The organism is Streptomyces sp. JNUCC 64 (assembly GCF_054484115.1).
Genome location: NZ_CM137015.1, coordinates 2,476,182 through 2,706,867, shown reverse-complemented (window position 1 = coordinate 2,706,867; position 230,686 = coordinate 2,476,182). Strand labels below are relative to the sequence as shown.

The 230,686-nt window shown below is 73.5% G+C and carries 188 protein-coding genes, 2 tRNA genes, 5 pseudogenes and 1 riboswitch (2 of these 196 only partly in view); of the genes and pseudogenes, 123 read left to right on the top strand and 72 right to left on the bottom strand.

Translation table 11 applies throughout. The features are described 5' to 3' along the window. The 3 genes from xseA to ACVWNX_RS10795 all read right to left on the bottom strand — a co-directional run. A protein-coding gene (gene xseA / locus ACVWNX_RS10805) for an exodeoxyribonuclease VII large subunit (protein ID WP_454413687.1) crosses the window boundary here: on the bottom strand, positions 1-612 show its 5' portion. Its footprint begins 621 nt before the window's first position; 612 of the gene's 1,233 nt are visible here — the first part of the coding sequence; the start codon lies at positions 610-612; its stop codon lies beyond the left edge, outside the window. 108 nt (positions 613-720) lie between these two features. Continuing rightward, on the bottom strand, positions 721-1,296 hold the full coding sequence (locus ACVWNX_RS10800; protein ID WP_454413686.1) for an SMI1/KNR4 family protein: 576 nt from the start codon (positions 1,294-1,296) through the stop codon (positions 721-723). After that, a complete protein-coding gene (locus ACVWNX_RS10795; RefSeq protein WP_454413685.1) occupies positions 1,293-2,762 on the bottom strand; it encodes an APC family permease in 1,470 nt (489 codons plus the stop codon). The genes ACVWNX_RS10800 and ACVWNX_RS10795 overlap by 4 nt, the downstream gene beginning before the upstream one ends. Positions 2,763-2,916: 154 nt before the next feature. Here ACVWNX_RS10795 and ACVWNX_RS10790 point away from each other — a divergent pair, with 154 nt between their 5' ends. The 4 genes and pseudogenes from ACVWNX_RS10790 (at position 2,917) to ychF (ending at position 7,479) form a co-directional block, all read left to right on the top strand. Continuing rightward, positions 2,917-3,933 carry a 4-hydroxy-3-methylbut-2-enyl diphosphate reductase gene (locus ACVWNX_RS10790; protein WP_454413684.1) on the top strand — a complete coding sequence of 339 codons (1,017 nt, stop codon included), beginning with the start codon at positions 2,917-2,919 and terminating at the stop codon, positions 3,931-3,933. A 96-nt stretch (positions 3,934-4,029) separates the two neighbouring features. Continuing rightward, positions 4,030-4,770, top strand: a pseudogene (gene ppgK, locus ACVWNX_RS10785) (polyphosphate--glucose phosphotransferase); the annotation flags it as partial. A 666-nt stretch (positions 4,771-5,436) separates the two neighbouring features. Continuing rightward, complete coding sequence (locus tag ACVWNX_RS10780; RefSeq protein WP_454413683.1) at positions 5,437-6,258, top strand: DUF6542 domain-containing protein; 822 nt, start codon at positions 5,437-5,439, stop codon at positions 6,256-6,258. A 132-nt stretch (positions 6,259-6,390) separates the two neighbouring features. After that, on the top strand, positions 6,391-7,479 hold the full coding sequence (gene ychF, locus ACVWNX_RS10775) for a redox-regulated ATPase YchF (RefSeq protein ID WP_454413682.1): 1,089 nt from the start codon (positions 6,391-6,393) through the stop codon (positions 7,477-7,479). 135 nt (positions 7,480-7,614) lie between these two features. Here ychF and ACVWNX_RS10770 read toward each other — a convergent pair whose 3' ends face one another. Next, the gene (locus ACVWNX_RS10770; RefSeq protein WP_454413681.1) at positions 7,615-7,878 is read right to left on the bottom strand and encodes a type II toxin-antitoxin system RelE family toxin; all 264 of its coding nucleotides are present in this window, start codon (positions 7,876-7,878) and stop codon (positions 7,615-7,617) included. Then, positions 7,871-8,140: a type II toxin-antitoxin system Phd/YefM family antitoxin gene (locus ACVWNX_RS10765; protein WP_454413680.1), complete on the bottom strand. Its 270-nt coding sequence runs from the start codon at positions 8,138-8,140 to the stop codon at positions 7,871-7,873. The genes ACVWNX_RS10770 and ACVWNX_RS10765 overlap by 8 nt, the downstream gene beginning before the upstream one ends. A gap of 438 nt (positions 8,141-8,578) precedes the next feature. Here ACVWNX_RS10765 and ACVWNX_RS10760 point away from each other — a divergent pair, with 438 nt between their 5' ends. From ACVWNX_RS10760 to ACVWNX_RS10745, 4 genes are all read left to right on the top strand, one after another. Continuing rightward, positions 8,579-9,127, top strand: coding sequence for an ArsR family transcriptional regulator (locus ACVWNX_RS10760; protein ID WP_454413679.1), 549 nt, complete (start codon positions 8,579-8,581; stop codon positions 9,125-9,127). After that, complete coding sequence (locus ACVWNX_RS10755) at positions 9,124-9,591, top strand: hypothetical protein (protein WP_454413678.1); 468 nt, start codon at positions 9,124-9,126, stop codon at positions 9,589-9,591. Before ACVWNX_RS10760 ends, ACVWNX_RS10755 begins: the two co-directional genes overlap by 4 nt. Before the next feature lie 214 nt (positions 9,592-9,805). Beyond that, positions 9,806-11,077 (top strand): penicillin-binding transpeptidase domain-containing protein, encoded by a 1,272-nt coding sequence (locus tag ACVWNX_RS10750; RefSeq protein ID WP_454413677.1) that lies wholly within the window; start codon positions 9,806-9,808, stop codon positions 11,075-11,077. A 78-nt stretch (positions 11,078-11,155) separates the two neighbouring features. Continuing rightward, a complete protein-coding gene (locus ACVWNX_RS10745; RefSeq protein WP_454413676.1) occupies positions 11,156-11,551 on the top strand; it encodes a VOC family protein in 396 nt (131 codons plus the stop codon). A gap of 197 nt (positions 11,552-11,748) precedes the next feature. Here the strand turns inward: ACVWNX_RS10745 and ACVWNX_RS10740 are convergent, their stop codons facing one another. Further along, positions 11,749-12,069, bottom strand: a complete 321-nt coding sequence (locus tag ACVWNX_RS10740) for a DUF4326 domain-containing protein (protein ID WP_454413675.1) — start codon at positions 12,067-12,069, stop codon at positions 11,749-11,751. 534 nt (positions 12,070-12,603) lie between these two features. Between ACVWNX_RS10740 and ACVWNX_RS10735 the strand changes: the two genes are divergently transcribed. From ACVWNX_RS10735 to ACVWNX_RS10705, 7 genes are all read left to right on the top strand, one after another. Next, positions 12,604-14,205, top strand: coding sequence for a S8 family peptidase (locus ACVWNX_RS10735; protein ID WP_454413674.1), 1,602 nt, complete (start codon positions 12,604-12,606; stop codon positions 14,203-14,205). 521 nt (positions 14,206-14,726) lie between these two features. Continuing rightward, positions 14,727-16,127, top strand: a complete 1,401-nt coding sequence (locus ACVWNX_RS10730; RefSeq protein ID WP_454413673.1) for a DUF4190 domain-containing protein — start codon at positions 14,727-14,729, stop codon at positions 16,125-16,127. 285 nt (positions 16,128-16,412) lie between these two features. Continuing rightward, positions 16,413-17,165: a GntR family transcriptional regulator gene (locus tag ACVWNX_RS10725; RefSeq protein ID WP_454413672.1), complete on the top strand. Its 753-nt coding sequence runs from the start codon at positions 16,413-16,415 to the stop codon at positions 17,163-17,165. Between the two features lie 517 nt (positions 17,166-17,682). Beyond that, positions 17,683-17,862 (top strand): SPOR domain-containing protein, encoded by a 180-nt coding sequence (locus ACVWNX_RS10720; RefSeq protein ID WP_454413671.1) that lies wholly within the window; start codon positions 17,683-17,685, stop codon positions 17,860-17,862. 56 nt (positions 17,863-17,918) lie between these two features. After that, on the top strand, positions 17,919-18,311 hold the full coding sequence (locus ACVWNX_RS10715; protein WP_454413670.1) for a (deoxy)nucleoside triphosphate pyrophosphohydrolase: 393 nt from the start codon (positions 17,919-17,921) through the stop codon (positions 18,309-18,311). Positions 18,312-18,770: 459 nt separating this feature from the next. Continuing rightward, positions 18,771-19,226 carry an ATP-binding protein gene (locus tag ACVWNX_RS10710; protein ID WP_454414711.1) on the top strand — a complete coding sequence of 152 codons (456 nt, stop codon included), beginning with the start codon at positions 18,771-18,773 and terminating at the stop codon, positions 19,224-19,226. Between the two features lie 162 nt (positions 19,227-19,388). Beyond that, the gene (locus tag ACVWNX_RS10705; RefSeq protein WP_454413669.1) at positions 19,389-22,247 is read left to right on the top strand and encodes a SpoIIE family protein phosphatase; all 2,859 of its coding nucleotides are present in this window, start codon (positions 19,389-19,391) and stop codon (positions 22,245-22,247) included. 148 nt (positions 22,248-22,395) lie between these two features. Here the strand turns inward: ACVWNX_RS10705 and ACVWNX_RS10700 are convergent, their stop codons facing one another. The 7 genes from ACVWNX_RS10700 to ACVWNX_RS10670 form a co-directional block, all read right to left on the bottom strand. Then, complete coding sequence (locus tag ACVWNX_RS10700) at positions 22,396-23,637, bottom strand: FAD-dependent oxidoreductase (RefSeq protein ID WP_454413668.1); 1,242 nt, start codon at positions 23,635-23,637, stop codon at positions 22,396-22,398. Between the two features lie 110 nt (positions 23,638-23,747). After that, complete coding sequence (locus ACVWNX_RS10695; protein WP_454413667.1) at positions 23,748-24,464, bottom strand: PspA/IM30 family protein; 717 nt, start codon at positions 24,462-24,464, stop codon at positions 23,748-23,750. A gap of 157 nt (positions 24,465-24,621) precedes the next feature. Next, on the bottom strand, positions 24,622-26,691 hold the full coding sequence (locus ACVWNX_RS10690; protein ID WP_454414710.1) for a TPM domain-containing protein: 2,070 nt from the start codon (positions 26,689-26,691) through the stop codon (positions 24,622-24,624). A gap of 516 nt (positions 26,692-27,207) precedes the next feature. Next, positions 27,208-27,993, bottom strand: a complete 786-nt coding sequence (locus ACVWNX_RS10685) for a succinate dehydrogenase/fumarate reductase iron-sulfur subunit (RefSeq protein WP_454413665.1) — start codon at positions 27,991-27,993, stop codon at positions 27,208-27,210. Beyond that, positions 27,990-30,038 (bottom strand): fumarate reductase/succinate dehydrogenase flavoprotein subunit, encoded by a 2,049-nt coding sequence (locus tag ACVWNX_RS10680; protein WP_454413664.1) that lies wholly within the window; start codon positions 30,036-30,038, stop codon positions 27,990-27,992. Before ACVWNX_RS10680 ends, ACVWNX_RS10685 begins: the two co-directional genes overlap by 4 nt. Further along, positions 30,038-30,859, bottom strand: a complete 822-nt coding sequence (locus tag ACVWNX_RS10675; RefSeq protein ID WP_454413663.1) for a hypothetical protein — start codon at positions 30,857-30,859, stop codon at positions 30,038-30,040. Before ACVWNX_RS10675 ends, ACVWNX_RS10680 begins: the two co-directional genes overlap by 1 nt. A 60-nt stretch (positions 30,860-30,919) precedes the next feature. Then, positions 30,920-31,276 (bottom strand): hypothetical protein, encoded by a 357-nt coding sequence (locus ACVWNX_RS10670; RefSeq protein ID WP_454414709.1) that lies wholly within the window; start codon positions 31,274-31,276, stop codon positions 30,920-30,922. A gap of 909 nt (positions 31,277-32,185) precedes the next feature. On the opposite strand from ACVWNX_RS10670, the gene ACVWNX_RS10665 reads away from it, so the two are divergent. From ACVWNX_RS10665 to ACVWNX_RS10600, 14 genes are all read left to right on the top strand, one after another. Beyond that, positions 32,186-34,681: an ABC transporter family substrate-binding protein gene (locus ACVWNX_RS10665; protein ID WP_454413662.1), complete on the top strand. Its 2,496-nt coding sequence runs from the start codon at positions 32,186-32,188 to the stop codon at positions 34,679-34,681. A 382-nt stretch (positions 34,682-35,063) separates the two neighbouring features. Next, positions 35,064-36,962 carry a translational GTPase TypA gene (gene typA / locus ACVWNX_RS10660; RefSeq protein WP_454413661.1) on the top strand — a complete coding sequence of 633 codons (1,899 nt, stop codon included), beginning with the start codon at positions 35,064-35,066 and terminating at the stop codon, positions 36,960-36,962. A gap of 818 nt (positions 36,963-37,780) precedes the next feature. Continuing rightward, the gene (locus ACVWNX_RS10655) at positions 37,781-39,418 is read left to right on the top strand and encodes a peptide ABC transporter substrate-binding protein (RefSeq protein WP_454413660.1); all 1,638 of its coding nucleotides are present in this window, start codon (positions 37,781-37,783) and stop codon (positions 39,416-39,418) included. A 154-nt stretch (positions 39,419-39,572) separates the two neighbouring features. After that, positions 39,573-40,505, top strand: coding sequence for an ABC transporter permease (locus ACVWNX_RS10650; protein WP_454413659.1), 933 nt, complete (start codon positions 39,573-39,575; stop codon positions 40,503-40,505). Further along, positions 40,498-41,442 (top strand): ABC transporter permease, encoded by a 945-nt coding sequence (locus ACVWNX_RS10645; protein WP_454413658.1) that lies wholly within the window; start codon positions 40,498-40,500, stop codon positions 41,440-41,442. The genes ACVWNX_RS10650 and ACVWNX_RS10645 overlap by 8 nt, the downstream gene beginning before the upstream one ends. 11 nt (positions 41,443-41,453) lie before the next feature. After that, complete coding sequence (locus ACVWNX_RS10640; protein WP_454413657.1) at positions 41,454-42,509, top strand: ABC transporter ATP-binding protein; 1,056 nt, start codon at positions 41,454-41,456, stop codon at positions 42,507-42,509. After that, positions 42,502-43,659, top strand: a complete 1,158-nt coding sequence (locus ACVWNX_RS10635; RefSeq protein ID WP_454413656.1) for an ABC transporter ATP-binding protein — start codon at positions 42,502-42,504, stop codon at positions 43,657-43,659. The genes ACVWNX_RS10640 and ACVWNX_RS10635 overlap by 8 nt, the downstream gene beginning before the upstream one ends. A 224-nt stretch (positions 43,660-43,883) precedes the next feature. Next, positions 43,884-44,420 (top strand): SigE family RNA polymerase sigma factor, encoded by a 537-nt coding sequence (locus tag ACVWNX_RS10630; RefSeq protein WP_454413655.1) that lies wholly within the window; start codon positions 43,884-43,886, stop codon positions 44,418-44,420. Further along, positions 44,417-45,067: a hypothetical protein gene (locus ACVWNX_RS10625; protein ID WP_454413654.1), complete on the top strand. Its 651-nt coding sequence runs from the start codon at positions 44,417-44,419 to the stop codon at positions 45,065-45,067. Before ACVWNX_RS10630 ends, ACVWNX_RS10625 begins: the two co-directional genes overlap by 4 nt. Before the next feature lie 190 nt (positions 45,068-45,257). Next, positions 45,258-46,898 (top strand): peptide ABC transporter substrate-binding protein, encoded by a 1,641-nt coding sequence (locus tag ACVWNX_RS10620; RefSeq protein ID WP_454413653.1) that lies wholly within the window; start codon positions 45,258-45,260, stop codon positions 46,896-46,898. A gap of 45 nt (positions 46,899-46,943) precedes the next feature. Next, complete coding sequence (locus ACVWNX_RS10615; RefSeq protein WP_454413652.1) at positions 46,944-47,867, top strand: ABC transporter permease; 924 nt, start codon at positions 46,944-46,946, stop codon at positions 47,865-47,867. Continuing rightward, positions 47,860-48,840, top strand: coding sequence for an ABC transporter permease (locus tag ACVWNX_RS10610; RefSeq protein ID WP_454413651.1), 981 nt, complete (start codon positions 47,860-47,862; stop codon positions 48,838-48,840). Before ACVWNX_RS10615 ends, ACVWNX_RS10610 begins: the two co-directional genes overlap by 8 nt. A gap of 10 nt (positions 48,841-48,850) precedes the next feature. Beyond that, positions 48,851-49,825: an ABC transporter ATP-binding protein gene (locus ACVWNX_RS10605; RefSeq protein WP_454413650.1), complete on the top strand. Its 975-nt coding sequence runs from the start codon at positions 48,851-48,853 to the stop codon at positions 49,823-49,825. Then, the gene (locus ACVWNX_RS10600; RefSeq protein ID WP_454413649.1) at positions 49,818-51,176 is read left to right on the top strand and encodes an ABC transporter ATP-binding protein; all 1,359 of its coding nucleotides are present in this window, start codon (positions 49,818-49,820) and stop codon (positions 51,174-51,176) included. Before ACVWNX_RS10605 ends, ACVWNX_RS10600 begins: the two co-directional genes overlap by 8 nt. A gap of 140 nt (positions 51,177-51,316) precedes the next feature. On the opposite strand, the gene ACVWNX_RS10595 is transcribed toward ACVWNX_RS10600, so the two are convergent. After that, the gene (locus ACVWNX_RS10595; RefSeq protein ID WP_454413648.1) at positions 51,317-53,605 is read right to left on the bottom strand and encodes a S9 family peptidase; all 2,289 of its coding nucleotides are present in this window, start codon (positions 53,603-53,605) and stop codon (positions 51,317-51,319) included. Positions 53,606-53,764: 159 nt separating this feature from the next. Between ACVWNX_RS10595 and ACVWNX_RS10590 the strand changes: the two genes are divergently transcribed. The 4 genes from ACVWNX_RS10590 (at position 53,765) to ACVWNX_RS10575 (ending at position 57,704) form a co-directional block, all read left to right on the top strand. Further along, positions 53,765-53,959, top strand: a complete 195-nt coding sequence (locus ACVWNX_RS10590) for a hypothetical protein (RefSeq protein WP_454413647.1) — start codon at positions 53,765-53,767, stop codon at positions 53,957-53,959. 233 nt (positions 53,960-54,192) lie between these two features. Further along, the gene (mshB, locus tag ACVWNX_RS10585) at positions 54,193-55,188 is read left to right on the top strand and encodes an N-acetyl-1-D-myo-inositol-2-amino-2-deoxy-alpha-D-glucopyranoside deacetylase (RefSeq protein ID WP_454413646.1); all 996 of its coding nucleotides are present in this window, start codon (positions 54,193-54,195) and stop codon (positions 55,186-55,188) included. After that, positions 55,185-55,634: a DUF6113 family protein gene (locus tag ACVWNX_RS10580; RefSeq protein ID WP_454413645.1), complete on the top strand. Its 450-nt coding sequence runs from the start codon at positions 55,185-55,187 to the stop codon at positions 55,632-55,634. Before mshB ends, ACVWNX_RS10580 begins: the two co-directional genes overlap by 4 nt. Positions 55,635-55,814: 180 nt before the next feature. Then, positions 55,815-57,704, top strand: a complete 1,890-nt coding sequence (locus ACVWNX_RS10575) for a peptidoglycan binding domain-containing protein (RefSeq protein WP_454413644.1) — start codon at positions 55,815-55,817, stop codon at positions 57,702-57,704. A 206-nt stretch (positions 57,705-57,910) separates the two neighbouring features. Here ACVWNX_RS10575 and ACVWNX_RS10570 read toward each other — a convergent pair whose 3' ends face one another. Both ACVWNX_RS10570 and ACVWNX_RS10565 read right to left on the bottom strand, forming a co-directional pair. Then, on the bottom strand, positions 57,911-58,744 hold the full coding sequence (locus tag ACVWNX_RS10570; RefSeq protein ID WP_454413643.1) for a transglutaminase-like domain-containing protein: 834 nt from the start codon (positions 58,742-58,744) through the stop codon (positions 57,911-57,913). Between the two features lie 12 nt (positions 58,745-58,756). After that, complete coding sequence (locus tag ACVWNX_RS10565) at positions 58,757-59,767, bottom strand: GNAT family N-acetyltransferase (protein WP_454414708.1); 1,011 nt, start codon at positions 59,765-59,767, stop codon at positions 58,757-58,759. 142 nt (positions 59,768-59,909) lie between these two features. Here ACVWNX_RS10565 and fdxA point away from each other — a divergent pair, with 142 nt between their 5' ends. After that, complete coding sequence (gene fdxA / locus ACVWNX_RS10560) at positions 59,910-60,230, top strand: ferredoxin (protein ID WP_351240873.1); 321 nt, start codon at positions 59,910-59,912, stop codon at positions 60,228-60,230. A 154-nt stretch (positions 60,231-60,384) separates the two neighbouring features. Then, positions 60,385-61,488 carry a succinyldiaminopimelate transaminase gene (dapC, locus tag ACVWNX_RS10555; RefSeq protein ID WP_454413642.1) on the top strand — a complete coding sequence of 368 codons (1,104 nt, stop codon included), beginning with the start codon at positions 60,385-60,387 and terminating at the stop codon, positions 61,486-61,488. Positions 61,489-61,645: 157 nt separating this feature from the next. Here dapC and ACVWNX_RS10550 read toward each other — a convergent pair whose 3' ends face one another. Further along, positions 61,646-62,044 carry an ATP-binding protein gene (locus ACVWNX_RS10550; protein ID WP_454413641.1) on the bottom strand — a complete coding sequence of 133 codons (399 nt, stop codon included), beginning with the start codon at positions 62,042-62,044 and terminating at the stop codon, positions 61,646-61,648. A 304-nt stretch (positions 62,045-62,348) separates the two neighbouring features. Next, complete coding sequence (locus tag ACVWNX_RS10545) at positions 62,349-63,323, bottom strand: heavy metal transporter (protein WP_454413640.1); 975 nt, start codon at positions 63,321-63,323, stop codon at positions 62,349-62,351. A 115-nt stretch (positions 63,324-63,438) separates the two neighbouring features. Between ACVWNX_RS10545 and dapE the strand changes: the two genes are divergently transcribed. Both dapE and ACVWNX_RS10535 read left to right on the top strand, forming a co-directional pair. After that, a complete protein-coding gene (dapE, locus tag ACVWNX_RS10540) occupies positions 63,439-64,521 on the top strand; it encodes a succinyl-diaminopimelate desuccinylase (protein WP_454414707.1) in 1,083 nt (360 codons plus the stop codon). 108 nt (positions 64,522-64,629) lie between these two features. Next, positions 64,630-65,379 (top strand): LOG family protein, encoded by a 750-nt coding sequence (locus tag ACVWNX_RS10535; RefSeq protein WP_454413639.1) that lies wholly within the window; start codon positions 64,630-64,632, stop codon positions 65,377-65,379. Positions 65,380-65,664: 285 nt separating this feature from the next. On the opposite strand, the gene folP is transcribed toward ACVWNX_RS10535, so the two are convergent. Further along, positions 65,665-66,525 carry a dihydropteroate synthase gene (folP, locus tag ACVWNX_RS10530; RefSeq protein WP_454413638.1) on the bottom strand — a complete coding sequence of 287 codons (861 nt, stop codon included), beginning with the start codon at positions 66,523-66,525 and terminating at the stop codon, positions 65,665-65,667. A 173-nt stretch (positions 66,526-66,698) separates the two neighbouring features. Between folP and ACVWNX_RS10525 the strand changes: the two genes are divergently transcribed. Together ACVWNX_RS10525 and ACVWNX_RS10520 are read left to right on the top strand one after the other, a co-directional pair. Continuing rightward, the gene (locus ACVWNX_RS10525) at positions 66,699-67,145 is read left to right on the top strand and encodes a DivIVA domain-containing protein (RefSeq protein ID WP_454414706.1); all 447 of its coding nucleotides are present in this window, start codon (positions 66,699-66,701) and stop codon (positions 67,143-67,145) included. Further along, positions 67,142-67,759 carry a DNA-3-methyladenine glycosylase I gene (locus ACVWNX_RS10520; protein WP_454413637.1) on the top strand — a complete coding sequence of 206 codons (618 nt, stop codon included), beginning with the start codon at positions 67,142-67,144 and terminating at the stop codon, positions 67,757-67,759. Before ACVWNX_RS10525 ends, ACVWNX_RS10520 begins: the two co-directional genes overlap by 4 nt. A 76-nt stretch (positions 67,760-67,835) precedes the next feature. Here ACVWNX_RS10520 and chcB read toward each other — a convergent pair whose 3' ends face one another. Then, complete coding sequence (chcB, locus tag ACVWNX_RS10515; protein WP_454413636.1) at positions 67,836-68,645, bottom strand: 2-cyclohexenylcarbonyl CoA isomerase; 810 nt, start codon at positions 68,643-68,645, stop codon at positions 67,836-67,838. Between the two features lie 356 nt (positions 68,646-69,001). Between chcB and ACVWNX_RS10510 the strand changes: the two genes are divergently transcribed. Next, positions 69,002-69,169: a DUF3117 domain-containing protein gene (locus ACVWNX_RS10510; RefSeq protein ID WP_069086806.1), complete on the top strand. Its 168-nt coding sequence runs from the start codon at positions 69,002-69,004 to the stop codon at positions 69,167-69,169. 322 nt (positions 69,170-69,491) lie between these two features. On the opposite strand, the gene ACVWNX_RS10505 is transcribed toward ACVWNX_RS10510, so the two are convergent. Next, positions 69,492-70,148: an O-methyltransferase gene (locus ACVWNX_RS10505; RefSeq protein ID WP_454414705.1), complete on the bottom strand. Its 657-nt coding sequence runs from the start codon at positions 70,146-70,148 to the stop codon at positions 69,492-69,494. Positions 70,149-70,354: 206 nt separating this feature from the next. Here ACVWNX_RS10505 and sigE point away from each other — a divergent pair, with 206 nt between their 5' ends. The 5 genes from sigE to ACVWNX_RS10480 all read left to right on the top strand — a co-directional run bounded on the left by sigE (position 70,355) and on the right by ACVWNX_RS10480 (position 76,636). After that, a complete protein-coding gene (gene sigE / locus ACVWNX_RS10500; protein ID WP_454413635.1) occupies positions 70,355-71,122 on the top strand; it encodes an RNA polymerase sigma factor SigE in 768 nt (255 codons plus the stop codon). Then, positions 71,119-72,108 (top strand): anti-sigma factor family protein, encoded by a 990-nt coding sequence (locus ACVWNX_RS10495; protein WP_454413634.1) that lies wholly within the window; start codon positions 71,119-71,121, stop codon positions 72,106-72,108. Before sigE ends, ACVWNX_RS10495 begins: the two co-directional genes overlap by 4 nt. 998 nt (positions 72,109-73,106) lie before the next feature. Then, positions 73,107-74,714 (top strand): S1C family serine protease, encoded by a 1,608-nt coding sequence (locus ACVWNX_RS10490; RefSeq protein ID WP_454413633.1) that lies wholly within the window; start codon positions 73,107-73,109, stop codon positions 74,712-74,714. 139 nt (positions 74,715-74,853) lie between these two features. Continuing rightward, positions 74,854-75,324, top strand: a complete 471-nt coding sequence (locus ACVWNX_RS10485; RefSeq protein WP_454413632.1) for a sec-independent translocase — start codon at positions 74,854-74,856, stop codon at positions 75,322-75,324. A gap of 646 nt (positions 75,325-75,970) precedes the next feature. Next, positions 75,971-76,636, top strand: a complete 666-nt coding sequence (locus tag ACVWNX_RS10480; RefSeq protein ID WP_454413631.1) for a hypothetical protein — start codon at positions 75,971-75,973, stop codon at positions 76,634-76,636. Positions 76,637-76,787: 151 nt separating this feature from the next. Here the strand turns inward: ACVWNX_RS10480 and ACVWNX_RS10475 are convergent, their stop codons facing one another. The 3 genes from ACVWNX_RS10475 to ACVWNX_RS10465 form a co-directional block, all read right to left on the bottom strand. Beyond that, positions 76,788-77,921 carry an Mrp/NBP35 family ATP-binding protein gene (locus ACVWNX_RS10475; protein ID WP_454413630.1) on the bottom strand — a complete coding sequence of 378 codons (1,134 nt, stop codon included), beginning with the start codon at positions 77,919-77,921 and terminating at the stop codon, positions 76,788-76,790. A gap of 114 nt (positions 77,922-78,035) precedes the next feature. Then, positions 78,036-78,587: a DUF1003 domain-containing protein gene (locus tag ACVWNX_RS10470; protein WP_454413629.1), complete on the bottom strand. Its 552-nt coding sequence runs from the start codon at positions 78,585-78,587 to the stop codon at positions 78,036-78,038. Next, positions 78,577-79,893: a magnesium transporter MgtE N-terminal domain-containing protein gene (locus tag ACVWNX_RS10465; RefSeq protein ID WP_454413628.1), complete on the bottom strand. Its 1,317-nt coding sequence runs from the start codon at positions 79,891-79,893 to the stop codon at positions 78,577-78,579. Before ACVWNX_RS10465 ends, ACVWNX_RS10470 begins: the two co-directional genes overlap by 11 nt. A gap of 234 nt (positions 79,894-80,127) precedes the next feature. On the opposite strand from ACVWNX_RS10465, the gene ACVWNX_RS10460 reads away from it, so the two are divergent. Further along, the gene (locus ACVWNX_RS10460; RefSeq protein ID WP_454413627.1) at positions 80,128-80,892 is read left to right on the top strand and encodes a hypothetical protein; all 765 of its coding nucleotides are present in this window, start codon (positions 80,128-80,130) and stop codon (positions 80,890-80,892) included. A gap of 205 nt (positions 80,893-81,097) precedes the next feature. Here the strand turns inward: ACVWNX_RS10460 and ACVWNX_RS10455 are convergent, their stop codons facing one another. Next, the gene (locus ACVWNX_RS10455) at positions 81,098-81,613 is read right to left on the bottom strand and encodes a hypothetical protein (RefSeq protein ID WP_454413626.1); all 516 of its coding nucleotides are present in this window, start codon (positions 81,611-81,613) and stop codon (positions 81,098-81,100) included. A gap of 82 nt (positions 81,614-81,695) precedes the next feature. Then, positions 81,696-82,805 (bottom strand): magnesium and cobalt transport protein CorA, encoded by a 1,110-nt coding sequence (locus tag ACVWNX_RS10450; RefSeq protein ID WP_454413625.1) that lies wholly within the window; start codon positions 82,803-82,805, stop codon positions 81,696-81,698. A gap of 753 nt (positions 82,806-83,558) precedes the next feature. Between ACVWNX_RS10450 and ACVWNX_RS10445 the strand changes: the two genes are divergently transcribed. The 4 genes from ACVWNX_RS10445 to ACVWNX_RS10430 all read left to right on the top strand — a co-directional run bounded on the left by ACVWNX_RS10445 (position 83,559) and on the right by ACVWNX_RS10430 (position 87,018). Continuing rightward, a complete protein-coding gene (locus tag ACVWNX_RS10445) occupies positions 83,559-84,179 on the top strand; it encodes a suppressor of fused domain protein (protein ID WP_454413624.1) in 621 nt (206 codons plus the stop codon). A 134-nt stretch (positions 84,180-84,313) separates the two neighbouring features. Next, on the top strand, positions 84,314-84,955 hold the full coding sequence (locus ACVWNX_RS10440) for a DUF6758 family protein (RefSeq protein WP_454413623.1): 642 nt from the start codon (positions 84,314-84,316) through the stop codon (positions 84,953-84,955). Positions 84,956-85,228: 273 nt separating this feature from the next. Then, positions 85,229-86,122 carry a PHP domain-containing protein gene (locus ACVWNX_RS10435; protein ID WP_454413622.1) on the top strand — a complete coding sequence of 298 codons (894 nt, stop codon included), beginning with the start codon at positions 85,229-85,231 and terminating at the stop codon, positions 86,120-86,122. A 290-nt stretch (positions 86,123-86,412) separates the two neighbouring features. After that, the gene (locus ACVWNX_RS10430; protein WP_454413621.1) at positions 86,413-87,018 is read left to right on the top strand and encodes a MarC family protein; all 606 of its coding nucleotides are present in this window, start codon (positions 86,413-86,415) and stop codon (positions 87,016-87,018) included. Positions 87,019-87,161: 143 nt separating this feature from the next. On the opposite strand, the gene ACVWNX_RS10425 is transcribed toward ACVWNX_RS10430, so the two are convergent. Further along, entirely contained in the window at positions 87,162-87,314 is a 153-nt protein-coding gene (locus ACVWNX_RS10425) for a hypothetical protein (RefSeq protein WP_454413620.1), read from the bottom strand. 288 nt (positions 87,315-87,602) lie between these two features. Between ACVWNX_RS10425 and ACVWNX_RS10420 the strand changes: the two genes are divergently transcribed. After that, the gene (locus ACVWNX_RS10420) at positions 87,603-88,616 is read left to right on the top strand and encodes an NYN domain-containing protein (RefSeq protein WP_454413619.1); all 1,014 of its coding nucleotides are present in this window, start codon (positions 87,603-87,605) and stop codon (positions 88,614-88,616) included. A gap of 58 nt (positions 88,617-88,674) precedes the next feature. Here ACVWNX_RS10420 and ACVWNX_RS10415 read toward each other — a convergent pair whose 3' ends face one another. Beyond that, complete coding sequence (locus ACVWNX_RS10415) at positions 88,675-89,595, bottom strand: alpha/beta fold hydrolase (RefSeq protein ID WP_454413618.1); 921 nt, start codon at positions 89,593-89,595, stop codon at positions 88,675-88,677. 658 nt (positions 89,596-90,253) lie between these two features. Continuing rightward, a complete protein-coding gene (locus ACVWNX_RS10410) occupies positions 90,254-92,353 on the bottom strand; it encodes a DEAD/DEAH box helicase (RefSeq protein WP_454413617.1) in 2,100 nt (699 codons plus the stop codon). A 594-nt stretch (positions 92,354-92,947) separates the two neighbouring features. Here ACVWNX_RS10410 and ACVWNX_RS10405 point away from each other — a divergent pair. Next, entirely contained in the window at positions 92,948-93,685 is a 738-nt protein-coding gene (locus ACVWNX_RS10405) for a ferritin-like fold-containing protein (protein ID WP_454413616.1), read from the top strand. 256 nt (positions 93,686-93,941) lie between these two features. Here the strand turns inward: ACVWNX_RS10405 and ACVWNX_RS10400 are convergent, their stop codons facing one another. The 4 genes from ACVWNX_RS10400 to ACVWNX_RS10385 all read right to left on the bottom strand — a co-directional run bounded on the left by ACVWNX_RS10400 (position 93,942) and on the right by ACVWNX_RS10385 (position 96,077). Then, the gene (locus ACVWNX_RS10400) at positions 93,942-94,208 is read right to left on the bottom strand and encodes a hypothetical protein (protein ID WP_454413615.1); all 267 of its coding nucleotides are present in this window, start codon (positions 94,206-94,208) and stop codon (positions 93,942-93,944) included. A 334-nt stretch (positions 94,209-94,542) separates the two neighbouring features. Beyond that, positions 94,543-94,770, bottom strand: coding sequence for a DUF3107 domain-containing protein (locus tag ACVWNX_RS10395; RefSeq protein WP_454413614.1), 228 nt, complete (start codon positions 94,768-94,770; stop codon positions 94,543-94,545). A 212-nt stretch (positions 94,771-94,982) separates the two neighbouring features. Beyond that, a complete protein-coding gene (locus ACVWNX_RS10390; RefSeq protein ID WP_454413613.1) occupies positions 94,983-95,627 on the bottom strand; it encodes a TetR/AcrR family transcriptional regulator in 645 nt (214 codons plus the stop codon). A gap of 204 nt (positions 95,628-95,831) precedes the next feature. Next, positions 95,832-96,077: a hypothetical protein gene (locus ACVWNX_RS10385; protein WP_454413612.1), complete on the bottom strand. Its 246-nt coding sequence runs from the start codon at positions 96,075-96,077 to the stop codon at positions 95,832-95,834. Positions 96,078-96,285: 208 nt separating this feature from the next. On the opposite strand from ACVWNX_RS10385, the gene ACVWNX_RS10380 reads away from it, so the two are divergent. The 7 genes from ACVWNX_RS10380 (at position 96,286) to moeZ (ending at position 106,236) form a co-directional block, all read left to right on the top strand. Then, entirely contained in the window at positions 96,286-97,338 is a 1,053-nt protein-coding gene (locus ACVWNX_RS10380; RefSeq protein WP_454413611.1) for an alpha/beta fold hydrolase, read from the top strand. Between the two features lie 476 nt (positions 97,339-97,814). After that, positions 97,815-99,320, top strand: a complete 1,506-nt coding sequence (locus tag ACVWNX_RS10375) for a DUF3152 domain-containing protein (protein ID WP_454413610.1) — start codon at positions 97,815-97,817, stop codon at positions 99,318-99,320. Positions 99,321-99,704: 384 nt separating this feature from the next. Continuing rightward, entirely contained in the window at positions 99,705-101,771 is a 2,067-nt protein-coding gene (locus ACVWNX_RS10370) for a glycosyltransferase (RefSeq protein ID WP_454413609.1), read from the top strand. Beyond that, positions 101,768-103,075 carry a hypothetical protein gene (locus tag ACVWNX_RS10365; protein ID WP_454413608.1) on the top strand — a complete coding sequence of 436 codons (1,308 nt, stop codon included), beginning with the start codon at positions 101,768-101,770 and terminating at the stop codon, positions 103,073-103,075. The genes ACVWNX_RS10370 and ACVWNX_RS10365 overlap by 4 nt, the downstream gene beginning before the upstream one ends. Before the next feature lie 202 nt (positions 103,076-103,277). Beyond that, a complete protein-coding gene (locus ACVWNX_RS10360; RefSeq protein ID WP_454413607.1) occupies positions 103,278-104,237 on the top strand; it encodes an NAD-dependent epimerase/dehydratase family protein in 960 nt (319 codons plus the stop codon). Next, positions 104,225-104,995: a spherulation-specific family 4 protein gene (locus tag ACVWNX_RS10355; protein ID WP_454413606.1), complete on the top strand. Its 771-nt coding sequence runs from the start codon at positions 104,225-104,227 to the stop codon at positions 104,993-104,995. The genes ACVWNX_RS10360 and ACVWNX_RS10355 overlap by 13 nt, the downstream gene beginning before the upstream one ends. 62 nt (positions 104,996-105,057) lie before the next feature. Further along, complete coding sequence (gene moeZ / locus ACVWNX_RS10350; RefSeq protein WP_454413605.1) at positions 105,058-106,236, top strand: adenylyltransferase/sulfurtransferase MoeZ; 1,179 nt, start codon at positions 105,058-105,060, stop codon at positions 106,234-106,236. Between the two features lie 173 nt (positions 106,237-106,409). Here the strand turns inward: moeZ and ACVWNX_RS10345 are convergent, their stop codons facing one another. The 3 genes from ACVWNX_RS10345 to ACVWNX_RS10335 all read right to left on the bottom strand — a co-directional run bounded on the left by ACVWNX_RS10345 (position 106,410) and on the right by ACVWNX_RS10335 (position 112,578). Beyond that, positions 106,410-107,963 carry an alpha/beta hydrolase gene (locus ACVWNX_RS10345; RefSeq protein ID WP_454413604.1) on the bottom strand — a complete coding sequence of 518 codons (1,554 nt, stop codon included), beginning with the start codon at positions 107,961-107,963 and terminating at the stop codon, positions 106,410-106,412. A gap of 184 nt (positions 107,964-108,147) precedes the next feature. Beyond that, on the bottom strand, positions 108,148-109,692 hold the full coding sequence (locus tag ACVWNX_RS10340; protein ID WP_454413603.1) for an alpha/beta hydrolase: 1,545 nt from the start codon (positions 109,690-109,692) through the stop codon (positions 108,148-108,150). 252 nt (positions 109,693-109,944) lie between these two features. Next, the gene (locus ACVWNX_RS10335; protein ID WP_454414704.1) at positions 109,945-112,578 is read right to left on the bottom strand and encodes a lysylphosphatidylglycerol synthase transmembrane domain-containing protein; all 2,634 of its coding nucleotides are present in this window, start codon (positions 112,576-112,578) and stop codon (positions 109,945-109,947) included. A gap of 590 nt (positions 112,579-113,168) precedes the next feature. Here ACVWNX_RS10335 and ACVWNX_RS10330 point away from each other — a divergent pair. From ACVWNX_RS10330 to nudC, 5 genes are all read left to right on the top strand, one after another. Next, on the top strand, positions 113,169-113,681 hold the full coding sequence (locus ACVWNX_RS10330) for an MGMT family protein (RefSeq protein WP_454413602.1): 513 nt from the start codon (positions 113,169-113,171) through the stop codon (positions 113,679-113,681). Then, on the top strand, positions 113,678-117,160 hold the full coding sequence (locus tag ACVWNX_RS10325; RefSeq protein ID WP_454413601.1) for an ATP-dependent helicase: 3,483 nt from the start codon (positions 113,678-113,680) through the stop codon (positions 117,158-117,160). Before ACVWNX_RS10330 ends, ACVWNX_RS10325 begins: the two co-directional genes overlap by 4 nt. 286 nt (positions 117,161-117,446) lie before the next feature. Then, positions 117,447-121,238: a UvrD-helicase domain-containing protein gene (locus ACVWNX_RS10320; RefSeq protein WP_454413600.1), complete on the top strand. Its 3,792-nt coding sequence runs from the start codon at positions 117,447-117,449 to the stop codon at positions 121,236-121,238. Between the two features lie 10 nt (positions 121,239-121,248). Beyond that, a complete protein-coding gene (locus tag ACVWNX_RS10315) occupies positions 121,249-122,661 on the top strand; it encodes a dipeptidase (RefSeq protein WP_454413599.1) in 1,413 nt (470 codons plus the stop codon). Between the two features lie 99 nt (positions 122,662-122,760). Then, the gene (nudC, locus tag ACVWNX_RS10310; protein ID WP_454413598.1) at positions 122,761-123,720 is read left to right on the top strand and encodes an NAD(+) diphosphatase; all 960 of its coding nucleotides are present in this window, start codon (positions 122,761-122,763) and stop codon (positions 123,718-123,720) included. A 225-nt stretch (positions 123,721-123,945) separates the two neighbouring features. On the opposite strand, the gene ACVWNX_RS10305 is transcribed toward nudC, so the two are convergent. Continuing rightward, complete coding sequence (locus tag ACVWNX_RS10305; RefSeq protein ID WP_454413597.1) at positions 123,946-124,203, bottom strand: glutaredoxin family protein; 258 nt, start codon at positions 124,201-124,203, stop codon at positions 123,946-123,948. Positions 124,204-124,652: 449 nt separating this feature from the next. On the opposite strand from ACVWNX_RS10305, the gene ACVWNX_RS10300 reads away from it, so the two are divergent. The 5 genes from ACVWNX_RS10300 (at position 124,653) to ACVWNX_RS10280 (ending at position 129,019) form a co-directional block, all read left to right on the top strand. Beyond that, positions 124,653-126,887 carry an ATP-dependent DNA helicase UvrD2 gene (locus ACVWNX_RS10300; RefSeq protein ID WP_454413596.1) on the top strand — a complete coding sequence of 745 codons (2,235 nt, stop codon included), beginning with the start codon at positions 124,653-124,655 and terminating at the stop codon, positions 126,885-126,887. A 172-nt stretch (positions 126,888-127,059) separates the two neighbouring features. Continuing rightward, entirely contained in the window at positions 127,060-127,398 is a 339-nt protein-coding gene (locus tag ACVWNX_RS10295) for a hypothetical protein (RefSeq protein WP_454413595.1), read from the top strand. 195 nt (positions 127,399-127,593) lie between these two features. Beyond that, positions 127,594-127,962 carry a WhiB family transcriptional regulator gene (locus tag ACVWNX_RS10290; protein ID WP_454413594.1) on the top strand — a complete coding sequence of 123 codons (369 nt, stop codon included), beginning with the start codon at positions 127,594-127,596 and terminating at the stop codon, positions 127,960-127,962. Continuing rightward, the gene (locus ACVWNX_RS10285; protein ID WP_454413593.1) at positions 127,959-128,273 is read left to right on the top strand and encodes a hypothetical protein; all 315 of its coding nucleotides are present in this window, start codon (positions 127,959-127,961) and stop codon (positions 128,271-128,273) included. The genes ACVWNX_RS10290 and ACVWNX_RS10285 overlap by 4 nt, the downstream gene beginning before the upstream one ends. A gap of 548 nt (positions 128,274-128,821) precedes the next feature. Next, positions 128,822-129,019 carry a hypothetical protein gene (locus ACVWNX_RS10280; RefSeq protein WP_454414703.1) on the top strand — a complete coding sequence of 66 codons (198 nt, stop codon included), beginning with the start codon at positions 128,822-128,824 and terminating at the stop codon, positions 129,017-129,019. 121 nt (positions 129,020-129,140) lie between these two features. Here ACVWNX_RS10280 and ACVWNX_RS10275 read toward each other — a convergent pair whose 3' ends face one another. Together ACVWNX_RS10275 and ACVWNX_RS10270 are read right to left on the bottom strand one after the other, a co-directional pair. Then, entirely contained in the window at positions 129,141-130,514 is a 1,374-nt protein-coding gene (locus ACVWNX_RS10275; RefSeq protein WP_454413592.1) for an ABC1 kinase family protein, read from the bottom strand. Between the two features lie 40 nt (positions 130,515-130,554). Further along, positions 130,555-131,880, bottom strand: a complete 1,326-nt coding sequence (locus ACVWNX_RS10270; protein WP_454413591.1) for a TOMM precursor leader peptide-binding protein — start codon at positions 131,878-131,880, stop codon at positions 130,555-130,557. 530 nt (positions 131,881-132,410) lie between these two features. Between ACVWNX_RS10270 and ACVWNX_RS10265 the strand changes: the two genes are divergently transcribed. The 9 genes from ACVWNX_RS10265 to ACVWNX_RS10225 all read left to right on the top strand — a co-directional run bounded on the left by ACVWNX_RS10265 (position 132,411) and on the right by ACVWNX_RS10225 (position 143,703). Further along, on the top strand, positions 132,411-133,013 hold the full coding sequence (locus tag ACVWNX_RS10265) for a M48 metallopeptidase family protein (RefSeq protein WP_454413590.1): 603 nt from the start codon (positions 132,411-132,413) through the stop codon (positions 133,011-133,013). Positions 133,014-133,278: 265 nt separating this feature from the next. Beyond that, positions 133,279-135,099 (top strand): TerD family protein, encoded by a 1,821-nt coding sequence (locus ACVWNX_RS10260; RefSeq protein ID WP_454413589.1) that lies wholly within the window; start codon positions 133,279-133,281, stop codon positions 135,097-135,099. 146 nt (positions 135,100-135,245) lie between these two features. Continuing rightward, a complete protein-coding gene (locus tag ACVWNX_RS10255) occupies positions 135,246-135,878 on the top strand; it encodes an AIM24 family protein (RefSeq protein WP_454414702.1) in 633 nt (210 codons plus the stop codon). Between the two features lie 16 nt (positions 135,879-135,894). Then, on the top strand, positions 135,895-136,653 hold the full coding sequence (locus tag ACVWNX_RS10250; RefSeq protein WP_454413588.1) for an AIM24 family protein: 759 nt from the start codon (positions 135,895-135,897) through the stop codon (positions 136,651-136,653). 557 nt (positions 136,654-137,210) lie between these two features. Next, the gene (locus tag ACVWNX_RS10245; RefSeq protein ID WP_454414701.1) at positions 137,211-138,347 is read left to right on the top strand and encodes a lipid II:glycine glycyltransferase FemX; all 1,137 of its coding nucleotides are present in this window, start codon (positions 137,211-137,213) and stop codon (positions 138,345-138,347) included. A gap of 230 nt (positions 138,348-138,577) precedes the next feature. Further along, entirely contained in the window at positions 138,578-140,446 is a 1,869-nt protein-coding gene (murJ, locus tag ACVWNX_RS10240; protein ID WP_454413587.1) for a murein biosynthesis integral membrane protein MurJ, read from the top strand. Between the two features lie 7 nt (positions 140,447-140,453). Beyond that, positions 140,454-141,137: a response regulator gene (locus ACVWNX_RS10235; protein ID WP_454413586.1), complete on the top strand. Its 684-nt coding sequence runs from the start codon at positions 140,454-140,456 to the stop codon at positions 141,135-141,137. Positions 141,138-141,445: 308 nt separating this feature from the next. After that, on the top strand, positions 141,446-142,978 hold the full coding sequence (locus tag ACVWNX_RS10230) for an ATP-binding protein (RefSeq protein WP_454414700.1): 1,533 nt from the start codon (positions 141,446-141,448) through the stop codon (positions 142,976-142,978). Continuing rightward, positions 142,975-143,703 (top strand): hypothetical protein, encoded by a 729-nt coding sequence (locus ACVWNX_RS10225; protein ID WP_454413585.1) that lies wholly within the window; start codon positions 142,975-142,977, stop codon positions 143,701-143,703. Before ACVWNX_RS10230 ends, ACVWNX_RS10225 begins: the two co-directional genes overlap by 4 nt. A 157-nt stretch (positions 143,704-143,860) precedes the next feature. Here ACVWNX_RS10225 and ACVWNX_RS10220 read toward each other — a convergent pair whose 3' ends face one another. Continuing rightward, entirely contained in the window at positions 143,861-144,376 is a 516-nt protein-coding gene (locus tag ACVWNX_RS10220) for an NUDIX hydrolase (protein WP_454413584.1), read from the bottom strand. Next, entirely contained in the window at positions 144,373-145,881 is a 1,509-nt protein-coding gene (locus ACVWNX_RS10215; protein ID WP_454413583.1) for a zinc-dependent metalloprotease, read from the bottom strand. The genes ACVWNX_RS10220 and ACVWNX_RS10215 overlap by 4 nt, the downstream gene beginning before the upstream one ends. A 188-nt stretch (positions 145,882-146,069) precedes the next feature. Between ACVWNX_RS10215 and ACVWNX_RS10210 the strand changes: the two genes are divergently transcribed. The 4 genes from ACVWNX_RS10210 (at position 146,070) to ACVWNX_RS10195 (ending at position 149,856) form a co-directional block, all read left to right on the top strand. Next, positions 146,070-147,182, top strand: coding sequence for an SDR family oxidoreductase (locus tag ACVWNX_RS10210; RefSeq protein WP_454413582.1), 1,113 nt, complete (start codon positions 146,070-146,072; stop codon positions 147,180-147,182). A 589-nt stretch (positions 147,183-147,771) separates the two neighbouring features. Continuing rightward, complete coding sequence (locus ACVWNX_RS10205; protein ID WP_454413581.1) at positions 147,772-148,233, top strand: molybdenum cofactor biosynthesis protein MoaE; 462 nt, start codon at positions 147,772-147,774, stop codon at positions 148,231-148,233. 234 nt (positions 148,234-148,467) lie between these two features. Beyond that, positions 148,468-148,641 carry a hypothetical protein gene (locus ACVWNX_RS10200; protein WP_454413580.1) on the top strand — a complete coding sequence of 58 codons (174 nt, stop codon included), beginning with the start codon at positions 148,468-148,470 and terminating at the stop codon, positions 148,639-148,641. Positions 148,642-148,764: 123 nt separating this feature from the next. Continuing rightward, the gene (locus ACVWNX_RS10195) at positions 148,765-149,856 is read left to right on the top strand and encodes a YlbL family protein (RefSeq protein WP_454413579.1); all 1,092 of its coding nucleotides are present in this window, start codon (positions 148,765-148,767) and stop codon (positions 149,854-149,856) included. Between the two features lie 200 nt (positions 149,857-150,056). On the opposite strand, the gene ACVWNX_RS10190 is transcribed toward ACVWNX_RS10195, so the two are convergent. Next, the gene (locus ACVWNX_RS10190; RefSeq protein WP_454413578.1) at positions 150,057-150,626 is read right to left on the bottom strand and encodes a PPA1309 family protein; all 570 of its coding nucleotides are present in this window, start codon (positions 150,624-150,626) and stop codon (positions 150,057-150,059) included. A gap of 139 nt (positions 150,627-150,765) precedes the next feature. Between ACVWNX_RS10190 and ACVWNX_RS10185 the strand changes: the two genes are divergently transcribed. The 5 genes from ACVWNX_RS10185 to ACVWNX_RS10165 all read left to right on the top strand — a co-directional run bounded on the left by ACVWNX_RS10185 (position 150,766) and on the right by ACVWNX_RS10165 (position 157,212). Then, a complete protein-coding gene (locus ACVWNX_RS10185; RefSeq protein ID WP_454414698.1) occupies positions 150,766-153,780 on the top strand; it encodes a UPF0182 family membrane protein in 3,015 nt (1,004 codons plus the stop codon). Positions 153,781-153,936: 156 nt separating this feature from the next. Beyond that, a tRNA-Met gene (locus ACVWNX_RS10180) sits at positions 153,937-154,010 on the top strand. Positions 154,011-154,234: 224 nt separating this feature from the next. Beyond that, positions 154,235-156,031, top strand: coding sequence for a tetratricopeptide repeat protein (locus ACVWNX_RS10175; RefSeq protein WP_454413577.1), 1,797 nt, complete (start codon positions 154,235-154,237; stop codon positions 156,029-156,031). Positions 156,032-156,302: 271 nt separating this feature from the next. Then, positions 156,303-157,088 (top strand): SAM-dependent methyltransferase, encoded by a 786-nt coding sequence (locus ACVWNX_RS10170; protein WP_454413576.1) that lies wholly within the window; start codon positions 156,303-156,305, stop codon positions 157,086-157,088. Between the two features lie 50 nt (positions 157,089-157,138). Then, a tRNA-Met gene (locus tag ACVWNX_RS10165) sits at positions 157,139-157,212 on the top strand. Positions 157,213-157,369: 157 nt separating this feature from the next. On the opposite strand, the gene ACVWNX_RS10160 is transcribed toward ACVWNX_RS10165, so the two are convergent. Continuing rightward, positions 157,370-157,786, bottom strand: coding sequence for a Fur family transcriptional regulator (locus ACVWNX_RS10160; RefSeq protein ID WP_454413575.1), 417 nt, complete (start codon positions 157,784-157,786; stop codon positions 157,370-157,372). 73 nt (positions 157,787-157,859) lie between these two features. On the opposite strand from ACVWNX_RS10160, the gene ACVWNX_RS10155 reads away from it, so the two are divergent. Then, positions 157,860-159,386 carry a catalase gene (locus tag ACVWNX_RS10155; protein WP_454413574.1) on the top strand — a complete coding sequence of 509 codons (1,527 nt, stop codon included), beginning with the start codon at positions 157,860-157,862 and terminating at the stop codon, positions 159,384-159,386. Between the two features lie 104 nt (positions 159,387-159,490). Here ACVWNX_RS10155 and ACVWNX_RS10150 read toward each other — a convergent pair whose 3' ends face one another. Together ACVWNX_RS10150 and hisN are read right to left on the bottom strand one after the other, a co-directional pair. Beyond that, positions 159,491-159,892: a CBS domain-containing protein gene (locus tag ACVWNX_RS10150; RefSeq protein WP_454413573.1), complete on the bottom strand. Its 402-nt coding sequence runs from the start codon at positions 159,890-159,892 to the stop codon at positions 159,491-159,493. A gap of 249 nt (positions 159,893-160,141) precedes the next feature. Next, entirely contained in the window at positions 160,142-160,939 is a 798-nt protein-coding gene (hisN, locus tag ACVWNX_RS10145) for a histidinol-phosphatase (RefSeq protein ID WP_454413572.1), read from the bottom strand. A gap of 290 nt (positions 160,940-161,229) precedes the next feature. Here hisN and ACVWNX_RS10140 point away from each other — a divergent pair. Next, a pseudogene (locus ACVWNX_RS10140) lies at positions 161,230-161,598 on the top strand (TetR/AcrR family transcriptional regulator); the annotation flags it as partial. Positions 161,599-162,059: 461 nt separating this feature from the next. On the opposite strand, the gene ACVWNX_RS10135 reads toward ACVWNX_RS10140, so the two are convergent. From ACVWNX_RS10135 to ACVWNX_RS10120, 4 genes are all read right to left on the bottom strand, one after another. Further along, positions 162,060-162,383: a DMT family transporter gene (locus ACVWNX_RS10135; RefSeq protein WP_454413571.1), complete on the bottom strand. Its 324-nt coding sequence runs from the start codon at positions 162,381-162,383 to the stop codon at positions 162,060-162,062. A 157-nt stretch (positions 162,384-162,540) separates the two neighbouring features. Beyond that, positions 162,541-163,551, bottom strand: a complete 1,011-nt coding sequence (gene rsgA / locus ACVWNX_RS10130) for a ribosome small subunit-dependent GTPase A (protein WP_454413570.1) — start codon at positions 163,549-163,551, stop codon at positions 162,541-162,543. A 14-nt stretch (positions 163,552-163,565) separates the two neighbouring features. Next, positions 163,566-164,891: a 3-phosphoshikimate 1-carboxyvinyltransferase gene (gene aroA / locus ACVWNX_RS10125; RefSeq protein WP_454413569.1), complete on the bottom strand. Its 1,326-nt coding sequence runs from the start codon at positions 164,889-164,891 to the stop codon at positions 163,566-163,568. 188 nt (positions 164,892-165,079) lie between these two features. Continuing rightward, positions 165,080-165,895, bottom strand: a complete 816-nt coding sequence (locus tag ACVWNX_RS10120; RefSeq protein ID WP_454413568.1) for an SOS response-associated peptidase — start codon at positions 165,893-165,895, stop codon at positions 165,080-165,082. Between the two features lie 49 nt (positions 165,896-165,944). On the opposite strand from ACVWNX_RS10120, the gene ACVWNX_RS10115 reads away from it, so the two are divergent. From ACVWNX_RS10115 to ACVWNX_RS10070, 10 genes are all read left to right on the top strand, one after another. After that, the gene (locus ACVWNX_RS10115; protein WP_454413567.1) at positions 165,945-166,667 is read left to right on the top strand and encodes a M50 family metallopeptidase; all 723 of its coding nucleotides are present in this window, start codon (positions 165,945-165,947) and stop codon (positions 166,665-166,667) included. 133 nt (positions 166,668-166,800) lie between these two features. Further along, complete coding sequence (locus tag ACVWNX_RS10110; RefSeq protein WP_454413566.1) at positions 166,801-167,535, top strand: alpha/beta hydrolase family protein; 735 nt, start codon at positions 166,801-166,803, stop codon at positions 167,533-167,535. Between the two features lie 668 nt (positions 167,536-168,203). Continuing rightward, positions 168,204-168,878 (top strand): RNA polymerase sigma factor SigR, encoded by a 675-nt coding sequence (gene sigR / locus ACVWNX_RS10105; RefSeq protein WP_454414697.1) that lies wholly within the window; start codon positions 168,204-168,206, stop codon positions 168,876-168,878. Further along, a complete protein-coding gene (gene rsrA / locus ACVWNX_RS10100; RefSeq protein ID WP_454413565.1) occupies positions 168,875-169,207 on the top strand; it encodes a mycothiol system anti-sigma-R factor in 333 nt (110 codons plus the stop codon). The genes sigR and rsrA overlap by 4 nt, the downstream gene beginning before the upstream one ends. Positions 169,208-169,858: 651 nt before the next feature. Next, positions 169,859-171,232: an HD-GYP domain-containing protein gene (locus ACVWNX_RS10095; protein WP_454413564.1), complete on the top strand. Its 1,374-nt coding sequence runs from the start codon at positions 169,859-169,861 to the stop codon at positions 171,230-171,232. Beyond that, positions 171,229-172,578, top strand: a complete 1,350-nt coding sequence (locus ACVWNX_RS10090) for an HD-GYP domain-containing protein (protein WP_454413563.1) — start codon at positions 171,229-171,231, stop codon at positions 172,576-172,578. Before ACVWNX_RS10095 ends, ACVWNX_RS10090 begins: the two co-directional genes overlap by 4 nt. Before the next feature lie 216 nt (positions 172,579-172,794). Continuing rightward, positions 172,795-173,787: a tetratricopeptide repeat protein gene (locus tag ACVWNX_RS10085; protein WP_454413562.1), complete on the top strand. Its 993-nt coding sequence runs from the start codon at positions 172,795-172,797 to the stop codon at positions 173,785-173,787. Positions 173,788-174,044: 257 nt separating this feature from the next. Continuing rightward, a complete protein-coding gene (gene def / locus ACVWNX_RS10080) occupies positions 174,045-174,695 on the top strand; it encodes a peptide deformylase (RefSeq protein WP_454413561.1) in 651 nt (216 codons plus the stop codon). Positions 174,696-175,139: 444 nt separating this feature from the next. Then, positions 175,140-176,234, top strand: a complete 1,095-nt coding sequence (cyc1, locus tag ACVWNX_RS10075; RefSeq protein WP_454413560.1) for an epi-isozizaene synthase — start codon at positions 175,140-175,142, stop codon at positions 176,232-176,234. Beyond that, a complete protein-coding gene (locus tag ACVWNX_RS10070) occupies positions 176,231-177,610 on the top strand; it encodes a bifunctional albaflavenone monooxygenase/terpene synthase (RefSeq protein ID WP_454413559.1) in 1,380 nt (459 codons plus the stop codon). The genes cyc1 and ACVWNX_RS10070 overlap by 4 nt, the downstream gene beginning before the upstream one ends. A gap of 51 nt (positions 177,611-177,661) precedes the next feature. On the opposite strand, the pseudogene ACVWNX_RS10065 reads toward ACVWNX_RS10070, so the two are convergent. Next, positions 177,662-178,078: pseudogene (locus ACVWNX_RS10065) on the bottom strand (helix-turn-helix domain-containing protein); the annotation flags it as partial. Next, entirely contained in the window at positions 178,079-178,507 is a 429-nt protein-coding gene (gene tnpA, locus ACVWNX_RS10060) for an IS200/IS605 family transposase (protein WP_454413558.1), read from the bottom strand. 51 nt (positions 178,508-178,558) lie between these two features. On the opposite strand from tnpA, the gene ACVWNX_RS10055 reads away from it, so the two are divergent. After that, positions 178,559-179,773: an RNA-guided endonuclease InsQ/TnpB family protein gene (locus ACVWNX_RS10055; protein ID WP_454413557.1), complete on the top strand. Its 1,215-nt coding sequence runs from the start codon at positions 178,559-178,561 to the stop codon at positions 179,771-179,773. A 33-nt stretch (positions 179,774-179,806) separates the two neighbouring features. Here ACVWNX_RS10055 and ACVWNX_RS10050 read toward each other — a convergent pair. Next, a pseudogene (locus tag ACVWNX_RS10050) lies at positions 179,807-180,469 on the bottom strand (DJ-1/PfpI family protein); the annotation flags it as partial. A gap of 92 nt (positions 180,470-180,561) precedes the next feature. On the opposite strand from ACVWNX_RS10050, the gene ACVWNX_RS10045 reads away from it, so the two are divergent. Beyond that, complete coding sequence (locus ACVWNX_RS10045; protein ID WP_454413556.1) at positions 180,562-180,759, top strand: hypothetical protein; 198 nt, start codon at positions 180,562-180,564, stop codon at positions 180,757-180,759. Between the two features lie 14 nt (positions 180,760-180,773). Here the strand turns inward: ACVWNX_RS10045 and ACVWNX_RS10040 are convergent, their stop codons facing one another. The 3 genes from ACVWNX_RS10040 to ACVWNX_RS10030 all read right to left on the bottom strand — a co-directional run bounded on the left by ACVWNX_RS10040 (position 180,774) and on the right by ACVWNX_RS10030 (position 185,946). Continuing rightward, positions 180,774-181,823, bottom strand: a complete 1,050-nt coding sequence (locus tag ACVWNX_RS10040) for a ribonucleotide-diphosphate reductase subunit beta (protein WP_454413554.1) — start codon at positions 181,821-181,823, stop codon at positions 180,774-180,776. Next, a complete protein-coding gene (locus ACVWNX_RS10035; protein ID WP_454413553.1) occupies positions 181,814-184,243 on the bottom strand; it encodes a ribonucleoside-diphosphate reductase subunit alpha in 2,430 nt (809 codons plus the stop codon). The genes ACVWNX_RS10040 and ACVWNX_RS10035 overlap by 10 nt, the downstream gene beginning before the upstream one ends. A gap of 157 nt (positions 184,244-184,400) precedes the next feature. After that, positions 184,401-184,478: riboswitch (cobalamin riboswitch) on the bottom strand. Positions 184,479-185,169: 691 nt separating this feature from the next. Beyond that, positions 185,170-185,946: a GntR family transcriptional regulator gene (locus ACVWNX_RS10030; protein WP_454413552.1), complete on the bottom strand. Its 777-nt coding sequence runs from the start codon at positions 185,944-185,946 to the stop codon at positions 185,170-185,172. 284 nt (positions 185,947-186,230) lie between these two features. On the opposite strand from ACVWNX_RS10030, the gene ACVWNX_RS10025 reads away from it, so the two are divergent. The 4 genes from ACVWNX_RS10025 to ACVWNX_RS10010 all read left to right on the top strand — a co-directional run bounded on the left by ACVWNX_RS10025 (position 186,231) and on the right by ACVWNX_RS10010 (position 191,006). Then, positions 186,231-187,511 (top strand): extracellular solute-binding protein, encoded by a 1,281-nt coding sequence (locus ACVWNX_RS10025; RefSeq protein WP_454413551.1) that lies wholly within the window; start codon positions 186,231-186,233, stop codon positions 187,509-187,511. 163 nt (positions 187,512-187,674) lie between these two features. Further along, positions 187,675-188,691, top strand: a complete 1,017-nt coding sequence (locus ACVWNX_RS10020; RefSeq protein ID WP_454413550.1) for a carbohydrate ABC transporter permease — start codon at positions 187,675-187,677, stop codon at positions 188,689-188,691. Beyond that, complete coding sequence (locus ACVWNX_RS10015; protein ID WP_454413549.1) at positions 188,688-189,518, top strand: carbohydrate ABC transporter permease; 831 nt, start codon at positions 188,688-188,690, stop codon at positions 189,516-189,518. Before ACVWNX_RS10020 ends, ACVWNX_RS10015 begins: the two co-directional genes overlap by 4 nt. A 6-nt stretch (positions 189,519-189,524) precedes the next feature. Continuing rightward, on the top strand, positions 189,525-191,006 hold the full coding sequence (locus ACVWNX_RS10010; protein ID WP_454413548.1) for a glycoside hydrolase family 3 protein: 1,482 nt from the start codon (positions 189,525-189,527) through the stop codon (positions 191,004-191,006). 140 nt (positions 191,007-191,146) lie between these two features. Here ACVWNX_RS10010 and nagB read toward each other — a convergent pair whose 3' ends face one another. Next, entirely contained in the window at positions 191,147-191,932 is a 786-nt protein-coding gene (gene nagB / locus ACVWNX_RS10005) for a glucosamine-6-phosphate deaminase (protein WP_454414696.1), read from the bottom strand. A gap of 516 nt (positions 191,933-192,448) precedes the next feature. Between nagB and ACVWNX_RS10000 the strand changes: the two genes are divergently transcribed. The 4 genes from ACVWNX_RS10000 (at position 192,449) to ACVWNX_RS09985 (ending at position 198,926) form a co-directional block, all read left to right on the top strand. After that, positions 192,449-193,522, top strand: a complete 1,074-nt coding sequence (locus tag ACVWNX_RS10000) for an SIS domain-containing protein (RefSeq protein WP_454413547.1) — start codon at positions 192,449-192,451, stop codon at positions 193,520-193,522. 286 nt (positions 193,523-193,808) lie between these two features. Then, on the top strand, positions 193,809-194,576 hold the full coding sequence (locus ACVWNX_RS09995; RefSeq protein WP_454413546.1) for a sulfite exporter TauE/SafE family protein: 768 nt from the start codon (positions 193,809-193,811) through the stop codon (positions 194,574-194,576). Between the two features lie 439 nt (positions 194,577-195,015). Further along, positions 195,016-196,491, top strand: a complete 1,476-nt coding sequence (locus ACVWNX_RS09990; protein ID WP_454413545.1) for a sensor histidine kinase — start codon at positions 195,016-195,018, stop codon at positions 196,489-196,491. A gap of 215 nt (positions 196,492-196,706) precedes the next feature. Beyond that, positions 196,707-198,926, top strand: coding sequence for an NADP-dependent isocitrate dehydrogenase (locus ACVWNX_RS09985; RefSeq protein WP_454413544.1), 2,220 nt, complete (start codon positions 196,707-196,709; stop codon positions 198,924-198,926). A gap of 370 nt (positions 198,927-199,296) precedes the next feature. Here ACVWNX_RS09985 and ACVWNX_RS09980 read toward each other — a convergent pair whose 3' ends face one another. After that, the gene (locus ACVWNX_RS09980; RefSeq protein ID WP_016639615.1) at positions 199,297-199,554 is read right to left on the bottom strand and encodes a WhiB family transcriptional regulator; all 258 of its coding nucleotides are present in this window, start codon (positions 199,552-199,554) and stop codon (positions 199,297-199,299) included. A 318-nt stretch (positions 199,555-199,872) separates the two neighbouring features. After that, the gene (locus ACVWNX_RS09975; protein WP_454413543.1) at positions 199,873-200,847 is read right to left on the bottom strand and encodes a diacylglycerol/lipid kinase family protein; all 975 of its coding nucleotides are present in this window, start codon (positions 200,845-200,847) and stop codon (positions 199,873-199,875) included. Between the two features lie 101 nt (positions 200,848-200,948). Here ACVWNX_RS09975 and ACVWNX_RS09970 point away from each other — a divergent pair, with 101 nt between their 5' ends. Next, positions 200,949-201,395 carry a hypothetical protein gene (locus ACVWNX_RS09970; RefSeq protein WP_454413542.1) on the top strand — a complete coding sequence of 149 codons (447 nt, stop codon included), beginning with the start codon at positions 200,949-200,951 and terminating at the stop codon, positions 201,393-201,395. A 513-nt stretch (positions 201,396-201,908) separates the two neighbouring features. Here the strand turns inward: ACVWNX_RS09970 and ACVWNX_RS09965 are convergent. From ACVWNX_RS09965 to ACVWNX_RS09955, 3 genes are all read right to left on the bottom strand, one after another. Next, positions 201,909-203,033, bottom strand: coding sequence for an RNA polymerase sigma factor SigF (locus ACVWNX_RS09965; protein ID WP_454413541.1), 1,125 nt, complete (start codon positions 203,031-203,033; stop codon positions 201,909-201,911). Then, positions 203,030-203,443 (bottom strand): ATP-binding protein, encoded by a 414-nt coding sequence (locus ACVWNX_RS09960; RefSeq protein WP_161694748.1) that lies wholly within the window; start codon positions 203,441-203,443, stop codon positions 203,030-203,032. The genes ACVWNX_RS09965 and ACVWNX_RS09960 overlap by 4 nt, the downstream gene beginning before the upstream one ends. 352 nt (positions 203,444-203,795) lie before the next feature. Beyond that, positions 203,796-204,056, bottom strand: coding sequence for a UBP-type zinc finger domain-containing protein (locus ACVWNX_RS09955; RefSeq protein WP_454413540.1), 261 nt, complete (start codon positions 204,054-204,056; stop codon positions 203,796-203,798). 373 nt (positions 204,057-204,429) lie between these two features. On the opposite strand from ACVWNX_RS09955, the gene ACVWNX_RS09950 reads away from it, so the two are divergent. Next, a complete protein-coding gene (locus tag ACVWNX_RS09950) occupies positions 204,430-206,031 on the top strand; it encodes a Na+/H+ antiporter (protein ID WP_454413539.1) in 1,602 nt (533 codons plus the stop codon). 100 nt (positions 206,032-206,131) lie between these two features. On the opposite strand, the gene ACVWNX_RS09945 is transcribed toward ACVWNX_RS09950, so the two are convergent. Then, positions 206,132-207,097 (bottom strand): 1-aminocyclopropane-1-carboxylate deaminase/D-cysteine desulfhydrase, encoded by a 966-nt coding sequence (locus tag ACVWNX_RS09945; protein ID WP_454413538.1) that lies wholly within the window; start codon positions 207,095-207,097, stop codon positions 206,132-206,134. A 348-nt stretch (positions 207,098-207,445) separates the two neighbouring features. Then, a complete protein-coding gene (locus ACVWNX_RS09940; protein ID WP_454413537.1) occupies positions 207,446-207,679 on the bottom strand; it encodes a hypothetical protein in 234 nt (77 codons plus the stop codon). A gap of 344 nt (positions 207,680-208,023) precedes the next feature. On the opposite strand from ACVWNX_RS09940, the gene ACVWNX_RS09935 reads away from it, so the two are divergent. From ACVWNX_RS09935 to ACVWNX_RS09925, 3 genes are all read left to right on the top strand, one after another. Beyond that, entirely contained in the window at positions 208,024-209,424 is a 1,401-nt protein-coding gene (locus ACVWNX_RS09935; protein ID WP_454413536.1) for a family 2B encapsulin nanocompartment shell protein, read from the top strand. Beyond that, on the top strand, positions 209,421-210,569 hold the full coding sequence (locus tag ACVWNX_RS09930) for a family 2 encapsulin nanocompartment cargo protein polyprenyl transferase (RefSeq protein WP_454413535.1): 1,149 nt from the start codon (positions 209,421-209,423) through the stop codon (positions 210,567-210,569). Before ACVWNX_RS09935 ends, ACVWNX_RS09930 begins: the two co-directional genes overlap by 4 nt. A gap of 311 nt (positions 210,570-210,880) precedes the next feature. After that, positions 210,881-211,477: a GNAT family N-acetyltransferase gene (locus ACVWNX_RS09925; RefSeq protein WP_454413534.1), complete on the top strand. Its 597-nt coding sequence runs from the start codon at positions 210,881-210,883 to the stop codon at positions 211,475-211,477. An 86-nt stretch (positions 211,478-211,563) separates the two neighbouring features. Here ACVWNX_RS09925 and sodN read toward each other — a convergent pair whose 3' ends face one another. Continuing rightward, positions 211,564-211,959 carry a superoxide dismutase, Ni gene (gene sodN / locus ACVWNX_RS09920; RefSeq protein ID WP_454413533.1) on the bottom strand — a complete coding sequence of 132 codons (396 nt, stop codon included), beginning with the start codon at positions 211,957-211,959 and terminating at the stop codon, positions 211,564-211,566. A gap of 175 nt (positions 211,960-212,134) precedes the next feature. Between sodN and sodX the strand changes: the two are divergent. Continuing rightward, positions 212,135-212,596: pseudogene (gene sodX, locus ACVWNX_RS09915) on the top strand (nickel-type superoxide dismutase maturation protease); the annotation flags it as partial. Here the strand turns inward: sodX and ACVWNX_RS09910 are convergent. Beyond that, entirely contained in the window at positions 212,506-213,129 is a 624-nt protein-coding gene (locus ACVWNX_RS09910) for a CGNR zinc finger domain-containing protein (RefSeq protein WP_454413532.1), read from the bottom strand. The pseudogene sodX and the gene ACVWNX_RS09910 sit on opposite strands and share 91 nt — an antisense overlap. A 128-nt stretch (positions 213,130-213,257) precedes the next feature. Between ACVWNX_RS09910 and ACVWNX_RS09905 the strand changes: the two genes are divergently transcribed. Beyond that, positions 213,258-214,019, top strand: coding sequence for a class I SAM-dependent methyltransferase (locus tag ACVWNX_RS09905; protein ID WP_454413531.1), 762 nt, complete (start codon positions 213,258-213,260; stop codon positions 214,017-214,019). Positions 214,020-214,521: 502 nt separating this feature from the next. Here the strand turns inward: ACVWNX_RS09905 and ACVWNX_RS09900 are convergent. Genes ACVWNX_RS09900 through ACVWNX_RS09890 form a run of 3 tightly spaced genes read right to left on the bottom strand, consistent with a single transcriptional unit; the run spans position 214,522 to position 217,243 of the window. Then, positions 214,522-215,283 carry an amino acid ABC transporter ATP-binding protein gene (locus ACVWNX_RS09900; RefSeq protein WP_454413530.1) on the bottom strand — a complete coding sequence of 254 codons (762 nt, stop codon included), beginning with the start codon at positions 215,281-215,283 and terminating at the stop codon, positions 214,522-214,524. Then, positions 215,280-216,221: an amino acid ABC transporter permease gene (locus ACVWNX_RS09895; RefSeq protein WP_454413529.1), complete on the bottom strand. Its 942-nt coding sequence runs from the start codon at positions 216,219-216,221 to the stop codon at positions 215,280-215,282. The genes ACVWNX_RS09900 and ACVWNX_RS09895 overlap by 4 nt, the downstream gene beginning before the upstream one ends. Before the next feature lie 44 nt (positions 216,222-216,265). After that, the gene (locus ACVWNX_RS09890; RefSeq protein ID WP_454413528.1) at positions 216,266-217,243 is read right to left on the bottom strand and encodes an ABC transporter substrate-binding protein; all 978 of its coding nucleotides are present in this window, start codon (positions 217,241-217,243) and stop codon (positions 216,266-216,268) included. Between the two features lie 575 nt (positions 217,244-217,818). On the opposite strand from ACVWNX_RS09890, the gene ACVWNX_RS09885 reads away from it, so the two are divergent. The 6 genes from ACVWNX_RS09885 to ACVWNX_RS09860 all read left to right on the top strand — a co-directional run bounded on the left by ACVWNX_RS09885 (position 217,819) and on the right by ACVWNX_RS09860 (position 223,446). Further along, positions 217,819-219,084, top strand: coding sequence for an NAD(P)-dependent malic enzyme (locus tag ACVWNX_RS09885; protein WP_454413527.1), 1,266 nt, complete (start codon positions 217,819-217,821; stop codon positions 219,082-219,084). 264 nt (positions 219,085-219,348) lie between these two features. Further along, positions 219,349-220,311 (top strand): zinc-binding dehydrogenase, encoded by a 963-nt coding sequence (locus tag ACVWNX_RS09880; RefSeq protein ID WP_454413526.1) that lies wholly within the window; start codon positions 219,349-219,351, stop codon positions 220,309-220,311. 242 nt (positions 220,312-220,553) lie between these two features. Next, positions 220,554-221,342, top strand: a complete 789-nt coding sequence (locus tag ACVWNX_RS09875; RefSeq protein WP_454413525.1) for an RNA polymerase sigma factor — start codon at positions 220,554-220,556, stop codon at positions 221,340-221,342. Continuing rightward, positions 221,339-222,505, top strand: coding sequence for a CU044_5270 family protein (locus ACVWNX_RS09870; protein ID WP_454413524.1), 1,167 nt, complete (start codon positions 221,339-221,341; stop codon positions 222,503-222,505). Before ACVWNX_RS09875 ends, ACVWNX_RS09870 begins: the two co-directional genes overlap by 4 nt. A gap of 126 nt (positions 222,506-222,631) precedes the next feature. After that, a complete protein-coding gene (locus ACVWNX_RS09865; protein WP_454413523.1) occupies positions 222,632-222,841 on the top strand; it encodes a helix-turn-helix domain-containing protein in 210 nt (69 codons plus the stop codon). Next, positions 222,841-223,446 (top strand): Clp protease N-terminal domain-containing protein, encoded by a 606-nt coding sequence (locus tag ACVWNX_RS09860; RefSeq protein ID WP_454413522.1) that lies wholly within the window; start codon positions 222,841-222,843, stop codon positions 223,444-223,446. The genes ACVWNX_RS09865 and ACVWNX_RS09860 overlap by 1 nt, the downstream gene beginning before the upstream one ends. 237 nt (positions 223,447-223,683) lie before the next feature. Here ACVWNX_RS09860 and ACVWNX_RS09855 read toward each other — a convergent pair whose 3' ends face one another. Then, positions 223,684-224,850: a PadR family transcriptional regulator gene (locus ACVWNX_RS09855; protein ID WP_454413521.1), complete on the bottom strand. Its 1,167-nt coding sequence runs from the start codon at positions 224,848-224,850 to the stop codon at positions 223,684-223,686. Between the two features lies 1 nt (position 224,851). Beyond that, positions 224,852-225,736 carry a DUF4097 family beta strand repeat-containing protein gene (locus tag ACVWNX_RS09850; protein ID WP_454413520.1) on the bottom strand — a complete coding sequence of 295 codons (885 nt, stop codon included), beginning with the start codon at positions 225,734-225,736 and terminating at the stop codon, positions 224,852-224,854. A 237-nt stretch (positions 225,737-225,973) separates the two neighbouring features. On the opposite strand from ACVWNX_RS09850, the gene ACVWNX_RS09845 reads away from it, so the two are divergent. Further along, positions 225,974-226,702, top strand: coding sequence for a hypothetical protein (locus ACVWNX_RS09845; protein ID WP_454413518.1), 729 nt, complete (start codon positions 225,974-225,976; stop codon positions 226,700-226,702). 757 nt (positions 226,703-227,459) lie between these two features. On the opposite strand, the gene ACVWNX_RS09840 is transcribed toward ACVWNX_RS09845, so the two are convergent. Beyond that, positions 227,460-227,639, bottom strand: coding sequence for a DUF6104 family protein (locus ACVWNX_RS09840; protein ID WP_128557595.1), 180 nt, complete (start codon positions 227,637-227,639; stop codon positions 227,460-227,462). A 115-nt stretch (positions 227,640-227,754) separates the two neighbouring features. Beyond that, a protein-coding gene (locus tag ACVWNX_RS09835) for a multifunctional oxoglutarate decarboxylase/oxoglutarate dehydrogenase thiamine pyrophosphate-binding subunit/dihydrolipoyllysine-residue succinyltransferase subunit (protein ID WP_454413517.1) crosses the window boundary here: on the bottom strand, positions 227,755-230,686 show its 3' portion. Its footprint extends 875 nt past the window's final position; 2,932 of the gene's 3,807 nt are visible here — the last part of the coding sequence; its start codon lies off the right edge, out of view; its stop codon occupies positions 227,755-227,757.

The window sequence follows — 230,686 nt, the reverse complement described above, 5'->3', positions numbered from 1 at the left end:
GATCACGTCCACCTCGTCCAGCGCGTCCAGCTCCCGGACCGCCTCCACCACGCGCGGCACCGCGTGCACGCCCTGCACCGGGACGTTGCGCACCTCGAAGCGGACGGCGGGCCAGCGGTGCCGGGCGTTCTCCAGCACGTCCCGCTCGGCGGCCGAGGCCCGTCCGCAGACCAGCCCGATCAGCCGGGGGAGGAACGGCAGCGGCCGTTTGCGGTCGGCGGCGAACAGGCCCTCCGCCGTCAGGGACTTGCGCAGCCGCTCCAACCGCACCAGCAGCTCGCCCATCCCCACCGGCCGGATGTCCGTCGCCCGCAGCGAGAGCTGTCCGCGCGGCGCGTACCACTCCGGCTTGGCGAGCAGCACGACCCGCGCGCCCTCCGAGACGACGTCCGCGACCGCGTCGAAGACCTGACGGAAGCAGGTGACGCCCACGGACACGTCCCGTGACGGGTCCCGCAGGGTCAGGAACACCACCCCGGCACCCGGACGGCGCGAGATCTGGGTGATCTGCCCCTCGACCCAGACGGCGCCCAACCGGTCGATCCAGCCCCCGATCAGACGCGACACATCCCCGACGGGCAGCGGGTTCTCCGCGGACGTGGTGACAGCCATGCGCCGAGCGTAACGGCAGCCACCGACAACGGGGCGGGCGTCCGGACGGGGCCCAGTGCCGGCGGAACGTCCGGACGGCTCAGTACCGGCGGAACGTCCGGACGGGGCTCAGTACCGGCAGAGCGCGAGGAAGTCGTCCGCGAAGGCCGGGAACTCCGCCCTGGCCGCCGCGGTCACCTCCCGGGCGGGGCGCGGTCCGGAGCCGGGGTCCGCGTACCGTCCGGCGAGCCGGGCCAGGCCCGGGCGCGGGCGCCCGCCGTGGTCCTCGTAGGCGAGGACCTCCAGCGGGCCGGAGCCGTCGGCCAGCAGCCACAGGAAGTCCGACAGGTTCCGCGCGACCACCCCGCACGCGCCCTCGGAGTCCACGAACACCACCGGCTGGCCGGTCAGCGGCGCACCGGGGCGCGCCAGCCACAGCGCGGCCTGTCCACCGCCGCCGTCCTGCGCGAAGACCCGGTACGCCCCGCCGTCCAGCTCGTGGTTCCCGGTCCACTCGCGGAGCCAGTCGGTGGTCCCGTCGGCGGACCAGAACGCCTCGTAGGGCTCGAAGTCGACGGGCGCGCCGTCGTCCCCGTCTCCGCCCTCGTCTCCGTCGCCGTCGAGGTGGTGTCCAAAGGGCCAGGTCCGGGCCAGTTCGGCCAGGGCGGGCGGAAGGAGGCGGTCGTCACCGTCGCGGTCGGTCATCCGCGCAGGGTAGCGGCCGCCGTCCCGGCCTCCCCGCCCGGTCGCCGTCCCCGCTGGACCAGCAGCACCACCAGCCCCACCGCCAGCCACGCGGCGCCCACCACCTGGGCGGTCACCGACGCCTCGACGATCACCGCGACCGTCACCGCCGCGCCAAGCCCCGGCAGCAGCAGATGTCGCCACCACACCACCGGCCCGCCCCGCCGCCGGACCACGAACCAGCCGACCACGCTCGCGTGCAGCAGGGTGAACGCGGTCAGCGCGCCCACGTCCACCACCGACACCAGATGGTCCAGGCCGTCCGCCCGCCGGGCCGCCCACACCGCCGCGACCAGGGTGATCACCGCGGCCACCAGCAGCGCGACCCGGGGCGTGCCGTCCCCGGTGCGGGCCAGCGCGCGCGGCAGCCGCCGGTCGCGGGCCATCGCGAAGAGCAGCCGCCCGGCCGCGGCCTGCCCCGCCAGCGCCGCGAACGCCGCCCCGATCGCCTTGCTCGCCGCCACCAGGTCGTGCAGCCAGGTCCCCACCGACGCGTCCACCGCGTCGTAGAACGCGGCGCCCTGCCGGGCGGGCTCCGCCGCCAGCCGCGCCGACGACACCGGCTGGAGCAGCGCCGCCAGATACGTCTGCGCCACGAACAGCGCGCCCGCGAGCACCAGACACACCAGCACCGCCCGCGCCACCTTCGCCGAACCCCCGGTGACCTCCTCCGCGAACGAGGCGATGGCGTCGAACCCCAGGTACGACAGCACCGCCACCGACACCGCGCCCAGCACCGCGGAGAACGCGAACCCGGTGTCCCCCGTGAACGGCGACCACAGGTCCCGCCGCGCCCCGTCCTGGACCAGCACCACCAGCGCCGCCGCCACGAACGCCAGCAGCACCACGATCTCCATGGCCAGCACCACGAACCCCACCCGGGCGGCGGCCCGGACGCCCCACAGGTTCAGCAGCGTGGTCACCACCACGGCGAGCGCCGTCCACACCCACTGCGACACCCCGGGGACCAGCGCGTGCATCGCGATGCCGGAGAACAGGTACGCCACCGCCGGGATCAGCAGGTAGTCGAGCATCGCCATCCACCCGGCCACGAACCCGGGGGCCTCGCCGAGGCCCGCCCGCGCGTAGGCGAACACCGAGCCCGCCCGGGGCACCACCCGCACCATCTGCGCGTAGCTGTACGCCGTGAACCCCATCGCGACGGTGGCCACCACGTAGACCAGCGCGACCGCCCCGTGCGAGGTGGCGTCCAGCGCCCCGAAGACGCCGACCGGGGCCATCGGGGCGATGAACAGCAGGCCGTACACCACCAGGTCGCGGAAGCCGAGGGTGCGGCGCAGCCCCCCGGCCCCCTCGCCGTCGGGCGGCCGGATCCCGGTGCCGTCTGCGCCGTCTGCGCCGTCGGGGAGTCCGGTGCCGGCGTGACCTTCCGGGCCGGGGGCGTCCGCCGGGTCGTTCGCGGTCATGCGCTGCCTCCAGGGAATGCCGCCGGGGACTGCCCGTCGTCCGGAACGGGTCGGCGCGTGCCCGGGTGCCGGAGCCCCGCGCGCGGGGCTCGTGCTCCGGCGCGTCCAGTCTCCCCGAACCGGCGATCAACGACCTGTCGGACAGGGCCTTACGATGGTCCGTATGACCGCTTCGCCAGCCCGCCGCGTCCTGCTCGCCGCCCCCCGTGGATACTGCGCCGGAGTGGACCGGGCCGTGATCGCCGTCGAGAAGGCCCTGGAGCAGTACGGGGCCCCGATCTACGTGCGGCACGAGATCGTCCACAACAAGTACGTCGTGCAGACCCTGGAGCGGAAGGGCGCCATCTTCGTCGAACGGACGGAAGAGGTCCCCCCCGGGGCGATCGTGATGTTCTCGGCGCACGGCGTGGCCCCCGTGGTCCACGAGGAGGCCGCCCGGGGCAGGCTCGCGACCATCGACGCCACCTGCCCCCTGGTGACCAAGGTCCACAAGGAGGCCGTCCGGTTCGCCAACGAGGACTACGACATCCTCCTCATCGGGCACGAGGGCCACGAGGAGGTCATCGGCACCTCCGGCGAGGCCCCCGACCACATCACCCTGGTCGACGGCCCCGAGGACGTCGCCAAGGTCGAGGTCCGCGACCCGTCCCGGGTGGTCTGGCTCTCCCAGACCACGCTGTCGGTGGACGAGACGATGGAGACCGTCGACGCCCTGAAGGAGAAGTTCCCGCAGCTCATCTCGCCGCCGAGCGACGACATCTGCTACGCCACGCAGAACCGTCAGATCGCGGTCAAGCAGATGGGCGCCGAGTCGGACCTCGTCATCGTCGTCGGCTCCCGCAACTCCTCCAACTCCAAGCGGCTCGTCGAGGTGGCCCTCCAGGCGGGCGCCCGCGCCTCCTACCTGGTCGACTTCGCCAGCGAGATCGAGGAGTCCTGGCTGGAGGGCGTGACCACGGTCGGTCTGACCTCCGGGGCCTCGGTGCCCGAGGTACTGGTCGAAGAGGTCCTGGAGTGGCTCTCCGTCCGTGGCTACGCGGACGTGGAACTGGTCAAGACGGCCGACGAGTCCATCACCTTCTCGCTGCCCAAGGAGCTCCGTCGCGATCTGCGCGCGGAGGCCGCCGCCCTGGTCGCGGAGCGGCTGGACGCCCAGCGCCCCACGGTCTGACCGGACCCGCGTCACCGGTCCACTGGCCGGAAACCTTCACACCACGAGTCGCCGTTCGGGGAGTGGCCCCGGGCGGCGGGCCGTAACGTAGGCGTCATGGAGATCTTCGGTGTGGACATCGGCGGCTCGGGCATCAAGGGCGCGCCCGTGGACCTCGTCCGTGGCGACCTCGCGACCGAGCGGCACAAGGTCCTGACCCCCCAGCCCGCCACCCCCGACGCGGTGGCCGACGGGGTGCGCGAGGTGGTCGGGCAGTTCGGCTGGCGGGGCCCGGTCGGCATCACGTACCCCGGGGTCGTCGCCGACGGGGCCACGGTCCGCACCGCGGCCAACGTCGACAAGAAGTGGATCGGCGTCGACGCGCGCACCCTGCTCTCCGAGCGGCTCGGCGGCCTCCCGGTCACCGTGGTGAACGACGCGGACGCCGCCGGAGTGGCCGAGATGCGCTTCGGCGCGGGCCGCGACCGTCTCGGCACGGTCATCCTGCTGACCTTCGGCACCGGCATCGGCAGCGCCCTGTTCCGGGACGGGCTCCTCGTCCCCAACTCGGAGCTGGGCCATCTGGAGCTGCGCGGCCACGAGGCCGAGAAGGACGCCTCCACCAAGGCCAAGGAGGACCACGACCTCAGCTGGGAGCACTGGGCCCGCCGGGTCCAGCGCTACCTCAAGCACGTGGAGAAGCTGTTCTCGCCGGACCTGTTCATCATCGGCGGCGGGGTGAGCCGCAAGGCCCACAAGTTCCTGCCGCTGATCGAGGAGGTCCGCGCCGAGATCGTCCCGGCCCGGCTGGAGAACAACGCGGGGATCGTGGGCGCGGCGATGTGGGCCGCCGAGGCGGAGGACGGCGCGGTGCCCGGGACGGGGCCGGACCCCTCCCGGGCTGCGGGCTCCACGACGGGCCCGGCGGCGACCGGGACACGGTCCGGGACGGACTCCGGGGCCGCCCCCGGAACCGGCCCGGCGGCGTCCGCGAACGGGCGCGTGGACCCGGCGGGCGCCCCGGTGCGCGCCGGAGGCCCGGTGAACACCGGCTCCTGAGCCGTCCGGGGCCGGCGGTGGCGCACGGCAGCCGCCCCCCCCGGTCGGCGGTGGCGCACGGCCGCCGCCCCCCCCGGCCCGGCGGCGGTGCACGGTCGTGGTCCCTCCAGCTCGGCGGTGGCGCACGGCCGCCGCCCCCGGTTCGGGACGGCAGCCGTCCCGGCCCGGCGGCGAGGTCGACGGGCCTGGACGACGAGGTATTCCAGCGGGCCGGGAGACGCGCTCCGCCGAGCACGGGAGGGAAGCGTCCTGAGGGCGCGGGAAGCGTCCTCAGGGGCGCGAGGGGAAGGCGTTCCGAGCGCGCGGGAGCGAACGACTGGAAGCCCCCGCCCCCTCACCACCACCCCCCTTCATCGCCCCCTCACCCCCACCACCCGCCGTCCCCACCTCGAACACAGCCTCAAGGTCGGTCAAAGCGCGTGTCCCGCTGGCCTTTCAGCACATAACCCGACCTAAGTTGGACCAGTGGAACAACCCAGGACGCGCCCCCCGCAGAACCGCACGCGCCGCCCCGCGCCGCTACCGCCGCAGGCGGGTCCGCGCGGGCGCGGCTCGGCGGAGCGCGGCCGGGACGCCGCCGGGCCCGCGCGCCGCCCCGGACGCCCGCCGTCCCCCCTGGTCCGCAGGCTCCGCGCACTGCCCAACCCCCGGCTCACCGGACTGGGCGGCGGGCTGTTCTGCCTCGGGACGATGGCCCTGCTGGGCGGAGCGACCCAGTTCCTGTTCGACGGCTCCCTGACGGTGTACGGGGTGCTGTTCCTGCTGGTCGGAGCGCTCACGGCGATGTGGGTGCGACGCGCCGACCTGATCACCGCACCGGTCTGCGCCCCGATCGCCTTCACCGCCGGGGCCGTCCCGCTCGCCGACGGCACCGGGTTCGGGGCCCGGGCGATGGGCGTCTTCACCGTCCTCGCGCTGCACGCGGACTGGCTGTACGGGGGGACCCTCGTCGCGGCGCTGGTGGTGGCCGTCCGCAAGGTCCGGCTGATGGCCCGCAGGGCGGCGGCCGTCCGCGCCCGCCGCGCCGCCGCCCCGGCCCGAGGACCCCGCCCCGGGCGCCCGTCCCGGCGCCCCGCCCCGGCCGCGACACCCCCCAGGGCCAGGCGCTCCCCGGGGCCCGCCGCCCCCCAGCCGGACCCCGCCCGCCCCGACGGCCCCGCCCGGCCCGCCCGCCCCGGCCCCGGTGCCCGGCCCGGTCCGTCCGGTGCCCGACCCCACCCGTCCACCGCCGGGCCCGGCCCGTCCGCCGCCGGACGGGCGCCCGGGCCCCGGCGGCGTACGGTCTGAGCCGCCGCCCGGTGTCACCCGGGGGCGGCGACGGCACCCCGTAGACTGTGGGATCGGCCCGCGCACCGGGACCCCGCCGGGGACCGGGAGACCAGGCCCTCCACCCACGCCTCTCGTACGGGAAGTCGCAACGTGTCGCTCACGATCGGAATCGTCGGTCTGCCCAATGTCGGCAAGTCGACCCTGTTCAACGCCCTGACCAAGAACGACGTGCTGGCGGCCAACTACCCGTTCGCCACGATCGAGCCCAACGTCGGTGTGGTCGGCGTCCCCGATCCCCGGCTCGGCAAGCTGGCGGAGGTCTTCTCCTCGCAGCGCCAGCTCCCCGCGACCGTCGACTTCGTGGACATCGCGGGCATCGTCCGGGGCGCCAGCGAGGGCGAGGGCCTCGGCAACAAGTTCCTGGCGAACATCCGCGAGTCCGACGCGATCTGCCAGGTCATCCGGGCGTTCAAGGACGAGAACGTGGTCCACGTGGACGGCAAGGTCTCGCCCAAGGACGACATCGAGACGATCAACACCGAACTGATCCTGGCCGACCTCCAGACCATCGAGAAGGTCCTGCCCCGGCTCCAGAAGGAGTCGCGGATCAAGAAGGACATCCAGCCGAAGGTCAAGGCCGTCGAGGCCGCGAAGGAGATCCTGGAGGCGGGCCAGACCCTGTTCGCGGCGGGCATCCGCCAGGGCACCGAGTCGGCCGAGCCGCTGCACGACCTCCACCTGCTCACCACCAAGCCGTTCCTCTACGTCTTCAACGTGGACGAGGACGAGCTGACGGACGAGACCTTCAAGGACGAGCAGCGCGCTCTGGTGGCCCCCGCCGAGGCGATCTTCCTCAACGCCAAGCTGGAGGCGGACCTCGCCGAGCTGGACGACGAGGAGGCCATCGAGCTGCTCCAGTCGGTCGGCCAGGAGGAGCCCGGTCTGGCCACCCTCGCCCGGGTCGGCTTCGACACCCTCGGCCTCCAGACCTATCTGACGGCGGGCCCGAAGGAGGCGCGCGCCTGGACCATCAAGAAGGGCGCGACGGCCCCCGAGGCGGCCGGGGTCATCCACACGGACTTCCAGAAGGGTTTCATCAAGGCCGAGGTCATCTCCTTCGAGGACCTGGTCGAGACCGGCTCGGTCGCCGAGGCCCGCGCCAAGGGCAAGGCCCGCATGGAGGGCAAGGAGTACGTGATGCAGGACGGGGACGTGGTGGAGTTCCGCTTCAACGTGTAGTGGGCGACATACCGCCACGTCGCTGATCTGGAAAAACATGCAGGTCGAAAGGGGTCGGGCTCAGTCGAGCCCGACCCCTTTCGTCGTCACCGTGCTGGATGGGTGCTGGATATTCTGACGTGCGGTCAGAGGCGATCAGGTGTCGTAAATGGTGGATCGGTGTCCCACGTGAACGACCCAGACCACCAGTTCCCCGTTGTCGATCGTGTAGACGACGCGGTAGTCGCCGACGCGCAGTCGGCGGCGGTCCGGCTGGGACACGAGTGCGGTGGTGTTGAAGCCGAGAGGATCGCTTTCCAACTCGGTCAGCTTGGCCAGGATGCGCAGCGCCATGTCATGGGGGATCTTACGAAGCTCGGCCTGCGCCTCGGGGCGGAAGACGGTTCGGTACTCACTCACCGCGCGCCAGCGTCTCCCTCATGATGTCCTCGATCGGGATGCCGGGTGCGGAGTTGGCCATGCGCTCGTCGATGATCCGATTGATCTCGCGCTCTTCCCACTTCTGGTACTTGCGCAGTACCTCGATGGAGACGACGGCGGCGACTTCCTTGCCGCGGCGCGTGATGACCGTGGGTACGTCGTCACGGTCCGCACGCTCCACGACCTCCGCCAAATGCGCGCGCACGTCGCGGATGGACTCTATGGGCAGCGGTTGCGTCATGCGCTCAAGCGTACCGAGTGTGCCATGTGTACACAACGGGTGGGGGAATGGCGGGTGGCATCCTTCGTTTCAGCTCCCCGTGCTGGATGTGCTGGGTGAACTCGCACAGTGCTGGATCGGGGCTGGATATAGACGCCGAAACCAATGTTTCCGCAGGTCGCAGCCCTGTGCTACACGCTCCGTTTCGATGTGTAATCGTCTCGCTACTGCATGTTGGATAGTTCGTCAAGCGCGCAGGTAGGAAGGGGTTGGGCTCTGGCGAGTCCGACCCCTTCTGTGTTCCCGCGCTGACTTGGTGCTGACCTGGGGCGTCTCGTGGTAAGCGCCGATGAGCGTTTCAGTGAGAGAGGTGGCGCAGATTGTTACTTTCATTGGGCGCTTGATATCCTGCGTCTAGTGAAAGTATCGCCAAGTCTGCTCCCCATCCTCCGGTCTCGCATGCAGGGCGAGCTCCTCGCGCTGGTGCTCCTGCACCCGGACCGCGAGTACAGCATCACTGAGCTCGCAGCCGAGGTCGGCGTGACGCCCACTGCTGTCCTGCGGGAGGTCGACCGGTTGGCCGGCGGTGGCATCCTGGCCGATCGGCGAGTGGGGCGCAGCCGACTCGTCAAGGCCCGCACGGATACTCCGCTGTACCGTCCGCTGAGCGAGCTCATGGCCGTCTCCTTCGGCCCCGTGCCCGTGCTCACCGACGCGCTCGCCGGACTCGCAGGTGTGGAGCGCGCCTATATCTATGGCTCGTGGGCCGCTCGGTACAACGGTGAGCCGGGGCTGCCACCTGCCGATGTGGATGTCCTCGTCGTGGGTTCCCCTGATGCCGACGCGCTCTTCGACCTGGCCGAGGAGGCTTCGCGGCGCTTGCGTCGCGAGGTCAACGTTCATCGGGTCTCCGTCGAGGCGTGGGATGCCCGTACCGACGATCCGTTCCTCACCAGCGTTCGCGAACGTCCTCTGGTACAGCTGAATCCTGACTTGGAGGCGCGATGACGCGCTGGAATCAGGGGCGGTCGACGGTTGACGCGCTCATCGACGGTGGCGGACTTGAACGGGTCCCCGCTTCTCAGGAGGCAGCTGAAGCGGAACTGGTCCGGGCGCGTACCCATGTCGGCTCCGCGCGGCAGTTGGCGGCCACAGACCCGGAGGGCGCGTACACGCTGGCCTACGACGCCGCGCGCAGAGCGCTGGCCGCGGTATTGCAGAACCAGGGACTGCGTGCGACCAGTCGTGGCGGCCATACCGTCATCTACGAGGCCGTGCGGGCGCAGCTCGACCCACCGCTCGGTTCCCTGCTGCGTCCCTTCAACCGCATGCGAGCCCGGCGAAACGAGGTCGAGTACCGGTCATCGGAGGCCCCGGTCGTGACACCGGAGGAGGTCACGGCTGACTTGGCGAAGGTGGAGGCGCTCATCGAGCTCGCAGAGAAGGCGATCCCGAACATGCCGCGCTACTGAAGCCCTGATCGCGTGAGAGGACCCATTTCACGCGGGCTGGGTGGGTGCGCTCGTAGTCGGCCTCAAGGGTTGCCATCGCTCATGGTGCTGATCCTGCCGCTGGTCGTAAGCCTGGGGTGTGAACGGCTGTTCTGAGGTCCGGTGGGTCCGCGGGAACCGTGAGTGCCCGTAGGTGGAGGGCAGGTCGAACGTGCGTGCTCCCTAAGATGGCCGGATGCCTCTTCCGTCGCGTCGTTCCACCGCCGTACTGACCGCGCTGGTCGCCCTGTTCGCCGTTGGGGCCACGGGGTGTTCCGCCGAGGAGGAGCGTCCCCGGGAACGGGAACGGGAACGGGCGGACGGTGGGCTCGGGGACATCCTGGTGGACGGGCGGGCCGTGACCGGTTCGAAGCCGTCCGGGTTCGCGAAGCTGCCGTTCCGGCGGACGTACACGGACGGTGAGTTGTACGCCTCCGTGACCGGGTACCGGTCGCTCGCCTTCGGGGCCGCCGGGCTGGAAGGCGCCCTCCGGAAACGGATCGACGCGGGGAAGGACGTGGCGACGACCGTCCAACCCGCCGCGCAGCGCGCCGCCTTCGCCGGGTTGAAGGGGCTGCGCGGGGCCGCGGTGGCCCTCGACGCCGAGACGGGGGACATCGTGGCGCTGGTCAACGCGCCATCTTTCGACCCCGGTTCCTTCGCCGGAAACAGCTCCGCCGAACGGCGGGTGCGGGAGCGGCTGCACGACGACCCCGACAACCCCGTGCTCAACCGGGCCCTGCGGATGACGGCGCGGCCGGGTGCCGCCGCTCAGGTGATCGTCGCCGCCGCCGCGTTGGAGGAAGGGCTGCTCCCCTCGGTGGACGCCCCCGTCCGGGGCCCGGCCGTGTACACCGCCCCGGGCGGTGCGGACCGGTTCACGGGGGACCGGGCGCGATGTGCCGACACCACGCTGAGGGCCGCCCTGCGGCACGCGTGCGCCAATGTCTTCGCCCGGCTCGCGACCGATCTGGGCGCCGGGACGCTGGCCTCGACGGCGCAGGCGTTCGGATTCGGTGAGGAACGGTTGTACACCCCGGTCGCGGTGGCCACGAGCACCTGGCCGGACCGGGCCGCCGGGGCCGAGGGGGCCGCCCTCGCCGCCAACGGGCTCGGTGACGTCGAGGTCAGTCCCCTGCACCTGGCGCGGGTGACGGCCGTGCTCGCGGGGGGCGGGAAGCTCGTCCGGCCCCGGCTGGTCGCCGACCCCGACAAGTCCCCGGACGCGCGGCGGGCCGTCTCCCGGCGCACCGCCGAGCAGTTGCGGTCCGTGCTGGGGGACGGGGCCACGGCCCGGGTCTCCGACGCCTCCGACGACTGGTCCCTGGACTCCGCCAACTGGGCCCTGACGCTGGCCGACACCCCGTCCGGCCGCCGGGTCGCCGTCGCCGTCCTCCTCGACGACCCCGCCGACCGCACCGTACGGGCCCGGGAAATCGCTGGACGGATCGCCGGGGCCACCGACTAGGATCCGTGGCGGCATCGCGTGTCGGTCACCGGCTGGGTGAGGCATGGAGGTGCGGGGACGTGCCCTTGGAGGCATTCCTTGTCAGTACAGCTCGATCACACGATCGTCCACGCCCGGGACAACCGGGAGTCCGCCGAGTTCCTCACCGGACTGCTCGGCCTGGAGATCACCACCGAGTGGGGGCCGTTCATCGCGGTCTCCCTCGACAGCGGCGTCACCCTGGACTTCGCCACCGTCCCGGCGGAGGACATCACACCGCAGCACTACGCCTTCCTCGTCTCCGACGAGGTGTTCGACGCCGCCTACGCGCGGATCACGGCCGACGGAATCGAGCACTACGCCGACCCGAGGAAGCAGCGGCCGGGCGTCATCAACCACAACGACGGTGGCCGGGGCGTGTACTTCATCGATCCGGCGGGTCATTACATGGAGCTGATCACCGTGCCTTACGGGGGCTGGCCGACGGCCGACTGAGCGGCTTCGCGCCACCGTCCCTCCGCACGTCCATGTCCACACCCTTCGCCGGGGCCGCGACCCGAGCCGGTCGCGGCCCCGGCCGTTTCCGGCCGCCCTCGGGGCCGTCCGTCCGGGGCCGCACGGCGCCTCAGGTCCTCGGTCCCCGGTCCTCGCGGGTGGTTCCGTGCCGGTCCGGGGTCGGTGACCGTTTCCGGTCAGTCGCCCGGGGCGCCCGCGTCCGCCAGTTCCGCGACGACCTGGGCGTGACAGGGCAGCGGGACGCACCAGCAGCCCAGCCGGTGGCCGCGCAGCTCCGGCAGGAGGGCCAGCAGGTCGGGGCGGGAGAGCAGATGCGCGCGGTACCGGTCGAGGACCTCCTCGCGGGTGCCGTCCCGGCCCGGGTGGTAGGGGCTGGCCAGCGGGGAGGCGGCCAGGTGCCAGCCGCCGCGGTGCATGGCCCGGCCGACGTAGACCACGTCGTCGTACGCGGGGTCGTCGCGGTGGCCCTTCAGGTTCACGACCGTGGTGCGCGTCATGCCCCCATCGTGCCGTCCGGGCCGGTCCGCCGCCCGTTCACCGGTCGGTGTCGGCCCGTGTTCCGGAGCGGAGCCGCCGTGCGGCCGTCGTCGGCGCCATGCCCCGGCTCCGTTCGTGTCCCCGGCTTCGTGCGGGCCCCCATGCCCGGGCCCCACACCCGGACCCGGGCCCCGCGTCGGACCGTCGGTTTCCGGAAGCGGGGGCGGGACGGTCCGGGGCCGAGCGGGGCGTCACGGCTGTGAGGGGCGGTGCGGGAGGGGTCCCAAGGGGTTGAGGAGGTGCCCTGACGGACTGTCATGTCGGGTGCGTGGCCTCAGTGTTACAAGCGCGCACAGCCCTTGTGGAATTCCTCCGGGGCGTTGAATCATTCCTCGGGCGGCGGTTGACATGACCCTGTCGAACCGGTCCTGCTCCCCCCCGGACGGTCCGTCGCCCCGTTCCCCGCCCCGCGCGGGAGACGGCGCACCACCCCGCGGTACCGCAACGACGCTCCACCCCCCACCAGCGCTCCATCGATGAGGAGGAACCCTCGGATGGCACTGCACAACGATGCCGGGCCCCGCACCACGAACCCCGTGCGGCGCAGAGTGCTCGGCAGCCTGGGGACCGCCGTGGCGGCGGCCCTCGCGCTCGGCGCCGTCACCGCGCTCCCGGCCACGGCGGCCCCCGAGCCCAAGGAGGCCCGCATCCTCAACGCCGGGGCTCCGGGCACCATCGACAACAGCTACATCGTCACCCTGCGTCCCAGCGAGGCCCGGGCCGGTTCGGCGGCCGGCAAGGCGCTCGCACGGGAGTACGGGGCGAAGATCCAGCGCACGTACACCAAGGCCCTCAACGGCTACGCGGTCACCCTCTCCGAGGCGCAGGCGGAGAAGTTCGCCGCCGATCCGGCCGTGGCCAGCGTCGCGCAGAACCGGACCTTCACCACCAACGCCACCCAGGTCAACCCGCCCTCGTGGGGCCTGGACCGGATCGACCAGCGGAACCTGCCGCTGGACGGCCGGTACACCTACCCGGACGCGGCCGGGGAGGGCGTCACCGTCTACGTGGTCGACACCGGCGTCCGGGTCTCGCACGGCGACTTCGGCGGACGGGCCTCCGACGGCTACGACGCGATCGACAACGACTACGTGGCCCAGGACGGCCACGGCCACGGCACCCATGTCGCCGGTACCGTCGCGGGCACCGCCCACGGCGTCGCCAAGAAGGCGAAGGTCGTCGGCGTCCGGGTGCTCAACAACTCCGGCTCCGGCACCACCGCGCAGGTCGTCGCGGGCATCGACTGGGTCGCCCGCAACGCCGTCAAGCCCGCGGTCGCCAACCTGAGCCTCGGCGGAGGCCCGGACCCGACCCTGGACGCGGCCGTCCGCAACGCCATCGCCTCCGGCGTCACCTTCGCGGTGGCGGCCGGCAATTCCAACGTGGACGCCTCGAACCAGTCCCCGGCGCGGGTGAGCGAGGCCATCACGGTCGGCTCCACCACCAACACCGACGCCCGTTCGTCCTTCTCCAACTACGGGTCCCTGGTCGACCTCTTCGCCCCGGGCAGCTCCATCACCTCGACCTGGAACACCAACGACACGGCCACCAACACCATCTCGGGCACCTCGATGGCCAGCCCGCACGTGGCCGGTGCCGCGGCGCTCTACCTCCAGGCCAACCCGACGGCGACGCCCGCGCAGGTCTCCGCCGCGCTGGTCGCCTCCGCCACCACCGGAGTGGTCGGCAACCCGGGCACCGGTTCGCCCAACCGGCTCCTGAACGTGGGCGGCGGCACCACCAACCCGCCCGGCCCGCGGTTCGAGAACACCGCCGACTTCGCGATCAACGACCACGCCACGGTCGAGTCGCCGGTCACCGTCAGCGGCGTCCCCGGCAACGCGCCCTCCGCACTGGCCGTGCCGGTCACCATCCAGCACACCTACGTCGGTGACCTCCAGATCCAGCTGATCGCCCCCGACGGCACCGCCTACACCCTGAAGGCGTTCAACGAGGGCGGCTCCAGCGACAACATCAACGCCACCTACACGGTGAACGCCTCCTCGGAGACCGCCAACGGCACCTGGAAGCTCCGGGTGACCGACAACGCGTCCGCCGACGTGGGCAAGATCGACGCCTGGGCCCTCCAGTTCTGACGGTTCCGACGGTTCCGACAGGTCTGACGGTTATCGCAGGCCGGACAGTCCTGGTGAGTCCGACGGTTCTGATCCGACAGGTCTGACGGTCCCGGCCGGGGCCGTGGGTCCGGCGCCACCCGCCACCCCCACGGCCCCCTCCGGAACCCGGTCGCCCCCGCCCCCGGCGCCACCCCGCCGACCGGAGGCCGGCCCGCCGGACCCGCACCAGCCGCGTCCCCGTGACCGGGCCCCCGGGCCGTCACGGGGACGCGGCGCGTGGTCGTCGTCGTTCCCGGGAACTCCGTCAGGGCGTCCGCCCGGGTACCCGGTTCGGAATCCGTTGCGAGGCGATCGACCCGGGGCACCCGCCCGGGGCGCCCCGTCCCGGTAGGCGAGGGATCGGCCGGATCTTCCGGATAAGGGCGGTTGGCGAGGGTCCGGCCGTCCGGGTGTCAGCGCCGCCGCATACGATGCGTGGGCCATCCACCGCGGTACCGCCGAGTGACCGCCGCCCCCGCCCGAGCCCAGGAGCACCACCCGTGTCGATACCCCCGCCGCCCGGTCCGGGCAGTCCGCAGCAGCCCTGGGAGCGGCCCGGCGGGCAGGACGACGACCCGTGGGCGCCCCCGTCCGACGACGGCGCCCACGACGGTCGGCGGGGTCAGTCCGGGCCGGGCGGCGGATACGGCCCCCACGGCCAGCCGCCCGGGGCCTACGGTCCCGGCGGGGCGTACGGGGCCACCGGCCCGTTTGGTCCGCACGGGCCGCAGGACCCCCCGGGCCCCTACGGACCCTGGGGCGGAGGGTACGGCGGGCCGCCCGTACCGCCGCCCGTGAACGGCTTCGCCATCGCCGCGCTCGTCCTCGGCATCCTCTGCTTCGTCCCGCTGCTCGGCGCCGTCTTCGGGGTCCTCGCGCTCTTCCGGATCCGCCGCACCGGGGAACGCGGCAAGGCCATGGCGGTCTGGGGGATCGCGCTGTCCTGCCTCGGCGTCGTCCTGTACGGCCTGGCCCTGATCGGGGGCGGGTGGGGCGAGTTCACCAAGGGCTTCAAGGAGGCGGCGGAGGAAGCGGCCCGTCCCACGTTCTCGGTGAGCAAGGGCGAGTGCTTCACCACCCCGTCCGGGGGGATCGACGGAATCACCTACGACGTCGACGAGGTGCCGTGCGGCGACCCGCACGACGGCGAGGCGTTCGGGACGTACCGGGTGGCCGGTGGCGCGGGGGCGGCGTTCCCCGGCGACCAGAAGCTGTGGGACCAGGCGGACGACCGGTGCCAGGTGCTCGGCTCCGCCTACGCGATGGACTCCTGGACCCTGCCGGACGACGTCGACCTCTACTACTTCACCCCCACCCGGGAGAGCTGGAAGCTCGGCGACCGCGAGGTCAGCTGCGTGTTCGGCCACACCGACGGCGAGACCCGGCTGACCGGCTCGCTCCGGAACGACGCCGCCATGCGGGACGCCGACCAGCTGGCGTACCTGCGGGCCGATCACCATCTGCTCAAGGGGCTGAACGCCGCCCCGGACGCGACCTACGTGGAGGACGACCTGCCGGGCCACAAGAAGTGGGCCGTCGCCATGTCCCGCGAACTGCGCGCCCAGCGGGACGCGCTGCGCGCCCACGACTGGAAGGCCGGGAGCGCGCCCGCCGTCAACGCCCTGATCAAGGATCTGGACGAGGCCCGCAAGGCGTGGGACCGCGCCGCCCGGGCGCGGGACGCCGACGCCTACTACCTCCACTACGACCGGGGCATGAACCTGGTGGACCCCTCGCGCGCGGTGCCCGCCCGCAAGGCGCTCGACCTCGGCGTCCGGCCGCCCCGGGAGCTGACCGGCGCGCTGGGCCTCGACGACGCCCCCGGGAAGCCGGAGAAGCCCGGGAAGTCGGAAGAGTCCGGGAAGGCGACGGGCTCGGGCGGCAGCGGCGCGGCCGTCTGAGGGCTCCGGGGCCCTGGGGCCTCCGGGCCTCCAGGGCCTGCGGACCCTCCGGTCCGGCTCCCGTCCGGCTTTCCGCCCGGCCCGTCGGCGCTCCCCGCCCGGGCCGGGGTGGCCGGGGCCCGGGCCGCCCCGCGCTCCCTCACTCCCCTCCCGATGCTGCTATACCTGGGTAAAACCCCTGGGTAAAGCCATGTCATCACTTCGAGTGATTCTCTGGCCTTTGCTTGCACGGCCGTACCGAACGTTGCGAACCTGTCGCCGTGCGTCAACCCGGCGGGAGGGTCAGTGACATTCGGTGATCGGCCGGCGTATCTGCGGGTCGCGGGGGAACTGCGCAAGAAGATCATCGACGGTTCGCTGCCGCCCCATACGCGGCTTCCGTCCCAGGCCCGCATCCGCGAGGAGTACGGGGTCTCCGACACCGTCGCGCTGGAAGCCCGCAAGGTGCTGATGGCGGAGGGGCTGGTGGAGGGCCGGTCCGGCTCCGGCACCTATGTGCGGGAGCGGCCCGAGCCCCGCCGGATCGCCCGCTCCGGCTACCGCCCCTCCGGCGGCCCCACCCCCTTCCGCCAGGAGCAGGCGGACGACTCCCCGTACGGGGCGTGGGAGTCCCGCAGCGAGCAGACCGGGGCGGAACCCGGCGTCGCGCTGCGGCTGGGCGTCCCCGAGGGCGACCGGGTGATGCGGACGCGGTACGTCTACCGGGACGGGTGCGAGGTCATGATGCTCTCCACCTCCTGGGAACCGCTCGCCGTCACCGGCCGCACGCCGGTGATGCTCCCCGAGGAGGGCCCCCTGAAGGGGAAGGGGGTGGTGGCGCGGATGGCCGCGATCGACGTCGTCGTGGACAACGTGACGGAGGAGGTCGGCGCCCGCCCCGGGCAGGCCGACGAACTGCTGTCGCTGGGCGGGGCGCCCGGACACGTGGTGATGGAGATCCGGCGCACGTTCTACGCCTCCGGGCTGGCCGTGGAGACGGCGGACCTGATCGTGCCCGCCGACCGGTACCGGGTGGCGTACCACCTGCCGGTGCGGTAGCCGGACGTCGTCCGGTGGCGTACGGGAGGTGGTCCCGTGCGCGTGGCGGGCGTTCCCCGTCTTCCGGGGGTGGTCCTCGCATGGCGCGGATGCGTCGGCGAACGTTCGGTACCGCTCGGGACCGCTCGGTTCCGGGTGTGGTTCATTCGGGATCGTCCTGGTCTGTTCGGGGGCGGAATCTGGCCGTTCTGTGACGGTGAGGTGTGCGGGGCGGGGTGCGGGGACTTGTTCGCTGAGGCATGGGGGCTGAGGGGTTTTGTGTGGACGGGTGGACGGCGCGCGCGGTGACCCGGTCCGGCTCCGGGAGCGGTGCAGGGCGTTCGACGGGAGCGCCGTCGCGTCGAGGGGGCGCGCGGGACGGGTCGGCGACCCGCCGTCCTTGGCTGGTTGCGTACCTCTTCGTGAAAAGACGTAACCGCTGAGTAAAGGTCGGGCGTAGGCTCAGGCATATGCGGATTGCGGTTTCCCCGTTGACCGGCGAAAGGAACCGGCCAGGGGGAGGGAGGGAAGGGGCGCAATGACCGAGAGCACGGCCACCTTGCCCTGGCTCGTCATACGGGAGGACGACAACGGGAACCGCTATCGCGTGGGCCGGTACGCCACGCGGGCGGAGGCCCAGCAGGCCGCCGACAGCCTCGACTCCCGGGAGCAGCGTCAGCTGTACTGGGTGGAACGGGTCGCCCCCAGCGGCCCCTGAACGCCCGGCCCGCGGCCCTGCGGCCTCGCGACCCCGCGTCCCGTAGGCTCCCGGGCGTGGATCGGTGCGTGGTGGTCGTCGCTGGAGCCCTGTACGACGGCGGGCGGTTGCTGGCCGCGCGGCGCAGCGCCCCGGCCGAACTGGCGGGGCGTTGGGAACTGCCCGGCGGCAAGGTCGAGCCGGGGGAGCCGCCGGTCGACGCCCTGGTCCGCGAACTCCGCGAGGAACTGGGCGTCGAGGTCGGGGAGCTGACCCCGGTCCCCGGTGAATGGCCGCTGAAACCCGGCTATGTGCTCAGGGTGTGGACCGCCCGGCTGCTGTCCGGCGAACCCCGTCCGCTCCAGGACCACGACGAGCTCCGCTGGCTCGGTCCGGACGAGGTGTGGTCCGTCGACTGGCTGGACCAGGACGTCCCCGCCGTGCGCGAGGTGCTCCGACGGCACGGCTGACCCGTCCGGACCCCGCCGTCGGCACGGGCCCCGCCCCGCCCCCGGGAGCCCGCCGGCGCGAACCCGCCGTTCCCCCGCCGTCCCTGCGGAAGCGACCCCGTGGATGTCGTGCGGCCCCGGGTGTACGGGCGGCTTGACGGTATTTTTGCCTTTTCGTTCCCTTGGGTGGCGAAGGCGGCCGAGAGGGCCGCCCGTCCCGTCATTCCCTCAGGTCCCGGCCGTGTCGTGGGGTGCGTCGTCAGGGCGCGGGGACATTACCGTGCGCCCTGTGTGAATGCCGCGCGCGCTCCCCGTCCCTCTGTGCGCCCCGGGCTGGATAGAGCCCCTCGCATATCGGGTATGTGCTCACTAAGCATATGAATCCGGGCGGGGTCGCGCGGATGTCGCGGATGTCCAGGGAAGTGATGCGGTGTGATCGAGACCGATCGTGATCGGGGCGACCGGGAGGCTCCCGACACCCTGGACCGTCCGGACGGCCCAGGGCACCCGGACGGTCCCGGTCCGGACGGCCGGGACGGGGCGAGCCGCGTCGAGTGGACCTTCCCCGCCGACCCCGGAGCCGTCCGCGACGCGCGCGCCCTCGTCCGTGGACAACTCGGTGACTGGGGACTGGAGTCCCTCGGGGACCTCACGGTCCTCCTCGTCAGCGAGCTGGTCACCAACTCCCTGCGGTACGCGTCCGGGCCCATCGGCGTACGGCTGGTACGCCCGCCGCGCCCGCCCGGCACCCTCCTGGTCGAGGTCTCCGACCCGTTGCCCGAACCCCTGCCCGAGCCGCCCCGGGGGCACCACGCCGACACCGAGGCGGAGGGCGGCCGGGGACTGCGGCTCGTCGCCTCGACCTCCCGCCGCTGGGGGACCCGTCCGGGCAGGTCGGGCAAGACGGTGTGGTTCGAGCTGGCTCTGCCGGGTTAGAAGGGAGAGAGGTGCCGGTCGGTCCTGACCGGACCAAAAACTGTCGGGACCGAGCTGTGATCGTGAACACCGTGTTGCGCGGGGCCGTTGTGCTGGATACTGCGGGACAGCCGCCACCGGTGACCGGTGCCGGGGCGCGGTGAGCTGGAGGGGACGGTTCGCGTGAGCGAGATACCAGCGCGGGTCACTGTGTCGGGTCATGCGTCGGAGGGCGCGACGGGTGGGACACGAGACGACGTGATGTGGCAGGGCACACCGCCCGGTTCCCTCTACGACCACATCAAGGTGGCCTCCTTCTCGATCGGCCCCGACGGACTGATCGACCAGTGGAGCGCCCGCGCCGAGCGGCTCTTCGGCATCCCCGCCTCGACCGCCGTCGGGCAGGACCCCATCGAGGCGTTCGTCCCGCCTGAGCTGCGCGCCCGGGGCCAGCGCGCCATGGCCGAGGTCCTCGACGGCCGGGAGTGGACCGGCACGGTGCCCTTCCGGCTGCCCCCGCCCGACGCCCCCTCCGGCCCGGCCTCCTCCGCCGGTCCTTCCGTTCCTTCCGGTTCGTCCGCGGGTTCTTCCGGCCCGGTCGCCCCTTCCGGCCCCGGCCCGTCCGCCACGGCCCCCGAGCACGGCCGCTCCGGCCGCCACGGGCCACCGGGCCGCGACGGCTCCGGCACCCGCTCGGCCGCCGTCACCGCGCCGCCCCGCGCCCCCGGCGCCCGCCCCCGCCCCGGCCCCCCCGCCACCGGACGGGTCCCGGCGGCCGCCCCCGCGCCCCGGTTCACCGGCGACCACGGGGACCCCGGCCGGGTCGGCGTGGCCGAGCTGTACGTGATGCCCACCGAGAACGCCAAGGGCGAACGCGCCGCCGTCTGCATCGTCGTGGACGTCCGGGCGCTGCGCCGCATCGAGACGGACATCGCCGCCTCGCAGGCGATCTTCGGGCAATCGCCCTTCGGGTTCGTGCTGTTCGGCACGGACCTGCGGGTCCAGCACGCCAACCGGCAGTTCACGGCGGCCTTCGGCGGGCCCGCCGAGGACCACCGGGGCCGCACCGTCCACGACTACCTGCCCCGCCCGGAAGCCGACCGGATGGCCGCCGCGCTGCGCCGGGTGCTGGAGACCGGGGAGGCCGTCACCGACATGCAGCTGGTCGGGGCGGTCCCCGGCTCCAGCGACCGCCACCACTGGTCCGTCAACCTCTACCGGGTGTACAGCGGCGGCGGCCACCCCATCGGGGTCGCCGGGCTCGGCACCGATGTGACCCGCCGTCACGCCGCCGCCCGCGAGGCCGCCCAGTCCCGCCGCAACCTCGCCCTCCTCAACGAGGCCGGGGCCCGGATCGGCAACTCCCTCGACATCGAGGCCACCGCCCGCGAACTCCTCGACGTGACCGTCCCCGGCTTCTGCGACCTCGCCGCCGTCGACCTCTACCAGGGGCTCCTCGACGGGGAGGGCGCCGCGCCCGGACCGTGGAGCGCGGCGGACACCGGCAGCGGCAGCGGCACCCTGCGCCGGGTCGCCTACGCGAGCGCCGTCGCCGACGCCCCGTTCGCCGACGGCCGGGCGCCGGTCAAGGTCGGCACCACCCACCACTTCGACTTCGCCTCGCCGTTCGCGAGCGCGCTGCGCAGCGGGCGCCCCCGGCTCGTCGACGGCGAACCCGGCGGACTCATCCGCTCCACGCTCGCCGTGCCGATGATCGCCCACGACACGGTCGTCGGGGTCGTCCAGTTCACCCGCACCAAGGGCAGCGAACCCTTCACCGACCGGGACCGCTCGCTCGCCGGGGAACTCGCCGCCCGCACCGCCGTGTCCATGGACAACGCCCGGCTGTACCGGCGCGAGCACCAGCGGGCGCTGCTCCTCCAGCGCTCCCTGCTGCCGCCGGACAACCCGGTGGCCGCCGGACTCGACATCGCCTGCCGCTATCTGCCGGGCAACGCCGCCAACGAGGTCGGCGGCGACTGGTTCGACGTCATCGAACTCCCCGGCCACCGCACCGCCCTCGTCGTCGGGGACGTCATGGGCCGTGGACTGCGCGCCGCCGTCGCCATGGGCGAGCTGCGCACCGCCGTGCGCACCCTGGCCCTGCTCGACCTGGAACCGGCCGAGGTGCTCGCCGCCCTCGACGAGGTCGCCCGGGGGCTCGGCACCCCCGGCGGGGTCCGCCAGGCCACCCGCACCCCCCGGGACGCCGACCTCTCCGAGGTCTACCTCGCCACCTGCGTCTACGCGGTCTACGACTCCGTCACCCGGCGCTGCACCTTCGCCAACGCGGGCCATCTGCCGCCCGTGGTGGTGGAGCCCGGCGAGTCCGCGATGATGCTCGACGTGCCGCCGGGGATGCCGCTCGGCGTCGGCGGGGAGCCCTTCGAGGAGGTCGAGGTCGAACTCGCGGAGGGCGCCCTCCTCGCGCTGTACACCGACGGGCTCGTCGAGTCCCGGGACCACGCCCTCGACGAGGGCCTCCAGGCGTTCCTCGGCGCCCTCACCGAACCGGCCCGCCCCCTGGAGGACGTCTGCGACCACGTCCTCGGCACCCTCGACACCCGGCACGGCGAGGACGACATCGCCCTGGTCATGGCCCGGGTGCAGGGACTGCCCGCGGCCTCGGTCGGGGACTGGTCGCTGCCGCCCGAGCCGCAGAGCGTCGGCCGCGCCCGTGAGTACGCCCGCGCCCAGCTGGAGTCCTGGGGGCTCGACGCGCTGGTCGACACCACCGAACTCCTGGTCAGCGAACTCGTCACCAACGCCCTGCGGTACGGCGAGGGGGAGATCAGGCTCCGGCTGCTGCTCGACCGGACCCTGGTGTGCGAGGTCTGGGACGCGGGACTGGTCCAGCCGCGCCGACGGCGGGCCCGGGCCACCGACGAGGGCGGCCGGGGGCTCCAGCTCGTCGGACTGCTCTCCGCCGGATGGGGCACCCGGCGCACCCCCCGGGGCAAGACGGTCTGGTTCGAACTGGGGCTGCCCGACGGCGACGGCGACCCGGTCGACCTGGCCGAAGCGCTGATGAGCATGTTCTGACCCGGCCACCCGGCTCACCCGGCCACCCGGCTCACCCGGCCGCCCGGCTCACCCGGATGGCCCGGCTGGCCTGCTTGACGGGCTTGGGCCGGCTGACCCGCCGGGGCCGTCCGGCTCGTCCGGGCCGGGGCCGTCCGGGGAGCGCGGGTCAGGGGTCCGGGCCGGGGGCCGTCCGGGCGGGCAGGGGGGTGCGGAAGTCGTGCAGCCAGGCCATCTTCTCGTGGAAGTCCTCCGCCGACAGCGAGGACAGCAGCGCGTTGCGGCGCTCGGCCGCCGCCCCCGACGGATTGAAGACCCGGGGCACCAGCTTCCGTGAGACCCGCTGGGCCCGTGCGGTGCGCTCGCGCCGCTCCGCCTCGTACCGCGTCAGCCGTCCGGCGACCGCCTCCCGGCCGCAGTCCAGCAGGCTCCCCAGCAGCACCGCGTCCTCCAGCGCCATCGCGGCGCCCTGGGTGGCGTACTGGAGCATCGGATGGGCCGCGTCCCCCAGCAGGGTCACCCGGCCGTCCGTCCACCCGGCCCGGGGCTCCCGGTCGCACAGCACCCAGCTGTGCCACTCCTCGCCCAGCTCCAGCAGCCGTCGCGCGGCCGGGTGCAGCCGGGGGAACCGGCCCAGTACGTGGTCCTTCGCGGCGGGCTCCCCGGCCACCTCCACCGTGGCGCCGTCGTCCCGGGTGGCCGCCAGGTTCAGCAGCCGTCCCCCGGCGACCGGGTAGTGGACGACGTTCCAGCCCGGTCCCGCCCACAGCACCACGGCGTTCCACCGCACCTCCCGGGGCACCCGGGCCATCGGCACCAGCGAACGGTAGATCGTCTGCCCGGACACCACCGGCGGCCCGTCCCCGACCAGCTGCTCCCGGACCGTGGAGTGGAGGCCGTCGGCGCCGATCAGGGCCGCCCCGCCGACGCCCTCCCCGGACTCCAGGACCGCCGTCACCCCCGTCCCGTCCTGCCGGTACCCGGCCACCGGGCTGTCGGTGCGCAGCTCCACCCGCTCCTGGTCCCGGCAGGCGTCCAGCAGCGGCTGGTACAGATCGGCCCGGTGCACCACCGCGTACGGGTTGCCGAACCGGCGGCGGTAGGCGCCGGTCAGCGGCAGGCTCGCGACCCGTTCGCCGGTGGTCCCGTCCATGCACCGCAACTCGTCGATGTGCACCGCCCGCGCGCGCACCGCGTCGCCCACCCCGAGCAGATCGAGCATGTGGAAGGCGTTCGGGGCCAGTTGGATGCCCGCCCCCAGCTCGGTGAAGGCGGGGCGCCGCTCCAGCACGGTCACCCGGTGGCCGTGCCGCGCCGCGCTCAGCGCCGTCGCCAGCCCGCCGATGCCGCCCCCGGCGACGACGATCCGCAGCGGGGCGGCGCGGGCGGCGCCCGGCCCGGGGCCGGTCATGTGCCTGGGCCCGGGTCCGGCCCTGTGCCCGGGGCCGGGTCCGTCCATGGGTCCGGACGAGTGCCTCGCGGGCGTCATGGGCTCGGACCCGGAGCCGGTCACCGGCCCGGTCATGTGCCGGACTTGAGGGCGGTGAGCCGGGCCTCCACCTCCGCCGTGTCGCCGAGCGCGTCCAGCCGTTCGAACTGGGCGTCCAGCGAGGAGGCGGCCAGCTCCTGTCTGCCGAGCGCCCGGGCCTCCTCCCGGCGGATCTTCTCCTCGAAGCGGCCCAGCTCGCTGGTGGGATCGAGCACGTCGACGCTGCGGGCCGCGTCCAGCATCTGGTTCTGGGCCTCGGCCGTCCGCGCCCGGGCCACCAGCTGGTCGCGCCGCGAGCTGAGTTCCGAGAGCTTCCGGCGCATCTCGTCCAGTCCGGTCCGCAACTTGGCGACCACCTCGCCCTGTGCGGCGATCACCGGCTCGGCGTCCTTCGCCTCCCGCTCCGCGCGCAGCTGCCGTTCCAGTGCCACCCTGGCCAGGTTGTCGAAGGTGTCGGCCTGCGCCGCGTCCCCCGCCGCGCGCAGCCCGTCCGCCCGGCGGCTGGCCGCGAGCGCCTTGCCGCCCCACTCGGCGGCGGCGTCCACGTCCTCCTGGTGGTCCTGCTCCAGCAGCCGCAGATTGCCGATCGTCACCGACACCGCCTCCTCCGCCTCGCCGATGTTGGCGGTGTAGTCGCGGATCAGCTGGTCGATCATCTTCTGCGGGTCCTCGGCCTGGTCGAGGAGGGCGTGGATGTTCGCGCGGGCCAGTTGGGTGACCCGGCCGAGGACGGTCTGTTTGCTGCCCATCGGGGTGACCTTTCGGTGAGTGCGGGATGCCTGCGGACGGGTGCTGGTGGTGCTGGTGGCTTGTGGGCGGGTGCTGGTGGGTGCCGGTGGCTTGTGACGGGGCCGGTGGGCGCCGGTCGTCTGCGGGCGGGTGTGGAACGCGACCGGGTGGGAGCGGTCAGAACCGGCCGCCCCCGCTTCTGCGGCCCCGGGTGGCGCCGCCGCCGAAACTGCCGGGACCGAGCCCGCCCCGGCCTCCGCCCCGTCCCCCGCCCGGACCGCCCGTACCGCCGGGGAACCGTCCCCCGCCCGCCGCCCGCCCGAGGCCCCCCAGCACCTCGCCGAGCAGCAGTCCGCCCAGGACCGCGCCACCCGTCCCGATGCCCGCCGGGCCACCCGCCCGCCCGCCGTACGGATTGCCGTAGGACCGGACGTCGCGCTCCGCGAGCCGCCGCGCCTCACCGGCCAGGGCGTCGGCGCGCTGGGCGTCCGCGAGCGCCGCCGCCGTCCCGCCGTCGTCCCGCTCCGCCCGGTCGAGGTGGCGCTGCGCCTCCGCCAGCCGGGTGCGCGCCGCGCTGCCCACCGCGCCCCGGTGGGTGGTGACGTAGTCCGCCGCCGCGCCGACCGCGCTGCGCGCCGTCAGCAGGGACTGGCCCAGCAGCGACCGGGCGCGCCCCTCGGCCGCCTCCCGCTCCCGGGCCCCGGCCAGCGCCCCGTCCAGCGCGGTGTCCGCCTCCTCCAGCCTGCGCAGCGCGCCGATCGGGTTGTAGCGGCCCGCCGCCCGCTCCGCCCGCACGTCCCGGACGACGGCCTCCGCGCGGGCCACCCGGCCCCGCAGCTCGGCCGAGGGGAGCTGGTCCGCCGGGCCGTCCAGCACCCCGCGCGCCTCGGCCAGGTCCGTCTCCGTCTCGGTGAGGGCGTCCGGAAGCGCCCGGTCGGCCGCCGCCGTCTCCTCCGCCAGCCGCTCCACGGCCGTCACGAACGTCTCCGCCTGGTCCACGGCCCCCTCGGCGGCCCGCAGCCGGACGGCCGCCCGGGCGTGGTCCCCGGCGGCGACCGCCTCCCGGGCCGCCGTCAGACCCGCGCCCGCGAACGCCAGCCGGTCCCGCGCCTGCTCCAGATGGCCCGCCACCGGCAGCGCGGCGGCCGGGGCGTAGGCCGCGCCGAGCCGCTCCAGCGCCTCCCGCGCGCCCTCCGTACGGGCGCTGACCCGCTGGTACGCGGTGTCGGCGTGCTCCAGCGCCTCGGGCGCCGACTTCTCCAGGGCGCGCAGCCGGTCGAACGCGGCGGACTCGGCGTCCAGCCGACGGTTCGCCTCCCCGCAGCGGGCGACGATCTCGTCCAGCATCCGCCGTCGGGCGGCGTCGTCCTCCGGGTCCGCGTCGTCGAGCCGCTGGCGCAGCCGGAAGGCGGCCGTCAGCTCGGCGCGGGCGGCCGCCAGGGCCTCCGCGAACGGCCGGGTGGCCTCCTCCCCGAACTGCGCCGTCGCGAACCCCAGCTCCTCCGCGCTGGTGCGCACCGCGTCGTCGGTGCCCACCAGCAGCCGACGGGCCCGGGCGTCCAGTTCGGGCAGCGGGGCGGGGCCCGGCGCGCCGGGCGGCCGTCCGCCGGGCCCGGTGCCGGTGTCCCGGTGGGCGGCGGCCCGGCGGCGCTTGCGGGCCACCGCGTAGACGGCGACCGCGCAGGCCGCGCCGACCGCGACCACCGGCAGCACGAAGTCGCCCGCGCCGACCGTCGGGCCGAGCAGGGTGCCGGGGTCGGGGTCGCCGGGGGTGAGCGCCGGGGTGGGGACGGGCCGTCCCGCCAGCACCGCGTCCATCCCGTCGGCCGCGCCGATCGCGGCGCCCGCCCAGTCGTTCGCCCGCAGCGCCGGTTCGATCGCGGTCCGGGCGACGGCGGCGAGCTGCGCGTCGGTCAGCCGGACCCCCTCGTCCACGGAGTACGCGTACCGGCGGTCGTGGGTGGCGACGGCCAGCAGCAGGTCGTCGAGGCCCAGTCCGCCGCGCCGCGCGGTGGCGTCCGCCCACTCGCCGGACGGCAGCCCGGAGAAGTCGCGGACGTAGACCACGTACAGCTGGAGCCCCTGGTCGCGGTCGAGCCGGTCCAGCGCGGCCGTCACCTGGGGGCGGCGGTCGCCGAGGGCGCCGACGGTGTCGGTGATCTGTCCGGTGCGGGAGAGCGGGACGGGGTCGTCCGCGTGGGTGATCCCGCCCGTGGCCGGGCCGAGGACCAGCCACAGGCCCAGCAGGACGGTGGCGGCCGTCGCCCGTCGGAGGGTCCACGGGGGGCGCGGCGCGCCGGACCCCGGGCGGGGCGCGCCCGGGGTCCGGGGGGACCGACTCCTGGGGGACGTCACGTTTCGGAGCGTAGGGCCGGGTGGCGGCGCCCGCGACCTCGACGGTCGCCCCGGCGGTGGCCTCGGCGTGGTCCCGGCGTGGCCCTGGTGGCGCCCCCCAGGCGGTGGGGAGCGGGTCCGGGGGTGCGCCCTTCGGGCGGGGGTACGTCCGGTGCGGGTCCGCTGGGGTTGCTCGCGCCGTTCCTCGCGCCCCTTTCGGGGGCTTCCGCCCGGCGGTCGGCTCACTGCCGTGGAGGGTTGCTCGCGCAGTTCCCCGCGCCCCTTCGGGGCGCCCCGAAGGGGCGCGGGGAACTGCGCGAGCAACCACCGTGGACCGGGGGCCGAACACCTGCCTTGGCGGGGGTGTCCCGCGGGGCCCTGCCCGTACGCCCCGGTCGGGACCGGTGGGCGTACGGGCAGGGGGCGGGGTCAGCGTTCGCGGCGGCGGATCTTGTCGCCCAGCCAGACCAGCGGGTCGTACTTGCGGTCCGCGACCCGTTCCTTCAGGGGGATCAGCGCGTTGTCGGTGATCCGGATGCCCTCCGGGCAGACCTCCGTGCAGCACTTGGTGATGTTGCAGTAGCCCAGCCCGTGGTCGTCCTGCGCGGTCCGCTGACGGTCCAGGCCGGACTCCTCGGCCGCGTCCAGCGGGTGCATGTCGAGTTCCGCGACGCGCATCAGGAAGCGGGGCCCGGCGAAGGCCGTCTTGTTCTCCTCGTGGTCGCGCACCACATGGCAGGTGTCCTGGCACAGGAAGCACTCGATGCACTTGCGGAACTCCTGCGAGCGGTCCACGTCCTCCTGGGCCATGCGGTACTCGCCGGGCGCCAGCTCCGGGGGCGGCACGAAGGCCGGGACCTCACGGGCCTTGGTGTAGTTGAAGCCCACGTCGGTGACGAGGTCCCGGACCACGGGGAACGCCCGCAGCGGGGTCACCGTGATCGTCTCGGCGCGGTCGAAGACCGACATCCGGGTCATGCACAGCAGCCGGGGCCGTCCGTTGATCTCGGCGCTGCACGAACCGCACTTGCCCGCCTTGCAGTTCCAGCGGACCGCGAGGTCGGGGGCCTGGGTGGCCTGGAGCCGGTGGATGATGTCGAGGACCACCTCGCCCTCGTTCACCTCCACCCGGAAGTCCCCGAAGTCCCCGCCCCCGGCGTCCCCGCGCCAGACCCGGAAGTGCGCCTCGTAACTGGTGGACGCTGAGGTCGTCACTCGTACAACTCCTCTTCGGCGAGGTACTTGACCAGCTCCTCCTTGTCGAAGAGGGCCAGCAGGTCGGGGCGGATCGGATCGGTCTCCACCCGGGTGAGGTCGATCTGCGGCGCGCGCGGATCGAGGGCGGCGGCCGTGACCTCCGGGGCGTCCGTGGCGCCGGGGGCGCCCGGGTGACCGGCCAGCGCGCAGAGCAGATTGACGTTGCGCCAGGAGCGGTCCATGCCGGGCCGGTCCTCCCGGGTGTGGCCGCCCCGGCTCTCGGTGCGTTCCAGCGCGGCCCGCGCCACGCACTCGCTGACCAGCAGCATGTTCCGCAGGTCCAGGGCGAGGTGCCAGCCCGGGTTGAACTGCCGGTGGCCCTCGACGGCGAGCCGCCGGGCCCGCAGCCGCAGTTCCCCGAGCTTCTCCAGGGCCCGGGCCATCTCCCCCTCCCGGCGGATGATGCCCACCAGGTCGTTCATCGTCCGCTGGAGTTCCTGGTGGAGGGTGTACGGGTTCTCCGGCGCCGCGACCAGCCCGGTACCGGCGGTGCCGGTCCCGGAACCGGTGTCGGAACCGGTGCCGTCCACGGCGTCCGCCGGGTACGCCTCCGCGTCCTCGGCGACGTCCGCGCCGAACGGCCGCAGCGCCTCCGCCACCGCCTCCGCGATCCGGGCGTCCGCCGCCACCGGCCGGTCCCCGTCCGCCAGCCCGGCCGCGTACCGCGCCGCGTGCAGTCCGGCGCGGCGGCCGAAGACCAGCAGGTCGGAGAGGGAGTTGCCGCCCAGCCGGTTGGAGCCGTGCATCCCGCCCGCGACCTCGCCCGCCGCGAACAGCCCGGGCACCCCGCGCGCCGCCGCCGTGTCGGACTCGACGGCCACCCCGCCCATCACGTAGTGGCAGGTCGGTCCCACCTCCATCGGCTCCGCCGTGATGTCCACGTCCGCCAGCTCCTTGAACTGGTGGTACATCGACGGCAGCCGACGGCGGATCACCTCCGGCGCCATCCGGGTGGAGACGTCGAGGTAGACCCCGCCGTGCGGGGAGCCGCGCCCCGCCTTGACCTCGGCGTTGATGGCGCGGGCGACCTCGTCGCGGGGGAGCAGCTCGGGCGGGCGGCGGTTGTGGTCGGGGTCCTCGTACCAGCGGTCGCCCTCCTCCTCCGTCTCCGCGTACTTCTCCTTGAAGACGTCGGGGACGTAGTCGAACATGAACCGCCGTCCCTCGGAGTTGCGCAGCACGCCGCCGTCGCCCCGGACCGACTCGGTCACGAGGATGCCCTTCACCGAGGGCGGCCAGACCATGCCGGTCGGATGGAACTGCACGAACTCCATGTTGACCAGGGGCGCCCCGGCCAGCAGCGCCAGCGCGTGGCCGTCGCCGGTGTACTCCCAGGAGTTGGACGTCACCTTGAACGACTTGCCGATGCCGCCGGTCGCGAGGACCACCGAGGGGGCCTCGACGACGAAGAACCGCCCGGTCTCGCGCTCGTAGCAGAAGACGCCCGCCACCCGCCCGTCCGGGTCCTGGAGGATCCGGGTGACGGTGCACTCCTGGAACACCTTCAGACAGCACTCGGGGTCGTCGGACTCCTTGGCGTCCTCCTGCTGGAGGGCGACCACCTTCTGCTGGAGGGTGCGGATCAGCTCCAGCCCGGTGCGGTCGCCGACGTGCGCGAGCCTCGGGTACTCGTGGCCGCCGAAGTTGCGCTGCGAGATGCGGCCGTCCCGGGTGCGGTCGAAGAGGGCGCCCCAGGTCTCCAGCTCCCAGACCCGCTCCGGCGCCTCCCGGGCGTGCAGCTCCGCCATCCGCCACTGGTTGAGGAACTTCCCGCCGCGCATGGTGTCGCGGAAGTGGACCTGCCAGCCGTCGCCGGAGTTGACGTTGCCCATCGCCGCCGCGATGCCGCCCTCGGCCATCACGGTGTGCGCCTTGCCGAACAGGGACTTGCAGATCACCGCCGTCCGCAGCCCCTGCTCACGGGCCTCGATCGCCGCCCGCAGTCCGGCGCCACCGGCGCCTACCACGACGACGTCCCACTGCTGCCGTTCCACCTGGGGCATCAGAACAACCTCGGATCGTCGAACACACCACTGGCCAGGAGGTACACGTAGAAGTCGGCGAGCCCCACGCTCAGCAGGGACGCCCACGCGAGCTGCATGTGGCGGGCGTTGAGCCTGCCCACCCAGCCCCACAGCCGGTACCGGACCGGATGCTTGGAGAAGTGCTTGAGCCGTCCGCCCACGATGTGCCGGCAGGAGTGGCAGGACAGGGTGTACGCCCAGATCAGCACCGTGTTCAGCAGGAACACCAGACTGCCGAGCCCCATGTGGCCCCAGGCGTAGTGCTCGTCGCGGAAGGTGAGGACCGTGTCGTACGTGAGGACCGCCGCGACCAGCAGCGCCGCGTAGAAGAAGTAGCGGTGCAGGTTCTGCAGGACGAGCGGGAACCGGCTCTCGCCCGTGTACGTCCGGTGCGGCTCGGCCACCGCGCAGGCGGGCGGCGAGGCCCAGAAGCCCCGGTAGTACGCCTTGCGGTAGTAGTAGCAGGTGAGCCGGAACCCCAGCGGGAAGATCAGGATGATCAGCGCGGGGGACAGGCCCCACCAGCCCCCGACGACCTCCCAGTTCGGCCCGTCCCGCATCGGCGCGCAGTTCTCCGCGAGACAGGGCGAGTAGAAGGGGGAGACGTAGGGGGCGGCGTAGTAGTCGGCGTTCGCGAACGCCCGCCAGGTCGAGTAGGCGATGAAGGCGAGCAGTCCGGCGGCGGTCGCCACCGGCGGCACCCACCAGCGGTCGGTGCGCAGATGGGGGGCGGCGATGGCGGCGCGCCGCCGGGCGCGCACACCGCCGCGTTGGACGGGGGGTTCCGTGCCTGTGGCCAACGGGGACTCCACTCGGGTCGGGACTCGGGCGCGGGGCGGGACCCCCGGGCCGCGGGCGACTCAGGGGGCGTGGCGGTGCCGGGCGCCGAGTCCCTCGTCGTCCGCATCCGTCCACAGGGAGCTGTCGTACGGGGCGTCGGGAATCCGTACGACGTCGTCCGGCCGGGGGGCCGGTTGGTGCCGGGAGGCGGTGCGTGTCCGCGCGCCTCTCTTGGTGCCGGGGCCGCCGTCCGCCGCGCTGACCTCCCGCAGGAGGCTCACGCTCTCCCGCAGATGGGCGGCGTCGGTACGGACCCGTCGGATCTCCAGCGCGTCCCGGCCGAGGCGCGCCGGGAGGCGTGCCGCGAGGTGTTCCAGGGCCTGGGTCAGGTCGTCGATGCAGTGCTCTACAGCCGTGAGGTCATCGTGGGCAGACAGGGCTCGCCCTCACTTCCGCGTAGCGGGCGGCAACGTCCGTGCGCCTGAGAGTGTTCCGTGTCACATCGAGGATGGGGAAGACGTCGGCCGCGCTTTCTTGACACTGTCCGGTAGTGATGGTGGGGGTGGGGTGAGAGGGGTCTCACGTACGCAGGTGGCGCCGGTGCCGCGTCCCGCCCGGCCGTCGACCGGTCCGCCCGTCCGGTGACCGGATCGCTTCCGGTCACCCGGGGGATGTGCCCCGCCCGCCCCGCGTCCCGCCGCGACGGCGACCCCGCTTCCGCCGCCCCGCGCCCGTCCGCGCGCCGCCCCGCGTCCCGGGCGCCGGTCCGCGCGCCCGTCCACCGGCGGCACCGGTCCACCGGCGGCACCGGTCCGCCGGGGACGCGCCCGCCGCACCGCCCGTACCGCGTCTCCGCCGTTCCCGTCGCACCGTCCGTACTGCGTGCCCGCCGTTTCCGTCGCACCGTCCGTACTGCGTGCCCGCCGTTTCCGTCGCACCCGTACGGCGCCCGTCGCGCTCCACCGCGCCCGTACCTCGCCCGTACCGTGTCCGCCGCCCGTCCCGCCCCCGTACCGCGCCCGCACCGCGCCCGCACCGCGTGCCGCTGCGTCCCGGCGGGGTCGGCCCGTCCACCGGCGGTACCGGGTCCGTCCCCCGCCCGCCCCGGCGGGTGCCCCCGCGCCGGACGCCCGCGGGTACCGCCCCGCCGGACGCCGGGGAGCCGTTCCGCCGCCGGAGTGAGGTTCGGACGGCGCGCCGCCGTGTCGTGGACGGGGGTCGGCACGGGTCGGGTTCCGTGGGTCCGTAGATCTGATCAGCTCCAAATATGACCACAGGTGATCACACCGACCCCCGCCGATGAGGCCGTGCGCCTCCGGCGGCCGGGCGACCCCGGAGGTACACGGATGTCCCACGACGGCCTCAGACTGCGCACGGTCATGCGCTCGGTCGCCTTCCTGACGGCGGGCGCCCTCACGCTCCCCGCCCTGACGGCCTGCGGATCGGACGACGCACACGACTCCCGACCCGCCGCGGCCCAGGACATCGCCCGCACCGCCCGCGCGGGGGTGGCCGACGGCTCCACCCTCACCTGGGCGGTCGACGCCTTCCCCGAGACCCTCAACACCTTCCAGGCCGACGCGGGCCCCGCCACCACCCGGGTGGCCCAGGCGACCCTCCCGTCGATGTTCCGGCTGGACGCCCGGGGCCGCCCCGAGCGCAACCCGGACTACCTGGAGTCCGCCGAGGTCGTCGCCGAGCAGCCCCGGCAGGTCGTCCTCTACAAGCTCAACCAGCAGGCGGTGTGGAGCGACGGCCGGGAGATCGGCGCCGACGACTTCGTCGCCCAGTGGCGCGCCCTGTCCGGCAAGGACACCGCGTACTGGACGGCCCGCAACGCCGGGTACGAGCGGGTCGAGAAGATCGAACGCGGCGCGTCCAACCTGGAGGTACGGGTCACCTTCGCCAAGCCGTACGCGGACTGGCGCTCGCTGTTCTCCCCGCTGTACCCGAAGGACGTCATGGGCACTCCGGACGGCTTCAACGACGGGGCGCGCGGCAAGCTCAAGGTGTCGGCGGGCCCGTTCGCCGTGGAGAAGGTGGACGAGGAGGACGGCGAGGTCGTCCTCGCGCGCAGCGCCCGCTGGTGGGGGGCGCCCCCCAAGCTCGACAAGATCGTCCTGAAGGCGGTGCCGCGCGAGAAGCGGGCCGCTGCCCTGGCGGCCGGCACGGTGGACCTGGCCGAGGTCAGCCCCGGTGACGCCCGGCGCATCGGCCTCGCGGAACGCGACAAGGGCGTCTCCGGGCCGCTCGCCCACGGACCGGCCGCCGCGATCGGCCCGGGCCAGGCCCTGCGCTCCTGGGCGATCGCCCACGGAGACGACGAGGAGGCGGCCGAGGCGGAGCGACTGGCCCGCGCCAAGACCCGCAAGGCCGTCCGGAAGTACGCCGACGAGCAGGCGGGACTCCGCAACTACACCGTCCGCAGATCGCTGGAGCCCGCTTACACCCAGCTCGCCCTCAACGGCTCCACCGGCCCCCTCGCGGACGAGCGGGTCCGCAGGGCGGTGGCCCGCGCCCTCGACCGCCAGGAACTTGCCTCGGTCGTCCTCGCCCCGCTCGGGCTGCCCGCCGAGCCGGTCGGCAGCCATCTGGCGCTCGCCGGACAGGCCGCGTACGCCGACAACAGCGGTGCGCTCGGCGAACAGGACACGGCCGAGGCCCGCGCCCTCCTCGCCGACGCGGGCTGGGTCCCCGGCGGCGCGGTACGGGAACCGGCCAAGGACGCCAAGGAACCGAAGGACGCCAAGGACGCCGCGGGGGAGAAGGCGAAGACGGGCGAGGAGAAGTCCGGGGCGAAGGACGCCAAGGACGCCAAGGACGACGGCGACGGCACGTACATCGTCGGACGGGACGACCCCAAGCCGGGCGACGCGAAGCCGGGGGACGGGAAGTCGGGGGACGGGAAGTCGGGGGACAGGGAGCCGGGCGACTCCGAGCCCGGAGCCACGGAGCGTGGCGGCGACGCCGCCCCCGCCCCCCGCGCCGCCCCCGCCCCCCGCGCCGCCCCCGCCCCCCGCGCCGCCTCCGCCACCGTCGCGGGCGCCACCGTCGCGGGCGGCGCCCTGCCCCGGGTCGCCGTGACGGCCGCCCACCAGCGGCTCGCGATCAGCGGGCAGGCCGCCAGGTTCGCGGCGGCCGAGGACGACGACCGGGCGAGCCGCCAGCGGGTCGGGCAGGGCGGGGCGCCCGGGGCGTACGCCCCGAAGGGCACCGCCGCGCCCGGCTCCCCGGAACCCGCCGCCACCTCGGCGGCCGGAGCGGCGTCCGGGCCCCTGGCCAAGGACGGCAAACCGCTCGCCCTGCGGTTCGTGCTGCCGTCCGGGCCCGGCTCGGAGGCGCTGCGGGCGGTCGGCGAGCGGATCTCGCGGATGCTGGAACGGATCGGCATCCGCACCGAGACCACCAAGGTCGCGGACGACAGCTACTTCCGGGACCACGTGGCCTCCGGCGGCTACGACCTCGCCCTCTACTCCTGGCCCGCCACCGCCTATCCGGCCACCGACGCCCGTCCCGTCTACGCCAAGCCCGTCCCGGCCGCCGACGGCTCGCTCAACGTGGAGCAGAACTACACCCGGGTCGGCACCGATCACATCGATCAACTGTTCGATCAGGCGGTGGCCGAGCTGGACGAGAAGGAGGCCCGGGAGCTGGTCCGCCAGACCGACGCCCGGATCTGGGCCGCCGCCGGCTCCCTCCCCCTCTACCAGCGCCCCGAACTGGTCGCGGCCCGCAAGAACCTCGCCAACGCGGGGGCCTTCGGCTTCGAGACCCCCCGTTACGAGGACATCGGCTTCACCAAGACCCCCGCCGCCCCGGCGCCCCCCGCCGAACGGCCCTGACCCCCGCCGTCCCCGGCCGCCGGACGGCGGGGAGCCGCCCGGCGGCCGGGGAGGCGCGAGAAGCGCCCGGGAGCGGATCCGCGCCCCCGGGAATCCTCAGATGATGCTCAAATCCCTTGCCGCCCGCCGTACGGTCCCTGCACTGTCGGACCATCCCCATTGGCCCCGGATTGCTCCCGGAAACCCACCGGACCAGCGGATTACCCCCAGATCCGCTCCCCCGCCCCGCGGGCGGGGTGGCCCCGCCCCCCACCCACCGCGGCGGCCACCCCCCGCGGGGCCACGTACGATGGGGTGAGGCCGTGGCGTGTCCAGCCCGGCAGGGCGCCGTACAGCAGTCGTACGAGCAGCCGTCCACTCACCCTGGGAGAAGCGCCGCACTATGGCCACGCGCCACGACATCCGCAACGTCGCCATCGTCGCCCACGTCGACCACGGCAAGACCACCCTTGTCGACGCCATGCTCAAGCAGGCGGGCGCCTTCGCGGCCCACCAGCAGGTCGACGACCGAGTCATGGACTCGAACGACCTGGAGCGTGAGAAGGGCATCACGATCCTCGCCAAGAACACGGCGGTGAAGTACCACCCCAAGGACGGCGGCGAGCCGATCACCATCAACATCATCGACACCCCCGGCCACGCCGACTTCGGCGGTGAGGTCGAGCGCGGCCTGTCGATGGTCGACGGCGTCGTCCTGCTGGTCGACGCCTCGGAGGGCCCCCTTCCGCAGACCCGTTTCGTGCTGCGCAAGGCGCTGAACGCCCGGCTCCCCGTCATCCTGTGCATCAACAAGACGGACCGGCCGGACTCCCGCATCGACGAGGTCGTCAACGAGACCTACGACCTCTTCCTGGACCTCGACGCCGACGAGGACCAGATCGAGTTCCCGATCGTCTACGCCTGTGCCCGGGACGGCATCGCCTCGCTGACCAAGCCGGAGAACGGCACGGTCCCCGGCGACAGCGACAGCCTGGAGCCGTTCTTCTCCGCCATCCTGGAGACCATCCCGGCCCCCTCGTACGAGGAGGACGGCCCGCTCCAGGCGCACGTCACCAACCTGGACGCCGACAACTTCCTCGGCCGCATCGCGCTGCTCCGCGTCGAGCAGGGCGAGCTGCGCAAGGGCCAGACGGTCGCGTGGATCAAGCGCGACGGCTCGGTCTCCAACGTCCGCATCAGCGAGCTGCTGATGACCGAGGCGCTCACCCGCAAGCCCGCCGAGGTGGCGGGCCCCGGTGACATCTGCGCGGTCGCGGGCATCCCGGAGATCATGATCGGCGAGACCCTGGCCGACCCGGAGAACCCGGTGGCGCTCCCGCTGATCACGGTGGACGAGCCCGCCATCTCCATGACGATCGGCACCAACACCTCGCCGCTGGTCGGCCGGGGCGCGACCGGCAAGGGCGCCTCGACCTCCTCGGTCAAGGACCGCAAGGTCACCGCCCGGCTGGTCAAGGACCGCCTGGAGCGCGAGCTGATCGGCAACGTCAGCCTCCGGGTGCTGCCGACCGAGCGCCCGGACGCCTGGGAGGTGCAGGGCCGCGGCGAGCTGGCGCTGGCGATCCTGGTCGAGACCATGCGCCGGGAGGGCTTCGAGCTGACGATCGGCAAGCCGCAGGTCGTCACCAAGGAGATCGACGGCAAGGTCCACGAGCCGATCGAGCGCATCACCATCGACGTGCCCGAGGAGCACATGGGCGCGGTCACGCAGCTCATGGGCACCCGCAAGGGCCGGATGGACAACATGTCGAACCACGGCTCCGGCTGGGTCCGCATGGAGTTCATCGTCCCGTCGCGCGGTCTGATCGGCTTCCGTACCGAGTTCCTGACCAACACCCGTGGCACCGGCATCGCCCACTCGATCCACGAGGGCCACGAGGCGTGGTTCGGCGAGCTGAAGACCCGCAACAACGGCTCCCTGGTCGCGGACCGCTCCGGCGCGGTCACCGCCTTCGCGATGACCAACCTCCAGGAGCGCGGCGTGCTGTTCATCGAGCCCGGCACCGAGGTGTACGAGGGCATGATCGTCGGTGAGAACTCCCGTGCCGACGACATGGACGTCAACATCACCAAGGAGAAGAAGCTCACCAACATGCGGTCGTCCACGGCCGACGTGTCCGAGTCGATCATCCCGCCGCGCAAGCTCTCCCTGGAGCAGTCGCTGGAGTTCTGCCGCGACGACGAGTGCGTCGAGGTGACCCCGGAGGCGGTGCGCATCCGCAAGGTGAACCTGGACGCCCGTGAGCGGGCCCGCGCGGCCAGCCGGGCGAAGCACTCCTGACGCCTTCCCCTTCGGCCCCCGCCCGTCCGGGCGGGGGCCGTCGTGCGTCCGGGGCCGCCCCGACCGTCCCTGACGGTCCGGGGAGCGCGGGACGGTTCCCGCGACGACGGACCGACCCCCGCAGCGGTGGACGGACGGCGACGCGCGCCCCGGCGCGCGGGCCCGGCCGCGCGGGCCCACCGCGCACGGCGCGGCCGACCGCCGTGCCCCCCGGCCGACCGCCGCCCCCGCTGACCGCCGTGCCGATTCCCGTGCCGACCCCCGTGCTGACCGCCCGGTCAGCACGGGACCGCCCAACGGAAGCGGAATCAGGAGGAGTTGGCGGGGGAACCGGCCGTTCCCCCGTACGGGAGCCCGTCGGAGTGTTAGCGGCGGGGGTCCCGGGGTACCGTTCTACGCGCGGGGACCCCAGCCCGCCCCACCGGTGCGCCGACCGTCCACGGGCGATTGTTGCCCATGTCACCTCGGGCCCGCCCGCGCAACCGACTTTCCCTCTGATGCTGTCCGAAATGCGGACAGCGTTGACCGATAGATATGTAACACGTCCGTTTCGCGGCGCTCTATATCGGATCGGTTTGTCCGGATTTTGGGAGAAGTAGACGTCAGGTGTGATCTAACCGAGACCAAAAGGGTGTGGTCGGGCCGGACCCCATGGCTAATAGTTGACCGCGTAGAGCTCGGGTCAATGGGTCAAGCGCTGTGGGGAGCGCCGACTCACGAGCACACTGGGGCACTCGATCATCGCCGTCAGGGGTGTCGGCGGGATCGTGAGTGCCCTCTTTCGCAGTGAACAAGTGGACTCATGAGGAGGAAAACCCATGCGCGGTGCCAAGAGCGCCAAGTGGGTCGCCATAGCAGCGGTTGTGGCGCTGGGTGCTACCGCCTGTGGCGGCGGCGAGAGCGGCGGGGACAAGGGCAAGAAGGGCGGTGACAGCGCCAAGAGCGCGGTCGACCCGAACGCCAAGTTCTCCATCGAGGTGGGCGAGCCCCAGAACCCGCTCCAGCCGGCCAACACCATGGAGTCCAACGGCAGCATCGTCACCCGCGCGCTGTTCTCGCAGCTCGTGGATTACGACGCCAAGGGCAACATCGTCATGGTGAACGCCGAGTCGGTGAAGACCGAGGACAACAAGACCTACACGGTCAAGCTGAAGCCGGGCTGGAAGTTCCACGACGGCACGGCGGTCACCGCCGAGTCGTACGTCAAGGCCTGGAACTGGGCGGCGACCCCGAAGAACAAGCAGACCAACAGCTACTGGTTCTCGGACATCAAGGGCTACGAGGAGATCTCGAAGCCGAAGTCCAAGGTCACCGAGCTGGCGGGTCTGAAGGTCGTCGACGAGACCTCCTTCACCATCGAGCTCTCCACCCCGCTGCCGTACTACGTGTACAAGCTGGGCTACGAGGTCTTCTCCCCGCTCCCCGAGTCCTTCTACGCGGACCCGAAGGCCGCCGGTGAGAAGCCGGTCGGCAACGGTGCCTACAAGTTCGTCAAGTGGGACCACAAGAAGCAGATCGAGGTCGCCCGCAACGACGACTACCAGGGTCCGGACAAGGCCAAGAACGGTGGTGTGATCTTCAAGAACTACACCAACCTGGAAACGGCCTACGAGGACCTGAAGTCGGGCAACGTCGACGTCCTGCGTCAGCTCGCCCCGAAGGACCTGCCGGTCTACAAGCAGGACCTGGGCGACCGCGCGGTCGACAAGGCGTACTCCGCCGTCCAGACGATCGCCCCCGCGTTCTACACGGACCAGTTCAAGGACATCGACCCCAAGGTCATCAAGGGTCTGTCCATGGCGATCGACCGCGAGACGATCACCAAGACGGTCCTCCAGGGCACCCGTGAGCCCGCCACCGGCTGGGTCGCGCAGGGCGTGCTCGGCTACCAGGAGAACGCCGCGGGCGACGCCCTCACCTACGACCCGAAGAAGGCCAAGGCCCTCATCGACGAGGCGGGCGGCGTCCCGGGCAACAAGATCTCCATCCAGTTCAACGCGGACGGCGGTCACAAGGAGTGGGTCGAGGCCGTCTGCGGCTCGATCACCAACGCGACCGGGGTGGCCTGCAAGGGCGACTCCAAGCCGGACTTCCAGGCCGACCTGAACGCGCGTGACGCGCAGGAGGTCAAGTCGCTGTACCGCAGTGGCTGGGTCCTGGACTTCCCGATGAACTCCAACTTCATCCGTGACCTGTTCGGCAGCAAGTCGGACGGCAACCAGAGCGGCTTCTCCAACAAGGAGATCGACAAGCTCATCAAGGAGGCGGACACCGCCAAGAGCCTTGAGGAGTCGACGACGCTGTACCAGGAGCTCGAGAAGAAGCTCCCCGAGTACATGCCGAGCATCCCGCTCTGGTACTACAAGGTCAACGCGGGCTACTCGGAGAAGGTCCAGGGCGTCGAGTACGCCCAGAACGGTGACCCGATCCTGACGGGCGTTGAGGTCAAGAAGTAACCGCAAACAGCCCGTAACCCCCGACGGGACCGGCCGCGAGGCCGGTCCCGTCGCGGGACGGACGCGTGGCCGGGGGGCCCTTTCCCCGCGAACTCCAGCAGGTTCGCGGGGGAGGGGCCCGTACGGCTGCCGCTGTGACTGACATGGAGGCACGATGGGGCGCTATGTCGCACGACGACTGCTCCAGATGATCCCGGTCTTCCTCGGGACAACCCTGCTGATCTTCCTCATGGTCTACGCCCTGCCCGGTGACCCCGTGCGCGGGTTGTTCGGAGACAAGGGCGGCAGCCCGGAGACGATCGCGGCGCTGAGAAAGGAGTACGGACTCGACCAACCGATCCTGGTCCAGTACTTCAACTACATGAAGGACATGATCCTGCACGCCGACTTCGGCACGCAGATCGCCAGTGGTCGACCGGTCACCGAGATCCTCGGCGACGCGTTCCCCGTGACGCTGCGGCTGGCCGCCGTCGCGTTCGCCATCGAGGTCGTGCTCGGCATCGCCCTCGGCATCGCCGCGGGCATGAAGGCGGGCAAGCTCACCGACACCGTGATCCTGCTGTTCACGCTGTTGCTGATCTCCGTCCCGGTGTTCGTCCTGGGCTTCATCTTCAAGACGGTCTTCGCCTTCGAGCTGGGTTGGCTCGAACCGAACGTGACCGACTCGACGAACATCATGGAACTGCTGATGCCGGCCTCCGTGCTGGCCGCGATGTCCCTCGCCTACGTGGGACGTCTCACCCGTGCCTCCATCGCGGAGAACCTGCGCGCGGACTACATCCGCACCGCCGTCGCCAAGGGCCTGCCCAGGCGCCGGGTCATCGGCGTGCACCTGACGCGCAACTCGCTGATCCCCGTGGTCACCTTCCTCGGCACCGACATCGGCGCCCTGATGGGCGGCGCGGTCGTCACCGAGGGCCTCTTCAACATCCAGGGCGTGGGCGGCACCATCTTCGAGTCGATCCAGCGCCGTGAGGGAACGACCGTGGTCGGTCTGGTCACCATCCTGGTCCTGATCTACCTCGTCGCCAGCCTGCTCGTCGACCTGCTCTACGCGGTCCTGGACCCGAGGATTCGCTATGCCTGACCTGACCAAGACGGCGGCCGACACGGCCGCCCAGGACTCCGTCCCGTCGGTGGCTCCGGCCGCCCCGGTGAAGGAGGAGAAGGCGCGGAGCCTGTGGGGCGACGCCTGGGTGGACCTGCGCCGCCGCCCGATCTTCATCGTCTCCGCGGTGCTGATCCTGATCCTGCTGACGATCACGGCCTTCCCGGGCCTGTTCACCAGCGCCGATCCGGAGCTGAAGGACCTCCAGAACCACTACCTGCAGAAGCCCCAGCTGGGGAACTTCTTCGCACCGGAGTGGCTGGGCTATGACGCTCAGGGCCGCAGCGTTTACGCCCGCGCCATCTACGGCACCCGCGCCTCCGTGCTCGTCGGACTCGGTACCGCCCTGGTGGTGACCTTCTTCGGCGGTCTGGTCGGGATGCTCGCCGGATACTTCGGCGGGGCCCTGGACGCGATCCTGTCCCGGATCACCGACGTCTTCTTCGGCATCCCGTTCCTGCTCGGCGCGATGGTCGTCCTGAACTCCTTCACGGACCGCACCATCGTGACGATCATCGGCGCCCTGGCGTTCCTCGGCTGGACCCAGACCGCGCGCATCATGCGCGGCGCGGTGATCACGATCAAGCAGGCCGACTACGTGCACGCCGCCAAGGCGCTCGGCGCGGGAACCCGGCGGATCCTCCTCCGCCACATCCTGCCCAACGCCATCGCCCCGGTCATCGTGATCGGGACCATCTCGCTGGGTGTCTACATCTCGGCGGAGGCGACCCTGTCCTACCTGGGACTCGGCCTCGACGGCGTTTCCTGGGGCAACGACATCTCCACGGGCAAGGACCAGATCCGCGTGGCGCAGTACGTCATGCTGTTCCCGTCCATCCTGCTCAGCATCACGGTGCTGTCGTTCATCATGCTCGGTGAGGCCGTCCGCAACGCCCTCGACCCGAAGACGCGCTGAGGGAGGCGTACGTGACCACCATCGAGAAGACCGCACCGGTCCCGGCCCCCCGGGACGGAACGAGCGGTGAACCGCTGCTCGACGTGCGGGACCTGCACGTCGAGTTCCACACCCGCGACGGTGTGGTGAAGGCCGTCAACGGCGTCAACTACAGCGTGGGCGCCGGCGAGACGCTGGCCGTGCTGGGCGAGTCGGGTTCCGGGAAGTCGGTGACCGCCCAGGCGGTCATGGGCATCCTCGACATGCCCCCGGCGAAGATCCCGCAGGGCGAGATCCTCTTCCGGGGCAAGGACATGCTGAAGATGTCCGCCGAGGAGCGCCGCAAGATCCGCGGCCGGAAGATCGCCATGATCTTCCAGGACGCGCTCTCCTCGCTGAACCCGGTGCTGAGCGTCGGCTACCAGCTGGGCGAGATGTTCCGCGTCCACCAGGGCCTCTCCAAGAAGGAGGCCAAGGTCAAGGCCATCGAGCTGATGGACCGGGTGAAGATCCCCGCGGCCGCGGCCCGGGTGACCGACTACCCGCACCAGTTCTCGGGCGGCATGCGTCAGCGGATCATGATCGCGATGGCGCTGGCCCTGGAGCCGGACCTGATCATCGCGGACGAGCCGACGACGGCGCTGGACGTGACGGTCCAGGCCCAGGTGATGGACCTGCTGGCGGACCTCCAGCGCGAGTTCAACATGGGCCTGATCCTGATCACCCATGACCTGGGCGTGGTCGCGGACGTGGCCGACAAGATCGCGGTGATGTACGCGGGCCGCATCGTGGAGACCGCCCCCGTCCACGACCTGTACAAGAACCCCGCGCACCCGTACGCCAAGGGACTGCTGGACTCGATCCCGCGCCTGGACCAGAAGGGCCAGGAGCTGTTCGCGATCAAGGGTCTGCCGCCCAACCTGCTGCGGGTCCCGTCCGGCTGCGCGTTCAACCCGCGCTGCGTCTCGGCACGGGACGTGTGCCGTACGGACATCCCCGAGCTGCACCAGGTGACCGACCGGGACGGAGCCGAACTCTCCGGCCGCCGTTCGGCCTGCCACTTCTGGAAGGAGACGATCCATGGCTGATCCCAAGCTCTCGAAGTCCGACGAGCCGCAGGACGCCGCCACGCCGAACGTCTCCGACGTCGAGGTGGTCGAGGCCCGCACCGAGGCCGACGCGGTCGCCGCGGTGGAGGCCCCGGTCGAGCGCGGCGAGCCGATCCTCCAGGTGCGCGGGCTGAAGAAGCACTTCCCGCTCACCCAGGGCATCCTCTTCCAGCGCCAGATCGGCGCCGTGAAGGCCGTGGACGGGGTCGACTTCGACCTCTACCAGGGCGAGACGCTCGGCATCGTGGGCGAGTCCGGCTGCGGCAAGTCCACCGTCGCCAAGCTCCTGATGAACCTGGAGCGGGCCACCGCGGGCGAGATCTTCTACAAGGGCCAGGACATCACCAAGCTGTCCGGGCGCGCGCTGAAGGCGGTGCGGCGGAACATCCAGATGGTGTTCCAGGACCCGTACACCTCGCTCAACCCGAGGATGACCGTCGGTGACATCATCGGCGAGCCCTTCGACATCCACCCCGAGGTGGCCCCCAAGGGCGACCGGCGCCGCAAGGTGCGGGAACTCCTCGACGTCGTGGGTCTCAACCCGGAGTACATCAACCGGTACCCGCACCAGTTCTCCGGCGGTCAGCGCCAGCGCATCGGCATCGCCCGCGGCCTCGCGCTCAACCCGGAGATCATCATCTGCGACGAGCCCGTCTCGGCGCTGGACGTGTCGGTGCAGGCGCAGGTCATCAACCTGATGGAGAAGCTCCAGGACGAGTTCAACCTGTCCTACATCTTCATCGCGCACGACCTGTCGATCGTCCGGCACATCTCCGACCGCGTCGGCGTGATGTACCTCGGCAAGATCGCGGAGATCGGTACCGACACCGAGATCTACGACCACCCGACCCATCCGTACACCCAGGCGCTGCTCTCCGCCGTGCCGGTGCCGGACCCGACCGCGCGCGAGCGCCGGGACCGGATCATCCTCACCGGTGACGTGCCCTCGCCCGCCAACCCGCCCTCGGGCTGCCGTTTCCGCACCCGCTGCTGGAAGGCCGAGGACCGGTGCGCGGAGGAGGTGCCGCTGCTGGCGATCCCCGAGCGGTTCCAGGAGACGGACAGCCTCGCCGCGCACGAGTCCGCGTGCCACTTCGCCGAGGAGAGGGACGTGGTCCACGCCGGCTAGCCCGCGTGGCCGGTGACCGTCCCCGGACGGTGACCGCGTCCTTCACCGGAGCCCCCCGCCACTTCGGCGGGGGGCTCCGGCGTTTCCGGGGGCGGGTGCGCGAATCCGCTCGTGAGGCCGTCACGAAGTCGTGTGTAACGTCCCGCGTCCCCCAGGCGTGCTTATGGCAGGACGGCGGGGAGCGCCCCGCCGCCCGGCAAGAGTGAGCAGGGGGTGACGAGGGGATGGCGACGGGTGCGAAGGATCCGGAGGAGTTCGACGCGTTCTACGCCGTCACCGTGAAACGCCTGGTCGCCACGGTGTACGTGGTGACGGGCGATCTCGGGGCGGCGGAGGACGCGGTCCAGGAGGCGTACATCAGGGCCTGGCAGCGGTGGCCGAAGCTGATCGACGGCGGCGACCCGCTGCCCTGGGTCCGCCGGGTCGCGCTGCGGCTGGCGATCAGCACCTGGCGCCGGACCCGGGGGCGGATACTGGCCCACTTCCGCCACGGCCCCGCGCGGGACGTCCCGGAACCGACGGAGGACCGGGTCGCGCTGATGGCCGCGCTCCGCGAGCTGAGCCCGCAGCAGCGGCAGGCCGTGGTGCTCCACCATCTGCTGGACCTCCCCGTGGAGGAGGTGGCGCGCGAGACCGGCGCGTCGAACGGGGCGGTCCGCACGCAGCTCAGCCGCGCCCGCAAACTCCTCGGCGAGAGCCTCGCGGACGAGGAGCCGTCACCCAGGACCAAGTGGAGTGCCACGGAGGTGATGTCCGCGTGACGCGGATGGAAGAGCTGCTGGAAGGCGTCGTGCTGGGGATGCCCGAGCCGGAGCGGCTGAGGAAGAGGGCGGCCCGGCGCCGCGCCCGCAGATTCGCGATCACCTCCACCCTGGCGGGGGCGGTCTTCGGGATCGCCGTCTGGGCGGCGATCCCGGGGGACCGGACGCACGGGACGGGACCGGCGGGGGCGCCGCGGCCCGGGGGGAGCGAGTCCGGCCCCATCTTCTGGGAGACGCCGAAGCCGTACGTCGATCCGTACCACCGCAGGTTCCCGCCCGGCCGGCTGGAGGGCATGCTCGATCTCTGGCTCTCGCTGGACTGCGAGTCCCCCGAGGGGCCCTCGTCGCGGATGGTCAGCATGGACGGCGGGGCGATCACCCGTGACGAGGGGGGCGCGCTGAGAGTGGAGCGCAACGCGAGGTACCGGGACCACGCCGGGGCCAAGGCCGAGGTCGCCGCGATCCGTCAGGTCCTGGAGGACTGCGGGCTGAAGCTGACGGGCACCGAGAAGGACGAAGCCGGGTGGATCACCTCGATCCACTATGACGGCCGCGACACCTCGGAGCGCACGGTCTCGGCGACCATCGACTACGCCAGGGACTGGGTACGGCTCACCGAGTTCAGGTCCAAGACCCCGGCGGACTGAGACGAGCGGGGCGGGCGCACAGGTTTCCCCGTCCGCCGTGGGCCCGTCGGGGGGCGGGCTCACGGCGGACGGCGGAGAACAGGTCGCCCCGCACACCAGGTGCACCCACCCGGGTGACTGAATATGCGGAATATCGGAAGTGAGGTGATATTTGGGCCTAAGTGAACAGCGAACCTGATGAGGAGGCTCCATGCGTGGAGTCAGGCGCGCCCCCTGGGCCGCGGCGGCGACCGCCGTCGCCCTGGCCGCGACGGCCACGGCCTGCGGTGGTGGCGGCGGCGACAGCGGTGGCGGTGGCGGCAGCTCCGGGATCGTGAGTTCCTCCTGGGGGGACCCGCAGAACCCGCTGGAACCGGCCAACACCAACGAGGTGCAGGGCGGCAAGGTCCTGGACATGATCTTCCGGGGTCTGAAGCGCTACAACTCCGAGACGGGCGCCGCCGAGGACATGCTCGCGGAGAAGATCGAGACGTCCGACTCGCAGAACTTCACCATCACCGTCAAGGACGGCTGGAAGTTCAGCAACGGCGAGGACGTCACGGCCCAGTCCTTCGTGGACGCCTGGAACTACGGGGCCAGCCTGAAGAACAACCAGAAGAACGCCTACTTCTTCGGGTACATCGACGGCTACGACAAGGTCCACCCGGACTCCGGGAGCCAGAGCGCCGACACCCTCTCCGGGCTGAAGGTCGTGGACCCGAAGACGTTCACGGTCAAGCTCAACCAGAAGTTCTCGACGTTCCCCGACACCCTCGGGTACTCCGCTTTCTCCCCGCTGCCCAAGGCGTTCTTCGACGACCACGACGCCTGGCTCAGCAAGCCCGTCGGCAACGGCCCGTACACCGTCGACTCGTACACCAAGGGTTCGCAGATGTCCCTGCGGGCCTGGGCCGACTACCCCGGCGACGACAAGGCCGTCAACGGAGGCATCGACCTCAAGGTCTACACCGACAACAACACCGCCTACACCGACCTGATCGCCGGGAACCTGGACCTGGTCGACGACATCCCGGCGGCCCAGCTGGGCAATGTCGGCGCCGACCTCGGCGACCGGTACATCAACACCCCGGCGGGCATCATCCAGACCCTGGCGTTCCCGTTCTACGACCCGGCCTGGTCGGACCCCAAGGTCCTGAAGGTCCGCCAGGGGCTGTCCCGGGCGATCGACCGCAAGCAGATCACGGAGACGATCTTCCACAACACCCGGACGCCCGCCACCGACTGGACCTCCCCGGTCCTGGGCGAGGAGGGCGGCTACCAGTCCGGGCTCTGCGGCGACTCCTGCGACTACGACCCGGCGGCGGCCAAGAAGCTGGTGGACGAGGGCGGCGGCCTCCCCGGCGGCCAGGTGAAGATCTCGTACAACGCCGACACCGGCTCCCACAAGGAGTGGGTGGACGCCGTCTGCAACTCCATCAACAACGCGCTGGGCAACAGCAAGGCGTGCGTCGGCAACCCGGTCGGGACCTTCGCGGACTACCGCAACCAGATCACCGACCAGAAGATGCCCGGGCCGTTCCGGGCTGGCTGGCAGATGGACTACCCGCTCATCCAGAACTTCCTCCAGCCGCTGTACTACACCGACGCCTCCTCCAACGACGGCAAGTGGTCCGACAAGAAGTTCGACGACCTCGTCGACCAGGCCAACGCCGAGACCGACCAGGCCAAGGCCGTCAGCCTCTTCCAGCAGGCCGAAGGGGTCGTCCGGGACAACATGGCCGCCATTCCGCTCTGGTACCAGAACGGCAGCGCGGGCTACTCCCAGAAGGTCTCCGACGTGAAGCTCAACCAGTTCAGCGTGCCCGTCTACAACGAGATCAAGGTCAACTGACGCGGGCGGCCCCCCACCCGGACACCACGACCCCCGGAGCGGTTCATGGGACGTTATGTGATCCGGCGTCTGCTGCAGATGATCCCCGTCTTCATCGGCGCCACCCTGCTGATCTTCCTCATGGTCAATGTGATGGGCGACCCCATCGCCGGCCTGTGCGGACAGCGCGCCTGCGATCCGGCGACCGCCGCCCAGCTCAAGAAGGAGTTCGGCCTCGACAAGCCCGTGGTGCAGCAGTACCTCACCTACATGGGGAACGTCTTCACCGGCGACTTCGGCACCGCCTTCAACGGGCAGCCGGTCACCGAACTGATGGCGTCCGCCTTCCCGGTGACCATCCGGCTGACGATCGTGGCGATCCTCTTCGAGATCGTCGTCGGCATCACCCTCGGGGTCCTCACCGGGCTGCGCCGGGGCCGCCCGATCGACACCGGGGTCCTGATCGTCACCCTCGTCGTGATCTCCGTCCCCACCTTCGTCACCGGTCTGCTGCTGCAACTCCTCCTCGGGGTGGAGTGGGGCTGGGTCAGCCCCTCGGTGTCGCCGGAGGCCCGCTTCGACGAACTGATCCTGCCGGGCCTGGTCCTCGCCTCGGTCTCCCTCGCCTACGTCACCCGGCTGACCCGGACCTCCATCGCGGAGAACCGCCGCGCCGACTACGTGCGCACGGCCATCGCCAAGGGACTGCCCCGGCGCCGGGTGATCACCCGGCATCTGCTCCGCAACTCGCTGATCCCGGTGATCACCTTCATCGGCACCGACATCGGCGCCCTGATGGGCGGGGCGATCGTCACCGAGCGCATCTTCAACATCCACGGCGTCGGCTACCAGCTCTACCAGGGCATCCTCCGCCAGAACACCCAGACGGTGGTCGGCTTCGTCACGGTCCTCGTCCTGGTCTTCCTGGTGGCGAACCTGGTCGTGGACCTGCTCTACGCCGTACTCGACCCGAGGATCCGCTATGCCTGAGAACCTGCCCGACGACGGCGGCGCCATCGCCTCGACCGGGGCGGGCGGGGCGATGGACCTCGCCACCGCCGAGGGCGAGACGCTGGAGCGCGCCCCCGGCGGCCCCCTCGGCACCGGACCGGCGGGCAAACCGCGTTCGCTGTGGTCCGACGCCTGGCACGACCTGCGCCGCAACCCGGTCTTCCTGCTCTCCGGGGTGGTCATCCTCTTCCTGGTCTTCATCTCGCTGTGGCCCGGCGCCATCGCCACCGGCGACCCCCTCGACTGCAATCTGGCCGACGCCCAGAAGGGCTCCTCGCCCGGCCACCCCTTCGGCTTCAACGGCCAGGGCTGCGACGTGTACACCCGCACCGTGTACGGGGCCCGGACCTCCGTCACCGTCGGGGTGTGCGCCACCCTGGGGGTCGCCCTGCTGGGCTCCGTCCTCGGCGGCCTCGCCGGGTTCTTCGGCGGCACCTGGGACGCGCTGCTCTCCCGGCTCACCGACGTGTTCTTCGCGATCCCCGTGGTCCTCGGCGGCCTCGTGCTGCTCTCCGTCGTCACCAGCAACACCATCTGGCCCGTCATCGGCTTCATGGTCCTGCTGGGCTGGCCGCAGATCTCCCGGATCGCCCGGGGCTCCGTCATCACCGTCAAACAGAACGACTACGTCCAGGCGGCCCGCGCGCTCGGCGCCTCCTCCTCCCGGATGCTGCTGCGGCACATCGCGCCCAACGCCGTCGCCCCGGTCATCGTCGTCGCGACCATCGCGCTCGGCACCTACATCGCCCTGGAGGCCACCCTGTCGTACCTCGGCGTCGGACTGAAACCGCCCACCGTCTCCTGGGGCATCGACATCTCCTCGGCCTCCCCCTACGTCCGCAACGCGCCGCACGCGCTGCTGTGGCCCGCCGGGGCGCTGGCCGTCACCGTGCTCGCGTTCATCACGCTCGGCGACGCGGTGCGCGACGCCCTCGACCCCAAGCTGCGCTGAGGAGGCCGCGATGCTGCTCGACGTACGCGATCTACGGGTGGAGTTCCGGACCAGGGACGGCGTCGCCCAGGCCGTCAACGGCGTCAGCTACACCGTCGACGCGGGCGAGACGCTGGCCGTGCTGGGCGAGTCGGGTTCCGGGAAGTCGGTGACCGCCCAGGCGGTCATGGGCATCCTCGACACCCCGCCCGGCCGGATCACCGGCGGCGAGGTGCTGTTCCGGGGCGAGGACCTGCTGAAGCTCAAGGAGGAGGCCCGCCGCAAGATCCGTGGCGCGGGCATGGCCATGATCTTCCAGGACGCGCTCTCCTCGCTCAACCCGGTCCTCACCGTGGGGGAGCAGCTCGGGGAGATGTTCCGGGTGCACCGCGGCCTCTCCCGCAAGGAGTCCCGCGCCCGGGCCGTCGAGCTGATGGACCGGGTCCGCATCCCCGCCGCCGAGGAACGCGTCACCCAGTACCCGCACCAGTTCTCGGGCGGCATGCGTCAGCGGATCATGATCGCGATGGCGCTGGCCCTGGAGCCGGACCTGATCATCGCGGACGAGCCGACGACGGCGCTGGACGTGACGGTCCAGGCCCAGGTGATGGACCTCCTCGCCGACCTCCAGCGCGAGTTCACCATGGGCCTCATCCTGATCACCCATGACCTGGGCGTGGTCGCGGACGTGGCCGACAAGATCGCGGTGATGTACGCGGGCCGCATCGTGGAGACCGCCCCCGTCCACGACATCTACAAGGCCCCGGCCCACCCCTACACCAAGGGCCTGCTCGCCTCGATCCCGCGCCTGGACCAGAAGGGCCGCGAGCTGTACGCCATCAAGGGCCTGCCCCCCAACCTCACCCGGATCCCGTCCGGTTGCGCCTTCCATCCCCGCTGCCCGATGGCCCGGGACATCTGCCGCACCGACGAGCCGCCGCTGGCCGAGGTCTCCGCCGAGCGCCGCAGCGCCTGCCACTTCTGGAGGGAGACCCTCGATGGCTGACGCCGCCGCCCCGGCCGCCCCCTCCGGCGAGGAGGCCCTCGACGCGCTGACGGCCCCGGTCGCCCGGGGGGAGCCGATCCTCGAAGTCCGGGGTCTGGTCAAGCACTTCCCGCTGACCCGGGGCATCCTGTTCCGCAAGCAGGTCGGCGCGGTGAAGGCGGTGGACGGGGTCGACTTCGACCTCTACCAGGGCGAGACGCTGGGCATCGTGGGCGAGTCCGGCTGCGGCAAGTCCACCGTCGCCAAGACCCTGGTCCACCTCGAACGCCCCACCGAAGGGGTGATCAAGTACAAGGGCGAGGACATCACCCGGCTCTCGGGACGGGCCCTGAAGGCGGTGCGGCGGAACATCCAGATGGTGTTCCAGGACCCGTACACCTCGCTCAATCCGAGGATGACCGTCGGTGACATCATCGGCGAGCCCTTCGACATCCACCCCGAGGCGGCTCCCAAGGGGGACCGGCGCCGCCGCGTCCAGGAGCTGCTGGACGTCGTCGGACTGAACCCGGAGTACGTCAACCGCTACCCGCACCAGTTCTCCGGCGGTCAGCGCCAGCGCATCGGCATCGCCCGCGGCCTCGCGCTCAACCCGGAGATCATCATCGCCGACGAGCCCGTCTCGGCGCTAGACGTCTCGGTGCAGGCCCAGGTCATCAATCTGATGGACCGGTTGCAGAGCGAGTTCGACCTCTCCTACATGTTCATCGCCCACGACCTGTCGATCGTCCGGCACATCTCCGACCGCGTCGGCGTGATGTACCTCGGCAAGGTGGTGGAACTCGGTACCGACACCGAGATCTACGACCACCCGACCCATCCGTACACCCAGGCGCTGCTCTCCGCCGTACCGGTGCCCGACCCGGAGGCCCGGGAGCACCGTGACCGGGTCATCCTCACCGGTGACGTGCCCTCGCCCGCCAACCCGCCCTCGGGCTGCCGCTTCCGCACCCGCTGCTGGAAGGCCCAGGAACGGTGCGCCCTGGAGGTGCCCCTGCTGGCGGTCCCCGCGGAGTTCCGGTACGCGACGGGCCCCGCCGCCCACGACTCGGCCTGCCACTTCGCGGAGGAGAAGCGGGTGGTCCCCCCGGACCAGCCGCACCCTCCCGGCCCGCCGCACCCGCCCGCCGCACCTGCCGCACCCGCCCCGCAGGCCCCGCTCGACCGGCCGGGCCCGCCCGGCCTGGAGAAGCCGTCCGCTCCGGAGGAGCCCCCGGACCGGAAGGCCCCACAAGCACCTCCCACCCCACCGGATTCCTCCGGCGACCACGGTGACGCCCATGGCGACGGCGGCGAAGGCAACGGTCGAAGCGGCGGTGACGGCCACCGGGACCCCGGCGACGAAGGTCGTTAACACTCCGGCAACCCGCCCGCCACGGCCCCGATATACGGGCGCGACACGCTGACGGTCGTACGGCCGTGCGGGTGCCGTAGACCGGTCGGGCGCGGACCATGCCGCCCCGGCCGGTCAACCGCCGCCCGGCCCCGCCCGGGTCACTCCCTCCGCAGCGCGCGCCGCAGGAAGTCGACCTGGAGCAGCAGCAGGTTCTCGGCCACTTCCTCCTGGGCCGCCATGTGCGTCACCCCGGTCAGCGGCAGCACCTCGTGCGGCCGTCCCGCGGCGAGCAGCGCCGACGACAGCCGCAGGGTGTGCGCCATCACGACGTTGTCGTCCGCGAGCCCGTGGACCAGCATCAGCGGCCGGTGCGGTCCGGCGGCGGAGGACAGCCCCCCGTCGGTGACGAGGGAGTTGGCCCGGTACGTCTCCGGGTCCTGCCCGGGGTCCCCGAGATAGCGTTCGGTGTAGTGGGTGTCGTACAGCCGCCAGTCCGTCACGGGCGCCCCCGCGACCGCCGCGTGGAACACGTCGGGCCGTCGCAGCACCGCGAGCGCGGCCAGATAACCGCCGAACGACCAGCCACGGATCGCCACCCGGGTCAGATCCAGCGGGAACCGCTCCGCCAGCCCCCGCAGCGCGTCGATCTGGTCCTCCAGCGCCACCGTCAGATCCCGGTGGACGGCCTTCTCCCAGCCGGGGGAGCGACCCGGGGTCCCCCGGCCGTCCGCGACCACGACCGCGAACCCCTGGTCCGCGAACCACTGTGAGGTCAGATACGCGTTCTGCGCGGCGTACACCCGCTGACCGTGTGGTCCGCCGTACGGATCCAGCAGTACGGGCAGTCGTCCATCCGGCGTGTTCACACCGAGCGCTCCGGTGCCCGGGGCGCCCGGAGAGTACGTGGAGGGGAGCAGGACGGCGCACGGTACCCGTCGTGTGCCCCCTTCCGTGAGCGTCACGCGCGGGGCGAGAACCGGCCGTTCCGCGAACGAGGCCACCTCCGCCACCGGGACCCCGTCCCGCAGCACCCGGACCCGGCCGCCCGGCGCGTCGGGCACGGACGACACCAGCACGGTCACCGCCCCGTTGCGCACCGCCCGGTGCACCCCCGGCCCCTCGGAGACCCGCTCGGAGCCCCCCTCCCCGACACGGTGGAGATGGACCTCGCCGATCTCCGGAACCCCGGCCTCCGCCCCCGCCGAGGCCGACACCAGGACGTCCTCGTCCGTCACGTCGAGGACCGCCCGGACGTGCAGCCGCCCGTCCGTGAGCCTCCGTCCGCCCCGGACCAGCACCCGGGCGCCGTCCTCGTCGGAGATCCGCACGAGTTCCCCGCCGGGCGACCAGCAGGGCGTCCCGGCGAACAGTTCCAGCCAGGATCCGCTCTTCTCCGTGTGCACGGCCCGGGTGGCCCCGGTGACCGGATCCACCGCCAGATACGCCTGGGAGCGCTGGTCCCGGGCCTGGACGAGCAGCAGCGGCGGACCGGCCGCCGACCAGTGGACCCGGGCGAGGTAGGGGTACCGCTCCCGGTCCCACCCCACCTCCACCCGGGAGCCGTCCAGCCCCAGCACCCAGAGCCCCACCCCGGCGTTGGCCGTCCCGGCCCGGGGGTACGCGGTCCGCTCCGGCGCCCGCCCCGGGTCCGCCGGATCGCTGATCCACCACCGCGCCACCGGGGCGTCGTCGGCGCGCGCCACCAGCAGCCGGTCGGACCCGGGCGACCACCAGTGGCCCCGGGAACGTCCCATCTCCTCGGCGGCGACGAACTCCGCGAGCCCGTACGTCACGGTGTCCGCCTCGGGCGCGGCGAGCGTCCACCCGTGCCCCGCGCCCGCGCCGCCCCCGGAAACGCCGGAGCCGTCCGGGCCGCCGGGACCGTCCACGCCGCCGGGGCCGCCCACGCCACCGGGGTCCCCCGTACCGCCCGCGTCGCCCGGGCCACCGGAACCGCCGTCCGTCCCGTCCGCACGTGTCACCCGCAGCGCCCCCGCCGTCACATACGCCACGTACCGCCCGTCCGGGGCGGGGCGGGGGTCCAGCACCGGTCCCGGAACGGGGAGTTCACGGACCGTTCCGGTGCGCGGCTCCGCGACGAACAGCCGTCCGGAGAGGGTGAAAGCCGCCAACTCCCCGGCGCCGTCCGTGGCGTAGCCGACGACGCCCGCCCCGGACTCCCGGTCCCGCTCGCGCCGCGCGCGTTCCGCCGGGGACAGGTGCTCCGGGGCCCCGGAGAGCAGTTCCACGGGGTCGGCGAGCACCCGTTCGGCACCCGTCGGGACATCAAGTACCCAGAGAACATTCGTCCGATCGGTCCCCGTTCGGGACCTCAGAAAAATGACGCGTTCCCCGTCTGGCGACACGGAGAACGTCCTCGGTGCACCCAGGGAGAAGCGCTGAGTGCGGGCATACTGACGGGGGAAGGACAGGGGCTCGGAGGTCATCTTCCGACACTAGGGCGCATGCGCCCCCCTGTGCTGCCGTGAGCCGACCTTGTGCGATCCATACGATCACGCGGAAAGTTATGATCCGTAACGCAAGGTGGGTAGGACCCGCTGCATCCGACGCTCTTACCGTGACGGTCTTTTGGGAGGTGAACCGCCGTGGCACTCGAGATTTCGGCGGTGGTGCTGCTGGCGATCATCGTCTTCATCCTGATCAAGAAATCGGGGCTGAAGGGCGGTCACGCCGTCGTCTGCATGCTGCTCGGCTTCTATCTCGCCAGTTCCTCCATCGCACCGACGATCACCGAGGTCACCTCGAACGTCGCGGGCATGATCGGAGACATCGACTTCTGACCCTCCGGCCCGGTCCGGCCCGCCGTCCCGTACGCGACGGCGGGGAGTGCCGCGCCCCCACGGGGGCGCGGAGTACGGCGCGCCCCGCCCCCTCGGGCCTCCGCGCGCCGGGGGAGTGAACGGTATCCACGGGGCGCGCGCCGTCCGGCGCGCCTCGCATCAGGATCACAACAAGATCCGGTAACCCCTCCGTTCTCCCGACGACGGGCGCCCCGTCCTCGTAGGCTGTCCACATGATGGAACTGCCCGCCCGGCGCCTGCTGCTCGTGCACGCGCACCCCGACGACGAGTCGATCACCAACGGGGCCACCATGGCCAAGTACGCGGCCGAAGGCGCCCGCGTGACCCTGGTCACCTGCACCCTCGGCGAGGAGGGCGAGGTCATCCCGCCCGATCTGGCCCGGCTGACCGCCGACCGCGAGGACGCCCTCGGCGCCCACCGCGTGGGTGAACTGGCGGTCGCCATGAAGGTGCTGGGCGTGCACGATCACCGTTTCCTCGGCGGCCCCGGCCGCTATCGGGACTCCGGGATGATGGGCCTGCCGCAGAACCGCCACGAGGGCTCCTTCTGGAGCGCCGACCTGGACGAGGCCGCCGCCCATCTGGTGGAGGTCATCCGGGAGGTCCGCCCCCAGGTCCTGGTCACCTACGACCCCGACGGCGGCTACGGGCACCCCGACCACATCAAGGCCCACCGGGTCGCCCTGCGCGCCGCGGACCTCGCGGGCGAGCGCGCCTACCGCCGCGACCTCGGGGACCCGCACACCATCGAGAAGATCTACTGGAACCGGGTGCCGCGCTCCGTCGCGGAGGACGGCTTCGCCCGGCTCGACGAGGCCCTGCCGGGTCTGCCGTTCCCGCGCGCCGCCGCCCTGGACGACGTGCCCGGCGTGGTCGCCGACGAGCGGATCACCACCGTCATCGACGGCAGCGCCCACCTCGGGGAGAAGGCCGCCGCGATGCGCGCCCACGCCACCCAGGTCGAGGTCTCCGGCCCCTGGTTCGCGCTCTCCAACCGGCTCGCCCAGCCGCTGTTCGCCGTCGAGTACTTCGAACTCGTCCGGGGCACCGCCGTCGGGAGCCCGGAGACCGACCTCTTCGCGGGCGTGGCCCCCGCCGCGCCCCCGACCGTGTCTCCCGCCGGGTCCTCCGGCGCCGACACGATCGGGGCGCCCCGCGGGGCCGTTCCGGCGTCCGGCACCGCCGACGAGGGGGCCGCGGCCCGATGAGCGGCTCCCCCGCCGACCCGGCTCCGCGCCCCCGGACGGCCCCCGACGCGCCCGGCGGCTTCCTGCTCCAGGGGCCGCCGCCACCGGGCCGGATCGGCGCGTACGTGCTGCTGTTCGCCCTCGGACTGGTCATCGGCGCCGCCGGGGCGCTCGTCCAAGGCGGCTGGTTCCCGGGCGGGTTGCTGCTCGCCCTGGTCGGCACCGGCGGACTCTTCCTCGGCGGCGCGTTCGCCGTCGGGACGCGCGCCGGGGCCATCGCCCCGGCCGCCGGGTGGCTCGTCGCGGTGATCGTGCTCACCACCAGCCGTCCCGAGGGGGACTTCCTCTTCGCCACCGGCACCGGGTCGTACGTCTACCTGCTGGGCGGGATCGCCGTCGCTGTGATGTGCGCCACCCTCGGCCGGGTGGTGCAACCGGGCCGCGTTCCCGCCCGACTTGGCAAGTGACGTACCAGTTCGCCATAGCACGGCGGGGCGGGCGCGGCAGGGCTTTCACCGACTGCCGCGGCCCGCGTGTCGGCGGCGGCCAGTATGGTGGTGCGCGCCGCCGAACTACCCCAACCCGCGACGGGGGAAACCCCCGAGCGAGGTCGAGTCGGGCGGTGGAGCCAACCGGGAGAACCTGCCTTGAGTCGTGAAACTGACAGTTCGTCCTCCGGGCCGCACGGGCACGGAGGAGCCGCCTATCCGTCGGGGACGCCGCCGTACGGCACCTCCGGGGGCGCCGCCCCCGCGGTCGGAGCGGACGAGCGCCAGAGTGCCGACGCCTCCGCAGAGGACCGCAAGACCGAGACGACCCTGACGACCCGGGTCCGCATCAACATCCCCGGGTCCCGTCCGATCCCGCCGGTGGTCATGCGCACCCCGGTCGCGGAGGGCGACGGGCCCCAGGGCGCGGGCGCCGACACCGGAGCCGTCCAGCGGACCGCCCCGGCCGGGCCGCCCGCCGCCCCGGCCGCGCCCGCGCCGGCAGCCCCCGGCGCCCCCGCCCAGGGGGGCGAGGAGGAGCCGGAGAAGCCCAGCGCGTGGTTCGCCCCGCGCAAGCCGAACGCCCCGCGCGGCGGCCAGTCCGGCACCACGCCCGCGAACGGCACCCCCCTGCCCACCCGTTCGCCCGGCCGCGACGGCCCGGGGGAGCCCGGTGCCGCGCCCGGCGGCGGCACCCTCGGCGGACTGCCCGTCGGCGGCCCCCAGGACACCCACGGCGATCTGCCCTACTTCCACCCCGGCGCGCCGACCGGCGGCCCCCAGGGCCCCGAGGGGACCGGGGAGACGCCCCTGGCCGGGATCGGCCGGATGAGCGACGACACCGCCGTGCTCACCCCGCAGCAGCCCGCTCCCGTGTCCCCCGGCGGCCCCCTGGCCCCCGGCGGAGTGCCCGGCGGCGGCCTCGGCGTCACCCCCACCACCCCCGGTGACAACGTCGCCGGCCCCACCCTGAACAGCGGCATCCCCGTGGTGCCGCCCGGCCGGACCGAGGCGTTCCCCGGCGGTGGACCCGTCGTGCCCGAGCCCCCCGCCCCGGCCGCGGCCAAGCCCGCCCCGAAGCCCGCCCCGAAGAAAAAGAAGGGCCGCAGCAAGCTCGTCCTGCTCGGGGTGCTGGTCGTCCTCGGCGCCCTCGGGACGTACGGCGCCGGGCTGCTGCTCAACCACTCCGACGTGCCCAAGGGCACCACGGTGCTCGGCGTCGACATCGGCGGCGGCACCCGTGACGAGGCCGTCAAGAAGCTCGACGCGGCCCTCGGCGAGCGGATCACCAAGCCGCTCCGGCTCTCCGTCGACGGCCGGACGGTGCAACTCCGTCCCGACCAGGCGGGCCTGACGTTCGACACGGACGCCACCGTGGCCTCCGCCGCCGGGAGCGACTACCACCCGGTCTCGGTGGTCTCCTCGCTGTTCGGCGAGAAGCGGGTGGTCTCCCCGTCCATGCCGGTCGACACCGAGAAGCTCCAGGCCCAGCTGGAGCGCGCGGTGGGCGGCGCCGGGTCCGCGGGCGGTGGCGGAACGATCCGGTTCCAGAACGGCAAGGCCGTCGCCGTCTACGGCGAGTCCGGCAAGGGCGTGGACGTCAAAGCCTCCCTCGCGGGCGTCGAGGAGGCGTACCGGCAGCAGGTCGAGACCGGCCGCTCCACGCCGGTGCGACTGGCCGTGACCGACCGGGAGCCCACCATCGGCAAGGCCGAGGTCGACCGGATGATGAAGGAGTTCGCGCAGCCCGCGATGTCCGGACTGGTGAAGATCACCGCCGGTCCCACGGCGTTCATCTCGTTCAGCCCCGAGAAGTCGCTGCCGCAGATCATCGGCGTCAAGGCGGTCAACGGCAAGCTCGTGGACACCTACGACCAGGCCGCGCTCCAGACCCTGTACGGGGCCACCTTCGACGGCGTCCTGATCACCCGGGGGACCGGCGACAAGACCCCGGTCACCCCGCAGGACGTCGCCGCCGCGCTCAAGCAGGCGCTCACCGGCAAGACCGCGGCCGAACGCACGGTGGCGATCCCGCTCGACCCGTCCTGAGGCCCGTCCCCCGGCACGCCCGCCGGGAACGCCTCCCGCGCCCGCCCCGCCCGCTCACCCCGGGCGGGGCGGGCGCGGTCGTCCCGGCCCTCCGGACGGGCGACGGGGCCCGGACCGGGGCGGACCGGGCCGGGAGCCCGCGAGGGCCGCCGGAGGCCGTGCGAGCCGCCTGAAGGCCGCGTGTGCCGGAAGAGCGCCGAGACGGCCTAGTTGAGCCGGGCGCGGGCCGCCCGGGCCTCCGCGCGCACCCGTGCCGCGGCCGCCTCGTCCACCGCCGCCACCACCTCGGCGTACGCGTCCAGTTCCGCCGCGCCCCGGGTGAAGTCCCCGCGCCGCACCAGCACCCGGGCCCGCTCGTACCGCAGCCGCGCCGGGTGCGAGGGCAGCGCCAGCCCCAGCTCGACCGCCCACAGGGCCACGTCCGACCGCTCCGGACGGGCCTCGGCCCACGCCCGGACGTTGTTCAGGACCCGCACCAGGATCTCCAGCGGATCGGCGGGCCGCAGCACCTCCGGATCGAGCGGCGCCCCGGTGGCCCGCACCGCCAGGGCCTCGGCGTCATCCCCGGACAGCACCCGTCCACCGTCGAACGGATCAGCGAGCACCTGCTCTTCGGGGGGCCCGAAGCCCACCACGAAGTGCCCCGGCAGGGCCACTCCGTACACCGGGGCACCCGCCCTGCGGGCCACCTCCAGCCACACCACCGACAGCAGGATCGGCAGCCCCCGCCGCCGCTCCAGCACCACGTGCAGCAGTGACGACTCCAGCTTGCCGTAGTTCCCCGGGGTGCCCCGGAACCCGTACCGGCCGCCGAGCAGGTTCCCGACCGCCTCCGCCCAGGCCCGGGGCCCGCCCGGCCGGAACGGCAGCTCCCCGGCCAGCCGGTCCAGTTCCGCCTGCGCCGCGTCGAGGGCCGCCTCCCCGCCCGCCGCGAACGCCGCGTCCGCCTCCGCGCCCAGCAGCAGGCACAGCGCCGCCAGATCGGGGCGCTCCGCCCGTGCCTCCTCGGCGAACCTCCGCCGCCACCATGTCTCCCGCACGTGCCCGTCCGTTCAGTCGCCCTCAGGGGCCCGGTAGTGGTGATAGGCGTGGTGGACGGCGAAGCCCGCCCCGCCGTACAGCGCGAGGGCGGGGGCGTTGTCCGCCTCCACCTGGAGCCAGGCCGCCGACGCGCCCTCCGTCAGCGCCCGTTCCGCCAGCGCGGCCACCACCGCCGTGCCGAGTCCGCGCCGCCGGGCCTCCGGCGCCACCTCGACGGCCATGAACCCGGCCCAGCGCCCGTCCACGACGCACCGTCCGATCGCCAGCGGCGGTTCGTCCGCCGCCCCGGCGACCGAGGCGAACCACACCGAGGGACCGGCCTCCAGGACCTGCCGCACCCATGGGCCCGGCTCCCGCGACCGCTGGTAGCGGCGCAGCCAGCCCGCGTCGAAGCCGCGCTCCACCCGCACCCCGGCGGCGGGCTCCCGGCCGGGGACCGCCAGCGGCGCCAGCGGGGCGATCCGCACCTCGGCGGAGACCTCCCGGGTCCAGCCCCGCTCCTCCAGCGCGGCGCACAACTCCTCCTGCGCGCCGCGCGCCCCGGTCGCCGTCTGGACGTACGCGGGCAGCTCCCGCCGGGCGTACCACTCCCGCACCCGGGCCAGCGCCCCGTCCAGGGGGAGTCCCGGGTCGCCCAGCGGCAGCGCGGAGTTGGCCCGCCGGGTGAACCCCCCGGCCGCCCGCAGCTCCCATCCGCCGAGCCGTTCGCTCTCCACCGGCCGCCAGGCGCGGGCGGTCACCCGGGCCAGTTCGGGGTAGTCCGCGGCCGGGCCCCGACGGCGCGCGGGCGCGTCCGGCACGACCTTGCCCGCGACGAGTGCGGCGGCCTCGATCCGGACGGCCTCACCGGAACGCCTGGTCACCGTGAGCACTCCGGCGTCCCAGGATGTGAGAACCCCGACCGTGTCGGTGAACTCCACCCGCTCGTCCACCACCCGGTGAACCCGTCGAACGGAGACGCGTTTGCCCACGTCAGCAGGGGTGATACGGATCTCAAGCAAACCTCGTGCGCCGAATTCCACGCTTCTGTCCACCCCTCCTGTTCGGATCATGCCCCAGAACGGAGATACTAGGTGCGGGCATCGACGACGCCGCGCTCCCGCGCGCCCAGGCGGCGGAGCCTGCTTCAGGCCCGCCAGCGCCCTATCGAGGAGGAACGACAGCGTGACCTACGTCATCGCGCAGCCTTGTGTCGACGTCAAGGACAAGGCGTGCATCGAGGAGTGCCCGGTCGACTGCATCTACGAGGGCTCCCGGTCCTTGTACATCCACCCGGACGAATGCGTCGACTGTGGTGCCTGTGAGCCGGTCTGCCCGGTCGAGGCGATCTTCTACGAGGACGACACCCCGGACGAGTGGAAGGACTACTACAAGGCGAACGTCGAGTTCTTCGACGAGCTGGGCTCCCCCGGTGGTGCCAGCAAGCTCGGACTGATCGAGCGCGACCACCCCTTCGTCGCCGCCCTGCCGCCGCAGAACCAGTAAGCGGCCCCGGCCCGCGTCACACCCGGTCCCGTACGGCCCCGCCGTACGGGACCGCGGTGTCCACGGGCCCGGACCCAGGGACCCGCCCGTCGGCCCGGCGGCCGGCCGGGCGCGTCCGTCACGTACCGCCCGCACCGCAGAAAGCGATCCGCCCGTGTCCGCGACCGAAGCGCCCGTCGACCGCCTCCCCGACTTCCCCTGGGACAAGCTGGAGCCCTACAAGGCCACGGCCGCGGCCCACCCGGACGGCATCGTCGACCTCTCCGTCGGCACCCCCGTGGACCCCGTCCCGGACCTGATCCAGAAGGCCCTGGTCGCGGCGGCCGACTCGCCCGGGTACCCGACCGTCTGGGGCACCCCGCAGCTGCGGGACGCGCTCACCGCCTGGTGCGAGCGCCGGCTCGGCGCCCGGGGGATGACCCACCGGGGCGTGCTGCCGGTCGTCGGCTCCAAGGAACTCGTCGCCTGGCTGCCGACCCAGCTCGGGCTCGGCCCCGGGGACCGGATCGCCTACCCGCGGCTGGCGTACCCCACCTACGAGGTCGGCGCCCGGCTGGCCCGCGCCGAACCCGTCACCTACGACGACCCGCGCGACCTCGACCCCACCGGTCTGCGGCTGCTGTGGCTGAACTCCCCGTCCAACCCGACCGGCCGGGTGCTCCCCGCCGCCGAACTGGCGGACGTCGTCGCCTGGGCCCGCGCCCACGACGTGCTGGTGTTCTCCGACGAGTGCTACCTCGAACTGGGCTGGGAGGCCGACCCGGTGTCGGTGCTCCACCCCGACGTGTGCGGCGACTCGCACCGGGGCCTGGTGGCCGTCCACTCGCTCTCCAAGCGGTCCAACCTGGCCGGGTACCGGGCCGCGTTCGTCGCGGGCGACGAGAACGTCCTCGGCCCGCTGCTCCAGCTCCGCAAGCACGGCGGCATGATGACCTCGGCGCCCACCCAGGCCGCCGTGGTCGCCGCCCTGTCGGACGACGCGCACGTCGCCGAGCAGCGCGCCCGCTACCGTGCCCGGCGCGCCGTGCTGCGCCCCGCGCTGGAGGCGTACGGCTTCTGGATCGACCACAGCGAGGCGAGCCTCTACCTGTGGGCCACCCGGGACGAGCCCTGCTGGGAGACGGTCGCCCGGCTGGCGTCCCTGGGCGTCCTCGCCGCCCCCGGCGACTTCTACGGCGAGGCGGGCGCCCGGCACGTGCGGATCGCCCTCACGGCCACGGACGAGCGGGTCGCCGCCGCGGCCCGCCGGCTCGCCTGAGCCGCCCCCTCGCCCGGGCGTGACCGGGACCCGGACGCGGACGCCGCCCCGGGACCGTAGACGGCCACGGACACGGACACGGACGCGGCCACGAAGACACGGAAGGGCCCGGGAAGCCGCATCCGCTTCCCGGGCCCAGGACCTCCGGCCGTGACGATCAGCCGAGGGGCAGCTTCGGGGCGCCCGGCAGCCCGCCCTTGCCGGCCGCGCCGGTCACCCCGCCGAGCACCGAACCCGCGCCCCCGGTCGCCTTCTTCGCGGCGGGCGCGGCCTTCACGGCCTTCTTGGCGCCCTTGCCGACGGTCTTCCCGGCCTGCGGCACCGCCTTCTTGACCACCTTGCTGCCGGTGTCCCCGGCGACCGCGGTGGCGTTGGTGGTGGCGCCGTCCAGGGTGTCGCCGACGTTCGCGGCGTCCATCGCGCTCACCCCGCCCACCGGGGCGTTCATGGGCAGGTCCACGGCGCTCGCGGTACCGGCCGCGCCGACCACGGGCACCGCGCCCGCCGCCACCAGCAGTACGGCACGGGCGATCCGACGGGTCAGGGGGAGGGACATGATGCTCCTTCGAGGTTCGGCGGTGTCCGGCGGCCCGGCGGGCCCTGGGACGTCGTGACTACCGAACGGACGCCCGGGAGGTTGCGGCGACCGAAGGTAAAGAATCGGTAACGCATCGCATAATCCGCTGGACGCAAAAGCGGGCAAAGGGTGTTGGGGTCGAGGTGGCGCCGAGAGCCCTCCCGCCCGGTGCCGACCAGGGCTGAGGCCGGTTCCCGGAGGCCCGCGCCCACCCGGACGGCGACCGGCTCCACCACCGCCGCGCGCGACGGCCCGTGTCGCCCGGCCGGGTGACCCCCGGCCCCTACTGTCCGGTGACGATTCGGACCCGCTGGGCGTCCACCGCGCCCCCGGACGCCTGTGGCCAGCGGCCCGGCGGGGTGCCCGGCGTCCACTCCCGGCCCGCGTGGACGACCTTCCCGACGCCGAGCGCCGCCGCGTTGGCGACCGCCCAGTGCGCCAGCTCCCAGCCCCGCTGCCGCGCCCCCTGGGCGCCGCCCGGCCCCCCGGACACCGGCAGGACCACCTCCCGCGCCCCGGCCTCCGGGGCGGACTCCGCCGGGGCCCCCGCGGAGCCCTCCGGCACCTCGGCGCCCACCGGCGCCAGCGCGTCCTGCCCGAAGTCCCGCACCAGCGCGGCCCGGACGGCGGCGGGCGAACCCTGCGCGCGCACCCCGCCGCCCCCGCAGGTGAGGGTCGCCTCGGAACGGCCCGTCAGCGCGGCGGCGAGCAGGGTGGCGTCCGGCTCGTGCTTGGCGTACGCCTGCGGATAGCCGCTGAGCTGCACCCGCTGCGCGGCGACCGTCAGCGGCAGCCGTGAGTACCCGGCGACCTTCTCCAGCCGCTCGTAGAAACGGTTCGCGGAGTACACCGGGTCCGTGATCCGCTCGGCCGTGCCCCAGCCCTGCGAGGGGCGCTGCTGGAACAGTCCCAGCGAGTCCCGGTCGCCGTGCCCGATGTTGATGAGCGCCGACTCCTGGAGCGCGGTCGCCAGCGCGATCGTCACCGCCCGCTCCGGCATCCCGCGCGCCCCGCCGACGGCCGCGACCGTCGCCGCGTTCACCGCCTGCTCGGACGAGAGCCGGTACGCGGCGCCGTCGCCCTTCCCGGACACCACCGTGCAGTGGGCGCCGCCCCGGGCCCCGCCGAGCTGCTGCGCCGCCACGTAGCCGGTGACGGCGAGCAGGACCGCCACGGCCACCGCGCGGCGGGCCGGACGGACCCGGCGGACGGAACGGTGACGACCGGCGCGCTGCGGGACGACTGGGGCATCGGACACGCGTCCACCGTACTGGAGCCCGACCGGCCCCGGCGGTCGTCGTGAGCGGGGGAGTTAGGGTCGGTCCATGGACCGCACCCCGCCCGCCCCGCACCCCGCCGACGACCGCGCCCCCTTGGAGCGCACCGCCCTCGACCTGGACCAGGACGCCGCGCTGCTCACCGCCCAGCTCGTCGACTTCCCCTCCGAGAGCGGCACCGAGAAGCCGCTCGCGGACGCCATCGAGGAGGCCCTGCGCGGGCTGCCGCACCTGACGGTCCACCGGTACGGCAACAACGTCCTCGCCCGCACCGAACTGGGCCGCGCCGAGCGGGTGGTGCTCGCCGGGCACATCGACACCGTCCCCATCGCGGACAACGTCCCCTCCCGGCTCGACGGGGACGGCGTGCTGTGGGGGTGCGGCACCTGCGACATGAAGTCGGGCGTCGCCGTCCAGCTGCGGATCGCCCGCACGGTCCCCGAACCCAACCGCGACCTCACCTTCGTGTTCTACGACAACGAGGAGGTCGCGGCCGAGCTGAACGGGCTGCGGCACGTGGCCGAGGCGCTCCCGGAGTGGCTGGAGGCCGACTTCGCGGTCCTGCTGGAGCCCTCCGACCAGCAGGTCGAGGGCGGCTGCCAGGGCACCCTGCGGGTGCTGCTGCGCACCCGGGGGGAGCGCGCCCACTCCGCGCGCTCCTGGATGGGCTCCAACGCGATCCACGCCGCCGCCCCGATCCTCGCCCGGCTCGCCGCGTACCAGCCGCGCTACCCGGTCATCGACGGCCTGGAGTACCGCGAGGGGCTGAACGCGGTCCGCATCGAGGGCGGGGTCGCCGGAAACGTCATCCCGGACCTCTGCACGGTCGCCGTGAACTTCCGGTACGCCCCCGACCGCACCCCCGAGGAGGCGCTGGAGCACGTCCGGGAGGTCTTCGCGGACTGCGGGGTCGAGGAGTTCGTGGTGGAGGACCACAGCGGCGCCGCGCTGCCCGGGCTCTCCCACCCGGCGGCCCGCGCCTTCATCGAGGCGGTGGGCGGCGAGCCGCGCCCCAAGTACGGCTGGACGGACGTGGCCCGGTTCAGCGCGCTGGGCGTGCCCGCCGTGAACTACGGCCCGGGGAACCCGCAGCTCGCCCACAAGCGGGACGAACACGTGCACACCGGGAAGATCCTGGCGGCCGAGGACCGGCTGCGCGGTTGGCTCACCGCCCCCTGAACCGGGGCGTGGCCGGGAACAGTGGTCCCGGACATCCGGAATTACGGTGTTCGTCATCCCCGTGGATCTACGCTGAGGGGGCTACACCGTCAGTGGAAGGGGAGTTCTATGGGCGTTCCGGACGCACAGGGTCCACCGGAGGAGCAGGTCGTCGGCCCCGTGGTGCGACGACGGGGGCAGATCCAGCCCGGCACCACCGACCAGCGGCTGCTGGACACCGAGGAGGACTCGGGGTGGGTGCACACCGACCCCTGGCGGGTCATGCGCATCCAGTCGGAGTTCGTCGAGGGCTTCGGCGCGCTCGCCGAACTCCCCAGCGCGATCAGCGTCTTCGGCTCCGCCCGCACCCGGCCGGACACCCCGGAGTACGCCTCCGGGGTGGAGATCGGGCGGGCGCTGGTGGAGGCCGGGTTCGCGGTCATCACCGGCGGCGGCCCGGGCGCCATGGAGGCGGCCAACAAGGGCGCGCGGGAGGCCAAGGGCGTCTCCGTCGGCCTCGGCATCGAGCTGCCCTTCGAGCAGGGCCTCAACCCGCACGTCGACATCGGGGTGAACTTCCGCTACTTCTTCGTCCGCAAGACGATGTTCGTGAAGTACGCGCAGGGCTTCGTGGTGCTGCCGGGCGGCTTCGGCACCCTGGACGAGCTGTTCGAGGCGCTCACCCTGGTGCAGACCCGCAAGGTCACCCGGTTCCCGATCGTGCTGTTCGGCACCGCGTACTGGAACGGCCTCGTGGACTGGCTCCGCGACACCGTGATCGCCAGCGGCAAGGCGGCGGAGAAGGACCTGCTCCTCTTCCACGTCACCGACAGCGTCGAGGAGGCCGTGCAGCTGGTCACCAAGGAGGTGGCCCGCTAGGGCCCGGCCGCCACGGGCCGCCACGGCCGTCCCGGCGCCCGGCCGTGAGGCCCGGCTCCGGGTCCGGTCGTGACGTCCGGCCCGGACGTCGGGCCCCGGGTGCGCACCCGGGGCCCGACGCCGTCGCGGCGCGGGTGGGCCGCCGCACCGGTTCCGCCGGTACCGGATCCGCGCCGTGCCGTTTCGGTCGCCGAGCCGAGCCGAGCCGAGCCGGGGCGGGCCGAGCCGAGCCGAGCCGGGGCGGGCCGAGCCGAGCCGAGCCGGGGCGGGCCGGAGCCGGACAGGTCAGGCGAGGCCGCGCCGGGTGGCCGCCGGGGGCCGGTGACCGGCGATCGACGCCACCATGTCCAGCACCTGCCGGGTCTCGGCGACCTCGTGCACCCGGTACACCCGGGCCCCCAGCCAGGCGGAGACCGCAGTGGTCGCCAGGGTCCCGATCAGCCGCTCCTTGACCGGCCGGTCCAGGGTCTCCCCGACGAAGTCCTTGTTGGACAGGGACACCAGCACCGGCCAGCCCGTCGCCGTCATCTCCCCGAGCCGCCGGGTCGCCTCCAGCGAGTGCCGGGTGTTCTTCCCGAAGTCGTGCCCGGGGTCGATGAGCACCGACTCCCGGGGCACTCCGAGCGCCACCGCCCGCTCCGCGAGCCCCACCGTCACGTCGAGGACGTCGGCCATCACGTCCGCGTACTCCACCCGGTGCGGCCGGGTGCGCGGCTCGGCGCCGCCCGCGTGGGTGCACACCAGACCCGCCCCGTACCGGGCGGCGACCTCCGCCAGCTTGGGGTCGACCCCGCCCCAGGCGTCGTTCAGCAGGTCCGCGCCCGCCTCGCAGGCGGCCTCGCCGACCTCGTGCCGCCAGGTGTCCACACTGATGACCACGTCCGGGAAGCGCCGCCGCACCTCGGCCACGAAACCGATCGTGCGCCGGATCTCCTCCTCGGTGGTGACCTCCTCGCCGGGGCCCGCCTTCACCCCGCCGATGTCGACGATGGCCGCCCCGTCCGCCACCGCGCTCGCCACCCGGGCGAGCGCCGGTTCGTCCTGGAACGTCGCCCCCCGGTCGTAGAAGGAGTCCGGGGTGCGGTTGACGATCGCCATGATCACCGGCTCGTGCGCGCCGAACGCGCGCCTGCCCAGCCTGAGCATCCCCTGTGGTCCCTCCGGTGAACGCGCCGCCGTGGCGGGCGTTCCGTCGTCGCGGTGCTGATCGGTCGCCTGCGACCTTAACCGCCGACGGCGCATGGCACGATCGGGCCTGACACTTTTCGTGCCGGTCCCCGCCCGGGCCGGCGACCGGACCAGGGGACCGCCGCATGGTCATGTTCTTGTTCCTGCTGCTCGCGCTCGTCGTCGTGGTCGGGGCGGTGACGCTCGCCGTGGTGGGCGGCGGCGAGAGCGGACCGCTGCCGACGGCCCCGCCGGAGCGGTTCACCGAGCCGCTGCCCCCGGACCGCCCGGTGACCAGGGCCGACGTGGACGGGCTGCGCTTCCCGCTCGCCCTGCGGGGCTACCGGATGGCGGAGGTGGACGAGGCGCTGGGGCGGCTGGGCGCCGAACTGTCCGAGCGGGACGTCCGGATTCAGGAGCTGACGGTCGCCCTCACGGTGGCCCGCGCCGTCCCGGCGACCGCCGACCGGGCCCCGGCCGGGCCCGCGCTCACCAAGACCGGCCCGGCGACGGAGGACGCGGCGCCCGCCGGTGACCCCGCCGGTCCGGCCGGGGAGCCGGAGGGGACTGACGGGCCGTCCGGGGCGGAGCGCCCGTGAGCGGGGCGGACCGGGGCGCGGTCACCGGGACGGACGGACGGGCCCGCTGCCCCTGGGGGCTGTCCAGCGAGGACTACACCGCGTACCACGACGAGGAGTGGGGCCGTCCGGTCCACGGCGACGACGCCCTGTTCGAGCGGCTGTCCCTGGAGGCGTTCCAGTCGGGGCTGTCCTGGATCACGATCCTGCGCCGCCGGGAGGGCTTCCGCCGGGCCTTCGCGGGCTTCTCGATCACCGAGGTCGCCGCCTTCACCGAAGGTGACGCCCAGCGGCTGCTCGACGACCCCGGGATCATCCGCAACCGGGCCAAGATCGAGGCCACCCTCGCCAACGCGCGGGTGCTCGACGGCTGGCCGGACGGCGAACTGGACGCGCTGATCTGGTCCCACGCCCCCGACCCGGCCACCCGCCCGGCCCCCCGGCTGCTCGCCGACGTGCCCGCGGTGACCGACGGGTCCAAGGCGCTGGCCAAGGCGCTCAAGGCCCGTGGGCTGCGTTTCGTCGGGCCCACCACCGCGTACGCGCTGATGCAGGCGTGCGGGCTCGTCAACGACCATCTGGACGCCTGCTGGGCCCGGCCGGACTCGGGCCCGACCGGGACCGATCGCGACTGAGCGGGACTGAGCACGGCTGAACCGGAGCCGACCGGGGCGACCGTCCGTCCGGTCGTGATCGTCCGTCCGGTCGCCCTCAGCGGCCGAGGAACCGGTGCGGCTCCTTGGTCACGAAGGCGGCGACCGCGATGGCGTGGTCCTCCGAGGCCCCGGCCCGGGTCTGCAGCTCGTCCTCCTTCTCCAGGGTCTCCGCCAGCGAGTGGGACTGGGCGAAGGCGAGCGACTCCTTGATCCCCGCGTAGGCGACGGTGGGCCCCCCGGCCAGCCGTCGCGCCACCCGGAGGGCCTCGGCGGCCAGCTCCGCCGAGGGGACCACCCGGGTGGCGATGCCCAGCTCCAGGGCCTCGGCCGCGTCGATCGCGCGGGGCAGGAGCAGGAGATCGGCGGCGCGCCCGGGGCCCACCACCCGGGGCAGCGTCCACGACAGCCCGGAGTCCGCGCTCAGCGCGACCCCGGCGAAGGCGGTGGTGAACGTCGCGGTGTCGGCGACCACCCGGACGTCGGCGGCGAGCGCGAAGCCGAACCCGGCCCCGGCGGCGACCCCGTTCACCCCGGCCACCACCGGCTTGGCCATCCCGGTGAGCGCCCGCAGGACGGGGTTGTAGTGGTCGTGGACGGTCCGCATGCTCGCCCCGGCCCCGGCCGGGGTGGCCCGGCTCGCGGCGAGGTTCCCGATGTGCTCCTTGAGGTCCTGGCCCACGCAGAAGGCGCGGTCGCCGGTGGCGGTCAGCAGGACGGCCCGGACCGCGCCGTCGGCCGCGGCGGCCTCGACCGCGTCCCGGAGCGCGACCTTGGTCACCGTGTCGAGCGCGTTCATCGCGCCGGGGCGGTTGAGCGTGATCGTCGCGAGTCCGTCGCTCACCTCGTAGAGCACGGTGTCTGCCATGACGGGGTCCTCTCCGGGCGGGGTGGGCGTCCGGGCGCCCGAAAGCGCCTCCGGACCGCCCTGGAACGCGGTCCGGAGGCCAGCATGACGGAGATCACGACCCATCCGTATGTGACCTGCGTCAAAGAATTCCAGGTCCCGGAAACCTCCCACGAACGCCCGGTATCGCGCCCACGTCGTCGAATTGGGTGGTTTTGCGGGTGCGCGTTGCCCAAGCGATGCGGACCGATGTTGGTCATCAGGTCCTGGCATGCGGGATAATGGCCGGGAAGCAATGTGTTCGATGCCGGACGCCTGCCCTGCGAAAGGGGACGTCGGCGGATGACGATGAGCTGGTTTCAGGAAGGGGAACGAGCATGGCGGCCATGAAGCCGCGGACGGGCGACGGCCCGCTCGAGGTGACCAAGGAGGGGCGGGGCATCGTCATGCGAGTTCCGCTCGAAGGCGGCGGTCGGCTCGTCGTGGAGCTGACTCCGGACGAGGCCGGAGCGCTCGGCGACGCCCTCAAGAAGGTCGTCGGCTGACGGAAGTCCCGACCTGACCGAGCTTTCCCGCCGCCCCGGCACCGTACGCGGTGCCGGGGCGGCGGCATGCTCGGAACCGGTTCCGATGGGCCCGGCCCCTCGCGTTCCCTCGGATGCCGCGCCGGGGGAACCCGCCCTCACCAGGGGGCGATCACGCTCCGTGACGTCTCTGGAGGGCCCCGTTTCCGTTCCCTCCATGAGCGCGAGCGGGTGCGACCGGGCGCCCGGGGAGCGCGCGAGGAGCGGCGGTGCCGGTGGCGCGGGCGGCGCGGATGGTGAGGACTGCGAGGTCAGAGGGTTCCGGGGCGGGGGGAGGGCCCCGTCACCGCTTCACCGCGCACAGCAGTCCGTCCCCGACGGGCAGCAGCGAGGGCACCAGATCGGCGTTCTCCCGGACCCCCCGCACCAGCTCCCGCAGCTTCAGCACCTCGGCGGGCTGGGGTCCGGAGTCCACGGTGCGGCCGTCCGCGAAGACGCCCTCGAAACAGACCAGCCCACCGGGGCGCAGGAGCCGCAACGATTCGCCGAGATAGTCGAGGCACTCCATGCGGTCGCCGTCGCAGAAGACGAGGTCGTATCCGCTGTCCGCGAGGCGCGGCAGAACGTCCAGCGCGCGTCCCGGAATGAAGCGGGCCCTATTGGTGGCGAAACCCGCGAGCCGGAACGCCTGCTTCGCGAACTGCTGGCGCTCCGGTTCCTGGTCGACCGTGGTGAGGACCCCGTCCGGTCGCATCCCCTGCAGCAGATGTATCCCGGAGACGCCGGTACCGGTGCCGATCTCGGCGACGGCCTTGGCGCCCGCCGTGGCGGCGAGCATCCGCAGCGCGGCGCCGGTCGAGGGGGACACCGGGCGCAGCGCGACCTCCCGGGCCCGGTCCCGGGCCCAGTGCAGCGCCTCCTCCTCGGCGACAAAGGCGTCAGCGAACGCCAAGCCCGTGTGCCGGTTGCCGGTAATGACCCTCTCCTGTCCCCCTGGGATGTCTGGCCGTGACTGTATCCGCTGACGGCGGGAACCCGCAGATGGGACCAGGCGTTATGGAGGGTGGGGAACGAGGTGCGACGGGAATCACTGGACGGCGGGGGCGGGCGATGGGTCGAAGCGGGCGGCAAGTCCTGACGCATGGCCAGAACCACGTACCAAATTCACGTAAAATTGCTTATCCGGAGCTAACGGGCGGGGTGGCTATGGTAGGGGCTCCACTGGACACCACCAGAGCCGACAGGGGAGGTGCGGCTGCGCCCGCGGAGAGGGGAGGAGTGCTGCGGCGCCTCCTCAGACCACCGGGTGAGCCGAAATCCGTGACCTACACCGCTGACCACGCCGTCCACTCCGCTCCGACAGCGACCTTCACCGCCGACGCGGACGCGCAGCCGTGGACTCCGCCCACCTGGGAGGAGATCGTCAGCACCCACAGCGGCCGGGTCTACCGCCTCGCCTACCGCCTCACCGGCAACCAGCACGACGCCGAAGACCTCACCCAGGAGGTCTTCGTCCGGGTGTTCCGCTCGCTGTCCACCTACTCGCCCGGCACCTTCGAGGGCTGGCTGCACCGCATCACCACCAATCTCTTCCTGGACATGGTGCGCCGCCGTCAGCGCATCCGCTTCGACTCCCTCGGGGACGACGCGGCGGAGCGGCTGCCCAGCCGGGAGCCCTCCCCGCAGCAGGTCTTCAACGACACGCACTTCGACGCCGACGTCCAGCAGGCGCTGGACACCCTCGCGCCGGAGTTCCGCGCCGCCGTGGTCCTCTGCGACATCGAGGGCCTGTCCTACGAGGAGATCGCCGCCACCCTGGGCGTCAAGCTCGGTACGGTCCGCAGCCGGATCCACCGTGGCCGCTCCCAGCTGCGCAAGGCCCTCCAGCACCGGTCCCCGCACGCCCGCGCCGAGCGCCGTGCGCCCGTGGTCACCGGTGTCCCCGCGCTGGGAGGAGGAGGCGCGAGCGCGTGAGCGGAACACGTCCGACACCTGTCGAGCAGCACCTGGGAGACCGGCTCGCCTCGTTCGTCGACGGCGAGCTGGGTCATGACGCGCGGGACCGCGTCCTCGCCCACCTCGCCACCTGCCCCCGCTGCAAGGCCGAGGCCGACGCCCAGCGCCGTCTGAAGACGACCTTCGCCGAGGCGGCGCCCCCGCCTCCGTCCGAGACCTTCCTGGCCCGGCTCCAGGGTCTGCCCGGCGGCGGTCTGCCGGGTGGCCCCGGCGGCCCGGGCGGTGGCTTCCCGGCCCGGGACCGCGGTCCCTTCGGCTCCCCCGTCTTCGAACCGGCGGGCGAGGGATTCGCCCATGCCCCGGCGCTGGTCCCCGACGCCTCCGGCCCCTCCGGTCAGGGGTTCCGCATCCATCCGGTGGGACGGTCCGGCACCGAGCGGCCCCCCGTACGCGGCCGTCGCCGCTTCGCCTTCGCCGCGGCCGGAGCCGTCTCCTTCGCCGCCATCGCGCTCGGCGGGGTCAGCACGGTCGGCGTCCCCGTGGACGGGGGCGACGCCCGTGGCCCCAGCAGCAACAACGTCACCCCGCTGCGCGGGCAGGGCACCACCGTCCCCGCCGGGGACGGCCAGCGTCGCCGGGCCGCCACCCCGATGCTCGGTCAGCGCACCGGCGGGGCCCTCGCGGCGCCCGTGGCGCCCGCCCCGGCCGCGGCGCCCCTGCGGCCCGGCACGGTCGCACCGGGCACCCGGCCGCTGACGGCGGTGCACGCGCTGGCCGCGCCCCTGCTCGCGGGCGCCTCGGTGACCTCACCGCTGCTGCACCCCGTCCCTCCGGTCACCGTGCCGTTCCCCCCGGTCCTCCACGACCGGCCGAACGCGGTGCCCCCCGCCGACGACCCTGCCCTGGGCGTCGGCGCGTCCGCCGACCCCCTCCCCGCCCGGGGGGAGCGGCCGAAGCCGAACCCCTCGCCCGCCTGGGCGGCGGTCCCCGGGACATCCCGCTGACGGGTGCCCCCGGGGCGGCCCGGGGGCGGTCCGGGGAGTCGTTCCCCTTCAAGGCCCGCCCCCGGACCTGATTGAATTCCGCAGGGGGCGCGCCTCGGGGGAGGGACGGCCGCCCAGCCGATGAGCCATGAGCGGCGACCGCCGCGCAGCCGGGTGTTGGGGAGACGATGGACGAGCGCGAGCCGACGAGGTGGAGCCGTCCCGCTCCCGGAACCCCCGGCGAGGGCGTGGACCCCGCGACCGCGCAGGGCACCCCGCCTGCCGGGTCCCCGGAGGCGCCCCGCCATCCGGACACCACGGATGCCACGGGCGTCACGGACGCCGCAGACGTCATGGACACCGCCGCGTCCGCCGCCTCCGCACCCGGCGGGACGGACCCGTCGCCCACCGCCGACGGCCCGGCTCCGCCCGGCGCCGGTCCGGGCGCCCCCGAGCCGTCCGCCTCCCTTCCGGCGGCCGACCTGCCGTCCGCCCCGCAGCCGTCCGTCTCCCCTTCGGCGGCCCCCGAGCCGTCCGGTTCGGTACCGCCCGGCGTACCGGTTCCGTCCGGGGCCGGGCCCGCCGCCCACGGTGAGGTGCCCGGTGGCCCGGCCCCGACCGGTCCTGAGCCGTCGGGTCCGGGTCCCGCGCCGACCGCCCCTGTTCCGTCCGGCTCCGCTCCCGCTCGGACAGCGGCCGATGCGCCGTTCGTCCCGGAGCCGTCCGCCTCCCTTCCGGCGGCCGACCTGCCGTCCACGCCGCAGCCGTCCGTCTCCCCTTCGGCGGCCCCCGAGCCGGCCGGTCCCGTACCGACGGCCGCTGTGCCGTCCGCGCCTGAGCGGTCCGGTGACGTTCCCACGGCGCCCGAGCCGCCCGCTCCCGAGCCGTCCGGTGCCGTTTCGGCGACCCCTGCGCGGCCCGCCCCCGTTTCGACGGCCCCCGAGCCGTCCGCCTCCGTGCCGTCCGGGGCCGGTCCCGGGGGGTCGGTGGCCGCCCCGGGACCGGACGGTGTCGCCGCCGTGTCCGGTCCGGCGGGGCCCGTCGACGCCCGGCCCACGCCCCTGCACGCTCCCGACCCGTACGGCACCCCGCCCTACGGGGAGCCCGGCCCTTGGGCCCCCGCGCCGCCCGTCCAGCACCCGGCGACCACCCCCGCGCACGGTGTCCCGGTCCTCGGGGCACCCGCTCCCGGCCCAGCGGGGCCGCCCCAGGCCGTCCCGGGCCCGCCGCAGCCGTCCGGCGGCCACCCGGCCCCGGGACCGGGTGCCGCCCCCGTGTCGCCCGGTCCGTCCGTCCCGTCCGGTCACGGGCCGTCGGGGCACGTCCCGGCGGCCCATGCGCGGCCCGCCGCTTCCCACCCGCACCAGGGACACGCCCCGGGCGCCCCCGTGGCACCCGGGGCCCCGCACCCCTTCGCGGCCTCCGGCGGCGGTGAGGGCGGCGAGCCCTGGGGGCGGTACGACCCCTGGGCCGCCGCACCGCTGCAACAGACCGGCGCCGGACCGTGGGGCGGTGCGGGCAAGCCCCCCGCGCGGCGCGGGCTGCTCGTGGGCGCGGTCGCCCTGGGACTCACCGCGGGGCTGCTCGGCGGGGTCGCCGGGGCCCATCTGGAGGCCCGGCGCACCACCACCGTCGAACTCCCGCAGGCCGGACCCGAGTCCCCGGACCGGGCCCCGGGCAGCGTCGCGGGGATCGCGGCGCGCTCCCTGCCCGGGGTGGTCACCCTGCACGTACGGGGCGGCTCCGACCAGGGCACCGGCACCGGCTTCGTGCTCGACGGACGCGGTCACATCCTCACCAACAACCACGTGGTCGAGCCGGCCGGGGCGGCCGGGGAGATCACGGTCACCTTCAGCGGGGGAGACGTCGCCAAGGCGAAGGTCATCGGCCGGGACGCGGGCTACGACCTCGCGGTGGTCAAGGTGACCGGGGTCGACGGCCTCAAACCGCTTCCGCTCGGCAACTCCGACAACGTCCAGGTCGGGGACCCGGTGGTGGCGATCGGCGCGCCCTTCGACCTCGCCAACACCGTCACCTCCGGCATCATCAGCGCCAAGGAGCGGCCCATCACCGCGGGCGGCGACAAGGGCGACGGCAGCGACATCTCCTACGTCGACGCCCTCCAGACCGACGCGCCGATCAACCCCGGCAACTCCGGCGGTCCGCTGATGGACGCCCGGGCCCGGGTGGTCGGCATCAACAGCGCGATACGGTCCGCCGACGGCGGCGGCCCCGACGACGGCCAGTCGGGCTCCATCGGACTCGGCTTCGCCATCCCGATCAACCAGGGCAAGCGGGTCGCCGAGGAACTGATCAACACCGGCAAGGCCACCCACCCGATCATCGGGGTGACCCTCGACATGGAGTTCGCGGGCGACGGCGCCCGGGTCGGCGAGGAGGGCGGCGACGGAGGGTCGCCGGTCGCCCGCGGCGGGCCCGCCGAGAAGGCGGGCATCCGGCCCGGTGACGTGATCACCGAGGTGGACGGCCAGCGGGTGCACTCCGGCGAGGAACTGATCGTCAAGATCCGCGCCCACCGTCCCGGCGACCGCCTCCAGCTCACCCTGGAGCGCGACGGCCGGGAACAGAAGGTCACGCTCGTCCTGGGATCGGCCGGAGGCGACTGAGCGGCGCGGGAACCCGCGCCGCGCCCCCACGCGGAGCGGCTCGGACAGTACCGGACACCCGGGATCGGCGGGTACCGTGGGAGCGGTCCGGGACCACGGAAGACCCGCTGCGGGCCAGAGCATCGCGAGGGAGCGCTAGGTGTTCAACGACATAGGCTGGGGCGAGATCCTGACTCTCGCGATCCTCGGCATGCTCATCTTCGGTCCCGACCGGCTCCCGAAGGCGATCCAGGACATCTCACGGACGATCCGCAAGATCCGTGAGTTCTCCGACAGCGCCAAGCAGGACATCCGCCAGGAACTGGGCCCGGAGTTCAAGGACTTCGAGTTCGAGGACCTGAACCCGAAGACGTATCTGCGCAAGCAGCTCGGCAACGGCGAGGACGACCCGCTGGGGCTCAAGGACATCCGGGAGAGCTTCGACCTGCGCAAGGAGATGGCGGAGCTGTCGGACTCGGTCAACGGGTACGAGGACCGCGACGACACCACCTCCCGCACCTCCTCCGAGGGCGCGGCGGCCGCCGCCGGCGGCGGTGGCCGGGCCGATCTGGTGAAGAAGCGGCCCCTGGACACCGGAGAACGCCCGCCGTTCGACATGGACGCGACCTGACCCCGGTCCCGTCCCCCTCGCCGTACCCGGTGCCGGTGTCAGTGCCGCCGGTCCCGTTTCCGGCCCCGGCCCGCTTCCGGACCCGGTCACGGACCCGGTTCCGTCCCCGTGGGGGTACGGCGTCGGTGCCGGGTCGGTGACGGTCGTCCCCGGCCCCGCCGGTCCTGACCGTCCCTGACCGTTTCCGCGGTCTCCGTCCGCGCCCGTTCGTTCCCGGCGCCCCCGCCGCGTCCGCCGGGGGCGCCGTCACGTCACCGTTGCGCCCGGGGTGCCCGCCCCGGGCCGCCGGGCGCGCGGCACACCCCCGCGCGCCCGGGCGGTGGGCCCGGCGCGCTCCCCTGTGCTCCCCGGACGACCCCGGTGCGTCAATCCGCCGCGCCGGGGCGCTGACATGGCTCCGATGGGCCGGAGGTCGCCCGGTTGGGCCCGGTTTGCGGCCGGTGGGGGCGGTGGCACCGCGGGTCCGGTCACCCGGGTGGCTATTCTGCCTAGGCCGTGTCCGCCGGACACGGCCCAGGCCGCGCCGGGAACCGCCGGGCACGGCCCCGGGGCCCCCGACGGGCGCCGGTGGGTGTGCGGGCCGCCGCCGGGCGACCCGAGGGGGGCGGGCCGCTCCGGTCCGACGAGCGCGAGGAGGCGTCCGCAGATGGAGACGACGAGTCAGGTGGGTGCCCAGGCACCGGCCGTGGAGAGCGCGCGACCCACCGCGCCCGCGCGCCGCACGGTCGACAACTTCCTGATGGCGCCGTTCGCCTGGTACGCCCTCGACGGGGCGTTCACCGGCCCCCGCTGGCTGCTCCAGGCCGGGACCTCCGCCGAGGGCGTGGTGGAGCACGGGTCCATCGGCCACGGGGAGGAACCCTCGCTGCGGGCCGCCGACTCCCGGGACGCGGCCGAACGCGACCGGTTCGCCGTGGTGGTGACGGTCGCCGCCAGCCCGGTGCGCAGGACCGCCGACGGGACGGGGGTGCTGGAGGCCACCTCGGTGTCGTCCGCCGCCTGGCTCGCCGGGTCCGGACTGCTCGCCGTCACCTGGCCCGCGCAGTTGGACCACGCCCTGCGGGACGACTGGCTGACCCAGCAGACCGAGACCGCCTGGGTCCTCGCCGACGACCTCGGCAGCGACGACTGGGCCTCGCTGTCCCTGCCGGTCGACGGGGTGCCGACGCCGTTCCACTACCGGGAGTCCGAGTACGGCTGGGTACTGGCCGGGTCCACCCGCGAGGGCGTGCACCTCGGCGCCTACGGGCGGGGGATGAGCGCCTACGGGCTCGGCTTCTCGGCGGTCGGGGACATCGAGGAGTACGCCTGAGCGGGCCCGGCCGGGCCGCTCCGGCGGCCCGCTCCGGTCCCGTCCGCCGTACCTGACCCGGTCCCTGATCCGCTCCGGTCCCGCCGTACCGCTACGGTCCCGGGCCGTTCCGTTCACCGCCCCGGGCCGGGGCGGTGGTCCGGTGGTCGGCTCAGAACTTGTTGCGGGGCGTGATGCCGAGCGACAGTCCCGCCAGCCCGCGCTGACGGCCGCCGAGCTTGCCCGCGATGGCGCGCAGCGCGGAGCCCGCCGGGGAGCCCGGGTCGGAGAGCACCACGGGACGGCCGTCGTCGCCGCCCTCCCGCAGCCGCACGTCGATCGGGATGGAGCCGAGCACCGGCACGGTGGCCCCGGTGGTGCGGGTCAGCCCGTCGGCGACGGTCTGGCCGCCGCCGGTGCCGAAGACGTCGACCATCTCGCCGCAGTGCGGACACGGCAGCCCGGCCATGTTCTCCACCACGCCGACGATCTTCTGATGGGTCTGTACGGCGATCGACCCGGCGCGCTCCGCCACCTCGGCGGCGGCCTGCTGCGGAGTGGTGACCACCAGGATCTCCGCGCCCGGCACCAGCTGGGCGACGGAGATCGCGATGTCGCCGGTGCCCGGCGGCAGATCCAGCAGCAGCACGTCCAGATCGCCCCAGAACACGTCCGCCAGGAACTGCTGGAGCGCCCGGTGCAGCATCGGGCCGCGCCACACCACCGGGGCGTTGCCCGGGGTGAACATCCCGATGGAGATCACCTTCACCCCGTGCGAGGACGGCGGCATGATCATGTTCTCGACCTGGGTGGGACGGCCCTCGACGCCCAGCATCCGGGGCACCGAGTGGCCGTAGATGTCGGCGTCCACCACCCCGACCTTCAGCCCGTCGGCGGCCATCGCCGCCGCGAGGTTCACCGTCACGGACGACTTGCCGACGCCGCCCTTGCCGGAGGCGACCGCGTAGACCCTGGTCAGCGAGCCGGGCTGGGCGAACGGCACCTCCCGCTCGGCCTGTCCGCCGCGCAGCGCCGCCGCCAGCTCCTTGCGCTGTCCGTCGCTCATCACGTCGAGGGTGACGTCCACCCGGGTGACGCCCTCGACCCGCTGGACGGCCTCGGTGACGTTCGCCGTGATCGTCTCCCGCATCGGGCAGCCGGAGACCGTGAGGTAGACGGTGACGGCGACCGTGCCGTCCGCGCCGATCTCCACCGATTTGACCATCCCCAGCTCGGTGATGGGTCGCTGGATCTCCGGGTCGTTCACCGTCGCCAGTGCCGCGCGCACCGCGTCTTCCGTAGCCATACCGTCGATGGTACGGCGCGGGACCCGGGGCCCGGTAAGCCCGTCGGAGGTCGGATCGGTCCCGTCCCGGGAGGGCTCGTCGGCGGTCGGGTCCGTCCCGTCCAGGGAGGGCCGTCAGCGGTCGGGTCCGTCCCGTCCGGGGAAGGGCCGTCCGATCTCCGGGATCCTGGCGCGGCGCTCGTCCAGCTCCCTGAGGAGCGTCTCCAGCTCCGAGCGCATCCAGTCGCGGGTGGCGACCTCGCCGAGGCCCGTGCGCAGCGCCGCGACCTCCCGGCTGAGGTACTCGGTGTCCGCGATCGAGCGTTCGTTCTGCTTGCGGTCCTGCTCCAGGTTGACCCGGTCCCGGTCGTCCTGGCGGTTCTGCGCGAGGAGGATCAGCGGGGCCGCGTACGACGCCTGGAGGGAGAGCGCCAGGGTCAGGAAGATGAACGGGTACTGGTCGAAGCGGACGGCGGGCGGCGCCCAGATGTTCCACGAGATCCAGCAGACGATGGTGAACGTCATCCAGACGATGAACCGCCCGGTGCCCAGGAAGCGGGCGATCCGCTCGGTGAGCCGCCCGAACGCGTCCGGGTCGTACTCGGGCAGCAGCCGCCGCCGTCGCACCAGGGGGAGGTCGAGCCGGACCCGGGGCCGGGTCTGCTCCCGGTCGCGGTCAGCCGCCATGGCCGCGGGCCTCCTCGTCGTCGTGGTCCCCGCCGGGCGGTTCCCCGGCCAGCTCGTGGAACTCCTGCTCGCGCCAGTCCTCCGGCAGCAGGTGGTCCAGGACGTCGTCCACGGTGACCGCCCCCAGCAGCGAGCCGCCGTCGTCCACCACCGGCGCGGCCACCATGTCGTAGGTGGCGAAGAACCCGGCGACCGCGGGCAGCGAGTCCTGCGGGGAGAGCGCCTGGAGGTCGTCGTCCAGGATCGAGCTGACCAGGGTGTACGGGGGGTCCCGCAGCAGCCGCTGGAAGTGGACGGTCCCCAGGTACTTGCCGGTCGGGGTCTCGTCCGGCGGGCGGCACACGTACACCTGGGCGGCCAGCGCGGGCGACAGGTCCGGGTTGCGGACCCGGGCCAGCGCGTCGGCGACCGTGGCGTCGGGCCGCAGCACCACCGGCTCGGTCGTCATCATCCCGCCCGCCGTGCGCTCCTCGTACGCCATCAGCCGCCGCATGTCGGCCGCGTCGCCCGGCTGCATCAGGCTGAGCAGCCGTTCCTTGTCCTCCTCGGGCAGTTCGGAGAGCAGGTCGGCGGCGTCGTCCGGGTCCATCGCCTCCAGGACGTCCGCCGCGCGCTCCTCCTGGAGCTTGCCGAGGATCTCGATCTGGTCGTCCTCGGGCAGCTCCTCCAGGACGTCCGCCAGCCGGTCGTCGTCGAGGGCGGCGGCCACCTCGGCGCGGCGCTTGGCGGACAGGTGGTGCAGCACGTTCGCCAGGTCGGCGGCGCGCAACTGTTCGAAGGTGGCGAGCAGGGTCTCGGCGCCCTGGCCCTGCTCGTCCAGGGAGAAGCCGGTGACCGCCTCCCAGCCGACCGTCAGCGTCTCGCCCTTCTGGCGGCGGAAGCCCGTGGCGCGGGCGCCCCGGCGGACGAAGACCCGGTCCACCTCCCAGTCCCGGCGGGTCGGCAACTGCCGTACGGACAGGTCGAGCACGGTGACCTCCTCGCCGGTGTCCACCAGCCGCACCCGTCGGTCGAGGAGTTCCCCGAAGACGAGCCGTTCGGTGGGGCGCTGTTCGAAGCGCCGGACGTTCAGCACCCCCGTGGTGATGACCTGACCGGCCTGGATGCCGGTGACCCGGGTCATCGGCAGGAAGATCCGGCGCCGCGAGGTCAGTTCCACCACCAGCCCGAGCAGCCGGGGCGGCCGGTGCCCGACCCGCAGCATGGCGACCAGGTCGCGCACCCGGCCCACGTGGTCGCCGCCGGGGTCGAAGACGGTGACGCCGGACAGGTGCGAGACGAAGATCCGGCGGGCGCCCGCTGCCATGTCCGTGCCCTCCTGGTGAGCGCGTCGCCGCGCGACGGAAAAGCCCCTTCTTGGTGTTTGTCCGGTAATTCGTGCTTCAGGCTAGCCCGTCCGGGTAGGTGACGCCGCTGTCCGCGCACCGCCCGGACTGGGTCGGGGGTGCGTGCCCGGCACCGGTACGCTGCGGTCCACCGCCGCTGATCGCTGCTGCGGTACCCCCTCCCCGTGTCCCTCCCTACGAGAGGCAGCCCGTCTGTGTCTGCGGTCCTTCTGCGCCCCGGGCGGCGCGCGGCGATGGTGAGCGTGGTGTGCGCCGGTGTGATGGCCGCCGTCACGGGGCTGACGGGGTGCGCGGCCGAGGAGAAGAAGATCGACCCGGACAAGGGCACCAACGGGGTCGGCAAGTTGACGGCCACCCAGATCCAGAGCCGGACCCGGGCCGCCGCCGCGTCCGCCGACTCGGTGCGGCTGGCGGGCACCATCCTGGTCCAGGGGCAGCGCTACGAGCTGGACATGCGGCTGTCGGAGAAGGGCGGCACCGGTTCGGTGCGCTCCAAGAAGAGCACGTTCCGGCTGCTCAAGGTGGGCGAGCAGCTCTATCTGAAGGCCGACTCCTCGTTCTGGGTCCACGGCGAGGACGCCGCGCCCTCGGACGTGGCCGCCGCCAAGAAGCTCGACGGCAAGTACGTGAAGGTCCCCGACGACGACCCCTCGTACCGGCAGATGAGCGGCTTCGCGGAGATGGACGTGATGCTGGACGGGCTGATCACCCTGCACGGAACCCTGGCGAAGGGGGCGCGGGGCGTGTCCAAGGGCACCCGCACCATCCGGCTGACCGGGGACAAGGGCGCCGGCGGCACCCTCGACGTCTCGCTGGAGGGACGGCCCCATCCGCTGCGGCTGGTGCGGGCCGGGGGAGCGGGCACCCTCACCTTCAGCGACTGGAACGAGGACTTCCCGCTGAAGGGGCCCGCCAAGTCGGAGACCGTCGACTACGGCCGGGCACTGCCCGCCTCCTGAGCCCCACGGTCCTTCCGGCCCCGCGCACCCGGCCCCTCCGGTCCGGAGCCTCGGTCCCTCCGGCCCCGCGCCCCGGTCCATCCGGACCTGAGCCTCTCGCCCCGTCCGGGCGTGCGGCCGTCCGGCCTTCCGGTCTCCCGGTGCCTCCGGCCGGGACCGGTGCCTCCGGCCGGGACACCGGTCCCGGCCGGACCGTGCGCCGGGGTCAGCGTCCGCGCCGCCGCAGCAGCAGCTTCGGCAGCCCGGGCGGGACCGGGTGGCGGGTGGTGACCGGGGTCCGCAGCGGGGCCGCCGCCAGCGAGTCCGTGGGCGGGGCCGGGTCCACCGGGCCCGGCTCCAGCCGCAGCACCCGGCACTCGCGCGCCCACCGCTCGGGCGCGGCCTCCCCGTCGGGGGCGTTCAGCCGCTTGCCCTTCAGTTCGGCGACCGCCGCCGTCCACTCGGGGGAGTCCGGGGCCAGTTCCACCACCCGCGCGCTCCAGGCGACCAGCCGTCCGCCCTTGTCCTTGCTCCGCACGGTGACGGTCGCGGTGCCCCCGTCGACGAGGTCCGGCAGCGGCTGCTCCCCGGGGCCGTCGCCCAGGACGTGGGCGGCCCCCTCGTGCCAGGCGTGCCACAGCGGGCGGTCCGGGCCGGTGCCCCGCACCCAGATCAGCCCGGACTTCTTGGTGGCCTCCTCGACGAGGGCCCGGTCCAGGGGGTCCAGCGGTGTTTCCGTCATGCGCCCAGGGTAGGCGGCGCCCGGAGCGTCCCCGGTGCCGCCGTCCCCGTCGCCCCGGCCCGCGGCGTGGCCGTCCCGGGCGTCACAGCCAGCCGTTGCGCTTCAGGGTGCGGTGGATGACGAAGCAGATCGCGACGGTGACCCCGAGCACCATCGGGTACCCGTACCGCCAGCCCAGTTCCGGCATGTGCTCGAAGTTCATGCCGTAGACCCCGCACACCATGGTGGGCACCGCGATGATGGCCGCCCAGGAGGTGATCTTGCGCATGTCCTCGTTCTGGGCGACGGACGCCTGCGCCAGATTGGCCTGGAGGATCGAGTTGAGCAGTTCGTCGAAGCCGGTGACCTGCTCCTGGACCCGGGTGAGGTGGTCGGCGACGTCCCGGAAGTACTTCTGGATGTCCGGGTCCACCAGCCGCATCGGCCGCTCGCTCAGCAGTTGCAGGGGCCGTGCCAGCGGGGCCACCGCCCGCTTGAACTCCAGCACCTCCCGCTTCAGCTGGTAGATCCGTCCGGCGTCCATTCCGCGCGCCACCCCGCCCCGGCCCGGGGTGAACACCTCGGTCTCGACCTCGTCGACGTCGTCCTGCACCGCGTCCGCCACCGCCAGATAGCCGTCCACGACGTGGTCCGCGATGCCGTGCAGCACTGCCGAGGGGCCCTTGGCCAGCAGCTCCGGCTCGCCCTGGAGGCGGCTGCGCAGCGCCCGCAGCGAGCCCTGGCCGCCGTGCCGGACGGTGATGAAGAAGTCCGGGCCGGTGAAGCACATGACCTCGCCGGTCTCCACGATCGCGCTGGTCGCGGTGAGTTCGTCGTGCTCCACGTAGTGGATGGTCTTGAAGACGGTGAAGAGCGTGTCGTCGTACCGCTCCAGCTTGGGGCGCTGATGGGCGTGGACGGCGTCCTCCACGGCGAGCGGGTGCAGCCCGAACTCGGCCGCGATCACCGCGAACTCGGCCTCGGTGGGCTCGTGCAGCCCGATCCAGGCGAAGCCGCCGTCCCGCCGCACCTGGAGCATCGCCCCGTGCGGGGTGAGGCACTCGGCCGACTCGACGCGGCGGCCGTCGCGGTAGACGGCGCAGTCGACGATCGCGGAGGGCGTCGCGGGGTCACGGGTGGTGTCGTAGGCGCCGTCGTCCTTGTGGCGGGCGGCGGGCCGGACGGCGTCCCGCAGGTCACGGATCATCGACATGGGAGGAACTCCTTCGCACCGGGCCGCGCGGCGACGGGTGGAACTGCCCGGAATGGGGACGTCCGTCCACGGGGGCCCTCGCCGGACCGGGGACCGGCGGGCGCCGGAGGGAGGCACGTCCGCAAAGCGGGGAGCACCGCACCGTCACGGGGCGGCCTTCTTCGCTGTTCGCTGGCGGGTTCACAACTGCGGGTACTGCGGACGCGGCGGCGGTCCTGCGTCACCGACGTGTCGGGGCGGGCGGCCGGGCACCGGGAGGGCGGGGCGCGGCGGGGCCGACGGACCGCACGGGTCCGGCGGGCGGAACGGGCTCTTCCGTCACACGGGCGCCGGAGACCCGCGACGGACAGACCGGGAAGGAGGTCCGGGCGACGGAGCGGGAACGCGTGCGGCGGACGGCAGCGGCCGGACGGCGCGCGGAAAGGGGAGCGCGCCCGGCGGAACTACGGAGTCAGCGACCGGAAGAGCGGGTGGTACTGCCCGATCGACTTCGATCCATGACAGCCCCACCTCCTCCGGCCGGTCCCCCGTGGGGGATGTCCAAGGTTCCGGGGCGTGAGCGCGACGCCGATGCGTACCGCTGGGAGAACCACCCCGAACAGCGGCCCACACTAGCAGCCGGTTGACGTGTCAAGGGCCCCCTCCCGCCGTCCGTTACGGCGCCATGACGCGGTCCCGTCCGCGCCCCGCGCCCCCGACGCCCCCGTGACGTGGGGATTCTGACGGGCGGACGGGCGATCTATGCTCGCGGGCATGGCAGATGTTCTCGCGCTCGTCGAGGCCCGTTTGCGTACGGCCCTCGGAGAGCCGGACGCCAGGGCCGCGGTCACCTTCCTCGGCACCGACCGGATCGAGGTGCTCCGCTTCCTGGTGGCCCCGGACGACGGGGGCCCGGACGGCGGCGACCCGGAGGGGCTGGTCCGGTACGCGACCCTCGGCATGTCCGCCCGGCCCATGACCGACCCCACCGCGCTGACCGCCGACCCCGACCGGGGACCCCGCGCCGAACTCGTCCTCACCGTGCGTCCGGGCCGCGCCGACACCGACCGGGTGCTGCGCCCGCTGGCGGTGCTGGCGGCCAGCCCGCAGGTCGAGGGGCTGGTGGTCGCCCCCGGCGCCTCCCTGGACACCGGCGCCCCGCTGTGGCCCGGCGCCCCCTTCACCTCCGTCCTCGTCGCCGAGCCCGGTGGGCTCGTCCCGGACCTGGACCTCGATCCGCCCCGGGACCCGGTCGCCTTCCTGCCGCTGCTGCCGATGACCCCGAACGAGGCCGCCTGGAAGCGGGTGCACGGCGCGGGGGCGCTCCAGGAGCGCTGGCTGGCGCACGGCACCGATCTGCGCGACCCCCTGCGGACGGGCGTCCCGCTCGACTGACGGTCCCGCCTCCTCCGGAGGAGAACACCCGGCCCGGCATCCGGCACGGACGCCCGGACCGGGTGCGGGCAGTCGGGTGATCATCCTTTGATCTTCCTTGACTCGTGGACGGTCAAGGGGGACCGTTGTCCGTTATGAGGGGCGAACCCAGTTGCCCGAAGTGCGGTGGCCGGGTCAGGGCTCCCGGACTCTTCGCCGATGCGTGGCAGTGCGCCCTGCACGGGGCGGTCCAGCCACTCCAGCCCGTGATCCCGCCCAGCGTGGAGGCCCTCGGCGTGGTGGTGAACCGCGCCCGGGTCCCGGTCTGGATGCCGTGGCCGCTCCCCGTGGGCTGGCTGTTCACCGGGGTGGGGTACGCGGGGGACGACCGCGGCGGCGGCCGGGCCACCGTCGTCGCCTGCTCCGGTCCCGGACCGCTCGGCGGCATCGGCGAGCTGCTGCTCGTGGCCGAGGAGCTGGGCGTCGGGCTCGGCGCCCGGTACGCCGGTGTCGACGGCCCCGACCCCGGACCGCACATCAGCGTCGAGAAGCCGCCCGAGGCCAAGGTGCTGGCCTCCGGCCGTCCCACCCCGCTCTGGCACGTCTCCGGTGCCCCGCCCGACCGCGCGGTCTTCGCCGGGGAGGCCCGGGGCCTGTGGCTGTGGGCGGTGGTCTGGCCGGAGCAGTCCGGGCTGCTGATGTACGACGAGCTGGTGCTGACCGATCTGCGGGACGCGGGCGCCGAGGTGGACCTGCTGCCGTGCGGGGCGCTCAGCCCCCGGCTGCTGTCCCACTGAGGGCCGTTCCCGACGGGCCGTTCCACGACGGGCGGTGCCTCCGGTCCTCCGGTTCGCTGGTCCTCCGGTCCTCCGGCCCCCCCGGTCCGGTGCGCCGGTCCGGCGGGTGCGCGGCCGGGTCCCCGGGGCGGCGGGGACGGACCGGGCCGAGGACGCGTCCGGTGTGTTCCGTGCCTCAGTCCGGGAGCCTTCCGGGCGGTGCGGCGGCGGTTATTCTTGAGCGTTCCGTGTCCCGCGTTCCCCGTGAACGGCCGAGTCGGTTTGGAGTCCGTCGTGCGCATCGACCTGCACACCCACTCCACCGCCTCCGACGGCACCGACACCCCCGCCGAGCTGGTCCGCAACGCCGTCGCGCGCGGCCTCGACGTCATCGCGCTGACCGACCACGACACCACCCGGGGCCACGCCGAGGCGTTCGCCGCCCTGGCGGAACCCGGGACCGAGGGCCTCACCCTGGTGCCCGGCGCCGAGCTGTCCTGCCGTCTGGACGGCATCGGACTCCATATGCTCGCCTACCTGTTCGACCCCGACGAGCCGGAGCTGCTGGCCCAGCGGGAGCTCGTCCGCGACGACCGGGTGCCGCGCGCCCAGGGCATGGTCGCCCGCCTCCGGGAGCTGGGGGTGCCGGTCACCTGGGAGCAGGTCGCCCGGATCGCCGGGGACGGCTCGGTGGGCCGCCCGCACATCGCGGAGGCGCTGATCGAACTGGGCGTCGTCACCACGGTCTCCGACGCGTTCGCCCCCGAGTGGATCGGCGACGGCGCCCGCGCCTACGTCGCCAAGCACGAACTCGACCCCTTCGAGGCGGTCCGGCTGGTCCGGGCCGCGGGCGGGGTCACCGTCCTCGCGCACCCCGGGGCCGCCCGGCGCGGCCCGACCGTCTCCGACGAGGTCATAGCCGCCCTCGCGACCGCCGGACTCGGCGGGATCGAGGTCGACCACATGGACCACGAGCCCGCCACCCGCGCCCGGCTGCGCGGACTCGCCGCCGAACTGGGGCTGCTGACCACCGGGTCCAGCGACTACCACGGCAGCCGCAAGACCTGCGTCCTCGGGGAGTTCACCACCGACCCCGAGGTCTACGGCGAGATCATCCGGCGCGCCACCGGCGCGTTCCCGGTGCCCGGGGCCGGGGGAGTCCCCGCCCGGCCGACGGCCGACGGCTGACCCTTCCACCCGTCCCCCTCCCGGGGCCGGTCCGGACGGTCGGCCGTCCCCGCCGCCGGGCCCGCCGGGCCGGTCCCCGCGCGTTCCGTCCGCCGGTAGCGCGCGCGTCCGTCCCGTAAGGCCGTACCTCCCCGGTCGTCCCGTCGGACGCCCCGGGGCGGGCACCGGCCCCGCGCCCCGAGCCGTCCCCTCACCTCACCCTCCCGCTCACGCGCTCCCCTCCGGAGCGCGCGTACCGCTCCGAGCGCCGCCCCCGTGCGCCCGCTCCCTTCCGCAAGGCACTACGTACCGTGTTCGACCTCGCTGTGTTCGGGTCCCTGTTCCTGACCCTCTTCGTCATCATGGACCCGCCCGGGATCACCCCGATCTTCCTCGCGCTCACCGCCGGACGCCCGGCCCGGGTCCAGAAGCGGATGGCCTTCCAGGCGGTCTGCGTGGCCCTCGGGGTGATCGTCCTGTTCGGCCTCCTCGGCCACGAGATCCTCACCTACCTGCACATCTCGGTGCCCGCGCTGATGATCGCGGGTGGTCTGCTGCTCCTGCTGATCGCGCTGGACCTGCTCACCGGCAAGACCGACGAACCCAAACAGACCAAGGACGTCAACGTCGCCCTGGTCCCGCTCGGCATGCCGCTGCTCGCCGGGCCCGGTGCGATCGTCTCGGTGATCCTGGCGGTGCAGAAGGCCGACACCGTGGGCGCCCAGGTGTCGGTGTGGACGGCGATCCTCGCGATCCACGCGGTGCTCTGGGTCGCGATGCGGTACTCGCTGCTGGTCATCCGGGTCATCAAGGACGGCGGAGTGGTCCTGGTGACCCGGCTCGCGGGCATGCTGCTGTCGGCCATCGCCGTGCAGCAGATCATCAACGGCGTCACCCAGGTCATCCGCGGCGGCTGACCCCCGGTCGGCACCGTCCGTCACCGCCACCGACGCCGAAGGCCCCGGACGACACAGGTCGTCCGGGGCCTTCGCCCGTTCGGGTGACGCGGGGCGCCGTGGCCCGCCGCGTCGGCCCACGGGCCGTCGGGAGCGCGTCGCCGTTATGAGGCGGACGGTTCGGCGGGGCGGATGTAGAGGCGCTGCCCGATGGCGGCGGCCTGCTGCACGATCCGGTTGACGGAGGCGGCGTCCACGACGGTCGAGTCCTCGGCGGACCCGTCGACGTCGTTCAGGCGCATGATCTCGAAGCGCATGTGCTTCTCCCTTCGTCTGCGTGATCCTCCCCGGGGGGAGAACTGGTCTGCGGACCCGGACACCCATGATCGCCGCCTTCCGGCGGCGGGGCCACGGGACACGGGTCCGCCAAGCGCGTCTCGTCCGGCGGTCCCGTGCGGGGGAGACCGGTCGGACGGTCACGGGGAGTACAGCACCGGGTGTGCCGTATTCATTCCCTACACTAAAGAAAATTTTCGGTGGGCTAAAGACCGCCCGGTCCGGGAACGGGTTGTGCCCCCTCGGTGACGGCCCGGACAATGGGAGTGATGAGCGAGGAACAGCCGGGTGCGCCCCGGTCGGCACCCCATCGGGTGCCCAGGACCACACCCGGTACGACGTCCGGCCCCGTATCCCGGGCAACGGGCGGGGGCGCGGCAGCCCCGCCGCCCCCGGTCGACGGGGCGCTGCTCGCCCGGCTCGACGAGACCAACGAACTGCTGCGGCGCATGGTCGCCGAGGTCGCCAAGACCCCCGCCACTCACGCGATCTTCGTGGACGCGGGGTACGTCTACGCCGCGGCCGGGCGGCTGGTGGCGGGCACCGAGGACCGGCGGGCCTTCGACCTCGACGCCGAGGGCCTGATCGAGGCGCTCATCGACCGGGCCCGCACGATCTTCGCGGACAGCCGTCTGCTCCGCGTCTACTGGTACGACGGCGCCCGTCGGCGCATCCACACCGCCGAGCAGCAGACCATCGCGGAGCTGCCCGACGTCAAGGTCCGCCTCGGCAACCTCAACGCCAACAACCAGCAGAAGGGCGTCGACTCCCTGATCCGCACCGATCTGGAGTCCCTCGCCCGGCACCGGGCGATCAGCGACGCGGCCCTGATCGGCGGCGACGAGGACCTCGTCTCGGCGGTCGAGGCCGCCCAGGGCTACGGGGCACGGGTCCATCTGTGGGGCGTCGAGGCGCCCGACGGCCGCAACCAGGCCGAGCCGCTGCTCTGGGAGGTGGACAGCCAGCGCGTCTTCGATCTGGAGTTCTTCCGGCCGTACGTCACCCGGCGGACGGTCGCCTCGTACGACGCCCCGGGCACGCCCCGGCCCACCCGTGACGAGGTGCGGTTCGTGGGGGCCCGGATCGCCGCCCACTGGCTCGCCTCCCGGGGCCGGGACTCGCTGGCCGAACTGCTCCCCGGCCATCCGTACCTGCCGGGCTCCGTGGACCAGGACCTGCTGGTGGAGGCGGAGGGACTGCTCCAGTACTCGCTGCGCGGCCAGTCGGACCTGCGGCGCAGTCTGCGCGACGGCTTCTGGGAGCATCTGCGCACCCTGTGCTGACCGTCCGGCGGCGACCGGCCGGGTTACGAGCCGGTCGGTGCGGGGCGGGTCCCGTGGGTCAGCCGGGCACCGCGTCCCAGAAGCGGGCCAGGGCGTCGGCGGTCTCGGCGGGGCGGTCGGTGTTGGGGGAGTGGTCGGCCCCGGCGACGACCGTGCGGCGGGCCGCCAGCCGGTCCGCCATCCCGTCGAGCAGCGGCACCGGCCAGGTGTCGTCGTGCTCCCCGGACAGGACGTGCAGCGGCAGCGGCAGCGCGGCCAGCTCCGCGACCCGGTCCGGCGCGGCGCACAGGTGCCGTCCCGCCGCGAGGAGCTGGGCGGGGCTGTTGCGCAGCCACCGGGCGCGCAGGGCCGCCTCGTCCGAGGAGCCGGGGGCCGCGTGCGCGCCGGTGGCGGCGTCCTCCGGGACGGCCGCCTCCAGGGACTGCATCGCGTCCCACACCGCGCCCGGGTCGAGCACCCCGAGGGCGTCCCGCAGCAGCTTCACCCGCTCCCGCTGGGACGGGGATATCTCCGCCGGACCCGAGGACATCAGGGTCAGCGAGACGAACGCCTCCGGCGCGGCGAGGACGGCCTCCCGGGCCACGTGCCCGCCGAAGGAGTGCCCCAGCAGATGGACGGGCCCGGGGTCGGGGCCGGTCCCGTCGGCGGACCCCGCCGGGTCGAGCGCGTCCCGCTGGGCCAGGACGTCCCGGGCCAGCTCCGCCAGGGCGTAGGGGGCCTCGTCGTCGCGGGGGCCGTCCGACTCGTACTGGCCGCGCCCGTCGACGGCCACCACCCGGTAGCCCCGGGCGGCGAGCGGGAGCAGCAGGTCGACGAAGTCCTCCTTGCTGCCCATGAACCCGGGCAGCAGCAGCGCGGTGGCCCGCGCGGGGGCGGCGTCCGGTCCACCGGTGTCGAGGACGGCGAAGTCCCCACGGGACGTGGTGAGCGTCCGTGCGGCGACTCCGGGGGGCGGCACGAACGTCGAGGGCCTGCTCATACCCCGAAGGCTAACGGCCGCCCCGGGGCACCGCCCCACCGGCCGCCACGCTTCCCCCGCGCCTTCCGTGCGCTGTCCCCGGTCGGCTCTCCCGCCCGGTGCGCTGGGTCCGGTCGGCGCTCCTGCCCGGTGCACTGGTCCGCGCTCGCGCCCAGTGCGTGGTCCGCGCTCCCGCCCGGTGAGCCGGTCCGCACTCGCGCCCGGTGCGCCGGGTCCGGTCCCCGCTCGCGCCCGGTGCCCCGGTCCGCTCTCGCGCCTCGGGGCACCGCTGTCCTGCCCGCCCACGGTGGTGCGCGCCGTCACCTCCCCTGCCCGTTGCCACCCGCCCGCGTTCCGCCCGTGTTCCGCCCGCTGTGGCCGGGCCCGGACCGTCACCGGGCGGGCGGCCCCGGCCCGGCCGACCGCCACCGGCCCGGGGCGACGGGTCCCCGTGCGCGTGGCCGTTGGCGCCGGAGCGGCTCCTGGCCGCCTCGGCGATCCCCGTGATCCCCGTGATCCCCGTGATCCCAGCGGCCAGGGCGGCCCCGGGTGTCCCGGCCCCGGGTGCCTGCGGTGAACCGGTCCGGACCGCACGGTGAACGCCACGGCGGACATGACGGTGGCCCGTCCCGGACGCGTGTCCGGGACGGGCCACCGTGGTGTTCCGTGTGGTGCCGAATCAGCCCTCGGGGGCCTCGACCGCCTTGCGGGTGCGGCGGCGGCGCGGCGCGGCCTCCGGGGCCGCCGCCTCGGAGGCGGCGGGCTCGACGACCGCCGCGGCGGCCTTCCGGGTCCGGGTGCGGCGCGGCTTGGCCGGGGCGGCCTCCGCGCTCTCCGCGACCGCCTCGGGGGCGGCCTCGGCCGGAGCGGCGGCTGCCTTCTTGCGGGTGCGGCGACGGGGGGCCTCGGCGGGCTCGGCGCCCTCCTCGGCCACCGTCACCGGCTCGGCCGCGACGGCCTTCTTACGGGTCCGGCGGCGCGGCGCGGCCTCGGCCGCCTCGTCACCGGCCGGGACGTCGGTCGCCACCGGGGCGGCGGCCACGGGGGCCTCCGGCTCTGCGGCGACGGCCTTCTTACGGGTGCGGCGGCGCGGCGCGGCCTCGGCCTCGGGGGCCTTCGGCTCGTCCGCCACCGGAGTCGTCTCCACCAGGGCCGTCTCCGGCGCAGCCGGGGCCTCGACGGGAGCGGCGGCCGTCTTGCGGGTGCGACGACGGCGCGGCGCGGTCTCCGGAGACTTCGCCTCCTCGGCCACGGGGGCTTCCGCCACGGGGGCCTCGGCCACCGCCACGGCGGCGGTCACGGGCTCGGCGGCGGTCGCGGCGGCCTCGGGGGCGGTGCCCCGGGAGGACGCCCCGGCCCGGGTCCGGCGACGGCGGCGCAGCGCGCGCGGCGCGTCGCCGTCCGGCACGGTGCCCTCGGGACCGGCGGTCGGCGCGGTGCCGTCCGTGGCTCCGGCGGCGGTGGCGTCGTCCAGCGGGCTGCCGCCCCGGGTGCGACGGCGGCTGCGCGGCGTCCGGGCGGGGCGCTCGCGCTCCTGCTCACGCTCGGCCGACGGGCCCCGACCGCCCCGGCCGCGCGGTCCGCGCCCGGTCTCCCCGAGGTCCTCGACCTCTTCGGCGGCGAGCCCGGCCCGGGTCCGCTCCGAACGGGGCAGGATGCCCTTGGTGCCCTCCGGGATCCCCAGCTCGGTGAAGAGGTGCGGGGAGGTGGAGTAGGTCTCCGGCGGGTCGGGGAACGACAGGTCCAGCGCCTTGTTGATGAGCTGCCAGCGCGGGATGTCGTCCCAGTCGACCAGGGTGACCGCGGTGCCCGAGGCGCCCGCGCGGCCGGTGCGGCCGATGCGGTGCAGATACGTCTTCTCGTCCTCGGGGGACTGGTAGTTGATCACGTGGGTGACGTTCTCGACGTCGATGCCGCGCGCGGCGACGTCGGTGCAGACGAGGACGTCGACCTTGCCGTTGCGGAAGGCGCGCAGCGCCTGCTCGCGGGCGCCCTGTCCGAGGTCGCCGTGGACGGCGCCGGAGGCGAAGCCGCGGCGCTGGAGCTGCTCGGCGATGTCGGCGGCGGTCCGCTTGGTCCGGCAGAAGACCATGGCCAGGGCCCGGCCCTCGGCCTGGAGGATGCGCGCGACCATCTCCGGCTTGTCCATCGAGTGCGCGCGGTACACGTGCTGCGAGATGTTCGCGACGGTGGCGCCCTCGTCGTCCGGCGCGGTGGCGCGGATGTGCGTGGGCTGCGACATGTAGCGGCGGGCCAGGCCGATGACGGCGCCCGGCATCGTCGCGGAGAACAGCATGGTCTGGCGCTTCGCCGGGAGCATGCCGATGATCTTCTCGACGTCCGGCAGGAAGCCCAGGTCCAGCATCTCGTCGGCCTCGTCCAGGACGAGGCACCGGATGTGCTTGAGGTCGAGCTTCTTCTGGCCCGCGAGGTCGAGCAGCCGTCCGGGGGTGCCGACGACGATGTCGACGCCCTTCTTCAGCGCCTCGACCTGCGGCTCGTAGGCCCGGCCGCCGTAGATCGCGAGGACCCGGACGTTACGGGCCTTGCCCGCGGTGAGCAGGTCGTTGGTGACCTGGGTGCACAGCTCGCGGGTCGGGACGACGATCAGCGCCTGGGGGGCGTCGGTGAGCTGCTCGGGGGCGGCCCGGCCGGCCTCGACGTCGGCGGGGACGGTGACGCGCTCCAGGAGCGGCAGACCGAAACCGAGGGTCTTGCCCGTACCGGTCTTGGCCTGGCCGATCACGTCCGTGCCGGAGAGGGCGACGGGGAGGGTCATCTCCTGGATCGGGAACGGGGTGACGATGCCTACGGCCTCAAGGGATTCCGCGGTCTCGGGCAGGATGCCCAGGTCCCGGAAAGTCGTGGCCTGCGTTTGCGTAGTCAGGGTGGTGCCTCTTCTGTGAGAGGCGGCACGGAGTGAGCGCTGGGGGTCTTGACCGTGCCGGTGAACCCCCGGCCGCCTGGGCGGACCGGGTGGCGCGGGACCACAGCCGACGCTCGGAACTCTCGTTACCGCTATGAGGGCCCCTCCCGCGTCGGTACGTACGTTCCGCACCAGCTGGGAGGGCTGTCTGGTCGGAGCCGATCGGGCCAGCGACCGGGCATCCTCAATCCTGTGCCCGTCGGTTGAGCCGACTCCACCGGGGCGGTCACCCATTCACGTGACCACGGCGGTGCATCGGCGCACTCAGCGGGCGCATTACCACCATACCCCGGAATCGCGCAGGCGCGATGGCCGAATTCGTCACGTAGGGGTCGGCGGGCCCGCCTCCGGCGCCCGGGGAACGGCCCGCGCCCCGGCCCCGCGGGCCGCGCCGGAGTGTGTGACCAGGGCCTTCCCGGACCGGACGCGGGGGCTATTGTGCGCTTCATGACGACGTCTGACCACGCAGCCGAAACGCCCGCCGAGCCCACCGGGATCGCCGCCCAGGACTGGGAGCGGGCCTCCGCCGATCCGCAGTACCGGGCCGCGGTCGTCGATCTGCTGGGCGCGCTCGCGTACGGCGAGCTGGCGGCGTTCGAGCGGCTCGCGGAGGACGCGAAGCTCGCCCCGACCCTGGCGGACAAGGCCGCGCTCGCCAAGATGGCGTCGGCCGAGTTCGCCCACTTCGAGCGGTTGCGGGACCGGCTCGCGGAGATCGGGGCGGAGCCCACCGAGGCGATGCAGCCGTTCGTCGCCGCGCTCGACGGGTTCCACCGCCAGACCGCCCCGTCCGACTGGCTGGAGGGCCTGGTCAAGGCGTACGTGGGCGACTCCATCGCGAGCGACTTCTACCGCGAGGTGGCCGTCCGCCTCGACACCGACACCCGCGCGCTGGTGCTGGCCGTCCTCGACGACACCGGACACGGCGGCTTCGCCGTGGAGAAGGTGCGCGCCGCGATCGACGCCGACCCCCGGGTCGGGGGACGGCTCGCGCTGTGGGCCCGACGGCTGATGGGGGAGGCCCTGTCGCAGTCCCAGCGGGTGGTCGCCGACCGGGACGCGCTGTCGACCATGCTGGTCGGCGGGGTCGCGGACGGTTTCGACCTGGCCGAGGTCGGGCGGATGTTCTCCCGGATCACCGAGGCCCACACCAAGCGGATGGCGGCGCTGGGGCTGGCCGCCTAGGGACGCTCCTCCCCGGCCGGGGGCCGCGCACTCCCTGACGGGGCCGAGGACGCGGGGGACCGGGGTGGCTCACTCCGGCGAGGCACCGAGGGCCGGGGCGCGGGAAGCCGGGGCCGTTCGCCGCCGAGCGGGGCCGGTCACCAGGGGCCGGCACGAGGACGCTCCCGGCGCCCACCGCTCACCGACGGCGCCCACCACTCACTGTGGGGCCGACCTGGCTCCGGAACCGGCGGAGCCCCCGGGAGCGGCCGGACGTTCACCCCCGGGCGGGTGCCGAAGCGGCGAAGCGGAGGGGGCGCGGCAGCAGCGACAGCAGCGCGGTGGCCAGGACCGCCGCGCCCAGCAGGGTCGTGGTGACGCCCGGGTCGCCCAGCGCGGTGCGGGTCACGAACAGTCCGAGCAGTCCGCCGACCAGTCCCGTCGTCAGGACCAGCCGGGCCGCGGGCAGCCGCCCGGCCCGCAGTCGCAGAACGGCCAGGGCGAGTCCCAGCCCGATCACCGCGCTCACCGTCACCCACATCATCCCGGCCCCTCCCCGCGCGGCCGTGCCGCGTCCGTTCGGTCGTTATCCCGATGTGCAGCGGGTCTACCCCCGTGGCCCCGCGCGCAACCCTGGACCCGTGCGGCCGGGCCCGGCCGGGCGGCCGGGACAGGGCGGCCGGGCGACCGGCCGAACGGCGGGACGGGGACGAGTACGGCCCCGTGCCTGCGGCGGGCCCGCCGCGCACGAACGGAACCCCGCCGCACGCACACGAACGGAACGAAGGAGCGGCCCGGCGGGAATCCCCGCCGGACCGCTCCTGGTGTCCGCTTCGCTCCGCTTCCGCGGGGTCGCCCACGGAAGCGGCGGCCCGCCGCTACAGCGCGCTGAAGCCGACCTTGCGCTGCGTCGGCTCGCCGATCTCCACGTAGGCGAGCCGGTCCGCCGGGACGAGCACCTGGCGGCCGTGGTCGTCCCGGAGGCTCAGCAGCCGGGACTTCCCGGACAGTGCCTCGGCCACCGCGGTCTCGACCTCCTCGGCGGTCTGGCCGCTCTCCAGAACGATCTCGCGGGGCGCGTGCTGCACGCCGATCTTGACCTCCACGGCTATGTCCCTCCGACGGTCATTGATGTGCGCGGCCCTCCGCGCCGTACCTGGCACACCCTAGCCCCGCGACGGCGGGCGCCACGCCCCGGTGGAGCACGCCGGTAGCGAACAGCGGACGGGAACACGCGCGCGGGCCGCCGGTGTTCTCCGGCGGCCCGTGGTCGGTCGGTCAGCTGTGCGGGACGGCCCCGTGGCGGGTGGCCCCGCTCCTACGGCGTCTGCTCCGTGCCGTGCAGCGGGAAGCCCGCGATGCCACGCCAGGCCAGCGAGGTCAGCAGCTGGACGGCGGTGTCCCGGGGGATGGCGCTGCCGCTGGACAGCCAGTACCGGGCCACCACCTGGGAGACGCCGCCGAGCCCCACCGCGAGGAGCATCGACTCCTCCTTGGACAGCCCGGTGTCCTCGGCGATCACTTCGGAGATCGCCTCCGCGCACTGGAGGCTCACCCGGTCCACCCGCTCCCGGACGGCGGGCTCGTTGGTCAGGTCCGACTCGAAGACCAGCCGGAAGGCCCCGCCCTCGTCCTCCACGTAACCGAAGTAGGCGTCCATGGTGGCTGCCACCCGCAGCTTGTTCTCCGAGGTCGAGGCGAGGGCCCCGCGCACGGCCACCAGCAGTGCCTCGCAGTGCTGGTCGAGGAGGGCCAGGTACAGATCGAGCTTGCCCGGGAAGTGCTGGTACAGCACCGGCTTGCTGACGCCCGCGCGTTCGGCGATGTCGTCCATTGCGGCGGCGTGGTAACCCTGGGCGACGAACACCTCCTGCGCGGCGCCCAGGAGCTGGTTCCGTCGGGCCCGCCGCGGCAGGCGGGTGCCCCGCGGGCGGGCCGCGTCTGTCTGCTCGATGGCTGTCACGCCGCCTCCCAAGATCGTTCAAGTGCGGTGTGCGCCGCGACGCCCATCGTACTTTTGGGTAACCGGTCGGCGCGCGGCGCCCGCGCAGGATTTCACGGACTGGACGGGGCGGGAACGCCCGTGAACACCCGGGAACGGGGACGGCCGCCCCCGGCCGGTCCCCGTCGTCCAGGGGGCTCCGGAGCCAGGGGCCGCGCGGCCGGGTCAGCGGTAGTCGTCCTCGTTCAGCTCGATGACGCGGGCCTGCTCGGCGCGGTCCCCCTCGTCGGCCGAGCCGGGGTCGGCGCCCAGTTCGGCGTCGTCCCGCTCCGGTGAGAGGTCCGCGCGCTGTTCCGCCGTGTCCGCTTCGGGCGCCTCGATGCCGATGGCGCCGGAACCCTCGCCGCCGGTGTCGTCGGTGCTGCCGTCGGCGGAGGCGTCGGGGGCGGGGGCGGTGGGTTCGGTGGTCATGCTGTCCTCTTTCCGAGCGGTGGGCTCTTCCCGAGGGGACGGGGGCTCTCCCGGGGCGGGTGCGGCTCGCCGAGGGGCGCGGGGGCGGACACCCGGGCGCGGGGGCGCACGGCCCTCCCGGTGCGGGAGAGCCGGTGCACCCACGCTAACCCCCATCTGTGACGCCGAACACACGAAAGCTGGCGTGATCCTCTCGTAACATTGCCGCATGTCTTCCTCGGAGTCCCCGCAGCTGTCCGCCGCGGCCGTGCCCCGGGTGGGCCCGGTCCGGGTCGCGGAGGGGGAGAGACTGCGCTCCGTCGGACTGCCCGGGCTCTCGCTCGCCGTGCGGGCGCGCCCCGCCGCGCGCGCCGGACTGCCGCCCGCGCTCTACGTCCACGGGCTCGGCGGCTCCTCCCAGAACTGGTCGGCGCTGATGCCGCTCCTCGACGACCTGGTGGAGAGCGAGGCGCTCGACCTCCCCGGCTTCGGGGACTCGCCCCCGCCCGAGGACGGCTCCTACTCGGTCACCGCGCACGCCCGCGCGGTGATCCGCTACCTCGACTCCACCGGACGGGGCCCGGTCCACCTCTTCGGCAACTCCATGGGCGGTGCCGTCACCACCCGGGTGGCCGCCGTCCGGCCGGACCTGGTGCGCTCCCTGACGCTGGTCTCGCCCGCCCTGCCCGAACTGCGCGTCCAGCGCACGGCCGTCCCGACCGCCCTGCTGGCGCTGCCCGGGGTGGCCGCCCTGTTCACCCGGCTGACCCGGGAGTGGACGCCGGAGCAGCGGGTCCGCGGCGTCGCGGGGCTGTGCTGGGGCGACTCGTCACGGATCACGCCCGAGGGCTTCGCGGCGGCCGTCGCCGAGATGGAGCACCGCCAGACGCTGCCCCACTTCTGGGAGGCCATGGCCCGGTCCACGCGCGGCATCGTCGACTCCTACACCCTCGGCGGCCAGCACGGGCTGTGGCGGCAGGCCGAACGGGTGCTGGCGCCGACCCTGCTCGTCTACGGCGGCCGTGACCAGCTGGTCTCGTACCGCATGGCCGAGCGGGCGGCGCGCACCTTCCGGGGCTCCCGGCTGCTGACCCTGCCGGACGCCGGACACGTCGCCATGATGGAGTACCCCGAACACGTCGCCACCGCCTTCCGGGAGCTGCTGCGCGACGCCGGGACGTCCGCCGGAACCGACCGGGACGGCGGTCGCGGGGACAGGAACCGCGCGGCTGTGGGACCCTCCGGTACGGACGAGTCCGCCGACGCGCAGACGGGGAGCTGAGACGCCGAGTGGGACGCCACAGCCGCAAGGGTCCCGCGGCGAAGCGGGGGAAGCCCTCCGACGACCGGACCCCCGACGACCGGACCGCCGCGCCCCGCGCCGGTGACGCCGGTGAGCGGGACGCCCGCGAGGGGCGGGTCCGCGAGCGCACCGCCCCGGACGCGCCCCGCCACGACGGAACGCCCGCCCAGGGAGTGCCCCGCTACGCGGACGGCCCCGGGCACACCGCAGGCCCCGGGCACACCGCAGGCCCCGGGCACACCGCAGGCCCCGGGCACACCGCGAGTCCCGGGCACACCGCGGGTCCCGGGCACGCAGCTCCCGGACACCCGGGCGCTCCCGGACGCTCGGCCGGTCCCCGGTACGCGGACGGCCCATCAGTCGCGGGTCCCGCCCGAGGGGCGCCGTCTCCGTACGGTGCCCCCACGCCCGCCGGAGGGGTTCCCCGGTACGCCGACGGAACGCCCGCCCGGGGCGTGCCCCGGGTACGGGGCGGTCACCCCGAACAGCGGGAGTCCGGTGGCGGCTGGGGCTCCCCGGACGGCCCCGCGCGTCCCGGCGCCGGTCCGTCCCCGTACCCGGGTCGGACGACCCCGGTCCCCGGCCCCCGACAGGAGTACCTCGACGCGTTCGGCACCGGGCCCGGCGGCCCCGCCGCCCCCGGGGGCGGGCAGCCGCCCCGGGGGCCCCGCTCCACGCTCCGGCCCCCGTACGCGGCGGGGCCGTACGCGCCGCAGTCCGCCGGACACCCCGCGAACGCGCCCACCGGCCACGGCGCCCCCGCCGCGCCCACCGGCCGTGACACGGCCGGATCCACCGGCTACGGCGCCGCCGGGCCCACCACCGGCTACGGGGCGGCGGGGCCGACCGGCCGGGGAACGGCGGGGCCGACCGCTCACCACGCGGGCGCGTTCGCCGCGCCCACCGGCCCGCCCGGGGCGACGCGTCCGTCCGGCCGGACCGCCCCGGACGCCGACGACCCGTACGCCTCCGTGACCCGGTGGGACCCCGACCCGGCCGCCCCCGGGGAGGAAGCCGCCGGGCACCCGGCCGATCCGGAGGAGGCACCCGGCGGACGACCGGGCCGCCGGGCCACCGTGCCGCGCCCCCGGCGCTCCGACGACGAACCCCCGTACGACGTCCGGGGCCTCTCCGGCCGGGGCGGCAAGGGGCGCGCGTTCACCGGGATCGCTGCGGCGGCGGTCACCACGGTCCTCGCCGTCGTCGTCGCCGGGCAGGTCGCCGACCGGGACGGCAAACCCGTCACGCCCAGCAGCACCAGCGGGGAGGCCGACCGCCAGGACGACGGGGCGCCCTCCCGTTCGGAGAGCCGTCCCACCCCCACCGACCAGCCCACCACCGCCTCCGCCCCGGTCGCCCAGAGCTACGAGCGGAAGATGGGCCGGACCTATCCGCTCGATCCGGAGCTCAAGGGCTCGGGGACCTTCGAGGCGGTGCCCGGCGCCGCGCGGGGGCAGGGCAAGGGGCGGGCGTTCCGCTACCGCGTGGACGTGGAGGAGGGCCTCGGGCTCGACGCCGGTCTGTTCGCGGACGCGGTGCATAAGACCCTCAACGACGACCGCGGCTGGGCCAACGGAGGAGGCCGCACCTTCGAGCGGGTCTCCTCGGGGAAGGTCGACTTCGTCATCACCCTGGCCAGCCCCGTCACCACCGCCGCGTGGTGCGCCAAGTCCGGTCTCGACACCACCATCGACAACGTGTCCTGCGACTCGGCGGCCACCGAACGCGTGATGATCAACGCCTACCGCTGGGCGAAGGGCTCCGAGACCTACGGGGACCGGGTCTGGGCCTACCGGCAGATGCTCATCAACCACGAGGTCGGACACCGGCTGGGCTTCAGCCACGTGACCTGCCAGACGGACGGCGCCCTCGCCCCCGTGATGCAGCAGCAGACCAAGTTCCTGGACCACAACGGGGTCAGCTGCCGGGCCAACCCCTGGCCCTTCCCGGAGAAGGACTGACCCACCCCGGTCCGTTCCGGCCGCGCCCCCGGTCCGTCCGGCCGTCACCGTTCCTCCGCGCCGGACCCGTGTCCTGCCGTGCCCGTTCCGCGCCCGTGGCCCCGGCCCGCGCCGTCGTGAGGCGGGCCTTGTGAGGGCTCCGGACCGAGGGGTCCGGGAGCGTGCCGGGACCTCCGGAGGCCCCGGGCGGGTCACCCCGTGCGGCCGGGGAGATCCATAGCGCGACAGAACGCCGTCCGCACCCGAAAGTTACGTCTCTTCACCCCTTCCGGTGGCGCGACGGACAACCGTCCGCCGCGCCACCGGCCTGTCCGCATACGTTCGTCCCGCTGCGGGCCGCCGAACGACGGCAGCCCCTGGGAGACGGGAAGCGGGGGCGCGCTCGTGCGGATCGGATTGCTCACGGAGGGTGGCTACCCCTATGTGGACGGTGAGGGGCGGCTCTGGTGCGACCGGCTCGTCCGTGGGCTCGCGGCACACCGGTTCGACGTCTACGCCCTGAGCCGTGACGAGCGCCAGCACCGGGGTCCCCGGGTCGAACTGCCGCCCCACATCGGACGGGTCCGGACCGCCGCCCCCCTCGGAGCGGCCGGGGCCGACGGGTCCGGGACGGGGACCTCGCGGAAGGCGTGGGGGCGCGGGGCGCGCCGACGGTTCGCGGAGTGCTACCGGGAGCTGGCGGACGCGCTGTGCGCACCCGGCGCTTTCGCACGGGAGGAGCGGGCGGAGCCCGACGCCCGCGACGTGAGCGGGACGTCGGGGGGCGGCCCGGAAGCCGGTCGGAGGGCCGGGGGCGGCGGGGGCGCCTCGGACCGCCTGGACGCCTCGGGCTTCGGGAAGGCCCCGGCGGACCGCAGCGGGACCCCGGGCCGTAGGGAGACCTCGGACTGGGGCAGGATCCCGGACCACAGGGGTACCTCGGACCGAGGCGGGGCCTTCTGGCCGCCGCACGGGCCGGAGGGCGTCGTGGCCGATCCGATAGGTAGGCCCACCCTTCTGGAGGACCGTTTCAGCAACGCCCTCTACGCCCTCGCGGACCTCGTCCGCGACACTCCCGGCAGCGCCCCGGGCCTCACCGCCGCGCTGCGCTCCGAGGCCGCCCTGCGGGTGCTGGAGGCCGCCTGTCGCGCCCCCGGCGCGTCCCGTTCCGCCCGCCACGCGCGCGTACCCGATCTGCTGGCCGTCGCCGCCCACCTCACCGTCGCCCTGCGCCCGCTCTCCCTCGACTGGTACGGACCGGGGCTCCTCGGCGACGTCGACCTGTGCCACGCGGCGACCGGTGGCGGTGCCGCGCTCGCCGGGCTGCTGGCCCGCCGCCACGACGGCGTCCCCCTCCTGGTCACCGAGTACGGACTCCCGCTCCGGCCCCACGATCCGGCCGGATGGACGGGACACGCCGGGCACACCGGGCACGCGGGACGGGCGGGGTGGCCGGGGCGGACCGGAGGCGCGGGGCGCGGGGCGCCGGTCGGCGCTCCGGCGCGCGCGCTGCTCGCCGGGTACCGGCGGAGGCTCGCCACCGAGGTCTACCGCCGTGCCGATCTGGTCACCCCGGGCAGCGCGCGCGTCCGCCGCTGGCAGGAGCACTGCGGCGCCGACCCCGCCCGACTGCGGATGGTGCGCCCGGGTACGGACCACGCCCCGTCCACCGCACCGGCCGGACGACCTGGACGGACGGACTCCCGGACCCTGCTGTGGGTCGGGGCCGTCGATCCCACCAAGGACCTCGTCTCCCTGCTGAGGGCCTTCGCCCGGGTGCGGCACGCCGAGCCGGGGGCCCGGCTGCGGATCGTGAGCGGACCCGTCGGGCCCCGGGCCGCCGGGTACCTCGCCCACTGCCACGCGGTCGCCGAGCGGCTCTTCCCCGGCACGACGCCGGGTCCGTCCCATCCGGGCCGTCTGTCCCACCCGCCCTGCCCGTCCCGTGCCTCCGGCGCCCCCCGCCCCCCCGGCCCGGCACGGCCGGTCGTCTTCGAGGAGTGCGGCGCGGGGGGAGCCGGGGGCTCCGATCTCGCCGAGGCGTACCGCGACGCGGGCGTCGTCGTGCTGTCGAGCGTCGTCGAGGGCTTCCCCGTCAGCCTGCTGGAGGCGATGTTCGCGGGGCGGGCGACCGTGTCGACGGACGTCGGCGCCGTGGCCGAGGTGGTCGGCGGGACCGGGCTCGTCGTGCCACCAGGGGATTCCACGGCGCTCGCACGGGCGTGCGTCACTCTGCTGCGCGACCCCGCGCGCCGCGAACGCCTGGGTGCCGCCGCCCGAGCGCGTGCCCTCCAGCTCTTCGGCGTCGAACAGAACCTCACGGCATTTGACGGCATTTACCGGGAGCTGGGGTCCCGCCGTACCGGTCGTCGCCCCGCGCGGGCCGTCCAGACCCCAGGGACTTCCCGGACGGTCCGCCCGATCGTCCGGACGGCCACGGCAGGGATCCACGACGGGGAGGGCGTGCGATGACCGCGCGCGGCGCGTCCGACGGCACGGCCGGGTCCATGACGGCCACCGGACCCCTCACCGTCCCGCCCTTTCCGACGGCCACCGCCTTCGCCACCGGCACCGGTCGTCCGGCGGCGGGAACGCGTACGGCGACAAGGGCCGGGACCGGGGCGGGCTCGCGGGTGGGCGCGGGGGCGGCCGGGCGGCCGGAATCCGTCGACGGTGACCATGACCGTGGTCCCGCCGGGGGAGACCCGGTGGCGGAACTGCTGCGGCACCTTCGCGAGCCGTGCGCACAGGCGGTCGACCCGCTGGAGATCGCCGTTCTGCTGGAGGCCCACGGGCTCACCGACCGCACGGTCGCGGCCCGCTACCGACGGCCGGACCTGGTCGCGCTCGCGGAGGAACTGCACACGCGGACCCCCCGCCGCCCGGAACCGGCCACGACGCCCCCGGTGCCGAACGTGCCCGGCGCGCCCGCCGCCCGTCCGGCGCTCACCCTGCTCCCGGGCGCCCTGGGGCTCGCCACCGGGCTCGCGTCGCCGTACGCCTCCGCCCCCTGGCGGCCCACGGTCCTCGCCGTGGGGGTCCTCACCACCGTCCTCGCCGCACGGGCCGCCTTCCGCACCGGCCCGGCCGCCTTCCGCACCGAACCGGCCCACGGACCCCGTCGGCTCCCCCCGGGCGCCCGGGCCTGGACGTGCTGGCTGCTCGGCTACACCGCGTTCGGGGACGGACTGCTCGCCGCCGTCGTCCGGGGCGGGCCCGACACCGTGCCCCCGTTCGTCACGGCGCCCCTCGTCGGACTCGCCCTCGCGCTGGCCCCCGCCGCCGGGTGCGTCCGGCACCTCGCCCGGCGGACGGCGCGCGCCCTCGTCACCAGCCGGGGGCTCGACGAGTTCACCACCCGTGCGCGGGCCCTGCTGCTGTGGACGGTCGCCCTGTTCACCGCGCTGCTCGCGGTCGCCCTGTGGGCCGCCGCCGAACTCCTCGGGCAACGCGCCCCGCTCCTCGGCCCGCTCGCGCTCGGCGTCCTGCTGCTGCTCGCCCGGCTGCTCGTGACGCACGGCCGCCCCGGGGCACCCGGCGCCGCGCTCACCGCCGCCGGGTGCGCCCAGGCAGCCGCGCTCACCACCGTCCTCGCGGCCCGGCTGCCTGGCTGGGACCGGCTCGCCGCGCCTGTCGACGTCCTGGTGGCCCTCGGCGGCCCGGGCGCCGTCCCGGCCCTGTCCTGCGGCGCGGCGGCGCTCGCCCTGCTGGCGCACGCGGGGCGCGTACTGCCCCGCGCCTCGGCGCACGGCCCCCTCGGAGGGCCCGCCCCATGACCCCACCACGGGCTCGCCCCATGACCCGACCGCCCACCACGACCCCCACCGCTCCCTCCCCCACACCCCCCGCGTCCCCCCTCACCTCCCCCACACCTCCCGCGAGGCCGACACCGCGGGCGTTCCAGTACGGCACCACCCCTGAAGGAGAAAGCGAGATGACCACCCTCCGATCCGGAGACCGCGTTCCTGGAGGCGCCCGATGAGAGTGCTGCTGATCGGAGCGGGCGGGTACATCGGCCGCTTCGTCGCCGACCGCCTCATCGCCGACCCGGCCGTCCAGCTCACCGCCCTAGGGCGGGGCGACGACGCCGACGTCCGGTTCGACCTCGCCACCGGCAGCCCCGGCGCGCTCACCCGGTTCCTCGACGCCGTCCATCCCGGAGTCGTCATCAACTGCGCGGGCGCCACCCGGGGCGGCGCCCGCGATCTGATCCGGCACAACACCGTCGCCGTCGCCACCGTCTGCGAGGCGCTGCGCCGCAGCGGCTGCGGGGCGCGGCTCGTGCAGATCGGCTGCGGGGCCGAGTACGGCCCCAGCCAGCCCGGCTCCTCGACCGCCGAGGATGCCGTGCCGCGCCCCGGCGGACCGTACGGCGTCAGCAAGCTCGCCGCCACCGAACTCGTCCTGGGCTCCGGGCTCGACGCCGTGGTGCTGCGGGTCTTCTCGCCCGCCGGGCCCGGCACCCCCGCCGGGTCCCCGCTCGGGCGGCTCGCCGAGGCGATGCGCCGGGCCATGCAGTCCGGTGACGGCGAACTGAAGCTCGGCGGCCTCGGCGCGCAGCGCGACTTCGTGGACGTGCGCGACGTGGCGCGCGCCGTGCACGCCGCCTCGCTCTCCGCCGCGCAGGGCGTCGTCAACATCGGCTCGGGGCGGGCGGTCCGGCTGCGGGACGCCGCCGCCGTCCTCGCCCGGGTCGCCGGGTACGGGGGGGCGCTCCACGAACTGGACGCGCCCGCCATGCCGCTGCGCTCCGCCCTCGGGCACCCGCGCCCCGACCCGGACCACATCCCCCCGGCCGCCTACCCCTATCCCGACGGGTGCGGCAGCTGGCAGCAGGCCGATGTGCGCACCGCCCGCGATCGGCTGGGCTGGCGGCCCCGCATCAATCTGGAGGAGTCCCTCGCGGACATCTGGATGGAGGCGGCGTGCCGCATCTGACGTACGCCCCCCGGGGCGTCCCCGTCACCGGCACCGGCCCGGGGGTGGGCGTGCCCGCTCACGCCCGCCCCCTGGCCGGGCCCGCCGGGTGGGAGGCGCTCGCCCGGACCTCCGCACCGCTGCACTGGGCCGTCCTCGATCTCCCGGACGGCCCCGGGGACCGCCCCGACCCCCGGTTCGCGGAGGCCGTGGCGCGGCTCGCCGGGGCGGGCGTCCGGGTGCTGGGCCACCTCGCGGCGGACCGGGGCCGGGCGCCCCTGTCCGGGCTGCTCGACCGGGCGCGGCGGTACCGCGACCGGTACCGGGTCGGCGGGTACTTCCTCGGCGGCTGTCCCGTCGACCGGGCCGGGCTGCCGACGGTGTGGCGCGCGGTGGACGGCGCGCGGTCCCTGCTCGACGACGCGCACGTCGTCCTCGGGCACGGACGCCATCCGCACCCCGACTACGCCGAGGTCGCCGACCAGTTGGTGACGTTCTCCGGGGCGTGGTGCGACTACCGCTGGTCACAGGCGGCGGAGTGGACGGCGGACCATCCGCCGGAACGCTTCTGCCATCTGGTCCACGGGGTGCCGCGCGGTCATCTGGACGAGGCGCTGCGGATCGCCCGCTGGCAGGGCGCCGGTACGGTCTGGTTCACCGACCGTCCGGAGCCCGGGGAGACGGGGGCGGTCGATGGCCCCACCACCGGTTCCCCGGAGGACATGCCCGGTTACTGGGACGAAATCGTCTCGCGGATCGGAACAGGTGTCTCGGAATGAAGAAGCCCGTGGCAGTGTTACACGCAGAACAACCTTCCGAAATACCGACCAACGGAGTCTCCGTGTCGCTGCCACCCCTGGTAGAGCCCGCATCTGAGCTCACCGTCGACGAGGTCCGCAGGTACTCGCGCCACCTGATCATCCCGGATGTCGGGATGGACGGGCAGAAGCGGCTGAAGAACGCCAAGGTGCTGTGTGTCGGCGCCGGCGGCCTCGGCTCCCCCGCGCTGATGTACCTCGCCGCGGCGGGCGTGGGCACGCTCGGCATCGTGGAGTTCGACGAGGTCGACGAGTCGAACCTCCAGCGCCAGATCATCCACAGCCAGGCGGACATCGGCCGGTCCAAGGCCGAGTCGGCCCGGGACACGGTCAAGGGCATCAACCCGTACGTCGAGGTCGTCCTGCACGAGGAGCGGCTCGAAGCCGACAACGTGATGGACATCTTCGGTCAGTACGACCTGATCGTGGACGGTACGGACAACTTCGCCACCCGCTACCTGGTCAACGACGCGTGCGTGCTGCTCAACAAGCCGTACGTGTGGGGCTCGATCTACCGCTTCGACGGCCAGGCGTCGGTCTTCTGGAGCGAGCACGGTCCCTGCTACCGCTGCCTGTACCCGGAGCCCCCGCCGCCCGGCATGGTGCCCTCCTGCGCTGAGGGCGGCGTCCTCGGCGTGCTGTGCGCCTCCATCGGCTCCATCCAGGTCACCGAGGCGATCAAGGTCCTCACCGGCACCGGCGACTCGCTGGTCGGCCGTCTGATGGTCTACGACGCCCTGGAGATGCAGTACCGCCAGGTCAAGATCCGCAAGGACCCCAACTGCGCGGTCTGCGGTGAGAACCCCACGGTCACCGAGCTGATCGACTACGAGGCGTTCTGCGGCGTCGTCTCCGAGGAGGCCCAGGAGGCCGCCGCCGGTTCGACGATCACTCCCAAGCAGCTCAAGGAGTGGATCGACGAGGGCGAGAACATCGAGATCATCGACGTCCGCGAGCCGGGCGAGTACGAGATCGTCTCGATCCCGGGCGCCAAGCTGATCCCGAAGAACGAGTTCCTGATGGGCTCCGCCCTGGAGACCCTGCCGCAGGACCGCAAGATCGTCCTGCACTGCAAGACGGGCATCCGCAGCGCTGAGGTCCTCGCGGTGCTGAAGTCCGCCGGTTTCGCGGACGCCGTCCACGTCGGTGGCGGTGTCATCGGCTGGGTCAACCAGATCGAGCCCAGCAAGCCGGTGTACTGACCCCACCCGCGCACCGCGTTCGACCACCGGGTCCCCGTGTCCTCTCCTCGGACACGGGGACCCGTCGTCGTTTCCGGGTTTCCGAGGCCGCCGGTCGGGGCGGTACGGACCGGGCGGCGGGTCCGGCCGACCGGGCGGCGGGGTCCGGACGTAGGCCCGGCCCCGCCGCGACCTCAGGAGCAGACCTTGCCGTCCTTGGGGGTCCGACCGTCCAGCAGGTAGGTGTTCACCGCGTCGTCCACGCAGTCGCTGCCGCTGCCGTACGCCCCGTGTCCCTCGCCCTTCCAGGTCATCAGGACGCCGACGTCCTCGCCGAGCCCGTCCGCCATGCGCGCCGCCCCCTCGTAGGGGGTCGCGGGGTCGCCGGTGTTGCCGATGACCAGGATCGGCGCGGCCCCCGGGGCACTGACCTCGGAGCGCTCCTGGAGCCCCGGGACCGGCCACTGGTGGCACCAGCCCGCCGTGTCCCAGCCCAGGAACTCCCCGAACACCGGCGAGATCTTCCGGAACTCCGCCAGGGAGGCACGGGCCTGCTCCGGGGTGGTGCGGTCCTTGGCATCGCGGCAGGAGATGGCCCGCTGGGAGTGGCTCTGCGTGCTGTAGGCGCCCTTCTCGTCCCGCTCGTTGTAAGCGTCCGCGAGGGCCAGCAGCGCGGTGCCGTCGCCCTTCTCGGCGGCTTCCAGCGCCTCGGTGAGCGCGGGCCACGACTGCTCGCTGTACAGCGTGATGACGATGCCGGTGAGGGCGAGGGACTGCGTCAGCTCGCGGTCACCGGCGGCGGGCAGCGGCTCGGCGTCGATCCGGCCCAGCAGGTCCGTTATCGCGCGGCTGCCCTCGGCCGGGTCGTCGCCCCGGTCCTCCAGGTAGTTGTCGAGGGCCCGCTGGAAGCCCCGGGCCTGGTTCTTCGCCTGGGTGACGCCGTCCGCCGTGGGGTCGACCACCGCGTCGAAGACCAGGCGTCCGACCCGCTCCGGGAACAGATGGGCGTAGGCGCCGCCGAGCTGGGTGCCGTACGAGATGCCGAAGTAGTGGAGCTTGTCGTCCCCGAGGACCTGGCGCATCAGGTCCATGTCCCGTGCGGTGTCGTCGGTGGACAGATGGGCGAGGAACGGGCCCGCGCCGCGCTCGCAGCCCGCCGCGAAGCCCGCCGCGTCCTTGAGGAACGCCCGCTCCTCGGCGGCGTCGTCGGGGGAGAGGTCGACCTTCTCCGCGGCCTGGATCTCCTCGTCGGAGCGGCAGCGCACGCCCTCGCTGGCACCCACCCCGCGCGGGTCGAAGCTGACCAGGTCGTAGCGCTCGTGGAGGTCGCCGTAGCCGGCGGCGAAGGAGGGCAGCATGGAGACGCCCGAGCCGCCGGGGCCGCCGAAGTTGAAGACGAGCGAGCCGATGCGGTCCCCGCCCTCCTTCACGGTCGAGCGGATCAGCGCGATGTCGATGGTCTCGCCGCCCGGCTTCCCGTAGTCCAGCGGGGCCTTCAGATCGGCGCACTGCCAGGAGTCGTCGGGGGCGGGCTCGCCGCCGTCCGCCTCGCAGCCGCCCCAGTCCAGCCGCTGGCCGGTCAGCGACGCGGGCAGCCCGCCGCCCGCCGTGTCCGAGGGGGTGGGCGCGGTGGACCGCGGGGCCGGGCCCCCGCCCGAGGGCTCTCCGTCCCCGTCGGAACCGCCGCCGCACCCCGCGACCAACACCGCGGTCGCCAGCAGTGCCGCCGACCGTACCCAACGGGTCATGACTTCCCCCTCCACGAGCTGTCCGGCCATAGTAGGCGGCGATCACCGGCCCTCGCCGAGCCTGTGGACAACTCCTGACATGTCCTGGCTATTCGGGGCGGGGAAGGGGGCGGGTGCGGTGCCGGGCGGCCACCGGTCCGGAAGGTCGGCGCACGGGCCCGGGGACCGGGTCACGGGGCCGGGGTCAGGGGCAGACCGTGCCCTCGGCCGGGAGCTTCCCGTCCAGCAGGTAACCGTCCACCGCCTCGCGCACACAGGGGTCCCCGCTGTCGTACGCCCCGTGCCCCTGGCCCTTGTACGTCAGCTCCACGCCGACCCCGGGCCCCAGCGCGTCCACCATCCGACGGGCGCCCTCGTACGGGGTGGCCGGGTCGCCCGTGTTGCCCACGACGAGGATCGGCGCGGCGCCCGCGGCGGCCACGTCCGGATGGTCCGCGGCCCCCGGCACCGCCCAGTCGAGGCAGCTCACCAGGGACCAGGCGAGGAAGTCCCCGAACACGGGGGACGCGGCGCGGAACGCGGGCAGCCGGGCCGTCACGTCGTCCGGGGTGTACCGGGGCTTGTCGTCGGCGCAGTTGATCGCGATGTTCGCGGCCTGGACGTTGCTGTACTTTCCGTCCTCGCCGCGGCCGTTCATCGCGTCGGACAGCGTCATCAGCACCTGGCCGTCCCCGTCGTACGCCTGCTGGAGCCCCTCCGTCAGGTACTCCCAGAAGTCCTCCGAGTACAGGGCCTGGGCGATGCCCCCGGTGGCGGCCGTCTGGGTCAGCTCGCGGGGGAAAAGTCCGGGCAGCGGGTCCTTCTCCAGGTCCCGCAGCAGCGCCCGGATCCGGTCCTCCACGTCCTGCGCGGTGTCCCCGATCGGACAGTCCTCGACCTGGGACACGCAGTTCCGGGCGAAGTTGTCGAGGGCCCGCTGGAAGCCCCGGGCCTGCCCCAGGGCGCCCTGTTCCGGGTCCTGGGTGGGGTCGACCACCGCGTCGAACACGGCCCGGCCCACCGCCTTCGGGAAGAGGTGCGCGTACACCCCGCCGAGTTCCGTGCCGTACGAGATGCCGAAGTAGTGGAGCTCGTCGTCGCCGAGGACCCGGCGCATCAGGTCCATGTCGCGGGCGGCGTCCGTGGTGCGCACATGGGGCAGGACCCGGCCCGACCGGTCCTCGCAGGCCGCGTTGAACTCCCGGGTGTTCTCGACCAGCTCCCTCCGCTCGGCCGCGTCGTCGGGGGTGGCGTCCTGCTGGAAGTACTCGTCGAGCCGTTCGTCGCTCTCGCAGGTCACGCCCGCGCTGCGGCCCACCCCGCGCGGGTCGAAGCTCACCAGGTCGTAGCGGGTGCGCAGCTTCTCGTACTCGTTCTCGAACGCGGGCAGGGTGGTCACCCCGGAGCCGCCGGGCCCGCCGAAGTTGAAGACCAGGGAGCCGATGCGCTCGTCCCCGGGGCCGCTGGCCCGGGCCCGGATCAGGGCGAGGCCGATGGTCGCGCCCTTGGGGTCGTCCCAGTCGAGCGGGGTCTTCAGGGTGGCGCACTGCCACAGTTCGCCGTCCGGGAGCGGCGACGGCGCGGGGCCGCCGCCCTCCGCCGCCGTGGGCTTGGGGCAGTCCGCCCACTGGAGCCGCTGCGCCGCCGGGTCGTCGGGGGTGCCGTCGTCGCCGCAGGCCACGGCCGAGGCGGAGAGCAGGACGACGGACGCGGCCAGCGCGGCGGCCCGCCGGGGCAGGGGCTTGGGCATGCCCCCATCCTGTGCGCCACGCGCGCGGGGCGCGCGGGCCGTGGGCCGGGCGGGTGAACCCGCCCGGCGAGCGGAGTCGGGGGGTGTCGGGCGGGGTGGCCCTCCCGGCGTCCCCGGGCGCCTCTGGGTGCCTCCCGGCTCCCGGACGGCCTCATGAGGTCCGGAACCGCCCTCGGCGGGCCTCCGACGCCTTACGCCTTCACCGGCCCCCCGACGGCCCCCCGACGGCCCCTCAGCGGCGCTCCGACGGCCTCAGAGGGCGCCCTTGCGGGTGAGGTGGTTGAAGAACAGCCAGCCCGGCAGCACCGGCAGCCACAGGGTCAGCAGCCGGTACAGCACCACCGCCGGGGCGGCCACCTCGGTGGGCAGCCCCACCGCGACCAGACCGAAGGTGAGGGCCGTCTCCACGGCGCCCACACCGCCCGGGGTCGGAGCCGCCGAGCCGAGCGCGTTGCCCGCCAGGAAGACCACGGCCACGCCCGCCAGGCTCACGGACGTGGTCCCGTCCCCGAACACCCGGATCGACGCGTCCAGACAGAGCACGAAGCACGCCGTCAGCAGCACCATCCCGCCGATCCCGGTGATCAGCTTCTGCGGACGCTGGAGCACGTCCAGCATGCGCGGCACCACACCCGCGAACAGCGACCGCAGCCGGGTGACCACGAACTTCCGCAGGAACGGGATCGACGTCACCACCAGCACCAGCACGGCGACCGTCAGCAGCCCCGCGATCACCGTCCTCGACGGCGACAGCGACGGGGTCTTCTCGGTGCCCGTCAGATAGCCGAACAACAGCAGCAGCAGGATGTGCGCGCCCAGCCCGAACAGCTGCGAGGCGCCCACACTGGCCACCGCGAGCCCCGGGCGGACCCCCGCCCGCTGGAGGAACCGGGTGTTCAGCGCGACCCCGCCGATCGCCGCCGGGGCCACCAGCTTCACGAACGACCCGGCCACCTGAGCGGCCACGGTGCGCAGGAACGGCACCCGCTCCGGGACGAAGCCCAGCAGGCTCATCGCGGCGGCGAAGTAGCTCAGCGCCGAGAACAGCACGGCCACCGCCACCCAGCCCCACTGGGCCCTTTCCCACGCCGTCCCGAAGTCCGTGTGGGTGAGCTGCGACAGCAGGAAGTACGCGCCGACCGCCCCGGCCAGGATGCTGATCAGGGTGCGCGGTCTGATGCGCTCCAGACGGGCCGGTTCCACGGGCGCCTGCGGCCGGATGAGCAGCACCTGGTGACGGATCTGGGTGAGCAGGTCCTCCTCGCGGGCCTTCTCCAGCGCGTCGTCTATGGCGTGCTGTTCGGCCTGCCGTTCCTCGCGGGCGGACCGCTCGCCGGAGGCCGTGCGGGCGTCGGGCTTCCCGAGCGCTCCGGACGGCCCGTGGACGTCGTCCGGCGCGGCCGTCCCGGTGGTTCCCGGGGCCGTGCCGGAGGAAGCCGCCTCCGCGGCCGCCGAGGCGGCCTCCAGACGCTCCTGCTTCGCCAGCCGGGACGCCTCCAGGACCGCCTCCCGCTCCCGCTGGGAGCGCTCCCTGGCGAGCTTGCGCAGGGTGCCCCGGGTGGCGCGGGTCAGCGCGATCGGCTGGAGCAGCGGCAGACAGCCCGCGACCAGGTCCGGGCCGAGCACGGCCACCGCCGCGGCCACCGACCGCTCGGCGCCCACCCGCAGCCCCAGGGTGGTCAGGAGCTGGGCGACGTCCATCCGCAGCACCAGGTCGCCCGCCGCGATCTCGCCGCCCCGCAGATCGGACAGGATCACCGTGCCGGAACGATCCACCAGGATCGCGTCGCCCGCGAGTCTGCGGTGCGCGATCCGGCGGGACTGGAGGGCCTGCACCTGGCGCCAGGTGTCGTGCAGCAGCGCGTCGGTGATCTCACCGTCGGGCAGCGAGTCGAGGGTGCGTCCGCCCCGGTGCTCGTAGACGAGCATCACCGCGTCCGGGCCCAGCTCCGAGGTGGCGATCAGCTTGGGCGCGTTGGCCCCCGCGGCGATCGCCGCGTACGCCAGCAGGGCCTCCTGCTCCAGCGCCTGGCGCAGCGACTGGAGGCTGCGGCGGGTGGTGATGCCCCGCAGGGTCACCCGGCGCCACACCCGGTAGAAGAACCCGTGCGCCTGCTGTTCGCGGTCCACCACCGTCACGTCCAGCGGGGGACCGTCCTCCAGCGTGACGAAATACCGCCTTCCCCGGTCCCCGTTGTCGCCGTTCCCTGGGCCGTCGCCGTCGGCGACGGCCTCCTCGCGGGCGGCGCTCACCGGGTGGAAGCCGACCCGGCGCAATCCCGCCAGCAGGGTCTGCCCGGTGGGACGCACATTGGGCGAGCCGACCGTGTACAGCGTCCCGTAGGCGATCGTCCAGCCGATGAGGACGGTAAGGATGATCGAGAACGGGGTGGTGTAACCGGTCACCAGCATCGCGAACGCGTCGAGGAGCAGCACCACCCACAGCACCACCCGCCAACGGGGTCTGCGGGACATCCCCACGGCCGTCATGTAGGCGATCACGGGGGCCAGGTAGCCGTGCACCGGATCGGTCAGCGCGTGGATGTCGGCGGGCGACGGCCGGGTCAGCGCGTCCTGGATCGACTGGGGTGCCGACTCCGCGACCCACAGGTCCGTGGCGAGCGTCACCCCGTGCGCCAGGACCGCGGCGAGCACCCCGTCCGCGATCCGCAGCCCGTCCCGTTTGATCAGCCGTTCCACGGCGAACGCCACCGGCACCAGCAGCACCGCGATGCTCGACGCCAGCCCGGCGAACTTGATCAGCAGGTCGGGGGCCTCCTCGGTGCCCTTGCTGATGTCCTGTTCCAGGCCCGAGGTCGTCCCGTGCGCGAACGTGGCGATCGCCAGCACCACCGCGATGGCGAGGACCCCCACGAGCAGCCGCATCAGGTCCGAGGGACGGTGCACGCGCGCGGGGAGCAGCGGTTCGTCGCCCTCCACCTCGTCCACGTAGGTGTCGGCGAGGGGCTCCGTCAGCTCGTCCGGGTCCGCGGGACCCTCCGGGGTGACGGCGGCCGGATCCGCTCCGGCCGGTGCGGGCACCACGGCGTCCGGTACCGGGTCGGCGGCGGGCGCTCCCGTGCCCGGCCCGGTGCCGGACGGGGCGTCCGGCCCTCCGGAGGCGGGCGTCCCGTCCGTCGAGGCGGTGCCGTGCGGCCCGGGCGTCCCGGTGCCGGTCGCCGTGGTCTCCTCGGAATCCTTGTGCGCCTTCAGGGGCCGTTCTCCGGTGTCAGGGCGCGCCGGTCCGCCGGACGTACCCGCTCCTTCGGGGTGCACGCCCGGCCGCTCCGCCGCGTCTTCTCGTTCTCGTATCACCAGTCACCGCCCGCATGATCCTGGCATGCTCCGTCGCCGGAGCGGGGCATCAGGGTGCGATACGGGGACATCGGGACCTCCTCACCCGCTTCCCGTGGGCCTCGCGCGCGACCGGGCCGGAGCCCGCCGCGCTGTCGGTGGTGTGGGGCAGGATAGGACGGATGAGCGAGGAGAGCCGCCCGGCGGACGCGACGGCCGCACCCGGGGGAACCGCCGGACACGACGGTCCCCCCAGGTACCCCGCGTACGCGGAACGGGTCCTGGAAGTCGCCGATCTGATCCCGCCCGGCCGGGTGATGACCTACGGGGACGTCGCGGAATGGCTGGAGGAGGGCGGGCCGCGCCAGGTCGGCCGGGTGATGGCCCTCTACGGCGGGGCCGTGCCCTGGTGGCGGGTGATCCGCGCCGACGGAGTGCTCCTGCCGGGGCACGAACCGGACGCCCTCGGCCACTACCGGGCCGAGGGCACGCCCCTGCGCGCGTCGGCCTCCTCCGCCACCGGCTACCCGAGGGTCGACGTACGGCACGCGCGCTGGGACGGGCACGACGGACAAGACCCGCAGGACGGGCCGGACGGGCCGGACCACACGCACGACGGGCCGGACGGCCGTGCCCCACGGGACGGCCGGCCGCACCCCCCTCAGCACGACCACCAGGACCGACGAACCACGTGAGCTTCCCTTCCTCCACCAGACGCCCGCCGCACCCCCGTGCGCGGCGGGAGGGCACCGGCGCGTACCGGCTGGTGCGTACCGCGCCGACCCGGGTGGCCCCCCCTCGTCTGGACGCACACCAGCGCGCGGTGGTTGACCACGGGAAGGGACCGCTGCTCGTGCTGGCGGGCCCGGGTACCGGCAAGACCACGACCCTCGTCGAGTCGGTCGCCGCCCGGGTGGCCCGTGGCGACGACCCCGCGCGCGTGCTGGTGCTCACCTTCAGCCGCAAGGCCGCCGTCGAACTGCGCGACCGGATGGCCCTGCGCATCGGTGCCGCCCGCGCCCCCCAGGCCACCACGTTCCACTCGTTCTGCTACGCCCTGGTCCGCGCCCACCAGGACGCCGACCTGTTCGTGGAACCCCTGCGGCTGCTGTCCGGACCGGAGCAGGACGTCACCGTGCGGGAACTGCTCGCCGGACAGATCGACCTCGAACGCGCCGGACTGCGCCACGTCCGCTGGCCCGACGAACTGCGCGCCTGTCTGACCACCCGGGGCTTCGCCGACGAGGTGCGCGCCGTCATCGCCCGCACCCGGGAACTGGGGCTCGCCCCCCGCGCCCTCGGGGACTTCGCGGCCCGCACCGGCCGCCCCGACTGGGGTGCCGCCGCCGCGTTCCTCGCCGACTACCTGGACGTCCTCGACCTCCAGGGCGTGCTCGACTACACCGAACTCGTCCACCGGGCCGTCCTCCTCGCCCGCCTCCCCGGGACCGCCGCCGCGCTGGCCGCCCAGTACGACGCCGTCTACGTCGACGAGTACCAGGACACCGACCCCGCGCAGGTGCGGCTCCTGGACGCGCTCGCGGGCGGCGGACGCACCCTCGTCGCCTTCGGCGACCCCGACCAGTCGATCTACGCGTTCCGGGGCGCCGACGTCAACGGCATCCTCGACTTCCCCACCGCCTTCCGGCACCCCGACGGCACCCCCGCGCGCGTGGAGGTCCTCGGCACCTCCCGCCGCTCCGGCACCGCCCTGCTCACCGCGACCCGGCTCCTCACCCAGCGCATGCCCCTCACCCGGCTGCCCGCCGACCGGGTCCGCGCCCACCGCGACCTCGCCGCCGCCCGCGACGGCGGACAGGTCGAGGTGTACACGTACCCGACGTCCGGGACGGAGCTGGACAACGTCGCCGACATCCTGCGCCGCGCCCATCTGGAGGACGGCGTGCCCTGGGGCGAGATGGCCGTCCTGGTGCGCGCGGGCGGCCGCAGCATCCCCGGACTGCGGCGCGCCCTGACCTCCGCGGGCGTGCCCCTCGACATCGACGGCGACGATCTGCCGCTCCGGCACGAACCCGCGGTGGCGCCCCTGCTGACGGCCCTCAAGGCGGTCGCCGAAGCGGTCCTCGGGGAGCCCGCCGGGGTTCCGGCCGCCGCCGTCGCCCGCCAGGACGCCGTCCCCCTTCAGGAGGGCACCCCTCTTCAGGAGAGCGCCACTTCCGCCGGCACTGGCACTGGCACCGACACTGGCACCAGCACGGGCACCGTTCCGGACGGCACCGACACCGGCGCCACTCCGGACGACGGCCCCCAGGACCTTGACGGCACCCCTGCTCCAGACACCTCGTGGCTGGACACCGAGACCGCGCTCACCCTCCTCGCCTCCCCGCTCGGCGGCATGGACGCCGCCGACCTGCGCCGTCTCGGCCGCGCCCTGCGCGACGAGGAACGCGCCGCCGGGAACGCGCTGCCCCCGCCCTCCGACGCGCTGCTCGCCCGCGCCGTCGCCGAACCGGAACGCCTCGCCGCGCACGACCCCGCCTACGCGCGCGGCGCCCAGCGCCTGGGCGCCCTGCTGCGCGCCGCCCGCGAACGGCTCGCCCGGGGCGGCACCGCCGAGGAAGCCCTGTGGGAGCTGTGGCAGGGCACCTCGTGGCCGCAGCGCCTGGAGCGTGCCGCCCGGCGCGGCGGCGCCGCCGGACGCAACGCGGACCGCGACCTCGACGCCGTGTGCGCCCTCTTCGCGACCGCCGCCCGCGCCGAGGAACGCACCGGGGGCCGGGGCGCCCTGAACTTCCTCGCGGAGACCGAGGCGGCCGACATCGCCGCCGACACCCTCACCCGGCGCGCCGTGCGCCCCGACGCGGTCCGGCTGATGACCGCCCACCGGGCCAAGGGCCTCGAATGGCGGCTCGTCGTGGTGGCCGGGGTCCAGGAGGGCCTCTGGCCCGATCTGCGCCGCCGCGGCTCGCTCCTGGAGGCCGACCGCATCGGCCGCGACGGGCTCGCCGCCCCGCTGCCGCCCGGCGCCCTGCTCGCCGAGGAACGCCGTCTCTTCTACGTGGCCGCCACGCGCGCGCGTGAACGCCTCGTCGTCACCGCCGTGAAGGCACCCGCCGACGACGGCGACCAGCCGTCCCGCTTCCTGACCGAACTCGGCGTCGAACCCCGGGACGTCACCGGCCGTCCCCGCCGTCCGCTAGCCGTCGCCGCCCTCGTCGCCGAGCTGCGGGCCACCACCGTCGACCCCCAGGCGTCCCCGGCGCTGCGCCGCGCCGCCGCCGGGCGGCTCGCCGCCCTCGCCGCCCTCGACGACGACGGACGCCCCCTGGTGCCCGCCGCCCACCCGTACCGCTGGTGGGGCGTGGACGACCCCACCGAGAACCGGGTGCCCCTGCGCGACCGCTCCAGCCCCGTCACCCTGTCGGGCAGCGCCCTCGACCAGCTCGCCCACACCTGTGCCCTCCAGTGGTTCCTCGGCCGCGAGGTGAAGGCCGACGCCCCCGCCACCGCCGCGCAGGGCTTCGGCAACGTCGTCCACGTCCTCGCCGACGAGGTCGCCTCCGGACGCACCCCCGCCGACCTCGACGTCCTCATGGAGCGCCTCGACTCGGTGTGGGACGCCCTGGCCTTCGACGCGCCCTGGAAGTCCGCCCAGGAGAAGGAGCACGCGCGCGCGGCGCTCGAACGCTTCCTCACCTGGCACGTCACCGACCGCGCCGGACGCACCGCCGTGGCCAGCGAGCACGACTTCGACGTCACCCTGGAGGCGGGCCCCTACGACGTGCGCGTCCGGGGCTCCATGGACCGCGTCGAACGGGACGGCGAGGGCCGCGCCTACGTCGTCGACTTCAAGACCGGCAAGAACACCCCCACCGCCGCAGAGGTCGCCCGCCACCCCCAGCTCGCCGTCTACCAGCTCGCCGTCACCGAGGGCGCCGTCGACGACGCCTTCGACGGCGTCCGCCCCCCGCCGGGCGGCGCGGAACTCGTCCAGCTGCGCCAGGGCGCCCCGGTCCGCGACGGCGGCGACGACCACCCCCGGGTACAGGCCCAGGAGCCGCCGTCCGGGCAGTGGATCGGGGACCTCCTGGCCACCGCCGCGGGCAAGGTCCTCGACGAACGCTTCTCGCCCACCACCGGCCAGCACTGCGGCCACTGCGCGTTCCGCGCCTCGTGCAGCGCCCGCCCCGAGGGACGCCACGTGGTCGAGTGACCGGGTGAGCTCGCTCACGGCCGTCCCCCCCCGGCCCGGCCGCGCGTCCACCGCCCCCGGAGCGGGGGAGGGCCCGCGCGCGGGTCGGCGTACCGGCTGAGGGGCCGGGGTCCAGGGAGCGTCCTGCCGGGCCCGGACGGCCCCCGGCGGCCCGTCCGGGCAGCTGCCGAGCAGCCGCTCCGGCGGACGCGCGAACGCGCTCCCGGCCCCTCGGGACGCCGACAGCGGACGGACGGCGGACGGACGCCGGTCCGGAACGTCAGCGCCCGCGACTAGCCTCTCCCGTGTGCCCGCACACCTCACCGACCCCGAGCAGCTGAAGCGGCTCCTCGGCATCCCGTTCACCCCGGAGCAGACGGCCTGCATCATCGCGCCGCCCGCCCCGCAGGTCATCGTGGCCGGGGCCGGGTCGGGCAAGACGACCGTCATGGCCGCCCGCGTGGTGTGGCTCGTCGGCACCGGTCAGGTCGCCCCCGAACAGGTCCTCGGCCTCACCTTCACCAACAAGGCCGCCGGTGAACTCGCGGAACGCGTCCGCAAGGCCCTCGTCAAGGCCGGGGTCACCGACCCCGCCGTCATCGACCCCGACAACCCCCCCGGCGAACCCGTCATCTCCACCTACCACGCCTTCGCCGGACGGCTCCTCACCGACCACGGGCTCCGCATCGGCCTGGAACCCACCACCAGGCTCCTCGCCGACGCCACCCGCTTCCAGCTCGCCGCCCGCGTGCTGCGCGAGGCCCCCGGCCCCTACCCGGCGCTCACCCGCTCCTTCCCCGACCTCGTCAGCGACCTCCTCGCCCTCGACGCCGACCTCGCGGAACACCTCGTCGCCCCCGAGGACCTCCGCGCCCACGACACCGCCCTGCTGGACACCCTGGACGGCGTCCGGCTCGGCAACGCCGATCTGCGCAAGGTCCCCGAGGCCGCCGCCGCCCGCCGCGAACTCGCCGGACTCGTGCTGCGCTACCGCGCCGCCAAACGCTCCCGCGACCTCCTCGACTTCGGCGACCAGATCGCCCTCTCCGCCACCCTCGCCCGCACCCGCCCCGAGGTCGGCCGCATCCTCCGCGACGAGTTCCGCGTCGTCCTCCTCGACGAGTACCAGGACACCTCCGTCGCCCAGCGCATCCTGCTGTCCGGCCTCTTCGGCGCCGCCACCGGACACCCCGTGACCGCCGTCGGCGACCCCTGCCAGGCCATCTACGGATGGCGCGGCGCCTCCGTCGCCAACCTCGACGACTTCCCCCACCACTTCGCCCACGCCGACGGCCGCCCCGCCACCCGCCACTCCCTCAGCGAGAACCGCCGCAGCGGCGGGCGCCTCCTCGACCTCGCCAACGACCTCGCCACCCCCCTGCGCGCCCGCCACGCGGGCGTGGAGGCCCTCCGCCCCGCCCCCGGCGCCGAACGCGAGGGCACCGTCCGCTGCGCCCTGCTGCCCACCCACGCCGAGGAGATCGCCTGGATCGCGGACTCCCTCGCCCACCTGGTGCGCACCGGCACCCAGCCCGGCGAGATCGCGGTGCTGTGCCGCACCGCCGCCGACTTCGCCGACATCCAGGGCGCCCTGGTGGCCCGGGACGTCCCCGTCGAGGTCGTCGGACTCTCCGGACTGCTCCACCTGCCCGAGGTCGCCGACCTGGTCGCCGTCTGCGAGGTGCTCCAGGACCCCGGCGCCAACGCCTCCCTGGTACGGCTGCTCACCGGCCCCCGCTGGCGGATCGGCCCCCGCGACCTCGCCCTGCTGGGCCGCCGCGCCCGCCTCCTCGTCCGCCACGCGCGCGTGGACGGCGACGACGGACCCGACCTCGGCAGACGCCTCGCGGAGGCCGTCGAAGGCGTCGACCCCGCCGAGGTCGTCTCCCTCGCGGACGCCCTCGACACCTTCCTGGAACAGCCCGCCGACACCCCCGACGACGGCCTGCCGTTCTCCGCCGCCGCCCGCGTCCGCTTCGCCCGCCTCGCCACCGAACTGCGCGATCTGCGCCGCTCCCTCGCGGACCCCCTCATGGACGTGCTGCACCGGGTCCTCGCCACCACCGGACTGGAGGTCGAACTGTCGGCGTCCCCGCACGCGCTCGCCGCCCGCCGCCGGGAGACCCTCGCCAACTTCCTCGACACCGCCGCCTCCTTCGCCGCCCACGACAAGGACGCCACGCTCCTCGCCTTCCTCGCCTTCCTGCGGACCGCCGCCCAGTACGAGAAGGGCCTCGACAACGCCCTGCCCGGCGGCGAGAACACCGTCAAGGTGCTCACCGCCCACAAGTCCAAGGGCCTCGAATGGGACGTCGTCGCCGTCCCCGGACTCGTCACCGGCACCTTCCCCAGCGCCCAGGGCCGCGACCGGTGGACCGCGCGCGGCAACGTCCTGCCCCACCCCCTGCGCGGCGACGCCGACACCCTGCCCGAGGTCACCGCCTGGGACGCGCGCGGCCTCAAGGCGTTCCACGAGGACATGAAGGGCCACCAGCACACCGAGGAGCTCCGCCTCGGCTATGTCACCTTCACCCGCCCCCGCTCCCTGCTGCTGGGCTCCGGCCACTGGTGGGGGCCCACCCAGAAGCGGCTCCGGGGCCCCTCGGACTTCCTGCGCGCCCTCCACGACCACTGCGCCGCCGGACACGGCGAGATCGAGGAGTGGGCCGACCGCCCGGGCCCCGACGACGAGAACCCCGCCCTCGGCGCGGCCACCGCCGACCACGCCTGGCCCCTGCCGCTGGACCCGGACGCCCTCCGCCGCCGCCGGGCCGCCGCCGACCTCGTCCTCGACCACCTCGCCCGGCTCACCGGCACCACCCCCGCGCGCGGGCCCGACGGCCGCCCCGCGTCCCCCGCCACGACCGGCGAGGACCCGGAGTGGCCCCCGCCCCCCGAGGACCCCTACGAACCGCTGGACGGGCCCCCGGACGATCCGGACGACCCGTACGGCCCCCCGGACGGCTTCGGCGCCCCCGACGGCCCTGACGGCACCGGTGAGCCCGGCGGCTGGGACGACTGGAGCCCCACGCGCCCCGCCGTCCCGGTCCGGGCGGACCTCCCCGGACCGCTTCCGCTTCCGGACGGCACGGCCGCGCCCTCCCCGGACGCCCACGCGCCCACCGTCCCCGGCCCCGGGGCGCCCTCCGGCGTCACCGTGCCCCCCGCGCGCGTGCCCGCCGACGACGGCCCCGGCGACCCCACCGGTCCTGGCGATCTCACCGGCCCCGGTGACCCCGCCTGGCTCGGCGAAACCGACGGTTCCGGCGGCGCCGACAGCTCCGGTGACCCCACCGGTCCCGACGGTCCCACTGGTCCCACCGGTCCCGACGGCCCCGACGGACTCACCCCCGAGGACGCCCGCGCGGTCGCCTCCTGGGACCGTGACCTCGACGCCCTCACCGGGGAACTGCTGCGCGCCCGCCGCCGCGTCACCGACGTCGCCCTGCCCGCCTCCCTCACCGCCTCCCAGCTCCTCCACCTCGCCGCCGACCCCGACGGCTTCGCCCAGGAGCTGGCCCGCCCCATGCCGCGCCCCCCGCAGCCCGCCGCCCGCCAGGGCACCCGCTTCCACGCCTGGGTCGAGTCCCGCTACGAGGAACTGCGGCTGCCCCTGCTCGACCCCGACGACCTCCCCGGAGCCGACGCCGAGATCGCCGACGCGCACGACCTGGAGGAGCTGAAGGCCGCCTTCGAACGCACGCCCTACGCGCGGCGCACCCCGTACCGGGTCGAGGCCCCGTTCCAGCTGGAACTCGCCGGACGCGTCGTCCGGGGCCGCATCGACGCCGTCTACCGCGACGGCGAGGGCGAGGACACCACCTACGAGATCGTCGACTGGAAGACCGGCCACGGCCAGGACGCCGACCCCCTCCAGCTCGCCGTCTACCGCCTCGCCTGGGCCGAGCGCCAAGGCGTCCCCCTGGAGTCCGTCACGGCCACCTTCCTCCACGTACGCGGCGGCGAGACGGTGCGCCCCGCACGGCTCCCCGGACGGGCCGAACTGGAACGCCTCCTCGGCGGCCGGGACGACGACGGCACCCCCGGCGTGCCCGCCCCCGGGGAACCGCCGGACCGGTCCGCTCCGGCGGGCGGTTAGGCTCAAGACCATGAGCAAGCCCGTTGACAGTGCCGTCAGCGCCGTCCGCACGTACATCGCCACCCACCGCGACGCCTTCTTCGCCGACCTCGGCGACTGGCTGCGCGTCCCGTCCGTCTCCGCGCAGCCCGAGCACGCGGACGACGTACGGCGCAGCGCCGAATGGCTCGCCGCAGCCCTCAAGGACACCGGGTTCCCGGCCGTCGAGATCTGGGACACCCCCGGCGCCCCCGCGGTCTTCGCGCACTGGCCCTCCGCCGACCCCGACGCCCCCACCGTCCTCGTCTACGGCCACCACGACGTCCAGCCCGCCGCCCGTGAGGACGGCTGGCACACCGACCCGTTCGAGCCGGTCGTCCGGGACGGCAAGCTGTACGCGCGCGGAGCCGCCGACGACAAGGGGCAGGTGTTCTTCCACACCCTCGGCGTCCGCGCCCACCTCGCGGCCACCGGGCGCACCACCCCCGCCGTCCATCTGAAGCTGCTGGTCGAGGGCGAGGAGGAGTCCGGCTCCCCGCACTTCCGTGCCCTGGTCGAGGAACACGCCGACCGGCTCGCCGCCGACGCCGTCATCGTCTCCGACACCGGCATGTGGTCCGCCGACACCCCCACCGTGTGCACCGGCATGCGAGGCCTCGCGGACTGCGAGATCGAGCTGTACGGACCCGACCAGGACATCCACTCCGGGTCCTTCGGCGGAGCCGTCCCCAACCCGGCGGACGCCGCCGCCCGCCTCGTCGCCGCCCTCCACGACGAGCACGCGCGCGTGACCGTCCCCGGCTTCTACGACGGCGTCGTCGACCTCACCGACCGGGAACGCGAACTCTTCGCCGAGCTGCCCTTCGACGAGGCCGAGTGGCTGCGCACCGCCAAGTCCCACGCCACCCGGGGCGAGGCCGGATACACCACCCTGGAACGGCTGTGGGCCCGTCCGACCGCCGAGGTCAACGGCATCGGCGGCGGCTACCAGGGCCCCGGCGGCAAGACGATCATCCCCGCCCGGGCGATGCTGAAGCTGTCCTTCCGGCTGGTGGCCGGGCAGGACCCGGACCACGTGGAGGCGGCCGTCCGCGCGTGGGTGGCCGACCAGCTGCCCGACGGCGTCCGTCACGACATCGTCTTCGGCGCCGCCACCCGCCCCTGTCTGACCCCGCTCGACCACCCCGCCCTCCAGTCGGTGACCCGCGCGATGGGCCGCGCCTTCGGCACGGACGTCCGGTACACCCGCGAGGGCGGCTCCGGGCCCGCCGCCGACCTCCAGGACGTCCTCGGGGCACCCGTGCTGTTCCTCGGCGTCTCCATCCCGTCCGACGGCTGGCACGCGCCCAACGAGAAGGCCGAGCTGGACCTGCTGCTGAAGGGCGTGGAGGCCACGGCCTACCTGTGGGAGGACCTCGCCGCCACCTGGCGCGATGCCCGCTGACGCACCCGCCCGCGCGCACCGCGCGCCGCACCGGGGCCGCCCCCTGGCCCCGCCGCACGACTCGCCGAACCCGCCGACACATCCGCATCCCCGGGGGAGATGGAAGCACCTGTGACCACCTGGACCGAGCGCTACGCCGATCATCCGCTGCCGCTGACCGCGCCGAGCGGCATCGACCGCGCCGCCCACCAGCGCCTTGACGAAGCGTGGCTCGCCGCGGCCTGGAGCCACCCCACGACCAGGGTCTTCGTGGTCTCCGGGGGCAAGGTCCTCATCGACGAGACGTCCGACGGCCGCACCGAACTGATGATGACCCCCACCTTCGAGGCGCCCGTCACCGAGGCCCACCGCTACTTCCTGGGCACCGACGACGACGGGGTGCGGTACTTCGCGCTCCAGAAGGACACCCTTCCGGGACGCCTCGACCAGTCGGCACGGGCGGCCAGCCTGCGGGAGGCCGGACAACTGCTGTCGCCCCGGGACGCGGGCCTCATGGTGCACGCCGTGGCGCTGGAGAACTGGCAGCGCATGCACCGCTTCTGCTCCCGCTGCGGCGAACGCACCGTCATCGCCGCCGCCGGGCACATCCGCCGCTGCCAGGCGTGCGGCGCCGAGCACTACCCGCGCACCGACCCGGCCGTGATCATGCTGGTCACGGACGACGAGGACCGGGCGCTCCTCGGCCGCCAAGTGCACTGGCCCGAGGGCCGGTTCTCCACCCTCGCCGGGTTCGTGGAGCCCGGCGAGTCCATCGAGCAGTCGGTGCGCCGAGAGGTCCGCGAGGAGGTCGGCCTGGAGATCGGGGAGGTCGGTTACGTCGCCAGCCAGCCGTGGCCGTTCCCGTCCAGCCTGATGCTGGGCTTCGTGGCCCGCGCCACCACGACGGACGTCGACGTGGACGGCGAGGAGATCTCGGAGGCCCGCTGGTTCACCCGGGACGAGCTGGCCGCCGCCTTCGACTCCGGCGAGGTCCTGCCGCCCTACGGCATCTCCATCGCGTCCCGGCTGATCGAACTCTGGTACGGCAAGCCGCTGCCCCGGCAGGGCCCCGCCTTCTGAGGCGTACCCGGCCCCGTGGGCGTCCGGACCGGGGGCAGGGCCCCTGCCTCCGGTCCCGCCCCTGTCGTGTCCGGTCCGTGCGGGCCCGGCGGGCCCGCCCTGGCGCACACACGACGACGGCGTTCCGTACGGTCCGGATAACCGCGCGGAACGCCGTCCGTCGAAATGCGCCGCGCCCGTGCCGTACCGCGTGGTAGGTACGGCACGGGGCGCTGGGGCCGGGCCTCAGCTGGCCAGGGCCTGCTTCACCTGGGCGAGGCTCGGGTTCGTCATCACCACGTCGGCGCCGCCGCCGCGCGGCCCCACGACGACGGTCGGCACCGTCTGGTTGCCGCCGTTCGCCTCCTCCACGAACTTCGCGGACTCCGGGTCCTGCTCGATGTTGATCTCGTGGTAGCCGATGCCCTCACGGTCCAGCTGGCTCTTCAGCCGCTGGCAGTAACCGCACCACGTAGTGCTGTACATCGTCACAGTGCCCGACATGTCTCTCCCGTTCCTCGGTGCCCGGAGGGTGAGCTCGTCGCTCACCCGCACCACGGAAACGTACGGGGAGCGGCCACCATTCCCGGCGGCGGGGGAGGTTTCGCCCGGACCGGCGATTGAGCGCATCCAGCGAGGGCGTCACGGAGGGTGACCGCGATGGGGTCGTCGGGTCGCTCGGCCGGTTCCGCGCGGGCAACTCGGGTGCCCCCCGGTCGGCGGGTGAGAGGTCAGGGTGCGGGATGGCGCGTCATCCGCTGAATGACGGGTGGGGGCGGTGGTGTCGCGAGAGAGCCGGGGAAAGCCGTGGGGAGCCGCCGGGGGTGGCGAGGGGAGGGCGAGAGGGCGGCGGCCGGGAGAGCGTAGGTGTGATGGTCGTACCAGTACGACTGAACCCCTCGCCCTGTGGATAACTTTTCCCGCCCCCTCCATGGACCTGGCAGCATGGCGGGGTGACCTCAGCAACGCACTCCACGCTCTTCCCAGGGGGACCGGGACCCACCCAGTTCCCCGAGCCGCCACGGGGCGCCGACGCCGTACTGGACGGGCTCGACCCCGAACAGCGGGCCGTGGCGACCTCCCTGCGCGGCCCGGTGTGCGTCCTCGCCGGAGCGGGCACCGGCAAGACCAGGGCCATCACCCACCGCATCGCCTACGGGGTCCACGCCGGAGTCCTCCAGGCCGGCAGCGTCCTCGCCGTCACCTTCACCAACCGCGCGGCGGGCGAGATGCGCGGACGGCTGCGGCAGCTGGGCGTCCAGGGCGTCCAGGCCCGCACCTTCCACTCCGCCGCCCTCCGCCAGCTCCAGTACTTCTGGCCCAAGGCCGTCGGCGGCTCCCTGCCCCGGATCGTCGACCGCAAGATCCAGCTCGTCGCCGACGCCGCCACGGTCTGCGGCATCCGCCTCGACCGCACCGAGCTGCGCGACGTCACCGGCGAGATCGAATGGGCCAAGGTCACCCAGACGGTCCCCGCCGACTACGCCCCCGCCGCCCGCGCGGCCGGACGGGAGGCCCCCCGCGCCGCCGCGGAGATCAGCCAGCTCTACGGCGCCTACGAGGACCTGAAGCGCCAGCGCTCCGTCATCGACTTCGAGGACGTCCTGCTGCTGACCGTCGCCGTCCTCCAGGACCGGCACGACATCGCCGACCAGGTCCGGAGCCAGTACCAGCACTTCGTCGTGGACGAGTACCAGGACGTCAGCCCCCTCCAGCAGCGGCTGCTCGACCTGTGGCTGGGCGAGCGGGACAGCCTCTGCGTCGTCGGCGACGCCAGCCAGACCATCTACTCCTTCACCGGCGCCACCCCGGACCACCTGCTCGACTTCCGCACCCGCCATCCGGGGGCCACCGTGGTCAAACTCGTCCGCGACTACCGCTCCACCCCCCAGGTCGTCCACCTCGCCAACGGCCTGCTCGCCCAGGCCAGCGGACGCGCCGCCGACCACCGCCTCGAACTGGTCTCCCAGCGCGACAACGGCCCCACGCCCCTCTACGCCGAGTACCCCGACGAACCCGCCGAAGCCGAGGGGACCGCCCGCCGCATCCGCGAGCTCATCGCCTCCGGAGTGCCCGCCAGCGAGATCGCCGTCCTCTTCCGCACCAACAGCCAGTCCGAGACCTACGAACAGGCCCTCGCCGACGCCGCCGTCCCCTACCAGCTGCGCGGCGCCGAACGCTTCTTCGAGCGGCCCGAGGTCCGCGAAGCGGGCGCGGCCCTGCGCGGCGCCGCCCGCTTCGGCGCCAACGACGCCCTCCTCGATGACGCCGACGACCTCCCCACCCAGGTCCGCAACGTCCTGTCCGGCCTCCCCGGCCGAGGGTGGACGCCCCAGCCCCCCGCGGGCTCCGGCGCCGCCCGGGAACGCTGGGAATCCCTGGCCGCCCTGGTGCGGCTCGCCGAGGACCTCGCCCGCGCCCGCCCCGCCGCCACCCTCGGCGACCTCGTCGCCGAACTCGACGAACGCGCCGGAGCCCAGCACGCGCCCACCGTCCAAGGCGTCACCCTCGCCTCCCTGCACGCCGCCAAGGGCCTCGAATGGGACGCCGTCTTCCTCGTCGGAGTCGCGGAGGGGATGATGCCGATCACCTACGCCCGCACCCCCGAACAGATCGAGGAGGAGCGCCGCCTGCTCTACGTCGGGGTCACCCGGGCCCGTGAGCGCCTCCACGTCTCCTGGGCGCTGGCCCGCTCGCCAGGCGGTCGCCCCGGCCGAAGCGCCAGCCACTTCCTCGACGGACTGCGCCCCGGCACCGCGGGCGGCGGCACGACCCGGGGCACCCGGCCCGGCCGGGGCGGCGTCGAACCCGGCAGCGACCGGACCCCCGCCCCTGCCGCGCCCCGCCGGGCCCGCACCCCCGCGCGCTGCCGGGTCTGCCGGCGGACCCTGACCGACGCGGGCGAGATGAAACTGATGCGCTGCGAGGACTGCCCCTCGGACATGGACGAGGGCCTCTACACCCGGCTCCACGACTGGCGGGCCGTCCGCGCCAAGGAGACCGGCCAGCCCGAGTTCTGCGTCTTCACCGACAAGACCCTCATCGCCATCGCCGAGGCGATCCCCCAGGATGAGGGAACCCTGGCCCGCATCCCGGGGGTCGGGATGCGCAAGGTACGGGGCTTCGGCGCCGATGTGCTGGCCATTTGCGCAGGTGAGGAGGGTCAGCGAGGGGACCCTGACCTCTGAGGCAAACTCGTCGGAAAAATAGTTTGCGCATGCCCCAGCAGGCACCATAGGTTCTGAAGCACGGAAACGCGGGCTTCTCCGGAGGCCCCACTCCGTGCTGTAATTCATATCCGTATATCCGTCGGATCCGGTCTCGACCAGGTCCCCCAGACGCCGAGAGGAGGCGAGTCCAGTGATCAGCATCAAGAGCCGCAAGACCAGCAAGCCCGTCAACGCCGCCGCGAACTGCGGTCGCTCGGCCGTCGCCTCCCTCCTCCTGCCTGGATTCTCGAACCTGGGCACGGGTCTGTCCGGCGTCGCCCCGCGTCCCACGTTCGCTCCGGTGGTCGATGCCGCCGTGACCCGCGAGCGCATCGGCCGACCGACCGAGGTGTCGAACGCGGTAGTGGCAGTCAAGGCATCCGCCTATGGCTTTACCGCGACCGCAGCCGACACCGGCGAGCGGCAGACCAGCCAGCACCACACGATGTGGGCCTTCCGTGGGCTCGAACCCTGGAGTCATCCAGCCTGATCTCGATCAGGCCGGCGCCTTCAGGGCCGCGGAACCCCACCCGGGATCCGCGGCCCTTCTGTTTTCCCCGAGCGGGAAGACGGAGCGAAGGGGCCTCGGGACAACAGAAAACCCGGTACCAGCCTCCCCAGCCACCGCTGAGGAGACAGTCACCGGCCGACCGGCCGGACCGAACCAAACGAGGAAGACACCACCGTGCAACTCGAAGCGCACGCTCCGTCAGCTCCGTCCTCGGACACGATCTCCCCGCCCGGCCCCACGAAGGACTCCACCGTGACGCCCCTCACCGCGCTCACCGCGCTCGACGACGCCATCGAGAACCTCGGCGTGCCCGTACCCTGCCGCGCCTACGACCCCGAGGTCTTCTTCGCGGAGTCCCCTGCGGACGTCGAGTACGCCAAGTCGCTGTGCCGCACCTGCCCGCTGGTCGAAGCCTGCCTCGCGGGTGCCAAGGAGCGCCGCGAGCCGTGGGGCGTCTGGGGCGGAGAGCTGTTCGTCCAGGGCGTCGTCGTCGCCCGCAAGCGGCCCCGTGGCCGTCCGCGCAAGAACCCGGTCACGGCATGAAAACCCTAGGAACGATCGACCGTCCCCTCACGCACGACCCCCGGAAACAGGCCCCGATGACTCCCACCCACGAACCCGCGCACCCCACCACAGACTTCTCCACCATCGGCGTCGAAGCACGTCAGAACAGGAACCGAGCCATGCAACTCATCCCAGAAGCCCTGGCACGTGCGCATATGCACGAGCGGCTCCGGGAAGCCGAGCACGCCCGACCGGCGGCCCGGATCGTAGCCGCCCGCCGTATGCAGCGCCGCGCCGAGCGCGCGTCGATGCGTGCGCGGCGCGCCCTGGCCGTCGCCGTCATGCAGTAATGCGGCAGCGGCGGTAGCGGCAGCGACAGCGGCAGCGGGGGCACTGACGGAGTGGCGGTCCATCCGTCTTCCTTCCGAGTCCGTCTTCCGCCCCCGTCCCGTCCGTGACCCAGGCCCTCCGGGGCAACCCGAGCGGTCGCACCGCCCGCCCCCTTCGTACAGGGGGCGGCAGACGTGCGGCCCCGCTCCCGTGTGGTGCGTGCCGCGCCACACGGACGGGAATCCGGCGGTCGCCACCCTGAACGGGTGTGCGGTTCCGGGTGAGGGGCGTGCGCACGGCACTTCCATATCGCGGGAGCCGGTCCCGAACGGACCGGCTCCCGCAGGCGTTTGTCGACCCGTCATGGAGGGAGAGGCGGGTCGGGGCCCCGGTGTCCCGCCACCGCCCGGGTCGTCCCGTCCGGGCCTCTGGCACCCGGCTCCGGGCGGTGCCGTGCCGGGGGTACCTTCGCCCGGTGGAACGTCAGCACACCGACGGCGCCGATCCCGCCGACAGCACCGATCCCGCTGAGGGAGCCGATCTGATCGGAGCCGACGCCCCCGATCAGATCGGCTCCGGCCGCCCCGGCGATCCCGGTGCCCCGCCGCCGGAGGCGGTCGGATGCGCCCGTTGCGGCACCACCGACGGCACCCCGTCCACCTGGACCTGCTCCGTCGAGAACGGGGTCCGCCGGTACTTCTGCGACCGCTGCGCCCGGGACAACCTCAGATCGATCGAAGGGCGCCTCGACTCGCCTTGGTGGTGACGTTGACGTGTGTGACATGTGTCGTGCCGTGTCGGGTCTGGCGTCGTGGTCGTGGTCCGTGAGTCAGTTGGTCGGGGGCGTCATGTCCGTCGACTGGGTCGTTCGGCGTCCAGGCGGGAGGTCAGGACGGGGTGACTACGGCTTCCCCGTCCCCGCCCTCGTCGCCGTCCTCGTCCGGCAGGAAGCCCGGCACCCACGTCTCCAGTTCCTCGCGCAGCCGGACCGTCGCTCCGAGCTGGCAGAGCACCCCGATCGTGCTCAGCGTCACCCGGTGGATCAACAGGTACTCCGGAGGAAGGTTCAGCCGCTTGCCCAACTGGTAGGCGGGGGAGCGCGGGTCCGCGATCCGGGCCGCCTGCGACCGCATCCACTCCCGGGTGAAGGTGAACTCGTCCACCTCGGCCGCCTCGATGATCGGCAGCAGGTAGTCGAGCACGGCCTGCGGATCGAGGTCGATCTCCGGCTTCACGAAACCCTCGTCGCACAGCAACCCGTACACGGCCTCCGCCTCGCCGTCGAGGGTCCTCCGCAGCGACTCGCCGATCGTCACCGGCAGCCCGCCGGGCAACCGGTCGACCGTGCCGAAGTCCAGCACGCCGAGCTTCCAGCCACCCTTCTCGTCGGGCAGCAGCCGGAAGTTGCCCGGATGGGGGTCCGCGTGCAGCAGGCCCGTGCGCGCGGGCCCGGAGAACAGGAAGCGGGCGAGCAACTGCCCCGCCCGGTCACGCTGTTCCGGCGTGCCGTCGGATATCACCCGGGACAGGGGGACGCCCTCGATCCACTCGGTGACCAGTACCTGATCACACTGGTGGATCACCGCCGGGACCAGGACGTCCGGATCGTCGGCGAACTCCTCCGCGTGAACGCCCTGCGCCCGTGCCTCCAGGGAGTAGTCCAACTCCTCCGCCACCCGGTCCCGCAACTCGGAGATCAGCGGCTTCACGTCCATCCCGGGCATCAACGGCCCCAGCAACTTGGCGAAACGTCCGATCTGGGTCAGATCGGACAACAGCGCCTCACCCGCGCCCGGATACTGCACCTTGACGGCGACTTCTCGGCCGTCGTGCCAGACCGCGTGGTGCACCTGGCCTATCGACGCCGCCGCCGACGGTTTGTCCTCGAACTCCTCGAACAGCTCGCGCCAGTCCTCGCCCAACCGCTCGGCGAGCACCCCGTGCACCGTGCGCGTCGGCATGGGGGGCGCGGCCTCCTGGAGCTTGGTGAGCGCGGCCCGGTAGGGACCCGCCACCTCCTCGGGCAACGCCGACTCGAAGACGGACAGGGCCTGTCCGAACTTCATCGCCCCGCCCTTCAACTCTCCGAGCACCTTGAACAACTGATCGGCCGTGCGCTGCTGGAGTTCACGACCCACGATCTCCGCCGACTTGCCCCCGATCCGTTTGCCCAGCCCCCACGTTGCGCGCCCGGCGATGCCGAGTGGCAGCGCGGCCAGCTTGGCGGTTCGAGTGACCGCCTTCCGGGGAAGATCAGACATGCGCCCCTCCAAGTCCCAGACCGCCGTGCCGCGTCGGCGGCTACCGGGACATTGTCTCGTGCGCCGGTCGATCTTCGGAGGGGTGTTCGGTACCGGAGGTTCGGTCAGCCGCTCCGCAGGGGCACTCCGGGTGGGGACGCAGTGCGCGCGACCGCCAGCCGAACCCGGGGGAGACGGCTTCCCAACGGGTGCCCGCGCTGGCTGGAACCCCACCGTCGAGCAGGGCCAGCGCGTGTGCCGTGGCGAGCCCCGCGACCGCGGCGGACAGCGCCACGTCACACGGCGGAACCCGTGGCGGGGTGCCCGAACGCCACTGCGTCAGCAGCCGTGGCCAGTCCGGATCGTCGGCCAGCCGATCTCGGGTAAGACACTCCGCGCAGGCCGTCTGGCCGGGCAATACCAGAGGGCCCACCACCGCCGTGCCCTCGACCACCCCCGCATAGAGGTGAGGCACGCCCGCCGCCATCAGCTCCCGCGCGGCCGACGGATCGGGGGCGTGGACGGCCAGGCCGTCGCGGGGGGTGAGGAGCGCGAGGGCCAGACGGGGTTCTCGGGGGGTGATGGTGGGTGTGGGGGTGGAGGTGGGTGTGGTGCTTGAACGGTCGGGGAGGCGGGGGCGCGATGGATGGCCGGGGGCGGTGTTCCTGGCGAGGCGTCGCGCGGAGTGTTCGCGCCGGTCACCGACCGACTCGGGACGGTGCCCGCCCGGCCCGACCTCCCAGGGTTCGACCCAGCCGCCGTCCCGTACGTCGACCGCGCCCACCCCCGCCGCCCCCAGCAAGGCGGCGACCTGGGCACCCGTTCGCCCCGCGCCCCGTACCTGAACCCGCGCCCCGGACCGCCGTGCGAGCGTGCGCAGCGCCTCACCCGGGCGGGATGTCCTGATCGTGAGGGAGGCGTGGTCGGCGCGTAGCCGTTCCAGGGCGGGGGCGTTTCGGCGCAGGGCTTCGGCCGCCGGACCGCCACTGGTCGTGTCGTCCAGCAGCCCCGCTCCGGCCAGCCGCTCGACGAGGTCGTCGGCGCGGCCTTCGGGGAGACCCAGGCGACGGGCCTCGTCGCGGAGGAGCGTCCGGCCCCGGGTGCCGTCGAGGAGGTTGAGGAAGGCGGCGGACGGATCGTCCAGGGGACCGAACGTGAGGGCGTGGGCCGGGGTGACTCCGAACTGGACGGTGCGCAGATCGCGCCACGCCCGTCGGAACGCGGGTTTGAGCAGGGGATGGCCGGGCGAGTCGGGAGTGGAGACCGAGGGGGCGGGGGTGTGCCGGGGGAGGTGGGAGGGGTGGGGGCGGGTCCCGTCTGGGCTGCGGGGCGGGGACGGAGATGGGGATGGGGAGGTGGGGGGAGAGGGGGAGGTGGGGGAGGGCATCGGGGCTGCTCCTTCGGGGTTGTGGGAGTGCGATGAGCTGTTCGGTCTGCCGTTCTTGAGGGGCCCACCCCCACCCCTCCCCACCACCACCCCCGAGGCGTCAGGCCCACCCCCGAGACGGAGCGCGGCCCAGCACCAAGTCACAGCGGCGCCAGCCCCTCCCTCCACCCGGACAGGGACCGGGTCCGGCCCCGGACCAGCCCCTGACCGAGGCCGGCCCCAGACCGGCCCCGGACCGAGACGAACCCTGGACTCGGCCCGGAACCGGCCCGGCCTGGCCCGGCCCGGACAAGGCGCAGGACCGGCCCCGGAGCCCGGCCCCGGATCCCGGCTCCGGAACCGCTCCCGCCCCGGCGAAGACCCCCGTGCTCCGCCGACGGAATCAATGATGAGGGGCGGAGGAGGAAGGCGCGGAAAGTTATCCACAGGCGGGCGGATTCTTCATACCGGCTCGGCCCTGCGGGGGTGGATCGCCGTGGAACCGGCTGCGAGGCGGGACTTCTCACGGGCGCAGCGGGTAACGTCGAAACGTGCCCGCCGACCCCTTGCACAGCGCCGGACAGCCACGACGACAGCGCACCGCGACGAGCCTGCCGTCCGGCGGTTCGCGGGCGAGCGCGGTCGAGGTGCGCCGGAGCGCGCGGCGGCGCCGTACGGTCTCCGCGTACCGCGAGGGCGACCGTACCGTCGTGCTGATCCCCGCCCGGATGTCGGAGGCGGAGGAGCGGCGGTGGGTGGGCGTCATGCTCGACAAGCTGGCCGCGCAGGAGAGCAAGCGACGTCTGGGGGACGGCGAACTGGTGCTGCGCGCGGAGCGGCTGTCCGCGCAGTACTTCGGGGGCCGTGCGCGGCCCGCGTCCGTGCGCTGGGTCACCAACCAGAACACGCGCTGGGGGTCGTGCACCCCGTCCGAGGGCAGCATCCGGCTCTCGCACCGTCTGCAGGGGATGCCGGAGTACGTCGTCGACTACGTCCTGGTGCACGAGCTGGCGCACTTGCTGGTTCCGGGGCACGGTCCGGACTTCTGGCGGCTCCTGGAGTCCTACCCCCGGACCGAGCGGGCGCGGGGGTACCTCGAAGGGGTGATCGCGGCCGATCGGTTGCCGCACCGTCCGGTCCCGTCCGGGGAGTGACGCGACGGCGCTTCCCGACGTCAGCCGCCCCGACGCCCCCGAGTCCGCCCCCGAAGGCGCCTCCACCCCACCCCCACCCCACTCCTGAACCAGGGGTCCGGCATCCCCGAACCCGGGCCCTTCGCACTCTCAAGCTTCCGATGGGGGATATGAGCGAACGGGACCGTTTCTGTACCGGGTCTGTACCGGGATGCTCCGGTGTCAGTGTTTGCGGTTAGCCTGACGCGACGTGTTCGCAATCCGGGACGGGGGACGGTCGGAACGTATGACCAGGGAATTCCAGCGGGGCCACAAGGCCAGGATCGGTGACCTCACCGCGGGCACCGATCTGTACGTCGGTGTGCGGATCACCGGGCCGGGACTGGCCTTCGACATCAGCTGCTTCGGTCTCGACGCCGACGACCGGCTGTCGGACGACCGGTACTTCGTCTTCTTCAACCAGCCGAAGAGCCCGGAGGAGGCGATCCAGCTCCTGGGGCCGCAGGCCGGTGACACCGAGTCGTTCCGGGTCACGCTGGATCGGATCCCCCAGGCCGTGCGACGGCTGACGTTCACCGCGACGATCGACGGCGCCGGGCAGATGTCGCAGGTGGCGCCCGGCTACATCCGCATCGTCGCCGGTGGCGAAGAGGTCGCGCGGTACCCGTTCGACGGTTCCGAGTTCACCACCGAGCGCGCCGTGATGCTCGGGGACTTCTATCTGAAGGACGTCTGGCGCTTCGCTGCCGTCGGCCAGGGCTTCGACGGCGGGCTGGACGCGCTGCTCCGCAACTTCGGCGGCGAGGTCGCCGAGGAGGAGCCCGCCGCCGAGGCGCCCGCCTCCCCGCCCGGTTTCGCGCCCCCGGCGCAGGCCGCGCCCGCCCCCGCTTTCGCGCCGCCAGCGCACTCCCCGTCCTCCCCGCCTTCCACGCCGTCCCCCTCGTACGCGCCGTCCGCGCAACCCGAGCCTCCGCAACAGGTCGCACCGCTTCCCCCGGCCCAGCCCGTTCCGGCGCCCGCGCCTGAGCCCGTTCCGACCGCCTTCGCACCTCCGCCCGGAGCCACCCCGCCGCCGCACCCCGCGCCCGGTGCCCCGCCGGTCCACACCGCCCCGCCGGTCCACACCGCGCCGACCGTGGCCGCGCCCTTCACCGCGACCCCGCCCGGAGGGACTCCGCCGCCCCCGCCCGGGGCCACCCCACCGCCGGGGTACCCCCAGCACACGCCTCCTCCGGCCCCGGTGCCGAGCGCCCCGCCGCCCCCCGGCTACGGCACGCCCCCCGCACCGGCGGCCCCGACCCCGCCGCCGGGGTACGGCCACCCGCCCCACCAGCAGGTTCCGCATCCGCCGCTGCCCGGCGGCCCAGGCCAGCCGTTCAGCTCCGCCCCGGGCCACGGTCCCGTCACCGTGCCCGGTCAGGGAGCGGGCGGCCCGTCCCTGACCCCGGCGGGGGTCGCGGCCGGGCTCCAGCGGTTCAACGAACTCGCCACCGGTCAGCGCTGGACGATGCAGAACGAGAAGCTCGTCCGCGTGGACCTCGGCACCGGGGGCGGCCCCGTGCTGGCCCGCCAGGGCAGCATGGTGCTGTACCAGGGCAAGGTCGACTTCGGCCACAAGAGCGCCGGGTTCACCGGCCGGGTGGTCGGCGCCGGCACCGGCCAGGAGATGCAGCTCATGCGCTGCAACGGCAAGGGGCAGGTCTTCTTCGCGGAGGAGGCGTCCCATCTGCACACCATCGAGCTCCAGGGCGACGGGGTCTGCGTCTCCGCAGAGAACGTCCTCGCCTTCGACGAGGCGCTCCACTACGAGGTCCGCCGCATCGAGGGCCACGGAATCCCCGGGGGCGCGCTGTTCACCATGCAGTTCCAGGGGACCGGCACCCTCGTGGTGAAGACGCGCGGCGTCCCGGTCGTGCTCCCCGTCACCCAGGGCACGTTCGCCGACTGCAACGCGCTCGTGGCCTGGTCCGCGGGCGCGCAGGCGATCGTCACCAGTCAGGTACGGCTGCGGGCGAACGGTCCGGCCGGGTCCACCGGCGAGGGCGTGAACCTCCAGTTCCGGGGTGCCCCCGGCAATTTCATCGTCGTCCAGCCCCACGAGGTCTGAGGGAGCCCGTCATCATGAACCAGTACTACCCGGGCTTCACCCCGGCCCCCGGCGTTCCTGGAATCCCCGGAGCCCCCGGCGTCCCCGGTGCCGCCCCCGGCATCCCCGGAACGACCGGCGCACCGGGCGCCCCCGCCGTCGCCCGTATGGAGAACCACGGCAAGCACATGGTCAAGGTGGCCCTCCAGAGCGGGCAGGACGTCTACGCCCGCGCGGGCTCCATGATCGCCTACGACGGGTACGTGCAGTACGACGGCAGTCCGCCCGCGCTACGCCAGCAGGCCCGGGAGTGGGCCTCCGGCGAGGGCGCGCCGCTGATGCGGTGCTTCGGGGACGGACTGCTGTACCTCGCCGACTACGGCGCCGACACCGTGGTGCTGAACCTCGGCGGCGAATCCCTCTCCGTCAACGGCGGCAACCTCCTCGCCTTCGACGCGCACCTCCAGTGGGGCGTCGAGAAGGTCAAGGGGCTCACCCGGTTCGCCGGTCAGGGCCTGTGGAACGTCACGATCGGCGGCCAGGGCTGGGTGGCGCTCACCTCGCGCGGCACCCCGATCGTGGTGGAGTGCGGACGGGGCGAGGACGAGACGTACGTCGACCCCGACGCGCTGCTGGCCTGGTCCCCGAACCTCAAGGTGAAGGGCAAGCGCAGCTTCAAGGCCGGGGCGCTGGTCGGCCGGGGCAGCGGCGAGGCGTTCCAGATGGCGTTCTCCGGACAGGGCATCGTCGTCGTCCAGCCCAGCGAGGACAGCACCGACCGCCTCCGTATCCGGGGCTGAGGGGGAGCGAACACACATGCAGAGCCCGCTTTTCGCGTACGCGGACAACCAGACCCAGGAGCGGTACTCCCTCCAGAACCCGCAACTGCTGCGGGTCGTCCTCCAGGGGCGGGAGGACGTCCTCGCCCGCAAGGGGGCGATGGTCGCCTACCAGGGAATGATCGAGTTCGACGCCGAGTACCAGAGCACGCAGGAGCGCCGCCGCCGTCGGCAGACCGGCGAGGGCCTGGACCTGATGCGCTGCCACGGCCAGGGGACGCTGTACCTCGCCAACCTCGCCCAGTACGTGCACCTGGTCGACGTCGACCGGGACGGCCTCACCGTCGACAGCTCCTACGTCCTGGCGCTGGACTCCTCGCTGAACTACCAGGTCATCGCGGTCGACAGCCAGTACGGGATCTCGGGTACCGGCAAGTACCAGCTCAACATCACCGGCCAGGGCAAGGTCGCGCTGATGACCTCGGGCGAGCCGTTGACGCTGCCGGTGGGCCCGGAGAACCCCTCGGTCAACGTGGACTCGGACGCGATCGTCGCCTGGTCCACCGCGCTGCGGGTGCAGATGCAGGCCCAGACCCAGTCGGCGTCGGTGTGGCGCCGCCGGGGCAACACGGGGGAGGGCTGGGAGCTGGGCTTCCAGGGCCAGGGGTACGTCATGGTCCAGCCCAGCGAGCTGCTGCCGCCCCAGAACGCCCGGACGGGGTCCGGTGCCGCCGCCCAGCTCGGCATGGGGGACCGGGGCGCCCACGGCCAGAACCGCGGCAACAACTGGAGCTGACACCCGCCCCGCCCGCACCACGGACGCACCCGCGCCGAACGAACGACCACCCGGCCCCACCCGCACGACCGGCGCGCCGGACCGCACCGCACCGTCCGCATCGCTGGCGCACCGCACCACGCCATCCGCGTCACCGGCGCACGCGTACCGCGCCATCCGCACGACCGGTACACCGCACCACCACCCGTACCGCACCCACTCCGCCGCCGATCCCCGGTGACGGCCTCCGCTCCCGCCCTTGCGGTCGGCCTCCGCCCCGGTCTCCGGTGACGGTCTCCGCCCCCGGCCTCCGGGCGTCGGGACGACGACCGCCGCCGGAGGGCAACGGTCATCGTCCCGTCACACGCCCCGCTCGGCCCGGTCACGCGCGCCTGTGAGCCTCCTTTCCGTCCCCGGTACCCAGTCCGGAACGGAAAAGAGGCTCATACGTGTCCGCAGTCCTCACCACACCCGGCCGGGACGTGCCGCGCCCCGGCACCACGGGCCCCGGCAGCACCGCCCAAGGGCCCGCGTCCCCCGCCCCCCGCGCCGCGCGGCACCCCGCCGCCCCCGTCCGGCTGGCGCACGTCTCCCCGGAGCGGTACCGCGCGTTCCTCGCCTCCGGCCCGGGAGCCGCCCTCGGTGCCGGGTTCCTCCAGTGCCCGTCCTGGGCCCGGGTCAAGCACCAGTGGCGCCCCCTGTTCCTCGGCTGGGGCCCGGACCCCGCCGCAGGGGCCCTGAACGGGGTCGCCCTCGCGCTGCTGCGCCGGTTCCCCGGCACCCGTAAGTACTTCGCCTATCTGCCCGAGGGCCCGGTGGCCGACTGGGCCGACCCGGACGTCGACTCCTGGCTCACCCCGCTCCTCGGCCGACTGCGCGAGGAGGGCGCCTTCGCGGTACGGATCGGCCCCTCGCCCGCCCACCGCAGCTGGACCGCGCCCACTCTGAAGGCCCGTACGGGACCCGGCGCCCGCCTCGGTGACGTGCTCGACTGCGCGGTGGACCCGCTCGGCACGGTCGTCGCCGAACGGCTGCGCGCCCGGGGCTGGCACCGCTGCGGCGAAGGGGGAGCGGGCGGTGACGGCGACGCCCAGCCCCGGCACGTCTTCCGGCTCCCGCTCGCCGGACGCACCCCCGAGCAGCTCTGGTCCGGCCTCAACCAGGAGTGGCGGCGCAACGTCCGCCGCGCCCGGAAGTCCGGGGTGGAGGTCGTCGTCGGCAGCGCCGCCGAACTGCCCGAGTTCTACCGGCTGCTGAACCTGACCGAACGCCGCGACGGCTTCCGGCTCGGCCGGGGCCTCGACTACTACGAGCGCCAGTACGCGGCGCTCAACGCCGAGGAACCCGGCCGGATGCGGCTGTACCTGGCCCGGCACGGCGGGGAGATCCTCGCCGCGCACACCATGGTCACCGTCGGCCGCCGGGTCTGGTACCAGACCGGCGCGTCCGCCGACCACCGACGGGAGGTGCGGCCGTCCAACGCCCTCCAGTGGCGCATGATCCTCGACGCGCACGCCCTCGGGGCGGACGTCTACGACATGCGGGGGGTGCCCGCGACACTCGATCCGGCCGACCGGTCCTTCGGGCTGACCCGCTGGAAGCTCGGCACCGGCGGCGAGGTCGTCGAGACGCTGGGGGAGTGGGAACGCCCGCTGACCGGCACCGCCAACCACGCGCTGTACCGGGCGTTCCAGGCGTATCTGGCCCGGCGGTGAGCGCCCTGGACGACGGTTCCCACGGCAGCGCCGACGGCTCCGGCGCCCCGTACGGCCCCGATGGCTCCGACGGCTCACGCAGACCACATGAGCCGCACGGACCAGAAGAGCCGCACAGATCGCACAAGCCGCACGGGCCAGACCAGCCATACAGATCACGCAAGCCGCACGGGCCGGACCGGCCGCACGGGCCGAACAAGTCGCACGGGTCGTACGGGCCGCAGACGGCGGTGGTCGACGACACGCCCCGCCACCGGACACCGAACGCTGACGGACCCCACGGGACACCGAGCGCCGAGGGGCCCGGCCCGGCACCCAGCGCCGACGGGCCCCGCCCCGTACCGGGCGCGGCCCCCCGTCCCCGGAGGGACCGCCGGGCCACGCCCTCCGTCGCCCGCAGCGGCGCGATCATGGCCGCCGGATCGGTGGTGTCCCGCGCCACCGGCTTCCTGCGGTCCGCGACCGTCGCCGCCGCGCTCGGCGTGGGCCTGACCGCCGACGGGTACGCGGTGGCCAACGCCGTCCCCACGATCGTCTACACCCTGCTGATCGGCGGCGCCCTCAACGCCGTCTTCGTCCCCGAACTGGTCCGCGCCGCCCGGGAGCACGCCGACGGCGGCGCGGCCTGGACGGACCGGCTGCTCACCGTCTGCGTCACCGCGCTGCTCGCCCTCACCGGGGCGGCGGTGTGGGCGGCGCCCGCGATCGTGGAGGTCTACACCGGGTACGACGGGGAACAGGCCCACCTCACCGTGGCGTTCGCCCGCTTCTGCCTGCCGCAGATCCTCTTCCTCGGGGTGTTCACCCTGCTGGGACAGGTGCTCAACGCGCGCGGCCGGTTCGGCGCCATGATGTGGACGCCGGTCCTCAACAACATCGTCGTGATCGCCGTGTTCGGGCTGTACCTCGCGGTCGGCGACGGGGGCGCCCTGACCGGCGCCGAGACCGCGCTGCTCGGCTGGGGCACCACCGCGGGCATCGCCGTCCAGGCGCTCGCCCTCGCCCCCGCCCTGCGCGCCGCCCGGTTCCGCTGGCGGCCCCGCTTCGACTGGCGCGGCAGCGGGCTCGCCCGGCCGCTGCGCTCCGCGGGCTGGCTGGTGCTGCTGGTCCTCACCAACCAGCTCGCGTACGGGGTGGTGACCCGGTTCGCCACCGCCGCCGGGGAGCGGGCCGCGGCCCTCGGCACCGACGGCGGCGTCGGGTTCAGCGCCTACACCAACGCCTATCTGCTGTGGGCCGTGCCGCACGGCGTCGTCACCGTCTCGCTGGTCACCGCGCTGCTGCCCCGGATGAGCCGGGCCGCCGCCGACGGCGACACGGCGGCCGTCCGCCGGGACGTGTCCGGCGCGCTGCGCACCTCGGCCGCCGCGATCGTGCCCGCCGCCTGCGCGCTGTTCGCCCTCGCCGGACCCGTCATGGCGCTGGTCTTCCAGTACGGGCGCACCGACGCCGACGACACCGCCGCGATGGCGCTCACCCTGATGGCGTTCGCCCCCGGACTCATCGCCTTCTCCGGGCAGTACGTGCTGGCCCGCGCCTTCTACGCGCTGTCCGACACCCGTACCCCGTTCCTGCTGAACCTGGTGATCGCGACGCTGAACGCGGGCCTCGCGGTGACCGCGTACACCGTGCTGCCCGCCCGGCACAGGGTCGCCGGCATGGCGGGCGGCTACTCCGTCGCGCTGCTCATGGGCTGGGCCCTCACCGGGTACGTGCTGCACCGTCGGCTCGCCCCTCCGCCGCCGCCCCCCGCGCCGGGCGGGCGGGGCCGGGGCCGCCGCGCCGCCGGGGCCCGTGGCCGGACCCGGCGCGGGGGCGCCCGAGCGGGCCGGACCGGCCCCTGGCGGTCCGCCGCCCTCGGGGCGCAGCTGCGGCTGCTGGCCGCCGCCGTCCCCGCCACCGCCCTCGGCCACGGCGCCGCCACCGTCCTCGGCCCGCTGGGACACCCGGTGGCCGGAGCGGGCGGCGCCGTGGTCATCGTCGCCGTCTTCGCCGCGCTCGCCCGCCCGCTGCGGCTGACCGAACTCGACCGGCTGCTCACCGGAGCCGTCCGGCGGCTGCCGGGCCACCGCTCCCGCCCCTCGTCAGGACTGGAATAATCCGCCCATGCCGCGCGTGCTCCTCATCGAAGACGACGCCTCCGTACGCGAGGGGGTCGAACTCGGTCTGCGCCGCCGGGGCCACGAGGTGCGCACCGCCGCCACCGGCGAGGACGGGCTTCTGGCGCTCGACGCGTTCCGCCCCGACCTGCTGCTGCTCGATCTGATGCTGCCCGGGGCCAACGGGGTCGAGGTGTGCCGCCGGGTCCGGGAGGACAGCCAGCTCCCGATCATCATGCTCACCGCCCGGGGCGACGACTTCGACGTCGTCGTCGGGCTGGAGGCGGGCGCCGACGACTACATCGTCAAGCCCGCCCGCACCGAAGTCATCGAGGCGCGCATCCGCGCGGTGCTGCGGCGTCTGGAACCGCCCGGCGCCGGACGGCCCGCGCGGGAGACGCACGGCGAACTCGCCCTCGACCGGGCCGGGCTCACCGTCACCAAGAACGGCCGCCGACTGGCCCTCGCCCCCTCCGAACTGAGGCTGCTGCTGCATCTGAGCGCCGCGCCCGAACAGGTCTTCAGCCGTCAGCAGCTCCTCGAACACGTCTGGGAGCACAGCTACCACGGGGACGCCCGGCTGGTCGACGCCTGTGTCCGACGGCTCCGCAACAAGATCGAGGACGTGCCCGGCACCCCCCGCTACATCCAGACCCTGCGCGGCTTCGGCTACCGCTTCGGCCCGCTGTGAGACCCCGTCCCCCCGGCCGGTCCCGCCTCCGTCTCCCGGGCCGGTCCACCGAGGGATCCCGTCCCCCGGGCCGGCCCGCCGAGGGGTCCCGCGACCTCTCCGACGGGTCCGCCGACCGCGGCTCCCGGGACGACGACCACGGCTCCCGCGACCACGGCTCCCGCGACGCCGCCGACCGCGTTCCGTCCGAAGAGGCCCGCGCCGACCGGGATCCGTCCGAAGGGGCCCGCGCCGACCGGGATCAGTCCGGGCGGCCCCCCGGCCGCCGACGCCGCTGGACCGGTCCGTTCGGACTGCGCACCCGGCTGGTGCTGGCGTTCCTGCTGGTCGCCGCCGTCAGCGCGGTCACCACCGCGACCCTCACCTACCGCGAGGCCCGCAACTCCGTCCTCGTCGCCGTCCAGGACACCGCGGTGGCCTCCTTCCGCGACCAGATCGAACAGCACGGGGTCCCGCTGCCGGTCGAACGCGAGGGCCTGGAGACCGTGCTCCGGCGGATCGCGGGCAAGGGCAAGCCCCGCCCATGGGTGGTCTTCGCCGAGTACGGCTCCCTGCGCGCCTCCTCGGGCTCCCGGCCCACCTCCACCGTCATCACCGACCGGCTGCGCCGCGCCGCCTCCGAACCCCGCCGACCGCACGGCTCCTTCGAACGGGTCGTCAAGGACGGCGTCCCCTATCTGACCATCGGCATGCCCGCCGTCTTCAGGACGGGCGTCTCCAGCGCCCTCTCCACCCGGCTGGTGTTCTACGCGGTGCTGCCGATGACCGAGGAACAGGACCAGACGGAGGCCCTGGTCAGCGCCGCCCGCGCGGGGGCCATGCCGGGCCTCGCCATCGCCCTGGTACCGGCGCTGCTCGCGGCCCGCAGCGTGCTGCGCCCGGTCCGGCAACTGCGGCGTGCCGCCCGCAGCATGGGCAGCGGACGGCTCGACACCCGCATCCCGGTGCGCGGCCGCGACGAACTGGCGGACCTGGCGCTCACCTTCAACGAGTCCGCCGGGGAACTGGAACGCTCGGTCGCCGAGCTGCGGCGCGCCGAGGAACGCGCCCGCCGCTTCGCCTCCGACGTCTCCCACGAACTGCGCACCCCGCTCGCCGGGATGCTCGCCGTCACGGAACTCCTGGACGAGGACGCCGAACGGCTGCCGCCCGACACCGCGCGGGCCGTCCGGCTGATCAGCGCCGAGACGGGCAAGTTGGCGGTGCTGGTCGAGGACCTGATGGAGATCTCCCGGTTCGACGCCCGCGCCGCCGAACTCCACCTGGACGAGGTCGACGTCGCCGAAACGATTCACCGGACCCTGCGCAGCCGTCACTGGACCGGCCACGGCCACCCCGGGCAGGTCCGTACCGACCTTCCCGACGGCATCCGCGCCCGGCTCGACCCGCGCCGTTTCGACGTCGTCGTCGCCAACCTCGTCGGCAACGCGCTGCGCCACGGGGCGGCCCCCGTCACCGTCCGGCTCCGCCGGGGCGCCGCCGCCGACGGCACGCCCGTGTTCGTCACCGAGGTCGTCGACAGCGGGCCCGGCGTCCGCCCCGAGGCGTTGCCGCACGTCTTCGACCGCTTCTACAAGGCGGACGCCGCCCGGACGCGCTCCACGGGCAGCGGCCTCGGCCTCGCCATCACCCAGGAGAACGTGCTGCTGCACGGCGGCACCGTCCACGCCGCCAACCGCCCCGGCGGCCCGGGCACCGGAGCGGTGTTCACCGTCGAGCTGCCGCTGCGCGGCCCGGAAGGACCGGAGCGGCCGGAGGGACCTGAGCGGTCAGAAGGGCCTGAGCGACCTGGGGGGCCGGAAGGACCGGAGCGGTCGGCGGAACGGGAAGCGGGGACATGACACCAGGACGCGCGCGAAGGACCTTCCGCGCCCTCGCCGTGACGGTGGCGCTGGGGGCCCTGGTCCTCACCGGCTGCGGCATACGGCCGACCGACGTCATCGAGGCGGGCGGTCCCGCGACCGTGACCCCCGTCCCCGGGCCGTCGAACCGGCTGCTGCTGTTCTTCCACACCCCTGACGGCGAAGCCGCCCCGGTGATCCGGAAGGCGGTCCGCGGCTGGAACGCCGAGGGCTCCCCGCCGACCTCGTACGAAGCCCTCCGGGTCCTCCTTGAGGGGCCGACGGAGGAGGAACGCGCGGCGGGGCTGCGCACCTCGTTGCCGAAGCTGTCGGGCTCCGCCGGAACGGTCCGCTCCAAGCCCAGCTCCCAGCGCGGCACGATCGACGCGTTCCTTCCGCTGCGGCTGGCCGATCTGGCCGACACCGCCGTGCGGCAGCTGATCTGCACGGTCGCCTACGCGGAGGACCGTGACGGGGCGGTACAGGTGGCCTTGCGGGGCACCGACGCGGCGATGGAGGCCGCGTCCTGCGGCGCCGACGTCAACCGCGAGGAGGTGCCCCGGCCCCGGACCTCGGAGCTCAGCGGAACGGAGGACGAACCGCTCCCGCCCCCCGACCCGGCCGAAGGACGCTTCCCGACCGTTCCGCCCTCCTCGCGGACCCCGCCCCCGGACGACGGGGACCCGGACGGCGGCGCCACCCGGAACGGGACCGGGAGCGGATAGGCGCCGCCCGGTCCCTCGGAGCCGGTCCGCCCAGCCCGAACCGAACGGCAGCGCCACCCGCGCTCCGCACGGTACGACCCGCGCTCCGCGCGCCGGTGCGATCCGTGGGGAGCGCCGCCGTGAGCCCCGGGCGGGGACGGTCCCGCCCGGGCACGGGTCACAGCAGCGCGCGGGTGCCCTCCAGCAGCCGTACCACCGAGGCGTCCGCGACCTTCGCGACCTCGTCGTAGCCGAACCAGCGCAGGTCCAGCGACTCGTCGCTGAGCGTCTCCACCGCCCCGGCCGGGGCCAGCGCGGCGTACTGCACGTCCAGGTGCCAGGCGCACGGCGTCTCGTGCCGGTCGAGCCGGACCGGGCCGCCGCGCAGCAGCCGCAGCGAGTCGATGCCCGACTCCTCGGTGGCCTCGCGCAGCGCCGCGTCCGCGAGGGTGCGGTCCTCCGGCTCGCAGTGGCCGCCCATCTGCAGCCACTTGTGGATCTTGCCGTGCAGGGTCAGCAGGACCCGCTGCCGCTCCGGGTCGACGACCAGCGCGCTGGCCGTGACGTGCCCCTGGCGGCAGGACTTCCACATCCCGTCCGGATGGGCGGCCAGATGCCCGAGGTAGAGCTGGCGGAGTTCGTCCTGGTCGCCGTACCCGTCCAGCACGGCCACCGCGTCGTCGTGCAGGCTCACTTGCTGTCGTCGCCGCCCTTCCCGCCGTCGCGGCCGGTGCCGCCGCTCCCGTCACCCTCGTCGCCCTCGTCACCGGAACCACCGGCGGCCTCGGAGCCACCGGCGTGACCGGTGCCGTCAGCCTCCCCCGAGGCCCCGGTGCCGCCGGCGGCCTCGCCGAGGAGCTTGTCCAGCTCGGAGAAGTCCAGGTGCTCGCGGTGGACGAAACCGTCCGGGTCGTCGAGGTCGGTGGCGGTGGGCAGCATGTCCGGGTGGGCCCACAGCCCGTCCCGGCCGTCCACCCCGCGCGCGTCGGTGAGCGAGGCCCACAGCCGGGAGGCGTCGCGCAGCCTGCGCGGACGCAGCTGCAGCCCGATCAGGGTGGCGAAGGTCTGCTCGGCGGGGCCGCCGGAGGCGCGGCGGCGGCGCAGCGTCTCGCGCAGCGCGTCCGCCGAGGACAGCCGGGGCTTGGCGGCCTCGTGGACCACCGCGTCGACCCAGCCCTCCACCAGCGCCAGGGCCGTCTCCAGCCGGGCCAGCGCGGCCTTCTGCGCGGGGGTGTCCTCCGGCTGGAACATGCCCTGCTGGAGCGCGTCCTGGAGCTGCTGGGGATTGGACGGGTCGAGCCTGCCGACCATGTCCTCCAGCTTGGAGGTGTCGACGTCGATCCCGCGCGCGTAGCCCTCGACCGCGCCGAACAGGTGCGACCGCAGCCACGGCACATGGGCGAAGAGCCGCTGGTGGGCGGCCTCGCGCAGGGCCAGGTAGAGCCGGACCTCCTCCTGCGGGACGCCGAGGTCCTTGCCGAAGGCGGCGACGTTCAGCGGGAGCAGCGCGGACTTCCCGGTCGGGCCCAGCGGCAGTCCGATGTCGGAGGAACCGACGACCTCACCCGCGAGGACCCCGACGGCCTGCCCCATCTGCGTGCCGAACATGGCGCCGCCCATGGAGCGCATCACCCCGATCAGGGGGCCCGCCATGGCCTGCATCTCCTCCGGCAGCACCTGGCCCATGGCCGCGCCGACCCGCTCGGCGACCGGGTCGACCAGCTCGCGCCAGACCGGGAGGGTGGCCTCCACCCACTCGGCGCGGCTCCAGGCCACGGACGAGCCGGAGCCGGAGGGCAGCGAGGTCACGCCGTCCAGCCACAGATCGGCCAGCCGGACCGTTTCCTCGACCCAGGCCCGGTCCGCCGGGCTCACACTGGCGTCCTTGGTGCCGTCCGCGGTGCCCTGGGAGACCGTCTGGCGGGCGATCTGCTTGGCCATGTCCCAGTTCACCGGGCCGCCCTCGTACGAGAGCATCTGGCCGAGCTGCTGGAAGGCGGCGCCCAGGTCGTTCGGGTTCATCGATCCGAACATGGCGGCGAACGGGTTGTCCCCGCCCTGACCGCCCATGCCGGGCAGCCCGAAACCGAACGGGTTGGCAGGTCCCTGACCGCCACCGCTCTGGTCCTTCTTCTTGCCCTCGTCGCCGTTCTCCGGCTCCTCCGGCGGAAGGCCGAATCCGAATGGGGTGTCACTCACGGGATTCCTCGGCTCGTCGGGCCGCCGGTCTCCCCGACGGCGATGCGCTGCGTCACCACCCAGCGTAGACACCCCGGGCCGATCGGGCCTCGGTGCTCCACCGGCTCCCGGCCTGCGGCAGGATGGGTGCCACCTGGTACGTACGCGTCACAACCGTACGTACTGAAGACAACCGCTGGAGACGCCCGGTGAGTTCCCCAGATCAACAGGTTCGCGCAGCGCGAAACCACCCGGCGGGCCCGCCCCCGCGCGGACCCGTCGTCGCCGTGACCGGCGCGGCGGCCGGGGTGGGGGCGCTGCTGGTCGAGCGGCTCGCCGCGAGCGACGAGGTCAAGCGGGTCGTCGCCATCGACGAACGGCGCGGCGCGTGCGACGGGGCCCAGTGGCACGTGCTCGACGTCCGCGACCCGGCCATCGCGGAGAAGCTGCGCGGCGCCGACGTCGTCGTCCACCTCGCGCTCGACCTGGACCTGGAGACCGACGCCGCCGCCCGCACCGCCTACAACGTGCGCGGCACCCAGACCGTCCTCACCGCCGCGGCCGCCGCCGGGGTGCGCCGGGTCGTGCTGTGCACCTCCGCCATGGTGTACGGGGCGCTGGCCGACAACGAGCTGCCGCTCGCCGAGGACGCGGAGCTGCGGGCCACCGCCGAGGCGACCGGGGTCGGCGACCTGCTGGAGATCGAACGGCTCGCGCGCCGGGCGCCCCGCGCCCACCCCGGCCTCAACGTCACCGTCGTCCGGCCCGCCGTGCTGGTCGGCGGCACCGACACCGCGCTCACCCGCTACTTCGAGTCGCCCCGGCTGCTGGTGGTCGCCGGGTCCCGGCCCGCCTGGCAGTTCTGCCACGTCGAGGACCTGTGCGGGGCGCTGGAGTACGCGGTGCTGGAGAAGGTCGAGGGCGAGGTCGCCGTCGGCTGCGAGGGCTGGCTGGAACAGGAGGAGGTCGAGGAGCTGAGCGGCATCCGCCGCATGGAGCTGCCGTCCGCCGTGGCGCTGGGCGCCGCCGCCCGGCTCCACCGGATCGGGCTCACCCCCTCCCCGGCGGGGGACCTCGCCTACACCATGTACCCCTGGGTGGTGAGCGGCAGCAGGCTCCACGACGCGGGGTGGCGGCCGCGCTGGACCAACGAGGAGGTCCTCGCCGAGCTGCTGGAGGAGGTCTCCGGGCGGCACACCCTCGCGGGGCGGCGGCTGGGCCGCAAGGACGCGACGGCCGCGGGGGCGGCGGGGGCGACGGTGGCGCTGCTCGGTACGGCCGCGCTGGTCCGCCGGGCCCGGAAGGCCCGGCGGCGCATCTGACGGCACGGGGCCGGGGCCCGTCGCCCCCCGCCCACGCTCCCGGGCGCGCCGCCCGCAGGGCCCCTCCGCGCGGGTGGGCCGGGGCCCTCGGAGGCCCGCCGCGCGAGTCCCCCCGTGCCCCTCACGGGGCTGCTTCCGCCGGTGCGCTTCCGGGTGCGGGCCGGTGGGGGTTGCTCGCGCCGTTCCCCGCGCCCCTTCCGGGGCTGCCTCGAACGGTGCGCTGTCTTCCTCGGCTCCGTCGTGGTTCCCCGCGCCCCTGACGGGGTCGCCACCGGTGTGCGTCGCGCGGTTCCCGTGCCGCTGAAGTCGCGGATCCGCCGTGGTGGCTCACCCCTGACGACCGGACCCGGCGGACGGCTCGGGGGACCGAGACCCCTGCCCCGCCAGCGGCGCGAGCAACGCACCAGGGAGCGAACCGCTGAAGCCACGACGGGCTTCCACCAGGGCGCGAACACCCCCGTCGGCCCGAGACCGGGAGACGGGCCCCAGACCCGACGGCGGGCCCGTCAGGGGCGCGGGGAACGGCGCGAACGCCCCCCACCGGCCCGAGGGCGGACGGCGGCCCGCGCGGCACCCCTAGGGTGGAGGCATGCGGACGACGGACGAGACGGGCGCGGAGCGGTACGGGGCGGGGGCCGTGCGGCTGGTCGCGGTACGGGACGAGCCCCTGTCGCTGGACGAGGTGTTCCACGCGGTGGGCGACCCGACGGCGGGCGGCACCGCCCTGTTCGTGGGGACGGTCCGCGACCACGACGGCGGAGCCGGTGTCGAGGGCCTCGGCTACTCCGCCCACCCCACCGCGGAGGCCGAGCTGCGCCGCGTCGCCGAGAAGGTCGCCGCGGACCACCCGGTCCGCGCCCTCGCCGCGGTGCACCGCGTGGGCGACCTCGGGATCGGCGAGATCGCGGTGATCGTCGCGGTGTCCTGCCCGCACCGCGCGGAGGCGTTCGCCGCCTGCCGCGCGCTGATCGACGACCTCAAAAGAGAGGTCCCCCTCTGGAAGCACCAGAGGTTCTCCGACGGCACCGAGGAGTGGGTCGGCGCCCACTGACCCCGCGCCCGCCCGCGCACCACCCCGGGACCGCCGGTCCACGACGGTCCAGGGACCCACGGGCCCAGCGACCCACGGGCGCCCGCCCGGACCGCCCCGCCCGAGACCGGCGCCCTCCCCGCCCGGAACGGGCCTCCGCTTGCGTAACCGCCCCCCTGGCGTGAGCGTTGTCACTGCGGATGGTTAATCTGCTGATCAGTCAGTTGGGGTGGCTCACCGGGTAGGGAGGTCGGCATGGCGGTGCTCGCGTGGTTGCTGATTCCGCTCTTCGCCGCGCTCGGCGCGGGTCTGTGGGGCGGCTGGGCGACGAGGACCCGCCGGACCGGTGACGGACCGGAGCTGGCCGGGTACGAACGGTTCCGGGCGGCCATGGAGAAGTCGGAGAAGTCCCGCTCCGACGTCGTCTGAGCCCTCCCCCGCGTCCTCGCGGGCCGGTGGCGACCGGCCCGCGCGCGCCGGCCCGCCGCGCCCCGGGGACCCGTACGGCCGACTGGGCGGTGCGCACACAGGTGGGTCCCGTACTGTCGTTCCATGCCACGCCGCACGACGACGATGCTCGCTTCCACCGTGTTGCTGATCGCGCTGCTCTGCGCGGGAGTGTTCATCAAGACGCCGTACTCGGAGATGTCCCCCGGACCCACCGTGAACACCCTCGGTGAGCACGACGGGGAGCCGGTGCTCCAGATCTCCGGCCGCAAGACGTACCCGACGACCGGGCACCTCAACATGACGACCGTCCGCGTCACCAGCGCCGACTACCGGATGAACCTGGTGGAGGCGGTCTACGGGTGGCTGGCCGACGACAACATCATCGTCCCCCACGACACGCTCTACCCGGACGGCAAGACCGAGGAGCAGTCCACCCAGGAGAACGCCGAGGAGTTCACCCAGTCCCAGGAGAGCGCCAAGGTCGCCGCCCTGCGGGAGCTGGACATCCCGGTCGGACAGTGGGTGATCGTCTCCACCGTGCTCAAGGACAGCCCCGCCCAGGGCAGGCTGCACGCCGGGGACGTGATCAAGAGCGTCGACGGGCGGCCGGTGAAGAAGCCCTCGGACGTGGCGGATCTGGTCACCCGGCACGAGCCGGGGGAGAAGGTCGTGTTCACGGTCGTCCCGGCCAAGGAGTCGGCCGAGGCCGAGAAGGCGGGGAAGACGCCCACCCGCACCGAGGAGGTGACGGTCACCACCCGGGAGTCCGAGGACGGGAAGAAGCGGGCCATCGTCGGCATCCAGGCCGGGACCGACCACACCTTCCCGTTCACCGTGGACATCAAGCTCGCCGACGTCGGCGGCCCGAGCGCCGGGCTGATGTTCGCCCTCGGCATCGTGGACAAGCTCACCCCGGAGGACCTCACCGGCGGGAAGTTCGTCGCGGGCACCGGCACCATCGACGACGAGGGCGAGGTCGGCCCGATCGGCGGCATCGAGATGAAGACGGTCGGCGCCCGGGAGAAGGGCGCCGAGTACTTCCTCACCCCGGCCGACAACTGCGCGAGCGCCGCCGAGAACGTGCCCGACGGCCTCACCCTGGTGAAGGTCGAGGATCTGGACGGCGCGCTGAAGTCCCTGGAGGACATCCGCGAGGGCCGCACCGACCGGCTGCCCCGCTGCGCCACCGGCTGACCGGGGCGGGCGGCGCCGGGGGGCCCGAGGGGCGTCAGACACCCCCGAGGAGGCCCTCCCGGCGCCGCTCCGGCCCGCCGTGCGGCCCGCGCCGCGGAGGGGACGCCCGCCGCGGTGCGGGCTGTACCGCGGCCGGGACGCCCGCCGCGCCACGGACACGGCGGCGGCGGGCCACCCCGACCGGGACGGGGCCGGGCCCGCTACTCCGCGAACGTGGCGGTCAGCGCGTCCGCCAGCCCCGGCACCAGGTCGGCGCCGGTCAGCACGTCCTGCGCCGAGTCCTTCTCGCGCAGCCGCACCGCCGAATCGCGGGCGCCGTCGCGCAGCACCGCCACCGTCATCCGCACCTCCTGGCGGTCCGGGTGGCGGGCCACCCACGACGCCAGCTTCGCCCCGCTCAGGTCCGCCGGGACGGACGCCTCGGCGGACGGCGGCAGCATCAGCCGCTCCACGGACAGCGCGCAGCCCACGACCGCGTCGGGCCAGGCGATGGTGCCCAGGAACTCGTCCAGCGGAGTGCCCGCCGGAACCTCGTCCTGTTCGATCGGGGTCAGTGAGCCGCCGGGGGAGGCGGCGGAGGATTCTTCGGTGAGGCCGAGCCGCTCGGCGAGCGTGGGTTCCTGGGAGCGCAGCCGATCGGTGTCGACCAGGGCGAACAGCCGGGCGGGCTGGTCCCAGCCCAGCCCGGAGACGTACTCGTCGATCTCCAGCACGGCCCGCGTGAGCGGACCGCCGGCCATCGGGGTGCCTGAGGTGGCGGTGTTGGACATGGTCACAATCCTGCCTCGTTCGGCCCCGGAACCGGGAACCGAGTAAAGCATCAGTAAGTTGCATAGGAGGGGTTCCGGCGTTCGCCGGGGCCCGAAGCAGAACTACAGCGACTTCGAGGTGCGCACCTTGGCTTTCCAGATGCCGGACCGCGGCGGAGGCCCGACCGGGCCACGGATCAGAGTGGGCCGACCCTCCCGGCGGGTCCGCACCCTGCTCATGACACTGGGCGTCCTGGCCGTGCTGGCCATGGTGTTCGTCATGTTCGCGGGGTTCTGGACGGACTGGCTGTGGTACCGGTCGGTGGACTACTCGTCGGTGTTCACCACGACCCTGTCGACCAAGGTCGGGCTGTTCCTGGTCTTCGGGCTGCTGATGGCCGCCTCCGTCGGGGTGAACGTCTGGCTGGCGCACCGGCTGCGCCCGCCGCTCAGCGCCATGTCCATGGAGCAGCAGAACCTCGACCGGTACCGCATGGGGATCGCCCCCTACAAGAAGTGGATCCTGCTCGGCGTCGCCGCGATCGTCGGTCTGATCGCGGGCGCCTCCGCCGCCGGCCAGTGGCGCACCTGGCTCCAGTGGGTGAACGGGGTCTCCTTCGGCAAGAAGGACCCCCAGTTCGGTCTGGACGTGTCGTTCTTCACGTTCGACCTGCCCTGGTACCGCTTCCTGCTGGGCTTCGGCTTCGCCACCGTGGTGCTCTCCCTGATCGCCGCCGCCCTGACGCACTACCTCTACGGCGGACTGCGGGTCACCAGCCCCGGCGGGCGGGCCACCGCCGCCGCCACCGGGCACCTCTCGGTCCTCCTCGGGATCTTCGTCTCGCTGAAGGCCGTCGCCTACTGGCTGGACCGGTACGGCCTCGCGGTGAAGTCCAGTGACTTCAAGGCCACCGACAACTGGGCCGGTCTGCGGTACGTCGACGCCAACGCCTATCTGCCGGCGAAGACGATCCTGTTCTGCATCGCGGTGATCTGCGCGGTGCTGTTCTTCGCGACGCTGTGGCGCCGCACCTGGCAGCTGCCCGTCATCGGCTTCGGCCTGATGGTGCTGTCGGCGGTCCTGATCGGCGGCCTCTACCCGGCCATCGTGCAGAAGTTCCAGGTCCAGCCGAACGAGCAGGCCAAGGAAGCGCCCTACGTCCAGAAGAACCTGAAGGCGACGCAGGAGGCGTACGGGATCGAGGACCGCCAGGTCACCGAGTACCCGGGCAAGAGCGAGACGAGCGACAAGGCGAAGCTGCGCGAGGACGCCGACAAGGCGGCCAGCATGCGCATGATCGACCCCAATGTGGTCTCGCCCACCTTCCAGCAGCTCCAGCAGATGCGGAACTACTACGGGTTCCCCGAGAACCTGGACGTGGACCGCTACAAGAGCCCCGACGGCAAGGAGCAGGACACCGTCATCGGTCTGCGCGAGCTGGACCCGCAGGGCATCCCCAAGCACAACTGGATCAACGACCACTTCCGCTACACCCACGGGTACGGCGTGGTCGCCGCCAAGGGCACCGAGGCCACCGCCCAGGGCAGCCCCCTGTTCACCGAGTCCGACCTGCCCTCCAAGGGCACCCTCGGGGACTACGAGCAGCGGATCTACTACGGCGAGAAGACGACGCAGTACTCCATCGTCGGCGGGCCGCAGAAGGAGATCGACTACTCCGACGACAGCGGCGAGAAGACCACCCGCTACAAGGGCGACAGCGGGGTCAACCTGTCGAACCCGCTGAACCGCGCCGCCTACGCGGTCGCCTTCGGCGAGCCGCAGATCCTCTACTCGGGCGCCATCGGCGAGGGCTCCAAGATCCTCTACAACCGGGTGCCCAAGGAGCGCGTCGAGGCGGTCGCCCCCTGGCTGACCATCGACGGCGACGCCTACCCGGCGGTGGTCGACGGCCGCATCCAGTGGATCGTGGACGCCTACACCACCACCAACGGCTACCCCTACGCGTCCCGGACCACCCTCGGGGACACCACGGCCGACTCGCTGACCGAGCGGAACGACCAGCGGGCGGTGGTGGCCCAGCAGAACCAGGTCAACTACATCCGCAACTCGGTCAAGGCGACCGTGGACGCGTACACCGGTGACGTCAAGCTCTACCAGTGGGACACCGAGGACCCGGTCCTCAAGACCTGGATGAAGGCGTTCCCGGGCACCGTGGAGCCCAAGGGCGAGATCTCCGCGACGCTCATGGACCACCTGCGCTACCCGCAGGACCTCTTCAAGGTCCAGCGCGAGCTGCTCACCCGCTACCACGTGGAGGAGGCCGACGCCTTCCTCAGCAGCAGCGAGGTGTGGCAGGTGCCGGACGACCCGACGAACCGTTCGGGCAAGGCCGTGCCGCCGTACTACCTGAGCATGCGGATGCCCGACCAGAAGGAACAGGCGTTCTCCCTGACGACGACGTTCACGCCGCGCGGCCGGGACAACCTCAGTGCCTTCATGGCGGTGAACGCCGAGGCCGGGACCAAGGACTACGGCAAGATCAGCATCCTCAAGATGCCCTCGGCGGAGACCATCGACGGTCCCAAGCAGGTGCAGAGCAAGTTCAACTCGGACACCGCGATCGCCGAGAAGATCAGGCTGCTGCGCGGTGGTGACTCGGAAGTCGAGTACGGCAACCTGCTGACCGTGCCGCTGGACGGCGGACTGCTCTACGCCGAGCCGGTCTACGTGCGCGGCGGCGGACTGAAGTACCCGCTGCTGCGCCGCGTCCTGGTCAACTACGACGGCAGGACGGCCTTCGAGCCGACCCTGGAGAAGGCGCTCAACGTCGTCTTCGGGGCGGAGAAGGCCAGCCCGGTGGACTCCGGGACGGAGGAGCCGGAGAAGGAGCCGGAGAAGCCCGACAGCGGCACCTCCGAGCCGCCCACCGAGAACCCCACCGTCAAGGAAGCGCTCCAGGAGGCCCAGAAGGCGTTCGACGAGGGCCAGAAGGCCATGGAGGACGGCGACTGGAAGGGCTACGGCGAGGCCCAGGAGAAGCTCAGGGACGCCCTGAAGCGCGCCGAGGACGCCCAGCGGAAGGAGGGCGACGGGAAACCGGCTTCCGGCGACAAGGCCGACAAGGCCGACGGGGCGGACAAGGCGGCCGACAAGGCCGACGGGTCCGCCGAACCCGACGCCGACAAGAGCGGGAAGCCCTCCGAAGGGGGCTGAGCCCCGGCGGTCGGACGTTTCCCGGGGGCGCGCCCCGTAACGCGCGCCCCCGGGCCGACCCCAGGGCTTCACGTCGTCCGTGGCGGCGCCGGAACCCCGGCGCCGCCACGGGCCCGACGGGCCCCTCACGCTCCGTGCTAAGGTTCGGACATACGACGCGGGGTGGAGCAGCTCGGTAGCTCGCTGGGCTCATAACCCAGAGGTCGCAGGTTCAAATCCTGTCCCCGCTACTGAAGGCGAGGGCCCGGAAGCCAAGCTGGCTTCCGGGCCCTCGTCATGTGTGCGTGGAAACTGAACGTCCGGAGTGTGTCCGACGTATGGGAGGGCACGAGCGTCAAGGAGAGTGGGGGCCAACGGGTTTGACTTGTCTCCGTGTGGGCATGTCGACAAAGCGCTGTAGTGACCTCACTTGCTGCGGTGTACCAGATGTGCCCAGGGTGCGGGTGGTGCGACGATGAACGTGATGGGGGACAAGGCGACCCTGTGGGAGACGGGGCGCTTCGCGCAGCCCGTCGACCGGGACGAGACCGGCGCCGCGGCCGAGGAGGAACGCCACCGGGCCGCCGCCGACGCCGGTGACCCCGAGGCGATGAGCGTCCTCGGCGCCCTGCTGCTGCGCCGGGGCGACCTCGACGGGGCCGAACCCCTGCTGCGCGGCGCGACCGCCGAGGGCGACCGCGCCGCCGCCAACAACCTCGGCGTCCTGCTCCACCAGCGCGGCTACGCCGACGAGGCCGCCGGATGGTGGCGGGTCGCCGCCGTCGCCGGGTCCGCCGCCGCCGCCCACGCCCTCGGCCGCCACCAGCGCGAGCGCGGCGACGAACCCGCCGCCGAGTACTGGCTGCGCCAGTCCGCCGAACAGGGCCACGCCCTCGGCGCCTACGCGCTCGCCGACCTCCTGGAGCACCGCGCCGACGACGACGCCGAGGAGTGGATGCGGGCCGCCGCCGAACGCGGCCACCGCGAGGCCGCCCACCGGCTCGCCCGCGCCCTGGACGAGCGCTCCCGCGCCCAGGGCGCCACCGAGGCGTCCCGCGCCCGGGCCGCCCGCGAGGCCGAGCAGTGGTACCGCCAGGCCGCCGCGCGCGGCCACCGCCAGGCCGCCCTGCACCTCGGGGCCATCCTGGAGCGGCGCGGCGACCTCAAGGAGGCCGGGCGCTGGTACCTCACCTCCGCCAAGGACGGCGAGGCCCGCGCCGCCCGCGCCCTCGGCTTCCTGCTGCGCGACGCGGGGGACGTGGAGAACGCCGCCGTGTGGTGGCTGCGCGCCGCCCAGGACGGCGACGGCAACGCCGCCAACGCGCTCGGCGCGCTGCACGCCGAACGCGGCGAACCCCAGACCGCCGAACGCTGGTACCGCGCCGCGCTCGACGCGGGCGACGTCAACGGCGCCTACAACCTGGGACTGCTCTGCGCCCAGCAGGACCGCGTCCCCCAGGCCGAGCAGTGGTACCGCCAGGCCGCCTACACCGGCCACCGCGAGGCCGCGAACGCGCTCGCCGTGCTGCTGCTCCAGCACGGCGACACGGCGGGCGCCGAGCCCTGGTTCTCCAAGGCCGCCGAGGCGGGCAGCGTCGACGCCGCGTTCAACCTCGGCATCCTCTGCCAGGGGCGCGGCGACGAGGACGGCGCGGTGCGCTGGTACGGCCGGGCCGCCGCCGCCGGACACACCGAGGCCGCCCTCCAGGTCGGCATCGCCCGGCTGCGGGACGGCGACGAGCGGGAGGCCGAACGCCATCTGCGGCGGGCGGCGGGCGGCGGCTCCGCCGAGGCCGCCTACCGGCTGGCCTCGGTGCTGGACGCCCGGCGCCCGCCCGCGCCCGCCCATGAGCTGGGCGAGCCCGTCCACGAGCGCACCGAGTGCGAGGAGTGGTACGAGCGGGCCGCCGAGCAGGGCCACCGCAAGGCCCAGGTGCGGGTCGGGATGTTCGCGTCCGCGCGCGGCGACGTCGTCGAGGCGGCGCACTGGTACCGGCTCGCGGCGGAGGCGGGCAGCCGCAACGGCGCCTTCAACCTCGGTCTGCTGCTGGCCCGGGAGGGCAGCGAGCCCGAGGCGGCGCTGTGGTGGAAGCGGGCGGCCCGCGCCGGACACGGCCGCGCGGCGCTGCGGCTCGCCCTGCTGCACGCGCGGCGCGGCGAGCTGCCCGAGGGCCAGCGCTGGGCCGAACTCGCCGTCTCCCTGGGCCCCGAGGAGGTCGCCGCCCGGGCCGCCCGGCTGCGGGACGCGCTCGTCGAGGAACTCTCGGCGTAGTCCGGTCGGCCGCCGGCCCGTTCGGCACCGTTCCGTCCAGGAGCCCTTCCCGGCCGCCCCGTTCGGCCGGGAACCTCCGTACGGGACGGTGCCCGCCGCCTCCGCGGGGGGCTGGTCGTCACCGCCGGTACTCCTCGCCCGCCTGGTGATTGACGGTGCGTCACCTTCCGTGGAAAGAGGCGTCCCGACCGATGGTGTCCCGCGTCACCCGGGTTAACCTGACGGCTGGATATCGCCCGTACGGGTGGGTGGACAGAGACGGAGTGTTGCGTTGGCGGAGGAAATCGACACGAGCAAGCCCAGCATCGCGCGGGTCTACGACGCGGTCCTCGGCGGCAAGGACAACTACGAGGTCGACCGGGTGGTGGCCGACGAGGTCAAGCGCACGGTGCCGCACATCGGCGACGTCGGCTGGTTCAACCGCGCCGTGCTCGGCCGGGCGGTCCGCCACCTCACGGCCGAGGTCGGCATCCGCCAGTTCATCGACCTCGGCGCCGGGCTGCCCACGCTGGAGAACACGCACCACGTGGCGCAGCGGGTGAACCCCGAGGCCCGTGTCGTCTACGTCGACAACGACCCCATCGTCCTCGCGCACGGCCGCGCCCTGCTGGAGGAGAACGCCAACACCGGTGTCTCCAACGCCGATCTCCGCGACCCGGCGAACGTGCTGGAGGAGCCCGCGATCAAGCGGCTGATCGACTTCGACCAGCCGGTCGGCATCCTCCTGGTGGGCATCCTGCACCATCTGCACGACGACGAGGACCCCAAGGGCATCGTCGACCAGTACATGTCCCGGGTGCCGTCCGGCAGCCATCTGGTCATCACCTCCTTCTGCGACACCGGCCCGGAGGCCCGTGAGGTGCAGGAGACGATGCTGCACCTGCTGGGCACCGGCCGGTTCCGCACCACCGAGGAGATCACCGCCTACTTCGACGGGTACGAGCTGCTGGACCCGGGCGTGGTGTCGCTGCCGCTGTGGCGCCCGGACGAGCCGGTGGAGGGGCCGCTGACCGTCGCCCAGCGGCTGATGGCCGGAGGCGTGGCCCGCAAGCCCTGACCCCGCGATTTGCTCTCGCCCCACACGTCACGTAGAGTCGGGTTCACCGACGCGGGGTGGAGCAGCTCGGTAGCTCGCTGGGCTCATAACCCAGAGGTCGCAGGTTCAAATCCTGTCCCCGCTACTCAGAAAACGAAGGCCCGGAGGCTCAGCCTCCGGGCCTTCGTCGTGTTCGCCGTCGCCACCCCGCTCGCCGTCGCCGCCTCAGCGAGCCGGAGTGCACGCGAGCGCCCCCCGACGGATCCGTCGGGGGGCGCACATGACGCGTGTCAAAGAAGGGCCTAGCTGTTGGTGCAGCCCGGACAGATGCCCTTGAAGGTCATCTCCACGCCCGAGACGGCGAAGCCGAAGCGCTCCGAGTCGGGCAGGTCCGCCAGCGGGTTGCCGACGGGGTGGACGTCCCGGATGGCGCCGCAGGAGGCGCACACCAGATGGTGGTGGGGACGGTGGGCGTTCGGGTCGTACCGTTTGGCCCGCCTGTCCGTCGCGACCTCCAGCACCTCGCCCAGGGAGACCAGCTCGCCGAGGGTGTTGTAGACCGTCGCCCGGGAGATCTCGGGAAGCCGGACCACCGCCCGGGCATGCACCTCGTCGGCGGTCAGATGGACGTGGTCGCCGTCGAGGACCTCGGCCACGACGCGGCGCTGTGCGGTCATCCGCCAGCCGCGTTCGCGCAGCCGTTCCAACAGGTCACTCATGCGCATCAGCCTAACAGCAGGGGGACCTTGATCCCGAACGGGTGTGACTTTGGAGAGTTACTTGACTTAGACAATGTCCATTGTAGGATCGGCAACGGCATTGGCCAAGGGACAGAACTGGCTCAGATCGACGCAGGAGGCGCACGTGACGTCGCAGGGACCGCTCACCACGGAGGCCGGCGCACCGGTCGCCGACAACCAGAACAGCGAGACCGCGGGCGTCGGCGGCCCCGTACTGGTCCAGGACCAGTCGCTGCTGGAGAAGCTGGCCCACTTCAACCGGGAGCGCATCCCGGAGCGCGTGGTGCACGCGCGCGGTGCGGGTGCCTACGGCACCTTCACCCTGACCCGGGACGTCAGCGCCTGGACCCGGGCGAAGTTCCTCTCCGAGGTGGGCAAGCAGACGGAGACCTTCCTCCGCTTCTCCACCGTCGCGGGCAACCTCGGCGCCGCCGACGCGGTGCGCGACCCGCGCGGCTTCGCGCTGAAGTTCTACACCGAGGAGGGCAACTACGACCTCGTCGGCAACAACACCCCGGTGTTCTTCATCAAGGACGCCATCAAGTTCCCCGACTTCATCCACACCCAGAAGCGCGACCCGTACACCGGCTCGCAGGAGGCGGACAACGTCTGGGACTTCTGGGGGCTGAGCCCGGAGTCCACCCACCAGGTGACCTGGCTCTTCGGCGACCGGGGCATCCCCGCCTCGTACCGCCACCTGAACGGCTACGGCTCGCACACCTACCAGTGGAACAACGAGGCGGGCGAGGTCTTCTGGGTCAAGTACCACTTCAAGACCGACCAGGGGATCAAGAACCTCACCCAGGCGGAGGCCAACCGCCTCGCGGGCGAGGACCCGGACAGCCACCAGCGGGACCTGCGCGAGGCCATCGAGCGCGGCGACTTCCCGTCCTGGACGGTCCAGGTGCAGATCATGCCGGCGGCCGAGGCGGCGGGGTACCGCTTCAACCCGTTCGACCTCACCAAGGTGTGGCCGCACGAGGACTACCCGCCGATCGAGATCGGCAAGCTGGAGCTGAACCGCAACCCGGAGAACGTCTTCGCCGAGGTCGAGCAGTCGATCTTCAGCCCCGCGCACTTCGTGCCGGGCATCGGCCCGTCCCCGGACAAGATGCTCCAGGGCCGGCTGTTCGCCTACGGCGACGCGCACCGCTACCGCGTCGGCATCAACGCCGACCACCTGCCGGTGAACCGCCCGCACGCCACCGAGGCGCGCACCAACAGCCGGGACGGCTTCCTGTACGACGGCCGCCACAAGGGCGCCAAGAACTACGAGCCCAACAGCTTCGGCGGCCCGTTCCAGACGGACCGGCCGCTCTGGTCGGCCACCGAGGTCGCCGGGGCCACCGGTGACCACGCGGCGCCCTCGCACGCCGAGGACGACGACTTCGTCCAGGCGGGCAACCTGTACCGGCTGCTGTCGGAGGACGAGAAGTCCCGTCTGGTGGAGAACCTCGCCGGGTTCATCGCCAAGGTGTCGCGCGACGACATCGCCGAGCGCGCGGTGAACAACTTCCGCCAGGCCGACGGCGACTTCGGCAAGCGGCTGGACGCCGCGGTCCAGGCCCTGCGCGGCTGACGGCGGCGGGGGTGCCGGAGCCGCGTGCCCCCGTGGACGGCCCCGGCGGCCGGACGGTCTCCCCGTCCGGCCGCCGGGGCATCCGTCGTTCCGGACGCCGTCTCTCAGACGGCCGCCCCGGCCGCCCGGCGCCGTGCGGGCGCCCAGCAGCGCAGGATGTCGCGGACCGAGACGACACCGATGGGTTCGTGGTCGCCGAGCACGACCAGATGGCGGAAGCCGCCCCGGGTCATCGCCTCGGCGGCGTCCTGGAGGGTCCACGCCGGGCTGGCGAAGACCACGTCGGTCGTGGTGTGGGTGCCCGCCGTCTCCCGGTCGGGGTCCTGCCCCAGACCGAGGGAGGTGAGGATGTCGCGCTCGGTCAGGATGCCGAGTCCGCTGGTGTCGGGGTCGAGGACGACGGCCGCGCCGACCCGGCGGGCCGACATCAGGGAAGCGGCCCTGCGCAGGGTGTGCGCCGGACCGATGGTGAGGACCACCGTGCTCATGGCGTCGCGGACGAGCATGGTCGAAAGCCACCTCCTGGTACTCGGTCCCCCCTTGGGAAAGGATTCACAAGTTCACAAGTGGGGGGATTCTCAGAGTGGCAGCCGTCGCAGCGGCCAACAAGGGGTCGTCGACGCCGCGCGTGGTCACGATTCCGCCACGATGGGTGACCGCCCCGGGGGTGCGGTCGCTCAGGGTGAGGGAAAGGGAGACCGGGGCGTCCGCTTCCGCCGGGCGCCGCGCCCGCGCCGGGGCGCCCGGCCGCGCGGTCAGTACTTCTGGTTCAGATAGCCCAGCAGCTCGTCGTGGAGAGGGCCGTTGGACGCCACCCCGTTGCCGCTGTGCGGGCCCGGGCGTCCGTCCAGGCCGGTGAACGTGCCGCCCGCCTCCGTCACGATCACCGCGGTGGCGGCCATGTCCCAGAGCGACAGCTCGGGCTCGGCGCACATGTCCACCGACCCCTCGGCGACCATCATGTACGGCCAGAAGTCCCCGTACGCCCGGGTCCGCCACACCGCGCGGGTCAGGTCCAGGAAGCCGTCCAGCCGTCCCTGCTCCTCCCAGCCGGTCAGCGAGGAGTAGGCGAACGAGGCGTCGGCCAGCCGGGACACCTCGGACACCCGCAGCCGGGACGCCGAGGCCAGACTGCGGCCGGTGAACGCCCCGTGCCCCTTCGCGGCCCACCAGCGGCGGCCCAGCGCGGGGGCCGACACCACGCCCACCACGGGCTGGTAGCCGCCCTCGCCCGCCTCCATCAGCGCGATGAGCGTCGCCCACACCGGGACGCCGCGCACGTAGTTCTTGGTGCCGTCGATCGGGTCGATCACCCAGCGGCGCGGCCCGGTGCCCTCGATGCCGTACTCCTCGCCGAGGATCGCGTCCCGGGGGCGGGCCCGCTGGAGGTGACCCCGGATCAGCTCCTCGGCGGCCCTGTCCGCCTCGCTCACCGGGGTCATGTCCGGCTTCGTCTCGACCTTCAGGTCGAGGGCCTTGAACCGGTCCATGGTGGTGGCGTCGGCGGCGTCGGCCAGCACATGGGCGAGCCGCAGGTCATCGTGGTAGGGCATGGCCGAACAGTATCCACCGCCGCCGGACGGGGGCCACCGGCCGTCCGCCCACCGGAACGTCCGCCCGTCCGGCCCCGGGCGTCCGGACCGCGGCCTTGACAGCGTCTGTCGCGCCGTCAACGCTGACAGCGGGTCCGGAAACGGGCGCCGGGCGCACGCCCCCCGGAGCGCCCCCGGACGCGACCGCCGGAGCGGGCGTCCCCGCACGCCGCGCGGCACCCCTGCTCATCCCCGGACGCGTTCCCGGACGCGCCCCCGGAGGCGTCCCCGGAAGGAAGAAAGGCCCGAGGATGGCCACAGCGCGCGAGTCCCTGCTCGACGCGGCCCGTGACGCCCTCGCCCGGAACCCCTGGTCCGCGGTGCGGATGGCCGAGGTGGCCGCCGCCGCGCGGGTGTCGCGGCAGACCCTCTACAACGAGTTCGGCAGCAAGGACGGGCTGGCCAGGGCCCTGGTCGCCCGGGAGATCGACGACTGTCTGGCGGGCGCCGACCGGGCGCTGGCCGGGCCCCGCGTCCCGGTGGAGCGGCTGACCGCGCTCGCGGAGTGGCTGGTCGCCGCCGCCCACGGCAGTCCGCTGGTGCGCTCCGCGCTCACCGGGCTCTGGGGCCCGAGACTGCCCGCCACCGCACTGGCCCCTCCGACGGCCCCCGGCCCGGCGCCCGGGTCCGTGCCTGGTCCGGCCCCTGGACCTGCCTCTGGACCGGCGCCGGGTTCCGTACCCGGACCGACCCCTGGTCCGGCGCCCGGTTCCGTGCCTGGTCCGGCCCCCGGACCGGCCCCTGGACGGGCCTCTGGTCCGGCGCCCGGTTCCGTTCCCGGTCCGGCCTCTGGTCCGGCGCCCGGGTCCGTACCTGGACCGACGCCTGGCCCGCCGCCCGGGTCCGTTCCCGCCGCGCGCCGTCCGGGTGGCGACCCCTTACCGACCCCCGGCGAACTGCTGGCCCGGGTCCGCGACCGGGCCGTCCGGGCCCTCGCGCCGCCCCGGGCCGGGGCGGCCGAACGGGCCGCGCTGACCCGTTCCGCCGAGGTCGCGCTGCGGCTCGCGCTCTCCTGTGTGCACGCGCCGCCCGCCACCGGGTCGGCGGCGGCGCTGGTCCGCGCCGCGCTGGGCGGCGGGACTCAGTGGGCGGAGCCCGACAGCTGAAGCCCGATCACCCCGGCGATCACCAGCGAGATGGAGACGATCTTCAGTGTGGAGACCAGGTCGCCGAGGAACACCATTCCGTAGATCGCGGTCCCCGCCGCCCCGATGCCCGTCCACACCGCGTACGCGGGGCCCACGTCCAGCCGTTTCAGGGCCAGGGTCAGCAGCCCGAAGCTGCCGAGCGCGAAGGCGGCGAACGCGACCGTGGGCCAGAGCCGGGTGAACCCGTGGGACAGTTTCAGACAGACCGCGAACCCGGTTTCGAGTACCCCGGCGACGATGACCAGCAGCCACGCCATGTGATGCCTCCCGGTGTCCCCCCGCTCCACGGCCGATTCGCCCGGAACGGCCGGGTTCGCTGGAGCTTGGCGCTTTTGTGACGTCACCGGCTATGCCTTTACCGGGACGGCGGTCCCGCAAACCAGGACACCGCCCGGGCGGACGCGCATCGGGCCGTCAGTCGCCCTCGTGGCGCTCCCGCACCGCCAGCAGCCGCCGCAGCGAGTACAGCCGCGACGGGTCCGCGTGGCCGTCGGCCACCCAGGCGTCCAGCGCGCAGTCCGGCTCGTCGTGGCTGCACGCGCGCGGACAGCCCACCGTGCCCGGCTCCAGGTCCGGGAAGGCGAGGATCACCCGGGACGGGTCCACGTGGTTCAGCCCGAAGGACCGCACCCCGGGGGTGTCGATCACCCAGCCGTCCGCCCCGGCCAGCGGCAGCGCCAGCGCCGAGGTGGTGGTGTGGCGGCCCCGGCCGGTCACCGCGTTGACGTGCCCCGTGACCCGCCGCCGCTCCTCGGGGACCAGCGCGTTGACCAGGGTGGTCTTGCCGACCCCGGAGTGCCCGACGAACGCGGTGACCCGGCCGCCCAGCAGCTCCCGCACCCGGTCCGCCGCGCCCCCGTCGGCCAGTTCGTCGCGGGAGGTCACCACGTACGGCACCCCGAGCGTCTCGTAGGTCTCCAGCAGCGCGTCCGGCGGGGCCAGGTCCGACTTGGTGAGCACCAGCAGCGGCTCCAGACCGCCGTCGTACGCGGCCACCAGGCACCGGTCGATCAGCCGGGGCCGGGGCTCCGGGTCGGCCAGCGCGGTGACGATCGCCAGCTGGTCGGCGTTGGCGACGACGACCCGCTCGTACGGGTCGTCGTCGTCCGCCGTGCGGCGCAGCACCGAGGCCCGCTCCGCGATCCGCACGATCCGGGCGAGGGTGTCCTTGCGCCCCGACAGATCGCCGACCAGGGAGACCCGGTCCCCGACCACCGCCGCCTTGCGGCCCAGCTCACGGGCCTTCATCGCCACCACGGCCCGGTCCTCGACCAGACAGGTCAGCCGTCCCCGGTCCACGGTCAGGACCATGCCGTCCGCCGCGTCCTCGTGCTTGGGCCGCAGGGTGCTGCGGGGCCGGTTGCCCTTGCGGTTCGGGCGGACCCGGATGTCGTCCTCGTCGGTGTGCTTGCCGTAGCGGCGCATGATCGAACCGTCCGTCAGTTCCCGAGCATCCCGCTCCACAGGGCGGGGAAGTCGGGGAGGGTCTTCGCGGTCGTCGCGACGTTCTCGATCAGTACGCCCGGCACCGCCAGACCGATGATCGCGCCCGCCGTGGCCATCCGGTGGTCGTCGTACGTGTGGAAGGTACCGCCGGAGAGCGGACGGGGCCGGATCGCCAGGCCGTCGGCGGTCTCGGTGACGTCGCCGCCCAGCCCGTTGATCTCCCGGGTGAGCGCCGCCAGCCGGTCCGTCTCGTGCAGCCGCAGGTGCGCCACGCCGCGCAGCACCGAGGGGGAGTCCGCGAGGGCCGCCACCGCCGCGATGCCGGGCGTCAGCTCGCCCACCTCGCTGAGGTCCACGTCGATGCCGTGGACCTTCCCCGAGCCGGTGAACACCAGGCCCTCGGGGGTCAGCTCGCAGGAGCCGCCCATCGCCGTGAAGATCTCCCGCAGCTGGTCACCGGGCTGGGTGGTGTGCTCCGGCCAGTCGGGGACGACGACCCGGCCGCCGGTCACCAGCGCCGCCGCGAGGAACGGCTGCGCGTTGGACAGGTCCGGCTCCACCGTCAGGTCCACCCCGCGCAGCGCGCCGGGGGTGACCCGCCAGACGTCCCGCTCGCCGCCCGACTCGGGGGCGTCCACCCGGGCCCCGGCCCGGCGCAGCATGTCCACCGTCATCCGGATGTGCGGCATCGACGGCAGCGCGCCGCCCACGTGCCGGACCTCCACGCCCTGGTTGAACCGGGGTCCCGACAGCAGCAGCGCGCTCACGAACTGGGAGGACGAGGAGGCGTCGATCTCGACCCGGCCGCCCTCCAGCGCCCCGCCGCCGTGCACCGTGAGCGGCAGCGCGCCCCGGCCCTCGTCGTCGATCCGGGCGCCCAGCGCGCGCAGTCCGTCGATCACCCCGTGCAGGGGGCGCTCGTAGCAGCGGGGGTCGCCGTCGAAGCGGATCGGACCGTCCGCGAGGGTGGCGACCGGGGGCACGAACCGCATCACGGTGCCCGCGTTGCCCACGTCCACGGTGGCCGGTCCGCCGAGCCCCGAGGGGATCACCCGCCACGCCTCCCCGCCGGGCCCGCCCGAGCCGGACGAGACGGTCTCCTCGATCCCCACGCCCATGGACCGCAGCGCCGACGCCATCAGCAGGGTGTCCCGGGAGCGCAGCGGACGCCGCAGCCAGCCCGGCTCGGAGGCCAGGGCGGCCAGGATCAGCCCGCGGTTGGTGACCGATTTCGAACCGGGCACCTGGACCGTCGCGGAGACGGCTCCGGTCGCGTGCGGGGCGGGCCACAGGGCGGAATGCGCGGCAGTCTCGGTCATGCCCCCAACCTTAGTGGCTGCCCGCGCGCCCCATTCCGGGGCAAAGGTGGTGATCACCCCAGGTGGGCGGGGTACCGGTCCCCGGGGCGGGCCCGCCCGGGGCCGGGCGCGCCCCCGGGGACCGGCCGGGACCGCCGGGGGCGTCCCCGCCGGGAGACCGGCCCCGGTCCCGGGGGCGCGCCCCCGGCTCAGAACAGGGTGGCCTCCTCCGGGCCGTCCAGCTCGGTCAGCAGCTCGGGGCCGTTGTTGCGGACGTTGCTGACCGCCGTGGGCACCGGGTACGCCCGCAGCAGCCCGGGCGGCGGCGGGGCGAGCAGCTCCCGCAGCTCGTCCGGGTCGGTGCGGGACGGGTCGAGCCAGGCGTCCCAGCGGTCCGGGGTCAGCGCCAGCGGCATCCGGGGATGGATCCCGGCGAGGGTGTCCGGACCCCCGGCGGGCGCCCCGGCCAGCGGGGTGGTCTCCGCCTCCGTGGTGAGCACCGCGCACGTCGCCCACCAGGCCCCGGGATGGTCGTCGGGGAGCGTCCGGTCCCGCCAGAACTCGTACAGTCCGGCCATCGCGAACACCGACCCGTCCGCCGGGGTCACGAAGTACGGCTGCTTGCGGGGGCGCTTGCGGCGGCCCTCGACCTCCAGGTCGCGCTCGGCCGCGTCCGTCACCCACTCGTAGTACCCGTCGGCGGGCAGCAGACAGCGGCGGGCGGTGAACGGCCGCCGGAACGAGGGCTTCTCGTGGACGGTCTCCGAACGGGCGTTGATCATCCGGGCGGCGCCCTCGGGCGTCTTGGCCCAGGACGGGACGAGCCCCCACCTCAGCACCCGCAGCTGGCGAACCGGACGCGGGTCACCGGCGTCCTTCAAGGGGCGGTCCAGTACGGCGTGGACCTCCTTGGTGGGCGCCACGTTCCAGTCGGGCGCCAGGGCCTCCTCGGGCTCCCACCGCTCTATCCCGAAGACGCCCGCGAGTTCCCCGGGGCCACGACTCGCCGCATACCGTCCGCACATGCGTGCCACACTGCCAGACCCCCGCACGGTTGAGGGAGCCGCCCGGACCATGAACACACTCGCCAACACCAGCCCCACGGACCTGTGGGACCGGGTCACCGGCGTCCAGCCCGACCCCGACACCTGGGTGGTGGTCGCCACCGCGCTCGCCGCGCTGCTGGTGGTCGGGTACCGGCCGCTGTGGCTGGTCGCCCGCAACGCCGTCACCATCGCCCACGAGGGCGGCCACGGACTGGTCGCCCTGCTGACCGGACGGCGGCTGGAGGGCATCCGGCTGCACTCGGACACCTCCGGGCTGACCGTCAGCCGGGGCAAGCCGACCGGCGTCGGCATGATCCTGACCGCCGCCGCCGGGTACACCGCGCCCCCGCTGCTCGGCCTCGGCGGTGCCGCGCTGCTCGGCGCGGGGCGTATCACCCTGTCGCTGTGGCTGGCCACCGCGCTGCTCGTGGCGCTGCTGGTGATGGTCCGCAACGCGTACGGGGTGCTGACCGTGGTGCTCACCGGGGGCGCGTTCCTGCTGGTCTCCTGGCTGGCCGGGCCCCAGGTGCAGGCCGCCTTCGCCTACGCCGTCGTCTGGTTCCTGCTGCTGGGCGGGGTCCGGCCCGCCTTCGAGCTCCAGGCCAGACGCCGCCAGGGCCGGGCGGGCGACTCGGACGCCGACCAGCTGGCCCGGCTGACCAACGTCCCCGCCGCGCTGTGGCTCTTCCTCTTCCACGCGGTGTCCCTCTGCGCGCTGATGGGCGGCGCCCGCTGGCTGCTCGCCCGCTGACGGCCGCCCGGCGCCCGTGTGCCGCGTCGCCGCGCCACCCCGCGCGCCGCGTCGCACGGCCGTACCGGGCGCTTCGGCGGCGGCCCGCGCCCGCCTCCCCGCCCCGGACCGCCCCACCCGCGAGGATGTCCCCGTGAGCACCGAGAGCACCGAGAGCACTGAGAGCGCTGAGAGCACCGAGAACGGTCTGGGCACCGCGAGCGCCGAGGACCCGGCGGCCCCGGACCCGGCGGCCCCCGCCCCGGACCCGGTAGCCGTTCCCACCGCGCAGGGCGACGCCCGCGTCCACTGGTACCGCGCGGCGGACCCCGTCCGGGTGCTGGCCCTCGGCCACGGCGCGGGCGGCGGCACCGCCACCCGCGATCTGCTCGCCCTGGCGGCGGCGCTGCCCCGGCACGGCACCACCGTGGCCCTGGTCGACCAGCCCTGGCGGGTCGCCGGGAAGAAGCTGGCGCCCGCCCCGAAGACCCTCGACGCCGCCTGGCGGGAGCTGTGGCCCGCGCTCGCCGCCGAGGGGCTCCCGGTGATCGCGGGCGGACGCAGCGCCGGAGCGCGGGTGGCCTGCCGCACGGCGCGCGAGCTGGGCGCGCGGGCCGTGCTCGCGCTTGCCTTCCCGCTCCATCCGCCGGGCCGTCCGGAGCGCTCCCGGGCGGACGAACTGCTCGGCGCCGGGGTGCCGACCCTGGTCGTCCAGGGCGGCAACGACCCCTTCGGCCACCCCGACGAGTTCCCCGACGGCCCCTACGAACTGGCCGCCGTGGCGCACGCGGACCACTCGTTCGCGGTCGCCAAGCGGGCCCCGGTGAGCGGGGACGAGACCCTGCGGACGCTCGTCGACGCGGTCACGGAGTGGACGTCCCGGCACTGACCCCGGCACCCGCGCGGACCCGGCACCGGCACTGACCGGCACCGGCACGGACCTCGGCACCCTCGCTGATCCGGCACCGGCCCCCGCTCCGGCACCGGGCCGACCCGGCCCCCGTCCCCGTCCGCCCCCGCACCGTCCGTCCCCGTCCGCCGCTCGCACCGTCCGGCCCCCGCCCGGCGCCGCGCGTCGTCCTGGCCGGTTCCGTTCGCCGTCCCCGTCCGGAATCCGGCCTCCGCCCCGGGAATGCCGGGAGCCCGGGCGCGGTTGAGCAGATCAGACGGCGCACACGCCCCGGGGAGCCGCCCGGGCGCGCGGACGCCGGTACGGACACGGTCAGAAGCAGAGGAACGACAGGGACGTCGCGGGTGCCCACGCCAGGCGCCCGCGGAGATGGGGAGAAGCGTCGCATGGGTTCGATCACGCACCCGAGCCGCAGCGGTACCGGCGGGCTGGAGTGGTCCGTGCTGCCGTCGCCCAAGGGCACGCCCGCCCGGCTGCCGGACGGTCCGTCGCTGGCGCCGCTGTCCGCCCTGCCCCCCGGCACGGTGCCCACCGGCGCGCCCCTGGCTCCGCTGACCCCCTACGGCCCGACCGCCCCCGCGCGCCGGGGTCGACTATTCTCCGAAGCGAACGGTGCCGGTCACGGCTCCGGCACGGCGCTTGAGGAGGTGGGTCCGGTCACTGGGACCGACGCGGGGACCGAGCACGGCCAGGCGGAGCGGCCCGAGGGGTCCGGGGAGACGACGGCGGAGCGCAACGCCCGCTTCGAGCGCGACGCGCTCGGCTTCCTCGACCAGATGTACTCGGCGGCGCTGCGGATGACGCGCAACCCCGCCGACGCCGAGGACCTGGTGCAGGAGACCTACGCCAAGGCGTACGCGTCGTTCCACCAGTTCCGCGAGGGCACCAACCTCAAGGCGTGGCTGTACCGGATCCTGACCAACACCTTCATCAACTCCTACCGCAAGAAGCAGCGGGAGCCCCAGCGCAGCGCCGCCGAGGAGATCGAGGACTGGCAGCTCGCGCGCGCCGAGTCCCATATGTCCACCGGACTGCGCTCCGCCGAGTCGCAGGCGCTGGACCACCTCCCGGACTCGGACGTCAAGCAGGCGCTCCAGGCGATCCCCGAGGAGTTCCGGATCGCGGTGTACCTCGCCGATGTCGAGGGCTTTGCGTACAAGGAGATCGCGGACATCATGGGGACGCCCATCGGCACGGTCATGTCCCGGCTCCACCGGGGACGCCGTCAGCTGCGCGGCATGCTGGAGGACTACGCGCGTGAGCGCGGGCTCGTCCCGGCCGGTGCCGGGGAGTCGAACGAAGCGAAAGGCTCGGCCTCATGAGCTGCGGAGACCCGCACGAGACGGACTGCGCCGAGGTGCTCGACCACCTGTACGAGTACCTGGACCGGGAGATGCCCGAGGGCGACTGCAACAAGTTCGAGACGCACTTCGAGGAGTGCTCGCCGTGCCTGGAGAAGTACGGACTCGAACAGGCCGTCAAGAAGCTCGTCAAGCGCTGCTGCGGACACGATGACGTTCCCACCGACCTCCGGGCCAAGGTGATGGGCCGCATCGACCTGATCCGCTCCGGGGAGACGGTGACGGCCGAGCCGCTCACCGGCGAGGACCTGCGGACGTCCGACCTCAGGACGTCCGCCGAAGGAGTCTGACCCGCGCCGGGCCCCACCCCGGCGCCCGTCATCCATCGCACCGGCCGTCATCACGTCCACCGTCCCGGCGGGCCGGTACGGAGAGGCCCGTCACCCGGCCTCCGACGCGCACCCGCCCGCTTCCCCGGGCGAAGACCCCGTCCCGCTCCGGGTGTCCGTCCCGTTTCGTCCCGGCCTCCCCGGGCGTCTGCCCGGCCACCGCCCCGGCTTCCCCCGGGTGCCGTCCCGCGCCGCATCGCCCGGACGTCCGCCGCGCCCGGTCCCGTCGCGCCACCGCCGTGTGCCGCACGCGTCCAGGACCCGCCGGACAGGAGCCACCACCGGACGGGAGCCACCACCAGGTGGGAGCCGCCACCGGGCGGGAGCCCCCACCGGGCGGAGCGCCGCCCCCGCCCGCCACCGCGCCACCCCGCCGGGTGCCCCCACCGGGCAGCACCCCCGACCGCCCCGCCGACCGCCCCGCGCCGCGCCCCGCCGCCGTGCCGGAAAACGAACGGCGCGGCGCCTTGTCACCCGAACGCGCTAATCCCTCCCGGGGAGCCCCGGCGAATCCGCCGTTGCGCCCCGTCCGCCACCCCCGGCGCCCTATTCTCCGGAGCCTGTGACGGGCGTACCCGGCCCCGGCGGCCGGGCTCGGGGGAGGAGCACCGGATGCGGCCATCGATACCCGCCGCCGCCCATGCCTACGTGTACGGCACCGCCCTCGCGGCACTGCTCTGCGCGGGCCCGGCCCTGACCGGCGCGGTGCCCGGCGCCCCCGGCGCGTCGCTCGCGCTGCTCGCCGCCCTCTACGCGGGATGCGCCCGGCTGCCCCGCTGCCCCCTGCTCGGCGACCGGGCCCCCGGCGACATGGGCGCGTTCCTGCCGGTCCTCCTTGCCGGAGCGTTTCTGCTGCCGCCCGCCGCCGCCGCGCTGGTCCCGGTGCCGGGCGCCCTCGTCAGCCCCGTCACCCGCCGTCCCGTCACCCCGCGCCGGATCTGGCGCGCCGCCCAGCTCGCCCTGGCGGTCTGGGCGGCGGCCCGGGCCCACCACGCGCTCGGCGGCCCCGCCACCCTCGGCGGCGCCCCGGCCCCCGGCGGGGTCCCCGGCCCCGACCTGCCCTACGCGCTGCTGCCCGCCGCCGGGGCGGTGCTGGTGTTCTGCGCGCTGCTCACCCTGCTCGACGGCGGGGTGCTGCTGCTCGCCGAGCGGGTCCCCGCGGGACGGGCCTGGCGCGGCAGGTTCCTCCGCGACCTCGCGCCGGTCAGCGTCCACGGTCTCGCCGGACTGATGATGGCGGTGCTGTGGCGCAGCCCCTACGGACCGGCCGCCGCGCTGCTGGTGCTGCTGCCGATGTACGTCTCCTGCTGGCTGTTCACCCAGTACCACCGCGAACGCGCCGCCCACCAGGCCACCCTGCGCGCGCTGGTGCGGGCCGTCGACCTCAAGGACGGCTACACCCGGGGCCACAGCGAACGCGTGGGCCTCGCCAGCGTGCTGATAGCCCGTGAACTCGGCATGGACGAGGAACGGGTGGAGACCCTGCGGTTCGCGGGCATCCTCCACGACGTCGGCAAGCTCGGCGTCCCCACCCGGCTGCTGCGCAAGGACGGCCCGCTCACCCCCGAGGAGCGGCGGATCATCGAACTGCACCCCGAGTACGGGCACGAGATCACCCGGGGCATCGGCTTCCTGGGGGAGGCCCGGGCGGCCATCCTCCACCACCACGAACGCGTCGACGGCAGCGGCTACCCGTACGGACTCGTGGGCGACCGCATCCCCGAGTGCGCCCGGGTCGTCGCCGTCGCCGACGCCTTCGACGCCATGACCTCCACCCGCTCCTACAGCCGGGCCCGCCCGGTGCCGACGGCGGTCGCCGAACTCGAACGCTGCGCGGGCTCCCAGTTCGACCCCCGGATGGTGGACGCCCTGGTCCGCGCCCTGGACCGGCACGGCTGGCAGCCGGAGGTCACCGCCGGGAACGGGGGAGCGCCCCCGCCCCGCCCGCCGCGCGCCCCCGCGCCCCGCCCCGGGAACCCGGCGTGAGCGCCCCGCCGCCGCCCGCGCCCGCCGCCCGCGCCGGACGGCCCACCACCCGGCTGGTGCTCGCCGCCGCCGCGGCCCTCGCCCTCTGGGGCGTCGGCCACACCCTGGCGGCCGGCGTCCGCGAACCGGGGACCGCCCTCGCCTTCGGCGCGCTCATCGCGCTCGGCGAGCTGGCCCGCTCCCGGGCCGGGGGCGGGGCCGGGGGAGAGCGCGAGACCGCCCCGCTGGCCTCGGCGGGCGCCCTCGCCTACGCCCTGCTTGGGGAGAACGCGGGCGCCCCCACCCACCACGGCATCGCCCAGGTCGTCGCCGTCACGGTGCTCGCCGGACTGCTCGGCGCGGTGCCCCACCTCACCGGCTCCCGGGGACGGCCCGACCCCGTCCAGGCCGCCCGCCGGGTGCTCAGCGTGGCCTTCGCGGCCACCTGCTTCCAGCCCCCGTACAACTCCGGCGCCCTCGCGGAACTGGTCGCCCCCGGCCCCGGCTACGCGCTGTGGATCACCGGGGTGCTCACCCTGACCGGGCTCTGCGACGCCGTCCTCGCCGCCGTCCTCGCCCGGGCCCGCACCGGGGCGCCCCTCGCCCCGCTGCTGCGCGACGAGGTCCGGGCGATGCTCGGCATCGGCACGGCGGTCTGCGCGACCGGCGCGGTCATGGCGCTCACCGCCGCCGTCGCGGGGCTGTGGGCGCTGCCCGTGTTCGCCCCGCCGCTGCTGCTCACCCAGCTCTCGCTGCGCCGGTACGCGGCCGTCCGCCAGACCTACCGCCAGACCATCGCCTCCCTCGCCCGTGCCACCGAGATCGCCGGGTACACCCCGCACGGGCACGCCCAGCGGGTCGCCGCGCTCAGCCGGGCCGTCGGCCGTGAGCTGGGGCTCTCCGGGCCGGAGCTGACCGCCCTGGAGTACGCCGCGCTGATGCACGACATCGGCCAGCTCTCCCTGGTCGACCCGGTGCCCGGCGGCGCCACCGCCGGGCTCCCCGAGGAGCGGCGGCGGCGCATCGCCCTGCTCGGCGGGGCCGTCGTCCGGCAGACCGGGGTGGACGCGCGGGTGGCGGTGGTGGTGGAGCGGCAGGCCGACCCCTACCGGGAGCAGCCGCTCAGCGCCCGGATCGTGCGGACCGCGAACGCCTACGACGAACTGGTGCGGGCCGCGGGCCCCGGCGGCCCGCTGACCGCGCTGGAACGGCTGCGGCTGGCCACCGGCCACGACCACCACCCCCGGGTCGTGGCGGCCCTTGCCCGGGTCCTCGCCCGGGACGGCGCCACGGCGCTCCCGGGCCCCGGCGACGGCTCGGGAAACCGCCTGCCCGAACGGGGCCATGAGTCCCGGGCCACCGGGTAACCGATGGGTAAGGAGCGGTCGTCCGACCGGTCGTGGTTGGATGCGAAGGAGAACGGCCAGCGCTGACCGGCCCTGCCCGGGACCGCCCGGGCGGGACCGGGTGCCCGGGGAACGACCGGAAAGAAGCGGCGACGAGGATGTCCGGGGGCCGTGTCCCTGGCATGGTGGGGGCGGGGCGGGAATCCGTGCCCCCGGTGAGGACGGCAGGCGGGAATCGTGAGGATCTTCGGCAAGGGACGGCACCGGCCCTCCGCGTCCTGGCGGCAGGCCACCGACCGGGCGTTCACGCTCATCGGCGACGGCCGCTACGAGGACGCGGGCGCGCTGCTGACCCGGGCCGCCGATCTGGAGCCCTGGCTCTCCGAGTCCTGGTTCAACCTGGCCCTGCTGCACAAGTTCCGGCACGACTGGGAGCAGGCGCGGGCCGCCGGACTGCGCGCCGTCGCCCTGCTGGACCGGGAGACCGGCGCCCCCGACTGGTGGAACGTGGGCATCGCCGCGACCGCTCTGCAGGACTGGCCGCTGGCCCGCCGTGCCTGGCAGGCGTACGGCCTCAAGGTGCCCGGCGGCCGTCCGGGCGCGGGCGGGCTCGCGGGCGAGCCGGTCGGGATGGACCTGGGCAGCGCCGCCGTCCGGCTGTCGCCGGAGGGCGAGGCCGAGGTGGTGTGGGGCCGCCGGCTGGACCCGGCCCGCATGGAGGTGCTGTCGATCCCGCTGCCGTCCTCGGGCCGCCGCTGGGGCGAGGTCGTCCTGCACGACGGGGTGCCGCACGGGGAGCGGACCACCGCCGCCGGGCACGCCTACCCCGTCTTCGACGAGATCGAGCTGTGGGCGCCCTCGCCGGTGCCGACCTGGGTGGTGCTGCTGGAGGCGGACGGCGAGGAGGACCGGGACGCCCTGGAGCGCCTCGCGGCCGACGCCGGGTACGCGGCGGAGGACTGGTCGTCGTCGGTCCGGCTGCTCTGCCGGACCTGCTCCGAGAGCCGGATGCCCAGCGACGAGGGCGACGGGGAGCACCTCGACCCGCACGACCACAGCGAGCCCGGCCAGCCCGGTCCGCTCGGCCACCGCACCGACGGCCAGCAGTGGGTGCCGGAGCGGGAGTGCGGGATCGCCGCGCCCGCCGCGCTGGTGCGGGGGCTGCTGGACGGCTGGGTCGCCGACAGCCCGGACACCCGGGACTGGCGGGACCTCGAAGAGGTGTGCTGACCGGGCGTCCCGGTCCCGGCCGCTCGGTCGCTCCGGTCCGCCCGGGGCCGCCGTCAGCCGGGGGCGGACGTCACCACCCCCGTCGGCCCCGCCCCCGTCCGCCCCGGTCCCCGTCTCCGGTGTAACCCGTCCGGGTGCCCCGCCCGGCGCCGTAGGCTGGGGGACGGCAGTCGCCCGGAGCACACGGGTCCCCGCCGGGCGACCACCCGGACGGGGCCGTGCCGGGCCGGACACACTGAGGAAGGCGTACGGCGGACATGGCCCAGCAGGACACCGATCAGCAGCACGGCGGGGTGCTCCCCGTGGACGACGAGGGATTCGTCATCGACACGGAGGACTGCGAGGCCCGGGAGGCGGCGTACCGCGAGCGCGGCACCTCCCGTCCGATCACCGTGGTCGGCAACCCGGTGCTGCACAAGGAGTGCCGGGACGTCACCGCCTTCGACGACGAGCTGGCGCGGCTGGTCGACGACATGTTCGCCAGCCAGCGCACCGCCGAGGGCGTCGGCCTCGCCGCCAACCAGATCGGCGTGGACCTGAAGGTCTTCGTGTACGACTGCATGGACGACTCGGGCACCCGGCACGTCGGTGTGGTCTGCAACCCGGTGCTCCAGGAGCTCCCCGCCGACCAGCGCGCGCTCGACAGCTCCAACGAGGGCTGCCTGTCCGTACCGACGGCCTACGCGGAGCTGGCCCGTCCCGACTACGCGGTGGTGACCGGGCAGGACGAGAAGGGCCATGCCGTCACCGTCCGGGGCAGCGGCTACTTCGCGCGCTGCCTACAGCACGAGACGGACCACCTCTACGGTCACCTCTACATCGACCGTCTGTCCAAGAGGGACCGCAAGGACGCGTTGCGCCAGATGGAGGAGGGCACTCCGCGCTACCCCGTGGTGGCCAACACCTGACCACTCGTGTGGGCTTGTCACCCGAACGAGGGATGACGAGGACCCGCACCGCGAACCCATCAGGCCCTCGTCCATGAGGACCCGAATGCCCCGGCGCCCCGTGAACAGGGGGGTTCCGGGGCATTCCCGTGCCCGTGGTGCCGGTCGGCGGGGCCGTCCCCGCGCGCTCCGCCCGCACATCGACGGCGTCCGGCCGGGATACGCTCCCGCCGGGCGCCGTCCTGGTGCGCCGTCCCGCGCCCTCAGGGACCGGGTAACGGTGATCCAAATTCAGTCACGCGTGGGGATGTTCTCGGCAGCTTGGGGTAGTGAATGGAGTAAATCTGTTCCCTCCTCGGTCAGTTGTAGTGCTGAATGGAAAGCGCGCGGGGATGCGCGACGGCGCGGTACGGAGCGGTAAGAGGCGCCCTACCGTGTGGCGAGGCCGACTGAGAGGGGACGCTCGTGCCTGCTTTCTCCCACAGCACCGCATCAACACAGACCGCTGTTCCGCCGGCGCTCGCGCTTCCGGTGATCGAAGAGCGGTTTCCCCGGCGGCTTCACCCGCATTGGCCGGAACTCCAGGAAGCGACGCGGGGCTGGCTTCTGGAAAAACGACTGATGTCACCCGACAAGGTCGCGAGGTATGCGGACGGGCTGCGCTACACCGATCTGATGGCCGGGTACTACATCGGCGCCCCCGTGGATGTGCTGCGGGCAATTGCCGATTACAGTGCGTGGTTCTTCGTCTGGGACGACCGCCACGACCGCGACGTGGTCCACCGCCGGAGCGCCTCCTGGGCCCGGCTGCGGGAGCGGCTCCACGCGGCCCTGGACGCCCCGTGGCGCCATCTGCACCACGAGGACGCACTGGTCGCGGCCTTCGCGGACTGCATGGTCCGGCTGTACCTGTTCCTGGGAGAGAGCTGGAACGAACGCTTCGCGAAACACTTCCACGAGGTGATCGAGGCGTATGACACCGAATTCCGGAACCGGATGACGGGACGGGTCCCCCAGGTCACGGAATACCTGGAACTCCGTCGCCTCACCTTCGCCCACTGGATCTGGCTCGACCTCCTGGAGCCGGTCGCCGGGTACGAGATACCGCGGCACATCCGGGAGAATTCCGCGTACCAGCGGGCAGGACTGGCCTGCCAGGATTTCGCCGCCTGGTACAACGACCTCTGCTCACTGCCCAAAGAGATCGCGGGCGATGAGTACCACAACCTTGGAATATCCCTCATCAAACACGAGGGAATGACCCTGGAGGAAGCGGTGACGGATGTGCGCCGAAGAGTCGGGGACAGCATCACCGAATTCTTGGAAGCGGAACGGGAGATCGGTGTTCTGGTGCGGGAACTGAGGGACGGCACCTGGCGTGGCGAACCCCTGGCCGCCGCCGTCGAACTCAATGTGTCGAACATGCGGAACTGGTTCAGTTCCGTGTACTGGTTCCACCATGAATCGGGCCGCTACCAGGTGGACAGCTGGGCCGACCGGGCCACTCCGCCCTACATCAGCGACCAGGGCGAGCGCCCCGCGCGCGGAGGTGCCCGATGAGCGGCCGTCCGGCCCCCCGGTCGGTGGACCCCGCCCCCGCGCACGCCCCTCTGCCCCCCTTCGCGGGGGGTGGCGCCCCCCTGCTGGGCCACGCCTGGAACCTGGTCCGCGATCCGCTGGGCTTCCTCGCCGGACTGCGCGGCAGCGGCGATCTGGTCCGGATCAGGCTGGGCCCGCGCGCGGCGTACGCGGTGTGTGACCCGGCGCTCGTCGCCACCCTGCTCAAGAGCCCCGACTACGCCGTCGGCGGACCGCTGTGGGACACCATGGAACTCCTCATCGGCAAGGGCGTCGCCACCAGCAACGGCCCGGTGCACCGGCGCCAGCGGCGGATGATCCAGCCCGCCTTCCGCCCCGAGCGGATCGCCGCCCACGCGGCCGTGATGGAGGAGGAGGCCCGGGCGATGGCCGAGCGCTGGCTGCCCGGCGCCACCGTCGACCTCGGTGACGAGGTGTTCCGCACGGCGGTGCGGATCGTGGCCCGTTCGCTGCTGCACGTGGACTCGATCGACGACCGGGTGGAACGGCTCAGCGGTTCGCTGCACACCGTCTTCGGCGGGCTGTACCGGCGCATGGTGCTCTCGGCGGGGCCGTTCTACCGAATCCCGCTTCCGGCGCACCGCCGTTTCGAGGACGCATTGGCCGATCTGCACCGGCTGGTGGACGAGATCATCGCGGAGCGCCGCAATTCGGCCACGGACCGTGGCGATCTGTTGTCCGCATTGCTGGCGGCAAAGGACGACAATGGTGAAACGCTCAACGAGCGGGAGGTCCACGACCAGACGGTTTCCCTTCTCGTCGCGGGCGCGGAAAACGTCGCCTCGACGCTGACGTGGACGTTCCAGTTGCTCGCCGAACACCCGGCCGAGGAAAGCCGACTGCGGGCCGAGGTACGGGACGTGACCGGCGGGCGCCCGGTCGTTTTCGCCGATCTGCCCGGGCTCCCCCACACCCGGAATGTCATCACGGAGGCGATGCGCGTCCGGCCCGCCGTATGGATATTGACGCGCCGCGCGGTGGCCGATTCCGTACTGGGGGGCTACCGCATTCCGGCCGGGGCGGACATCGTCTACAGCCCGTACGCGATGCAGCGCGATCCCCGGGCGTTCGTCCGGCACCTGGAGTTCGACCCGGACCGCTGGCTCCCCGAGCGGACCGCGGCGGAGGGACGGCGGGCGATGATGCCCTTCGGCACCGGGAACCGCAAGTGCCCCGGGGACCACTTCAGCATGGCGGAGATGGCGATCATCCTCGCCACGGTGGTCCCGCGCTGGCGGTTCGCCCCGCTCCCCGAGACCGACACGGCCCCCCGGATCGGGATCACCCTCCAGCCGAGACGGCTGAGGGTGCGGGCGGTTCCCCGGGCGGACGGCTGACGTGCCCTTCCGGGCCGCTCACGTCGCCCGCGCCCCCTGGAGACGACCCGGTCAGCCGGTCGTCTCCAGGGGGCGCGGGCCCCGGAAGGTGCGCCGGTAGGCGTGCGGGGTGGTGCCGAGGACCCGCAGGAAGTGGTGACGCAGCGTGGCGGCGTTCCCGAAGCCCGCCCGGCCCGCCACCGCGTCCACCGTCTCGTCCGTCTCCTCCAGCAACTCCTGCGCCAGTAGAACCCGTTGGCGCAGTAGCCAGCGGTACGGGGTGGTCCCCGTCTCCTGCCGGAACCGCCGGGCGAACGTCCGCGGCGACATATGGGCCCGCCCGGCCAGCTCCTCCACGGTCACCGCGCGGTCCAGATGGCGCTCCATCCCTGATCTTGCGTGGGTATCCCCGGCTTCAGCCGGGAGGGAAGCGCATCCTCGGGTCGGAGGCGCGCAGCGCCGGAGTTCGCTGCGTCTCTGTGGTGACGGTCAGGTAGGCCGCTTCTGGCCCTCGATGTACTGGCGGACGATGCTGAGCGGTGCACCGCCGCACGACCCGGCGAAGTAGGAGCGGGACCAGAAGGCGGAGCTCAGCCCGATGTGGTTGATGCGGTTGGTGTACTCGGCGCGCAGGTATCGGGAGCTGACGCCCTTCAAGCTGTTGATCAGCTTCGACAAGGCCACTTTGGGCGGGTAGTGCACGAGCAGGTGAACGTGATCGCGCTCGCCGTTGAACTCCTTCAGCTCCGTCTCGAAGCTGCCGCATACCTCCCGCATGATCTCCTCGCACCGCTTCAGCATGTCGTCGTCGAAGACGTCTTTGCGATACTTGGTTACGAACACCAAGTGTGCGTGCAGGCTGTAGGCAACGTGGCGGCCAGTGCGGATATCGGGTTTTGGTTCCCAACGGGGTGACATACACCAAGAGTAGTATGATCGCCGAAGCCAGACCGGAAGGGGGTGGGCCGAATGATCCGTGCGTACAAATTCCTCATGCGGCCCACCGTGAACCAGTCCGCCGCGCTCGGCGAGATGCTGCGCGATCACTGCTCGCTCTACAACGGCGCGTTGCAGGAACGCCGGGACGCCCACCGGCACGCCTCCAGGACAAGCATCAAGTACGGACAGCAGTCCGCGCAGCTCAAGGACATCCGGGCGTTCGACCCGGAACGTCAGGGCCGCTGGTCGTTCTCCTCGCAGCAGGCGACGCTGCGCCGCCTGGACAAGGCGTTCGCCGCGTTCTTCCGCCGGGTCAAGGCCGGGCAGGCGCCCGGCTACCCGCGCTTTAGGGGACAGAACTGGTTCGACACGGTCGACTTCCCCAAGGACGGCGACGGCTGCCGCTGGGACTCCACCCCTCACGACCCCGTCACTCGCGTCCGTTTCCAGGGTGTCGGGCACGTCAAGGTCAACCAGCATCGGCCGGTGGTCGGCAAGGTCAAGACTGTGTCGGTCAAGCGCGAGGGACGCAAGTGGTACATCGTGCTGACCGCTGAGCAGCCCCAGCCCGAGCCGCTTCCAGCGATCGGGAGCGTGGTCGGCATCGACATGGGCATAGCAAGCTTCCTGACCACCTCCAAGGGTGAGCACGTACCCAACCCGCGCCACGGCCGGAAGGCCGCCGCGAAGCTGGAAGCCGCACAGCAAGCCTTGTCGAAGTTCCCCCGTATCCGGCGCGACCGCCGCACCAAGAACCACCAGCGGGCCGTGACGAAAGTTGCCGACCTGCACCGCAAGGTCCGCCGTCAGCGCCTTGACCACGCGCACAAAACCGCGCTCGGCCTGGTCCGCGAACACGACCTGATCGCGCATGAAGACCTCAAGATCCGCAACATGGTCAAGACCCCCGCACCGAAGCCCGACCCCGGACAGCCTGGCGGCTTCCTGCCCAACGGAGCCGCCGCAAAGGCCGGACTCAACTACTCGATCTCGGATGCCGGATGGAGGGTGTTCCTCGCGATCCTGAACGCCAAGGCTGAAAGAGCCGGACGGGAAGTTGTCGCCGTGGACCCCCGCAACACCTCCCGGCGGTGTCCCGAATGCGGGCACACCGCGAAGGAGAACCGGCCCACACAGGAGAAGTTTCACTGCCTCGCCTGCGGCCACACCGCGCACGCTGACGTCGTAGGTGCTCTCAACGTTCTACGGGCCGGGCTGGTCCGTCGCGACGCCAACCCGGCATAGCGAGAAGCCCCCACGTTTACGTGGAGGAGGAGTCACCCACACCAGCACCTCGCCGACCGTGTCGTACGGGGCGGTCGGCATCGGCCGCTTCACGTACTGCGCCTGTCCGCCGTCGCGGTGCGGCGGCACCACCATCCGCCGGGCGATGGCGTTGGCCACCTCGGAGCCGTGCTCCTGGCGGACGATGTGCAGACAGGAGTCGATCCCGGCGGCCGACCCGGCCGAGGTGATCACCGGGTGCTCGTCCACGTACAGCACGTCCCGCTCCACCCGGGCCCGGGGATGGCGTACGGCGAGTTCGTCGGCGTGCCGCCAGTGGGCCGCGCAGCGGCGGCCGTCGAGCAGTCCGGCCGCGCCGAGCACGAAGACCCCCGAGCAGACCGAGAGCACCCGGGCGCCCCGGTCGGCGGCCTCGCGCAGCGCGTCGAGCAGCGGCGCGGGGAACTCCCGGCTGCCGTAGGACTCGCCCGCCGGGAGCGCGATGAGATCGGCCTCCGCCAGCCGTTCCAGGCCGTGTTCCACCCGGACCGTGAAGCCCGCGTGGGTGCTCAGCACCGGGCCCTCGGCGGAGACCACCGCGAAGTCGTAGACGGGCAGCCCCTGATCGCTCCGGTCGAGGCCGAACACCTCGCAGACCACGCCCAGTTCGAAGGGGTGCACCCCGTCCAGGAGCACCACCGCCACGTTCTCCAGCATGGCGTCAGTGTGCGCGGGCCCTGGCAGGAAGTCGAGGGTGCATGGCACTTCCGCCACTGCCGGACGGGCCCTCCCGGGCGGATCGTGGAGGCATGACCACACTCCTGGACTACCTCGTCGTCACCTTCGTCCTCGCCCTCCTCGTGGGCCCCGCCCTCCCCGGTCACCTGCGGGAACTCCGGATCGACCGCGAACTGCGGGCCGCCCGGGACGGAAGACCGGAGCCGGAAACGGAACGGTCCGGCACTCCCCTAGGAGTGCCGGACCGTTCGCCGGGTCTGGCGGCCTGAGCCCGTCGGACCGACTAGAAGTCGTCGTCGAAGCCGACCGTGCCCTCCACCGCCACCTGGTAGGCGGAGGGGCGGCGCTCGAAGAAGTTCGTCAGCTCCTGGACGCCCTGCAGCTCCATGAACGCGAACGGGTTCTCCGAGCCGTACACCGGGGCGAAGCCGAGCCGCTGGAGGCGCTGGTCGGCCACGCACTCCAGGTACTCGCGCATCGACTCGGTGTTCATACCGGGCAGTCCGTCCCCGCACAGGTCGCGCGCGAACTGCAGCTCGGCCTCCACGGCCTCCCGCAGCATGTCGGTGACCTGCTGCTGGAGCGCGTCGTCGAACAGCTCCGGCTCCTCCTTGCGGACCGTGTCCACGACCTCGAAGGCGAAGCTCATGTGCATGGTCTCGTCACGGAACACCCAGTTGGTGCCGGTCGCCAGGCCGTGCAGCAGCCCCCGCGAGCGGAGCCAGTACACATAGGCGAACGCCCCGTAGAAGAAGAGGCCCTCGATGCAGGCGGCGAAGCAGATCAGGTTCAGCAGGAACCGGCGGCGGTCCGCCTGGGTCTCCAGCCGGTCCAGCTTCTCCACCGAGTCCATCCACTTGAAGCAGAACTCGGCCTTCTCGCGGATGGAGGGGATGTTCTCCACCGCGGCGAACGCGGCGGCCCGGTCGTCCGGGTCGGGGAGGTAGGTGTCGAGCAGCGTCAGATAGAACTGGACGTGCACGGCCTCCTCGAAGAGCTGGCGCGACAGGTACAGCCGCGCCTCCGGGGAGTTGATGTGCTTGTACAGCGTCAGGACGAGGTTGTTGGCGACGATCGAGTCGCCGGTGGCGAAGAACGCCACCAGCCGTCCGATCATGTGCTGCTCGCCCGGCGACAGCTTGGCGAGGTCGGCCACGTCCGAGTGGAGGTCGACCTCCTCCACGGTCCAGGTGTTCTTGATCGCGTCCCGGTAGCGCTCGTAGAAGTCCGGGTAGCGCATCGGACGCAGGGTCAGCTCGAAGCCCGGGTCCAGCAGGTTCTGCGGACGGCGGCCGGGGGCGGACGACTGGGCGGGGACGGTGGTCACTGGCATGCCTCGCAGGACTCGGGGTTCTCCAGGGAGCAGGCGACGGCGTCCGCGTCGGGCGCGGCCTGCTGCACGGGGATCGGGGTGGGGGTGCGCTCGGCGGCGGACGAACCGGCCGCGCGGGCGATCCGGGTCGCCGGACGGGAGCGCAGGTAGTACGTGGTCTTCAGCCCGGCCTTCCACGCGTAGGCGTACATCGAGCTGAGCTTGCCGATGGTCGGCGTCTCCAGGAACAGGTTCAGCGACTGCGACTGGTCCAGGAACGGGGTGCGGGCGGCGGCCATGTCGATCAGGCCGCGCTGCGGGATCTCCCACGCGGTGCGGTACAGCGCCCGCGTCTCCTCGGGGATCCAGGGGAAGTCCTGCACCGAACCGCTGGAGTCGCGCAGCGCCTCCCGGGTCCGCGCGTCCCAGACGCCCAGCTCCTTGAGGTCCCGCACCAGGTACGAGTTGACCTGGAGGAACTCCCCGCTCAGCGTCTCCCGCTTGAACAGGTTGGAGACCTGCGGCTCGATGCACTCGTAGACGCCCGCGATGGACGCGATGGTGGCGGTCGGCGCGATGGCGAGCAGCAGCGAGTTGCGCATCCCGGTCACGGCGATCCGCTCGCGCAGCGCCGCCCAGCGCTCCGGCCAGTGCGGCTCGACCCCGTAGTGGTCGGGGTGCAGCACGCCCCGGGCGGTGCGGGTCTTCTCCCAGGCGGGGAAGGTGCCGGCCCGCTCGGCCAGGTCGGCGGAGGCCTCGTAGGCGGTGAGCATGATCCGCTCGGCGATCCGGGTGGACAGCGTCCGGGCGGCCTCGGAGTCGAAGGGCAGCCGCAGCCGGAAGAACACGTCCTGGAGGCCCATGGCGCCCAGGCCCACCGGCCGCCAGCGGGAGTTGGAGCGGCCCGCCTGCTCGGTCGGGTAGAAGTTGATGTCCACCACGCGGTCGAGGAAGGTCACCGCGGTGCGCACGGTGGCGTCCAGCCGCTCCCAGTCGATGGCCTGGTCCGGGTCGGAGCCGGGCGCCCCGGTGACGAACGCGCCCAGGTTGACCGAGCCGAGGTTGCAGACCGCGGTCTCGCCGTCGTCGGTGACCTCCAGGATCTCCGTGCAGAGGTTGGAGGAGTGGACGGTGTGGCCGGGCTCGGCGGTCTGGTTGGCGGTGCGGTTGGCGGCGTCCTTGAAGGTCATCCAGCCGTTGCCGGTCTGGGCCAGGGTGCGCATCATCCGGCCGTACAGGTCCCGCGCGGGCATGGTCTTGCGGGCCAGGCCGCGCTTCTCGGCGTCCCGGTAGGCGGCGTCGAAGGCGTCGCCCCACAGGTCCACCAGCTCCGGCACGTCCGCCGGGGAGAACAGCGACCACTGGCCGTCCTCGGCGACCCGGCGCATGAACTCGTCGGGCACCCAGTGCGCGAGGTTCAGGTTGTGGGTGCGCCGGGCGTCCTCGCCGGTGTTGTCCCGCAGCTCCAGGAACTCCTCGATGTCGGAGTGCCAGGTCTCCAGGTAGACGGCCGCCGCGCCCTTGCGACGACCGCCCTGGTTGACGGCGGCGACGGAGGCGTCGAGGGTCTTGAGGAAGGGGACGATGCCGTTGGAGTGGCCGTTGGTGCCCCGGATCAGCGAACCCCGGGAGCGGATGCGGGAGTAGGAGAGCCCGATGCCGCCCGCGTGCTTCGAGAGCCGCGCGACCTGGTGGTAGCGGTCGTAGATGGAGTCCAGCTCGTCCTTGGGGGAGTCCAGGAGGTAGCAGGAGGACATCTGCGGGTGGCGGGTGCCGGAGTTGAACAGGGTGGGCGAGGACGGCAGGTAGTCGAGCCGGCTCATCAGCCCGTACAGCGCGGCGACCTCGTCCACCGAGCGGTCGCCGTCGTCCGCCGCCAGTCCGCTGGCGACCCGGAGCAGGAAGTGCTGCGGGGTCTCCACGACCTTGCGGGTGATCGGGTGGCGCAGCAGGTAGCGGCTGTGCAGGGTGCGCAGTCCGAAGTAGCCGAAGCGGTCGTCGGCGGCCGGGTCGATCAGGGCGTCCAGCCGGGCGGAGTGCTTGGCGACGAAGTCGGCGGTGCGGTCCGCGATCAGGCCCTCGCGGTGGCCGGTGGCGACCGACCCGGAGAAGGCGCGCACCCCCTGGGAGGCGGCCTCGGCGGCGATGGTGAGGGTGAGCAGCCGGGCGGCGAGCCGGGAGTAGGCGGGGTCCTCGGAGATGAGTCCGGCGGCGGCTTCGGTGGCCAGTTCGCGCAGTTCGGCCTCGTCGGCGCGGGCGGAACGGCCGCGCAGCGCCGCGGCGGCGACCCGTCCGGGGTCGGCGTCGGGGAGATCGGCGGTGAGGTCGGTCAGGGTCCGCAGCAGCGCGGCCCCGGGGCCGTCGGTCCGCTCGGCACCCGGTCCCGTCTCGTTCGCGGGGACCTCGACGGCTGACGCCGGATCGGCTGGCGCGATGGTCACAGGAAGCTCTCCCTCGCTCGGCACGGGCGACGGGGAAGCGGGCGCGGGCACGCGGGCGCGCCGCCCGAAGGCGGTACGCCGCGTCCACCGGCCCAGTCCACGAGGCCCGGACGTCTCATCTCCACCCGGACCGGTCGGAACGGGGGCGCCACCGGCAGGTCATCGGACTCGGGGGTGTGCGAAAGCACACCGATCACACCGTTGCGGGACAGTTCCGGATTCGCACCGGATTCCCCTGGGGTGGCGGCGAGCACGAGCATACATCTTGTGTTGGGCCCCGATACGGAGCCCACATGTTGTGTCTGTGTGGCGCACGGCACGCCACGCCCGAAGGGCGGGAACACCCCTCGGGCGACCGCGTACGCGCCCCCCGGCGACGGCCGTCGGGGGCGTCCGCAGGGCTCCGGAGGGGGCGTGGAGGGGCGTACGGGACGGGGTCGGGGGCCGATCGCGCGGACGCCCGGCCGAGGGCCGCCACCGGCGTTCCGTGGACTTCCCGGTGCGCACCGGGAGGGCGTGCGACGCCGGAGGGAAACCTCCGGGAGGTCGGGAACGTCCCGGTGTGTCCGTATGGAAGTCGGGCCGCGCTCCAGGGGATTCGTCACACCGGGTGAGCGGCGGGAGGGTTCCGGCGCTGCCGACAAAGGTCCAGACAACTCGCCCGCGAGGGCCCTCCGGGGCGGCCTACGCCAATCGGCGGGCCGCCGTCCACCGGGTGGGGGTGGGGCTCCTGGGGCAGTGGGGGGAGGGGTGTCGCGGGGGGTGATAGGGCGCGTTTTCCGGCCGGGGGCGCGGGGGCGCGGGGGTCCGGGGGCGCGGGGACTACGGGGCGCGATGGCGCGGATGCGGATGCGGATGCGGAACCCGGCACGGGGAGCCGGGTCGGGGCCGGGGGCGCGCCCCGGCCCCGGTGGAGGGGCGGCGGGTCAGTCCTGGGGGCGCTTGAGACGGGCCACGAACTTGTAGCGGTCGCCCCGGTAGACCGAGCGCACCCACTCCACGGGGCGGCCCTCGCCGTCCACCGAGTGGCGGGAGAGCATCAGCATCGGCAGCCCCACGTCCGTGCTGAGCAGCCCGGCCTCGCGCGGGGTGGCCAGGGAGGTCTCGATGGTCTCCTCCGCCTGCGCGAGGTGGATGCCGTAGACCTCGGCCAGCGCGGTGTACAGGGAGGTGTACTTCACCAGGGAGCGGCGCAGCGCCGGGAAGCGCTTGGCCGACAGGTGCGTGGTCTCGATCGCCATGGGTTCGCCGCTCGCCAGCCGCAGCCGTTCGATCCGCAGCACCCGGCCCCCGGCCGTGATGTCCAGCAGCCCGGCGAGCCGGTCGTCGGCGGTGATGTACCCGATGTCGAGCAGCTGGGAGGTCGGCTCCAGCCCCTGGGCCCGCATGTCCTCGGTGTAGGAGGTGAGCTGGAGGGCCTGGGCGACCTTGGGCTTGGCGACGAAGGTCCCCTTGCCCTGGATGCGTTCCAGTCGGCCCTCGACGACGAGTTCCTGGAGAGCCTGGCGTACCGTGGTGCGGGAGGTGTCGAACTCCGCCGCGAGTGTCCGTTCCGGAGGGACCGGGGTGCCCGGTGTCAAGGTGTCGGTCATGTCGAGCAGGTGCTTCTTCAACCGGTAGTACTTCGGTACGCGGGCGGTCCGGCCCGGGGTCGCCGTTTCCGTCGTCGCGGACGTCCCCATCCGGGTAACCTCGCTGGCCATCGTCCGCCTTTCCGGCTGTCGTGCTGCTGCCGCCACCGGCTCCTCCGTCCGTAGCGGCTCACATCGTGGCACGGGGTGCCCGGAGTGAGCCGAGCCCCCTCAGGTGTCGGTCCGATAACGGACGTGACAGCCCTTCTTATACACCCTTGACACCCCTAAAGGTCTAGGCCAAGCTCCGGGTACTGGTCTACACCATTAAAGGCCAGGTCCCAGTCCCACGAGCAGTTTCTCGCTGTAGTCATTCGCTCTGGGTGGTGGGGGGTAGGCATCCTGAGGAGGGTGACGTGAAGCGCAAGCTCATCGCGGCGATCGGTGTCGCGGGCATGGTGTTCTCGGTTGCGGCGTGCGGCAGCGACAAGGACGAGGACAAGAAGAGCTCGGGTGGCTCGGACAACAAGGGCAAGACGATCACCGTCTGGTCCATGGACGGCTCCACGCCGGACGCCTGGAAGAAGGCCGTCGCGGCCGACTTCGAGAAGAAGACCGGTGCCAAGGTCAAGTTCGAGACCCAGGTCTGGAACGGCATCCAGCAGAAGATCACCACGGCGCTCTCCGAGTCCACCCCGCCGGACGTCATCGAGATCGGCAACACCCAGACCCCCGCCTACGCCGCCACCGAGGGCCTCGCCGAGCTGGACGACGTCAAGAGCGAGGTCGGCGCCGAGTGGACCGAGGCGCTGAACGCGTCCTCGATCTACGAGGGCAAGCAGTACGCCGTGCCGTGGTACTTCGCCAACCGCGTCGTCCTCTACAACAAGAAGATCTGGGCCGAGGCCGGTCTGAAGGACACGCCCAAGACGCGTGACGAGTTCTTCGACGCCCTCGACACCATCGAGAAGAAGACCAAGGCCGAGCCGCTGTACATGGCCGGTCAGAACTGGTACTTCCTCGACGGCCTGATCATCGGCAAGGGCGCCGACCTGGTGAAGAAGGAAGGCGACAAGTACGTCTCCAACCTGTCCGACCCGAAGGTCGGCGAGGCGATGGAGCTGTACAAGAAGTACGCCGACTACTCCAAGGCCCCCAAGGACAAGGACGAGGCCACCCCGCAGCAGGCCGACGTCTTCGCCAAGGGCAAGACGGCCGCCTTCATCGGCAACGCCTCCGAGGCCGGCATCGCCATCAAGGCGAACCCGGACATCGAGGGCGACATCGGCTACTTCACCATCCCGGGTGAGACGGCCGACAAGCCGGAGAGCGTCTTCCTCGGCGGCTCCAACCTCGCCGTGCCGCTGCGCAGCAAGAACACGGACCTCGCCAAGGAGTTCCTGAAGATCGCGCTCGCCGACGAGCACCAGATCGAGTTCTCCAAGCTGCAGGGCTTCACCCCGAACAAGGCCTCGCTGCTGCCCAAGGTCAAGGGCGCCAACGCCGGCCTGGACGCCGCCGCTCCGGCCGCCGCGTTCGGTGGCACCACCCCGCTGATCCCCGAGTGGGCCGCGGTCGAGAACATCCCGAACCCGATCAAGGACTACATGACGGCCGTCCTGAACGGTAAGTCGCACGCCGACGCCGCGAAGGAAGCCGACAAGGAGATCAACGAGCGTCTCGCCAAGAAGAGCTGACTCGCTCCGCGCCCCGGTGGCGGCGGGCCCGGCGACCAGAAGGACACCGTGAGGTGACCTGAGGAGAAGACCGGCCCGCCGCCCCCGGGCGCACCGGTGTGTGCCCCCCGAGGGCGGGGCGAGCACCCGTATCGAACGTACGGCCACGGAAGAGACGGCGACGATGTCAGTGCAGACCGAGCAAGCGGACGCGGGCGGGGTGTCCGGCGTCCAGAAGGGCGAGGCTCCACCGCCTCGCGGCGCGGGGAGCGCCACCAAGAACGGCGGGGGCGGCCAGAGACGGCCCAAGACACGCGGTTCGTTCACCCCTTATGCCCTGCTGCTGCCAGCGACGGTCGTCACCATCGTGCTGCTCGGCTGGCCGCTGGTGAAGAACGGCATGCTGTCGTTCCAGAACCTCAACCCCAAGCAGCTGATCCTCCGTCTGACGGAGTGGAACGGGGTCGAGAACTACAAGGAGACGCTCGGCAACGACGAGTTCTGGCGGGTCGCCGCCCGCTCGTTCGTCTTCACCGCCGCCAACGTCGTCCTGATCATGGTGCTCGGCACCCTGATCGGCCTGCTGCTCGCCCGGCTCGGCAAGCGGATGCGCATCGTCCTGCTGCTCGGCCTGGTGCTCGCCTGGGCCATGCCGATCATCGCGGCCACCACGGTCTTCCAGTGGCTGTTCGCCCAGCGCTTCGGCGTCATCAACTACGTCTTCGTGCAGCTCGGTTTCGAGGGCATGGCCGACCACAACTGGCTCGGCACCCAGTTCTCGACCTTCGCCGTGGTCACGCTGCTGATCGTCTGGCAGTCGATCCCGTTCGTCGCGATCAACCTCTACGCGGCGACCACCACGATCCCGCGCGAGCTCTACGAGGCCGCGGCGCTGGACGGCGCCGACTCCGTGAAGATCTTCCGGACGGTGACCTTCCCGTTCCTGAAGCCCTTCCTGTGGGCCACGCTCTTCCTCGAGGTCATCTGGGTCTTCAAGTCCTTCGCCCAGGTCTTCGCCATCAACGAGGGCGGTCCCAACCGCATGACCGAGACCCTCCCGGTGTACGCGTACATCGAGGGCTTCGGCAACCAGCACTTCGGCATGGGCGCCGCGATCTCGATCCTGACGATCCTGATCCTGCTGCTCCTGACCGCCTACTACCTCCGCACGGTGCTCAAGCAAGAGGAGGACGAGCTGTGAAGCGCTCCTTCCTGGGCCGCATCTGGCCCAACGCCACGGCTGTCTTCCTCGTCGCGGTCTTCGTCTTCCCGGTGTACTGGATGTTCGCCACGGCCTTCAAGAAGGCCAGCGACATCGTCACCGACACCCCGGTCTGGTTCCCGTCCAGCCCCACGTTCGAGCACTTCAAGACCGCCTCGGAGGCCGAGGGGTTCTGGACGCTCGTCCGCAACTCGCTCACGGTCACCGTCCTCGCGGTCACCCTCTCCCTGCTCATCGCCCTCTTCGCGTCCTTCGCGCTCGCCCGGATGCGCTTCAAGGGACGCCGTGGCTTCATCCTCGCGGTCATGATCGCGCAGATGGCGCCCTGGGAGGTCATGGTCATCGCGATCTACATGATCGTCCGTGACGCGGAGATGCTGAACAGCCTGGTCCCGCTGACCATCTTCTACATGGTCATGGTGCTGCCCTTCACCATCCTGACGCTGCGCGGCTACGTCGCCGCGGTGCCGAAGGAGCTGGAGGAGTCCGCCATGGTCGACGGCTGCACCCGTGGACAGGCCTTCATCAAGGTCATCTTCCCGCTGCTCGCCCCCGGTCTGATGGCCACCTCGCTGTTCGGGTTCATCACGGCCTGGAACGAGTTCGCGATGGTCCTGATCCTCAACAAGGACCTCGAGTCCCAGACGCTCCCGATCTGGCTCTCCAGCTTCCGGACCACCTTCGGGGACGACTGGGGCGCCACCATGGCCGCGTCCAGCATCTTCGCCATCCCGGTCCTGATCCTCTTCGTGTTCCTCCAGCGCAAGGCAGTCAGCGGCCTCACCGAAGGCGCAGTGAAGGGATAACCCCCGATGACGACGCTCGCCACCACCGACACCCTCACCAGGGACGCGCTCACCGTCCTCCAGCCCGGCTTCCCCGGCACCAGCGCACCCGACTGGCTGCTGCGCAGGCTCGGCGAAGGACTCGCGGCCGTCGGACTGTTCGGCCGGAACATCCACACCCCCGAACAACTCGCCGCACTCACCGCGCAACTGCGCGCGGAGCGGGGCGACGTACTCGTGGCCATCGACGAGGAGGGCGGTGACGTCACCCGGCTGGAGGTCGGGGACGGCTCGTCCTTCCCGGGCAACCTCGCGCTCGGGTCGATCGACGACACCGACCTCACCCGTGCGGTCGCCCACGAACTGGGCCGCCGCCTCGCCGAGTGCGGGGTCAACCTCAACTGGGCGCCGTCCGCGGACGTCAACGCCAACCCCGACAACCCGGTCATCGGCGTCCGGTCCTTCGGGGCCGACACCGACCTGGTGGGGCGGCACACCGCCGCCTACGTCGAGGGCCTCCAGGCCGCCGGGGTCGCGGCGTGCACCAAGCACTTCCCCGGCCACGGCGACACGGCGGTGGACTCGCACCACGCGCTGCCCCGCATCGACGTGGACCTGGACACCCTGCGCGCCCGTGACCTGCCGCCGTTCCTGGCGGCCATCGCGGCCGGCACCCGGTCCGTGATGAGCGCCCACATCCTGGTGCCCGCGCTCGACCCGGAGCGCCCCGCCACGCTGTCCCGCCGCATCCTGACGGGCCTGCTGCGCGAGGAGCTGGGCTACGACGGGCTGATCGTCACCGACGGCATGGAGATGCAGGCCATCGCCGGGACGTACGGCATCGAGCGCGGCAGCGTGCTCGCCATCGCGGCGGGCGCCGACGCGATCTGCGTCGGCGGCGGGCTCAACGACGAGGACACCGTCCTGCGACTGCGGGACGCGCTCGTCGCCGCCGTGCGCACCGGTGACCTCGCCGAGGAGCGACTCGCCGACGCGGCCGCCCGGGTGCGGGCGCTGGCCGCCTGGACCGCCGCCGCGGCGCGGGCCGAGCAGGCCCGCACCGACATCGGCCTGGTCGCCGCCCGGCGCGCGCTGACGGTGACCCGGGGCGCGGCGTACTCCGGTCCCGTGACCGGCTCGCCGTTCGTGGCCACGTTCACCCCGGTCGCCAACATCGCGGTCGGGGACGAGACCCCGTGGGGCGTCGCCACCGAGCTGCGCGCGCTGCTGCCCGGCACCGAGGGCGAGGGCTTCAGCGGAGACTCGTCCGGCGAGGCCGCGCTGAAGGCGGCCGGGGACCGGCGGATCGTCGCCGTGGTCCGGGACGCGCACCGCCACCCGTGGATGCGCGAGGCCCTCGACACGCTGATCGCCGCCCGGCCGGACACGGTCGTGGTGGAGATGGGCGTCCCGCAGTCGGCTCCCGTCGGGTCGCTGTACGTGGCCACCCACGGTGCCGCGCGGGTGTGCGGGACGGCCGCCGCCGAGGCGCTCACCACCACCCACTGATAAGCCAGACCCCCGTGCCGAGTTGGGGCTCGGTACGGGGGCCTGTACCCGCGTGACGCGAAAAGGCGCCGGGCCCCCTCCTGCGAGGGGGCCCGGCGCCTTTTCGGATTGCCGGACGAGCGACGAGCGGGGGAGGCCGCTCAGATGCCCTGCCAGTCGGGCTTGTTGGCGTAGGTGTGCCGGAAGTACCCGGCGAGCTTCAGCTTGGAGGCGGCGGCCTCGTCCACCACGACCGTGGCGTGCGGGTGCAGCTGGAGCGCGGAGGCCGGGCAGACCGCGGCGACCGGGCCCTCGACGGTCGCGGCGACCGCCTCGGCCTTGCCCTCGCCGGTGGCGAGCAGCACCAGGTGGCGGGCCTCCAGGATGGTCCCGATGCCCTGGGTGATCACATGGTGCGGGACCTGCTCGATGTCGTCGTCGAAGAACCGCGCGTTGTCGACGCGGGTCTGCTCGGTGAGCGTCTTGATCCGGGTGCGGGAGGCGAGCGAGGAGCAGGGCTCGTTGAACCCGATGTGCCCGTCGGTGCCGATGCCGAGCAGCTGGAGGTCGACTCCGCCGGCGGCGGTCAGCGCGGCCTCGTAGGCGGAGCAGGCGGCGGCGATGTCCCGAGCGGTCCCGTCGGGCCCGAGGAACGCCTCGGCGCTGATCCCGAGGGGCTCCAGCACCTCCTTGCGGAGCACCGAGCGGTAGGACTCGGGGTGCTCGGCGGGCAGTCCGACGTACTCGTCGAGCTGGGCTATCCGCGCCCGGGAGACGTCCGCCTCACCACCGCGGACCTTGGCCTCCAGCGCGCGGTAGACGGGGAGCGGGGTGGAACCGGTGGCGACGCCGAGGACCGCTTCGGGCTTGCGCCGCAGCAGCGCGGCCATGGCCTCGGCGATGAGCTCGCCGCCTGCCGCCGCGTCGGGGACGATCACAACTTCCACGCTGGGCCTGCCGATCTGGAGTACGTGCACGGACGGGAGTACGACATGGTGGTATAGACCAATCTAGCAGAATCGCCCCGCCGCGCGGGGGTTCGGCGGGTGTGGTAGGGGAGAACGCGGCGCCGGGTGGGGGCGGGGGTGGGAACGGGAGGTGGCGGTGAGGACGGGCGCGCCCGGGGCGGGACGGCGGGTGCGGCGGGGTGTGCGGGGTTGGTGGGAACGGGGGGCGGTGGTGAGGGCGGGGGCGAGGGCGCGTCCGGGGCGGGACGGCGGGCGCGGCGGGGGGACCGTCCCCGGGCGGCTGACGGGACGCTGACAGGCCGCCGACGGGCCGGGCCGGGGCCATCGACGGGTCCCGACCGGCCGCTCCAAGGGCTCGACGGGCCGCCGACGGGTCGGAACGGGCCGTCGGCGGGGCTCCGACGGGCCGCTCCGGGCGGCGCCGGACGCGCCGGGGGAGTGCAATGGGAACGGGGCCGCCGCCCCGGGAGCCGTCCACCACCGGAGGAGAGCCGCATGACCGCCACGCACCCCGTCGACCCGCAGCGCGAGCGGCCCGGCCGGATCATGTCCCACGAGATGGCCGAGCAGCCCGCCGTGCTGCGCCGCATCCTCGACACCGGGGCGCCCGGGGTGTTCCGGACGGCCGGGCTGATCGCCGCCCGCCGTCCCCGGTTCGTCCTGCTCACCGCCCGGGGCACCTCCGACAACGCGGCCCTCTACGCGAAGTACCTGCTGGAGATCCGGCGCGGGCTGCCCTGCGGCCTCACCTCGATGTCCACCACCACCGCCTACGGGGCCCGCCCCGACCTGCGGGACGTCCTGGTCATCACGGTCAGCCAGTCCGGCGGCTCGCCCGACCTGGTGGCCTCCACCCGGGCCGCCCGGGAGGCCGGGGCGATCACCCTGGCCGTCACCAACAACCCGGACTCCGCGCTCGCCGCCGTCTCCGAGTTCCACCTGGACATCATGGCCGGGGCCGAGCGCGCGCTGCCCGCCACCAAGACGTACACGGCCTCCCTGCTGACCCTGTACCTGTTCACCGAGGGGCTCGCGGGCGGCGACGGCGGCGCCGCCCTGCCGCTGCCCGAACTGGCGGCCCAACTCCTCGGACGCCAGCCGGAGATCCGCGCCCTGGCCGCCCGCTACCGGTTCGCCGAGCGGATGGTGATCACCTCCCGGGGGTACGGCTACCCCACCGCCAAGGAGGCCGCCCTCAAGCTGATGGAGACCAGCTACATCCCCGCCCTGTCCTACTCGGGCGCCGATCTGCTGCACGGCCCGCTGGCCATGGTCGACAACATCTCCCCGGTGATCGCCGTGGTCACCGCGGGCCGGGGCGGCGAGGCCCTGCAACCCGTCCTCGACCGGCTCCGGGGCCGGGGCGCCGACCTCGTCGTCATCGGGCCGCGCGCCCAGGTGGAGGCCGCGTCCGCCGGGTTCGTCCTGCCCACCGACGACGTCCCCGAGGAACTCCAGCCGATCCTGGAGATCATCCCGCTGCAACTGCTCGCCTACGAGGTCACCATCGCCCGGGGCCAGGACCCGGACGCCCCGCGCGCCCTCGCCAAGATCACCGAGACCCGCTGAGGGCGGGGGTCGGGGGCCGCCGAGCGACGGGGCCGCCCCTGGCCCGTCCCCGGTACCCGCCCCAGTTCCCGTTACCCGGCCCCTGGCCCGCCCCCCCGTACGGTCCCGTCCGCCCCCGTCCGGTCCCTCCCGGTCTCGCCCTCTGGGCCGCTCCCGACTCCGAGGGGGCCTCCGGATAGCGTCACTCCATGATCCCCCTGTCCCGGCCGTCCCCGCCCCCGCCTCCGTCCCGTCCCGGCTTCCGCCCCCGTGGCCCGCGCCGCACGCCCCGGGGGGAGGCCACCCCGTGACGCTCTGGGAGATGCTCGCGGTGCTCGCCGCCGGAGCGGGCGCCGGGGCCATCAACGCCGTCGTGGGCTCCGGCACCCTCATCACCTTCCCGGTGCTGCTCGCGGTGGGCCTGCCGCCCGTCACGGCCACCGTCTCCAACGGCCTCGGGCTGGTCCCGGGTTCGCTCAGCGGCGCCTTCGGCTACCGCCGGGAGCTGGCCGGACAGCGCGCCCGGGTGCTGCGGCTCGGGATCGTCACGGCGATCGGCGCCACCGCCGGGGCCGCGCTGCTGATCACCCTGCCGCCGTCCGCGTTCGAGACGGTGGTGCCGGTGCTGGTCGCGCTGGCGCTGGCGCTGGTCGTCCTCCAGCCACGCATCAGCCGCGCGGTCAAACGCCGCCACGAGCGCGCGGGCTCCCGGCCGCACCCGGAGGGCGGCCTTCCGCTGCTCGTCGGGATGGGGCTGGCCAGCGTCTACGGGGGCTACTTCACGGCCGCGCAGGGGATCGTCTACCTCTCCCTGATGGGCACCCTGATCGACGACACCCTGCAACGGCTGAACGCCGTGAAGAACGTCCTGGCCGCCATCGTCAACGGGGTGGCCGCGGTGTTCTTCCTCTTCGTCGCGGACTTCGACTGGACGGCCGTGCTGCTCATCGCGGTCGGCTCCACGTTCGGCGCGCTGGCCGGAGCGGCGGTCGGACGGCGGGTCAGTCCGGGCGTGCTGCGCGCGGTGATCGTGGTCGTGGGCACCTGCGCCCTGGTCCAGCTGATCGTCCGCTGACCGGCCCCGGTTCCGCCCCGCCCCGGCCCCTCCGGACCGCCCCGGCCGATCATTTTCGGCCAGCGGTCCCGGCCGTCCGACAAACATCGGTGAACGCATGGACAGACGCGAATGGTCTAGTCCACAATGAAAAACGATGGACCTCCGGGGACTCCCCGGGACCACCATTCCGTTCTCCCCGCACAGGAGGACGGTCGAGGAACCGGCGCTCTCTGCCCTGACTGCACCGGCTCCTCACCCAACGGCCGACCGGGACCGCACACCCGCCGGCCGGGATTGCTCCGGGCTGCGGTGCCGGGAGGGTTGAGGGTCCCTCCCAGGCACCGTGGCCCGCGGGTCTTCCCGGAGCCGGTCGGCACGGCCACCGCCCGCCACGCCCCTCCGCTCAGGACGACGCCATCAGGGGGCCGTCGCGATCCGGCCAGGTACGCTCGCAGACGTGCCCTCCATGAACGATCTCGTACGCCAGCACACCGCCCTGTCCGACACGGACCTGGAGTGGCTCCATCTGCTGGTCTCGGAGTGGCAGCTGCTCTCCGACCTCTCCTTCGCCGACCTGGTCCTGTGGGTCCCCACCCGCGACGGCACCCGCTACGTCTCCGTCGCCCAGATGCGGCCCAACACCGGCCCCACCTCGTACCAGGACGACATGGTCGGCCACCTCGTCCCGCGCGGCCGCCGCCCCCTGCTGGACGTCGCCCTCGACGAGGGACGCATCGTCCGCGAGGGCGACCCGGAGTGGCGCGAGGAGGTCCCGGTCCGGGTCGAGTCGATCCCCGTCAGCCGGGAGGGCCGGGTCCTGGGCGTCATCGCCCGCAACACCAACCTGCTCACCGTGCGCACCCCGTCCCGCCTGGAACTCACCTACCTCCAGAGCGCGTCCGACCTGGCCCAGATGATCGCGGCCGGCTCGTTCCCCTTCCCGGACCAGCAGGTGGACATGGACGCCTCGCCCCGGGTCGGCGACGGACTGATCCGGCTGGACGCCGACGGCAGCGTCCAGTACGCCTCCCCCAACGCGCTCTCCGCCTACCACCGCCTCGGCCTCGCCGCCGACCTGGTCGGCCACCACCTGGGCACCACCACCGCCGAACTCGCCCCCTCCCGGGGCCCCGTGGACGAGGCCCTGGTCACCATGGCCAGCGGCTGGGCCCCCCGGGAGTTCGAGATCGAGGGCAACGGGGGAGTGATCCAGCTCCGCGCGATCCCCCTCAAGCCCAAGGGCCCCCGCATCGGTTCGCTGATCCTGCTGCGCGACGTCACCGAACTGCGCCGCCGCGAACGCGAACTCATCACCAAGGACGCCACCATCCGGGAGATCCACCACCGGGTGAAGAACAACCTCCAGACGGTGGCCGCGCTGCTGCGCCTCCAGGCCCGCCGCATCGAGTCCGAGCGCGGCCGGGCCGCCCTGGAGGAGGCGGTGCGCCGGGTCGGCTCCATCGCCATCGTCCACGAGACCCTCTCCCAGAACCTCGACGAGCGCGTCGAGTTCGACGAGATCGCCGACCGGGTCCTCGCGATGGTCGCCGAGATCTCCCCGGGCAAGGTCACCGGCCGCCGCTCGGGCCGCTTCGGCATCCTGGACGCGGAGGTGGCCACCCCGCTCTCCATGGTGCTCACCGAGGTCCTCCAGAACGCCCTGGAGCACGGTTTCGGCCCCCAGGACACCGGGACGGTCGAGGTGTCCGCGGTGCGCGGCGGAACGCTCCAGCAGGCGCGGCTGCTGGTCACCGTGCAGGACGACGGGGTCGGGCTGCCCGAGGGCTTCGACCCGCACCGCTCCGGGAACCTCGGCCTCCAGATCGTCCGCACCCTGGTCGAGGGCGAACTCGGTGGCACCTTCGACATGCTCCCCGGCCCTGAGGGCGGTACCCGGGTCACCCTCGACCTCCCGGTCCACCCCCGGCAGTGACCGCCCGGCGGGGACGGCCCGCCCCCGCCGGGGAGCGACGGTCCGCTCCCGGCGGTGACCGGGAGTGACAACCGACCCTCCCGGTGACCGCGCGATGACCGGTCCGGCACCCGATACGCGCCACCGGGGGGCCGAAAGTGCCGGGGCGGTGTCAGCCGGTCCCCGTCACGAGATATCTTGATGTCAAGACGATGTAGACGTGAAGCGGAGTATCGGTGACTGACTCGACCATCATCTATACGCACACTGACGAGGCTCCGGCCCTGGCGACGCACTCGTTCCTGCCCGTGGTGCGGGCGTACGCGGCGACGGCGGGGATCAACGTCGAGAGCCGTGACATCTCCCTGGCCGGGCGGATCATCGCCAGCTTCCCCGAGTACCTGGAGGAGGCCCAGCGCATCGACGACGCGCTCGCCGAGCTGGGAGAGCTGGCCAAGCGGCCCGAGGCCAACATCATCAAGCTGCCGAACATCTCGGCCTCCATCCCGCAGCTCAAGGCCGCCGTCGCGGAACTGCGCGAGCAGGGCTACGCGCTGCCGGACTACCCGGACGACCCGAAGACCGACGAGGAGCGGGAGATCCGCGCCCGGTACGACAAGGTCAAGGGAAGCGCCGTGAACCCGGTGCTGCGCGAGGGCAACTCGGACCGCCGTGCCCCCGCCTCGGTGAAGAACTACGCCAAGACCCACCCGCACCGCATGGGCGCCTGGACCTCCGAGTCCAAGACCAACGTGGCGACCATGGGCGAGAACGACTTCCGCTCCACCGAGAAGTCCACGGTGATCGCCGAGGCGGGCTCCCTCCGCATCGAGCTGGTGGCCGAGGACGGCACCACTACCGTGCTGCGCGAGTCGGTCCCCGTCCAGGCGGGCGAGGTCGTCGACGCCTCCGTGCTGCGCGTCGCCGCGCTGCGCTCGTTCCTGACCGAGCAGGTGGCCCGGGCCAAGGCCGAGGGCGTGCTGTTCTCGGTGCACCTCAAGGCCACGATGATGAAGGTCTCCGACCCGATCATCTTCGGTCACGTGGTGCGCGCCTTCTTCCCGAAGACGTTCGAGCGGTACGGCGCCACGCTGGCCGCCGCCGGACTCTCCCCGAACGACGGCCTGGGCGGCGTCCTCAAGGGCCTGGAGGCCCTGCCCGAGGGTGCCGAGATCAAGGCGTCCTTCGACGCGGAGCTGGCCGAGGGCCCGGCGCTGGCGATGGTCGACTCCGACCGCGGCATCACCAACCTGCACGTCCCGTCCGACGTCATCGTCGACGCCTCCATGCCCGCCATGATCCGGACCTCCGGTCACATGTGGGGCCCGGACGGCCAGGAGGCCGACACCCTCGCCGTGCTGCCCGACAGCAGCTACTCGGGCGTCTACCAGGTCGTCGTCGACGACTGCCGCGCCCACGGCGCCTACGACCCGTCGACCATGGGCTCGGTCCCGAACGTCGGTCTGATGGCGCAGAAGGCCGAGGAGTACGGCAGCCACGACAAGACCTTCGAGGTCGCGACCGCCGGTACGGTCCGCCTCGTCGACCAGAACGGCCAGGCCGTCCTGGAGCAGGCCGTCTCCGCCGGGGACGTCTTCCGCGCCTGCCAGACCAAGGACGCCCCGGTCCGCGACTGGGTCAAGCTCGCGGTCACCCGCGCCCGCGCCACCGGTGACCCGGCGGTGTTCTGGCTGGACGAGACCCGCGCCCACGACGCGCAGCTCATCGCGAAGGTCAACGCGTACCTTCCGGAGCACGACACCGAGGGCCTGGACATCCGGGTGCTCTCCCCGGTCGAGGCGACCAAGCTCTCCGTGGAGCGCATCCGCCGGGGCGAGAACACCATCTCGGTCACCGGCAACGTGCTGCGCGACTACCTGACCGACCTCTTCCCGATCCTGGAGCTGGGCACCAGCGCCAAGATGCTGTCGGTGGTCCCGCTGATGGCGGGCGGCGGTCTGTTCGAGACGGGCGCGGGCGGTTCGGCCCCCAAGCACGTCCAGCAGCTGGTGAAGGAGGACTACCTGCGCTGGGACAGCCTGGGCGAGTTCTTCGCGCTGGCGGCCAGCTTCGAGCACCTCGCGCAGGTCACCGGCAACGCCCGGGCCCAGGTCCTCGCCGACACCCTCGACCGCGCGACGGCGACCTTCCTCAACGAGGACAAGTCCCCGACCCGCCGCGTCGGCGGCATCGACAACCGCGGCAGCCACTTCTACCTCTCCCTGTACTGGGCGCAGGAGCTGGCCGCGCAGACCGTCGACGCCGAGCTGGCCAAGGCGTTCGGCCCGCTCGCCGAGACGCTGACCGAGCGGGAGTCGACGGTCGTCGGCGAACTGGTGGCGGTCCAGGGCAAGCCCGTCGACATCGGTGGCTACTACCAGCCCGACGTCGTCAAGGCGGCGGCCGTGATGCGTCCGTCGAAGACGTTCAACGAGGCGATCGCCAGCCTCGGCTGACCGACCGGCCCACCGGCTTCCGGGAGGGTTCCCGGCCGTCCCCGTGACGCGCCGGGCACCCGTCCGGACGGCTTCCCGGCCCCGCCAGGCTCCGGCCCGGCGGGGCCGGAACCGTTCCGGCCCCCATCGGGGCGCTGACGGAACGGTCCGTCCGCACGACGCGACGGCGGCCGTCCCGCCCCCGTCGACCGGTCCGACCGGATCGACGGGGGCGGGACGGCCGCCGTCATCGCGTGAGCCCCCGGAACCTGTGCGGTTCCGGGGGCTCACGGTGAGAACACTGCGGGTTACGCGCTGCGGCTCGGGAGGCGGGAGTTGCGTACGCGCTGTACGCGCCGCCGTGGCCGGGGCTCGTATGGGCGGCCGGACGTCAGGCGCTGGCCTGCCGCGCCCGGTTGCGGGCGGCGCGGCGCTTCATCGCGCGGCGCTCGTCCTCGCTGAGGCCACCCCAGACACCCGAGTCCTGGCCGGACTCGAGCGCCCACTGCAGGCACTGCTCCATGACGGGGCAGCGACGGCAGACGGCCTTGGCTTCCTCGATCTGCAGCAGCGCGGGACCGGTGTTGCCGATGGGGAAGAACAGCTCGGGGTCTTCCTCGCGACAAACGGCGTTGTGACGCCAGTCCATGGCTGCTACCTCTCTTGGTGTTACTTCAGTGTGCTTGTGAATGTGAACGCTTTCACGAAACCCTCGACAAGTGAAGGGCCTGCACCCGGACGTGACCCGGTGCGGTCCAGAGTTTGAGGAGGGGATCGGGCTCTCTGTGGGGGGCGGTGTTGCGGCCCGTCCCGAGCGCCACATAGAGACTCGCAAACCTCGGCGGCGGATACAACCCCTTCTGGAAAGTTTTTTTGGATTCCTCGGTGTCGACTAGGTCACAGCCGTACTTCCATGGGGTGGACCCTTGCCTAAACGTTCGAGTGCAAGGACTTTCGCCCGTTCCGCTCACACAATCACACGCAGTGCACGGTCTACGCCTAGGAACGTCACGCTCGTGCGCAGTCCGAGGTGGTCTCCGTCCATCTGCAGGGGCAGTGGCGCCTTCGAATGCAAGGTGAACCGGTCGAGGTCGTGCAGCGACACCGCGTGCTTGCCGTGGGGGCCCCGCTCGGGGGACGAAGTCATCAATTGCGTGGCATAGCGGGCGACGGCCCCGGCGGTCAGCCGGTTCAGCCCGAGCACGTCGAGACCGGTGTCGAACGACGCCTTCGGTGCCGCGTAGACCGGGCGATTACCCAGATAGGTCCACGGAGCCGTATTGCAGACTATGGAGACGAGAAGATCTTCCACTGGTTCCCGGCCGGGCCGTTCCAGGGTGATCGAACCGTGCCGCCGCTGTTCCCCGAGGAATTGCCGGAGAACCTGCCGGAGATAAAGCGCGTGCGTCGAACGCTTTCCCAACTCCCGCTGCTGTTCGACGCGTCCGACCACTCCGGCGTCGAAGCCGAGTCCCGCGCAGAAGGTGAACCAGCGGCCGGGGACGGCCTCGTCGGCGGTGCCCGGGGTGCCGATCGCCCGGCCCAGTCCGACGGTGCGCTCGGAGCCGCCGCCGATCGCGTCCAGCAGGGCGCCGGTCGCCTCCACGGCGTCGTTCGGCAGTCCGAGGGCGCGGGCGAACACGTTCGTCGAGCCGCCGGGGACCACCGCGAGACGGGGGGTGCGCTCCGGGTCGGGGACGGTGTCGCCGTCCCCCAGAAGACCGTTCACGACCTCGTTGACGGTGCCGTCGCCGCCGAGCGCGACCACCAGGTCGACCTCGTCGCCCTCCGCCGCCCGCCGGGCCAGGTCGCGCGCGTGCCCGCGGTACTCGGTGGTGACCGCCTCCAGCTTCATCTCGCTGGCCAGCGCGTGGATCAGCACGTCACGCGTACGCGCGCTCGTGGTGGTGGCTGCCGGGTTGACCACGAGGAGTGCGCGCATGCCATGCAGGGTACCCAGCGGTGGCCGCGCGCCCCCACCCAGGGGCGGCGGGCCCGCGCCCGCCCCGCCGTGGCGCGGGGCGCGCGGGCTACCCTGCTGGGGTGAGTGCTGAGCAGAGATCCGCCCCTGGAACGCGCGACGGGGACGCCCCCGAGGGCCCCCGCCCCGGACGGCTGACCGCGGCCGCCGCCCTGACCGGTCTGGAGGGCGCCGCGCTCGTCGCCGGCGGGGTCTACGTCCTGGTGCGCGGGCTGACCGGGGACGGCAGCGCGGGCCAGGCGGCGATGGCCGGGCTGACGCTCGCCGCGCTCGCGGTGCTGCCGCTGGTCGCCGCCCGGGGGCTGCTGGCCCGCCGGAGCTGGAGCCGGGGCCCCGCGATCATGACCCAGCTGGTCGCCCTGCCGGTCGCGTACAGCCTGCTCCAGGCCGACAGCATGCTGATCCCGGGCGGGATCGCCCTCGGAGTGGCCGCGGTGACCACGCTGGCGCTGCTCGTCAACGCGGAGACCACCGAGGCCCTCGGCATCCGCCCGCCGGGCGGCGCGTAGCCTCCGGCCGGGCCGACGGGGCCCCGACCGGCGCGGGCCCGGAACGAGGGGCTCGTGGGGTGAGCGAGGGGCGTGTGCCCGCCACCGCGCGCGGGGCGGACCGTCCGTCCGCCCCGGGTGTTCCCCGCACGCCCGCGCGTGCCGCTCCCGTGCCCTGCCCGGCGTACGCCCGTCCCCGTCCGGTGCGGCCCGGCGCCCTCCGCCCACGGTCCGCACCGTCCGGTGCCGCCCGTCCACGGTTCGTGCCGTCCGATGCCGCCCCTCCGCCGCCCGTGCCGTCCGGCGTCCGCCGTGCCGTCCGGTGCTCTCCGTCCGCCGCCCGTGCCGTCCGCCGTCCGGTGCCCGTGCCGCGCGTCCGCCGTCGCACACGACGGCGCCCGGAGCCGGGTGGGCTCCGGGCGCCGTGGCCGGGTCAGAACGTGAGGGGGCCCGCCGGGGTCGCCGCCGTCTCCGGACGCGTGCGTGTACACGCGTCTCCGTGACGGACGGGGCGGCCCCGGGGACCCTCCCGGGTCACTCCTCGACCAGCAGCTTCTCGCGGAGCTGGGCCAGGGTCCGGGCCAGCAGCCGGGAGACGTGCATCTGGGAGATGCCGACCTCCTGGGCGATCTGCGACTGGGTCATGTTCCCGAAGAACCGCAGCAGCAGGATGCGCTTCTCCCGGGGCGGCAGGTCCTCCAGCAGCGGTTTGAGGGACTCGCGGTACTCGACGCCCTCCAGCGCCTCGTCCTCCGCGCCGAGGGTGTCGGCGACGGCGGGCGACTCGTCGTCGGTGTCCGGGACATCCAGCGAGAGCGTGGAGTAGGCGTTCGCCGACTCCAGCCCCTCCAGGACCTCCTCCTCGGAGATCGCCAGCTTCTCGGCCAGCTCGTGCACGGTGGGGGAGCGCCCGTGCTGCTGGGACAGCTCGGCGGTCGCCGTGGTCAGCGAGAGCCGCAGCTCCTGGAGCCGCCGGGGCACCCGCACCGCCCAGCCCTTGTCCCGGAAGTGCCGCTTGATCTCGCCGACGACGGTCGGGGTCGCGTAGGTGGAGAACTCGACGCCGCGCTCCGGGTCGAACCGGTCCACCGACTTGATCAGCCCGATCGTCGCGACCTGCGTCAGATCGTCCAGCGGTTCGCCGCGGTTGCGGAACCGCCGCGCGAGGTGCTCGACGAGCGGCAGGTGCATCCGTACGAGCTGGTTGCGCAGTTCCGCGTACTCCGGGCTGCCGTCGGGCAGTTGGCGCAGCGTGACGAACATCGCCCGCGCCGCGCTCCGCTCCGGGGAGTCGTGCCGCACGTGCTGGACGCGCTGACCCTGACCGGCACCCGGTCCGCCCGCGTCCCGTTCGCCGGTCCGCTCGTGCTCGCTCATATATCCCGCCCTCCCCCAGCTCCCGCCGGGAGGTGCCCCCGGCCCGCCCCGGCCGGACGGCGCTTCGCGCGCGTCCGCACCGCCGGGGGCGACCGGCTGTGCCTGCTCCAACGCGTCGGCCGGGTCCGGCGTCACCGCCGGTCCCGTCCGTCCGGCCGGTTCCCGGAGGTCTCCCTCCGGATGCGGCCTGGCCTGCTGCTCGGGGATGCCGCCCGCCGACGGGACGGGCGGCCCCGGTGTGTCGTGTCCCTCGTCCCGCACCGGTCCGTCCCCGTTCCTCACGCCGGACCGGGGCCCGCGCCGCGTTGTTTGTAGAGACTGATCGACACGGTCTTGTCGTCGGCCACGGTCGAGTCGACCTTCCCCGCCAGGGCGGACAGCACCGTCCAGGCGAAGGTGTCGCGCTCCGGCGCGCGGCCGTCCGTGGTCGGCGCCGAGACGGTGACTTCCAGGGAGTCGTCCACGAGCCGGAAGACACAGCTGAGTACGGAGCCGGGCACGGCCTGCTGGAGCAGGATCGCGCACGCCTCGTCCACGGCGATGCGGAGGTCCTCGATCTCGTCGAGGGTGAAGTCCAAACGGGCCGCGAGGCCGGCCGTCGCCGTCCGCAGCACCGACAGGTAGGCACCCGCAGCCGGCAGCCGGACTTCCACGAAGTCCTGGGTCCCGGGCTCTCCTGCGATCTGGGACACCCTCACCTCCAAGGTGGTACAAGCTCTTCGGGGCTCCGGGGGAGCGCCCCCCGGGTAACGCGCAACATGGTGCAGCGGTGACGCTATCGCGCTCACGGCGCGGGTGTCCCGGGGACCCCGCCCCTTGACCTCACTCATCGTAAGCACATCTCTACGCACAGTGGCTAGGGGTGTGCGGGTACCGATGCGGTGACGTCCCCGCTCCCCTCCCCGCCGCTCGGCGCGCCGGGTTGACGTACCCATGCCTCCGGCCGTCGAACCGTCCTGGTCGCGGGCCCGGGCCGGGCCCGCGCCGCCCGGACGGCCGGGGCGCGGGGATGGCGGTCGGCGGGTGGCGGTGCCGGTCAGCCGGTCAGACGACGACGCAGTCCACGAAGCACCAGCGCCAGTCCTCCCCGGGCTCGAACGTCCGCATGACGGGGTGCCCGGTCTCCTCGTGGTGCCCGGTGGCGTGCCGCAGCGGCGAGGAGTCGCAGCACCCCACATGGCCGCACTCCAGGCACATCCGCAACTGCACCGGGTCCGTCCCGGCGGCCGCGCAGTCGAGGCAGGTCTCACTCAGGGGCTCCGGCTCCGGCTCGGGCAGCGCGGAAACGTGCGCGCACTCCTTCATGATGGCCAGGTTACTGATCCGCGCGGTACGCCGCCGGGCCCGCGCGGGCGCGCTCCGGCACGGTGTCGCGCCCGGGCCGTGCCGGAGCGTCGTGTGCCGGGCCGGGCGGGCCGTGCCATGCCGGGCGGGCCGTGCCATGCCGGGCGGGCCGTACCGGGTGGGTACGCGCGGCTGCCGAACGGTGTCCGGCCCGGTCCGGCCCGGTCGGACCCGGTCAGGCCCGGCGGGGCGCGACCGTCGGGGTGCGGCCCGGCGGCCGTCGGTGGCGCGGGCCGGTGTCCGCCGGTGCGTGCCCGCCGGTGGGGACGGCCGTCGTCGGCGCTGACGAGCCGGTGCCGGTGCCGGTGCCGGGTGGAGACGAGAGGGAGCCGTGATGGACGCGCTGTCGGTGATCGGACTGGTCGCGGCGAGCACCGCCGTCGCGGGGGCGGCCCGCCGCACCCCGGTGCCGCCGCCACTGGCGCTGGTGGCGGTCGGACTGCTCGCCGGGTACCTGCCGGGGGTCCCGGAGTTCACCCTCGATCCGCACTTCGTGCTGCCCCTGCTGCTGCCGCCGTTGCTGCACCTCGCGGCCCTGGAGAGCTCGTACCTCGATCTGCGGGCCAACGTCCGCCCGGTGGCGTTGCTGTCCGTGGGCTACGTCCTGTTCGCGACGGTCGCGGTGGGCTGGCTCGCGCATCTGCTGGTGCCGGGGCTGCCGTTGACGGCCGCGCTGGTGCTGGGCGCGGTGATCGCGCCGCCCGACGCGGTGGCCGCGACCGCCGTCGCCCGGAAGGTCGGGCTGCCCGCCCGGATCACCACCATCCTCCAGGGCGAGTCGCTGGTGAACGACGCCACCGCCATCACCGCCTTCCGGGTGGCGCTGGCCGCCGCCGTGGGGGAGGGAATGAGCTGGGCGGGCGGCGTCCGGGAGTTCCTGGTCGCGGCGGTCGGCGGGGTCGGCGTCGGGCTGGTGCTGATGATCCCGCTGCACTGGCTGCGCACCCATCTGCGGGAGGCGCTGCTCCAGAACACCCTTTCGCTGCTCATTCCGTTCGTCGCGTACGCGGCGGCCGAACAGGTCGGCGCCTCCGGGGTGCTCGCCGTGGTGGTGGTCGCCCTCTACCTGGGGCACCGGGCCTGGCAGGTCGACTTCGAGACCCGCCTTCAGGAGGCCGCCGTCTGGCGGATGGTGTCGTTCGTCCTGGAGTCGGCGGTGTTCGCGCTGATCGGGTTGCAGCTCCCGGTGGTGCTGCGGGGACTCGGCCCGGTGAGCGGCGCCGACGCGGCCTGGTACGCCTGCGCGCTGTTCGTGCTCGTGGTGGTGGTCCGGTTCGTGTGGTGCTACCCCGCGACCTACCTCCCGTTGTGGCTCTCGCCCCGGATCCGGAGCTGGGAGTCCGACACCGACTGGCGCCGCCCGCTGGTGGTGAGCTGGGCCGGGATGCGCGGGGTGGTGTCGCTGGCGATCGCGTTCTCCATCCCGTTGACGGTGCACGACGGGGGACCGTTCCCGGCCCGCAACCTGATCCTCTTCCTGACCTTCACCACCGTGATCGGCACGCTCGTCGTCCAGGGCCTCACCCTGCCCGCCCTGATCCGGGCGCTGCGGCTGCCCGGCCGGGACGGGCGGGCCAGGACGCTCGCCGAGGCCCAGGCCCAGAACGCCGCCTCGCGGGCCGCCGACGAGCGCCTCGCGGAACTCCTCGGGGATCCGCGCAACACGCTGCCCGAACCCTTGGTGGAGCGGCTGAGACTGGCCCTGGAGCGCCGCCGCAACGCCGTCTGGGAGCGGCTCGGCACCCCGAACCCGGTCACCGGCGAGTCCGTGGACGACACCTACCGCAGACTGACCCGGGAGATGATCGCCGCCGAGCGGGACGTCTTCGTCCGGTTGCGGGACGCCCGGGTGATCGACGACGAGCTGATGCGGACCCTGCTGCGCAGGCTGGACCTGGAGGAGGCGGCGGCGTACCGGGAGGAGGAGGCGGAATGAACCCTCCCCGGCCGGGACGGGTGCCGGGTCCGGCTGTTCCCGCCCGGACGTCGTCCGAGGTTGTCAGAGTGTCAAGGTCCCAGGGCCGCCCGCGGGACGGTCAGGACGGTGCCGGGGTGCTCCGGGAGGCCGTCGTCTCGGGGCCGGGGCGGCCGGTGACCACGGCGGTCAGCCGGGTGCCCGCCGGGAACGCCCCCTCCTCGGTGAGGGTGAGCAGCGCCCGGAGCAGCTTGGCCACGTAGAGGCGTTCCACGGGGAGCCCGTGCCGCTGTTCGAAGTCCTCGGCGAAGGCGTGCACGGAGGACGGCACCCGGGCGTACCCGCCGCCGTGGAAGCGCTCGTCCAGCCACCAGTCGCCCCGGGGGCCGCCGAACGCCTCGTGCTGGAGCCGGGCCGTCGCCTCCGCGAGGAAACCGCCGCCCACCACGGGTATGCCGAGCGCCCGCTGCCCCGGGGCGAGTCCCGCCGCGAGCCCGGCGAGCGTGCCCCCGGTACCGCAGGCCACCGCGACGACGTCCGCCAGGCCGCGCAGCTCCCGGCCCAGTGGGACGCAGCCCCGGACGGCGGACGCGTTGCTGCCGCCCTCGGGGACGACGTACACCTCGCCGGGACCGGTCCCGGCGACGGAGTCCGGGCCGGTCAGGAGCGCCGCGACCGCCTCGGGGGCCGGGGACGCGGTCAGCAGGCGGTAGGACGTCCGGTCGACGAACCGCAGCCCCATGCCGTCGGCCGCGCACCGGGCCAGTGAGGGGTTCAGCGGCCGGTCCGCGAGTTCGTCGCCGCGCACGATCCCGATGGTGGACAGCCCGAGGAGCCGTCCGGCGGCGGCGGTGGCCCGGAGGTGGTTGGAGTAGGCGCCGCCGAAGGTGACGACCGTGCGGGTGCCCGCCGCGGCGAGGTTGGGCGCGAGCTTGCGCCACTTGTTGCCCACCAGGTCGGGATGGATCAGGTCGTCCCGTTTCAGCGCGAGCCGGACGCCATGGGCGAGGAACCGTTCGTCCCGCACCTCCCGCAGCGGAGAGGGCAGCCGGGCCCCGAGGTCCCCGACTCCCGTCCGCGCGCTCATGTCCGTGTCCGACCCGTCATGCGCCCATTCTCACCCTTGCCGGAGGGAGCCGTCGGGCCCCACCCGGTCACACGGCCCGCCCGCTCCACGGCCGGGGACCCGCCGGTACGTCCGCCCGTCCCCGCCCAGCACCGAGCCCCGTCGGACGGCCGGTCAGGACCGGGCCGGTGGTCCCGGGCGCCCGGGACCACGACGCCGACCCGCCGGACGGCGGGGTGCCGGGCCACCGTCGGACCGCGACCGCGACCGCGACCGCGACCGGGTCCGGACCCGCGACCGGGGCTGGACCGGGGCCGGGAAAGGACCGGGGCCGGGGCCGGACTGGAGGCCGCGACCGGGTGTGTCCCGTCAGTGCCGCAGCACCCCGTCCCCGTGCACCGCGATGTGCTGCTCCAGCTCCTGGACGGCGCGCTGGGTGGCCTCGGGGGAGCCGCTGCCCCGCCGCTCCGCGTAGTACGCCGCGCCGACCCGCTTCAGCAGATCGGCTCCGGCCCGCTGTGCCTGCACCTCGTCGAGCTTCTGCTTGCCCTGGGTGAGCCCCTGCTGGACCTGCTCCCGGGCACGGTCGAGGAAACCCGCCATCGTGTACCACTCCCGTTCGTCGTGCCGCCCTCCGGCGGCTCGTGGTGCTCTTCGTCGTCCTGCTCGTGTCGTGTGGTGCGCGCATCCGGTGAACGCGCGGCGGGATCTTCGAGTTCCCGGCCCCTCCGCCGATCGGCCGCCCTCACTCGAACGGGTGAGGGGCCTACGAACGGGCGAGGGAACGCGCGGCGGCGGATGAATCGTAGAAACGATTCATCACATATCGAGGAGCGACCCGAACGGCGGCTCCCAATCCCGCTCTTTTGTGTGATGGCACCGGGACGGTCGGTACTGGAAGGCTCTGCCCCGCAGTTCAGCGCACGTACACGGGAGGGCGAACGAGCATGTCGGCAGGCGAGGGGATCCGCACGGAGCGGCCGCAGCGGAGCCTCGGCACCGCGGCCGCGCGGAATCTGGCCACCACGACCAAGACGGCCCCGCAGATGCAGGAGATCAGCTCGCGCTGGCTGCTGCGGACGCTGCCGTGGGTCGCCGTGCAGGGCGGCGCGTACCGCGTCAACCGGCGGCTGACCTACGCGGTCGGGGACGGCCGGGTCACCTTCGTGCAGACCGGTGACAGCGTCCGGGTCATCCCCGCCGAGCTGGGGGAACTGCCCCTGCTGCGGGAGTACCCGGACGAGGGGGTCCTGGCCGAACTCGCCGACCGCTGCGAGCAGCGCCGGTACGCCCCCGGGGAGCTGCTGACCTCCTTCGGCAACCCGTCCGGCGAGGTGTTCCTGCTGGCCCACGGCCGGGTCGAGAGGATCGGCACCGGGCCCTACGGGGACGACGCCGTCCTGGACGTGCTCGCGGACGGCGCGTACTTCGGCGAGCGGGCGCTCTCCGACGCGGACGCCATCTGGGAGTACACCGCCCGCGCCGCCACCGACTGCACGGTCCTCGTCCTGCCCCACGCGGCGTTCCAGGAGGTCGCCGACCGCAGTCCGTCGCTCCGCGCCCACCTCGACGCCCTGCGGGCCGCCCCCGGGCACCGCGCCAACCGCTACGGCGAACGGGAGATCGAACTCTCCGCCGGTCACGTCGGCGAGGCCCCGCTGCCGGGCACCTTCGTCGACTACGAACTGTCGCCCCGCGAGTACGAACTGAGCGCGGCCCAGACGATCCTGCGCGTCCACAGCCGGGTCGCCGACCTCTACAGCCGGCCCATGAACCAGACCGAACACCAGCTCAGGCTCACGGTGGAGGCGCTCAAGGAGCGCCAGGAGCACGAGATGGTCAACAACCGGGAGTTCGGGCTGCTCCACAACTGCGCCTACGAGCAGCGCGTCCAGCCCCACGACGGCGCCCCCACCCCCGACGACCTGGACGAACTCCTCAGCCGCAGGCGCGGGTCGAAGCTCTTCCTCGCCCATCCGGGCGCCATCGCCGCCTTCGGCCGCGAGTGCAGCAGACGCGGACTGGTCCCGGACACCGTCGAGGTCTCCGGCGTCCGGATCCCGACCTGGCGCGGGGTGCCGATCTTCCCCTGCGACAAGATCCCGGTCACCGAGGCCCGGACCACCTCCATCATCTGCATGCGCACCGGCGAGGACGACGGGGGCGTCGTCGGACTCCACCAGCCGGGCATCCCGGACGAGATCGAACCCAGCCTCTCCGTCCGGTTCATGGGCATCGACGAGAAGGCGATCGTCTCGTACCTGGTCACCACGTACTACTCGGCCGCGGTGCTGGTGCCGGACGCGCTCGGCATCCTGGAGAACGTCGAGATCGGCCGCTGGCGGTGAGCTACACCGGCCCGGAGCCCGGGAGCAGCGCCCACGCCCTCGCCGTGCCGCCCGGCGGGCCCGTGCCCGAACGCGTTCCGGCGGTCCCGGGGCCCGCGCCCGGGGCGCCACAGGACGCGGACGCCGAGGCGCTGGCGCTGCTCGACGGCGCGCGAGCGAGCGTCGGGCCGGAGCTGCGCCGGGCGGTCGACACCCTGCCCGGGCAGCTGGGCCGGGTCGCGCGCTACCACTTCGGCTGGGAGGACGCGGACGGCGTCCCCACCGAGGGCAACGGGGGCAAGGCCATCCGGCCCGCCCTGGTCCTCGCCGCGGTGCGGGCGTTCGGCGGACGGCCCGAGGACGCCGTCCGGGCCGCGGCGGCGGTGGAGCTGACGCACAACTTCACCCTGCTCCACGACGACGTGATGGACCGGGACGTCACCCGTCGGCACCGGCCCACCGTGTGGAAGGCGTTCGGGATCCCGGACGCCATCCTGGCGGGGGACGCCCTGTGCGCCGCCGCGCAGCTCCTCCTCGCCGAGGACCCGCACCCGGCCGCCGCGCGGGCGTCGGCCCGGCTGGCCGCGTGCGTCGTCGAACTCTGCGCGGGTCAGCAGACCGACACCGCCATGGAGGGGCTGGCCCCCGACGAGGTGACCCTGGCGGACTGCCTGGCCATGGCGGAGGCCAAGACCGGGGCGCTCCTCGGGTGCGCCTGCGCGGTCGGCGCGCTGTACGCGGGGGCCGGGGAGGAGCGGGTGGCCGCGCTGGACTCGTTCGGACGGCAGGCCGGGCTCGCGTTCCAGCTGATCGACGACGTCATCGGCGTCTGGGGCGATCCCCGGCGGACCGGCAAGCCGGCGGGGGCCGATCTCCTGGTCCGCAAGAAGTCCCTGCCGGTGGTGGCCGCGCTCGGCTCGGGCACCGCCGCGGGCGCCGAACTGGCCGGGCTGTACGCGGTGGCCCCGGACGAGGGCGATCCGGCGGCCGGTCTGGAGCGGGTGGTGAGCGCGATCGAGGCCGCCGGGGGACGGGACTGGGCGCAGCGGCAGGCCGCCGACCGGATGGCCCGGGCGGTCCGGGCGCTGGCGGGGGCGCTGCCGGGGCCGGAGGCGGCCGGGGAGCTGCTGGCCCTGGCCGAGTTCGTCACCCGTAGGTCCGCCTGATCCGATCGGGTGCCGGTGCCGGTGCCGGTGCCGGTGCCGGTGCGGGGGGCGGTGGCGCTGCGGGTGGCGGTGGCGGTGCCTGGTCGGGGTGCTGGTGACTGGTCCCGGGACCACGGTCCCGGGACCGCTTCCCGCCCCGTTCCCCCTCCGTCCGTTTCCCCTCTCGTCTCCCGTCCGTTCCGGTCCCCGCCACTCGGGGGACCCCCGTCCGCCGTCCGTACCGTCCGGTCCGCCCGGGTGCGGGGCCGTCGAGGCGTGTGGGGTTCAATGAGGGCTTCCGGTACGGAAGTTGTATGGGAGGCGGCAGACGTATGAGTGTGGGAATCAGGACGGCGGGGGAAGCGGACCGGGAGACGGTGGTCCGGCTGCTCAGCGCGGCGTTCCGGGGCGATCCGGTCAGCACCTGGCTGTTCCCGGAGCCGGGTGACTTCGACCGCAAGCACGATCTGATGATGGGCGGTCTGCTGGACATCGTCCTGGCGACCGGCCGGGTCGACCTCGTCGAGGACGAGTCCGCCGTCGCGCTCTGGCTGACCATGCCCGAGGGCGGCCACGAGGAGGACGAGGACGGTCCCGCGCGGCTGCGGGAGGCGATCGACCCCGCCAACGAGCGGATCGAGCGGTTCGCCAGGCTGACCACGGAGTTCCACCCCACCCACGCGGCCCACGAGTACCTGTGGCTGATCGCCGTGGACCCGGACCGCCAGGGCGAGGGGCTGGGGGGCACCCTGATCAGCTCCGCCCTGGAGCGCTGCGACCGTGAGGGCACCGCCGCGTACCTGGAGGCCAGCAGCGCCCGCAGCCGCGAGCTGTACCGGCGGCTGGGCTTCCGGGTCCTCGACCCGGTCCTGGAACTGCCGGACGGCCCGACGGTGTGGCCGATGTGGCGGGACGCCGCCGGGGCCTGAAGGGCCGGTACGGGTGAGGGGTCCGGTCTCCACCGGAGACCGGACCCCTCACGCGCGTCTTCGCGGGCGCGTCGGCCCGGCGGGCCTCAGCCCTGCTTGGTCTCCCAGAAGATCTTGTCGACCTGGGCGATGTAGTCCAGGGCCTTCTGGCCGGTCGCCGGGTCGGTGGACGCCTTCGCGGCCGACAGGGCCTTGAGGGCGTCGTTGACCAGCTGGTGCAGCTCGGGGTACTTCTCGAAGTGCGGCGGCTTGAAGTAGTCGCTCCACAGGACCGACACATGGTGCTTGGCCAGTTCCGCGCGCTGCTCCTTGATGACCGTGGCGCGGGCCTGGAAGTGCGGGTCGTCGTTGGCGGCCATCTTGTCCTGCACGGCCTTGACCGACTCGGCCTCGATGCGGGCCTGGGCGGGGTCGTACACACCGCAGGGCAGGTCGCAGTGCGCGCTGACCTTGACCCGGGGGGCGAATACTCGGGAGAGCATGGAGCCGTCCTTCCTCGTGATCGTCTTCTCAGGTGGGAGATTACTCCGTGAGGGAGGGCTTTTCGCGAGCGGCCCCGGGGCCTAGGACGAAAGTACGGGCGGCCCTGCGGCCCTCGGAGGGGCGCCCCCGGACCGTCCGGCGGAGCGCCGGGAAACCGGGGACGCGGGACATGACGACATGACGGACGGGCGAGCGGACGGGAGGCATCCGATGCCGGAGGCGGGACAGGGACCACAGACCACCGCGCCGTTCGGGGTGGCCGAGGTCGAGGGGCCCTCGATGGTGCCGACGCTGTACCACGGGGACCGGTTGCTGGTCCGCTACGGCGCCCGGGTGCGGCCGGGGCAGGTGGTCGTGCTGCGCCATCCGTTCCAGCAGGACCTGCTCGTCGTGAAGCGGGCGGTGGAGCGGCGCGGCGGCGGCTGGTGGGTCCTCGCGGACAATCCGGCGGCGGGCGGGGACAGCACGGTGTACGGGGTGGTGCCCGAGGAGTTCGTCCTGGGCCGGGTCCTCGGACGGTACCGCCCGAGGACCCGGCCACCCGGTCAGCCCCGGGCGGGGGCGCTCTCCTGGGCGCTCACCGCGGTGCGGCCGGTTCCGGCGCGCTCGGCCTCCAGACGTTTGCGGGCCCGGTAGGCGGCCACGTTGGCGCGGGTCGCGCAGCGGTCCGAGCAGTAGCGGCGGGACCGGTTGGTGGAGGTGTCCAGATAGGCGTTGCGGCACGGGGCCGCCTCGCACAGCCCGAGGCGGTCCACGCCGTACTCGGTGAGGTGGACGGCCAGGCCCATCGAGGCGATGGCGGCGTAGGCGGCCGTCGCGTTGGTGGGGTGGTCGGCCAGGTGCATGTGCCACAGCGGACGGCCGTCGTCGTCGCGCTGGTCGTGTCCGGAGATCTGCGGGCTCACCGGGAACTCCAGCAGCAGCGAGTTCAGCAGGTCCACCGCGAGCGTCTCGTCCCCGCCGTCCGCCGCCTCGAAGACCGCGCGCAGCCGGCCCCGCACCGAGCGCAGCCGGGTGACGTCGCCGTCGGTGGTCCGCCGGGCGGCGGACCGGTTGGCGCCGAACAGGTCCCGTACGGCCTCGACCGAGGTGAGCGCGTCCAGACCCCGGTCCGGCTCCTCGCTGTTGACCAGGCGTACGGCGTAATCTGCGTAATAGGCGAGTTCCACTTGTAGTCCTTACGGGCGCCGTCTATCGTCGGGTGCGTACGGTGGGTAATGAGTGCTCACCGTTCAAGGGTATTACGTTCATCGGATCGCGCTCCTCACGGCCGCGGCGAGGGAAGGGACGGGACGACATGACCGGAACCACGACCGGAACCGACTGGCGGGCCTGGCAGCGGAGCTGGGACCGTCAGCAGGAGTGGTACATGCCGGACCGCGAGGAGCGGTTCCGGATCATGCTGGACATGGTCGAGGCGGTCGTCGGGCCCGAACCCCGGGTGCTGGACCTCGCGTGCGGTACGGGGAGTATTACGGATCGACTGCTCCGGAGGTTCCCCAACGCGACAAGTACCGGCGTCGATCTCGATCCGGCGCTGCTGCTGATCGCCGAGGGCACCTTCGCGGGCGACGACCGGGTCTCCTTCGTCACCGCCGACCTCACCGACCCCGGCTGGGTCAAGGCGCTGCCCCACGACTCCTACGACGCCGTGCTCACGGCGACCGCGCTGCACTGGCTGCGACGGGACCCCCTGGAGGCCCTGTACGGACGGCTCGCCGGGGTCGTCCGGGACGGCGGGGTGTTCATGAACGCCGACCACATGGTCGACGGGGACACCCCCCGGATCAACGCGGCCGAAGGCGTGCTGCGCCGTTCCCGGCGTGACCGGGAACGGGAGGCGGGGGCGCTGGACTGGGCCGACTGGTGGGCGCTGGCCGGGGAGGATCCCGCGCTGGCGGAGGCGACCGCGCGGCGGTTCGAGATCTACGGGGAGCACGCGGAGGGGGACACGCCCTCGCTCGGCTGGCACGTGGGGGCGCTCCGGGGAGCGGGGTTCGCGGAGGCGCGGGGGGTCTGGGCCTCGCCCTCCGATGCGATGGTCCTCGCCCTTCGGTAGGGCGGGGCTCTCTTCTGGCTTCGGGGCGGGTGGTGGGTGCGGGGGCCTCTTCGTCGGCCGGTGCGGGGCCGTCGTGGTCGCTCGCGCAGTTCCCCGCGCCCCTTGGGCGGCTGGCTGTCCGTGGTGGCCTGCGGGTCCGTCGTGGGCTGGTCGCGCCGTTCCCCGCGCCCCTTTGGGGCGTCCGGGGTCCGTGGGTCGGGTGCGGGCTGGTCGTGGTCGCTCGCGCCGTTCCCCGCGCCCCTGACGGGGGGCTCCGGGTGGTCCGTCCGTAAGCCCCGGACCGCGTCGAGGCCCAGGGACCATGGCGAGGCCCCGTGAGGGGCGCGGGGAACGGCGCGAACAACCACGACGTGCCCGCGGAGGAAGACCTGGGAGAGGCGCCCCGAAAGGGGCGCGGGGAACGGCGCGACCAGCCCGGACGGACCTGCGGTGGCTCGCGGACAGCGCCCCGCGCCGCCCAGGGGGTGTGGGAACCGCGTGGTTCCCACACCCCTTCGGGGCGTCAGAGGACCTTGGAGAGGAAGGACCTGGTGCGTTCGTGCCGGGGGTTCGTCAGGACCTCGCGCGGGTCGCCGGATTCGACGACCACACCGCCGTCCATGAAGACCAGCGAGTCGCCGACCTCCCGGGCGAAGCCCATCTCATGGGTGACGACGACCATCGTCATGCCCGACTCGGCCAGGTCCCGCATCACGTCCAGCACGTCGCCGACCAGCTCCGGGTCGAGCGCCGAGGTCGGCTCGTCGAAGAGCATCAGCTTGGGGTCCATCGCGAGCGCCCGGGCGATCGCGACCCGCTGCTGCTGGCCGCCGGAGAGCTGGGACGGGTAGTTGCCCGCCTTGTCGGCGAGGCCCACCCGGGCCAGCAGCTCCCGGGCGCGCTCCCGGGCCTGGGCCCGGGACTGGCCCTTGACCTGGACCGGCGCCTCCATGATGTTCTCCAGCGCCGTCTTGTGCGGGAACAGGTTGAAGCGCTGGAACACCATGCCGATGTCCCGCCGCTTCAGCGCGACCTCGCTGTCCTTCAGCTCGTACAGCTTGTCGCCCTTCTGGCGGTAGCCGACGAGTTCCCCGTCCACGTACAGCCGCCCGGCGTTGACCTTCTCCAGGTGGTTGATGCAGCGCAGGAACGTGGACTTGCCGGAGCCGGACGGGCCGATGAGGCAGAACACCTCGCCGCGCGCGACCTCCAGGTCGATGCCCTTGAGCACCTCGACGTTGCCGTAGGACTTGTGGACGCCCTCGGCCTTCACCATCGCGGTCATGCGGTGGCCCCCTTACGGGTGGACACGGAGAACACGTTCCTCTTGACCTTCTGCCAGGGCGTGGGCGGCAGCTGACGGCTGGAGCCGCGCGCGTAGTACCGCTCGACGTAGAACTGACCGACGCTCAGCACCGAGGTCATGATCAGGTACCAGGCGGCGGCGAGGAAGAGCATCTCCACCGGGGAGCCCGAGGTCTGACCGATGTCCTGGGCGTACTTGAGTAGTTCGTAGTACTGGACCGCCGACACCAGTGAGGTCGTCTTCAACATGTTGATGACCTCGTTGCCCGTCGGGGGCACGATCACCCGCATCGCCTGCGGGATGACGATCCGGCGCAGGGTCTTCGAGTGGCTCATGCCGAGGGCGTGGGACGCCTCCGTCTGCCCCTCGTCCACCGACAGCAGACCCGCCCGGCAGATCTCCGCCATGTAGGCGGCCTCGTTGAGGCCGAGGCCGAGCAGCGCCGTCAGGAACGGCGTCATGAAGCTCGACCAGTAGTCCTTGTAGACGAAGCCGAGGTTGATGTACTCGAAGACCAGGCCCAGGTTGAACCAGACGAACAGCTGGACCAGGACCGGGGTGCCCCGGAAGAACCAGATGTAGAACCAGGCGATGGAGGAGGTCACCGGGTTCTTCGACAGCCGCATCACCGCGAGCAGCACGCCGCCGACGATGCCGATGAGCATGGACAGCGCGGTGAGCAGCAGGGTGCTGCCCACGCCCTTGACGATGCGGTCGTCGAAGAAGTAGTCCGGGACCGCGCCCCAGTTGATCTTGCCCTGGGAGAACGCGTAGACGATCGACGCGAGCAGGGCGATGGCGATCACGGCGGCGACGTACCGCCCGTAGTGCCGCACCGGGATCGCCTTGATGGCGTCCGGCCGGGAGGACGGCGCGGTCGGGGAACCGCCGCCCGTCTTGCCGATGTCAGGGGACACGGATCTTGCCTTTCGGTGGCCTTGACGCCTTCAGCGCGTACGGATCACTTGCCGCCGTTGACCACGGCCGCCTTGACGGCGCCCTCCTCGACGCCCCACTTCGCCACGATCTTGCCGTACTCGCCGTTGGCGATGATGGCGTCGAGCGCGGCCTTGAGCGCGTCACGCAGCTCGGTGTTGCCCTTGGCGACGGCGATGCCGTACGGAGCGGCGTCCACCTGCTCGCCGACCAGCTCGAAGTCCTTGCCGCCGCCGGAGGTCTTCACCGCGTAGGCCGCGACCGGGAAGTCCGAGGAACCGGCGTCCGCGCCGCCCGCGCGCAGCCGGGTCTGGGCCTGGGCGTCGGTGTCGTAGGACTCGATGGCCAGCTTCTCGCCCGACGGGCACTTCTTGGCCTGGTCCTTGGCGAGGTCGTGGGAGACCGTGCCGCGCTGCACGGCGAGCTTCTTGCCGCACAGGTCGTCCCAGGTCGCGATGGACTGGGTCTTGCCCTTGGGCGTGTAGATGGAGACGCCCGCGTTGAAGTAGTCGACGAAGTCGACGCCCTCGCCGACCTTCTTGCCGGTGTCGCCGTCGACGCCGTTCTGACGGTCCTTGGTGTCCGTCATCGCGGACATCGCGATGTCGTACCGCTTGGCGCGCAGACCGGTGATCAGGGTGTCGAACGTGCCGTTCTCGAACGTGAACTTCACCCCGAGCTGCTTGCCGAGCGCGTCGGCGATGTCCGGGTCGATGCCGGCGGTCTCGCCGGACTCGTCCTTGAACTCGACCGGCGCGTAGGCGATGTCCGAACCGACCTTGATCTCACCCTTGTCCCGGATCGCCTTGGGGAGCTTGTCGGCCAGAGGGGCGGCGGCGGCGCTCTGGCCGCCGCCCGCGTCCTTCTCCTTCGGCTTCTCCTTGGTCTGGTCACCGCAGCCGGTCAGCAGCAGCGAGCCGGCGACCGCGATCGCGCCGAACGCGGCGAGCCGTGACTGCCCGGACTTCGCGGCGAACGAGCGACGGGTGGAGCGTGCGGTCATGGTGAATCCTCCGGCGAGTGGGTGAGGTGCCGGTGGTCGGCGGGCACACACCTTCGGGTGTCGCGACCACGTGTGATTACGGCATCTTGCCATTCGTGCCTGGTCAAACAGCCCGCCCGCTATGTCAAAATCGGATAACGGGTCGCCCCGAACCCCGACAGGCCGGTACATCCCCGACCGGACCTTCTGCGGGGCCAGTTGGTTTCGACCGGAGGATCTTCGGTCGACCCCGGACGTCACGGTTTGGTTTATGGCGGCCGTTGGGTGTGCCTAGTGCGGTTTCGTGGTTCTGTCCACCCCTTCGCGATATTTGGCTATGAGTCGCGTCACCGTGAGGTCTCCGACTCGTCCGTCAAGCGGTCCGTCGGGTATGAAGGTTCTTTACACCCCTCATCAGGGGCTCAGGGCGTGCGTGCGGCGCGCCCGTCGCGTCAGGTCCGTGTGCGTTACAGCGGCTGCGTGTTCGGAGTCCGGTCTCCCAGTGCTCCGAGGACAGCGGATCCGGCGCGGTGCCCGCCCGTTCCTCTACCAGGAGCGGCCACCCTCAGGAAGTTAAGAACTAAGGGGTAAGACAAGTGGCAGCGGAGATCGTCAATCCTCGCAGCGACAGTGACAGCGGAACCCTCGGCTCCGACGCGGTCCACGACCGGACGGACGGGGCCCACGGGGGCGGTACGGAGCCCCTCGATTCCTTCGACCCGGCCTTCGCCCTGCACCGCGGCGGCAAGATGGCCGTCCAGGCGACCGTCCCCGTCCGGAACCGGGACGAGCTCTCCCTGGCCTACACGCCCGGCGTCGCCCGGGTCTGCAGCGCCATCGCCGAACAGCCCGACCTCGTCCATGACTACACCTGGAAGTCGCAGGTCGTGGCCGTGGTGACGGACGGGACCGCGGTGCTCGGGCTCGGTGACATCGGCCCCGAGGCGTCCCTGCCCGTGATGGAGGGCAAGGCCATCCTCTTCAAGCAGTTCGCCGGGGTCGACGCGGTGCCGATCGCCCTCGCGACCACCGACACCGACGAGATCATCGAGACCGTCGTCCGGCTCGCCCCGTCCTTCGGCGGCGTGAACCTGGAGGACATCTCCGCGCCGCGCTGCTTCGAGATCGAGCGCAGGCTCCAGGAACGGCTGGACATCCCGGTCTTCCACGACGACCAGCACGGCACCGCCGTCGTCACCCTCGCCGCGCTGCGCAACGCGGCCAAGCTGACCGGGCGCACCCTCGGCGAGCTGCGCGCCGTGATCTCCGGCGCCGGGGCCGCCGGGGTGGCCATCGCCAAGTTCCTGCTGGAAGCGGGCATCGGGGACGTCGCCGTCGCCGACCGCAAGGGCATCGTCAGCCGGGACCGGGACGACCTCAACCCCGCCAAGCGGGAACTGGCCGAGATCACCAACAAGGCCGGACTGAGCGGCAGCCTCAGCGCCGCGCTGGCCGGGGCGGACGTGTTCATCGGCGTCTCCGGCGGCACGGTGCCGGAGGAGGCGGTGGCGTCGATGGCGGAGCGCTCCTTCGTCTTCGCCATGGCGAACCCGGACCCCGAGGTGCACCCCACGGTCGCCCACAAGTACGCGGCCGTGGTCGCCACCGGGCGCTCCGACTTCCCCAACCAGATCAACAACGTGCTGGCGTTCCCCGGGATCTTCGCCGGGGCGCTCCAGGTGCGGGCCTCCCGGATCACCGAGGGCATGAAGATCGCCGCGGCCGACGCGCTGGCGGCGGTCGTCGGGGACGAGCTGGCCCCCGACTACGTGATCCCCTCGCCGTTCGACGAGCGGGTGGCCCCCGCGGTGACGGCCGCGGTCGCCGCCGCCGCCCGCGCGGAGGGCGTCGCCCGCCGCTAGACGCTCACCACGGTCGTCGCGTGCCGTGATCTTTGGTGCGACCATTCGCGATTTCCGTGATCTTCGTACTTCCGGCCTCCGCGCTTTCACGGCGGGGTCGTCGACAGTGGCCCGGCCCCGGGGTTCCGCCCCGGGGCCGGGCCACCGGCGCGTCCGGGGACGGCGGACAGGGCGCCGCCCCGGGCGGGGCCCGTCGGGGCGGGTGCCGTGTGTCACCCGGGGCGGGCGTTCCACCGGGCGGTGATCGGCCCTATCGTCGCGGGCATGTTCGCCGCCTACGCCGCACGCATCGACCGCGATCACCCACTGAACGGGCTCGAACTGGGGGAACGGCCCGCCCCCCGCGCCCGGGACGGCTGGACCACCGTGGACGTCCGGGCCGCCTCCCTCAACCACCACGACCTGTGGTCGCTGCGCGGGGTCGGCCTCCCCGAGGACCGGCTGCCCATGATCCTCGGCTGTGACGCCGCCGGGGTGGACCGGGACGGCAACGAGGTCGTCCTGCACTCCGTCATCGGCCAGACCGGACACGGCGTCGGCCCCCGCGAGGGCCGCTCCCTGCTGACCGAGAAGTACCAGGGCACCTTCGCCGAACAGGTCTCCGTCCCCGAGTGGAACGTCCTGCCCAAGCCGCCCGGGCTCTCCTTCGAGGAGGCCGCCTGTCTGCCGACCGCCTGGCTCACCGCGTACCGGATGCTCTTCACCAACGCCGGGGTCCGTCCCGGGGACTCCGTCCTGGTCCAGGGCGCCGGGGGCGGGGTCGCCACCGCCGCGATCGTGCTGGGGAAGGCGGCCGGGCTCCAGGTCTTCGCCACCAGCCGCGACGAGGCCAAGCGGCGACGGGCCCGGGAGCTCGGCGCGGTGGAGGCGCTGCCGACCGGCGAACGGCTGCCGCGCCGGGTGGACGCGGTGATCGAGACCGTGGGCGCCGCGACCTGGTCCCACTCCGTGCGGTCGCTGAAACCCGGCGGCACGCTGGTGATCTCCGGGGCGACCAGCGGGGACGCGCCCCCGCACGCCGAACTGACCCGGGTGTTCTTCCTGGAACTGCGGATCGTGGGTTCCACCATGGGCTCCAAGGACGAACTGGAGGACCTGCTCGCGTTCTGCGCCGCCACCGGGGTGCGCCCGGTGATCGACGAGGTGCTCCCGCTGGACCGGGCCCGCGAGGGGTTCGCGCGGATGGCGGGGGGCGAACTGTTCGGCAAGGTCGTGCTGACCGTCTGACGGTTCCAGCGTCTGACCGTTTGAGTGTCCGGCCGGTCGTCCCCGACCGTTCGATTGCCGGGCCGGGCCGGGCCGGGCTGGACTGAGCTGGGACGGGACGGAATGGGACGGACCCGGACCGGACAGGGCCAGGTCGGACCCGGACCGGATCGGGGAACGGCCGTGCGGGACGGACGGCCGTTCCTCCGTGGTGTGGCGCGGGTCACGGGAAGACGGGGTGCGGTGCCGGACAGCTCAGAGGTGTGAGCACTCATCTGCGTACCCGGGTACGGGCCGGGGAAGCGACCGCGTTCGCGGAGCTGTTCGACAGCTACGCCCGCGCGGTCTACAACCATGCCTTCCGGCTGACCGCCGACTGGTCCACGGCCGAGGACGTGATGGCCGCGACCTTCCTGGAAGCGTGGCGGCTGCGCGACCGGGTGGAGCCCGAAGGCGGCTCCCTACGGCCGTGGCTGCTGGGCATCGCCACCAACACCGCGCGCAACCAGTACCGCAGCAACCGGCGTTACCGGGCCGCCGCGAACGCCGCGGCGGCCGCCGAACTGGCGGTGCCCGACCACGCCGACGAGGTGGCCGCCCGCGTCGACGACCGGGTCCGGCTGGCCGACGCGCTGCACGCCCTCGCCCGGCTGCGCCGCCCGGAGCGCGAGGTCGTCGCCCTCTGCCTGGGGGAGGGGCTGGACTACGAGAGCGCGGCGGAGGCCCTCGGCATCCCGGTGGGAACCGTCGCCTCCCGGCTCTCCCGGGCCCGTCGCAAGCTGCGCGGGCTGGTCGAGGACGGTCCGGGCCGCCGCTCCGGGGCCGGGGCCGGGTCCACCACGGCCGGGCCCGGTTCCGGCACGGGCTCCGGCTCCGGCGCGGGCGTCGGCATGCGCTCCTCCGGGGCCACGGCCGGGACCGGCCCGTTCGCGGCCGGAGGCGGGAAGAAGTCCGGGGAAGTTCCCGGAAAACGGGAAGGCGGCCGTCCCGTCCGACAGACAAGAGGTGATCACGCCCATGTGATCCGGCCCGTGCAGGGAGGAAACCGATGAACGCGAACACGCCGCGGCGCAATCCGGCCGAGTGGCGGGAGGGGGCTCAGCTCCTCTCCCGGACGGCGCGCGATCTGCCGACGGGCCGTCACCAGTTCCACAAGGAGCGTCTGATGGCCCGGATCGAAGAACAGCAGGTGGAGCAGGACCAGCACGAGCGGAAGGCCCCGGTGGGGCGGCCCGGCGAGCGCGGTTCGGGAACGTGGGGTCCGTGGGGCGCCCGGGACGCGGACACGGACCGGGGCGGGCGCCGTCTCCGGCTGCTCCGCCCGGCGGTCGCGCTTCCCTTGGCGGCGGCCGTCGTGGCCGGAGTGGTCGTGGCGGGCACCGTGCTGAACGACGGCGGCGGGGTCCGCAAGGGCGTCGCCACCGTCCACCTCCCGACCACCCGGATCGACACCGCGACCAGTGAGGGGGTGCCGCAGCTGCTCGACCGCGTCTCCCTGGCCGCGGCCAGGTCCCCGCACTCGGACGTCCGGCCCGGCCAGTACGTGTACATCGAGTCCAAGGTCGCCGACGCCTATGTGAGCGTCGTCGAGGGCGAGGCCAGCATGGGCAGTCATCCGCTGCACCGCCGGCAGATCTGGAAGTCGGCCGACGGCACCAAGGGCTGGCTGATCGACCCCGCCGTCAACGAGGGCCCCGAGGGGGAGACCTTGAGCCTGCCCGACGAGCGGGGCGAGATCCCCGAGGCCAGCCTGAACGCCCCCTCGTACGACTACCTGGCCGGTCTGACCACCGACCCCGACGAACTGCTGGCCCTCATCTACAAGGAGACCGAGGGGCAGGGCCGTACGCCCCACCAGCAGGCGTTCACCACCATCGGCGACCTCCTGGGCGAGAGCTATCCGCCGGCGCGGCTCTACCCGGCGCTGTTCCGCGCGGCCAAGAAGATCCCCGGTGTCGTCGTGGTGCCGGACGTCGAGGACGCCATCGGACGGAAGGGGGTGGCGGTGGCCCGGCTGGACAAGACGAGCGGTCAGCGGGAGGAGTGGATCTTCGACAAGAAGACCCATGTCTTCCTGGGCGAGCGCGTGGTCCAGGTGCTGCCGGCCACCGGGGAGGACGCCGTGATCAAGCCCGGGCAGGTGACCCACCTCAGCGCGATCCTGAAGCGGGCCGTCGTCGACGGGATGAAGCGGACCCCGGGACGGAAGGGCTGACCCACCCCGGGCCTCTCGTACGGTGCGGGGCGGCGGCGATGGCCGGCCGTCGTCCCGCCCGCTCCCCTCGACCGCGCTTGTCAATTCTGGTTGACGGTCGACATCTGTCAATGTACGTTGACAGGCATGACCGAAGCAACGGATCTCGCCGCGCGGGCCGGTGATCGTGACCCCCGGATCGGACTGCGGGCGGTCGTCGCGCTGCGGCAGCTGCTGGAACGGCTGGAAGCCGTGCAGGTGCGCAGCGCACGACAGCAGGGCTGGTCGTGGCAGGAGATCGCCACGGAGCTGGGGGTCAGTCGTCAGGCGGTCCACAAGAAACACGGGAGGCAGTGATGTTCGAACGGTTCACCGGGGACGCGCGGGCCGTCGTGACCGGCGCGGTCGGTCACGCCGAGCGGGCGGGCGAGCGGACCGTGGGGGAGGAACATCTGTTGCTCGCCCTGCTGGACCGGGACTCCGGTACGGCCGCCGCCGTCCTGGTCGCGCTCGGCGCCGACCGGCGACGGGAGTCCATGGTGCGGGCGCTCTCCGACGCGCGCCGCAGGGCCGGGCTGTCCCGCGCCGACTCCGACGCGCTGGCCGGGCTGGGCATCGACCTCGAACAGGTGGTGGAACAGGTCGAGGGCGGCCATGGTGCCGGGGCGCTGGACCCCGGGGCCGCCGCGCCCGGCGCGCCGTCCCGTCAGCGGGGCTGGTTCACCGGGCCCCGGTTCTCCCCTGAGGCGAAGGCCGTACTGCGGCGGGCCCTGCGGGGAGCGCTGGAGCGTCGGGAGCGGGAGATCGGCGACCAGCACATGCTGCTGGCGCTGACCGTCCGCCCCGGGGTGGTCTCCGAGGTCCTCTCCGATCACGGGGTGGGTCCGGGGGACGTACGGCGTGTGCTGTCCGCCGGGTCCGCTCCGGATGAGGGCTCAGGCGGCGGGCGCCGCGCCGCCTGAGGGGAGTCCGCGACGGGGACGCCCACAGGGGGCCTGGAGCGATTCGGGGTACCCCGGGCGTCCCGGGTGCGGGCGCCCAGGTACCCCAGATGTCTCAGGTGCCCCAGGCGTCCCGGACATCCAAACGTCCCGGGCGTTCTGGGCGTCCAGGTCGGTTGAGGTTGCCTGGGGCGGGTCCGGGGCGGCCGGGCGGTCCCGGCCGCTGGACGGGCCCGCCCCGGACCGCCCTCGACGTGCCTAGGCGTCCCTGTCTCTCACCGCGCCGGGGCGCAGCGTCGCGGCGATATGGGCCGCCGCCGTGGAGAGGTGACGTCGGGCCTCCCGGAACTGGTCCTCCGTGACGCCGCGGTCCCGGGCGGCGTCCCGGATGTCATCGCGGAAACGGTCGAGGAGGCGGTCCAGGTCGCGGGCCGGGTTCCCCGAGGGGGGCTGCTCGGACCACTCCGGCGCGTAGCCCATGGGGAAGTCCGCCGGGGTCTGTGTGTAGTCGGGGCGCTCCGGGCCGTCGGCGCTCTTCCGGCTCTCGGGGGCGTCGGCCGCCCCGGAGGCCGCCGAGTGCTCGCCCCCGGACTGCCCGGGCTGCCCTGCGGGCTCGGACTCCGGGGCCCGGCCGGTGGGGTCGTTCTGCGGGGCCGGGCGGTCCTTGCCGAACTCGCCGAACTCGCGGACCAGTTCGGACAGCCCCTCGCGCACGCCCGAGGGCCAGTCCCCGCGCTGGAAGTGCGACTGCACCTGTTCCTGGACCCGCTTGGCGATCCGCTGGACCTCCTGCTGGGCCTGGGCCTGCGCCTCCTGCGCCTGGTGGCGGGCGCGCTGGGCCTCGTCGCGGGCCCGACGGCTCTCGTCCTTCGCCCGGCGGGCCTGCTCCTTCCACTCCTGCCGGGCGCGCTTCAGCTCCTCCTTCGTCCGCTGCCACGCCTCCGTGTCGGCCCACCCCCCGTCGAGGAAGTCGGAGGGGTCGGGGAAGCCGCCCCGGTCGTGCGCCCCGCCCGCCGAGCCGGAGGACGCCCCGGAGGAGCGCGCCTGCTTGGCCGCCGCGCGCATGTCGCGACGGAGGTCGCCCGCCGAGGTGCGGACGTCGTCACGGATCTCGGCGGCCAGTTCGGCGACCGATTCACGGATCTCCAGTTCCAGATCGGCCAGCTCGCCGCCGCGTCCGGCCAGTTCGGCGCGGCCCGCGTCGGTGATCGAGTAGACCTTGCGGCCGCCCTCGGTGGTGTGGGTGACCAGCCCTTCGGCCTCCAGCTTGGCCAGCCTGGGGTACACCGTCCCGGCGGAGGGCGCGTAGAGGCCCTGGAAGCGCTCCTCCAGGAGGCGGATCACCTCGTAGCCGTGGCGGGGGGCCTCGTCCAGCAGCTTGAGGAGGTAGAGGCGCAGACGGCCGTGGGCGAAGACGGGAGGCATGTCACAGCACCTTCTGCTCGGAGCCGTGCCCGGTGGGGGCGGCGGTGGTCGGGGCGTCGGGGTGGTCGGCGCGGGGGCGGCGGAGCAGGGCGATCGCCCCGGAGACGGTGGTCGCCTTCAGGGTGCCGTTGCCCTCGCCCAGCCGTCCGGTGATCCGCTTGGCGCCCCACTGGCCGCTGACCCTCAGGTCCTCGAAGTGGGTGGAGACATGGCCGCTGGCCGAGTTCGCCTCCACCTCGGCGTCCGCCGGGTGCGGCAGTCTGATCGCGATCTCGCCCGAGACGCTGTTCAGCCGGACGTCGGTGGGGTCGTCGGCCGGGTCGATGTCCACGATCATGGAGCCGCTGACCGACTCGGCCCGGACCGGGGCGCCGGAACCCTCGACGACCGTCAGATCGCCCGAAACGGAGCTGAACCGCAGGGCGCCCGTCAGGCTCTTGACCTCGATGTTCCCCGAGACGGTCTCCACGCGGACCGTGCCGCCGAGGCCGACGAGCGTGGTGTCGCCCGTGACGCTCTTGACCTCCGTGTGCCCCTCCACGCCGGAGACGACGGCTCCGGCGCCGACGACGCTGACCTCCACCCGGGTGGACGCCGGGACCACCAGGGAGACCACCGCGCTGTGGCGCAGCCCCATGTGGCTCAGTAGCCCGACCAGCCCCTTCCTGGTCAGGTCCTCGTAGGTCACCGTCAGGACGCCGTCCTCCTCGTGCGTCACGATCAGGGGCGGGCCCTTGACCTCGGAGACCTGGAGCCGGGTGGAACCTCCGTCGGTACCCACCACGTTCACCGTTCCGTTGGCCACGCGCACGCGGAGCGTCGTGACCGGGGCGTCGAAGTCGAGCCGCCGGGGAGTGGCGATGGACCACTCGGACGTGTCGGACATGGTGCTGACCTCCCTCAACCGGGAATGGACGCGCCATATCGCGTCTTCTGCAATACACGATATATCGTGGATCGCCGGGGTCAAGTACCCGGAGGGGTTCTCTCGCCTCTTCTCGCTTCCTCTCCCTCCTCTCCTGTCCGTCACGAGCCGCTCCGGGACGGATGCCCGTGATGCGCGGGGTGTCCGTCGGTGAGGGGGAGTGCGGCGTTCCCGACCGATGTGATCTAGCGTGGGGGCATGCTGTCCGACCCGAAGCCCGTGACCGGCGCCCTGCTGCTGTGCAGGGCGGAGCCCGAGACCGTCACCGCCGCGGCCCGGCTGCTGCGCGAACCGTTCGTCTGCGTCCCCGCCGGGGACGGCTGGACCGCGCTGGTGCCCGAGACCTCGCCCTGGCTCGACGACGGCGACCCGGTGGACCGGGTGGTGGCGGGCTGGGCCGGGGCGCTCGCCGTCGGCGGGCAGTGGGCCGTGCTGGCGCTGTGGTGGGACCCCGAGCACAGCGGGTTCGTGCTCGCCTCCGGGTTCCGGCGGTCGGTGGGGTTCGAGTGGCTCGCCGCGGGGACCCCGGTGGGCGAGGTCGAGGCGGTCCACACCTTCGCCCTGCGCCTGGGGCTCGACCCGGTGCTGGACGTCCAGGCCCTGGAGGAACTGGCCCGGCCGGACTCCGACGCCGACGCGCGGGCCCGGCTCATCGGGCTGGTCGCGGTGCTGGCCCGGACCGGTCTGGTGCTGCCGCCCGGACTGGCGCCCGGGGGCCCGATGGGGGCGCTCCGCGCGGTCGCCGTCGAGTACGAGGTGCGGGACGCCGCGTGGTGGACCCTGCCGGTGCGGGCGCTTTCGGCGGCCCAGCTGGTGCTGGGGGCGCCGATGGCGGTCTGGGGGGTGCGGACCCGGCGGGGGGCCTGGGTGGTGGCGGGGGGAGTGCTCGTCGCCTCCGGCGTGGTGGGGTTGCGGCGCTCGCACTGAGGTTTCGGGCGGGGCCCGGGTGCGGGTGCGCTGGTGCTGGCCCGCGCTGTTCCCCGCGTTCCCTTGCGGGGCGTCGTGGTGGGTTCGGTGCGTTGGCCGGTGCGGGTGCGTTCGGGGTTGCCCGCGCCGTTCCCCGCGCCCCTCGGCCGGGTTGCTGCCCGTGATCCCGTGCGGGCTGTCGTGGGTTGCTCGCGCCGTTCCCCGCGCCCCTCGGTCGGGTTGCTGCCCGTGATTCCGTGCGGGTCGTCGTGGGTTGCTCGCGCAGTTCCCCGCGCCCCTTACGGGGTGCCTTCCGCAGGTCTTCGTCTGCGGGCGCGTCGTGGTTGTTCGCGCCGTTCCCCGCGCCCCTCGGTCGGGTTGCTGCCTGTGATTCCGTGCGGGTCGTCGTGGGTTGCTCGCGCCGTTCCCCGCGCCCCTTACGGGGCCCTGTCATGGGTTCCGGGGCGTCCGGCGCGGGCCGGGGCTACGCGACCGGGACCATCAGAGCGCCCCGTCAGGGGCGCGGGGAACGGCGCGAGCGACCACCGAGCATCCGCAGGTGACCACGGGCGGCAACCCGGTCAAGGGGCGCGGGGAACTGCGCGAACAGCCACCACGGACCAGCGGCGGACCGACGACAGTGACCCACCCAGGGGGGCGGGCAGCCACCGCGCACCCGCGGTCGAAGACGGGTTCCGGGAGGCGGCCCCGACCGGGGCGCGGGGAACCGCGCCGCTTCAGGGCGCGGGGACGCGTCCTGCGCAGGGGCCCGGCCGGGTCAGTCCTCGTCCTCGTCGTCCAGGCGGGCGAGCCACGTCGCGAGGCGTTCCACGGGGACCTCGAAGTCGGGGTTCAGGTCCACGAAGGTCCGCAGCTGCTCGGCGAGCCACTCGAAGGTGACCTCCTCCTCGCCACGCCGCTTCTCCAGTTCCTCGATGCCCCGGTCGGTGAAGTACACGGTTCCGCTCCTGCTCAGGACCCTACGGTTGGTCCCCTCAGGGTACGGCCCCGGGAACGGGTGAGGCCCCGGGCGGTCACCGCCCGGGGCCTCACCACGGCTCACGCCGTGGGCGTCACGCCTCGAACACCTCGCGCACGAGCTGCTCCTGCTCGGCCTGGTGCCGCTTCGCGGAACCCACCGCCGGCGACGAGCCGTGCGGACGGGAGATCCGCCGCAGCCGCTCGCCGTGCGGAACGTCCGCGCCGACCGCCAGGTCGAGGTGGTCGATCAGGTTCAGCGCGATGAACGGCCACGCGCCCTGGTTCGCCGGCTCCTCCTGGACCCAGAGGTACTTCTCCGCGTTCGGGTACTTGGCGATCTCCGCCTGGAGCTCGGCACCCGGCAGCGGGTACAGCCGCTCGATGCGGATGAACGCGGTGTCCGTGGTGCCGCGCTTGATCCGCTCGGCCTCCAGGTCGTAGTAGACCTTGCCCGCGCAGAAGACGACCTTGCGCACGGCCGCCGGGTCCACCGTGGTGTCCCCGATGACCGGACGGAAGCCGCCCGTCGTGAACTCCTCCGTCTTCGACGCCGCGGCCTTGAGCCGGAGCATCGACTTCGGGGTGAAGACGACCAGCGGCTTGTGGTGCGGGTTGTGGACCTGCCAGCGCAGCAGGTGGAAGTAGTTCGACGGCAGGGTCGGCATCGCGACCGTCATGTTGTTCTGCGCGCACAGCTGGAGGAAGCGCTCCGGGCGGGCGGACGAGTGGTCCGGGCCCTGGCCCTCGTAGCCGTGCGGCAGCAGCAGGGTGACGCCCGAGGTCTGGGCCCACTTCTGCTCGGCGGAGGAGATGAACTCGTCCACGACGGTCTGCGCGCCGTTGACGAAGTCACCGAACTGCGCCTCCCACATGACGAGGGCGTCCGGGCGGGCCAGCGAGTAGCCGTACTCGAAGCCCATCGCCGCGTACTCCGACAGCAGGGAGTCGTAGACGTTGTAGCGGGCCTGGTCGTCGGCCAGGTACAGCAGCGGGGTGTAGTCCTCGCCGGTGACCCGGTCGATGAGGACCGCGTGGCGCTGGCCGAAGGTGCCGCGACGGGAGTCCTGGCCGGAGAGCCGGACCGGGGTGCCCTCCATCAGCAGCGAGCCGATGGCGAGGGTCTCGCCCATGCCCCAGTCGATCGTGCCGTCCTCCACCATCGCCGCGCGGCGCTGGAGCTGCGGCAGCAGCCGGGGGTGGACGGTGACCCGCTCGGGGATGTTCACCTGGGAGGCGGCGATCCGCTTGACGACCTCCTCCGAGACCGCGGTGGTCACGGCCACCGGGAACTCGGCCTGCGGGTCGGGCACGTGGACCTCGCCCGGCTGGGCGGTGGCCTCGCGGACCTCGGTGAAGACCTTCTCCAGCTGGCCCTGGAAGTCCTGGAGCGCCTGCTCCGCCTCCTCCAGGGTGATGTCGCCGCGACCGATGAGGGACTCGGTGTACAGCTTGCGCACCGAGCGCTTCTTGTCGATCAGGTCGTACATCAGCGGCTGGGTGAAGGCCGGGTTGTCCGACTCGTTGTGCCCGCGGCGGCGGTAGCAGATGAGGTCGATCACGACGTCCTTGTTGAACGCCTGACGGAACTCGAACGCCAGCCGCGCCACCCGGACGACGGCCTCGGGGTCGTCGCCGTTGACGTGGAAGATCGGGGCCTCGATCATCCGCGCCACGTCCGTCGCGTACATGGAGGAGCGCGAGGACTCCGGGGCGGCGGTGAAGCCGACCTGGTTGTTGATGACGATGTGCACGGTGCCGCCGGTGCGGTAGCCGCGCAGCTGCGACATGTTGAGCGTCTCGGCCACGACGCCCTGGCCCGCGAAGGCCGCGTCGCCGTGCAGGGCGACCGGGAGGACGGTGAAGTCCGTGCCGCCCTTGTTGATGATGTCCTGCTTGGCGCGGGCGACGCCCTCCAGGACCGGGTCGACCGCCTCCAGGTGCGAGGGGTTGGCGGTGAGCGAGACCTTGATCTGCTCGCCGTCCAGACCGGTGAAGGTGCCCTCGGCGCCCAGGTGGTACTTGACGTCGCCGGAGCCGTGCATCGACTTCGGGTCGAGGTTGCCCTCGAACTCCCGGAAGATCTGCGCGTAGGACTTGCCGACGATGTTGGCGAGGACGTTGAGCCGGCCGCGGTGGGCCATGCCGATGACGACCTCGTCCAGCCGGGACTCCGCCGCCGAGTCGATGACCGCGTCCAGCAGCGGGATGACGGACTCGCCGCCCTCCAGCGAGAAGCGCTTCTGACCGACGTACTTGGTCTGGAGGAACGTCTCGAACGCCTCGGCGGCGTTCAGCCGCCGCAAGATGCGCAGCTGCTCCTCGCGCTCCGGCTTGGTGTGCGGGCGCTCGACGCGGTCCTGGATCCACTTGCGCTGCTTGGGGTCCTGGATGTGCATGAACTCGATGCCGGTGGTCCGGCAGTACGAGTCGCGCAGCACGCCGAGGATGGAGCGCAGCTTCATCATCGACTTGCCGGCGAAGCCGCCGACCGCGAACTCCCGCTCCAGGTCCCACAGGGTGAGGCCGTGCTCGGTGATGTCCAGGTCGGGGTGCTTGCGCTGGCGGTACTCCAGCGGGTCGGTGTCGGCCATGACGTGGCCGCGGACCCGGTAGGAGTGGATCAGCTCGAAGACGCGGGCGGCCTTGGTGACGTCGTCGTCGTGCGAGGCGTCGATGTCCTTGAGCCAGCGGACCGGCTCGTAGGGGATGCGCAGCGCTTCGAAGATCTCGTCGTAGAAGCCGTTCTCGCCGAGCAGCAGGTTGGCGACGACGCGCAGGAACTCGCCGGAGGCGGCGCCCTGGATGACCCGGTGGTCGTAGGTCGACGTGAGCGTCATGACCTTGGAGATGCCGAGCTTGTTCAGGGTGTCCTGGGAGGTGCCCTGGAACTCCGCGGGGTAGTCCATCGCCCCGACGCCCATGATCACGGCCTGGCCGGGCATCAGACGCGGCACGGAGTGCACGGTGCCGATGCCGCCGGGGTTGGTCAGCGAGACCGTGACCCCGGTGAAGTCGTCCATGGTC

Bases quoted from the DNA above. Each gene is read 5' to 3' on its own strand.
- ACVWNX_RS10450 (WP_454413625.1), bottom strand. From the start codon at position 82,805: ATGTCGATGATCCGTGACCTGCGGGACGCCGTCCGGCCCGCCGCCCGC.
- ACVWNX_RS10285 (WP_454413593.1), top strand. From the start codon at position 127,959: ATGAAAACCCTAGGAACGATCGACCGTCCCCTCACGCACGACCCCCGG.
- ACVWNX_RS10425 (WP_454413620.1), bottom strand. From the start codon at position 87,314: ATGCGCTTCGAGATCATGCGCCTGAACGACGTCGACGGGTCCGCCGAG.
- hisN (WP_454413572.1), bottom strand. From the start codon at position 160,939: ATGCCCTACCACGATGACCTGCGGCTCGCCCATGTGCTGGCCGACGCC.
- ACVWNX_RS09860 (WP_454413522.1), top strand. From the start codon at position 222,841: ATGTTCGAACGGTTCACCGGGGACGCGCGGGCCGTCGTGACCGGCGCG.
- rsrA (WP_454413565.1), top strand. From the start codon at position 168,875: ATGAGCTGCGGAGACCCGCACGAGACGGACTGCGCCGAGGTGCTCGAC.
- ACVWNX_RS10135 (WP_454413571.1), bottom strand. From the start codon at position 162,383: ATGGCGTGGCTGCTGGTCATCGTCGCCGGGGTACTCGAAACCGGGTTC.
- ACVWNX_RS10800 (WP_454413686.1), bottom strand. From the start codon at position 1,296: ATGACCGACCGCGACGGTGACGACCGCCTCCTTCCGCCCGCCCTGGCC.
- ACVWNX_RS10120 (WP_454413568.1), bottom strand. From the start codon at position 165,895: ATGTGCGGACGGTATGCGGCGAGTCGTGGCCCCGGGGAACTCGCGGGC.
- ACVWNX_RS10095 (WP_454413564.1), top strand. From the start codon at position 169,859: ATGCGGCCATCGATACCCGCCGCCGCCCATGCCTACGTGTACGGCACC.
- ACVWNX_RS10605 (WP_454413650.1), top strand. From the start codon at position 48,851: ATGCTGCTCGACGTACGCGATCTACGGGTGGAGTTCCGGACCAGGGAC.
- ACVWNX_RS10735 (WP_454413674.1), top strand. From the start codon at position 12,604: ATGGCACTGCACAACGATGCCGGGCCCCGCACCACGAACCCCGTGCGG.
- ACVWNX_RS10040 (WP_454413554.1), bottom strand. From the start codon at position 181,823: ATGCCAGTGACCACCGTCCCCGCCCAGTCGTCCGCCCCCGGCCGCCGT.
- ACVWNX_RS09935 (WP_454413536.1), top strand. From the start codon at position 208,024: ATGTCGGCAGGCGAGGGGATCCGCACGGAGCGGCCGCAGCGGAGCCTC.
- ACVWNX_RS10760 (WP_454413679.1), top strand. From the start codon at position 8,579: ATGCAGGGCGAGCTCCTCGCGCTGGTGCTCCTGCACCCGGACCGCGAG.
- ACVWNX_RS10070 (WP_454413559.1), top strand. From the start codon at position 176,231: ATGAGCGGCCGTCCGGCCCCCCGGTCGGTGGACCCCGCCCCCGCGCAC.
- ACVWNX_RS10200 (WP_454413580.1), top strand. From the start codon at position 148,468: ATGGCGGTGCTCGCGTGGTTGCTGATTCCGCTCTTCGCCGCGCTCGGC.
- ACVWNX_RS10410 (WP_454413617.1), bottom strand. From the start codon at position 92,353: ATGACCCTCCCCGTCGCCCTCTCCGGCACGGACGTGATCGGCCAGGCC.
- ACVWNX_RS10750 (WP_454413677.1), top strand. From the start codon at position 9,806: ATGCCTCTTCCGTCGCGTCGTTCCACCGCCGTACTGACCGCGCTGGTC.
- ACVWNX_RS10790 (WP_454413684.1), top strand. From the start codon at position 2,917: ATGGTCCGTATGACCGCTTCGCCAGCCCGCCGCGTCCTGCTCGCCGCC.
- ACVWNX_RS10415 (WP_454413618.1), bottom strand. From the start codon at position 89,595: ATGAGCAGGCCCTCGACGTTCGTGCCGCCCCCCGGAGTCGCCGCACGG.
- ACVWNX_RS10695 (WP_454413667.1), bottom strand. From the start codon at position 24,464: ATGGGCAGCAAACAGACCGTCCTCGGCCGGGTCACCCAACTGGCCCGC.
- ACVWNX_RS10160 (WP_454413575.1), bottom strand. From the start codon at position 157,786: ATGAGTGACCTGTTGGAACGGCTGCGCGAACGCGGCTGGCGGATGACC.
- ACVWNX_RS10315 (WP_454413599.1), top strand. From the start codon at position 121,249: ATGAGCAAGCCCGTTGACAGTGCCGTCAGCGCCGTCCGCACGTACATC.
- ACVWNX_RS10755 (WP_454413678.1), top strand. From the start codon at position 9,124: ATGACGCGCTGGAATCAGGGGCGGTCGACGGTTGACGCGCTCATCGAC.
- ACVWNX_RS10275 (WP_454413592.1), bottom strand. From the start codon at position 130,514: ATGTCTGATCTTCCCCGGAAGGCGGTCACTCGAACCGCCAAGCTGGCC.
- ACVWNX_RS10635 (WP_454413656.1), top strand. From the start codon at position 42,502: ATGGCTGATCCCAAGCTCTCGAAGTCCGACGAGCCGCAGGACGCCGCC.
- ACVWNX_RS10610 (WP_454413651.1), top strand. From the start codon at position 47,860: ATGCCTGAGAACCTGCCCGACGACGGCGGCGCCATCGCCTCGACCGGG.
- ACVWNX_RS10795 (WP_454413685.1), bottom strand. From the start codon at position 2,762: ATGACCGCGAACGACCCGGCGGACGCCCCCGGCCCGGAAGGTCACGCC.
- ACVWNX_RS10185 (WP_454414698.1), top strand. From the start codon at position 150,766: ATGCCGGACCGCGGCGGAGGCCCGACCGGGCCACGGATCAGAGTGGGC.
- ACVWNX_RS09855 (WP_454413521.1), bottom strand. From the start codon at position 224,850: ATGCCTCCCGTCTTCGCCCACGGCCGTCTGCGCCTCTACCTCCTCAAG.
- chcB (WP_454413636.1), bottom strand. From the start codon at position 68,645: ATGGCAGACACCGTGCTCTACGAGGTGAGCGACGGACTCGCGACGATC.
- aroA (WP_454413569.1), bottom strand. From the start codon at position 164,891: ATGACCGAGACTGCCGCGCATTCCGCCCTGTGGCCCGCCCCGCACGCG.
- ACVWNX_RS09905 (WP_454413531.1), top strand. From the start codon at position 213,258: ATGACCGGAACCACGACCGGAACCGACTGGCGGGCCTGGCAGCGGAGC.
- ACVWNX_RS10580 (WP_454413645.1), top strand. From the start codon at position 55,185: ATGAGCGGCTCCCCCGCCGACCCGGCTCCGCGCCCCCGGACGGCCCCC.
- ACVWNX_RS09950 (WP_454413539.1), top strand. From the start codon at position 204,430: ATGGACGCGCTGTCGGTGATCGGACTGGTCGCGGCGAGCACCGCCGTC.
- def (WP_454413561.1), top strand. From the start codon at position 174,045: ATGGCCCAGCAGGACACCGATCAGCAGCACGGCGGGGTGCTCCCCGTG.
- ACVWNX_RS10010 (WP_454413548.1), top strand. From the start codon at position 189,525: ATGACGACGCTCGCCACCACCGACACCCTCACCAGGGACGCGCTCACC.
- ACVWNX_RS10020 (WP_454413550.1), top strand. From the start codon at position 187,675: ATGTCAGTGCAGACCGAGCAAGCGGACGCGGGCGGGGTGTCCGGCGTC.
- ACVWNX_RS10115 (WP_454413567.1), top strand. From the start codon at position 165,945: ATGAACACACTCGCCAACACCAGCCCCACGGACCTGTGGGACCGGGTC.
- ACVWNX_RS10195 (WP_454413579.1), top strand. From the start codon at position 148,765: ATGCCACGCCGCACGACGACGATGCTCGCTTCCACCGTGTTGCTGATC.
- ACVWNX_RS10650 (WP_454413659.1), top strand. From the start codon at position 39,573: ATGGGGCGCTATGTCGCACGACGACTGCTCCAGATGATCCCGGTCTTC.
- ACVWNX_RS09925 (WP_454413534.1), top strand. From the start codon at position 210,881: ATGAGTGTGGGAATCAGGACGGCGGGGGAAGCGGACCGGGAGACGGTG.
- ACVWNX_RS09845 (WP_454413518.1), top strand. From the start codon at position 225,974: ATGCTGTCCGACCCGAAGCCCGTGACCGGCGCCCTGCTGCTGTGCAGG.
- ACVWNX_RS10680 (WP_454413664.1), bottom strand. From the start codon at position 30,038: ATGCCCCAGGTGGAACGGCAGCAGTGGGACGTCGTCGTGGTAGGCGCC.
- mshB (WP_454413646.1), top strand. From the start codon at position 54,193: ATGATGGAACTGCCCGCCCGGCGCCTGCTGCTCGTGCACGCGCACCCC.
- ACVWNX_RS10440 (WP_454413623.1), top strand. From the start codon at position 84,314: ATGAGGGGCGAACCCAGTTGCCCGAAGTGCGGTGGCCGGGTCAGGGCT.
- folP (WP_454413638.1), bottom strand. From the start codon at position 66,525: ATGCTCAGGCTGGGCAGGCGCGCGTTCGGCGCGCACGAGCCGGTGATC.
- ACVWNX_RS10365 (WP_454413608.1), top strand. From the start codon at position 101,768: ATGACCGCGCGCGGCGCGTCCGACGGCACGGCCGGGTCCATGACGGCC.
- ACVWNX_RS10225 (WP_454413585.1), top strand. From the start codon at position 142,975: ATGACACCAGGACGCGCGCGAAGGACCTTCCGCGCCCTCGCCGTGACG.
- ACVWNX_RS10345 (WP_454413604.1), bottom strand. From the start codon at position 107,963: ATGACCCGTTGGGTACGGTCGGCGGCACTGCTGGCGACCGCGGTGTTG.
- ACVWNX_RS10665 (WP_454413662.1), top strand. From the start codon at position 32,186: ATGTCCCACGACGGCCTCAGACTGCGCACGGTCATGCGCTCGGTCGCC.
- ACVWNX_RS09975 (WP_454413543.1), bottom strand. From the start codon at position 200,847: ATGCGCGCACTCCTCGTGGTCAACCCGGCAGCCACCACCACGAGCGCG.
- sodN (WP_454413533.1), bottom strand. From the start codon at position 211,959: ATGCTCTCCCGAGTATTCGCCCCCCGGGTCAAGGTCAGCGCGCACTGC.
- ACVWNX_RS10615 (WP_454413652.1), top strand. From the start codon at position 46,944: ATGGGACGTTATGTGATCCGGCGTCTGCTGCAGATGATCCCCGTCTTC.
- ACVWNX_RS10400 (WP_454413615.1), bottom strand. From the start codon at position 94,208: ATGATGTGGGTGACGGTGAGCGCGGTGATCGGGCTGGGACTCGCCCTG.
- ACVWNX_RS09940 (WP_454413537.1), bottom strand. From the start codon at position 207,679: ATGGCGGGTTTCCTCGACCGTGCCCGGGAGCAGGTCCAGCAGGGGCTC.
- ACVWNX_RS10235 (WP_454413586.1), top strand. From the start codon at position 140,454: ATGCCGCGCGTGCTCCTCATCGAAGACGACGCCTCCGTACGCGAGGGG.
- ACVWNX_RS10765 (WP_454413680.1), bottom strand. From the start codon at position 8,140: ATGACGCAACCGCTGCCCATAGAGTCCATCCGCGACGTGCGCGCGCAT.
- ACVWNX_RS10720 (WP_454413671.1), top strand. From the start codon at position 17,683: ATGACCGAGAGCACGGCCACCTTGCCCTGGCTCGTCATACGGGAGGAC.
- ACVWNX_RS10475 (WP_454413630.1), bottom strand. From the start codon at position 77,921: ATGGCTACGGAAGACGCGGTGCGCGCGGCACTGGCGACGGTGAACGAC.
- ACVWNX_RS10270 (WP_454413591.1), bottom strand. From the start codon at position 131,880: ATGCCCTCCCCCACCTCCCCCTCTCCCCCCACCTCCCCATCCCCATCT.
- ACVWNX_RS09945 (WP_454413538.1), bottom strand. From the start codon at position 207,097: ATGAGCGCGCGGACGGGAGTCGGGGACCTCGGGGCCCGGCTGCCCTCT.
- typA (WP_454413661.1), top strand. From the start codon at position 35,064: ATGGCCACGCGCCACGACATCCGCAACGTCGCCATCGTCGCCCACGTC.
- ACVWNX_RS10630 (WP_454413655.1), top strand. From the start codon at position 43,884: ATGGCGACGGGTGCGAAGGATCCGGAGGAGTTCGACGCGTTCTACGCC.
- ACVWNX_RS10335 (WP_454414704.1), bottom strand. From the start codon at position 112,578: ATGCGGCTGCTCGTGGGGGTCCTCGCCATCGCGGTGGTGCTGGCGATC.
- ACVWNX_RS10150 (WP_454413573.1), bottom strand. From the start codon at position 159,892: ATGCTCGTCCGCGACGCCATGAGCACGGTGGTCCTCACCATCGGTCCG.
- ACVWNX_RS10465 (WP_454413628.1), bottom strand. From the start codon at position 79,893: ATGGCAGCGGGCGCCCGCCGGATCTTCGTCTCGCACCTGTCCGGCGTC.
- ACVWNX_RS10190 (WP_454413578.1), bottom strand. From the start codon at position 150,626: ATGTCCAACACCGCCACCTCAGGCACCCCGATGGCCGGCGGTCCGCTC.
- ACVWNX_RS10340 (WP_454413603.1), bottom strand. From the start codon at position 109,692: ATGCCCAAGCCCCTGCCCCGGCGGGCCGCCGCGCTGGCCGCGTCCGTC.
- ACVWNX_RS10740 (WP_454413675.1), bottom strand. From the start codon at position 12,069: ATGACGCGCACCACGGTCGTGAACCTGAAGGGCCACCGCGACGACCCC.
- ACVWNX_RS10510 (WP_069086806.1), top strand. From the start codon at position 69,002: ATGGCGGCCATGAAGCCGCGGACGGGCGACGGCCCGCTCGAGGTGACC.
- ACVWNX_RS10360 (WP_454413607.1), top strand. From the start codon at position 103,278: ATGAGAGTGCTGCTGATCGGAGCGGGCGGGTACATCGGCCGCTTCGTC.
- ACVWNX_RS10405 (WP_454413616.1), top strand. From the start codon at position 92,948: ATGACGACGTCTGACCACGCAGCCGAAACGCCCGCCGAGCCCACCGGG.
- ACVWNX_RS09890 (WP_454413528.1), bottom strand. From the start codon at position 217,243: ATGACCGCACGCTCCACCCGTCGCTCGTTCGCCGCGAAGTCCGGGCAG.
- ACVWNX_RS10525 (WP_454414706.1), top strand. From the start codon at position 66,699: ATGTTCTTGTTCCTGCTGCTCGCGCTCGTCGTCGTGGTCGGGGCGGTG.
- ACVWNX_RS09955 (WP_454413540.1), bottom strand. From the start codon at position 204,056: ATGAAGGAGTGCGCGCACGTTTCCGCGCTGCCCGAGCCGGAGCCGGAG.
- ACVWNX_RS10255 (WP_454414702.1), top strand. From the start codon at position 135,246: ATGGAGAACCACGGCAAGCACATGGTCAAGGTGGCCCTCCAGAGCGGG.
- ACVWNX_RS10645 (WP_454413658.1), top strand. From the start codon at position 40,498: ATGCCTGACCTGACCAAGACGGCGGCCGACACGGCCGCCCAGGACTCC.
- rsgA (WP_454413570.1), bottom strand. From the start codon at position 163,551: ATGCGCCGCTACGGCAAGCACACCGACGAGGACGACATCCGGGTCCGC.
- ACVWNX_RS10600 (WP_454413649.1), top strand. From the start codon at position 49,818: ATGGCTGACGCCGCCGCCCCGGCCGCCCCCTCCGGCGAGGAGGCCCTC.
- ACVWNX_RS10030 (WP_454413552.1), bottom strand. From the start codon at position 185,946: ATGGCCAGCGAGGTTACCCGGATGGGGACGTCCGCGACGACGGAAACG.
- ACVWNX_RS10595 (WP_454413648.1), bottom strand. From the start codon at position 53,605: ATGACCTCCGAGCCCCTGTCCTTCCCCCGTCAGTATGCCCGCACTCAG.
- ACVWNX_RS10620 (WP_454413653.1), top strand. From the start codon at position 45,258: ATGCGTGGAGTCAGGCGCGCCCCCTGGGCCGCGGCGGCGACCGCCGTC.
- ACVWNX_RS09880 (WP_454413526.1), top strand. From the start codon at position 219,349: ATGTTCGCCGCCTACGCCGCACGCATCGACCGCGATCACCCACTGAAC.
- ACVWNX_RS09980 (WP_016639615.1), bottom strand. From the start codon at position 199,554: ATGGACTGGCGTCACAACGCCGTTTGTCGCGAGGAAGACCCCGAGCTG.
- ACVWNX_RS09900 (WP_454413530.1), bottom strand. From the start codon at position 215,283: ATGACCGCGATGGTGAAGGCCGAGGGCGTCCACAAGTCCTACGGCAAC.
- ACVWNX_RS10480 (WP_454413631.1), top strand. From the start codon at position 75,971: ATGGAGACGACGAGTCAGGTGGGTGCCCAGGCACCGGCCGTGGAGAGC.
- sigE (WP_454413635.1), top strand. From the start codon at position 70,355: ATGGTAGGGGCTCCACTGGACACCACCAGAGCCGACAGGGGAGGTGCG.
- ACVWNX_RS10385 (WP_454413612.1), bottom strand. From the start codon at position 96,077: ATGACCACCGAACCCACCGCCCCCGCCCCCGACGCCTCCGCCGACGGC.
- ACVWNX_RS10700 (WP_454413668.1), bottom strand. From the start codon at position 23,637: ATGACCGGCCCCGGGCCGGGCGCCGCCCGCGCCGCCCCGCTGCGGATC.
- ACVWNX_RS09850 (WP_454413520.1), bottom strand. From the start codon at position 225,736: ATGTCCGACACGTCCGAGTGGTCCATCGCCACTCCCCGGCGGCTCGAC.
- ACVWNX_RS09870 (WP_454413524.1), top strand. From the start codon at position 221,339: ATGAACGCGAACACGCCGCGGCGCAATCCGGCCGAGTGGCGGGAGGGG.
- tnpA (WP_454413558.1), bottom strand. From the start codon at position 178,507: ATGTCACCCCGTTGGGAACCAAAACCCGATATCCGCACTGGCCGCCAC.
- ACVWNX_RS09865 (WP_454413523.1), top strand. From the start codon at position 222,632: ATGACCGAAGCAACGGATCTCGCCGCGCGGGCCGGTGATCGTGACCCC.
- ACVWNX_RS10260 (WP_454413589.1), top strand. From the start codon at position 133,279: ATGACCAGGGAATTCCAGCGGGGCCACAAGGCCAGGATCGGTGACCTC.
- ACVWNX_RS10155 (WP_454413574.1), top strand. From the start codon at position 157,860: ATGTCCATTGTAGGATCGGCAACGGCATTGGCCAAGGGACAGAACTGG.
- ACVWNX_RS10305 (WP_454413597.1), bottom strand. From the start codon at position 124,203: ATGTCGGGCACTGTGACGATGTACAGCACTACGTGGTGCGGTTACTGC.
- ACVWNX_RS10655 (WP_454413660.1), top strand. From the start codon at position 37,781: ATGCGCGGTGCCAAGAGCGCCAAGTGGGTCGCCATAGCAGCGGTTGTG.
- nudC (WP_454413598.1), top strand. From the start codon at position 122,761: ATGGAAGCACCTGTGACCACCTGGACCGAGCGCTACGCCGATCATCCG.
- ACVWNX_RS10330 (WP_454413602.1), top strand. From the start codon at position 113,169: ATGAGCGAGGAGAGCCGCCCGGCGGACGCGACGGCCGCACCCGGGGGA.
- ACVWNX_RS10455 (WP_454413626.1), bottom strand. From the start codon at position 81,613: ATGACGGAAACACCGCTGGACCCCCTGGACCGGGCCCTCGTCGAGGAG.
- ACVWNX_RS10420 (WP_454413619.1), top strand. From the start codon at position 87,603: ATGAGCGAGGAACAGCCGGGTGCGCCCCGGTCGGCACCCCATCGGGTG.
- ACVWNX_RS10250 (WP_454413588.1), top strand. From the start codon at position 135,895: ATGCAGAGCCCGCTTTTCGCGTACGCGGACAACCAGACCCAGGAGCGG.
- ACVWNX_RS10055 (WP_454413557.1), top strand. From the start codon at position 178,559: ATGATCCGTGCGTACAAATTCCTCATGCGGCCCACCGTGAACCAGTCC.
- ACVWNX_RS10045 (WP_454413556.1), top strand. From the start codon at position 180,562: ATGACCACACTCCTGGACTACCTCGTCGTCACCTTCGTCCTCGCCCTC.
- ACVWNX_RS10470 (WP_454413629.1), bottom strand. From the start codon at position 78,587: ATGGCGGCTGACCGCGACCGGGAGCAGACCCGGCCCCGGGTCCGGCTC.
- ACVWNX_RS10550 (WP_454413641.1), bottom strand. From the start codon at position 62,044: ATGTCCCTCCCCCTGACCCGTCGGATCGCCCGTGCCGTACTGCTGGTG.
- ACVWNX_RS10445 (WP_454413624.1), top strand. From the start codon at position 83,559: ATGGCAGATGTTCTCGCGCTCGTCGAGGCCCGTTTGCGTACGGCCCTC.
- ACVWNX_RS10380 (WP_454413611.1), top strand. From the start codon at position 96,286: ATGTCTTCCTCGGAGTCCCCGCAGCTGTCCGCCGCGGCCGTGCCCCGG.
- ACVWNX_RS10175 (WP_454413577.1), top strand. From the start codon at position 154,235: ATGAACGTGATGGGGGACAAGGCGACCCTGTGGGAGACGGGGCGCTTC.
- ACVWNX_RS10205 (WP_454413581.1), top strand. From the start codon at position 147,772: ATGCGGACGACGGACGAGACGGGCGCGGAGCGGTACGGGGCGGGGGCC.
- ACVWNX_RS10000 (WP_454413547.1), top strand. From the start codon at position 192,449: ATGACCGCCACGCACCCCGTCGACCCGCAGCGCGAGCGGCCCGGCCGG.
- ACVWNX_RS10535 (WP_454413639.1), top strand. From the start codon at position 64,630: ATGGGCGTTCCGGACGCACAGGGTCCACCGGAGGAGCAGGTCGTCGGC.